Annotated in this window: 208 protein-coding genes, 3 tRNA genes, 1 other RNA gene and 1 riboswitch (2 of these 213 only partly in view); of the genes, 128 read left to right on the top strand and 84 right to left on the bottom strand. The window is 74.9% G+C overall.

Features of this window, described 5'->3' with window-relative positions; genetic code table 11:
* A protein-coding gene (locus CELF_RS11990; RefSeq protein WP_013771528.1) for an MFS transporter crosses the window boundary here: on the top strand, positions 1 to 1,029 show its 3' portion. 246 nt of this gene lie to the left of the window's left edge; the window shows 1,029 of its 1,275 coding nt (coding positions 247-1,275); its start codon lies beyond the left edge, outside the window; it ends in the stop codon at positions 1,027 to 1,029.
* On the opposite strand, the gene CELF_RS11985 is transcribed toward CELF_RS11990, so the two are convergent.
* Entirely contained in the window at positions 964 to 2,751 is a 1,788-nt protein-coding gene (locus tag CELF_RS11985; protein ID WP_013771527.1) for a helicase HerA-like domain-containing protein, read from the bottom strand. The genes CELF_RS11990 and CELF_RS11985 overlap by 66 nt on opposite strands.
* Before the next feature lie 128 nt (positions 2,752 to 2,879).
* On the opposite strand from CELF_RS11985, the gene leuS reads away from it, so the two are divergent.
* The 5 genes from leuS to holA all read left to right on the top strand — a co-directional run bounded on the left by leuS (position 2,880) and on the right by holA (position 10,626).
* Complete coding sequence (leuS, locus tag CELF_RS11980; protein ID WP_013771526.1) at positions 2,880 to 5,807, top strand: leucine--tRNA ligase; 2,928 nt, start codon at positions 2,880 to 2,882, stop codon at positions 5,805 to 5,807.
* Positions 5,804 to 6,742 (top strand): DegV family protein, encoded by a 939-nt coding sequence (locus tag CELF_RS11975; RefSeq protein ID WP_083835802.1) that lies wholly within the window; start codon positions 5,804 to 5,806, stop codon positions 6,740 to 6,742. The genes leuS and CELF_RS11975 overlap by 4 nt, the downstream gene beginning before the upstream one ends.
* A 113-nt stretch (positions 6,743 to 6,855) precedes the next feature.
* On the top strand, positions 6,856 to 7,806 hold the full coding sequence (locus tag CELF_RS21190; RefSeq protein ID WP_232014234.1) for a ComEA family DNA-binding protein: 951 nt from the start codon (positions 6,856 to 6,858) through the stop codon (positions 7,804 to 7,806).
* Positions 7,807 to 8,108: 302 nt separating this feature from the next.
* Positions 8,109 to 9,527: a ComEC/Rec2 family competence protein gene (locus CELF_RS11965; RefSeq protein ID WP_157457161.1), complete on the top strand. Its 1,419-nt coding sequence runs from the start codon at positions 8,109 to 8,111 to the stop codon at positions 9,525 to 9,527.
* Between the two features lie 82 nt (positions 9,528 to 9,609).
* Complete coding sequence (gene holA, locus CELF_RS11960) at positions 9,610 to 10,626, top strand: DNA polymerase III subunit delta (RefSeq protein WP_013771522.1); 1,017 nt, start codon at positions 9,610 to 9,612, stop codon at positions 10,624 to 10,626.
* Between the two features lie 135 nt (positions 10,627 to 10,761).
* On the opposite strand, the gene CELF_RS11955 is transcribed toward holA, so the two are convergent.
* Together CELF_RS11955 and CELF_RS11950 are read right to left on the bottom strand one after the other, a co-directional pair.
* Positions 10,762 to 11,379 (bottom strand): EAL domain-containing protein, encoded by a 618-nt coding sequence (locus CELF_RS11955; protein WP_013771521.1) that lies wholly within the window; start codon positions 11,377 to 11,379, stop codon positions 10,762 to 10,764.
* 87 nt (positions 11,380 to 11,466) lie between these two features.
* Positions 11,467 to 12,195 (bottom strand): EAL domain-containing protein, encoded by a 729-nt coding sequence (locus CELF_RS11950; RefSeq protein ID WP_013771520.1) that lies wholly within the window; start codon positions 12,193 to 12,195, stop codon positions 11,467 to 11,469.
* A gap of 209 nt (positions 12,196 to 12,404) precedes the next feature.
* Between CELF_RS11950 and CELF_RS20470 the strand changes: the two genes are divergently transcribed.
* Positions 12,405 to 12,548 carry a hypothetical protein gene (locus CELF_RS20470; protein ID WP_013771519.1) on the top strand — a complete coding sequence of 48 codons (144 nt, stop codon included), beginning with the start codon at positions 12,405 to 12,407 and terminating at the stop codon, positions 12,546 to 12,548.
* 146 nt (positions 12,549 to 12,694) lie between these two features.
* Positions 12,695 to 14,017 carry a helix-turn-helix domain-containing protein gene (locus CELF_RS11945; RefSeq protein WP_013771518.1) on the top strand — a complete coding sequence of 441 codons (1,323 nt, stop codon included), beginning with the start codon at positions 12,695 to 12,697 and terminating at the stop codon, positions 14,015 to 14,017.
* 201 nt (positions 14,018 to 14,218) lie between these two features.
* Here the strand turns inward: CELF_RS11945 and rpsT are convergent, their stop codons facing one another.
* Together rpsT and CELF_RS11935 are read right to left on the bottom strand one after the other, a co-directional pair.
* Positions 14,219 to 14,479: a 30S ribosomal protein S20 gene (gene rpsT, locus CELF_RS11940; protein ID WP_013771517.1), complete on the bottom strand. Its 261-nt coding sequence runs from the start codon at positions 14,477 to 14,479 to the stop codon at positions 14,219 to 14,221.
* 177 nt (positions 14,480 to 14,656) lie between these two features.
* Positions 14,657 to 15,106, bottom strand: a complete 450-nt coding sequence (locus CELF_RS11935) for a type II toxin-antitoxin system PemK/MazF family toxin (protein WP_013771516.1) — start codon at positions 15,104 to 15,106, stop codon at positions 14,657 to 14,659.
* 166 nt (positions 15,107 to 15,272) lie between these two features.
* Here CELF_RS11935 and CELF_RS11930 point away from each other — a divergent pair, with 166 nt between their 5' ends.
* From CELF_RS11930 to CELF_RS11920, 3 genes are read left to right on the top strand one after another with little or no spacing between them, the layout of a single operon-like run.
* A complete protein-coding gene (locus CELF_RS11930; protein WP_041553468.1) occupies positions 15,273 to 16,853 on the top strand; it encodes a circularly permuted type 2 ATP-grasp protein in 1,581 nt (526 codons plus the stop codon).
* On the top strand, positions 16,847 to 17,776 hold the full coding sequence (locus CELF_RS11925; RefSeq protein ID WP_013771514.1) for an alpha-E domain-containing protein: 930 nt from the start codon (positions 16,847 to 16,849) through the stop codon (positions 17,774 to 17,776). The genes CELF_RS11930 and CELF_RS11925 overlap by 7 nt, the downstream gene beginning before the upstream one ends.
* Positions 17,776 to 18,615: a transglutaminase family protein gene (locus CELF_RS11920; protein WP_013771513.1), complete on the top strand. Its 840-nt coding sequence runs from the start codon at positions 17,776 to 17,778 to the stop codon at positions 18,613 to 18,615. The genes CELF_RS11925 and CELF_RS11920 overlap by 1 nt, the downstream gene beginning before the upstream one ends.
* 132 nt (positions 18,616 to 18,747) lie before the next feature.
* On the opposite strand, the gene CELF_RS11915 is transcribed toward CELF_RS11920, so the two are convergent.
* On the bottom strand, positions 18,748 to 19,452 hold the full coding sequence (locus tag CELF_RS11915) for a maleylpyruvate isomerase family mycothiol-dependent enzyme (protein WP_013771512.1): 705 nt from the start codon (positions 19,450 to 19,452) through the stop codon (positions 18,748 to 18,750).
* A gap of 109 nt (positions 19,453 to 19,561) precedes the next feature.
* Here CELF_RS11915 and lepA point away from each other — a divergent pair, with 109 nt between their 5' ends.
* The 3 genes from lepA to hemW are packed head-to-tail and all read left to right on the top strand — an operon-like array spanning position 19,562 to position 23,498.
* Positions 19,562 to 21,442 carry a translation elongation factor 4 gene (gene lepA, locus CELF_RS11910; RefSeq protein WP_013771511.1) on the top strand — a complete coding sequence of 627 codons (1,881 nt, stop codon included), beginning with the start codon at positions 19,562 to 19,564 and terminating at the stop codon, positions 21,440 to 21,442.
* Positions 21,439 to 22,245, top strand: a complete 807-nt coding sequence (locus tag CELF_RS11905) for an isocitrate lyase/PEP mutase family protein (protein ID WP_013771510.1) — start codon at positions 21,439 to 21,441, stop codon at positions 22,243 to 22,245. The genes lepA and CELF_RS11905 overlap by 4 nt, the downstream gene beginning before the upstream one ends.
* Positions 22,245 to 23,498 (top strand): radical SAM family heme chaperone HemW, encoded by a 1,254-nt coding sequence (hemW, locus tag CELF_RS11900; RefSeq protein WP_013771509.1) that lies wholly within the window; start codon positions 22,245 to 22,247, stop codon positions 23,496 to 23,498. Before CELF_RS11905 ends, hemW begins: the two co-directional genes overlap by 1 nt.
* 100 nt (positions 23,499 to 23,598) lie before the next feature.
* On the opposite strand, the gene CELF_RS11895 is transcribed toward hemW, so the two are convergent.
* Both CELF_RS11895 and CELF_RS11890 read right to left on the bottom strand, forming a co-directional pair.
* Positions 23,599 to 23,973: a DUF4870 domain-containing protein gene (locus CELF_RS11895; protein WP_013771508.1), complete on the bottom strand. Its 375-nt coding sequence runs from the start codon at positions 23,971 to 23,973 to the stop codon at positions 23,599 to 23,601.
* A complete protein-coding gene (locus CELF_RS11890) occupies positions 23,970 to 24,353 on the bottom strand; it encodes a DUF4870 domain-containing protein (protein ID WP_013771507.1) in 384 nt (127 codons plus the stop codon). Before CELF_RS11890 ends, CELF_RS11895 begins: the two co-directional genes overlap by 4 nt.
* Before the next feature lie 252 nt (positions 24,354 to 24,605).
* Between CELF_RS11890 and CELF_RS20465 the strand changes: the two genes are divergently transcribed.
* Complete coding sequence (locus CELF_RS20465) at positions 24,606 to 25,610, top strand: DUF2189 domain-containing protein (RefSeq protein WP_013771506.1); 1,005 nt, start codon at positions 24,606 to 24,608, stop codon at positions 25,608 to 25,610.
* A 45-nt stretch (positions 25,611 to 25,655) separates the two neighbouring features.
* Here CELF_RS20465 and CELF_RS11880 read toward each other — a convergent pair whose 3' ends face one another.
* Entirely contained in the window at positions 25,656 to 26,513 is an 858-nt protein-coding gene (locus CELF_RS11880) for a DUF3097 domain-containing protein (RefSeq protein WP_013771505.1), read from the bottom strand.
* Positions 26,514 to 26,639: 126 nt separating this feature from the next.
* Between CELF_RS11880 and hrcA the strand changes: the two genes are divergently transcribed.
* The 3 genes from hrcA (at position 26,640) to CELF_RS11865 (ending at position 29,629) form a co-directional block, all read left to right on the top strand.
* Positions 26,640 to 27,665: a heat-inducible transcriptional repressor HrcA gene (gene hrcA / locus CELF_RS11875; protein ID WP_013771504.1), complete on the top strand. Its 1,026-nt coding sequence runs from the start codon at positions 26,640 to 26,642 to the stop codon at positions 27,663 to 27,665.
* 64 nt (positions 27,666 to 27,729) lie between these two features.
* Positions 27,730 to 28,857 (top strand): molecular chaperone DnaJ, encoded by a 1,128-nt coding sequence (dnaJ, locus tag CELF_RS11870; protein ID WP_013771503.1) that lies wholly within the window; start codon positions 27,730 to 27,732, stop codon positions 28,855 to 28,857.
* Position 28,858: 1 nt separating this feature from the next.
* Complete coding sequence (locus CELF_RS11865; protein WP_013771502.1) at positions 28,859 to 29,629, top strand: 16S rRNA (uracil(1498)-N(3))-methyltransferase; 771 nt, start codon at positions 28,859 to 28,861, stop codon at positions 29,627 to 29,629.
* A 153-nt stretch (positions 29,630 to 29,782) separates the two neighbouring features.
* Here CELF_RS11865 and ppdK read toward each other — a convergent pair whose 3' ends face one another.
* The gene (gene ppdK / locus CELF_RS11860; RefSeq protein ID WP_013771501.1) at positions 29,783 to 32,491 is read right to left on the bottom strand and encodes a pyruvate, phosphate dikinase; all 2,709 of its coding nucleotides are present in this window, start codon (positions 32,489 to 32,491) and stop codon (positions 29,783 to 29,785) included.
* Positions 32,492 to 32,758: 267 nt separating this feature from the next.
* On the opposite strand from ppdK, the gene CELF_RS11855 reads away from it, so the two are divergent.
* The 19 genes from CELF_RS11855 (at position 32,759) to CELF_RS11765 (ending at position 61,322) form a co-directional block, all read left to right on the top strand.
* Positions 32,759 to 33,766: a PhoH family protein gene (locus CELF_RS11855; protein ID WP_013771500.1), complete on the top strand. Its 1,008-nt coding sequence runs from the start codon at positions 32,759 to 32,761 to the stop codon at positions 33,764 to 33,766.
* On the top strand, positions 33,763 to 34,215 hold the full coding sequence (ybeY, locus tag CELF_RS11850; protein ID WP_013771499.1) for an rRNA maturation RNase YbeY: 453 nt from the start codon (positions 33,763 to 33,765) through the stop codon (positions 34,213 to 34,215). The genes CELF_RS11855 and ybeY overlap by 4 nt, the downstream gene beginning before the upstream one ends.
* A complete protein-coding gene (locus CELF_RS11845; RefSeq protein ID WP_013771498.1) occupies positions 34,212 to 35,525 on the top strand; it encodes a hemolysin family protein in 1,314 nt (437 codons plus the stop codon). The genes ybeY and CELF_RS11845 overlap by 4 nt, the downstream gene beginning before the upstream one ends.
* Complete coding sequence (gene era / locus CELF_RS11840; RefSeq protein ID WP_013771497.1) at positions 35,522 to 36,436, top strand: GTPase Era; 915 nt, start codon at positions 35,522 to 35,524, stop codon at positions 36,434 to 36,436. The genes CELF_RS11845 and era overlap by 4 nt, the downstream gene beginning before the upstream one ends.
* 1 nt (position 36,437) lies before the next feature.
* Positions 36,438 to 38,027 (top strand): alpha/beta hydrolase family protein, encoded by a 1,590-nt coding sequence (locus CELF_RS11835; RefSeq protein ID WP_013771496.1) that lies wholly within the window; start codon positions 36,438 to 36,440, stop codon positions 38,025 to 38,027.
* A gap of 93 nt (positions 38,028 to 38,120) precedes the next feature.
* Complete coding sequence (locus CELF_RS11830; protein WP_013771495.1) at positions 38,121 to 39,038, top strand: PP2C family protein-serine/threonine phosphatase; 918 nt, start codon at positions 38,121 to 38,123, stop codon at positions 39,036 to 39,038.
* Complete coding sequence (locus tag CELF_RS11825; RefSeq protein WP_013771494.1) at positions 39,035 to 40,609, top strand: FHA domain-containing protein; 1,575 nt, start codon at positions 39,035 to 39,037, stop codon at positions 40,607 to 40,609. Before CELF_RS11830 ends, CELF_RS11825 begins: the two co-directional genes overlap by 4 nt.
* A complete protein-coding gene (locus CELF_RS11820; RefSeq protein ID WP_013771493.1) occupies positions 40,606 to 42,162 on the top strand; it encodes a serine/threonine-protein kinase in 1,557 nt (518 codons plus the stop codon). The genes CELF_RS11825 and CELF_RS11820 overlap by 4 nt, the downstream gene beginning before the upstream one ends.
* The gene (locus CELF_RS11815) at positions 42,159 to 48,269 is read left to right on the top strand and encodes a fibronectin type III domain-containing protein (RefSeq protein ID WP_013771492.1); all 6,111 of its coding nucleotides are present in this window, start codon (positions 42,159 to 42,161) and stop codon (positions 48,267 to 48,269) included. Before CELF_RS11820 ends, CELF_RS11815 begins: the two co-directional genes overlap by 4 nt.
* Positions 48,270 to 48,318: 49 nt before the next feature.
* A complete protein-coding gene (locus CELF_RS11810; protein ID WP_013771491.1) occupies positions 48,319 to 49,275 on the top strand; it encodes an AAA family ATPase in 957 nt (318 codons plus the stop codon).
* 2 nt (positions 49,276 to 49,277) lie between these two features.
* A complete protein-coding gene (locus CELF_RS11805) occupies positions 49,278 to 50,426 on the top strand; it encodes a DUF58 domain-containing protein (RefSeq protein WP_013771490.1) in 1,149 nt (382 codons plus the stop codon).
* Positions 50,423 to 52,855 carry a transglutaminase-like domain-containing protein gene (locus CELF_RS11800; RefSeq protein ID WP_013771489.1) on the top strand — a complete coding sequence of 811 codons (2,433 nt, stop codon included), beginning with the start codon at positions 50,423 to 50,425 and terminating at the stop codon, positions 52,853 to 52,855. The genes CELF_RS11805 and CELF_RS11800 overlap by 4 nt, the downstream gene beginning before the upstream one ends.
* A 58-nt stretch (positions 52,856 to 52,913) precedes the next feature.
* A complete protein-coding gene (locus tag CELF_RS19540) occupies positions 52,914 to 54,158 on the top strand; it encodes an RDD family protein (RefSeq protein WP_013771488.1) in 1,245 nt (414 codons plus the stop codon).
* A gap of 37 nt (positions 54,159 to 54,195) precedes the next feature.
* Entirely contained in the window at positions 54,196 to 55,620 is a 1,425-nt protein-coding gene (locus CELF_RS11790) for a PQQ-binding-like beta-propeller repeat protein (RefSeq protein WP_126297759.1), read from the top strand.
* 55 nt (positions 55,621 to 55,675) lie between these two features.
* Positions 55,676 to 57,178 (top strand): outer membrane protein assembly factor BamB family protein, encoded by a 1,503-nt coding sequence (locus tag CELF_RS11785; protein ID WP_013771486.1) that lies wholly within the window; start codon positions 55,676 to 55,678, stop codon positions 57,176 to 57,178.
* A 197-nt stretch (positions 57,179 to 57,375) separates the two neighbouring features.
* A complete protein-coding gene (gene leuA / locus CELF_RS11780) occupies positions 57,376 to 59,121 on the top strand; it encodes a 2-isopropylmalate synthase (protein WP_013771485.1) in 1,746 nt (581 codons plus the stop codon).
* An 87-nt stretch (positions 59,122 to 59,208) separates the two neighbouring features.
* The gene (gene recO, locus CELF_RS11775; RefSeq protein ID WP_013771484.1) at positions 59,209 to 59,940 is read left to right on the top strand and encodes a DNA repair protein RecO; all 732 of its coding nucleotides are present in this window, start codon (positions 59,209 to 59,211) and stop codon (positions 59,938 to 59,940) included.
* A 180-nt stretch (positions 59,941 to 60,120) separates the two neighbouring features.
* Positions 60,121 to 60,912, top strand: a complete 792-nt coding sequence (locus CELF_RS11770; protein ID WP_041554216.1) for an isoprenyl transferase — start codon at positions 60,121 to 60,123, stop codon at positions 60,910 to 60,912.
* A 50-nt stretch (positions 60,913 to 60,962) separates the two neighbouring features.
* On the top strand, positions 60,963 to 61,322 hold the full coding sequence (locus tag CELF_RS11765) for a VOC family protein (RefSeq protein WP_013771482.1): 360 nt from the start codon (positions 60,963 to 60,965) through the stop codon (positions 61,320 to 61,322).
* Positions 61,323 to 61,492: 170 nt separating this feature from the next.
* On the opposite strand, the gene CELF_RS11760 is transcribed toward CELF_RS11765, so the two are convergent.
* The 4 genes from CELF_RS11760 to CELF_RS11745 form a co-directional block, all read right to left on the bottom strand.
* Positions 61,493 to 62,068: a DedA family protein gene (locus tag CELF_RS11760; protein ID WP_013771481.1), complete on the bottom strand. Its 576-nt coding sequence runs from the start codon at positions 62,066 to 62,068 to the stop codon at positions 61,493 to 61,495.
* A 91-nt stretch (positions 62,069 to 62,159) separates the two neighbouring features.
* On the bottom strand, positions 62,160 to 63,134 hold the full coding sequence (locus CELF_RS11755; RefSeq protein WP_013771480.1) for a metal ABC transporter permease: 975 nt from the start codon (positions 63,132 to 63,134) through the stop codon (positions 62,160 to 62,162).
* Positions 63,131 to 63,922 carry a metal ABC transporter ATP-binding protein gene (locus CELF_RS11750; RefSeq protein WP_013771479.1) on the bottom strand — a complete coding sequence of 264 codons (792 nt, stop codon included), beginning with the start codon at positions 63,920 to 63,922 and terminating at the stop codon, positions 63,131 to 63,133. Before CELF_RS11750 ends, CELF_RS11755 begins: the two co-directional genes overlap by 4 nt.
* On the bottom strand, positions 63,919 to 64,851 hold the full coding sequence (locus CELF_RS11745; protein WP_013771478.1) for a metal ABC transporter substrate-binding protein: 933 nt from the start codon (positions 64,849 to 64,851) through the stop codon (positions 63,919 to 63,921). Before CELF_RS11745 ends, CELF_RS11750 begins: the two co-directional genes overlap by 4 nt.
* 159 nt (positions 64,852 to 65,010) lie before the next feature.
* Between CELF_RS11745 and CELF_RS11740 the strand changes: the two genes are divergently transcribed.
* Positions 65,011 to 66,396 (top strand): glycine--tRNA ligase, encoded by a 1,386-nt coding sequence (locus tag CELF_RS11740; protein WP_013771477.1) that lies wholly within the window; start codon positions 65,011 to 65,013, stop codon positions 66,394 to 66,396.
* A gap of 10 nt (positions 66,397 to 66,406) precedes the next feature.
* Positions 66,407 to 67,243, top strand: a complete 837-nt coding sequence (locus CELF_RS11735; RefSeq protein WP_013771476.1) for a nucleotidyltransferase domain-containing protein — start codon at positions 66,407 to 66,409, stop codon at positions 67,241 to 67,243.
* Positions 67,244 to 67,264: 21 nt separating this feature from the next.
* Here the strand turns inward: CELF_RS11735 and CELF_RS11730 are convergent, their stop codons facing one another.
* Both CELF_RS11730 and CELF_RS11725 read right to left on the bottom strand, forming a co-directional pair.
* A complete protein-coding gene (locus tag CELF_RS11730; protein WP_013771475.1) occupies positions 67,265 to 67,966 on the bottom strand; it encodes a hypothetical protein in 702 nt (233 codons plus the stop codon).
* Between the two features lie 50 nt (positions 67,967 to 68,016).
* Positions 68,017 to 69,498 carry an outer membrane protein assembly factor BamB family protein gene (locus tag CELF_RS11725; RefSeq protein WP_013771474.1) on the bottom strand — a complete coding sequence of 494 codons (1,482 nt, stop codon included), beginning with the start codon at positions 69,496 to 69,498 and terminating at the stop codon, positions 68,017 to 68,019.
* 215 nt (positions 69,499 to 69,713) lie between these two features.
* Here CELF_RS11725 and dusB point away from each other — a divergent pair, with 215 nt between their 5' ends.
* On the top strand, positions 69,714 to 70,904 hold the full coding sequence (gene dusB / locus CELF_RS11720; RefSeq protein WP_013771473.1) for a tRNA dihydrouridine synthase DusB: 1,191 nt from the start codon (positions 69,714 to 69,716) through the stop codon (positions 70,902 to 70,904).
* A 56-nt stretch (positions 70,905 to 70,960) separates the two neighbouring features.
* Entirely contained in the window at positions 70,961 to 72,166 is a 1,206-nt protein-coding gene (locus CELF_RS11715) for a GNAT family N-acetyltransferase (RefSeq protein ID WP_013771472.1), read from the top strand.
* On the opposite strand, the gene CELF_RS11710 is transcribed toward CELF_RS11715, so the two are convergent.
* Positions 72,131 to 73,036 (bottom strand): carbohydrate kinase family protein, encoded by a 906-nt coding sequence (locus CELF_RS11710; RefSeq protein WP_013771471.1) that lies wholly within the window; start codon positions 73,034 to 73,036, stop codon positions 72,131 to 72,133. The genes CELF_RS11715 and CELF_RS11710 overlap by 36 nt on opposite strands.
* A gap of 89 nt (positions 73,037 to 73,125) precedes the next feature.
* On the opposite strand from CELF_RS11710, the gene CELF_RS11705 reads away from it, so the two are divergent.
* A complete protein-coding gene (locus tag CELF_RS11705) occupies positions 73,126 to 74,625 on the top strand; it encodes an alpha-amylase (protein ID WP_013771470.1) in 1,500 nt (499 codons plus the stop codon).
* A gap of 86 nt (positions 74,626 to 74,711) precedes the next feature.
* Here the strand turns inward: CELF_RS11705 and CELF_RS11700 are convergent, their stop codons facing one another.
* The gene (locus tag CELF_RS11700) at positions 74,712 to 76,457 is read right to left on the bottom strand and encodes a glycoside hydrolase family 13 protein (protein WP_013771469.1); all 1,746 of its coding nucleotides are present in this window, start codon (positions 76,455 to 76,457) and stop codon (positions 74,712 to 74,714) included.
* Between the two features lie 153 nt (positions 76,458 to 76,610).
* Positions 76,611 to 77,678: a LacI family DNA-binding transcriptional regulator gene (locus CELF_RS11695; protein ID WP_013771468.1), complete on the bottom strand. Its 1,068-nt coding sequence runs from the start codon at positions 77,676 to 77,678 to the stop codon at positions 76,611 to 76,613.
* A gap of 192 nt (positions 77,679 to 77,870) precedes the next feature.
* Between CELF_RS11695 and CELF_RS11690 the strand changes: the two genes are divergently transcribed.
* The 5 genes from CELF_RS11690 (at position 77,871) to CELF_RS11670 (ending at position 84,427) form a co-directional block, all read left to right on the top strand.
* The gene (locus tag CELF_RS11690; protein WP_013771467.1) at positions 77,871 to 79,118 is read left to right on the top strand and encodes a sugar ABC transporter substrate-binding protein; all 1,248 of its coding nucleotides are present in this window, start codon (positions 77,871 to 77,873) and stop codon (positions 79,116 to 79,118) included.
* A gap of 129 nt (positions 79,119 to 79,247) precedes the next feature.
* Entirely contained in the window at positions 79,248 to 80,876 is a 1,629-nt protein-coding gene (locus CELF_RS11685) for an ABC transporter permease subunit (protein ID WP_013771466.1), read from the top strand.
* 1 nt (position 80,877) lies between these two features.
* A complete protein-coding gene (locus CELF_RS11680) occupies positions 80,878 to 81,801 on the top strand; it encodes a sugar ABC transporter permease (RefSeq protein WP_013771465.1) in 924 nt (307 codons plus the stop codon).
* A complete protein-coding gene (locus tag CELF_RS11675) occupies positions 81,798 to 83,639 on the top strand; it encodes a glycoside hydrolase family 13 protein (RefSeq protein ID WP_013771464.1) in 1,842 nt (613 codons plus the stop codon). Before CELF_RS11680 ends, CELF_RS11675 begins: the two co-directional genes overlap by 4 nt.
* Positions 83,636 to 84,427 (top strand): AAC(3) family N-acetyltransferase, encoded by a 792-nt coding sequence (locus CELF_RS11670; protein WP_013771463.1) that lies wholly within the window; start codon positions 83,636 to 83,638, stop codon positions 84,425 to 84,427. The genes CELF_RS11675 and CELF_RS11670 overlap by 4 nt, the downstream gene beginning before the upstream one ends.
* Before the next feature lie 45 nt (positions 84,428 to 84,472).
* Here the strand turns inward: CELF_RS11670 and CELF_RS11665 are convergent, their stop codons facing one another.
* Together CELF_RS11665 and CELF_RS11660 are read right to left on the bottom strand one after the other, a co-directional pair.
* The gene (locus CELF_RS11665; protein ID WP_013771462.1) at positions 84,473 to 85,546 is read right to left on the bottom strand and encodes an amidoligase family protein; all 1,074 of its coding nucleotides are present in this window, start codon (positions 85,544 to 85,546) and stop codon (positions 84,473 to 84,475) included.
* Positions 85,547 to 85,578: 32 nt separating this feature from the next.
* Positions 85,579 to 86,205 carry a hypothetical protein gene (locus tag CELF_RS11660; RefSeq protein ID WP_013771461.1) on the bottom strand — a complete coding sequence of 209 codons (627 nt, stop codon included), beginning with the start codon at positions 86,203 to 86,205 and terminating at the stop codon, positions 85,579 to 85,581.
* A gap of 144 nt (positions 86,206 to 86,349) precedes the next feature.
* On the opposite strand from CELF_RS11660, the gene CELF_RS11655 reads away from it, so the two are divergent.
* Entirely contained in the window at positions 86,350 to 87,633 is a 1,284-nt protein-coding gene (locus CELF_RS11655) for a deoxyguanosinetriphosphate triphosphohydrolase (protein WP_013771460.1), read from the top strand.
* A 17-nt stretch (positions 87,634 to 87,650) separates the two neighbouring features.
* Here the strand turns inward: CELF_RS11655 and CELF_RS20460 are convergent, their stop codons facing one another.
* Positions 87,651 to 88,106, bottom strand: coding sequence for a VOC family protein (locus tag CELF_RS20460; RefSeq protein ID WP_013771459.1), 456 nt, complete (start codon positions 88,104 to 88,106; stop codon positions 87,651 to 87,653).
* A gap of 78 nt (positions 88,107 to 88,184) precedes the next feature.
* Between CELF_RS20460 and CELF_RS11645 the strand changes: the two genes are divergently transcribed.
* From CELF_RS11645 to CELF_RS11635, 3 genes are read left to right on the top strand one after another with little or no spacing between them, the layout of a single operon-like run.
* Entirely contained in the window at positions 88,185 to 89,063 is an 879-nt protein-coding gene (locus CELF_RS11645; RefSeq protein WP_013771458.1) for an AraC family transcriptional regulator, read from the top strand.
* Between the two features lie 9 nt (positions 89,064 to 89,072).
* Entirely contained in the window at positions 89,073 to 91,091 is a 2,019-nt protein-coding gene (gene dnaG, locus CELF_RS11640; RefSeq protein WP_013771457.1) for a DNA primase, read from the top strand.
* Between the two features lie 45 nt (positions 91,092 to 91,136).
* On the top strand, positions 91,137 to 92,117 hold the full coding sequence (locus CELF_RS11635; protein WP_013771456.1) for a diacylglycerol/lipid kinase family protein: 981 nt from the start codon (positions 91,137 to 91,139) through the stop codon (positions 92,115 to 92,117).
* A 6-nt stretch (positions 92,118 to 92,123) separates the two neighbouring features.
* On the opposite strand, the gene CELF_RS11630 is transcribed toward CELF_RS11635, so the two are convergent.
* Positions 92,124 to 92,921, bottom strand: a complete 798-nt coding sequence (locus CELF_RS11630; protein ID WP_013771455.1) for a transglutaminase-like domain-containing protein — start codon at positions 92,919 to 92,921, stop codon at positions 92,124 to 92,126.
* Between the two features lie 171 nt (positions 92,922 to 93,092).
* On the opposite strand from CELF_RS11630, the gene CELF_RS11625 reads away from it, so the two are divergent.
* The 5 genes from CELF_RS11625 to CELF_RS11605 all read left to right on the top strand — a co-directional run bounded on the left by CELF_RS11625 (position 93,093) and on the right by CELF_RS11605 (position 97,010).
* Positions 93,093 to 93,686, top strand: a complete 594-nt coding sequence (locus CELF_RS11625; RefSeq protein WP_013771454.1) for a metallophosphoesterase family protein — start codon at positions 93,093 to 93,095, stop codon at positions 93,684 to 93,686.
* Between the two features lie 36 nt (positions 93,687 to 93,722).
* Positions 93,723 to 94,358 carry a trimeric intracellular cation channel family protein gene (locus tag CELF_RS11620; RefSeq protein ID WP_013771453.1) on the top strand — a complete coding sequence of 212 codons (636 nt, stop codon included), beginning with the start codon at positions 93,723 to 93,725 and terminating at the stop codon, positions 94,356 to 94,358.
* Positions 94,359 to 94,456: 98 nt separating this feature from the next.
* Complete coding sequence (locus tag CELF_RS11615; protein ID WP_013771452.1) at positions 94,457 to 95,890, top strand: serine/threonine-protein kinase; 1,434 nt, start codon at positions 94,457 to 94,459, stop codon at positions 95,888 to 95,890.
* On the top strand, positions 95,887 to 96,411 hold the full coding sequence (locus CELF_RS11610; RefSeq protein ID WP_013771451.1) for a hypothetical protein: 525 nt from the start codon (positions 95,887 to 95,889) through the stop codon (positions 96,409 to 96,411). Before CELF_RS11615 ends, CELF_RS11610 begins: the two co-directional genes overlap by 4 nt.
* A 173-nt stretch (positions 96,412 to 96,584) precedes the next feature.
* A complete protein-coding gene (locus CELF_RS11605) occupies positions 96,585 to 97,010 on the top strand; it encodes a DapH/DapD/GlmU-related protein (protein ID WP_013771450.1) in 426 nt (141 codons plus the stop codon).
* A 116-nt stretch (positions 97,011 to 97,126) separates the two neighbouring features.
* On the opposite strand, the gene CELF_RS11600 is transcribed toward CELF_RS11605, so the two are convergent.
* Entirely contained in the window at positions 97,127 to 98,095 is a 969-nt protein-coding gene (locus tag CELF_RS11600; protein ID WP_013771449.1) for a manganese catalase family protein, read from the bottom strand.
* A gap of 371 nt (positions 98,096 to 98,466) precedes the next feature.
* Between CELF_RS11600 and CELF_RS11595 the strand changes: the two genes are divergently transcribed.
* The gene (locus tag CELF_RS11595; RefSeq protein ID WP_013771448.1) at positions 98,467 to 99,243 is read left to right on the top strand and encodes an LLM class F420-dependent oxidoreductase; all 777 of its coding nucleotides are present in this window, start codon (positions 98,467 to 98,469) and stop codon (positions 99,241 to 99,243) included.
* A gap of 18 nt (positions 99,244 to 99,261) precedes the next feature.
* On the opposite strand, the gene CELF_RS11590 is transcribed toward CELF_RS11595, so the two are convergent.
* The gene (locus CELF_RS11590; protein ID WP_013771447.1) at positions 99,262 to 100,830 is read right to left on the bottom strand and encodes a histidine kinase N-terminal 7TM domain-containing diguanylate cyclase; all 1,569 of its coding nucleotides are present in this window, start codon (positions 100,828 to 100,830) and stop codon (positions 99,262 to 99,264) included.
* A 164-nt stretch (positions 100,831 to 100,994) separates the two neighbouring features.
* On the opposite strand from CELF_RS11590, the gene CELF_RS11585 reads away from it, so the two are divergent.
* The 6 genes from CELF_RS11585 to CELF_RS11560 all read left to right on the top strand — a co-directional run bounded on the left by CELF_RS11585 (position 100,995) and on the right by CELF_RS11560 (position 104,810).
* A complete protein-coding gene (locus CELF_RS11585) occupies positions 100,995 to 101,411 on the top strand; it encodes a CBS domain-containing protein (protein ID WP_013771446.1) in 417 nt (138 codons plus the stop codon).
* A gap of 115 nt (positions 101,412 to 101,526) precedes the next feature.
* Positions 101,527 to 101,748 carry a FeoA family protein gene (locus tag CELF_RS11580; RefSeq protein WP_013771445.1) on the top strand — a complete coding sequence of 74 codons (222 nt, stop codon included), beginning with the start codon at positions 101,527 to 101,529 and terminating at the stop codon, positions 101,746 to 101,748.
* Complete coding sequence (gene feoB / locus CELF_RS11575; RefSeq protein WP_013771444.1) at positions 101,745 to 103,673, top strand: ferrous iron transporter B; 1,929 nt, start codon at positions 101,745 to 101,747, stop codon at positions 103,671 to 103,673. The genes CELF_RS11580 and feoB overlap by 4 nt, the downstream gene beginning before the upstream one ends.
* Positions 103,670 to 103,891 (top strand): hypothetical protein, encoded by a 222-nt coding sequence (locus CELF_RS11570; protein WP_013771443.1) that lies wholly within the window; start codon positions 103,670 to 103,672, stop codon positions 103,889 to 103,891. Before feoB ends, CELF_RS11570 begins: the two co-directional genes overlap by 4 nt.
* A gap of 150 nt (positions 103,892 to 104,041) precedes the next feature.
* The gene (locus CELF_RS11565; RefSeq protein WP_013771442.1) at positions 104,042 to 104,419 is read left to right on the top strand and encodes a DUF2255 family protein; all 378 of its coding nucleotides are present in this window, start codon (positions 104,042 to 104,044) and stop codon (positions 104,417 to 104,419) included.
* Between the two features lie 139 nt (positions 104,420 to 104,558).
* Positions 104,559 to 104,810: a hypothetical protein gene (locus CELF_RS11560; RefSeq protein WP_013771441.1), complete on the top strand. Its 252-nt coding sequence runs from the start codon at positions 104,559 to 104,561 to the stop codon at positions 104,808 to 104,810.
* A gap of 18 nt (positions 104,811 to 104,828) precedes the next feature.
* Here CELF_RS11560 and CELF_RS11555 read toward each other — a convergent pair whose 3' ends face one another.
* The 3 genes from CELF_RS11555 to CELF_RS11545 all read right to left on the bottom strand — a co-directional run bounded on the left by CELF_RS11555 (position 104,829) and on the right by CELF_RS11545 (position 108,321).
* The gene (locus CELF_RS11555) at positions 104,829 to 105,101 is read right to left on the bottom strand and encodes a metal-sensitive transcriptional regulator (protein ID WP_013771440.1); all 273 of its coding nucleotides are present in this window, start codon (positions 105,099 to 105,101) and stop codon (positions 104,829 to 104,831) included.
* A gap of 273 nt (positions 105,102 to 105,374) precedes the next feature.
* Positions 105,375 to 107,099: an FAD-dependent oxidoreductase gene (locus CELF_RS11550; protein ID WP_013771438.1), complete on the bottom strand. Its 1,725-nt coding sequence runs from the start codon at positions 107,097 to 107,099 to the stop codon at positions 105,375 to 105,377.
* A 7-nt stretch (positions 107,100 to 107,106) separates the two neighbouring features.
* Positions 107,107 to 108,321, bottom strand: a complete 1,215-nt coding sequence (locus tag CELF_RS11545) for an ROK family transcriptional regulator (RefSeq protein ID WP_169317635.1) — start codon at positions 108,319 to 108,321, stop codon at positions 107,107 to 107,109.
* 120 nt (positions 108,322 to 108,441) lie between these two features.
* On the opposite strand from CELF_RS11545, the gene CELF_RS11540 reads away from it, so the two are divergent.
* The 4 genes from CELF_RS11540 (at position 108,442) to CELF_RS11525 (ending at position 113,352) form a co-directional block, all read left to right on the top strand.
* The gene (locus tag CELF_RS11540; protein WP_013771436.1) at positions 108,442 to 110,103 is read left to right on the top strand and encodes a glycoside hydrolase family 13 protein; all 1,662 of its coding nucleotides are present in this window, start codon (positions 108,442 to 108,444) and stop codon (positions 110,101 to 110,103) included.
* Between the two features lie 109 nt (positions 110,104 to 110,212).
* Positions 110,213 to 111,502 (top strand): ABC transporter substrate-binding protein, encoded by a 1,290-nt coding sequence (locus CELF_RS11535; RefSeq protein ID WP_414973743.1) that lies wholly within the window; start codon positions 110,213 to 110,215, stop codon positions 111,500 to 111,502.
* Positions 111,503 to 111,526: 24 nt separating this feature from the next.
* Entirely contained in the window at positions 111,527 to 112,450 is a 924-nt protein-coding gene (locus tag CELF_RS11530) for a carbohydrate ABC transporter permease (protein ID WP_013771434.1), read from the top strand.
* Positions 112,450 to 113,352 (top strand): carbohydrate ABC transporter permease, encoded by a 903-nt coding sequence (locus CELF_RS11525; RefSeq protein WP_013771433.1) that lies wholly within the window; start codon positions 112,450 to 112,452, stop codon positions 113,350 to 113,352. Before CELF_RS11530 ends, CELF_RS11525 begins: the two co-directional genes overlap by 1 nt.
* Positions 113,353 to 113,363: 11 nt before the next feature.
* Here the strand turns inward: CELF_RS11525 and CELF_RS11520 are convergent, their stop codons facing one another.
* Positions 113,364 to 114,506 (bottom strand): hypothetical protein, encoded by a 1,143-nt coding sequence (locus CELF_RS11520; RefSeq protein ID WP_013771432.1) that lies wholly within the window; start codon positions 114,504 to 114,506, stop codon positions 113,364 to 113,366.
* Between the two features lie 288 nt (positions 114,507 to 114,794).
* Between CELF_RS11520 and CELF_RS11515 the strand changes: the two genes are divergently transcribed.
* Entirely contained in the window at positions 114,795 to 117,305 is a 2,511-nt protein-coding gene (locus CELF_RS11515) for a PQQ-dependent sugar dehydrogenase (protein WP_013771431.1), read from the top strand.
* Between the two features lie 97 nt (positions 117,306 to 117,402).
* On the opposite strand, the gene CELF_RS11510 is transcribed toward CELF_RS11515, so the two are convergent.
* From CELF_RS11510 to CELF_RS11500, 3 genes are all read right to left on the bottom strand, one after another.
* Positions 117,403 to 117,475, bottom strand: a tRNA-Asn gene (locus CELF_RS11510).
* A gap of 81 nt (positions 117,476 to 117,556) precedes the next feature.
* Positions 117,557 to 118,066, bottom strand: a complete 510-nt coding sequence (locus CELF_RS11505) for a hypothetical protein (protein ID WP_013771430.1) — start codon at positions 118,064 to 118,066, stop codon at positions 117,557 to 117,559.
* 91 nt (positions 118,067 to 118,157) lie between these two features.
* Positions 118,158 to 118,231: transfer RNA gene (locus CELF_RS11500), tRNA-Ile, on the bottom strand.
* A gap of 118 nt (positions 118,232 to 118,349) precedes the next feature.
* On the opposite strand from CELF_RS11500, the gene CELF_RS11495 reads away from it, so the two are divergent.
* A complete protein-coding gene (locus CELF_RS11495; RefSeq protein ID WP_013771429.1) occupies positions 118,350 to 119,156 on the top strand; it encodes a DUF1206 domain-containing protein in 807 nt (268 codons plus the stop codon).
* Positions 119,157 to 119,233: 77 nt separating this feature from the next.
* Positions 119,234 to 119,308, top strand: a riboswitch (cyclic di-GMP riboswitch).
* A gap of 16 nt (positions 119,309 to 119,324) precedes the next feature.
* Entirely contained in the window at positions 119,325 to 119,549 is a 225-nt protein-coding gene (locus CELF_RS11490) for a BldC family transcriptional regulator (RefSeq protein ID WP_013771428.1), read from the top strand.
* Between the two features lie 137 nt (positions 119,550 to 119,686).
* Here the strand turns inward: CELF_RS11490 and CELF_RS11485 are convergent, their stop codons facing one another.
* The 3 genes from CELF_RS11485 to CELF_RS11475 are packed head-to-tail and all read right to left on the bottom strand — an operon-like array spanning position 119,687 to position 122,956.
* The gene (locus tag CELF_RS11485) at positions 119,687 to 120,217 is read right to left on the bottom strand and encodes a TetR/AcrR family transcriptional regulator (protein WP_013771427.1); all 531 of its coding nucleotides are present in this window, start codon (positions 120,215 to 120,217) and stop codon (positions 119,687 to 119,689) included.
* Between the two features lie 27 nt (positions 120,218 to 120,244).
* Positions 120,245 to 122,167, bottom strand: coding sequence for a YhgE/Pip domain-containing protein (locus CELF_RS11480; RefSeq protein ID WP_013771426.1), 1,923 nt, complete (start codon positions 122,165 to 122,167; stop codon positions 120,245 to 120,247).
* Between the two features lie 48 nt (positions 122,168 to 122,215).
* Positions 122,216 to 122,956 (bottom strand): ATP-binding cassette domain-containing protein, encoded by a 741-nt coding sequence (locus tag CELF_RS11475; protein WP_013771425.1) that lies wholly within the window; start codon positions 122,954 to 122,956, stop codon positions 122,216 to 122,218.
* Positions 122,957 to 123,095: 139 nt separating this feature from the next.
* On the opposite strand from CELF_RS11475, the gene def reads away from it, so the two are divergent.
* Entirely contained in the window at positions 123,096 to 123,584 is a 489-nt protein-coding gene (gene def, locus CELF_RS11470) for a peptide deformylase (RefSeq protein ID WP_041554192.1), read from the top strand.
* A gap of 153 nt (positions 123,585 to 123,737) precedes the next feature.
* Positions 123,738 to 124,238, top strand: a complete 501-nt coding sequence (locus CELF_RS11465) for a DUF3145 domain-containing protein (protein ID WP_013771423.1) — start codon at positions 123,738 to 123,740, stop codon at positions 124,236 to 124,238.
* A 181-nt stretch (positions 124,239 to 124,419) separates the two neighbouring features.
* On the opposite strand, the gene CELF_RS11460 is transcribed toward CELF_RS11465, so the two are convergent.
* The 5 genes from CELF_RS11460 to CELF_RS11440 all read right to left on the bottom strand — a co-directional run bounded on the left by CELF_RS11460 (position 124,420) and on the right by CELF_RS11440 (position 129,498).
* On the bottom strand, positions 124,420 to 125,664 hold the full coding sequence (locus CELF_RS11460; RefSeq protein WP_013771422.1) for a beta-ketoacyl-[acyl-carrier-protein] synthase family protein: 1,245 nt from the start codon (positions 125,662 to 125,664) through the stop codon (positions 124,420 to 124,422).
* Between the two features lie 85 nt (positions 125,665 to 125,749).
* Positions 125,750 to 125,998, bottom strand: coding sequence for an acyl carrier protein (locus tag CELF_RS11455; RefSeq protein ID WP_013771421.1), 249 nt, complete (start codon positions 125,996 to 125,998; stop codon positions 125,750 to 125,752).
* A gap of 109 nt (positions 125,999 to 126,107) precedes the next feature.
* Positions 126,108 to 127,112, bottom strand: coding sequence for a beta-ketoacyl-ACP synthase III (locus tag CELF_RS11450; RefSeq protein WP_013771420.1), 1,005 nt, complete (start codon positions 127,110 to 127,112; stop codon positions 126,108 to 126,110).
* Positions 127,109 to 128,113, bottom strand: a complete 1,005-nt coding sequence (locus CELF_RS11445; RefSeq protein WP_013771419.1) for an ACP S-malonyltransferase — start codon at positions 128,111 to 128,113, stop codon at positions 127,109 to 127,111. Before CELF_RS11445 ends, CELF_RS11450 begins: the two co-directional genes overlap by 4 nt.
* Before the next feature lie 98 nt (positions 128,114 to 128,211).
* Positions 128,212 to 129,498, bottom strand: a complete 1,287-nt coding sequence (locus CELF_RS11440) for a PucR family transcriptional regulator (RefSeq protein ID WP_126297751.1) — start codon at positions 129,496 to 129,498, stop codon at positions 128,212 to 128,214.
* Between the two features lie 114 nt (positions 129,499 to 129,612).
* On the opposite strand from CELF_RS11440, the gene CELF_RS11435 reads away from it, so the two are divergent.
* Positions 129,613 to 130,299: a hypothetical protein gene (locus tag CELF_RS11435; RefSeq protein WP_041553460.1), complete on the top strand. Its 687-nt coding sequence runs from the start codon at positions 129,613 to 129,615 to the stop codon at positions 130,297 to 130,299.
* 102 nt (positions 130,300 to 130,401) lie between these two features.
* Here the strand turns inward: CELF_RS11435 and aceE are convergent, their stop codons facing one another.
* Positions 130,402 to 133,146, bottom strand: coding sequence for a pyruvate dehydrogenase (acetyl-transferring), homodimeric type (gene aceE, locus CELF_RS11430; RefSeq protein ID WP_013771416.1), 2,745 nt, complete (start codon positions 133,144 to 133,146; stop codon positions 130,402 to 130,404).
* Between the two features lie 336 nt (positions 133,147 to 133,482).
* Between aceE and CELF_RS11425 the strand changes: the two genes are divergently transcribed.
* The 7 genes from CELF_RS11425 (at position 133,483) to CELF_RS11395 (ending at position 138,663) form a co-directional block, all read left to right on the top strand.
* Positions 133,483 to 133,905 (top strand): DUF3052 domain-containing protein, encoded by a 423-nt coding sequence (locus CELF_RS11425; protein ID WP_013771415.1) that lies wholly within the window; start codon positions 133,483 to 133,485, stop codon positions 133,903 to 133,905.
* Positions 133,902 to 134,369 carry a peroxiredoxin gene (locus CELF_RS11420; protein ID WP_013771414.1) on the top strand — a complete coding sequence of 156 codons (468 nt, stop codon included), beginning with the start codon at positions 133,902 to 133,904 and terminating at the stop codon, positions 134,367 to 134,369. Before CELF_RS11425 ends, CELF_RS11420 begins: the two co-directional genes overlap by 4 nt.
* Positions 134,370 to 134,482: 113 nt before the next feature.
* Positions 134,483 to 134,556: transfer RNA gene (locus CELF_RS11415), tRNA-Val, on the top strand.
* A gap of 56 nt (positions 134,557 to 134,612) precedes the next feature.
* A complete protein-coding gene (locus tag CELF_RS11410; RefSeq protein WP_013771413.1) occupies positions 134,613 to 135,458 on the top strand; it encodes an MOSC domain-containing protein in 846 nt (281 codons plus the stop codon).
* Positions 135,459 to 135,494: 36 nt separating this feature from the next.
* Positions 135,495 to 136,703 carry a Nif3-like dinuclear metal center hexameric protein gene (locus CELF_RS11405; protein WP_232014229.1) on the top strand — a complete coding sequence of 403 codons (1,209 nt, stop codon included), beginning with the start codon at positions 135,495 to 135,497 and terminating at the stop codon, positions 136,701 to 136,703.
* The gene (locus CELF_RS11400; RefSeq protein WP_013771411.1) at positions 136,700 to 137,446 is read left to right on the top strand and encodes a zinc ribbon domain-containing protein; all 747 of its coding nucleotides are present in this window, start codon (positions 136,700 to 136,702) and stop codon (positions 137,444 to 137,446) included. The genes CELF_RS11405 and CELF_RS11400 overlap by 4 nt, the downstream gene beginning before the upstream one ends.
* 2 nt (positions 137,447 to 137,448) lie before the next feature.
* Entirely contained in the window at positions 137,449 to 138,663 is a 1,215-nt protein-coding gene (locus CELF_RS11395) for a bifunctional RNase H/acid phosphatase (RefSeq protein ID WP_013771410.1), read from the top strand.
* Positions 138,664 to 138,684: 21 nt separating this feature from the next.
* Here the strand turns inward: CELF_RS11395 and CELF_RS11390 are convergent, their stop codons facing one another.
* The gene (locus tag CELF_RS11390; protein WP_013771409.1) at positions 138,685 to 139,461 is read right to left on the bottom strand and encodes a YaaA family protein; all 777 of its coding nucleotides are present in this window, start codon (positions 139,459 to 139,461) and stop codon (positions 138,685 to 138,687) included.
* A 71-nt stretch (positions 139,462 to 139,532) separates the two neighbouring features.
* On the opposite strand from CELF_RS11390, the gene CELF_RS11385 reads away from it, so the two are divergent.
* The 10 genes from CELF_RS11385 to CELF_RS11350 all read left to right on the top strand — a co-directional run bounded on the left by CELF_RS11385 (position 139,533) and on the right by CELF_RS11350 (position 144,978).
* Positions 139,533 to 139,916, top strand: coding sequence for a tautomerase family protein (locus CELF_RS11385; RefSeq protein WP_013771408.1), 384 nt, complete (start codon positions 139,533 to 139,535; stop codon positions 139,914 to 139,916).
* A gap of 26 nt (positions 139,917 to 139,942) precedes the next feature.
* An RNA gene (rnpB, locus tag CELF_RS19820) (RNase P RNA component class A) lies at positions 139,943 to 140,334 on the top strand.
* 307 nt (positions 140,335 to 140,641) lie between these two features.
* Positions 140,642 to 140,806 carry a hypothetical protein gene (locus tag CELF_RS20455; protein ID WP_013771407.1) on the top strand — a complete coding sequence of 55 codons (165 nt, stop codon included), beginning with the start codon at positions 140,642 to 140,644 and terminating at the stop codon, positions 140,804 to 140,806.
* Between the two features lie 187 nt (positions 140,807 to 140,993).
* On the top strand, positions 140,994 to 141,332 hold the full coding sequence (locus CELF_RS11380; RefSeq protein WP_013771406.1) for a hypothetical protein: 339 nt from the start codon (positions 140,994 to 140,996) through the stop codon (positions 141,330 to 141,332).
* A gap of 1 nt (position 141,333) precedes the next feature.
* Entirely contained in the window at positions 141,334 to 141,705 is a 372-nt protein-coding gene (locus CELF_RS11375) for a trypsin-like serine protease (protein ID WP_041553458.1), read from the top strand.
* Between the two features lie 12 nt (positions 141,706 to 141,717).
* Complete coding sequence (locus CELF_RS11370; RefSeq protein WP_013771405.1) at positions 141,718 to 142,131, top strand: hypothetical protein; 414 nt, start codon at positions 141,718 to 141,720, stop codon at positions 142,129 to 142,131.
* Between the two features lie 360 nt (positions 142,132 to 142,491).
* Positions 142,492 to 142,785 carry a hypothetical protein gene (locus CELF_RS11365; RefSeq protein WP_013771404.1) on the top strand — a complete coding sequence of 98 codons (294 nt, stop codon included), beginning with the start codon at positions 142,492 to 142,494 and terminating at the stop codon, positions 142,783 to 142,785.
* 173 nt (positions 142,786 to 142,958) lie between these two features.
* The gene (locus tag CELF_RS11360) at positions 142,959 to 143,396 is read left to right on the top strand and encodes a hypothetical protein (protein ID WP_013771403.1); all 438 of its coding nucleotides are present in this window, start codon (positions 142,959 to 142,961) and stop codon (positions 143,394 to 143,396) included.
* A 33-nt stretch (positions 143,397 to 143,429) separates the two neighbouring features.
* Positions 143,430 to 144,038, top strand: coding sequence for a hypothetical protein (locus CELF_RS19535; RefSeq protein ID WP_013771402.1), 609 nt, complete (start codon positions 143,430 to 143,432; stop codon positions 144,036 to 144,038).
* Positions 144,039 to 144,063: 25 nt separating this feature from the next.
* The gene (locus CELF_RS11350; protein WP_013771401.1) at positions 144,064 to 144,978 is read left to right on the top strand and encodes a hypothetical protein; all 915 of its coding nucleotides are present in this window, start codon (positions 144,064 to 144,066) and stop codon (positions 144,976 to 144,978) included.
* A gap of 11 nt (positions 144,979 to 144,989) precedes the next feature.
* On the opposite strand, the gene CELF_RS11345 is transcribed toward CELF_RS11350, so the two are convergent.
* The 4 genes from CELF_RS11345 to map form a co-directional block, all read right to left on the bottom strand.
* Positions 144,990 to 145,283, bottom strand: a complete 294-nt coding sequence (locus tag CELF_RS11345) for a DUF6191 domain-containing protein (RefSeq protein ID WP_013771400.1) — start codon at positions 145,281 to 145,283, stop codon at positions 144,990 to 144,992.
* A gap of 28 nt (positions 145,284 to 145,311) precedes the next feature.
* Positions 145,312 to 146,064, bottom strand: coding sequence for an MBL fold metallo-hydrolase (locus CELF_RS11340; protein WP_013771399.1), 753 nt, complete (start codon positions 146,062 to 146,064; stop codon positions 145,312 to 145,314).
* A gap of 83 nt (positions 146,065 to 146,147) precedes the next feature.
* Complete coding sequence (gene ppgK, locus CELF_RS11335; protein ID WP_013771398.1) at positions 146,148 to 146,918, bottom strand: polyphosphate--glucose phosphotransferase; 771 nt, start codon at positions 146,916 to 146,918, stop codon at positions 146,148 to 146,150.
* Complete coding sequence (gene map, locus CELF_RS11330; protein ID WP_013771397.1) at positions 146,915 to 147,787, bottom strand: type I methionyl aminopeptidase; 873 nt, start codon at positions 147,785 to 147,787, stop codon at positions 146,915 to 146,917. The genes ppgK and map overlap by 4 nt, the downstream gene beginning before the upstream one ends.
* An 88-nt stretch (positions 147,788 to 147,875) precedes the next feature.
* Here map and CELF_RS20450 point away from each other — a divergent pair, with 88 nt between their 5' ends.
* Positions 147,876 to 148,049, top strand: coding sequence for a hypothetical protein (locus tag CELF_RS20450; protein ID WP_013771396.1), 174 nt, complete (start codon positions 147,876 to 147,878; stop codon positions 148,047 to 148,049).
* A gap of 24 nt (positions 148,050 to 148,073) precedes the next feature.
* Here the strand turns inward: CELF_RS20450 and CELF_RS11325 are convergent, their stop codons facing one another.
* From CELF_RS11325 to CELF_RS11315, 3 genes are read right to left on the bottom strand one after another with little or no spacing between them, the layout of a single operon-like run.
* Positions 148,074 to 149,039, bottom strand: a complete 966-nt coding sequence (locus CELF_RS11325; RefSeq protein WP_013771395.1) for an endonuclease/exonuclease/phosphatase family protein — start codon at positions 149,037 to 149,039, stop codon at positions 148,074 to 148,076.
* Positions 149,036 to 149,848 carry a 3-methyl-2-oxobutanoate hydroxymethyltransferase gene (gene panB / locus CELF_RS11320; protein ID WP_013771394.1) on the bottom strand — a complete coding sequence of 271 codons (813 nt, stop codon included), beginning with the start codon at positions 149,846 to 149,848 and terminating at the stop codon, positions 149,036 to 149,038. Before panB ends, CELF_RS11325 begins: the two co-directional genes overlap by 4 nt.
* A gap of 54 nt (positions 149,849 to 149,902) precedes the next feature.
* Positions 149,903 to 151,570, bottom strand: coding sequence for an NAD+ synthase (locus CELF_RS11315; RefSeq protein WP_013771393.1), 1,668 nt, complete (start codon positions 151,568 to 151,570; stop codon positions 149,903 to 149,905).
* A 91-nt stretch (positions 151,571 to 151,661) separates the two neighbouring features.
* On the opposite strand from CELF_RS11315, the gene CELF_RS11310 reads away from it, so the two are divergent.
* Both CELF_RS11310 and CELF_RS11305 read left to right on the top strand, forming a co-directional pair.
* Positions 151,662 to 152,999, top strand: coding sequence for a glutamine synthetase family protein (locus tag CELF_RS11310; RefSeq protein WP_013771392.1), 1,338 nt, complete (start codon positions 151,662 to 151,664; stop codon positions 152,997 to 152,999).
* A 67-nt stretch (positions 153,000 to 153,066) separates the two neighbouring features.
* Positions 153,067 to 156,105, top strand: a complete 3,039-nt coding sequence (locus tag CELF_RS11305; RefSeq protein ID WP_013771391.1) for a bifunctional [glutamine synthetase] adenylyltransferase/[glutamine synthetase]-adenylyl-L-tyrosine phosphorylase — start codon at positions 153,067 to 153,069, stop codon at positions 156,103 to 156,105.
* On the opposite strand, the gene CELF_RS11300 is transcribed toward CELF_RS11305, so the two are convergent.
* Positions 156,096 to 157,274: an AI-2E family transporter gene (locus tag CELF_RS11300; RefSeq protein WP_013771390.1), complete on the bottom strand. Its 1,179-nt coding sequence runs from the start codon at positions 157,272 to 157,274 to the stop codon at positions 156,096 to 156,098. The genes CELF_RS11305 and CELF_RS11300 overlap by 10 nt on opposite strands.
* A gap of 151 nt (positions 157,275 to 157,425) precedes the next feature.
* Between CELF_RS11300 and CELF_RS11295 the strand changes: the two genes are divergently transcribed.
* The 4 genes from CELF_RS11295 to CELF_RS11280 all read left to right on the top strand — a co-directional run bounded on the left by CELF_RS11295 (position 157,426) and on the right by CELF_RS11280 (position 162,079).
* The gene (locus CELF_RS11295; protein WP_013771389.1) at positions 157,426 to 158,814 is read left to right on the top strand and encodes a hypothetical protein; all 1,389 of its coding nucleotides are present in this window, start codon (positions 157,426 to 157,428) and stop codon (positions 158,812 to 158,814) included.
* Between the two features lie 101 nt (positions 158,815 to 158,915).
* Positions 158,916 to 159,209 (top strand): hypothetical protein, encoded by a 294-nt coding sequence (locus CELF_RS11290; RefSeq protein WP_013771388.1) that lies wholly within the window; start codon positions 158,916 to 158,918, stop codon positions 159,207 to 159,209.
* A gap of 129 nt (positions 159,210 to 159,338) precedes the next feature.
* Positions 159,339 to 160,370 carry a TIGR03885 family FMN-dependent LLM class oxidoreductase gene (locus CELF_RS11285; protein ID WP_013771387.1) on the top strand — a complete coding sequence of 344 codons (1,032 nt, stop codon included), beginning with the start codon at positions 159,339 to 159,341 and terminating at the stop codon, positions 160,368 to 160,370.
* Complete coding sequence (locus CELF_RS11280; protein WP_013771386.1) at positions 160,367 to 162,079, top strand: alpha-amylase family protein; 1,713 nt, start codon at positions 160,367 to 160,369, stop codon at positions 162,077 to 162,079. Before CELF_RS11285 ends, CELF_RS11280 begins: the two co-directional genes overlap by 4 nt.
* A gap of 12 nt (positions 162,080 to 162,091) precedes the next feature.
* Here the strand turns inward: CELF_RS11280 and CELF_RS11275 are convergent, their stop codons facing one another.
* Positions 162,092 to 163,531: a DUF4153 domain-containing protein gene (locus tag CELF_RS11275; RefSeq protein ID WP_126297749.1), complete on the bottom strand. Its 1,440-nt coding sequence runs from the start codon at positions 163,529 to 163,531 to the stop codon at positions 162,092 to 162,094.
* Between the two features lie 364 nt (positions 163,532 to 163,895).
* Positions 163,896 to 164,150 (bottom strand): hypothetical protein, encoded by a 255-nt coding sequence (locus CELF_RS11265; protein WP_013771384.1) that lies wholly within the window; start codon positions 164,148 to 164,150, stop codon positions 163,896 to 163,898.
* Between the two features lie 199 nt (positions 164,151 to 164,349).
* On the opposite strand from CELF_RS11265, the gene CELF_RS19525 reads away from it, so the two are divergent.
* Both CELF_RS19525 and CELF_RS11255 read left to right on the top strand, forming a co-directional pair.
* Positions 164,350 to 165,330 carry an ANTAR domain-containing protein gene (locus CELF_RS19525; RefSeq protein WP_013771383.1) on the top strand — a complete coding sequence of 327 codons (981 nt, stop codon included), beginning with the start codon at positions 164,350 to 164,352 and terminating at the stop codon, positions 165,328 to 165,330.
* Between the two features lie 73 nt (positions 165,331 to 165,403).
* Positions 165,404 to 167,299 carry an ATP-binding SpoIIE family protein phosphatase gene (locus CELF_RS11255; protein WP_013771382.1) on the top strand — a complete coding sequence of 632 codons (1,896 nt, stop codon included), beginning with the start codon at positions 165,404 to 165,406 and terminating at the stop codon, positions 167,297 to 167,299.
* 4 nt (positions 167,300 to 167,303) lie between these two features.
* On the opposite strand, the gene CELF_RS11250 is transcribed toward CELF_RS11255, so the two are convergent.
* The gene (locus CELF_RS11250) at positions 167,304 to 167,537 is read right to left on the bottom strand and encodes a hypothetical protein (protein ID WP_013771381.1); all 234 of its coding nucleotides are present in this window, start codon (positions 167,535 to 167,537) and stop codon (positions 167,304 to 167,306) included.
* 261 nt (positions 167,538 to 167,798) lie between these two features.
* On the opposite strand from CELF_RS11250, the gene CELF_RS19520 reads away from it, so the two are divergent.
* Positions 167,799 to 169,007, top strand: a complete 1,209-nt coding sequence (locus tag CELF_RS19520) for a TM2 domain-containing protein (RefSeq protein ID WP_013771380.1) — start codon at positions 167,799 to 167,801, stop codon at positions 169,005 to 169,007.
* A 73-nt stretch (positions 169,008 to 169,080) separates the two neighbouring features.
* Positions 169,081 to 169,395: a hypothetical protein gene (locus CELF_RS11235; protein ID WP_013771379.1), complete on the top strand. Its 315-nt coding sequence runs from the start codon at positions 169,081 to 169,083 to the stop codon at positions 169,393 to 169,395.
* Positions 169,396 to 169,504: 109 nt separating this feature from the next.
* Here CELF_RS11235 and CELF_RS21375 read toward each other — a convergent pair whose 3' ends face one another.
* The gene (locus CELF_RS21375) at positions 169,505 to 170,599 is read right to left on the bottom strand and encodes a DUF4190 domain-containing protein (RefSeq protein ID WP_013771378.1); all 1,095 of its coding nucleotides are present in this window, start codon (positions 170,597 to 170,599) and stop codon (positions 169,505 to 169,507) included.
* A 145-nt stretch (positions 170,600 to 170,744) separates the two neighbouring features.
* Positions 170,745 to 172,169 (bottom strand): type I glutamate--ammonia ligase, encoded by a 1,425-nt coding sequence (gene glnA / locus CELF_RS11225; protein ID WP_013771377.1) that lies wholly within the window; start codon positions 172,167 to 172,169, stop codon positions 170,745 to 170,747.
* A gap of 232 nt (positions 172,170 to 172,401) precedes the next feature.
* Here glnA and CELF_RS11220 point away from each other — a divergent pair, with 232 nt between their 5' ends.
* On the top strand, positions 172,402 to 172,881 hold the full coding sequence (locus tag CELF_RS11220) for an RDD family protein (protein WP_013771376.1): 480 nt from the start codon (positions 172,402 to 172,404) through the stop codon (positions 172,879 to 172,881).
* 18 nt (positions 172,882 to 172,899) lie between these two features.
* Here CELF_RS11220 and CELF_RS11215 read toward each other — a convergent pair whose 3' ends face one another.
* The 3 genes from CELF_RS11215 to lipA all read right to left on the bottom strand — a co-directional run bounded on the left by CELF_RS11215 (position 172,900) and on the right by lipA (position 175,279).
* A complete protein-coding gene (locus tag CELF_RS11215) occupies positions 172,900 to 173,490 on the bottom strand; it encodes a class I SAM-dependent methyltransferase (protein WP_013771375.1) in 591 nt (196 codons plus the stop codon).
* 18 nt (positions 173,491 to 173,508) lie between these two features.
* Positions 173,509 to 174,216 (bottom strand): DUF4191 domain-containing protein, encoded by a 708-nt coding sequence (locus CELF_RS11210; protein WP_013771374.1) that lies wholly within the window; start codon positions 174,214 to 174,216, stop codon positions 173,509 to 173,511.
* Between the two features lie 61 nt (positions 174,217 to 174,277).
* Positions 174,278 to 175,279, bottom strand: a complete 1,002-nt coding sequence (gene lipA / locus CELF_RS11205) for a lipoyl synthase (protein ID WP_013771373.1) — start codon at positions 175,277 to 175,279, stop codon at positions 174,278 to 174,280.
* Positions 175,280 to 175,465: 186 nt separating this feature from the next.
* Between lipA and CELF_RS11200 the strand changes: the two genes are divergently transcribed.
* Positions 175,466 to 175,969, top strand: a complete 504-nt coding sequence (locus tag CELF_RS11200) for a flavodoxin domain-containing protein (RefSeq protein ID WP_013771372.1) — start codon at positions 175,466 to 175,468, stop codon at positions 175,967 to 175,969.
* A gap of 9 nt (positions 175,970 to 175,978) precedes the next feature.
* Here CELF_RS11200 and lipB read toward each other — a convergent pair whose 3' ends face one another.
* Positions 175,979 to 176,707, bottom strand: coding sequence for a lipoyl(octanoyl) transferase LipB (gene lipB / locus CELF_RS11195; RefSeq protein WP_013771371.1), 729 nt, complete (start codon positions 176,705 to 176,707; stop codon positions 175,979 to 175,981).
* A 5-nt stretch (positions 176,708 to 176,712) separates the two neighbouring features.
* Complete coding sequence (locus CELF_RS11190) at positions 176,713 to 177,243, bottom strand: MarR family winged helix-turn-helix transcriptional regulator (protein WP_013771370.1); 531 nt, start codon at positions 177,241 to 177,243, stop codon at positions 176,713 to 176,715.
* A 42-nt stretch (positions 177,244 to 177,285) separates the two neighbouring features.
* On the opposite strand from CELF_RS11190, the gene CELF_RS11185 reads away from it, so the two are divergent.
* Genes CELF_RS11185 through CELF_RS11175 form a run of 3 tightly spaced genes read left to right on the top strand, consistent with a single transcriptional unit; the run spans position 177,286 to position 182,115 of the window.
* Positions 177,286 to 179,583, top strand: a complete 2,298-nt coding sequence (locus CELF_RS11185) for an MMPL family transporter (RefSeq protein WP_013771369.1) — start codon at positions 177,286 to 177,288, stop codon at positions 179,581 to 179,583.
* A 5-nt stretch (positions 179,584 to 179,588) separates the two neighbouring features.
* Positions 179,589 to 180,635, top strand: a complete 1,047-nt coding sequence (locus CELF_RS11180) for a Gfo/Idh/MocA family protein (protein WP_013771368.1) — start codon at positions 179,589 to 179,591, stop codon at positions 180,633 to 180,635.
* Between the two features lie 31 nt (positions 180,636 to 180,666).
* Positions 180,667 to 182,115 carry a serine/threonine-protein kinase gene (locus CELF_RS11175; RefSeq protein WP_013771367.1) on the top strand — a complete coding sequence of 483 codons (1,449 nt, stop codon included), beginning with the start codon at positions 180,667 to 180,669 and terminating at the stop codon, positions 182,113 to 182,115.
* A gap of 3 nt (positions 182,116 to 182,118) precedes the next feature.
* On the opposite strand, the gene CELF_RS11170 is transcribed toward CELF_RS11175, so the two are convergent.
* The 3 genes from CELF_RS11170 to lpdA all read right to left on the bottom strand — a co-directional run bounded on the left by CELF_RS11170 (position 182,119) and on the right by lpdA (position 186,427).
* Positions 182,119 to 183,009, bottom strand: coding sequence for a TIGR01777 family oxidoreductase (locus CELF_RS11170; RefSeq protein WP_013771366.1), 891 nt, complete (start codon positions 183,007 to 183,009; stop codon positions 182,119 to 182,121).
* 142 nt (positions 183,010 to 183,151) lie between these two features.
* On the bottom strand, positions 183,152 to 185,011 hold the full coding sequence (gene sucB, locus CELF_RS11165; protein ID WP_013771365.1) for a 2-oxoglutarate dehydrogenase, E2 component, dihydrolipoamide succinyltransferase: 1,860 nt from the start codon (positions 185,009 to 185,011) through the stop codon (positions 183,152 to 183,154).
* Between the two features lie 30 nt (positions 185,012 to 185,041).
* A complete protein-coding gene (lpdA, locus tag CELF_RS11160) occupies positions 185,042 to 186,427 on the bottom strand; it encodes a dihydrolipoyl dehydrogenase (protein ID WP_013771364.1) in 1,386 nt (461 codons plus the stop codon).
* Positions 186,428 to 186,608: 181 nt separating this feature from the next.
* Between lpdA and CELF_RS11155 the strand changes: the two genes are divergently transcribed.
* Positions 186,609 to 186,947, top strand: coding sequence for a hypothetical protein (locus CELF_RS11155; protein ID WP_013771363.1), 339 nt, complete (start codon positions 186,609 to 186,611; stop codon positions 186,945 to 186,947).
* A gap of 59 nt (positions 186,948 to 187,006) precedes the next feature.
* Here CELF_RS11155 and CELF_RS11150 read toward each other — a convergent pair whose 3' ends face one another.
* On the bottom strand, positions 187,007 to 188,491 hold the full coding sequence (locus CELF_RS11150) for a leucyl aminopeptidase (protein WP_013771362.1): 1,485 nt from the start codon (positions 188,489 to 188,491) through the stop codon (positions 187,007 to 187,009).
* A 108-nt stretch (positions 188,492 to 188,599) separates the two neighbouring features.
* Between CELF_RS11150 and CELF_RS11145 the strand changes: the two genes are divergently transcribed.
* From CELF_RS11145 to CELF_RS11130, 4 genes are read left to right on the top strand one after another with little or no spacing between them, the layout of a single operon-like run.
* Positions 188,600 to 188,959 (top strand): hypothetical protein, encoded by a 360-nt coding sequence (locus CELF_RS11145; protein ID WP_013771361.1) that lies wholly within the window; start codon positions 188,600 to 188,602, stop codon positions 188,957 to 188,959.
* Positions 188,956 to 189,387 carry a hypothetical protein gene (locus CELF_RS11140; RefSeq protein ID WP_013771360.1) on the top strand — a complete coding sequence of 144 codons (432 nt, stop codon included), beginning with the start codon at positions 188,956 to 188,958 and terminating at the stop codon, positions 189,385 to 189,387. The genes CELF_RS11145 and CELF_RS11140 overlap by 4 nt, the downstream gene beginning before the upstream one ends.
* A gap of 4 nt (positions 189,388 to 189,391) precedes the next feature.
* Complete coding sequence (locus tag CELF_RS11135) at positions 189,392 to 190,456, top strand: quinone-dependent dihydroorotate dehydrogenase (protein ID WP_013771359.1); 1,065 nt, start codon at positions 189,392 to 189,394, stop codon at positions 190,454 to 190,456.
* A complete protein-coding gene (locus tag CELF_RS11130) occupies positions 190,456 to 190,668 on the top strand; it encodes a hypothetical protein (RefSeq protein ID WP_013771358.1) in 213 nt (70 codons plus the stop codon). Before CELF_RS11135 ends, CELF_RS11130 begins: the two co-directional genes overlap by 1 nt.
* Positions 190,669 to 190,696: 28 nt before the next feature.
* Here the strand turns inward: CELF_RS11130 and yczR are convergent, their stop codons facing one another.
* Positions 190,697 to 192,154 (bottom strand): MocR-like transcription factor YczR, encoded by a 1,458-nt coding sequence (gene yczR / locus CELF_RS11125; RefSeq protein ID WP_013771357.1) that lies wholly within the window; start codon positions 192,152 to 192,154, stop codon positions 190,697 to 190,699.
* Positions 192,155 to 192,216: 62 nt separating this feature from the next.
* Between yczR and CELF_RS20445 the strand changes: the two genes are divergently transcribed.
* A complete protein-coding gene (locus CELF_RS20445; RefSeq protein ID WP_013771356.1) occupies positions 192,217 to 192,408 on the top strand; it encodes a hypothetical protein in 192 nt (63 codons plus the stop codon).
* Positions 192,405 to 193,145: a membrane protein YczE gene (yczE, locus tag CELF_RS11120; protein WP_013771355.1), complete on the top strand. Its 741-nt coding sequence runs from the start codon at positions 192,405 to 192,407 to the stop codon at positions 193,143 to 193,145. The genes CELF_RS20445 and yczE overlap by 4 nt, the downstream gene beginning before the upstream one ends.
* 81 nt (positions 193,146 to 193,226) lie before the next feature.
* Here the strand turns inward: yczE and CELF_RS11115 are convergent, their stop codons facing one another.
* Complete coding sequence (locus CELF_RS11115) at positions 193,227 to 194,234, bottom strand: aldo/keto reductase family protein (RefSeq protein WP_013771354.1); 1,008 nt, start codon at positions 194,232 to 194,234, stop codon at positions 193,227 to 193,229.
* A gap of 64 nt (positions 194,235 to 194,298) precedes the next feature.
* Complete coding sequence (locus CELF_RS11110; protein WP_013771353.1) at positions 194,299 to 194,898, bottom strand: DUF3043 domain-containing protein; 600 nt, start codon at positions 194,896 to 194,898, stop codon at positions 194,299 to 194,301.
* 32 nt (positions 194,899 to 194,930) lie between these two features.
* On the opposite strand from CELF_RS11110, the gene CELF_RS11105 reads away from it, so the two are divergent.
* Positions 194,931 to 196,343: a dipeptidase gene (locus CELF_RS11105; RefSeq protein WP_013771352.1), complete on the top strand. Its 1,413-nt coding sequence runs from the start codon at positions 194,931 to 194,933 to the stop codon at positions 196,341 to 196,343.
* A 6-nt stretch (positions 196,344 to 196,349) separates the two neighbouring features.
* On the opposite strand, the gene CELF_RS11100 is transcribed toward CELF_RS11105, so the two are convergent.
* The 3 genes from CELF_RS11100 to nadA are packed head-to-tail and all read right to left on the bottom strand — an operon-like array spanning position 196,350 to position 198,727.
* Positions 196,350 to 196,883: an acyl-CoA thioesterase gene (locus CELF_RS11100; protein ID WP_013771351.1), complete on the bottom strand. Its 534-nt coding sequence runs from the start codon at positions 196,881 to 196,883 to the stop codon at positions 196,350 to 196,352.
* Between the two features lie 39 nt (positions 196,884 to 196,922).
* On the bottom strand, positions 196,923 to 197,522 hold the full coding sequence (locus tag CELF_RS11095) for a DJ-1/PfpI family protein (protein ID WP_013771350.1): 600 nt from the start codon (positions 197,520 to 197,522) through the stop codon (positions 196,923 to 196,925).
* Between the two features lie 2 nt (positions 197,523 to 197,524).
* Complete coding sequence (nadA, locus tag CELF_RS11090; RefSeq protein WP_013771349.1) at positions 197,525 to 198,727, bottom strand: quinolinate synthase NadA; 1,203 nt, start codon at positions 198,725 to 198,727, stop codon at positions 197,525 to 197,527.
* A gap of 207 nt (positions 198,728 to 198,934) precedes the next feature.
* Here nadA and CELF_RS11085 point away from each other — a divergent pair, with 207 nt between their 5' ends.
* Both CELF_RS11085 and erpA read left to right on the top strand, forming a co-directional pair.
* Positions 198,935 to 200,125, top strand: coding sequence for a glycerate kinase family protein (locus CELF_RS11085; RefSeq protein WP_013771348.1), 1,191 nt, complete (start codon positions 198,935 to 198,937; stop codon positions 200,123 to 200,125).
* A 145-nt stretch (positions 200,126 to 200,270) separates the two neighbouring features.
* Positions 200,271 to 200,621 carry an iron-sulfur cluster insertion protein ErpA gene (erpA, locus tag CELF_RS11080; RefSeq protein ID WP_013771347.1) on the top strand — a complete coding sequence of 117 codons (351 nt, stop codon included), beginning with the start codon at positions 200,271 to 200,273 and terminating at the stop codon, positions 200,619 to 200,621.
* Between the two features lie 128 nt (positions 200,622 to 200,749).
* Here the strand turns inward: erpA and CELF_RS11075 are convergent, their stop codons facing one another.
* Both CELF_RS11075 and CELF_RS11070 read right to left on the bottom strand, forming a co-directional pair.
* Positions 200,750 to 201,001: a sulfurtransferase TusA family protein gene (locus CELF_RS11075; RefSeq protein WP_013771346.1), complete on the bottom strand. Its 252-nt coding sequence runs from the start codon at positions 200,999 to 201,001 to the stop codon at positions 200,750 to 200,752.
* A complete protein-coding gene (locus CELF_RS11070) occupies positions 200,998 to 202,218 on the bottom strand; it encodes a cysteine desulfurase family protein (protein WP_013771345.1) in 1,221 nt (406 codons plus the stop codon). Before CELF_RS11070 ends, CELF_RS11075 begins: the two co-directional genes overlap by 4 nt.
* A gap of 236 nt (positions 202,219 to 202,454) precedes the next feature.
* On the opposite strand from CELF_RS11070, the gene ctaC reads away from it, so the two are divergent.
* Genes ctaC through CELF_RS11055 form a run of 3 tightly spaced genes read left to right on the top strand, consistent with a single transcriptional unit; the run spans position 202,455 to position 205,551 of the window.
* Positions 202,455 to 203,336, top strand: a complete 882-nt coding sequence (gene ctaC, locus CELF_RS11065; protein ID WP_013771344.1) for an aa3-type cytochrome oxidase subunit II — start codon at positions 202,455 to 202,457, stop codon at positions 203,334 to 203,336.
* Positions 203,336 to 205,156: an aa3-type cytochrome oxidase subunit I gene (gene ctaD, locus CELF_RS11060; RefSeq protein WP_013771343.1), complete on the top strand. Its 1,821-nt coding sequence runs from the start codon at positions 203,336 to 203,338 to the stop codon at positions 205,154 to 205,156. The genes ctaC and ctaD overlap by 1 nt, the downstream gene beginning before the upstream one ends.
* Positions 205,153 to 205,551 (top strand): cytochrome c oxidase subunit 4, encoded by a 399-nt coding sequence (locus CELF_RS11055; RefSeq protein WP_013771342.1) that lies wholly within the window; start codon positions 205,153 to 205,155, stop codon positions 205,549 to 205,551. Before ctaD ends, CELF_RS11055 begins: the two co-directional genes overlap by 4 nt.
* Positions 205,552 to 205,627: 76 nt before the next feature.
* On the opposite strand, the gene CELF_RS11050 is transcribed toward CELF_RS11055, so the two are convergent.
* The 6 genes from CELF_RS11050 to ctaE all read right to left on the bottom strand — a co-directional run bounded on the left by CELF_RS11050 (position 205,628) and on the right by ctaE (position 211,574).
* A complete protein-coding gene (locus CELF_RS11050) occupies positions 205,628 to 206,410 on the bottom strand; it encodes a 2-phosphosulfolactate phosphatase (RefSeq protein WP_013771341.1) in 783 nt (260 codons plus the stop codon).
* A gap of 143 nt (positions 206,411 to 206,553) precedes the next feature.
* Positions 206,554 to 207,180, bottom strand: coding sequence for a superoxide dismutase (locus tag CELF_RS11045; protein WP_013771340.1), 627 nt, complete (start codon positions 207,178 to 207,180; stop codon positions 206,554 to 206,556).
* Positions 207,181 to 207,300: 120 nt separating this feature from the next.
* Positions 207,301 to 209,073 carry a cytochrome bc1 complex cytochrome b subunit gene (gene qcrB / locus CELF_RS11040; protein ID WP_013771339.1) on the bottom strand — a complete coding sequence of 591 codons (1,773 nt, stop codon included), beginning with the start codon at positions 209,071 to 209,073 and terminating at the stop codon, positions 207,301 to 207,303.
* Positions 209,070 to 210,095, bottom strand: a complete 1,026-nt coding sequence (gene qcrA, locus CELF_RS11035; protein WP_013771338.1) for a cytochrome bc1 complex Rieske iron-sulfur subunit — start codon at positions 210,093 to 210,095, stop codon at positions 209,070 to 209,072. The genes qcrB and qcrA overlap by 4 nt, the downstream gene beginning before the upstream one ends.
* A complete protein-coding gene (gene qcrC / locus CELF_RS11030; protein WP_013771337.1) occupies positions 210,092 to 210,877 on the bottom strand; it encodes a cytochrome bc1 complex diheme cytochrome c subunit in 786 nt (261 codons plus the stop codon). Before qcrC ends, qcrA begins: the two co-directional genes overlap by 4 nt.
* Positions 210,878 to 210,947: 70 nt before the next feature.
* A complete protein-coding gene (gene ctaE, locus CELF_RS11025; RefSeq protein WP_013771336.1) occupies positions 210,948 to 211,574 on the bottom strand; it encodes an aa3-type cytochrome oxidase subunit III in 627 nt (208 codons plus the stop codon).
* 221 nt (positions 211,575 to 211,795) lie between these two features.
* Between ctaE and CELF_RS11020 the strand changes: the two genes are divergently transcribed.
* Positions 211,796 to 212,230 carry a response regulator transcription factor gene (locus tag CELF_RS11020; RefSeq protein ID WP_013771335.1) on the top strand — a complete coding sequence of 145 codons (435 nt, stop codon included), beginning with the start codon at positions 211,796 to 211,798 and terminating at the stop codon, positions 212,228 to 212,230.
* Entirely contained in the window at positions 212,227 to 213,273 is a 1,047-nt protein-coding gene (gene trpD, locus CELF_RS11015) for an anthranilate phosphoribosyltransferase (RefSeq protein ID WP_013771334.1), read from the top strand. The genes CELF_RS11020 and trpD overlap by 4 nt, the downstream gene beginning before the upstream one ends.
* Before the next feature lie 16 nt (positions 213,274 to 213,289).
* Here the strand turns inward: trpD and CELF_RS11010 are convergent, their stop codons facing one another.
* Together CELF_RS11010 and CELF_RS11005 are read right to left on the bottom strand one after the other, a co-directional pair.
* A complete protein-coding gene (locus tag CELF_RS11010) occupies positions 213,290 to 213,571 on the bottom strand; it encodes an Lrp/AsnC family transcriptional regulator (RefSeq protein ID WP_041554172.1) in 282 nt (93 codons plus the stop codon).
* An 8-nt stretch (positions 213,572 to 213,579) separates the two neighbouring features.
* Positions 213,580 to 215,442 (bottom strand): DEDD exonuclease domain-containing protein, encoded by a 1,863-nt coding sequence (locus CELF_RS11005; protein ID WP_013771332.1) that lies wholly within the window; start codon positions 215,440 to 215,442, stop codon positions 213,580 to 213,582.
* 186 nt (positions 215,443 to 215,628) lie between these two features.
* Between CELF_RS11005 and CELF_RS11000 the strand changes: the two genes are divergently transcribed.
* Entirely contained in the window at positions 215,629 to 216,933 is a 1,305-nt protein-coding gene (locus CELF_RS11000) for an NYN domain-containing protein (protein ID WP_013771331.1), read from the top strand.
* A gap of 86 nt (positions 216,934 to 217,019) precedes the next feature.
* Positions 217,020 to 217,241 carry a hypothetical protein gene (locus CELF_RS10995; protein ID WP_013771330.1) on the top strand — a complete coding sequence of 74 codons (222 nt, stop codon included), beginning with the start codon at positions 217,020 to 217,022 and terminating at the stop codon, positions 217,239 to 217,241.
* A gap of 7 nt (positions 217,242 to 217,248) precedes the next feature.
* Here CELF_RS10995 and CELF_RS10990 read toward each other — a convergent pair whose 3' ends face one another.
* A complete protein-coding gene (locus CELF_RS10990; protein ID WP_013771329.1) occupies positions 217,249 to 219,054 on the bottom strand; it encodes an AMP-dependent synthetase/ligase in 1,806 nt (601 codons plus the stop codon).
* 215 nt (positions 219,055 to 219,269) lie between these two features.
* Between CELF_RS10990 and CELF_RS10985 the strand changes: the two genes are divergently transcribed.
* Positions 219,270 to 220,211, top strand: a complete 942-nt coding sequence (locus tag CELF_RS10985; protein WP_013771328.1) for an ROK family glucokinase — start codon at positions 219,270 to 219,272, stop codon at positions 220,209 to 220,211.
* A 38-nt stretch (positions 220,212 to 220,249) separates the two neighbouring features.
* On the opposite strand, the gene CELF_RS19510 is transcribed toward CELF_RS10985, so the two are convergent.
* A complete protein-coding gene (locus CELF_RS19510; protein ID WP_013771327.1) occupies positions 220,250 to 220,819 on the bottom strand; it encodes a hypothetical protein in 570 nt (189 codons plus the stop codon).
* Positions 220,820 to 220,961: 142 nt separating this feature from the next.
* On the opposite strand from CELF_RS19510, the gene CELF_RS10975 reads away from it, so the two are divergent.
* From CELF_RS10975 to CELF_RS10965, 3 genes are all read left to right on the top strand, one after another.
* Entirely contained in the window at positions 220,962 to 221,756 is a 795-nt protein-coding gene (locus tag CELF_RS10975) for a lysophospholipid acyltransferase family protein (RefSeq protein ID WP_049791453.1), read from the top strand.
* Between the two features lie 126 nt (positions 221,757 to 221,882).
* The gene (locus CELF_RS10970; protein ID WP_013771325.1) at positions 221,883 to 223,100 is read left to right on the top strand and encodes a pyrophosphate--fructose-6-phosphate 1-phosphotransferase; all 1,218 of its coding nucleotides are present in this window, start codon (positions 221,883 to 221,885) and stop codon (positions 223,098 to 223,100) included.
* Positions 223,100 to 224,452: a class II 3-deoxy-7-phosphoheptulonate synthase gene (locus CELF_RS10965; RefSeq protein ID WP_013771324.1), complete on the top strand. Its 1,353-nt coding sequence runs from the start codon at positions 223,100 to 223,102 to the stop codon at positions 224,450 to 224,452. Before CELF_RS10970 ends, CELF_RS10965 begins: the two co-directional genes overlap by 1 nt.
* A gap of 82 nt (positions 224,453 to 224,534) precedes the next feature.
* On the opposite strand, the gene pknB is transcribed toward CELF_RS10965, so the two are convergent.
* Both pknB and CELF_RS10955 read right to left on the bottom strand, forming a co-directional pair.
* Positions 224,535 to 226,538 (bottom strand): Stk1 family PASTA domain-containing Ser/Thr kinase, encoded by a 2,004-nt coding sequence (pknB, locus tag CELF_RS10960; protein ID WP_013771323.1) that lies wholly within the window; start codon positions 226,536 to 226,538, stop codon positions 224,535 to 224,537.
* Positions 226,539 to 226,588: 50 nt separating this feature from the next.
* Positions 226,589 to 227,758, bottom strand: a complete 1,170-nt coding sequence (locus CELF_RS10955) for a lytic transglycosylase (RefSeq protein ID WP_013771322.1) — start codon at positions 227,756 to 227,758, stop codon at positions 226,589 to 226,591.
* Positions 227,759 to 227,903: 145 nt separating this feature from the next.
* On the opposite strand from CELF_RS10955, the gene CELF_RS10950 reads away from it, so the two are divergent.
* Positions 227,904 to 228,046, top strand: partial view of an Rv2175c family DNA-binding protein gene (locus CELF_RS10950; RefSeq protein WP_013771321.1) — the beginning only. It continues 271 nt past the right edge of the window; only the first 143 of its 414 coding nucleotides appear in the window; it begins with the start codon at positions 227,904 to 227,906; its stop codon lies beyond the right edge, outside the window.

Raw genomic sequence — 228,046 nt, 5'->3', positions numbered from 1 at the left:
ATGGTCGCGTTCACCGTCGGCAACCTGCTGTCCGCGTTCGCGCCCACCGCCGAGACGCTCGTCCTCGCGCGCTTCGTCGCGGGCCTCCCGCACGGTGCGTTCTTCGGCGTCGGCGCCGTGATGGGCACGGCCGTCGTCGGTCCCGAGCGCCGTGGGCAGGCCGTCGCGTCGATGATGGCCGGCCTGACCGTCGCGTGCGCGGTCGGCGTCCCGTCGAGCGCGATCGCCGGGCAGGCCGTCGGATGGCGCTGGGCGTTCGTCGGCGTCGGCGTCCTCGGCCTGGTGACGCTCGCCGCGCTGCGCGCCTGGACGCCCGGCCTCGCGCCGCTGCCCGGGGCGACCGTGCGCACCGAGCTCGCCGCGCTGCGCAACCGGCGGCTGTGGGTCGCGTTCGCCGCGGGGTCCGTCGGGTTCGGCGGCATGTTCGCCGTGTACTCCTACGTCAAGCCGCTCCTCACCGAGGTGACCGGGCTCGACGTCGGCGTCGTGCCCCTCGTCCTCGCGCTGTACGGCGTGGGCATGACGGCCGGCACGCTGCTCGGCGGCCGCCTCGCGGACCGCTCGGTCCTCGGCACCGTGATCGCGGGCATGGTCGCGACGATCGTCGTGCTCGTCGCGATCGCCCTCGTGGGCGCGGACCCGGTGCCCGCGGTCGTCGCGGTCGTGCTGCTCGGCGTCACGTCCCAGGTGCTCGGGCTCGCGCTGCAGACGCGCCTCATGGACGTCTCGCCCGCGGCCCCCTCGCTCGGGGCCGCCCTGTGCCACTCCGCGCTCAACCTCGGCAACGCCGCGGGCGCGTTCTTCGGCGGGCTCGTCATCGACGCGGGCCTCGGGTACCTCGCCCCCGCGTGGGTCGGTGCCGGGCTCACCGCCGCCGGCCTGCTCGTCGTGCTCACGGTCGGTCGCGGTGCACCGCCCGCCGCGCAGCCCTCCGTCGCACCGGCCGGGACGCCCGGCGCGGACTCAGCGCCGGCGACGGGTGCCGAAGAGGGTGCGCGTGATCTCGCGACCCAGCTGCGTGCCGGCTGACCGCAGGAACGCGTCGAGCGGGTCGGCCGAGCGGCTCGTGCGTCGCGACGACCCGCTCGTGCGGGCCTGCTCGCGCTCGCGCCGCGCGGCCTCGCGCTCCGCGGCCGCCCGCTCCTTGTCCTGCGCGGCTCGCTCCTCGGCGCGCTCCTGCGCCTCCCGGTCGGCCGCGCGCTCGGCCTCCGCACGCTCGATCCGCACCGTCAGCAGCTCCGCCGCCGACTCCCGGTCGACGCTCGCGCCGTAGCGCTGCGCCGCGGCCGAGCCGGCGACCAGCGCCGCCACGGCGTCCGCCGGCGCGGCGTCCATCGACGCGCGCGGTGCGAGCAGCCGCGTCCACGCGACCGGCGTCGGGGCGCCGCGCTCGCCCAGCACGGTCACGACCGCCTCGCCCGTCGCGAGGTCCTGCAGGACACGCTCCAGGTCGTACGACGACGTCGGGTACGTGCGCGCCGCCGCCCGCAGCGCCGCCGCGTCGTCCGGCGTGAACGCACGCAGCGCGTGCTGCACACGGCTGCCGAGCTGGCCGAGCACGTCCGGCGGCACGTCCTTCGGGCTCTGCGTGACGAAGACGACGCCCACGCCCTTGGACCGGATGAGCCGCACGGTCCGCACCACCTGCGCGAGGAAGTCGTCGGACGCGTCCGCGAACAGCAGGTGCGCCTCGTCGAAGAAGAACACGAGCCGCGGCTCGTCCGGGTCGCCGATCTCCGGCAGCACCTCGAACAGCTCGGCCAGCAGCCACATGAGGAACGTCGAGAACAGCGCGGGCCGGTCCTGCACACCGGGCAGCTCGAGCGCCGAGATCACGCCGCGGCCGTCGGGCGCCGTGCGCAGCAGGTCCTCGACCTCGAACGCCGGCTCGCCGAAGAACGCGTCCGCACCCTGCGCCTGCAGCGCGACGATCTCGCGCAGGATGACGCCGGCGGTCGACGAGGACAGCCCGCCGATGCCCGTGAGCTCGGCCTTGCCGTCGTCCGAGGTGAGCCACTGCAGCGTCGTGCGCAGGTCCGCGAGGTCGAGCAGCGCGAGCCCCTGCTGGTCGGCCCAGTGGAAGACGAGACCGAGGCTCGACTCCTGGGTCGCGTTGAGGCCCAGGACCTTCGCGAGGAGCAGCGGTCCGAAGTCGGTCACCGTGGTCCGGACCGGCACCCCGGTGCCGACGCCGCCGAGCGCGTAGAGCTCCACGGGGAACGCGCTCGCAGACCAGTCCTGCCCGAGGGCCCGGGTGCGCTCCGTGAGCCGGTCCGACGCGGTGCCCGGCACCGCCAGGCCCGTGAGGTCGCCCTTGACGTCGGCGACGAACGTCGGGACGCCCGCCGTCGAGAGCTGCTCGGCCATGAGCTGCAGGGTGCGGGTCTTGCCCGTGCCGGTCGCGCCCGCGACGAGCGCGTGCCGGTTGAGCAGGCCCAGGGGCAGCCCGACGCGCGCCGACGGCACCGGCGTGCCGTCCTCGACGAGCACCCCGAGGTCGAGCGTCGGCCCGGCGAACGTGTACCCCTCGCGCACCTGCCGGACCCGCTCCGGCTCGTCGGCGGGCGGCGTCGCCGGTCGCCCGGGGGGCGCGGCCGCGCGGGCGGCTGCGAGCTCCGCGGCGGCCGCCGCCGCTGCGGCCCGGGCGGCCTGCGCCTCGAGCCGGGCCGCCTCGGCGGCGGCCTGCGCGGCCTGGGCCTCGAGCCGGGCGAGCCGGACGCCGTCGTCCTCACCTGCCGGGGTGGCTGCCATGTCGCGATCGTAGGAGCGCACGCCCTGGCGGTGCAGGTCGACGCCCGAGCGCTGCGCCGCCCCAGCGCGGCGTGCGGACGGGTGGATGGTGCGTGCAGGCGTGCGGAGCCCGTCGGTAAACTCCTCGGGTGACGTCGCAGGACACCTCCGCCCCCGCCCCCTCCACCCCCTCCGCCGAGGTGCCGTTCCGCTACACCGCCGCCCTCGCGCAGGAGATCGAGCTGCGCTGGCAGGACGAGTGGCAGCGCCGCGGCACGTTCCACGCCGCGAACCCCGTCGGCGGGCTCACGGACGGCGACGGCAGGCTCGCGGACGCCACGCGCCCGTCGTTCTTCGTCATGGACATGTTCCCGTACCCCTCCGGCGCGGGCCTGCACGTCGGGCACCCGCTCGGGTACATCGCGACCGACGTCGTCGCGCGCTACCGCCGCATGCAGGGCGACAACGTCCTGCACGCGCTCGGCTTCGACGCGTTCGGGCTGCCTGCCGAGCAGTACGCGGTCGAGACGGGCCAGCACCCGCGCACCACGACCGAGGCGAACATCGAGATCATGCAGCGCCAGCTGCGCCGACTGGGTCTCGCGCACGACCCGCGCCGCTCGTTCGCCACGATCGACCCCGACTACGTCCGCTGGACGCAGTGGATCTTCCTGCAGATCTTCGAGTCCTGGTTCGACGAGGACGCCGTGCGTCCCGACGGCGGCCGCGGCGCCGCGCGCCCGGTGACCGAGCTCGTCGCCGCGTACGAGGCCGGCCGGCCGCTCCCGACGGACGTCGAGGGCGTCGTCGAGGGCGCGACGTGGGCCGACCTGGACGCCGTGACGCGACGCCGCGTGGTCGACGCCCAGCGCCTGGCGTACGTCTCCGAGACGCCCGTCAACTGGTGCCCCGGCCTCGGCACCGTGCTCGCCAACGAGGAGGTCACCGCCGACGGCCGGTCCGAGCGCGGCAACTTCCCGGTGTTCCAGCGCAGCCTGCGGCAGTGGAACATGCGGATCACGGCGTACGCCGACCGCCTCGTCGACGACCTCGAGCGCATCGACTGGCCCGACAAGGTCAAGGCGATGCAGCGCAACTGGATCGGCCGCTCCACGGGTGCGCGCGTGCGGTTCGCGGTCCAGGGCGGCAGCGAGGTCGAGGTCTTCACGACGCGCCCCGACACGCTGTTCGGCGCGACGTTCGTCGTCGTCGCCCCCGAGCACCCGCTGCTCGACGAGGTGCCGTCCGCGTGGCCCGACGGCACGCACGCCGCCTGGACGGGCGGCCACCGCACGCCCGCGGACGCCGTGGCCGCGTACCGCGTCGAGTCCGCCGCGAAGACCGCCGTCGAGCGCCAGGCCGACGCCGGCCGCAAGACGGGCGTCTTCACCGGTCACCTCGCCGCGAACCCCGTGAACGGCGAGCTGCTGCCGGTGTTCACGGCCGACTACGTGCTCATGGGCTACGGCACCGGCGCGATCATGGCCGTGCCCGGTGGCGACGAGCGCGACTTCGCGTTCGCGCAGGCCTTCGAGCTGCCCGTCGTGTACACGGTCGACGCCCCGGACGGCACGCCCGAGGGCGCGCGCACCGGCGACGGCGCCGTCATCAACTCCTCCAACGACGAGATCAGCCTCGACGGGCTGCCCGTGGCCGAGGCCAAGGCGGCGATCATCGCCTGGCTCGAGCGGCACGGCGTCGGCGAGGGCACCGTCACCTACCGCCTGCGCGACTGGCTGTTCAGCCGGCAGCGCTACTGGGGCGAGCCGTTCCCGATCGTCTACGACGAGAACGACCTGCCGGTCGCGCTGCCCGCGCACGCGCTGCCCGTCCCGCTGCCCGACGTGCCGGACTACGCGCCGCGGACGTTCGACCCCGACGACGCGCAGTCGTCGCCCGAGCCGCCGCTCGGCCGCAACGACGACTGGGTGCACGTCACGCTCGACCTCGGCGACGGTCCGAAGCGGTACCGCCGCGACACCAACACCATGCCCAACTGGGCCGGGTCGTGCTGGTACTACCTGCGCTACCTGGACCCGACGAACGACGAGGTCCTCGTCGACCCCGAGCTCGAGCGGTACTGGATGGGCCCGGGCCACTCCGGCGACGGCGACGACCGCGTCGGTGGTGTCGACCTGTACGTCGGTGGCGTCGAGCACGCGGTCCTGCACCTGCTGTACGCGCGCTTCTGGCACAAGGTGCTGTTCGACCTCGGCCACGTGACCAGCGCGGAGCCGTTCCACCGGCTGTTCAACCAGGGCTACATCCAGGCCGACGTGTTCCGCGACGAGCGGCTCGTCGCCGTGCCCGCGGTCGAGGTCGTGGAGGACGAGGGCTCCGCCACCGGCTTCTCCTGGCAGGGCCGCCCGGTCACGCGCGAGCACGGCAAGATGGGCAAGTCCCTGAAGAACGCCGTGACGCCCGACGAGATGTACGCCGACTACGGCGCCGACACGCTGCGCGTCTACGAGATGTCGATGGGCCCGCTCGACCAGTCGCGCCCGTGGGAGACGCGGGCCGTCGTCGGCTCGCAGCGCTACCTGCAGCGGCTGTGGCGCAACGTCGTCGACGAGACGACGGGTGAGGTCACGGTCACCGACGACGCACCGTCCGACGAGACGTCCCGGCTGCTGCACCGCACGATCGCCGACGTCACGGCCGACATGGCCGCGATGCGCCTCAACACCGCGATCGCCAAGCTCATCGTGCTCAACAACCACCTCACGACGCTGCCGGCCGCCCCGCGCGCCGCGGCGGAGGCGCTCGTCCTCATGACCGCGCCCGTGGCACCGCACATCGCGGAGGAGCTGTGGCTCCGGCTCGGCCACGAGCAGTCGCTCGCGCGCGAGCCGTTCCCGGTGGCCGACCCGGCGTTCCTCGTCGAGGAGACCGTGACGTGCGTCCTGCAGGTGCAGGGCAAGGTGCGTGGTCGTGTCGAGGTGCGTCCCGACGTCGCCGACGACGAGCTCACCGCGCTCGCGCTCGCCGACGCCGGCGTGCAGCGCGCCCTCGCCGGGCGGGACGTGCGCACCGTGATCGTCCGGGCGCCGCGCCTCGTCAACGTGGTGCCGGCCTGAGCGGCAGCCGGGGGCGGCGGGCGGGCGCGCGCCCGCACGTCGCGGTCGTCACCGACTCGACGGCCTCGCTGACCGCGGACCAGGTCGTCGCGCACGGCGTCGGGGTCGTCCCGCTGGACGTCGTGGTCGACGGCGAACGCCGCTCCGAGGGCGTCGACGTCGGTCCCGAGGAGCTCCTGGCGGCCCTCGCGCGGGGGGCACGCGTCACGACGTCGCAGCCCGCGCCTGCGGCCTTCGCCGCCGCGTACGAGCGCGCGGTCGCGGCCGGCGCCACGGAGATCGTGTCCGTGCACCTGGCGGGCGGGCTGTCGGGGACGGTGCAGGCGGCGCGCCTCGCCGCGGCCACCGTGGCCGTGCCGGTGCACGTCGTCGACTCGGGGACCGCCGCCATGGGGCTCGGCTTCGCGGTGCTCGCCGCCGCGCGTGCCGCCGCCCTCCCGGCGGCGCCCGAGGGGCTGCTCGCCCGGTGGCGCGACCGGCGGCAGCAGCCCGTCCCCGTGACGGGCTGTGAGGTCGCCGACGTCGCCCGGACGACGGCCGCCTCCGCGCACGTCTGGTTCCTCGTCGACTCGCTCGACCACCTGCGTCGTGGCGGCCGCCTCAGCGCGCCCGCGGCCGCGCTCGGCACCGTGCTCGGTCTGCGCCCGATCCTCACGCTGCGCGACGGGTCCGTGGTCGTCGCCGAGAAGGTGCGCACGCGCCGCGCGGCACGCGACCGGCTCGAGGCGATCGCCGTCGCGGACCTCGCCCGCCGCCCCGCGGCACGTGTCGCCGTGCACCACCTGCAGCAGCCCGAGCTCGCCGCCGCGGTCGCGGAGCAGATCCGCACGTGGGGCGCCCAGCGGGTGGTCGAGACCGTGACCGCGGACGCCGGCGCGGTCCTCGCCGCGCACGTCGGTCCGGGGCTGCTCGCGGTGGTCGTCGCCGACGCCTGACGCGCGGTCAGGCTGCCGGCGCGAGGCGTCCACAGACCCGTGCCGGGCGCGCCCGTCCACCGTCGGGCGAGGAGCCGGCCCCGCCGTGCCGGGCCGCACCTACGGTCGGCGGCGTGGTCAGCCCAGCCGAACCCCGCCGACGCCTCGCCGTCCTCGTCGGTGCGCCGCCGACGCCGGTCCGAGGGGTGCGCCTGCACCCGACGGACGAGCCCGACGCCGCGCGGGAGCGCCGCGGGCAGGGGTGGCGGCCGGTGCCCGCGGCAGCCGCGGCCGGTGAGGGGCGCGAAGCCCCCGCCGACCGGGACGTGCCCCAGGACGCCGAGGCGCGGCCGGCAGCCCTGAGTGTCCCCGACGCCCGGCTCGCGCTGGAGCGGGTGCGCGACGAGTACGCCGACGCGTACGGGCACCCTCTCGCGCGCACCGACCCGCGTCGCGCACGGCCGCGCTGGGCGCCGTCCTGGCGGGCCGCCGCGGCCGCGGGGACCGTCGTGCTCCTGCTCGCCGGTGCGGTCGCGCTGCGTGCCTCGACCCGGCCGAGCGGTGAGGCCGTCGTCCTGCCGGAGCCGACCGCTCCTGCGCTGGCCGCGCCCGGGCCGACCGGGTCCGGTGCACGGCCGCCCGATGCCGCTCCCGCGCCGACGCCCGCGCCCGTGCTGGTGCACGTCGTCGGTGCCGTCTCGGCGCCCGGCCTCGTCGAGCTCGACGCCGGTGCGCGCGTCGCCGACGCCCTCAGCGCCGCCGGTGGCACCTCCGCGGACGCGGACCTCGCGCTGCTCAACCTCGCGCGCGTGCTCGTCGACGGGGAGCAGGTCGTCGTGCCGCGTGTCGGTGAGGCCCCTGCACCGGCCGCGTCCGGCTCCGCTCCCGCCGCGCCCGGCCTCGTCGACCTCAACACGGCGGACGCGGCAGCCCTCGACGGGCTGCCCGGCATCGGGCCCGTGCTCGCGCAGCGCATCGTCGAGCACCGCTCCGACGCGCCGTTCACGAGCGTCGACGACCTCGCGGACGTCCGCGGCATCGGCCCGGCGCTGCTCGACCAGCTCCGCGACCTGGTCCGCGTGTGACACGCGACGGCTCCGGCGACCCCCACGCCGCACGCACCCACGCCGCCGGCCCCCACGCCGCGGGCCCCGCGCTCCCCGACGCGTCGCGGCGACGTGGCGCGCGCGCGACCCGCCCAGGCACTCCCCGCGCCCGTGCGGGCGCACCGCCCGGGGGCCGTCCACCGCCGTCGCCCGGGCTCGCGCTGGACCTGCGGCTCGCCGCACCGGCCGCAGCCGCGTGGGTGGCGGCGTGGGTCGTCGTCCTGCTCGAACCCCGCTCTGCGGCGGTCGCCGGAACGGGCTGCGTGGTGGCGGCCGTAGCCGTGAGCGTCGCCCGTGTCCGCGCGGAGCACCGGCGGGCCGCGGTGGGTCGTGTGCGCGACGACGCGCGGGGACCCGCGCCGGATCGAGCGGCGGCGGCGGTCGCCCTGGCGCTCGTCACGGCGGCCGCGGTGCTGCTGGCGGGTGCGGCGCAGGTGGCCGGGCGGGCAGGAGGCCCGCTGGGCCACCGGGCGGACCTGGCGGGGGTGTCGCGTCTCGAGGGGACGGTCCTGCACGGGACCGCGCGGCTCGCCCCGGCCTGGCCGGGGGCTCCGCAGCGCGCGCGGGCGACACTGCGCGTCGAGCGCGTGAGCACGGCGGAAGGCACGGTCGCGGTCGACGCGCCGGTGGTGGTCGTCGGACCGGCGTCGTGGCTCGAGGTTCCGGTCGGCACCCGGGTCGCCGTGCAGGGCGCGGTGTCGCGCGGCGACGCGGGGGAGCGCGCGGTCGCCGTCGTGTCGACGCAGGCCGCTCCCGAGCCGACCGCCCGGCCCGCCGCGTGGTGGGTGGTGCCCGACGCCGTCCGGTCGACCGTGGCCCGGCAGTCGGCGGCCCTGCCGGGAGACGCCGCCGCGCTGCTGCCCGGCGTGACCATCGGCGACACCCGCGGGGTGCCCGACGACCTGCGGGACGCGCTGCGCGTCGCGGGCCTGACGCACCTCACGGCCGTCTCGGGGGCGCACTTCGCGCTCGTCGGTGCGCTGGTCCTGGCGGGAGCGGGCGCTGTCGGCGTGCCGCGCCGCGGGCAGGCAGTCACCGTCCTCGCCGTCGGCGCATGCCTCGTCCTGCTCGTCGGCGCGTCCCCGAGCGTCGTCCGGGCCGCGGGCATGGGCCTCGTCGCGGTCGCCGGCCTGCTCGTGGGGCGGCCGAGCCGGTCGCCCGCCGCGCTCGCCGCCGCCGTCGTCGGGCTCCTGGTCGTGGACCCCTGGCAGGCACGCGAGCTCGGGTTCGTGCTGTCCGTGGTCGCGACCGCGGGCCTCGTCCTGCTCGGCGTCCCGCTGGCCGACCGGTGGCGCGACGTCCTCCCGCACCCGGTCGCGACGGCGCTCGCCGCCCCGCTCGCGGCCCAGCTCGTGTGCGCGCCCGTCCTGCTGCTCCTCGACCCCGACGTCGCGGTCCTCGCGGTCCCGGCGAACCTCCTCGCGGCGCCGGCGGTCGCGCCGGCGACCGTGGTCGGTCTCGCGGGCGCCCTCGTCGGGACGCTGTGCCCGCCGCTCGGGCACGTCGCCGCCGCCGTCGCGGGAGCGGCGTGCTGGTGGATCGGGGCGGTGGCCCGGACCGTCGCCGCCCTCCCGGGGGCGCAGGTCAGCTGGCTGCCGGGCGCCGTCGGGGCGCTGCTCCTCGCCGGGGCGGGTGCGGCCCTGGCGCGTCTGGCGTGGCCCGCGCACGCCGCCCGCGGTGGCCGACCGGACGGTACGTGAGCCGCGCCGAGCGGTACCCGGGTGCTCCCCGCGGCACGGGACGGCCGTCCGACGTGTCCGCGGGGCGTGGCAGGCTGGGGACGTGCCTCCCGCCCGACGCAGCCCGTCCCGCCCGTCCGCGCCCGGACTGTCGTGGGAGGACGTCGAACCTGCGCCGATCGTGCTGGTCAGCGGCCCGGAGGACCTGCTCGCCGAGCGTGCCGTGGACCGGCTGGTCGAACGGGCACGCGCGGCCGACCCGGGCGTCGAGGTGTCTCGCCTCGACGCCGCGGAGTACGCCGTCGGCACGCTGCGCGTCGTGACGAGCCCGTCGCTGTTCGCCGAGGACCGGGTCGTCGTCGTGACCGGGCTGGAGCGGGCGACGGACGATCTCGTCGCCGACGTCACCGCGTACCTCGAGGCCCCGGCCGACGGCGTGGTCGTCGTCCTGCGCCACGCGGGCGGGCAGCGCGGCAAGAAGCTCCTCGACGCGCTGCGCACGCGCCGCGTCCCGACGGTCACGTGCGACGTCGTGAAGTCGGACGCCGACAAGTCCTCGTTCGTGAGCGCCGAGCTGCGCCGCGCGGGCCGTCGCGCCGACGCCCAGGCCGTGCGCGCCCTGGTCGACGCCGTCGGCAGCGACCTGCGGGAGCTCGCGGCGGCGTGCAGCCAGCTCGTCGCGGACACCACGGGTCTCATCGGGCCGGACGTCGTGGAGCGGTACTACGGCGGCCGGATCGAGGCCACGGGCTTCCGGGTCGCCGACGCGGCGATCGCGGGGAGCTCCGGGCAGGCCGTGGCGCTGCTGCGGCACGCGCTCGCGACCGGCGTCGACCCGGTGCCGATCGTCGCCGCCCTCGCCGCCAAGCTCCGCGTCCTCGCGAAGGTCGCGGCGGTCCGCGGCCGGGGCACCGCCGCGGTCCGTGAGCTCGGTCTCGCGCCGTGGCAGACCGACCGCGCGCTCGCGGACCTGCGCCGGTGGACGCCCGAGGGCCTCGCGCTCGCGATCTCGTCGGTGGCGCAGGCGGACGCCGAGGTCAAGGGAGAGAGCCGCGACCCGCGGTTCGCGGTCGAGCGCGCCGTGCTCCGCGTCGCCGCCGCGTCGGGCACCACGAGCTGAGGGTCGTGGACGCATCACCCCACGAGGGGTGGTGGCGCTGTCGTGCCAGGCGACGGTGCGCAGCGACCGCCGTCGTCTCGGCGGCGGGCCGTGCGAGGTGCGCTGCCGCCGAGCGGGTGCCGTGCCCGCCCGGGCTCAGAGCTGCACGGTCACCGCGCGTCCCAGCGCGTCCCCCTGCAGGAGGTCGAACCCGAGGTCGGCGCAGCGGCGTCGTCGTGCGTCGCTCGACACACGTTCGGCCACGAGCAGCGCCCCCTCGCGCCGCGCGAGCCGCGTGAGGCGTCCGGTGTCCGCCTCGACGTCCCGGCAGTCGACCTTGACGTAGTCGGCGAACGGCAGCATCGCCACCTGGTCTGCCGACGCGACGAAGTCGTCGAGCGCGATGCGGTAGCCGGCGGCGCGCAGCACGGCGAGCCCGTCGAGGACCCGCCGGTCGGCGGCGACGGTCTCGACGACCTCGACGACGAGCCGGCCCGGCGCGAACGGCAGCGGCAGGTCGTGCACGAGGAACGAGCGGGTCACGTTGACGAAGGCCAGCGCGTCGCCGGGCGGCTCGCCGTGCTGGAAGACGGTCGACAGGACGCAGGCCGTGGCACCGTCCTGCAGCGGTGCGCTCCAGCGGTCCACCTGCGCGGGCCGGCCGATGCGGGACCGGTAGAGGTACTCGTAGCCGTGGAGCTCACCGGTGGTGGTCCAGATCGGCTGGCGGGCGACCGGTTGGGCCTCGGTTGCGCTCGGGTACGGCGCGGGCATCGTCACACCGCATGAGAGGGCGGTGATCGACGGTCATGACGCGGATCCGCGTCATGACTTCGCGTCACGACGGGAGGGCGCCAGGCGTCAGAGGCTGACGGGCCGCGCGCCCGCGCGGTCGAGGATCCCGGCCCGCTCGAGCAGGTTGCCCTGGAACAGGGAGAACCCCAGGTCCCGGGCGTGCCGCAGGGTGTCGGCGTTCTCGACGTACTCGGCGACGAGCAGCGCACCGTAGGAGCGGGCGAGGTCGACGACGGGGTGCCCCTCGACGTCGAGGTCGCGCACGTCGATCTTGACGAAGTCGGCGTGGGGGAGCAGGCGACGCTGGTCGGCGCTGCTGACGAAGCCGGGCATCGCGATGCGGAAGCCCTCCTCGCGCAGCCGACGGATCCCGGCGAGCACCGCGGAGTCGACACCGACCGTGTCGTTCACCTCGATGACCAGCCGGTCGGGCCGGCGCGGCACGGCGAGGTCGCCGATGAGGTAGGCGCGGGGGCACCGGACGAACAGGAGCCGCCCGTGGGCCACGTGCTCGAGGTCGGCGCGGCCGAACGTCGCCGCCAGCACGTGGGCGGTGGCGCGCTCGTGCTGGTGCGCGCTCCACGCGTGGGCGGCGTGCGTGAGCTGCCCGGGGGCGCGGTAGGAGAGCTGGTACGCGAACGGCCTGCCGTGGGTCGAGAAGATCCCCTGCCGTGCGACGAGCACGGGTTCCTGCCCCACACGACGGTCCCACTCCGCGCGCAGCGTGTCGGGGATCGCATCCTCGACGGCAGCGGCGAGTCGAGCGAGCCGCCCGTCGACGTCGTCCGGTGTCATGGCATCTATGACACCACACCTTGCGGACTGTGAACCGCCGGATCGCGGGTGGATTTCCACGCCCGCGGGATGCCACGGCGTGGAACCGCCGATCGAGCGACGAACTTCACCCGCTGCGCCCAATCGCCGGTGAACGGGAGACAGCACCCCGCCCGGACGGTCATCATGTCGGTGACCACTTCCGCGTTCTGCATGACAGGAGCTCGACCATGCCTCGTCCTCTCACCACGGTTCTCGCCGTCGCCACCGTCGTCCTGACGCTGGGTCTCGGTGCAGGTCCGGCGCTCGCCGACGACGCCGTCGTGACCCCGTTCTCGGGGGGCGCGACGGGGTGCTGCCGCGCCGCCGTCTGACGTCGCTGGCCCGGGTGCGCACGCCGCGGCGTGCCACCCGGGCCGCCTCCAGCACCCTGTGCGCAGCCTGTGTGATGCACGTCCCACGGCGCGTCGCGGACGGAGGGTGATGCGCATCTCGATCGTCACACATACAATGACTTCCCATGACCACCATTGCTGACCGGGTGCGCGAGGCCCGGCTCGCCGCAGGGCTCTCCCAGACGGCGCTCGCCGGGTCGGCTTTCTCGCCCAGCTACATCTCCCTCATCGAGGCGGGCCACCGCGAGCCCACGGACTCCGCGCTCGCGGTCCTCGCCTCCAGGCTCGGGACGACCCTCGAGTTCCTGCGGCACGGTGAGGACGGGCCGAACGAGGCCCGCACACGGCTCGAGATCGACTACGCCCGCCTCGACATGACGCAGGGCGACGCCGCCGCCGCGCTGCGTCGGCTGCAGGCGCTCGACCTCGACGTCGTCACCCCGGCGCTGCGCGTCCTGGCCCTCACCGAGAAGGCCCGCGCGCACGAGGCGGTCGGCGAGCTCGAGGAGTCCGTCGCGATCCTGGAGCCGCTCGTCGCGGACGCCCGGGCGCGGCACCACCACGTCGAGGCCGCGACGCTGGCGACGCAGCTCGTCGCGTCGTACCTCGAGGCCGGCGACCTGCACCGCAGCGTCGAGGTGGGGGAGCGCGTGCTGGCCGACCTCGAGGAGGCCGACCTGCTCGGCACCGACGAGCAGCTGCGCCTGGCCTCCACGGTCCTGTGGTCGTACGTCGAGCGCGGCGACCTGCTGTACTCGACGCACCGCGCGGCGGAGCTCATCGAGCTGGCGGAGTCGCAGGGCAGCCCGCGCGGGCGTGGCAGCGTCTACTGGAACGCCGCCCTCGTGGCCGAGCAGCGCCGCGACTACGAGCTCGCGCAGCGGTACACCGAGCGCGCGCTCGCGCTGCTGGCCGAGGGTGAGCCCGACCGTGACCTCCCGCGGCTGCGGCTCAACTACGCGTGGCTCCTGCTGCGCTCCGAGCCGGCTCAGCCGCAGGACGCGCTGGACCAGATCGAGCGCGCCGCCCCGGACCTCGCGGTGCTGGGCTCGGAGATCGAGCTCGCGCGGCTCGACGTCGAGCGTTCGCGTGCGCACCTGCTGCTCGGGGACCTCGCCGCGGCCGAGTCCTACGTCAAGGCCGCTCTCGAGCGGCTGGGCGACCCGCCGCGCATCGAGACCGCGATCGCCCAGCTGTCCTACGGCGACGTGCTGTACGCGCGCAACGACATCGACGGCGCCGCGCAGGCGTACCGGTGGGCTGCGGACATGCTCGGCATGATGCAGGCGTCGCGGCAGTCGGCCGCCGCCTGGCGTGACCTCGGCGACCGCTTCCTGCGTCAGGGTGACGCGCCCGCGGCCGCCCAGGCGTTCGACCGCGCACTGCGCGAGGCAGGCTTCCGGCCGTCCGTCCCGCTCAGCAGCTGGGAGACCTGGTCGCTGACCTGACGGTGCCGGAGACCAGTGAAGGCGTCACCCCGCAGGGGGGGTGACGCCTTCACTGTTGCCCGGGAGCGACGTCCTCGCCGCCGCGCCGACGGGGACGTCGCCGGCGGAGGTCCGGACCGGGGCCGGAGACGCGGAAGGCGCCACCCCGAGGGGTGGCGCCTTCCGTGGTGCGAGGGGCGGTGCCCCGCGCGAGGACGAGCCTCAGAGCGCGGAGACCGACTTCGCGAGCGCCGACTTCTTGTTGGCGGCCTGGTTGGCGTGGATGACGCCCTTCGAGACGGCCTTGTCGAGCTTGCGCGACGCCGCGGCGAGGGCCGTGCTCGCGGCCTCCTTGTCGCCACCGGCGACAGCCTCGCGGACGCGACGGACGTGCGTCTTGAGCTCGGACTTGACCGCCTTGTTGCGCAGGCGCGCCTTCTCGTTCGTCTTGATGCGCTTGATCTGGGACTTGATGTTGGCCACGTGAGAACTCTCTGGTGTGTTCGCCGAAGCGAGCTGACAGGTCGTAGAGGGCGCGCGCAGCACCGGGACTGGGGCGTGGGGACACCCGCGGAGAGGTACTGGGCTTGTGCCCGCCGACCCGGGCGGACACGCAACTCACGATCGTACCAGGCGGCGTGCGACGGGGGCGAGGAGGCCTCAGCGACGCCGTTCGTCCCGCACGCGGGCCATCGCACGCGTGACGTCGTCGAACACGGCACGGTCCACGGCGGCGCCCTCGCGGCGCACCGCCGACCGGTCGAGCCGCAGCACCCGGTCGAGCCGGACCTCGCTCGGGCGACCCCGCGGGTCCCAGCCGCCGCTGCCGACGTCCATCCACACGCGGCCCCAGCGCGCCTCGTCCGCGGCGTCGCGGTCGTGGTCCTTGCTCGTCATCGGCAGCGCGAGCAGCCGGGTGCCCTCGCGCCCGACGACGAGCACGGGGCGGTCCTTGCCGCGCGACGGGTCGTCCTCGAACGGCACCCAGGCCCAGACGACCTCGCCGGGATCGGGCTGCCCGTCGCGCCGCGGCGCGTACTCGACGCGCGGTCCCGCCGGGACCGGGCGGCTCGGGGCGGGACGCGGCGCGGGCGGTGCGGTGCGCGGCACGGACCGCGCCGCCGCCGAGCGTCCACGGCCCGGCAGCAGCCCTGCGAGACGGCGCAGCGTCGCGCCCCAGCGTCCGGCGGAAGTCACGCGTCGACGCTACCGGGCGGGCCTGCGGGGCCGCAGCGGACGTAACGCAGCGGACATGACGGAGGTCTACTGTCGCGGCATGGCGGACCTCTTCGACGACTACCCGACGGGGGCGGCCTGGGACGAGATGATCGACCCCGACGGCGGAGGGTCCCGCGCGGCGTACCGGCACCTGCACGCCGCGCTCGCGCAGCTGTCGGCCGGGGAGCTGCGGGGCCGGGCGGACACGCTGGCGCGGTCGTACCTGGCGCAGGGCGTCACGTTCGACTTCGCGGGGGAGGAGCGGCCCTTCCCGCTCGACGTCGTGCCGCGCGTCGTGGCGGGCGACGAGTGGGAGCACGTCGCCCCCGGCGTCGCGCAGCGCGTGCGGGCGCTCGAGGCCTTCCTCGCCGACGTGTACGGCGCGCAGCGGGCGGTCGCGGACGGCGTCGTGCCGCGGTCCGTCGTGGTGTCGTCCGAGCACTTCCACCGCGCCGTGCGGGGGATCCAGCCGCCCAACGGCGTGCGGGTCCACGTGTCGGGGATCGACCTGGTCCGCGACGGTCAGGGCGAGTGGCGCGTGCTCGAGGACAACGTGCGCGTGCCGAGCGGCGTGAGCTACGTGCTGTCCAACCGGCGTGCCATGGCGCAGACGTTCCCCGAGCTGTTCGCCGCGCTGCGGATCCGGCCGGTCGCCGACTACCCGCGCCGGCTGCTCGCGGCGCTCACCGCCGCGGCCCCCGCAGGCGTCGACGAGCCGACCGTCGTGGTGCTCACGCCGGGCGTCTACAACTCCGCGTACTTCGAGCACGCGCTGCTCGCGCGGTCGATGGGCGTCGAGCTCGTCGAGGGGCGCGACCTGTTCTGCGCCGCGGGACGCGTCTGGATGCGCACGACTCAGGGACGGCGCCGGGTCGACGTCATCTACCGGCGCGTCGACGACGAGTTCCTCGACCCCGTGGTGTTCCGGTCGGACTCGCTGCTCGGCAGCCCCGGCCTCATGACGTGCGCGCGCAACGGCACCGTGACGCTCGCGAACGCGGTCGGCAACGGGGTGGCCGACGACAAGCTCGTCTACACCTACGTGCCCGAGCTGATCCGCTACTACCTGGGCGAGGAGCCGGTGCTGCCCAACGTCGACACGTGGCGGCTGGAGGACCCGGGGGCGCTGGAGGAGGTGCTCGACCGGCTCGACGAGCTCGTCGTGAAGCCTGTCGCCGGCTCGGGCGGCAAGGGTCTCGTCGTCGGGCCCGCCGCGAGCCGCGCCGAGCTCGCGGACCTGCGCACCCGGCTCGTCGAGGACCCGCGCGGGTGGATCGCGCAGCCCGTCGTGCAGCTCTCGACGATCCCGACGCTCGTCGAGGACGGCCTGCGGCCGCGGCACACCGACCTGCGGCCGTTCGCGGTCAACGACGGCGACGCGGTGTGGGTGCTGCCCGGTGGGCTGACCCGGGTCGCGCTGCCCGAGGGGCAGCTCGTCGTGAACTCGTCCCAGGGCGGCGGCTCGAAGGACACGTGGGTGCTGGGCGGCGCGGTGCCGCGGCGTGCGCCCGGTGCGGTCGTCGGCCAGGCGCAGCCCGTGCCCGTGGAGGCCGCGGTGCCGATCGACGCGAATCCGAGCGACGTGCGCGTGCAGGTCATGCAGCAGCAGCAGGCGCGGGCGCAGGAGCCGACGTGCTGAGCCGGATCGCGGAGTCGCTGTTCTGGATCGGCCGGTACGTCGAGCGCGCCGACGACACCGCGCGGCTGCTCGACGTGCACGTCCAGATCCTGCTCGAGGACCCGTGGGCCGAGGAGGACCTCGCGTGCCGGTCGCTGCTGTCCGTCATGGACCGACCGGCGCCGCCGCCGCACGTCGAGGTGGGCCGCGACCACGTGCTCGACCTGCTCGCCTACGACCGGTTCGCGCCGTCGGCGATCGCGGGCTCGCTCGTCGCGGCCCGGGAGAACGCGCGGCGCGCGCGCGAGATCATCTCGACCGAGCTGTGGGAGTGCCTGAACACCACCTGGAACCAGCTGCCGTCGCACATGCGGCCCGCGCGGCCGCACGACTACTTCACCTGGGTCCGTGAACGTGCGGCCATCGTCGCCGGGATCATGGACTCCGCGACGTCGCGCGACGAGACCTGGGCGTTCATGGTGCTCGGACGCTCGATCGAGCGGGCCGACATGACCGCGCGGCTGCTGACGACGCGCGCGCTCGCGGGCTCGGCGGGACCGAGCTGGACGACGCTGCTGCGGTCCTGCGGCGCGCACGAGGCGTTCCTGCGGACGTACCGGGGCACGGCGTCCGACGAGCGGGCCGCCGGGTTCCTGCTGCTCGACCGGCTGTTCCCGCGCTCGATCGTGTTCGCGCTCAACCAGGCTGAAGAGTGCCTCGCGGCGCTCGAGCCCGTGACGGACCGCGCGACGGTGGACGAGGCACGCCGGCACATCGGGTTCGTCCGCACGGCCCTGGAGTACCGGCCGCTGCCGGAGGTGCTCGACGCCCTGCCGAAGGAGATGGAGCGGGTGCAGCGGGCGTGCTCCGCGGCCTCGGACGCGATCCGCGGGCGCTACTTCCCGTCGGGCGCGGCGACGACGTGGGTGGGGGAGGCGTTCTAGTGGGGCGGCTGAGGGTCGTGCACACGTCGACGTTCCGGTACTCGGGGCCGGTCGCCGCGTCCTACAACGAGGCGCGCATGACGCCGCTGTCGCAGGTGGGGCAGACGGTGCTGGAGACGCGGGTCGAGGTCAAGCCGCACACCTGGTCGCACGAGTACCGCGACTACTGGGGCACGGCCGTCACGGCGTTCGAGGTGCTCGCCCCGCACGAGTCGCTGGTCATCACCGCGGAGCACGTCGTCGAGGTCGCCGAGCGCGGCCCCGTGCGCGCGCCCGTCGGGTGGGAGGTGCTCGCGGGTGCGGACCTGCGGGACCGGCTCGCGGAGTTCCTCGCCCACACCCCGACGACCGAGCCGCCCGCCGACGTCGTGGCGCTCGCGCGCGAGACCGCCGACGGGCTCGAGCCTGCGCAGGCGGCGGAGGCGGTGTGCCGTGCGCTGCGGGACCACGTCGACTACATCCCGGGCGTCACGACCGTGCACACGCCCGCGACCGAGGCGTGGGCGGCCGGCGCCGGCGTGTGCCAGGACATCGCCCACCTGGCGGTGGGGGCCCTGCGCAGCATCGGCATCCCCGCGCGGTACGTGTCCGGGTACCTGCACCCGCGGTTCGACGGGCCGGTCGGGGAGACCGTGAGCGGCGAGTCGCACGCGTGGGTCGAGTGGTGGGTCGGGGAGTGGACCGCGTTCGACCCGACCAACCGGGTCGCCGTGGGGGAGAACCACGTGGTCCTGGGCCGCGGGCGCTCCTACGAGGACGTCCCGCCGCTGCGCGGCATCTACGCGGGCGCGGGGACGCAGGCGCTCGACGTCGAGGTGCGCATCACGCGCGAGGCGTGACGCCGCCGGTCCGTCCCGCGCCCGCGCGGCCACGGGACACGGCGCTCACGGGGCCACCGGGAACGGCGCTCCCGCGGGCGCGTGTCGCGGAGCTCCCGCGGCAGCGCGTCACGGCGGTCGCGCCGCGGCGCGTCACGGGGTCAGACGGCGGCCCAGCGCGTCGTCGAGCGCGGCGCGGTCGCCGTCGACGGTGATCCCGTCGGCGTCGGCGGTCCGGCGTCCCCACAGCAGGAGCGCGAGGTCCTCGGCCCGGCCGTGCACGGCGACGCTCGGCGTGCCGTCGCCGCCGAGCGACCACGAGCGCCCCGCGTCGTCGGCCCGCAGCGCCACCGGGGCGGGCAGCGGCTCCATGCGGCCGAGGCGTTCCTGGCGCGGCTGCATGACGGTGACGACCTCGTCGACCGTGTCGGCCCAGACGGCGGGGGCGACGTCGAGCGGGAGCCCGCCCGCGGTGCGCAGGTCCCACAGGTGCACGAGCGTCTCGTGCACCTGGCGGCGGTGCCAGAACGACGCGGGACCCGGTCCGAGCAGGGTGCTCGCGGGCGCGTCGGGGCCGAGCGTGACGAGCGTGTCGCGCAGCTCGGCCGCGCACGTGCCGTAGAGCTCGACGAGCTCGAACGGACCGCGACCGAGCGGGGTCTCCCGACGGCGCGACGCCTGCCCCGCGGCCCAGTGGTGGATGCGGGCGAGGTGGACGACGAGGTCGCGCACCCGCCACCGGCCGCACCAGGGCACGCGGGTGCCGGGGTCGACCGCGGGGATCGTCGCGAGGAAGTCGTCCTGCAGCCCGGCGAGCAGCGTCAGGTGGTCGAGCGAGGCGCCGAGGTCCGTCGTCATGGGACCATGGTGGGGTCGACCGCCCACGCGCCGTGAGGTGCGGGGCCGTCACCGACCGTCCACCGGGCGCCAGACGAGCGCCCACCACCGACTCCGGGAGCCGTCCGCGTTGTCCCCGATCCCGAGCGCCGCCGCCACGTCGCGCATCCGCCCCGCGGCCACCGCGCCCGAGCTGCTGCGCAACTTCTGCATCATCGCGCACATCGACCACGGCAAGTCGACGCTGGCCGACCGGATGCTGCAGCTCACGGGCGTCGTCGACGCGCGCGCGATGCGGGCGCAGTACCTCGACCGCATGGACATCGAGCGCGAGCGCGGCATCACGATCAAGTCGCAGGCCGTGCGCATGCCGTGGGGCGTGGGCGACCAGGCGTACGCGCTCAACATGATCGACACGCCCGGCCACGTGGACTTCACCTACGAGGTGTCCCGGTCGCTCGCGGCGTGCGAGGGCGCGGTGCTGCTCGTCGACGCGGCGCAGGGCATCGAGGCGCAGACGCTCGCGAACCTGTACCTGGCGCTCGAGAACGACCTGACGATCATCCCGGTGCTCAACAAGATCGACCTGCCGGCGGCGCAGCCCGAGAAGTACGCCGAGGAGCTCGCGGGTCTCATCGGCGGCGACCCGGCGGACTGCCTCAAGGTGTCCGGCAAGACGGGCGAGGGCGTCGAGGCGCTCCTGGACCGCATCGTCGAGCTCGTCCCCGCACCCGTGGGCGATGCCGACAAGCCGGCCCGCGCGATGATCTTCGACTCCGTCTACGACACCTACCGCGGCGTCGTCACCTACGTCCGCGTCGTCGACGGCAACCTCAACCCGCGCGAACGCATCGCGATGATGTCGACCAAGGCGACGCACGAGCTGCTCGAGATCGGCGTCATCTCGCCCGAGCCGGTGCCCACGCAGGGCCTGGGCGTCGGCGAGGTCGGCTACCTCATCACGGGTGTGAAGGACGTGCGCCAGTCGAAGGTCGGCGACACCGTGACGAACGCGGGCAAGCCCGCGGCGGACGCGCTCGGCGGCTACTCCGACCCCAAGCCGATGGTCTTCTCCGGCCTGTACCCGATCGACGGCTCCGACTACCCGGCGCTGCGTGACGCGCTCGACAAGCTCAAGCTCAACGACGCGGCGCTCAACTACGAGCCGGAGACGTCGGTCGCGCTGGGCTTCGGGTTCCGCGTCGGGTTCCTCGGCCTGCTGCACCTGGAGATCGTCCGCGAGCGGCTCGAGCGCGAGTTCGACCTCGACCTCATCTCGACCGCGCCGAACGTCGTCTACGACGTCGACCTGGAGGACCGCACCACGGTCCGCGTGACGAACCCGAGCGAGTTCCCCGGCGGCAAGATCGGCGCGGTGCACGAGCCGATCGTCAAGGCGACGATCCTCGCGCCGAGCGAGTTCATCGGCGCGATCATGGAGCTCTGCCAGGGCAAGCGCGGCGACCTGCAGGGCATGGACTACCTGTCCGAGGAACGCGTCGAGATGCGCTACATCCTGCCGATGGCCGAGATCGTGTTCGACTTCTTCGACCAGCTCAAGTCCCGCACGCGCGGCTACGCGAGCCTCGACTACGAGCCCATCGGCGAGCAGGTGGCGGACCTCGTGAAGGTCGACATCCTGCTGCAGGGCGAGACGGTCGACGCGTTCAGCGCGATCGTGCACAAGGACAAGGCCTACGCGTACGGCGTCATGATGGCGACCAAGCTCAAGGACCTCATCCCGCGCCAGCAGTTCGAGGTGCCGATCCAGGCGGCCATCGGCTCGCGGATCATCGCGCGCGAGACGATCCGGGCGATCCGCAAGGACGTGCTCGCCAAGTGCTACGGCGGCGACATCACCCGCAAGCGCAAGCTGCTCGAGAAGCAGAAGGAGGGCAAGAAGCGCATGAAGACGATCGGACGGGTCGACGTGCCGCAGGAGGCCTTCATCGCCGCGCTCTCGTCGGACGCGGCCGGCAGCAAGGACGCCAAGGACGCGAAGAAGAAGTGACGGACGCCGCCGGCCGTCGTCGCCGGTTCGCCGCGCTGCACGCCGGCCCCGGCACCTTCGTGCTGCCGAACCCGTGGGACGTCGGGTCGGCCCGGCTGCTCGAGCACCTCGGGTTCGACGCGCTCGCGACCACGAGCGCGGGCCTCGCGTGGGCGCTGGGCCGGGAGGACCAGTCCGTGACGCGCGACGAGCTGCTCGCGCACGTCCGCACGCTCGTCGCGGCCGTCGACGTGCCGCTGCACGTGGACGCCGAGCGCGGGTACGCCGACGACCCGGCCGGGGTCGGGGAGACGGTCGCCCTCCTCCTGGACGCGGGCGCCGCGGGCTGCTCGATCGAGGACTACGACCCGTCGGCGGGCGGCATCGCGCCGCTCGACGCCGCCGTCGAGCGCGTGGCGGCCGCCGCCGACGCGGCCCGGCAGGCCGACGCGCCGCTCGTCCTCACCGCGCGCTGCGAGAACCACCTGTACGGCGTCGACGACCTGGACGACACGGTCGCGCGCCTGCGGGCGTACGCCGCCGCCGGGGCCGACTGCGTCTACGCGCCGGGCCTGCGCACGGTCGCGGAGGTGGAGACCGTCGTCCGCGCGGTGGACGTCCCGGTCAACGTGCTGGCCTGGCCCGACGGGCCGAGCGTCCCGCAGCTCGCCGCCGCCGGCGTCCGCCGCGTCTCGACCGGCAGCGCGCTGGCGTCCGCCGCGTACGGCGCGCTCGCGACCGCCGCCCGCGAGCTGCAGCAGCACGGCACGACGACCTTCCGCGCGGGCGGCCTGACGGCGGCCGATCGCGCGGCCCTGCGGTGATGGCGCCCGCCCTCCCGGACGGCGACCCCGCTCCTGACGACGGCGCGCTGCCCGCGTCGGTCCGCGACGGTGCGGCGGCGCGCGCGTTCGGCGTCTACCTGCACGTCCCCTTCTGCACCGTGCGGTGCGGCTACTGCGACTTCAACACCTACACGGCCACGGAGCTCGGCGGCGGGGCGAGCCAGGACGCCTACGCCGCGACGGCGCTCGCCGAGGTGGGGCTCGCGGCGCACGTGCTCGACGCGGCCGGCCTGCCCGCGCGCGCGGTGTCCACCGTCTTCGTCGGGGGCGGCACACCCACCGTGCTCCCCGTCGACGACCTCGCCCGGCTGCTCGGCGGTGTCCGCGACACGTGGGGGCTCACCCCCGACGCCGAGGTGACGACCGAGGCCAACCCCGACTCCGTCACGCCCGCCTCGCTCGCGGCGCTCGCCGCGGCCGGGTTCACGCGGGTGTCGTTCGGCATGCAGTCGGCGGTCCCGCACGTGCTCGCGACGCTCGAGCGGACGCACGACCCGCGGCGCATCCCCGACGTGGTGCGGTGGGCGCGCGACGCCGGGCTCGCGGTGTCGCTCGACCTCATCTACGGCACGCCGGGGGAGTCGCTCGACGACTGGCGCGCGAGCGTCGAGACGGCCCTCGCGACCGGCGTCGACCACGTGTCGGCGTACGCGCTCGTCGTCGAGCAGGGCACCCGCATGGCGGTGCAGGTCCGCCGCGGCGAGCTGGCGCTGCCCGACGCCGACGACCAGGCGGCCAAGTACGAGCTCGCGGACGACCTGCTCACGGCGGCCGGGCTGGCCTGGTACGAGGTGAGCAACTGGGCGCGCACCCCCGCGGACGCCTGCCGCCACAACCTCGCCTACTGGCGGGGCGACGACTGGTGGGGCGTGGGGCCGGGCGCGCACAGCCACGTGGGCGGCGTGCGCTGGTGGAACGTCAAGCACCCGCGTGCGTACGCCGACCGGCTCGCGCGCGGGCTGAGCCCGGCGGCCGGGCGGGAGGTCGTCGACGGCGAGTCGGCGGCGCTCGAGCGGCTCATGCTGGGCGTGCGGACGGCGCACGGGCTGCCCGTGGCGGACCTGAGCCCCGACGCGCGCCGGGCGGTCGCCGGGCTCGTGGCGGACGGCCTGGTCGACGGCCGCGCCGCGCTCGCCCGGCCCACCGCGGACGACCCCGTCGGGCCGCGCGTGCTGCTGACGCGGCGCGGGCGGCTGCTCGCCGACGCCGTCGTCCGTGCGCTCGCCGGCTGACTGACGCGCCCCGTGGTCGCGCGGTCCCGGCGGCGTACCCCGGGTACGCACGAGGGCGCCGTCCCGCAGGACGACGCCCTCGTGGTGCGCAGGTGTGCGCTCAGCTCACCATGCGGATGTTCACCGGGTAGCGGTACCACTCGTACCGGCTGTCCGCGACGGCGGCGAGGATCCCGAAGACCAGGCCCACGACCCACACGATCGGGAACAGCAGGAAGCCGATGCCGACGAAGAACAGCACGCTCGACACGACGTAGGCGATGAGCAGCGTCAGCTGGAAGTTGAGCGACTCCTTGGCCTGGTCCTCGAGGTACGGGCCACGGCCCTTGAAGACCAGCCACACGACGAGCGGGACGATGAACCCGAACCCGAGGAGCGGGCCGACGTGGCTGACGATGGCCCAGGTGCGCTCCTCGTCGGGCCGCAGCGGCTGCGCGGGTGCGGGGTAGGAGGCGGGCGGCTGCTGAGAGGTCATCGGACGAGCTCCAGGGTGAAGGGATAGCGGTACGTGCCGCCCTTGTTGACGGCAACGGCTGCGAGGAGGGACAGGACGAGGCTCACGATCCCGACGCCGACGATCGCGAGCCAGCCGACCACGCCGATGGCGGGCAGCGACTCGACGACCTTCGCCACGACGAGGGCGATGAGCAGCGTGAGCTGGAAGTTCAGGGCGACGCGCGCCTGCTCGGGGGCCTGCCCCCCGCGCTCGCGGTGCACGAGCCAGATGACCAGGGCGGGGACCCAGCCGATGAAGAAGTAGGCCAGGATGCCGCCGAGGTGGGCGAGCGTCGCCCACGTGCGGTCCTGGTCCGCGCCCGCAGGGCGCTGCGTCGGCGGCGGGTACTCGTAGGACATCGGGCTCCTCGGGCGGTGTCCGGGGGCGGAACGCCTGCCCGGGGGTCGACGCGCCCGACGGGTGCGCGGGGACGCGTGCCGCACCGCAGACGTGCTGCGGGGGCAGCGAGAGCCTACCGACGCGCGTGCCGGTTCGGGCAGGCTTCCACCGAGATGTCCCTCTTGCGCGCGGCGTGTTCCTTGACAGGCGGCGGCGCGCGTCGATTCGCTTCCGAGTGAGCGGGTGCCCGCCCGCGACCAGGGAGGCGACGCATGAGCGAGATCCCCGGCGGCGACCGCCGTGACGACGACCAGAGGCCCGTGCCCCTCGACACGCCCGTCCCGCCCGCCGAGCCGTCGTCGGGCACCGTCCCGGCGCCCCCGCCGGCCGGGGGCGCCTCTCCGCCGCCCGCGGGGCAGCCGGGGGCGTACCCGCCGCCCCCTGCGGGGCAGTACCCGCCGCCTCCCGCGGGGCAGTACCCGCCGCCCCCCGCGGGGCAGTACCCGCCGCCTCCTGCTGGGCAGTACCCGCCGCCTCCGCCCGCCGGCCAGTACCCGCCGCCCGGTGGTGGCTACCCGGGCGCGGTCCAGCCGTCGCCGATCGGGGAGGCGATGTCGTACGGCTGGGGGAAGTTCACGACCAACGGCGGGGTGTTCGTCGCGGCGGCGCTCATCTGGGTCGTCGTCGCGGCCGTCGCCGTGTCGCTCGTCGGCCTCGTGTTCGGCGGCCTCGCGGGGGTCACCGACCCCGACGGCGACGGCAGCGGGCTGGCCGGCGTCGGGCTGTCGTTCGGCTGGATCGTCGTCAACGCGGTGTTCTGGCTGGCCGCGTACCTGGTGCAGGCGGCCTTCGTGCGCGTCTCGCTCAACCTTACCTACGGCCGGCCCGCACGGCTCGCGGACTTCTTCTCGTTCGAGCGCCCGGGACCCGTCGTGCTGACGGCGCTGCTGCTCGCCGGCGTGAACCTCGTGGTGAGCCTGGTCTCGTGGATCCCGCTGATCGGGTGGCTCCTGCCGGCCGCCGTGAACTTCCTGCTGCTGTTCACGCTGTGGTTCGTCATCGACAAGGACCTGAGCCCGGTCGACGCGCTGCGCTCCAGCGTCCAGCTCGTGACCGCGAACCTCGGGACGACGATCCTGTTCTACCTGCTGGGCTTCCTCGTCCTCGCGGCGGGTGCGGCCCTGTGCGGCGTGGGGCTGCTCATCGCACTGCCGGTCGTGCTGGTCGCGACGTCCTACCTGTACCGGCGCCTGCTCGGCGAGCCGATCGCGCCCTGAGCACGGACGCATGGCCCCCGGGCCGGGGAGCGCCCGGGCGAGGCGTCACGCCGTGACGAAGTCGATGAGCTCCTCGACCCGGCCGAGCAGGCTCGGCTCGAGGTCCGCGTAGCTGCGCACGCTGCCGAGGATCCGCTGCCAGGCGCGCGCGACGTCCGCCTGCTCGTCGGCGGGCCAGCCGAGCTCGCGCAGGATGCCGTGCTTCCACTCGGTGCCGCGCTCGATCGTGGGCCAGCGGTCGAGCCCGACCCGCTGCGGCCGCACGGCCTGCCACACGTCGACGTACGGGTGCCCCAGCACGAGGACCGTGCCGGCGGGTGCGGTTCGCGTGACCTCGGCGGCGATGCGGCTCTCCTTGGAGCCGGGCACCAGATGGTCGACGAGCACGCCCAGGCGGCGTCCGGGTCCGGGCGCGAACGCGCGGACCGCGTCGGGCAGGTGGTCGACGCCGTCGAGCAGCTCGACGACGACGCCCTCGAGGCGCAGGTCGTCGCCCCAGACCTTCTCGACCAGCTCGGCGTCGTGCTTGCCCTCGACCCAGATCCGGCTGCCCCGGGCCACGCGCGCCGCGGCGCCGTGCACGGCGCGCGACCCGGACGCGGTGCGGGTGGGGCGCGCGGGGGCGGTCGTGCGGACGGGTGCGACGAGCTCGACGGGCTCGCCGTCGACCCAGAAGCCGGGGCCGAGCGGGAAGGTGCGGGTGCGCCCGCGCCGGTCCTCCAGGACGACGACGTGCATGCCGCCGGACTTCTCGACGCGCACCACGGCACCGACCCAGCCGCTGGTCACCTCCTCGACGACCAGCCCGGTGTCGGCGGCCTGGGGCTGCGACGTGCGGGCCGGGCGGTGGTGGGCGGGGCCGGAGCCCCCGAGCACGTCCGAGCCGTAGCGGTCCTGGGTCACCGGGGCACTCTAGAGGCGTGGTGCGCCCGACAGCGGGCATGTCGGGCGCGCGGCGTAGGATTGGCACTCCGGTAGGGCGAGTGCTACCCGTGGGGCGAGGGTCCCGCGCGACGTGGGGAGGCGAGAGTGAGCGAGGACCGTCGGCTGGACGTGCTGCGCGCGATCGTCGAGGACTACGTCGCGACCAAGGAGCCCGTCGGGTCCCGTGCGCTGGTCGAGCGCCACGCGCTCGGGGTGTCGCCCGCGACGATCCGCAACGACATGGCCGCGCTCGAGGAGGGCGGGTACATCGCCCAGCCCCACACCTCGGCGGGCCGCGTCCCGACGGACAAGGGCTACCGGCTGTTCGTCGACCGGCTGACGACGGTCAAGCCGATGTCGGGCGCCGAGCGCCGGGCGATCGGCGCGTTCCTCGACCACGCGGTCGACCTGGACGACGTCGTCGACCGCGCGGTCCGGCTCATCGCCCAGCTCACCGGGCAGGTCGCGGTCGTGCAGTACCCGTCGCTGCGGCGCTCCGCGCTGCGGCACGTCGAGCTCGTCGCGGTCGGAGCCCGGCACCTGCTCGTGGTGCTCATCACCGACACGGGCCGGGTCGAGCAGCGCACGCTCGAGCAGGACCGCGACCTCGACGAGGTGGTGCTCGCGCAGCTCCGCGCCCGGCTCAACGCCGCGGCGACCGGTCGTCGTCTCTCGCAGCTGCCCGAGGCGCTCGGCGAGCTCCCCGACGCGTTCGCGCCGGAGGACGCCGGGCTCGTGCGCGCAGTCGCGGCCGTCGTCGAGGAGACGCTCGCCCAGGAGAGCGAGGAGCGGGTGGTGCTCGCAGGCACCGCGAACCTCGCACGCGGGGGCGGCGCGGACTTCGCGCACACCATCGGACCCGTGCTCGAGGCGCTCGAGGAGCAGGTGGTCCTGCTGCGGCTGCTGTCCGAGATGGCGGAGGACCAGGCCGCCGTGAGCCTCCGGATCGGCCGCGAGACGCAGCACGAGGGCCTGCTCGAGACCAGCTTCGTCACGACCGGGTACGGCGACGACGGGGGGACGTCGCTCGCACGCGTCGGCTCCATCGGGCCGCTGCGCATGGACTACCCCGGCACCATGACGGCCGTGCGGGCCGTCGCCCGGTACCTCACCCGCATCCTGGCCGGATGAGCCGCACGACGTCCCCGGCCCGTCCCCCCGCCCGCCTGAGCACAGGAAGCGAGCGCACCTCCCCGTGACCGACTACTACGAGATCCTCGGCGTCGCGCGCGACGCGTCGCCCGAGCAGATCAAGAAGGCCTACCGCAAGCTCGCGCGCGAGCACCACCCGGACGTCGCGGGCTCCGACGCGGCGTCCGAGGAGCGGTTCAAGGACGTCTCGCGCGCCTACGACGTGCTGTCCAACCCCGAGAAGCGGCGCGCGTACGACCTCGGCGCGGACCCGGCGTCGCCCGGCGGCGGCATGGGCGGCGGGTTCGGCTTCCAGGACATCTTCGAGACGTTCTTCGGTGCGGCCGCCGGCGCGGGCGCACAGCGCGGCCCGATCCCGCGCGCCCGGCGCGGCCAGGACGCGCTCGTGCGCCTCGACCTCGACCTCGCCGAGGTGACGTTCGGCGCGCACAAGGAGATCCCGGTCGACACCGCGGTGCTGTGCCCGACGTGCGACGGCACGTGCTGCCGTCCGGGCACGTCGCCGCGCACGTGCGACGTGTGCCACGGCCGCGGCTCGGTGCAGCGCGTCGCGCGCTCTTTCCTCGGCCAGGTCATGACGACGCAGCCGTGCGCCGCGTGCCACGGGTTCGGCACCGTCATCCCCGAGCCGTGCCCCGAGTGCTCGGGCGAGGGGCGCGTGCGTTCGCGGCGCACGCTGTCGGTCGACGTCCCCGCGGGCGTCGACACGGGCACGCGCATCAAGCTCACGGGCCAGGGCGAGGTCGGCCCGGGCGGCGGCCCGACCGGCGACGTGTACCTCGAGGTGCACGAGCGCAAGCACGACACGTTCGTGCGCCGGGGCGACGACCTGCACGCGACGCTCCAGGTGCCCATGACCGCCGCCGCGCTGGGCACGGTCCTGACGCTCGACACGCTGGACGGCGAGCGCGAGGTCGACCTGCGCCCGGGCACGCAGCCCGCACAGGTCGTCACGATCAAGGGGCTCGGCGTCGGCCACCTGCACGTCGGCGGCCGCGGCGACCTGCACGTGCACGTCGAGGTGCAGGTCCCGACGCCGCTCGACGACGAGCAGGCCGAGCTCCTGCGGCGCCTCGCGGTGCTGCGCGGCGAGGAGCGCCCCGAGGCGCGGCTCGCGAGCTCCTCGAGCGGCGTGTTCGCCAAGCTCCGCGACAAGCTCGCGGGCCGCTGAGGTGAGCGCACCCGTCTTCCTCGCGGAGCCGGGCACGCTCGCCGGCGTGGTGCCCGGGGGCACCTACCTGCTCGACGGCACGGAGGGCCGGCACGCGGGCGTCGTGCAGCGGCGCGGGCCCGGGGAGCGCGTCGACGTGGTCGACGGCGCGGGGGTGCGGCTCGTCGGCGTGGTCGAGCACGTCGGCGCCGAGGGCGTGCACCTGCGCGTGGACGACGTGGTCGTCGAGCCCGCGCCCGACGTCGCGCTCGTGCTCGTGCAGGCGCTCGCCAAGGGCGACCGCGACGAGCTCGCGATCGAGGCCGCGACCGAGGTGGGCGCCGACGCGGTCCTGCCCTGGCAGGCGGACCGGTCGATCGTCGTGTGGCGCGGGGAGCGTGCCGCCAAGAGCCGCGCGCGCTGGCTCGGCACGGTCCGGGCTGCCGCCAAGCAGGCGCGCCGCGCCCGGGTGCCCGAGGTCGGCACCGCGGTCGACTCGCGCGCCCTCGCGCAGCGCGTGCGGGACGCCGTCGCGGCAGGTGGGGGAGCGCTCGTCCTGCACGAGGAGGCGACGGTCCCCGTCGCGGACGTCGACCTGCCCGCCGCGGGCGGGCCCGGACGCGAGTGCCTCGTCGTCGTCGGGCCCGAGGGGGGCATCGGCGAGGACGAGCTCGCGCGCCTGGTCGACGCGGGCGCCGTCGCCGTCCGGCTCGGCCCGCACGTCCTGCGCACGTCGACGGCGGGCCCCGTCGCGCTCGCGATCCTCGCGCAGCGCCTCGGCCGCTGGGCCTGACCGGCCGGACGTCGCGGCGCTGAGCAGGGTGCACGGGGGCGGTGCCCCGCCGGAGGGCGGCTCGCACGGCCGGACGGCCCGTCGCCGCAGAGCCCGACGGCGGACGGCCGTGGGGCGGGCGGCCCGTCGCCGGACCGTCCGGACCCCCACGGGTCAGCGCGCGTCCACCGTCGCGTCCTCGACCGCCGCCCGGCCCGCCTCGAGCCGCGCCACCGGCACGCGGAACGGGGAGCAGGACACGTAGTCGAGGCCCGCGCCGTGGAAGAAGCGGATCGACTCCGGGTCGCCGCCGTGCTCGCCGCACACGCCGATGGACAGCGACGGGTTGGTGGCGCGCCCCTCGGCGACCGCGATGTCGACGAGCCGGCCGACGCCGCGCGCGTCGATCGTCTCGAACGGCGACACCGTGAGCACGCCGTTGTCGGTGTACTGCGCGAAGAACGCGCCCTCGACGTCGTCGCGCGAGAACCCCCACGTGGTCTGCGTGAGGTCGTTGGTGCCGAACGAGAAGAACGCGGCCTCCTCGGCGATGCGGTCCGCGGTGAGCGCGGCGCGCGGCAGCTCGATCATCACGCCGACGGGCAGGTCGAGCTCGACGCCGCGGGCCGCACCCACCTCGGCCATGATCGCGCGCGCCTCGTCCTTGACGAGCCGCAGCTCCTGCACCGATCCGACGAGCGGCACCATGATCTCGGCGTGCGGGTCGCCGCCCGCGGCGCGCCGCTCGACGACCGCCTCGCAGATCGCCCGGATCTGCAGCGCGAACAGCCCCGGCACGACGAGGCCGAGGCGCACGCCGCGCAGCCCGAGCATGGGGTTCGCCTCGTGCATCCGCTGGACCGCCGCGAGCAGGCGCTCGTCGTCCGGCACGTCCTGCCCGCGCTCGTGGGCGAGCGCCACGCGCACCGACAGCTCGGTCAGGTCGGGCAGGAACTCGTGCAGCGGCGGGTCGAGCAACCGGATCGTCGTCGGCAGCCCGTCCATCGCCTCGAGCAGCGCCGTGAAGTCGGCGCGCTGCAGCGGGAGCAGGGCGTCGAGCGCGGACTGACGGGCGTCGTCGTCGGCCGCCAGGACGACGCGCTCGACGAGCACGCGCCGCTCGCCGAGGAACTGGTGCTCCGTGCGGCACAGGCCCACGCCCTGCGCACCGAGCCGCCGTGCCCGGGCGGCGTCGTCGGCCGTGTCGGCGTTCGCGTGCACGTGCAGCCTGCGCACCTGGTCCGCGTGCGTGAGCAGGCGGTCGACCGCGCTGACCAGCTCGCGCGTGTCGTCGTCGGGGGCCTGCGCCAGGGCGCTGTCCAGGCCCTCGTCGAGGTAGCGGCTGACGGGCGACGGCTCGACGGGCACGCTGCCGAGGAACACCTCGCCGGTGCTGCCGTCGATCGCGACCGTGTCGCCCTCGCGCACGACGTGCCCGTCCACGCGGAACGAGCGTGCGACCGCGTCGATGTCGACCGCCTCCGCGCCGACGACGCACGTGCGGCCCATGCCGCGCGCCACGACGGCGGCGTGCGACGTCTTGCCGCCGCGCGCGGTCAGGACGCCGACCGCGGCGATCATGCCGCCCAGGTCGTCGGGGTTCGTCTCGCGGCGGACCAGCACGACGTCCTCGCCGCGCGCGGCACGCTCCTGCGCGGCGGCGGAGTCGAAGACGGCGGCGCCGACCGCCGCACCGGGGGAAGCAGCCATCCCGCGGGCCAGCAGCGTGCGGTCGGCGTCGACCGCGAACTGGGGGAACAGCAGCTGCGACAGCTGCGCACCCGTCACGCGGGCGAGCGCCTCGTCGAGCGTGATGAGGTGCTCGTCGACGAGCTGCGTCGCGATCCGGAACGCCGCCGGCGCGGTGCGCTTGCCGACCCGCGTCTGCAGCATCCACAGCTTGCCGCGCTCGATCGTGAACTCGATGTCGCACAGGTCGCGGTAGTGGGTCTCGAGCTGGCGCATCGCGCGCCGCAGGTCCGCGTACGCGGCGGGGTCCCGCTCGGCGAGGTCGTCGAGGCTCAGCGTGTTGCGGATGCCCGCGACGACGTCCTCGCCCTGCGCGTTGGCCAGGTAGTCGCCGTAGTTGCCGGTCTTGCCCGTCGCGGGGTCGCGCGTGAAGGCGACGCCCGTGCCGGAGGTGGGCCCGAGGTTGCCGAACACCATCGGCACGACGTTGACGGCCGTCCCCAGGTCGTCGGGGATGCGCTCCTTGCGCCGGTAGAGCCGGGCGCGCTCGGTGTTCCACGACCCGAGCACCGCGACGATCGCGAGGTCGAGCTGCTCGCGCGGGTCCTGCGGGAACGGGCGGCCCGTGTGCGCGCGCACGATCTCCTGGAACTGCCCGACGAGCTCGCGCAGCGCGGCCGCGTCGAGGTCGACGTCCGACGTCACGCCGCGGGCCGCCTTGGCCGCGTCGAGCGCGTCCGCGAACAGCGCGCCGTCGATGCCGAGGACCGTGCGGCCGAACATCTGGCACAGGCGGCGGTAGGAGTCCCAGGCGAACCGCTCGTCGCCGCTGAACCGCGCGAGCCCGTGCACCGTGACGTCGTTGAGCCCGACGTCGAGGACCGTCTCCATCATCCCGGGCATCGAGAACTTCGCGCCCGAGCGCACCGAGACCAGCAACGGGTCGTCCGGGTCGCCGAACCGCCGTCCCAGCCGGTCCTCCATGAGCCGCAGCGCCGTGGTCACCTCGACGGCGAGCTCGCGCGGGACCGCGCCCGTGCGCATGTACGCGCGGCACGCCTCGGTCGTGATCGTGAAGCCCGGCGGGACCGGCAGGCCGAGCCGGGTCATCTCGGCGAGGTTGGCCCCCTTGCCGCCCAGCAGGTCCTTGTGGTCCTTGTCGCCCTGCGTGAAGTCCCACACGTACGTCGCCACGGCGCACCTCCGCGTGCGGCCGGGCGCCCTTGCCCGGCCTCCCACGGGCCAGTGTGGCGCGGCTCACGCGCCGTGTGCAGTACGAAGGTCCCATGCGCACCCGGCGTGACCGATGACGCCGCGCGACGCGGGCGGATCGCGCTCGGCGTCGGCCGCCCGCACGTCGGTAGACTGGAGCGACGACCTCCCGCCGTGCCGCTCGACGCCCGCAACGCGTCCGGCCGGTCGGGACCGCCCGACGAAGGAGCGCACGGCGCACGCCGACCCATGACGCAGCCCACCCCCGACCACCGCCCCGCCGGCGCGCACGCGCGCATCGAGCACCGCATCACCGTCCCGACCGACGTGTCGATGGTCGAGCTCCTGGGCCGGCACGACGAGGTGCTCCGCGCGATCGAGTCCGGCTTCACGACCGTCGACGTGCACGTGCGCGGCAACGAGGTCACGCTCGCCGGACCCGCGGGCGACGTCGCCCTCGTCGCCCGGCTCGTCGACGAGCTCGTCGAGATGGCCGCAGGCGGCACCCCGCTGACGCCCGACGTGGTGGCCCGCTCGGTCACCATGCTCGCGGCCGGCTCGACCGCCCGGCCCGCCGACGTCCTCACCTTCAACATCCTCACGACGCGCGGCCGCACCATCCGGCCCAAGACCGAGGGGCAGAAGGAGTACGTCGACGCGATCGACCGGCACACGGTCACGTTCGGCATCGGCCCCGCCGGCACGGGCAAGACGTACCTCGCGATGGCCAAGGCGGTGCAGGCCCTGCAGGCGCGCCAGGTCAACCGCATCGTCCTGACCCGCCCGGCCGTCGAGGCGGGGGAGCGGCTCGGGTTCCTGCCCGGCACGCTCTCGGAGAAGATCGACCCCTACCTGCGGCCCCTCTACGACGCGCTGCACGACATGGTCGACCCCGAGTCGATCCCGCGGCTGCTCGAGGCGGGCACCATCGAGGTCGCCCCGCTCGCCTACATGCGCGGCCGCACGCTCAACGACTCGTTCATCATCCTCGACGAGGCGCAGAACACGTCCGTCGAGCAGATGAAGATGTTCCTCACGCGGCTCGGCTTCGGCTCGCGCGTCGTCGTGACCGGCGACGTCACGCAGGTCGACCTGCCGTCGAACACCACGTCGGGGCTGCGGGTCGTCGAGAAGATCCTCGCGGACGTCGACGACGTCGCGTTCTGCCGGCTGTCGTCGTCCGACGTCGTCCGGCACCGCCTCGTGAGCGACATCATCGACGCGTACGCGCGCTGGGACAGGAGCGGGACCCGATGAGCATCGAGGTCAACAACGAGTCGGGGCACGACGTCGACGAGGCCGAGTTCGCGGCGCTCGCACGGTTCGTGCTCGACGCGATGCACGTGCACCCGCAGACCGAGCTGTCGATCATGCTCGTCGGCACCGACGTCATGACGGACCTGCACGTCAAGTGGATGGACGAGCCCGGCCCCACGGACGTGCTGTCCTTCCCCATGGACGAGCTGCGCCCCGGCCGCGAGGGCGAGCCCACGCCCGCGGGGCTGCTCGGCGACGTGGTCCTGTGCCCCGAGGTCGCCGCGCAGCAGGCCCGCGCCGCGGGCCACTCCACGGCGGAGGAGCTGCTCCTGCTCACGACCCACGGGATCCTGCACCTGCTGGGGTACGACCACGTCGAGCCGGAGGAGGAGAAGGAGATGTTCGCGCTCCAGCGACGCCTCCTGCTCACGTTCCTGGCCGGTCGATGACGGACGTCCCCGTCGGGCTGCTCGTCGCGCTCGCGGTGCTCGGCATCGCGTTCGCGGCGGCGATGTCCGCGGGCGAGGTCGCCGTCACGCGCGTCTCCCGCGCGGCCGTCACGGACCTGGTCGCCGACCAGCACCCGGCCGCCGCGCGCGTGCGCGGGCTCGTCGAGCACAGCCAGCGCGTCGTCGCCGCGGCGTCGTTCGTGCGCCTGCTCGCCGAGATGACCGCCACGGTGTGCCTGACGCTCGTCGTCGCGTCCGGCTCGCTGCCGTGGTGGGCCGTGCTGCTCGTGACCGTCGCGCTCGTCGCGCTGCTCGCGTTCCTGCTCGTGCGGGTCAGCCCGCGCAGCGTCGGACGCGCGCACCCCGTCTCCGTGCTCGCCGTGCTGTCGGGCCCGCTCACGGTCGTCACCGCCGCGTTCGGCGGGCTCGGCCGGGCCGCGTCGTACGCCGGTCCCGCGCAGGACGAGGACGAGCTGCGCGAGATGGTCCAGCGCGTGAGCGAGTCCGAGGTGATCGAGGACGACGAGCGGGACATGTTCCGCTCCGTGCTCGAGCTCGGCGACACCCTCACGCGGGAGGTCATGGTCCCGCGCACCGACATGGTCACGACCAACGCCGACACCCCCGTGCACAAGGCGATCGCGCTGCTGCTGCGCTCCGGGTTCTCGCGCGTGCCCGTCGTCGGGGAGTCCGTCGACGACCTGCGCGGCGTGCTCTACCTCAAGGACGTCGTGCGGCGCCTGCGGCTCGTCCCCGGCGTCGGCGACCCCGACGCGGACGCCTTCCTCGCCGCGCCCGCGTCGAGCGTCGCCCGGCCCGCCGTGTACGTGCCCGAGTCCAAGCCCGTCGACGAGCTCCTGCGCGAGCTGCAGGCCGGTGCGTCGCACATCGCGATGGTCGTCGACGAGTACGGCGGCATCGCGGGCCTCGTCACGATCGAGGACGCCCTCGAGGAGATCGTCGGCGAGCTCACCGACGAGCACGACCGCAGCGCCCCCGAGGTCGAGGACCTCGGCGACGGCGTCTACCGCGTCCCCGCGCGCCTGGGCCGCGACGAGCTCGGCGAGCTGTTCGGGCTGCAGGTCGAGGACGAGGACGTCGACTCCGCGGGCGGCCTGCTCGCCAAGGCGCTCGGCAAGGTCCCCCTGCCCGGCTCCGCGGGCGACATCCACGGCCTGCACCTCGTCGCCGAACGCGCCGAGGGGCGCCGGCGCACCCTGTCCACCGTCCTGGTCAGCCTCGCGGCGCCGGACGAGCCCACCACCAGCACGCCGGCCGACGGCGTACCCACCGACGGAGCCCCACGATGACCTTCCGCTCTGGATTCGCCTGCTTCGTCGGCCGGCCCAACGCCGGCAAGTCGACGCTGACCAACGCCCTCGTCGGGCAGAAGGTCGCGATCACCTCGGGCCGCCCGCAGACCACGCGGCACACGGTCCGGGGCATCGTGCACCGGCCCGACGCGCAGCTCGTGCTCGTCGACACCCCCGGCCTGCACCGGCCCCGGACGCTGCTCGGCGAGCGGCTCAACGACCTCGTCAAGGACACGCTCACCGAGGTCGACGTCGTCGGCTTCTGCCTGCCGGCCGACCAGCGGGTCGGCCCCGGCGACCGGTTCATCGCCGAGCAGCTCTCCGAGCTCGCGCGCGACGGCCGCGGCACGCCCGTCGTCGCCGTCGTCACGAAGGGCGACCTCGTGGGCAAGGGCCGGCTCGCGGAGCACCTGCTGGCCGTGCAGAACCTCGGCGAGTGGGCGGACATCGTGCCGGTGTCCGCCGTGTCGGGGTACCAGGTCAAGGTGCTCGAGGACGTCCTGGTGGGCCACCTGCCCGAGGGGCCCGCGCTGTACCCGGAGGGGGAGCTGACCGACGAGCCCGAGGCCGTCATGGTCGCCGAGCTCGTGCGCGAGGCCGCCCTCGAGGGTGTGCGTGACGAGCTGCCGCACTCGCTCGCGGTCGTCGTCGAGGAGATCGTCCCGCGGGAGACCCCGACGGCCGACGGCACGCCGATGCTCGACGTGCGGGTGCACCTGTTCGTCGAGCGGGACAGCCAGAAGGCGATCGTCATCGGCAAGGGAGGCGCGCGGCTGCGGGACGTCGGCAGCCAGGCGCGCCGCGGCATCGAGGCGCTGCTCGGCGCGCGCGTCTTCCTCGACCTGCACGTCAAGGTCGCCAAGGACTGGCAGCGCGACCCCAAGCAGCTCGGCCGGCTGGGGTTCTGACGTGCTGCGACGGGGACGGGCGACGCGCGCCGCGGCGACCGAGGCCCGGGCGGGCGGCCCGTACCGGGTGCTCGCCAGCACCGCGCTCGGCGTGGTGCTGCTCGCGGTCGTCGGTGCGGTCACCGGACCGCGCTGGGACCCCGTGCCGCTCACCGACCCGATCACCGTCGCGACGTCGTCCACCGCGATCGGCGACGCCCCGCCCGCGCGCACGTACGAGGTGCGGACGTCGGTCGTGACCGTCCAGCTCGACGGCGCGAGCGTGCGCGCGCAGATCAGCGAGCCCGTCGGGCTCGACGAGCCCGCGCCCGGCGTGGTGTTCGTGCACGGCGCCGGCACCGGCCGGTTCGCGCAGGCGTTCGTCGAGCAGGCGCGCGCGCTCGCCGCGTCGGGAGTCGTGGCGATGGTGCCCGACAAGCGGCTCGACACGTACACGACGCGGCACCGCGACTACGTCGAGATGGCCGCGGACTACGCGCGCTCCGTCGCGCTGCTGCGGACGCACGACGGCGTCGACCCCGAGCGCGTCGGGCTGTACGCCGAGAGCGAGGGCGGGTGGATCGCGCCCGTCATGGCCGCGCAGGACCCGGCGCTGGGCTTCGTGGTGCTCGTGTCGTCGCCCGTCGTGCCGCCGCGCGAGCAGGCGGCCTTCGCCGTCGACTCCTACCTGCGCAACACCGGCGTCCCCCACGGGGTGTTCCGGGCCATCCCGCGCGCGGTCGGCATGTCGCTGCCCGGCGGCGGGTTCGAGTACGCCGACTTCGACGTCACGCCCTACCAGCGCGCCATGACGCAGCCCGTCCTCGTCGTCTACGGCACGGGCGACGCGTCCATGCCGACCGTCCAGGGCGCCGAGCGGATCGTGCAGGACACCGCGCTCGCCGGCAACGGCGACGTCACGGTGCGCTACTACGAGGGCGCGAACCACGGGATCCGCGTGGACGGCGACGTGTCGCCCCGGTTCCTGCGCGACCTGTCGGGCTGGGTCCGGGGCCTGCCCGCGACCGCCGCGAGCGAGCCGCGGATCGCCGGGGCGCAGCCCGTCCAGACGTACGTCGCCGCGCCCGTCCCCGAGCCGCGCTGGCTGCGCGACGGCGACGTCGTCATCGGGACGGTCGCCGCGGCCGCGGGGCTCGTCGTGCTCGCGCCGCTCCTCGTGGGCGGCACGCGCGTGACCCAGGCCGTCGCCGTCCGGTTGCGCCGGACGGGTGAACCCGAGGACGGCGAGCCGCGCCGCCCGCCCGCGCGGTTCGGCCGCGGGGTCGCGGCCCGGCTCGCGCTGCTCGGGTCGGGAGCGGTCGCCACCGTGGTCGCCCTCGTCGTGTACCTCGTCGCGATCGCGCGGCTCGCGCTCGACTACGAGCGCAACGACTGGGTCGTCCAGGGCGGCTGGCTGGCCGTGCGCGTGCTCGGGATCGCGGTCGTCGTCGGCGCCGTCCTGCTCGCCCGGCGCGTGCACCGCCTCGGCGCCGCGGGCGAGCCGGTCGCGCCCGGCGTCGTGCGCAAGGTCGCGGGCTGGGCCGTCGTCGTCGGCTCCGCGGTCCTGCTCGCCGTCCTCGCGTACTGGGGCGTCTTCCAGCTGGGCATCTGACCAGCGGGCGGTCCGAGTTGTGTCGGACCGCCCCCCGTGAGGCACCATGTGCGCCGACGACCGAAGTCGTCCCGACCACGAAGAGGGGGCTGTGTGCGCACGTCCTGGGGCTCGGCGACCGATCGGGGCCGCGTGCGCGAGGTCAACGAGGACGCCCTGCTCGCGTACCCGCCCGTGTTCCTCGTCGCCGACGGCATGGGCGGGCACGACGCGGGCGACCTCGCGAGCCGCATCGCGGTCGAGGAGTTCGCGCAGCTCGCGGGCAAGCTCGCGGCCACCGCGGACGACGTGCACGCGTGCTTCACGCGCACGGCCGGGCGCATCCGGACCGAGTTCACCGGCGGGCGCCGGGGCGGCACGACCGTCTCCGGGGTCGCCGTCACGGAGCACGAGGGCGGCTCGTACTGGCTCGTCTTCAACGTGGGCGACTCGCGGGTGTACCGCTGGGCGGACGACGTCCTCGAGCAGGTGAGCGTCGACCACTCGGTCGTGCAGGAGCTCATCGACCTCGGCGAGATCACCGCGGGCGACGCCGAGCACCACCCGGAGCGGCACGTCCTGACGCGCGCCCTCGGCACGGGCGAGGCGCCCGAGCCCGACTACTGGCTGCTGCCCGCCGGTCTCACCGACCGGCTGCTGATCTGCACCGACGGCCTGACGCGCGAGCTGGGCGACGACGACATCGCCGCCCTGCTGCGCGCGACCGCCGACCCGCAGGACGCCGCGACGCTGCTCGTGCAGCACGCGCTCGGCCGCGGCGCGCGGGACAACGTCAGCGCGGTGGTCGTCGACGTCGCCACGACCGGCGGCGCGCACGACGACGTGCACATCACCGTGCCCCGGCTCGGCGCCGACCTCGGCCCGCACCTGTGGGACGAGATGCTGAACGGGGCGACGGTGCCACGTTCGCCCGCGCGGCCCTCGCCAGCACCCGTGCCGACCGACGATGCTGGTGGCCCCCCGTCCACGTCCTCGCCCTCGTACGCCCGCGACCAGGAGAACCCCCGATGAGCGTGCCCCAGTACACCGCCGGCGCGTGGACGGCCGTCGTGCGCCCCGGCTTCGTGGCGCTCGTCGGCCCGGACGCGGACGCCGCGCTCGCGCGCGCGCTGTGGGACGCCGCACCCGAGGGTGTCGTCGCCGTGCTGGACGTGCTCGCGCGCGACGGGCTGGCAGCGCTGCCGCACTTCGCGGTCGCGGCGGTCGACGGCACGCGCGTGCACGTGGCGCTGCGTGGCGACGTCGACGTCGAGGTGACCGAGACCGACGGTGCGCAGCAGGTGCTGCGGGCCGGCGGTGTGCGCACGTGGTCGGAGCAGGTGCTCGAGACCGTGGGGGTGCTGGTCGCGCGTGTCGGCGCCGCGACCGGTGACGCCGTGCCGCTCGTGGACGGTGTCGCACCCGCCGGGTCGGTGCGTGTCGAGGTCGCCGAGGTCGTCGTCGCCGAGCCGGAGCCCCAGGTGGAGCCGGAGCCCGCGGCCGAGGTGGCCGAGCCCGACTCCCCACCGGCGACCCCGGACCCCGTGCAGGAGGCCCCCGCGTCCGCCGCACCCGCGACCACGAAGCGGGGCGGGTCCACGCGTGTCGCGGCCGCGCCCGCGCAGCCCGAGCCGGCTCCGGTCGAGGAGAGCACGTCGACCGAGCCGGTCGCCGAGACGGCTGCCGAGACGCCCGCCGCGCAGGAGGGCGCCCGCACCACGGCGCAGGAGACCCCCGCGCGGAAGACGCCCGTCCCACCGGCCGCGCAGGGCGCGACGGCCGTCGACGAGCCGCGTGCCGAGGTCGCCGACGTCGCGACCCCGGAGGCGCCCGGCGCCGCCGCCGCTCCCGTCGCCCCGACCGCACCCGACGAGCCCGCCGCCCCGACCCTGCCCGCCCTGCCCGCGGCCGAGGCGCCCGAGCTGCCCACCGCCCGCGGCCGCCGCGACGCGCTCGACGCCCCGCTGAGCGCGCCGCTCGACGCCCCGTACGACGTGGTCGCCGCCGCCGAGTCCCTGCTCGAGCAGCACGCCGAGGAGCCGCGGCGGGGCCGTCGCCCCGCGGCCGCGACGCCCGAGCCCGCGGCCCCCGCGGAGCCGGCCGCGCCCGCCGCCGAGGCGCAGCCCGACCTGCCGCCCGCGTCGCAGGACGACCACGACGGCCTGACGATCCTCTCCTCGGACCTCGCGGCGATCCGCGAGCAGCTGCCCAGCTGGGCGTCCGACGAGGTGCCCGGGCCGTTCCGCGCCCCCGCGCCCGCGGAGCCGGCCAAGCTCGTGCTCTCGACCGGCCTGGTCGTCTCGCTCGACCGTGCGGTGCTGCTCGGCCGCGCGCCGCAGGTCGCGCGTGTCACGAACCGCGAGCTGCCGCGGCTCGTCACGGTCCCGAGCCCGCAGCAGGACATCTCGCGCACGCACGCCGAGGTCCGCGTGGAGGGCGACCACGTGCTCGTCACCGACCTGGACTCCACGAACGGCGTGCACGTCTCGCGGGCGGGCGAGGGATCGCGCCGCCTGCACCCGGGGGAGCCGAGCGTCGTCGCGACGGACGAGGTCGTCGACCTCGGCGACGGCGTGACGTTCACCGTGGAGCGGGGGTCGTGACCGCACGTCGCGAAGCCTCCGCCCCACCGCGGCTGCCGGGCTACGAGTACCAGCGGGTGCTCGGGCTGGGCGGCTTCGCGGACGTCTTCCTGTACCAGCAGGAGCTGCCGCGTCGCGAGGTCGCGGTCAAGGTCCTGCTCGCGGGCAGCCTCGACGACGAGGTGCGCACCCGGTTCCAGTCCGAGGCCAACCTCATGGCCCAGCTGTCGCACCACCCGTCGATCGTCACGATCCACCACGCCGCGATCGCCGAGGACGGCCGCCCGTACCTGGTGATGGAGTACTGCTCCCGGCCGGGCCTCGCGGAGCGGTACCGGCAGGAGCGCCTGTCGGTCGCCGAGTCGCTGCGCATCGCGATCCGGCTCGCGTCCGCGATCGAGACCGCCCATCGGGCCGGCATCCTGCACCGTGACATCAAGCCCGCGAACGTCCTGACGACCGACTTCGGCTGGCCCGCGCTGACCGACTTCGGCATCGCCGCGACGACCGGCCAGGGCGGCGGTGCGACCGTCGGCATGTCCATCCCGTGGTCGCCTCCCGAGCTGCTCGGCGACCAGCCGACGGGCGACGAGCGCTCCGACGTGTACTCGCTGGGCGCGACCGTGTACTCGCTGCTCGCGGGCCGCACGCCCTTCGAGATCCCGGGTGCGGCCAACGGTGCGCAGCAGCTCGTCGCGCGGATCGAGCGCTCCCCGCTGCCGCCGACCGGGCGCGACGACGTCCCCGTCGGGCTGCAGCACGTCCTCGAGCGGTCGATGGCGAAGGACCCGGCGCGCCGGTTCCCGTCGGCGGCCGCGATGGCCCGCGCGCTGCAGGGCGTCGAGGCCGACCTGCGCCTGCCCGTGACGTCGCTCGACCTGCCCGACGACGTCGTTCCGGACCCCGAGCCGCTCGTGCAGCACGGCGGTGCCGCTCCGGCCGAGGACGCGACGCGTGTGCGCTCCGTCGTCACGCTCGACCCGAACCCCGCGCCGCCCGCTCCGGCCCCGGCGGCCGACGACGAGTCGACGCGGCTGCGCGGCATCCAGGTCGTGGGCGCACCCGCACCTGCGCCTGCGCCGGCCGGTGCGCCGGTCATGCTGCCGCCGGCCGAGCAGGAGACCGCCGACGCCGAGCCGGGGAGGTCGCCGCGCACACGGGCCCTCGCCGGCGCGGGCGCCGCGCTCGTGCTGCTCGGTGCCGTCGCGGTCGTCGCGTTCGCGACGCTCACGGGCGATCCCGAGCGCCCGACGCCGCCGACCGACGACCTCACGGGCGCCGCGCCGGAGGTCTCGACCGGGCAGGTCGTCCCGTCGCCGCACTCGCTGGCCGGGACCGTCCAGGCGGACGGCTCGGTCGTGTTCACGTGGGAGAACCCGTCCCCGGCCACCGGTGACCGGTACCTGTGGGCCGTGCGGACCGCCACGGGCGAGCCCACGCACGCCCTGGTCGACGCGGCCACCGTCACCGTGCCCGCCGCGGACGCGCCCGGGGGTGCCGTCTGCATCGAGGTCTCGATCGTCCGGGCGGACCGCTCGTCGTCCGCCGAACCTGCGCAGGGGTGCGTGCCATGAGCTGGAGGGACGTGCGCAGCCGCACGACCAAGGTCGCCGCGGTCGTCACGCTGCCGGCGGTCGTCGCCGTGCTCGCGCTCGTGGACCGCGGCTTCCCGCTCGCGCGCGTCGACCTCAACGACGGCGGCGTGTGGCTGACCGCGACGAGCGAGCTGCGGCTCGGGCGTTTCAACGCGCAGGTCGAGGAGCTCGACAGCGGTCTCGTGACCGAGGGCAGCAGCTTCGACGTGCTGCAGGACGGCAGCGACGTGGTGCTGCACGAGCCGGGCGGGGTCGCGGTCGTCGACCCGGCGACCGTGGCGCTCACGACGCAGGTCGCCGCGCCCGGCGCGGACGCGTCGATGGCGGCCGGGACGGTCGCGATCGCGAGCGGCGGCGAGGCCTGGGTGCGCGCGGTGGCGTCGCTGGACGGGCTGAACGTCGAGCAGGACGCGCCGGACGTCGAGCTCGGCGAGGACGGTGCGGTCGTCGTCGCGCGCACCGGCGTCGCGGTCGCGGTCGGCGACGGGGGGAAGGTCACGCGCGTCGACGTGTCGTCCGGCGGGCCGGTCGCGGCCGAGATGGGCACGCTCGAGGGCGACGGCCGCGTGGACGGCTTCACGGCCGTCGGCGAGGAGCCCGTCGTGCTCTCCGGCAGCACGGTGCGGACGCTGCACGGCACGGTCGAGCTCGAGGGCGAGGACCTCGTCCTGCAGCAGCCGGGGCCGCAGTCGTCGCGCGTCCTCGTCGCGAGCCGCAAGGCCCTGCTCGAGGTCCCGCTCGACGGTGGGGACGTCGTCGAGCACCCGACGGCCGGCGACGGCGCCCCCGCGGCGCCCGTCCAGGTCGGGTCGTGCGCGCACGGGGCGTGGGCGACGCCCGTCGGCTCGTACCTCGAGCTGTGCGACGGCAAGGACGTCAAGGTCAAGGACCTGCAGGACATGTCGGCGCAGGACCAGCTCGTGTTCCGTGTGAACCGCGGGATCGTCGTGCTCAACGACACGCTGCGCGGCCGGGTGTGGATGCCGACGCGCGACACCGAGCTGCGCGTGCCCAAGTGGCAGGAGGTCGTCCCGGAGGAGCAGCCGGAGGAGGCCGAGGAGGAGTCCGACACCCCGCAGACGACGCAGGACCTCGTCACGGAGTGCTCCGACACCTCGGCGGCCCCCGTCGCCGCCGACGACGCGTTCGGCGTCCGGCCGAACCGCACGACGATCCTGCCCGTCATCGACAACGACTCGTCCGCCGACTGCGGGATCCTCGTCGTCACCAAGATCGACCCCCTGCCGCCCGAGTTCGGCTCGGTCCAGCCGATCCACGGCGGACGCGCCCTGCAGGTCGCCGTCGCGCCCGGCGCCACCGGGTCGGTCGCGTTCACCTACACGATCGACGACGGCCGCGGCATCAACGCGCCGTCGCAGGCGACCGTCACGCTCACCGTCCGCGCGGGCGGCAACGAGCCCCCGCAGCAGGTGCGGACCGGCGAGCTGCGCGTCGAGCAGGGCGCGCGTGCCGAGCACCTCGTGCTCTCGGACTTCGTCGACCCCGACGGCGACGACCTGCTCCTGCTGTCGGCCACGACCGACCCGGCGGCGGGCACCGTGCGGTTCCGGCAGGACGGGACCGTCGCGTTCCAGGCGGACGGCGGCCGGCTGGGCCGCGCCCGTGTCGACCTCGTGGTCTCGGACGGCACCGACACGGTCGAGGGCACCCTCGACGTCGACATCCGCCCTGCGGGCTCGCTCGCGCCGCGGATCGACCCGGTGCACGCGGTGACGTACGTCGGGCAGTCGGTCACGCTGCGCCCGCTCGACGCCGTGCGCAGCTCCAGCGCCGAGCCGCCGCGCCTCGCGGGCGTCGACGACGTCGTCGGCGCGACCATCGGTCGCGACCTGCAGGCCGGGACGTTCACGTTCTCGGCGCCGCGTGCCGGCACGTACTACGTGCCGTTCCTCGTCGCCGTCCCGCCGCAGCAGGGCACGGGCCTCGCGCGCATCGACGTGCTCGAGTGGCCCGAGCAGGCGCAGCCGCCGACGGCGGTGCGCGACAAGGCGTACCTGCCGCCCGGCGGCGAGGTCACCGTCGACCCGCTCGAGAACGACAGCGACCCCGCCGGCAGCGTCCTCGTGCTGCAGTCGGTCGAGGTCCCCGACGGCGCGGGTCTCCAGGTCGTCGTGCTGGAGCACCGGCTCGTGCAGGTCCGCTCCGAGCGCACCCTGACCGAGCCCGTCGTGCTGCGGTACACGGTGTCGAACGGCCCGACGAGCGCGGTGGGGGAGATCACCGTGCAGCCGATCCCCGCGTCGGGCTCCTCGCAGCCTCCCGTCGTGCAGAACGTCGAGGCCTCGGTGCGCACCGGCGGCGTCGTGACGATCCCCGTCCTCGAGTCCGCGAGCGACCCCGACGGCGACCGCCTGACGCTGGAGCGCGAGCTGCCCGAGCCGCTCGGCGAGGGCGAGGGCCTGCTGTTCGTCTCGGGCGACGTCCTGCGCTACCAGGCGCCCGTCGGGCCCACGACCGTGCGCGCGATGTTCGAGGTGAGCGACCCGGCCGGCAACGTGTCCGCCGCGCAGCTCACCGTGCGCGTGCACGCGTCCGACGCGACGACCAAGGCGCCGCCGCGCCCGCAGGACCTCGAGGCGCGCGTGTTCGACGGCGACGTCGTGCGCATCCCCGTCCCGCTCGTCGGGATCGACGCGGACGGCGACGGCGTCACGCTGCTCGGCCAGGCGAGCGGCCCGACCAAGGGGCGCGTGACGGACGTCGGCCCCGACTGGCTGGAGTACCAGGCGTACGCCCGCGAGAGCGGCACGGACACCTTCACGTACGCGGTCGAGGACTGGACCGGTCAGCGGGCCGTCGCGACGGTGCGCGTCGGCATCGCGAAGCGTCCGACGGACGCCTCCACGGTCGTCACGCGTGACGACACGGTGACGATCCGGCCCGGGGAGCGCGTCGAGGTCCGCGTGCTGGCGAACGACGTCGACTCCGGCGGCGGCGAGCTCGAGCTCACCGACGAGCTCGTCGTGCCCGAGGGCATCGAGGCCTCCGTGCAGGGCCGCCGCATCGCGGTGACCGCGCCGCGCAGCGCGGGCGTGTACCCGATCGTGTACGTCGCGCAGAACGAGCGCGGCGGCCGGGACGACGGCGTGCTCACCGTGACCGTGAGCGACGACGCAGCGGTCGAGCCGCCCGTCGCACGCGACGTCGTGGTGCCCGCGATCGACACGATCGGCCGCACCGAGGTCGAGGTCGACGTGCTCGCCGTCGCGCAGAACCCGAGCGGTCCGCTGTCCGACCTGGACGTCGAGATCCCCGGGCAGGTCGCGGACGTCGCCCGGGTCACGACCGGCTCGTCCCCGAAGGTCGTCGTGACGCTCGTCGACCACGCCCAGACGCTGCCGTACATCCTGCGCAACAGCACCGACCCCGACCGGCGCGCGTCGTACGCGTTCATCACGGTGCCCGCGCTCGGGTTCTTCTCGCCGATGCCGCGCCCGAAGGCCCCCGAGCTGCGCGTGGCGAGCGGCGCGGAGCTCGCGATCGACCTCAACGCGCAGGTGCAGGTCGCGCCCGGCCGGTCGGCGTCGATCTCCGACCTGACGGCCGTGACCGCGACGAAGTCGGACGGCTCGGCCCTCGTGGTCGACAAGGACCACCTGCGGTTCGTGTCCGCCGCCGGGTACGCCGGTCCCGCGTCGATCACCATCCCCGTGACCGACGCGTCCGGGCCGGGCGACACGACCGCGCGCACCGCCGTCATCTCCCTGCCGATCACCGTCTTCGCCGTCGACGACCACCCGCCGACGTTCACGCCGTCGACGATCGCCGTCGCACCCGGCGAGCCGGCCACGTCCGTCGACCTCGCGGCCTTCACGCAGGGCCCCGAGGGCAGCGACGGCGGCCGCGAGACCTACAGCTTCCAGCTGACGTCGGCGATCCCCGAGGGCTTCCAGGCACGCCTCGACGGCTCGGTGCTGGTCGTCTCGGCGCCCACGTCGACGCCCAAGGGCACGACCGGGCGCCTCGAGGGTCGGCTCGGGTTCGGCAGGACCGGCTCGATGGACATCGCGATCGACCTCAAGGTGTCCGCGAGCACCCGGCTCAAGGCCCGCGTGCAGGACTTCGTCATCGGCGACGGCGCGCAGGGGCGCGAGCGGACCGTCGACGTGCTCGTCGGCTCCGTCAACCCGTTCCCGGAGACGCCGCTGCAGGTCGTCTCCGCGGCCGTCGAGACGTCCGGGGCCGGCACGGCGTCGGCCTCCTCGGGCGCCGTCACGGTGCGGCCGGGGGCCGAGTACGTCGGCACGATGGTGGTCCGCTACGTCGTGCGCGACGCGACGGGCGACCCCGACCGGCAGGTCGAGGGCCGGATCTCGGTCAACGTCCGCGGCCGGCCCGCGACGCCGACGCCGCCTCGCGTGCAGGAGATCCGGGACCGGACCGTCGTGCTGTCGTGGGACGCGCCCGACAACCGCGGTGCGGCGATCACGGGCTACCGCGTCGTCGCGAGCCCCGGCGGGATCACCCGCGCGTGCGCGAGCACGACCTGCACGATCGACGGCCTGACGAACGACGTCGAGTACACGTTCACGGTGGCGGCCCAGAATGCCGTCGACTGGTCCGACCCGAGCGCGGCCTCGGCGCCCGCACGCCCCGACGCCGTCCCCGACGCGCCGGGCACGCCGGCGCTCGTGTTCGGCGACGGCCAGCTGAGCGCGACGTGGGCGGCACCGCCGCAGACCGGCTCGCCGGTCACGAGCTACACCGTCGAGATCTCGCCCGCGCCGGTGAGCGGCCCGGCGACGATCACGTCGGCGACGACGAGCGCGACGTTCCGCGGCCTCAAGAACGGCACGGCGTACACCGTGCGCGTCCGCGCGCACAACCGGGCGCCCGAGCCGAGCCCGTGGTCGATGTCGTCCGCTCCGGAGGTGCCCGCGGGCGTCCCGGGCGCGCCCGCGCGCGTCGAGGCCGTCCGGGTCGGCACGCCCGCCGGCCGGCAGATCAACGTCGCCTGGGACCCGGCCGCCGAGAACGGCGACGCGGTGCGCGCGTACGAGCTGACGATCACGGGCGGGCCCGGCGAGGGCACGTTCACGCTCTCGGCCTCGCAGACGTCCTACCCGATGCTCGACGCCCAGAACGGCGTCCAGTACCGCTTCTCGGTCCGCGCGCAGAACAAGGCGGGCTGGGGCTCGGCGGCCACCACCAACGCGTCCACGTTCGGCATCCCCGGTGCACCGGGCACGCCGACGGCCAGCGCACGGGCCGGCGAGGGTGCGGTCGACCTGCGCTGGGGCGAGGCCGACGGCAACGGCACGGCCATCGAGCGCTACCTCGTGCAGGTCTCGGACGGCCGGCGGCTCGACGTGGGCCGCACGCTGGGCACCCGCATCGACGGACTGGTCGGCGGCACGGCGTACACGTTCAGCGTGACCGCGGTGAACGCGGCCGGGGAGGGTCCGTCGTCGGCGCCGTCCGCGGCCGTGACGGCGACCACGCGGCCGGGCCGGCCCAACGTCGACGCGGTGCGCGTCACCAGCACCGCGAACGCGTTCGGCAAGCCCAAGGACCTCGCCCTCTCGTGGAGCGGGGTCGACTCCGGCGGCGGCCAGAACCTCGTCTACGACTGGACCCTGTACGGGCCGAACCGGGCGGAGGCCGGCGGCACCGTCTCCGGCACCACCGCGACCGTCGACATCTCGAGCTGGAACATGGCGTGGACCGGTACCGACGTCACGCTGTCGGTGCGCGCCCGCACGTCGGTCGCGAGCGGCGACAGCGGCCAGTCGACGACGACGCTGCGCTGGGGTGCCGTCCCGGGCGCCCCCGCCAACGTCAACCTGACCCCGGACCGCACGCCGGACCCGCGCAGCGTCACCGTGACCTGGGACGCGGTCGACGTGACCCCCGGCGTGCAGTACTACGACGTCCGCTGGACGGTCAACGGCACGGAGCTGGGCAACCGGCAGACGAGCGCCGGCACGACGCAGGACGCGCTGGACACGCGCCAGCTCAAGGCCGGTGACGTCGTGTCCGTCGTCGTCCGTGGCCACAACGAGCGCGGCGACGGGCAGTGGTCCGCACGCCAGACGTACACGCTGCCCGCGGCGGCGGCCGGGTGACCCACCCGCCCGACCCCGTCCGTCATCACGAGAGGAAGACCCCCACACCATGACCCCGGAGCAGAGCGCCTGGTTCGCCGAGACCTTCGACGCGCTCGTCGCCAACGTCGGGCAGGCGCTGCTCGGCAAGGACCACACGGTCCGCCTCGCGCTGACCGCGATGCTCGCCGAGGGCCACCTCCTGCTGGAGGACGCGCCCGGGACGGGCAAGACGTCGCTCGCCAAGGCGCTGGCCGCCACCGTGCAGGGCACGCACCACCGCATCCAGTTCACGCCGGACCTGCTGCCGTCCGACGTGACGGGCGTGACGATCTACGACCAGGGCACGCACAAGTTCGAGTTCCACCCCGGTCCGGTGTTCGCGTCCGTCGTGCTCGCCGACGAGATCAACCGCGCGTCGCCGAAGACGCAGGCCGCGCTGCTCGAGGTCATGGAGGAGGGCCAGGTCACCGTCGACGGCGTGACGCACTCGGTCGGCCGCCCGTTCATGGTCATCGCGACGCAGAACCCGATCGAGCAGGCGGGCACCTACCGGCTGCCCGAGGCACAGCTCGACCGGTTCCTGCTCAAGACGTCGCTCGGCTACCCGGACCGCGCGTCGACCATCGAGATCCTCGCGGGCGCACGCGACCGCACGACGAACCTCACGCCGCGCATCACCACGCAGGCCGTGGGGACGATGGCGGACCTCGCGCGCACCGTGCACATCGACGAGGCCGTGCTCGACTACGTCGCCCGGCTCACGGAGGCGACGCGCGCGGACGCGCAGACGGCCCTCGGCGCGTCGGTGCGCGGCGGGCTCGCGCTCGTGCGCTGCGCGAAGGTGTGGGCCGCCGCGGCGGGCCGCGAGTACGTGCTGCCGGACGACGTGAAGGACCTCGCGCAGCCCGTCCTCTCGCACCGCCTCGTGCTCGACACCGAGGCGGAGTTCGCGGGCGTGCGCGCGACCGACGTCCTGGACCGCATCCTCGAGACGACGGCGCCGCCGGTCCTGCGGGCAGTCTGACCGTGGCGCTGCGCATCTCGCCGCTCGGCTGGGGGGCGGCCGTCGTCGCGGTCGTCGGCCTCGTGCTGGGCCGGTGGCTGGGCTGGGCGGAGGCCGCCGCGCTGGGTGCGGCCCTGACCGGTGTGCTCGTGGTCTCGCTGCTCATGACCCTGGGCCGGTCGCGGTTCGCGGTCACGCTCGACATGGCCGACCGCCGCGTGAAGGTGGGGGAGCGGGCCGTCGGTCGCGTCGAGGTCCGCAACGGCGGTCGCCGCCGCTCGTTGCCCGCGACGATCGAGCTGCCGGTCGGTGCGGCCGTCGCGGAGCTCGCCGTGCCGGGCCTCGGCCCGGGCGTGAGCCACGACGAGCTGTTCGCGATCCCGACGGCCCGCAGGGCCGTCGTCGTCGTCGGGCCCGTGCGGTCCGTGCGGGGCGACCCGCTGGGCCTGGCTCGCCGGGCCGTGCGCTGGACGACGCCGGTCGAGCTGTTCGTGCACCCGCTCACCGTGGGCCTCACGGGGTCGGGCTCGGGTCTGCTGCGCGACCTCGAGGGCCAGTCGACGCGCGACCTGTCCGACTCCGACCTGTCGTTCCACGCGCTGCGGGACTACGTCGCGGGCGACGACCGCCGGTACATCCACTGGCGCACGACCGCGCGCCGCGGCAGCCTCATGGTCAAGCAGTTCGAGGACACGCGGCGCACGCAGACGGTCATCGCGCTCGGCACGGACCCGCGCGACTACCGCGACGAGGACGAGTTCGAGCTCGCCGTGTCGATCGTCGCGTCCCTCGCGGTGCAGACGATCCGCGAGCAGCGCGACATCGCGGTGCTCGCCGGACCGGGTGCGCTGCGCGTCGAGACGCCGCCGCTGCTGCTCGACGACTGCTCGCGGCTCGTGCTGCAGGACGGCGGCGCGGGCGTGGCGCTGCTGGGCCGGCGCGTCGCACGCGAGACGCCCGACGTGTCGGTCGCGGTCCTCGTCACGGGCTCGCGCCCCGACGACGCGACGCTGCGGCTCGGGGCACGGCACGTGCCCGCGGGAACCCGCACCGTCCTCGTGCGCTGCGAGCGGGACGCCGAGGTGGCGGTCCGGACGCAGGGTCCGCTGAGCCTCGCGACCGTGGGCGCGCTGAGCGACCTGCCCCGGATGCTGCGGCGGGTGGTCGCGTGAGCACCGCCACGGCGCCCGCACCGCCGCCCGCCCCGGCGGCGCCCCCGCGCGTCACCCGCGCCCGCGCTCCCCGTGCCCCGGGAGGCACACGCTCGACGACCGCACGGGCCGTCGACGTCGCCTGCCTCGTCGGCGTCCTCGCCCTCGTGCTGTGGCCGCTGCTGGCGGTGTACGGCGGTCTCGCCGCGCTGCCCGCGATCGCGGGCGGTCTCCTGCTGGGCACCGGCCTCGCGGTCGGAGCCGCGGCCCGCCGCTGGTCGGCGGCCGTCACGGTCGCCGCCGTGACGCTCACCTACCTGGTCGCGGGTGGCGCGCTCGCCGCGCCGACGACGACCCTCGCGGGCGTCGTCCCGACACCGGCGACGTTCGTCGAGCTCGCGCGCGGGACGACGGCGACCTGGAAGCAGGTCCTCACGCTGCAGCCGCCCGTGGGCACGAGCGGCGCGCTGCTCGTCGCGGCCTACCTGCTGGCTCTCGTCGGCTCCGCGACCGCGGTGTCCGTCGCCCTGCGCGTGCGCCGCCCCGCTCTCGCGGCGAGCGCGGCCGTCGTGCCGCTCGTGGTCCTCGTCGTGGTGGTCGTCCTCGGCACCCGGGCACCGCAGCCGCCGCCCGCCGTGACGGGCACCGTCGCCGCGCTCGTGCTGCTGCCCTGGGCGGCCGCCCGGGCTGGTCTGCTGCGGCCGCGCCGCGTCGTGGCGCTCGGTGCGCTGGGCGCCGTCGCCGCGGCAGGCGGCCTGCTCGGTGCCCCGGTCGTCACCGCCGACACCCCGCGCTACGTCGTGCGCGACGAGATCGTGCCCCCGTTCGACCCGCGCGACTACCCGAGCCCGCTGTCGGCGTTCCGGCACTACGTCAAGCTGGCCGAGGACACGACGCTGCTCACGGTCGACGGGCTGCCGGACGGGGCACGCGTGCGGCTCGCCACGATGGACCGCTACGACGGCGTGGTGTGGAACGTCTCGAGCGACGGCTCGGCCGGCGCGTCGGGCGAGTTCCGCCGGGTCGGTGACGCCCTCGAGCCCACCGTCGAGGGCGACCGCGCGCAGGTCGAGGTCGAGGTCGGCGCGCTGACCGGCGTCTGGCTGCCGACCGTCGGCCAGGCCACCGGGTTCGACCTGGGGCAGGACACGGGTGACCTGCGGTACAACGACGCCACGGGAGCCGCCGTCCTCGTGGGCGGTGTGCACAAGGGCATGCGGTACGAGGTCGACGTGGTCGTTCCGCGGGTCCCCGAGATCGCGGAGATCGGCGGCGCGGCGCCCGCCTCGGTGACGCTGCCGGAGGTCGTCGGCGAACCCGACGCAGTGAAGGTCACGGCACCGGACGTGGCGCGTGACGCGGGCCGTCCCGCCGAGGTCGCCGAGGCGCTGACCACGTGGCTCGCCCAGGAGGGCTACTTCAGCCACGGTGTCGCGCCCGAGGACTACCCGTCGCTGTCCGGGCACGGTGCGTTCCGCATGACGCAGCTCCTCGGCGGCGGGCTCATGGTCGGTGACGGCGAGCAGTACGCGTCGGCGCTCGCCCTGCTCGCCCGCGAGATGGGCCTGCCGGCGCGTGTGGTGATCGGGTTCGTCCCCGAGCCGTCGCAGGGGCCGGTCGAGCTCACGGGCGCGGACGTGCAGGCGTGGGTGGAGATCGCGTTCGCCGGCCACGGCTGGGTGCCCTTCGACCCCACGCCGCCGCCGACGCAGACCCCGGAGGACGACCAGCAGAACGCGCCGTCGCAGCCGGACCCGCAGGTCGTGCAGCCCCCGCCGCCGCCCCCCGAGGCGGTGACCCCGCCCGACGAGGACACCGAGCAGCCGAGCACGGACGACCCGACCGACGACGACGGGCGGTCCGCCCTGTGGCGGCGCATCGCGACGGTCGCCGGGGCCGTGGGCATCCCGCTCGTCGTCCTGCTGCTGCCGTTCCTCGTCGTCGGGCTGCTCAAGGCCCGTCGACGCCGTCGCCGCCGCCAGCACCGGGACACGGTCGTGCGGTTCGCCGGCGGCTGGGACGAGGTCCTGGACCACGCGCACGACCTGCGCCGGCCCGTGCCGCCGTTCGCGACGCGTCAGGAGTCAGCGCTCGTGCTGGCGTCCGCGTTCGGCGAGGACCCGCACGACGCGCAGGCCGCCGCCGGCGTGGCCGCGGGGGTGCGGGCGCTCGCCGGCCACGCCGACCGCGCCGTGTTCGCCCCGGGAGCGCCGAGCGAGGCCGAGGCCGCGGCGTACTGGCAGCGCGTCGAGGAGGCCCTCGCCGCGATGACCCGTACCGTGGGCTGGCGCAGCCGGCTGCGGTCACGGCTGTCGACCGCGTCGCTGCGGGCACGCCGCCGCCGGACCGCCGAGGCACCCGCCGGGCGTCCCCGGCCAGACCGCGTCGACCGGGGCGACCGCGGCGGCCGGCCGCGCCGCGGCGGTCGCCGACGATCCCGTACGGGCTGAGTCCCGGGCGCGCCCGCGCCGCTCCACCGCACCACCCGCCCGACCCGAGGAAGTCCACGTGCAGCCCGACCCCGCGCCCCGTCCCGCGCCGCCGCCCCCGGTCGTCGACGAGCCGCCGGCCGGTCTCGGGCGGCGGGCCGCCGCCGCGGCGCTCGACGCCATGGTGCTGCTGGCCCTCGGCGGCTGGCCGGTGCTGGTGTGGTGGTCGGCCGCCGTGCGTGCGGTGACGTCGGGTGAGCCGGTGCCCACGCCGGGCCTCGCGGAGCTGCTCGCCGCGGCCGTCGTGGTCGTCGTCGCGCTCGCGCAGTGGATGCTGCACGGGCAGAGCGGCGCGACGCTGGGGCGGCACGTGGTCGGCATCCGGACCCTCGACGTGGAGACGCGCGAGCCGCTCGGCCTCCCGCGCGTGCTGCTGCGCTCGCTCGTCGTGGCGGCCGGCGCACTGGCGTGCGCGGTGGGGGCGCTCGTCGTCCTCGCGTCGCCGGCGTTCGACCGGACGGGCCGCCGGCGCGGGTGGCACGACCTCGCGGCGCGCGACGAGGTGCTGCTCGTGCGGCGCCGTCCCGCGCACCGGCGCGACCCGGGTGACGACCTCCCGCACCGCCCGCAGGACGCCGCGGAGGTCCCGCAGGCCGTCGTCGCGCCGGAGCCGGCTCCCGTCACGTCGCCCGTGCGGGTGCCGCGGTGGGCGGCCGACGGGTCGGGCACCGCGCAGCTGTCGGCCTGGTTCGAGGGCGGTCCCGAGCCGGCTCTCGTCCTCGCGCCGCTCGCGCCGGCACGCAGCGGCCCGGACCTCGACACGCGCGCGATCCCAGTGGTCGTGGGTGCCGCGACCGCGGTGCCGGCCCCGACGGCCCCGACGGCACCCGCGACGGGCCTCGACCCGGCGCTGGAGCTCACGCGCCCCGCGCCGCCGCGGCGGGACGTGCGTGCCGAGCCCACGACACCGCTCGCGGCCCCCGCGACCGCGCTCGTCGAGCTGAGCGACGGACGCCGGCTGACGATCGAGCGCACCGCGCTCGTCGGTCGCAACCCGGCCGCGGTCTCCGCCGTCCAGCTCGTGCGCGTCGTCGACCCGGCCCGGTCGGTCTCGAAGACGCACCTGCAGATCGGCGTGGAGCACGGGGGCGTGTGGGTCGCGGACCGGGGCTCCACCAACGGCACGGTCGTGACCTTGCCCGACGGTGCCCAGGTCGTGTGCCAGGTCGACCACCAGGTGCGCCTGCGGGTGGGTGCCACGGTGTCGTTCGGAGACTGCTGGTTGCGGCTCGTTCGGGCCCCCGGGACGGCCTCCACGTCCTAGAGTCGTGCCCATGGCGGGCAGGCGCTCCGCTGCGAGGATGCAGCTGGTGGAGGTCGACGAGGCACCCGTCGCGATGCCCTCGTCCGAGCCGCTGACCAGCCCGGACGCGCCGGAGCCGGGCGCCGTCCCTCCGCGCGGCGGCGCGCTGCGCGTGGTCCGTCGGTGGTGGCCCGTCGGCGCGGCGGTCGTGCTGGCCGCCGGGGCGGTCGTGCTCGTCGGCGTGGCCCGCGACCGGGCGTTCGTGGAGCGGGTCGGTTCGGTGCCCGGCCTCGTGCGGCCGCTCGCGGACGTGCCGCAGGAACGCTGGAGGGCGCCCGCGTCGGCCGACGTCGGTGCCGTCGTCGCGGCAGGGGACGCGCTCGTGCTCGTCTCGGAGCGGGACGGCCGCTGGGTCGTCACGGCGCACGACGCGCACGACGGTGCGGTGCGCTGGTCGCTCGACGCCGCACCCGTGCAGCGCTCGGGCTTCGAGAGCAGCCTGGTGCGCTGCCCGTCGTCTGGCGAGGACGTCGGCGCGCTCGTCCTGTGCCTCGTCACCGAGCCGCGGGTCGTGTACTCGGACGACGCGTCGATCCAGGAGCCGGCGCACACGCACGTCGTCGCGCTCGACGCGGCGACGGGTGCGGAGCGGGGCACCTGGGAGCTGACGGACGAGCTGCTGAGCGCGGACCGGCGTGGTGACGACCTGGTGGTCGCGACCGTGGACCGGGACGGGCACGTGCTCGCCGAGCGGCGCGAGGGCACCACGGGCGAGGCGCTGTGGTCGTTCCGCACGCCCGACGTGCTGGACTCGGCGCTGCTCGGCCGGGTGGTCGACGCGTGGACCGAGCGCGGCGTGCTCGTCCTCGAGGGCGTCGTCACGCACGTGCTCGACGTGGACGACGGCGCGGTCCTGACCGTGGGCGGCCCGTACCGCGACCCGCAGGTCGTGGCCCTGGACGAGGGCTACGCGACGTGGGCGACGGTCGGCGGCGGCGAGGTGCACGGTGCGGACGGCGAGGTCCGCTTCCCGGTCGCCGGCCTGCCCGAGCGGTTCCACCTCGACGACGGGTCCGCGGGCGACGTCCTGGTGGTCGACGAGGGCCCGAACCTGCGCGGCGTCGACGCCGCCTCGGGCGAGCCGCTGTGGAGCACGCCGACGATGCTCGACGTGCGGGCCCGGGTCTCGGACCGCCTGCTGCTGGCGGGACTGACCCGCTTCGGCGTCCTGGACCCGCGCAGCGGGCGGCTGCTGTGGGTGTCCGACGCGGGCGAGCCGGCGCCGTGGCAGCCGCTGACGGACGGTGCGCTCGTGCTCGCGCCCGGGCAGGGCGTCGGTGGGGACCCGCAGCTCGTCGGGCTCGGCCTGGACGACGGCGTGAAGTTCTGGTCGGTGGACCTGCCGCCGGGTGTGCAGCGGGTGGACGGGTTCGGCGGGCACCTCGTCGTGCGGACCGCGGACGAGGCGGTCCTGCTGTCCTGACCGGCCTCCGGTCACCCCCTCGGCCGCGAGGGAGCGGCGGCGTTACCGTGTGCCCATGGGCGCGGTCGGCTCCGGCCCGGTGCTCGTGCACGTCCCGGTCGACGAGGTCGACGGGACGGGCGGGACGAGTGCGGCCCGGACCCCGTCGGCGGCGCAGCGGGTGGTGCGCGTCGCGGGCGCCTGGGCGGGGTGGCGGTCACGACGTCCGTGGCTCGCCGTCGCGGCGCTCGTCGCGGTCGTCGTGGTGCTGACGGGCGCGCTCGTCGCGACGCCTCGGCTCGTGACGGCCCACGAGCGGGCCACGGTGCTCGGGCCGGCGGCGTTCGACGGGGCGATCCGGTCGGCGTCCGCCCCGCCGCAGGTGCGCTGGACCGCGCCCGTCGACGTCATGGTGCCGCCCCTGCTGGTGGGTGGGACGGTGGTCGTCGCCACGGGTGCGGGGGCCGACCGACGGGCGCTGACCGGTCTGGACGTGGTGACGGGTGCGGTCGCGTGGTCGGTGCCGCTCGGCGCGGACCCGGTCCCGCACGAGGTGCGGTGCGTGCCGGTGGGGGCGCTCCTCGCGTGCGCGCTCGCACCCGGGCCGGGGCGCGTCCTCGCGCGCTCGGGGTCCCGACCGGAGCCCGTGCAGGACGCCGCGCTGCTGCTGCTCGACCCGGTGAGCGGTGCGGTGCTGCGACGCGCAGAGACCCCGGGACAGGTCGTGTCGCTCGCGACGGCACCGGAGCTGGGCGAGGACGTGGTGCTCGCCTCGGTCGCCTCCGAACGCCTGACGATCCGGCGCCTCGACCCGCGCACCGGGGAGGTCCGGTGGCGCGCGGAGCGTCCGTCGTCGTTCCCCGCGGCCGCGACGTCGCGCGTGCGGCTGGCGCTGGGCGGCGGGCTGGTGGTCGCGAGCGCCGAGGGCAGCACGGTCGTGGTGCGCGCCGCGGACGGGTCGCGGGTGCCGGCGCCGGCCGACGCGTCGGGCACGGACGAGACGTTCCTGCGGCCGGACGGGACGCTCGTGCGGACGCGCTACCGCCTCGAGCACGTGGGCGTCGACGTGCGCTCCGACCTGTCGACGGGCGAGGGGGCGCCGTGGCTCACGGTGCGTGGCGTGCCGGTCGAGCCGGCGGTGTCGGACGGCTCGTCGGGCCTCGTGTTCGCGTCGAGCTCGCTCGCGGGGGGACCGCTGACGGGCCGCGTGCGGGCGTACGCGCCGGGCGTGCCGAACCCGCTGTGGCACGCGCTCACCCCGGCGCGCGAGATCGCCGCGGACGTGGACGGCCGGGTCGTGCTGCGCGCCGCGGGTGCGCTCGTCGGGCTCGACGCGGCCACGGGCGAGGCGGTGTGGCGCCGGACGTTCGGGCTCGGCATGGGGTCGGTGTTCAGCGACGGCCGTCTCGTGGTCGTGCAGCGCACGACGCCCGACGAGGGCGCGGTGCTCCTCGCGCTCGACCTGCAGGACGGCCGGACGCGCTGGGTGGCGGACCTGCCGGCGGAGTCGCGCGCGGTGCACCGCCTGGGCGCGCACCTGTACGTGACGACGGACGACACGCTCGTGGCGCTGCGCTGACGCCCCCGCCGCGGCACGGAGCCGTCCGGTACGGTCGTGGCTGCGCGGCGGCTCGCGCCGGGGGGAGTAGTGTGGCGGCGTGCTCGCACGCACCCTCCTCCTTCGTTGCCGCGGCGAGGCCCTGTAGAGGCCGCATCCTCGTCGCGGTGTCCTGTGCGCCGGCCGCCAGCCGAACCGCCACGAAGGAGCATCACCCCATGAGCTATCTCGAGACGAGCCCCCAGCAGCCGTCGCCGATGCCGGTGCACAAGTACCGGCCGTTCCACGAGCAGATCCGCGTCGACCTGCCGGACCGCACGTGGCCCGACCGCCGCATCACGCAGGCGCCGCGCTGGTGCGCGGTGGACCTGCGCGACGGCAACCAGGCGCTCATCGAGCCGATGAGCCCCGCGCGCAAGCTCGAGATGTTCGAGCTGCTGGTGCAGATGGGCTTCAAGGAGATCGAGGTCGGGTTCCCGTCGGCGTCGCAGACGGACTTCGACTTCGTCCGGATGCTCATCGAGGAAGGGCGCATCCCGGACGACGTCGTCATCCAGGTGCTGACCCAGTCGCGCGAGCACCTCATCGAGCGCACGTACGAGGCGATCGCGGGCGCGAAGCAGGCGATCGTCCACCTGTACAACTCGACGTCGACGCTGCAGCGCGAGGTCGTGTTCCGGTCCGACGAGGACGGCATCGTCGACATCGCGGTCTCGGGCGCCCGGTTCTGCAAGAAGTACGAGGAGCTCGTCCCGGACACCGAGGTGTTCTACGAGTACAGCCCCGAGTCGTACACCGGCACCGAGCTCGAGTTCGCGGTGCGGATCTGCAACGCGGTGCTGGAGGAGCTCCAGCCGACGCCGGACAAGAAGGTCATCGTCAACCTGCCGGCGACGGTCGAGATGGCGACGCCGAACGTCTACGCCGACTCGATCGAGTGGATGAGCCGCAACCTGCGGTACCGCGAGAACGTGATCCTGTCGCTGCACCCGCACAACGACCGTGGGACGGCGGTCGCGGCCGCGGAGCTCGGCTACCTGGCGGGCGCCGACCGCATCGAGGGCTGCCTGTTCGGCAACGGGGAGCGCACCGGGAACGTGTGCCTGGTGACGCTCGGCATGAACCTGTTCAGCCAGGGCATCGACCCCCAGCTCGACTTCTCGGACATCGACCACGTCCGCCGCACCGTCGAGCGCTGCAACCAGCTGCCCGTGCCGGAGCGCCACCCGTACGGCGGCGACCTCGTCTTCACCGCGTTCTCGGGCTCCCACCAGGACGCGATCAAGAAGGGCCTGGCGGCCATGGAGGCGTCGGCCGCGCGGCAGGGCAGGTCCGTCGACGACCTCGTCTGGGCCGTGCCGTACCTGCCGATCGACCCGAAGGACGTCGGGCGCTCGTACGAGGCGATCATCCGGGTCAACTCGCAGTCCGGGAAGGGCGGTATCAGCTACCTGATGAAGTCCGAGAAGGACCTCGACCTCCCGCGCCGCCTGCAGATCGAGTTCTCCCAGGTCGTGCAGCGGCACACCGACGAGCACGGCACCGAGGTCACCGCCGACGAGCTGTGGCGGATCTTCGAGGACGAGTACCTGCCCGTCGAGCCCGGCTCCGGGATCGCCCCGTGGGGCCGGCTGCGGCTGCGCGGCACGCGCGCGACGAGCGAGGAGGGCGGCGTCGACTCGCTCGTCGTCGACCTCGTGGACCGCGGCGAGGAGCGCACGATCGAGGGCACCGGCAACGGACCGGTCGCGGCGTTCGTGGACGCGCTGCACACGCTCGGCGTCGACGTCGCGGTCCTCGACTACGCGGAGCACGCGCTGTCGGCAGGTGGCGACGCGTCCGCGGCCGCGTACGTGGAGTGCGCGATCGGCGACCGCATCCTGTGGGGCGTGGGCATCGACCCGTCGATCACGACGGCGTCGCTCAAGGCGATCGTCTCCGCGGTCAACCGGCACGAGCGCTGACCCCGCAGGCGTGAGCACGCAGGGCCGTCCGGCGCGTCCGGGCGGCCCTGCGCGCGTCGTGTCGGACCCGCGGGGGAGAATGACCCGGTGAGCCTCTACCGCGACGAGGCGATCGTGCTGCGCACCCACAAGCTCGGTGAGGCCGACCGCATCGTGACCCTGCTGACGCGCAGCCACGGCAAGGTGCGCGCCGTCGGCAAGGGCGTGCGCCGCACGTCGTCGCGCTTCGGGTCGCGGCTCGAGCCGTTCATGCACGTCGACGTCCAGCTCTCCACGGGCCGCTCGCTCGACATCGTCACGCAGGCCGAGACGCTCGGCGCCTACGGGCGCCCGGTGTGCGAGGACTACACGCTCTACACCGCGGGCACCGTGATGCTGGAGACGGCGGAGCGGCTCGTCGAGGCCGAGCACGAACCCGCGCTGCAGCAGTACTGGCTGCTCGTCGGTGCGGTCCGGGCGCTCGCGGGTCGCGAGCACGCGCCCGGCCTGGTGCTCGACTCCTACCTGCTGCGCGCGCTCGCGGTCGCGGGCTGGGCGCCGTCGTTCACGGACTGCGCGCGCTGCGGCGAGCCCGGGCCGCACCAGGCGTTCGCCGTCGCGTCGGGGGGAGCCGTGTGCGGGGAGTGCCGCCCGCCGGGTGCCGCTGCGCCCGCGCCCGAGACGTTCGCGCTGCTCGCCGCGCTGCTCGCCGGGGACTGGGCGGTTGCCGACGCGAGCGCCGAGCGGCACCGCGGCGAGGGCAACGGCCTGGTCGCCGCGTTCTGCCAGTTCCACCTGGAGCGCCAGCTCCGTTCGCTCCCGCTGGTCGAGCGCGTCTGACGAGCGACGACGACCGGCGGCGAACCGTCCGTCGTCGGCCGCGCCACGTGCGGCGCAGGACCACGGACGGTGCGGTCGCGGGACCGCCCGGCCCGCACGGACGTGTCGGAACCGTGCTCGCCGCGTCGCGGGGTCGTGACATCGGACCGCGGTGCCCGCGTCGCGCGGCAGAATGTGCGCGTGCCGAACCCCGTGCCCCCGTACCCGCACCCGTCCGGGGCGCGCCCCCCGGCGATCCCGAAGCAGTTCGTGCCCCGGCACGTCGCCGTCGTCATGGACGGCAACGGGCGGTGGGCGAACGCGCGCGGGCTGCCCCGCACGGAGGGGCACCGGGCGGGGGAGGCGTCGCTGCTCGACGTCGTCGCGGGCGCGATCGAGATCGGCGTGGAGCACGTGAGCGCGTACGCGTTCTCGACGGAGAACTGGTCGCGCTCGCCCGACGAGGTGCGGTTCCTCATGGGCTTCAACCGCGACGTGCTGCGGCGCCGGCGCGACCTCATGCACTCGTGGGGCGTGCGGGTGCGCTGGGCGGGCCGCCGGCCGCGGCTGTGGCGGTCGGTGATCGCCGAGCTGGAGGAGGCCGAGCGCCTCACGAAGGACAACACGACGTGCACGCTGACGATGTGCGTCAACTACGGCGGCCGGGCGGAGATCGCGGACGCGGCGCAGGCCATCGCGCGCGAGGTCGCCGCGGGTCGGCTGAAGCCCGAGCGGGTGAACGAGAAGACGTTCGCGCGGTACCTCGACGAGCCCGACATGCCGGACGTCGACCTGTTCCTGCGGTCGTCGGGGGAGCAGCGCACCTCGAACTTCCTGCTCTGGCAGGCCGCCTACGCCGAGCTCGTCTTCCTCGACGAGCCGTGGCCCGACGTGGACCGGCGGCACCTGTGGCGCGCGGTGGAGACGTACGCGCGCCGGGACCGGCGGTACGGCGGTGCGGTCGACCGTCCGGGGGCGTCGCCGCAGTCGTGACCTGCGGGGACGGGCAGCCAGGTGTCGGTGGCTGCCGCTACGGTGCCCGCATGACGATCTCGCCCGCGATGGTGACCTTCGACACGCTCGACGCGACCTCCCTGGCCGGCTGGTGGGCCCGGCAGACCGGCGGAACGGTCCGCGACGACTCCGACGGCTGGTACGTCATGGTCGCGCCGACGCGGCCCGGCGGGCCCGTGCTGGCCTTCCAGAAGGTCGAGGATCCGACCCCGGGCAAGAACCGGGTGCACGTGGACCTCACGGCCGACGACCGTGACGCGGAGGTCGAGCGGTTGCTCGCGGACGGTGCGAGCCTGGTCGCGCGGCACGAGCACGAGGGCTTCGTCTGGGTCGTGCTGAGCGATCCCGACGGCAACCAGTTCTGCGTGTCCCAGGCCCACTCCGCCTGACGCCACCGGGGCGGGCTTCGCTGCGCGCACCGCCCGACGCCGTCGGTCGGCTCGCGCGCGCCGGGGGAGCGCTCGCGCTCGGTCCCTCGGGCGTCGTCGCGCGCGCTCCGTCGGTCAGGTGTCGTCGCGCGCGCTCAGTTGCTCAGGTGTCGTCGCGCGCGCCCGGTCGCTCAGGCGTCGTCGCGCGCGTCGGTCGTGCCCGTGGCTGCGGGGACCGGGGCCGTCGGGCGCCGCCGACGGCGCGCGAGGACGACGCCGGCCGCGCCGACGGCGAGCAGAAGGGCGACGAGGACGCCGGGCGACGCGACGAAGAGGCGCACGGCCGCCCAGAGCGCGCCGAGCCCGATCGTCGCCCAGATCACCGCCCACGCGAGGGCACCCGGGACGGACGCGATCGTGAAGGACGCGTAGCGCATGCGCACGATCCCGGCGGACGCGAACACCGCGGTCTGCACGCCGACGGTGAGGTACGCGACGGTGACCGCGACGGGCCCCCAGCGCTGCACGAGCCGCATCCCGTGGTGCGCGGCGGGCGAGTCCGTCCACCGCTCGAGGCGCTGCACGGCAGAGCGCCACCACCCGAAACCCCGTTCGGAGCGCTGCACGGCCTGGGCGCCGCGGGTCACGCCCCGACCGGCCCAGTACGTGGCGTGCGAGCGGGCCATCACGATGAGGAACAGCGCCGCGACCGCGATCCCGAGCGGTGCGCCACCGAGCCCGTACGCGCTGAGCGGGTCGCCGTCCACCCCGCGATCCTAGGCGAGCGGGCCGCACGCCCCGGCCCGCGCGAGCGGTCGCGCTGGGAAGGCCGGGCGGCGCGCGGGCCGCGCGGGACGGTCAGCCGGCGCCCGTGTCGCCCCGGCGCGTCGGCGCGGCAGCCACCGCCGGCTCGTCGCGCACGTCGTCGACGATGAGGACGTCGTCGACCATCTCGGGGTGCGGGTCGTCGGCGGAGCTGCGGTGCCGCTGCAGCAGCGGTCGCAGGGTCGCGGCGACCGCGTACAGCGCGATCGCGAGCACGACGATCGTCGCCCCGGGCGGGATGTCCTGCCAGTAGGTCAGCACGAGCCCCGCGACGCTCACGACGACGCCGATGACGCTCGCGGCCGCCATCGTCCGGCCGAACGAGCGTGCGTACAGCTGCGCGACGGCGACGGGGACGATCATGAGCGCGCTCACGAGCAGCAGCCCGACGACGCGCATCGCGATCGTCACGGTCAGCGCGGCGATCGTGGCGACGAGCATCGACAGCAGGCGCACCGGCAGGCCGCTGGCCCGGGCGAACTCCTCGTCGTGGCTCACGGCGAACAGCGCGGTGCGCAGCCCGAGGCCGACGCCGAGCACGAGCGCGGCGAGCCCGACGGTCCACCACAGGTCCGACGTGGAGACCGTCGAGATCGACCCGAACAGGTAGCTGATGAGGTTCGCGTTCGTGCCGCCCGCGATCTTGATGAGCAGCACGCCGCCCGCGATGCCGCCGTAGAACATGAGCGCGAGCGCCAGGTCGCCGCTCGTGCGGCCGCGCTCGCGCACGAGCTCGATGACGACCGACCCGACGACCGCGGCGACGACCGCGCCGGGGACGGCGAGCGTGTCCTGCGGGACGAGGCCCGCCCAGGAGCCGACGAGCCACCCGAGCGCGACACCGGTGAGGGCGACGTGGCCGATCCCGTCGCCCATGAGCGCCATGCGGCGCTGCACGAGGAACGTGCCGACGACCGGCGCGGCGGCACCCACGAGGACGGCCGCGAGCAGGGCGCGCAGCATGAGGGGCGAGGACAGCATGTCGGACAGCAGGTCCCACGCGGTCACGGGGTCACCTCCACCGTGATCGTCGGGCCCGTGGGCGGCGGCTGCGGGTCCGGGTGGGCGTGCGTGTGGTCGTGCCCGGCGTGGGCGTGGTCGGCGCGCGCCGCGGGCGGCGGCCCGTCGTGCGCGACGCGCCCGTGCCGCAGCACCACGGCGCGCTCGATGAGGTCGGCGAACGGCCCGAGCTCGTGCAGGATCACGACGACGGTCGTGCCGGCGGCGTGCAGGCGCGCCACCGTGTCGACGAACGTGGCCTGGGTCGGCACGTCGATCCCGGAGGTCGGCTCGTCGAGGACGAGCAGGTCGGGGTCGCGCACGAGGGCACGCGCGATGAGCACGCGCTGCTGCTGCCCGCCGGACATCTCCTGCACGCGCTGCGTCGCACGGTCGACGAGCCCGACGGAGTCGAGCGCGGCGAGCGCACGACGGCGGGCGCCGCGCGGGGGCCGCAGCCGCCGCCCGTGCAGCAGGCCGGACGTGACGACCTCGACCGCCGTGGCGGGCATGCCCGACGCGGCCGGCATGCGCTGCGGCACGTACCCGACGCGTTCCCACGGGGCCGTGACGCCGAGCGGGGTGCCGAAGAGCCGCACGGTGCCCGCGCTGACGGGGACGACGCCGAGCAGGGCGCGCACGAGGGTCGACTTGCCGGACCCGTTGGCCCCGAGGAGGGCCAGCACCTGGCCGGGCTCGACGCGCAGGTCGACGCCGCACAGGATCCGCCGGCCGCCGAGCGTGACGTCGACGCCGACCGCCTCGACGGCGGGGGTGGCGCTGGGGGTGGTGCTCACGAGCAGGACAATGCCACGCGCAGCGCCTCGAGGTTGTCGTCGGCGATCGAGAAGTAGTCCGCGTCGTCGTCCGCGAGTCCCTCGATCGGGTCCAGGACGGCGGTCTGCACGCCGAGGTCCTGCGCCAGGGTCTCGGCGACCTTGGGGCTGACGAGCGTCTCGAAGAAGAGCGTCGTGACGCCCTCGTCGCGGACCACGTCGGACACCTCGGCGAGGCGCGCGGGCGACGGCTCGGCCTCGGGGTCGATGCCGGAGATGCCGACCTCCTCGAGGTCGTACCGGTGCGCGAGGTAGCCGAACGCGGTGTGCGACGTCACGAACGTGCGGATGCCGCACTCCGCGAGCCCTGTGCGGTACGCCTCGTCGAGGGCCGCGAAGCGCTCGTCGAGGGCGGCCGCGTTCGCGGCGAACTCCTGCGCCCCGTCGGGGTCGAGCTCGCTGAGGTGCTCGGCGACGGCGTCCGCTACGGCGGGCATGCGGCTGGGGTCGAGCCAGAAGTGGGGGTCGGCGTCGCCGTGGTCGTGGCCCTCCTCCTCGTCCTCGGCGTGGTCGTGCTCCTCGCCGTCGCCGGACAGGAGCGTCGTGGCGTCGGCGGCGTCGAGCGCGTCGCGGGGCTCGGCCTGCGCGAGCGCGTCGTCGACGGCCGCCTGGAAGCCGGAGAGGTACAGCACGAGGTCGGCGTCGGAGACCTTGGCGACCTGGGCGGGGGAGAGCTCGACGTCGTGCGGCTCGGCGCCGGGCGGGGTGAGCGACTCGACGCTCACGCGGTCGCCGCCGACCTCCTGGGCGATCATCTGCAGCGGGTAGAAGGACGCGAGGACCTGGACGGTCCCGTCGTCGTCGGCGGCGCTGGTCGCGCTGCAGCCGGCGACGAGGGCGGGGACGGCGAGGGCGGACGCGAGGAGGAGGGCGGGGCGCGCACGGAGCATGACGATCATTCTCAGTTGGGCGAGAACCATTGTCAAAAACGCGACGGGGGGCCCGGTGTGCGACCGGTAGCCTGGGCGTCGTCCGCCGCGGCTCGTCCCGCGGCACCTTCACAGCCCGCGACACCCAGCCGCGGGCGTCACACACGGGAGTGATCGCACGTGGCCGCACCTTCTCGCCTGGACGCCGTCGTCTCCCTGGCCAAGCGCCGGGGCTTCGTCTTCCCGAGCGGTGAGATCTACGGAGGCACGCGCTCCGCGTGGGACTACGGCCCGCTCGGCGTCGAGCTCAAGGAGAACATCAAGCGCCAGTGGTGGCGGGCGATGGTCACGAGCCGCGACGACATCGTCGGCCTCGACTCCTCCGTGATCCTCCCGCGCCAGGTCTGGGTGGCCTCGGGCCACGTCGGCGTGTTCACCGACCCGCTGACCGAGTGCCTGTCCTGCCACAAGCGGTTCCGCGAGGACCAGCTCGTCGAGGAGTTCGAGGAGCGCAAGGGCCACGCACCCGAGGGCGGCCTCGCCGGCGTCAACTGCCCGAACTGCGGCACCAAGGGCCAGTGGACCGAGCCCCGTGACTTCAACATGATGCTCAAGACGTACCTCGGCCCGGTCGAGGACGAGTCCGGCCTGCACTACCTGCGGCCCGAGACGGCGCAGGGCATCTTCGTGAACTTCAAGAACGTCTACACCGCGGCGCGCATGCGCCCGCCGTTCGGCATCGGCCAGATCGGCAAGTCGTTCCGCAACGAGATCACCCCCGGCAACTTCATCTTCCGCACGCGCGAGTTCGAGCAGATGGAGATGGAGTTCTTCGTCGAGCCCGGCACCGACGAGACGTGGCACCAGTACTGGATCGACACGCGCACCGACTGGTACGTCGACCTGGGCCTGGACCGCGACAACCTGCGCCTGTACGAGCACCCGGCCGAGAAGCTCTCGCACTACTCGAAGCGCACCGTCGACATCGAGTACCGCTTCGGCTTCCAGGGCAGCGAGTGGGGCGAGCTCGAGGGCATCGCGAACCGCACCGACTTCGACCTCGGCACCCACTCGGAGCACTCCGGCCAGGACCTGTCGTTCTTCGACCAGGCCAAGAACGAGCGCTACGTGCCCTACGTCATCGAGCCGGCCGCGGGCCTGACCCGCTCGCTCATGGCGTTCCTCGTCGAGGCGTACGCCGAGGACGAGGCCCCGAACACCAAGGGCGGCGTCGACAAGCGCGTCGTGCTCAAGCTCGACCCGCGGCTCGCGCCGGTCAAGGCGGCGGTCCTGCCGCTGTCCCGCAACGAGCAGCTCTCGCCCAAGGCGCGCGACCTCGCCGCCGAGCTGCGCCGGTCCTGGAACGTCGAGTTCGACGACGCCGGCGCGATCGGCCGCCGCTACCGGCGGCAGGACGAGATCGGCACGCCGTTCTGCATCACGGTCGACTTCGACACGCTCGAGGACCAGGCCGTGACGATCCGGCACCGCGACGACATGTCGCAGGAGCGCGTCGCGCTCGACAAGGTCACGGGCTACCTCGCGCAGCACCTCGTCGGCGCCTGACGCCGCGGCCGTGACGACCGTCGGGGACAGGACGCTGCCCGCGTCCTTCGACCCGACGGTCGTCGCGGCCGTCACGGACCGGCTCGCCGCCGTCGAGCACGAGCACGGCGTCCGCGTCGCGTGGGCCGTCGAGAGCGGCAGCCGGGCGTGGGGCTTCCCGTCGCCCGACAGCGACTACGACTGCCGGTTCGTCTTCGTCCGGCCCGTCTCCGCCTACCTCGACCCGTGGCCCGCCCGCGACGTCGTGGAGACGCCGCTCGACGCGGTGCTCGACGTCAACGGCTGGGACCTCGTCAAGGCCGTGCGCCTGGCGACCGCGGGCAACGCGACGCTCGGCGAGTGGCTGCGCTCGCCCTTCGTCTACGCGGGCGACCCGGCGTTCCGCGACGAGCTGCTCGACCTCGTGGACGCCGTCGCGGACCGGGCCGCGATCGTCCGGCACTACCTGCACGTGGGCCGCGACCACTGGCTGCGCAGCGGGGCTGCCGACGGCGCGGAGGTCGCGCTCAAGCGCGTGTTCTACGCGCTGCGGCCCGCCGCGACCCTGCACTGGCTCGAGGTGCACCCGGGCCGCGTCACCCCGCCCATGGACCTGCACCGGCTGCTCGCCGAGGCGCCCGTCCACGACGCGGTGGCCGAACCGGTCGCGGCGCTCGTCGCCGCGAAGGCCGTGACGCGTGAGCTGGGCACGGGCGTCGTCGCCGACCCGGTGCGCCGGTGGGTCCAGGAGAGGTTCGCGGCGGCGGCCACGCTCGACGCGCCGGCGCCGCACGCCGCTGCCGCGGCACGGACCGAGGCGGCACGCCGGTTCCGGGACCTCGTGCGCCGCTGGGCCCCGCCCGGCTGAGAGGCGTACCCGGGGCCGCCGCTACCCGCCGACCGCAGCGCGCAGCTCGGGGAGCACGCGGTCGCCGAGGGCGCAGCGCTCCTGCCGGTCCTCCTCGCACCCGGGGACGAGGAGCGTGCCGTCGGCGCCCGCGTAGACCGCGGTGCTCACCGTGTCGTACAGGCCGGCGGCCCGTGCGTCGGCGAGGACGAGTGCGTACCAGGTCCGCTCGTCACCCGGGAGCCGGAACGTCGGCAGCTCGACCACGTGCCGGACGCCCGGACCGAAGCCCATGAGGGACGCGTAGAACACGCGGGCCGGTGCGGCCACCGACGCGGGCGCGGTGCCGACGAGCACCAGCCCGTCGCCCACCGGCCCGCTCGCGGCGACCGCGCCCGGCAGGTCGGCGTGCGCGACGGTCGGTCCGACGACGACCGTTCCCGATCCGTCCACGACCTGCGCGCCCCCCGCCACGGGTTGCAGCACGAGGTCCGTGCCGCCGATCCGGCCCAGCGGAACCGTGCCGTCGCCAGCCACGGGCCCGACCGGCAGGGGGTCGAGGCGCGCGGGCAGGTCGCGCGGCGCCTCGGCGACGGGGGGCGCGGCGACGTCCGTCGACACGACCGCGGTGGCGGTCGCCGTGGGCGCGTCGCCGCCCTCGCGCGCCGGCGTCCCGTCGCAGGCCGCCACGACCAGGCCGCCGACCAGCACTGCCAGGGCCGCTGCCGCACGTCGGACGTCCACGACGCTCGACGCTAGCGACGTGAGGGCTCCCGCGTGGGCGGTTCGCGAGGTCAGGGGCCGATCGCCCGCACGCGACGCTCCCCGTCCGGGCCCCGGTCGACGACGAACGCGGTCCCCGCGGACACGACGATGCCGTCCGTCCCCTGCGGGCCGGAGACCACGCGTCCGACGTGCGCACCGGTCCGGGCGTCGTACGCGTCGACGACGTGCCGCCGCCGCTCCCCGGGCGCGACCAGCTCCGCGAGCAGGCGGGGGCGCAGGTACTGCTCGACGACCACCAGCCCGCCGTCGGCGACGAGCGTGCGCACCTCGCCCCCGTCGAGCGCGACCGACCAGGCGTCGCCCCCGCGCACGGGGGTCACGACGAGCGCGTCCTCGCTGAGCGCGACCTGGACGCCGGAGCCCAGCACGAGGCGGTCCTCACCGTGCCCCTGGGGTGCGCTCCGCCCTGTCGTGACGGCACCACGCTCGTCGACGTCGCCCGTCGCGAGGTCCACGACCGTGCCGTCGGGAGTCCACAGCGTCCCGTCGACCTCGACCACCGACGTGAAGGCGCTCACGCGCGCGTCCAGGCCGTCGAGCACGCCGCACGGGACCTCGGCCTCCCACCGCGGGTCTCCGTCCGCGTCGTGCGCGGCGGCGGTGCACCGGTCCCCGGCGCGGGACGCGACCACGACCGCGTCCGCGACCGGCAGGACCCGCAGCCCCGCGTCGGGGTCGAGCGCGAGCACCGGCCGCCCGCTGCTCGCGGCGCGCACCGTGACGACGCCGTCCGCCGAGGCGACGGCCGCCGTCGTCGGGGGCACGGGCCACGGGGCTCCGAGCCGCGGGGTTGTCGCCAGCCGGACCGTGGCGTCCGACGTGACGCCGTCCGCGGTCCACGCCGTCGACCCGTCGGTCGCGTCGACACCGCGCCAGGTGCACGGGGCGGGTCGCGGCCCCGACTCGTCGCACGCCCGCAGCACCACGACGTCGCCGTCCGCCGCGACGACCTGGGCCGGGTGCACCGTGCCCAGGTCGGGGCCGGCGACGCCGTCGGGCCCGAGGACCGTCGCCGTCTGCGCCGCCACGAGGAGCCGGCCGGCGTCGAGCAGGACGACGCCGACGATCGTCGACCAGTCCGGCGGCGTCCACTCCCACGCGAGCCCGCTCTCCGCGTCGAGGGCGAGCACACGGCGCGAGTCGACGACGCGCGCCACGGTGTCGACCGTCACGCCCTCGTCGTACGGGTGCACGACGGGTTCGACGAGCCGGCCACCGTCGGTGCGGGCGAGGGCGAGCCACGGGACGCCGACGCCCACGACGAGCACGGACGCGCCGAGCAGGACGCCGAGCCGGCGGCGCGTGCGGACGAGCGACGCGACGCCGAGCGCGAGGAGCAGCACGCCTGGCAGGTAGACCACGGTCTCCGACGCCCACCAGCCGGCACCCGTCGCGACCGCCCCGACGACGGCCGCGACGCGGGGCCAGCGCGGTTCGCGACCGCGCAGCGGCGTGGCGGTGGCAGGGGTCGGGGTGGTGGTCGAGGTCATCCGGGTCCGTCCTCGGGCAGGTGGTCAGCTCGGGCTGTCGGCGGCCGGGCTGTCGGGCTGTGGGCGCGTCGGGCAGGCAGGCGCACCGGGGCAGGGGGACGGCGGTCCGGCGCCGGCCGCCGATCCTCCCACGACGGGACGAACCGGACGTGCGACGAGGGTCCGGGGGTGCGCGCTGCCCGGGCGACCCCCCGGGGCGGTGCGACAATGGCGTGATGACCACGACGACACCCGCGGCTCCCGCGCGCCCCGGCGCCGGCGCGGTGCTGCCGCCGCTGCGCATCGGGCCGATCACGGTCGACACCCCGGTCGTCCTCGCGCCCATGGCCGGCGTCACCAACGCCGCGTTCCGCCGCCTGTGCCGCGAGTCCGGCGCGGGCCTGTACGTCGCCGAGATGCTGACCAGCCGGGCGCTCGTGGAGCGCAGCCCCGAGTCGTTCCGGATCATCTCCTTCGCGCCGGACGAGGTGCCGCGCTCGGTGCAGGTGTACGGCGTCGACCCCGCGACGGTCGGTGCCGCGGTGCGGATGCTCGTCGAGGAGGACCTCGCCGACCACGTCGACCTCAACTTCGGCTGCCCCGTGCCCAAGGTGACGCGGCGCGGCGGCGGTGCGGTGCTGCCGTGGAAGCGGGACCTGTTCTCGGCGATCGTGCACGCCGCCGTCGACGCGGCGCGTCCGTCGGGCGTCCCGGTGACGGTGAAGATGCGCAAGGGGATCGACGAGGAGCACCTGACCTACGTCGAGGCGGGCCTGACGGCGCAGGACGCGGGCGTCGCGGCGGTCGCGCTGCACGGGCGGACCGCGGCGGACTACTACTCCGGGACGGCCGACTGGGACGCGATCGCGACGCTCAAGGAGGCGGTCACCGACATCCCCGTGCTCGGCAACGGCGACATCTGGTCGGCCGAGGACGCGCTCGCGATGGTCGCGCACACGGGCTGCGACGGGGTCGTCGTCGGGCGCGGCTGCCAGGGCCGGCCGTGGCTGTTCGCCGACCTCGCGGCCGCGTTCGCGGGCTCGGACGTGCGCATCCGTCCCGGGCTGGGGGAGGTCGCGCAGGTCGTGCGGCGGCACGCGGAGCTCATGGTCGAGCACTTCGGCGACGAGTCGAAGGCGCTGCGGGAGATGCGCAAGCACATGGCCTGGTACCTCAAGGGCTACGTGGTCGGGGGAGAGGCACGCGCCGCGCTCGGCCTGGTCTCCTCGATGGCCGACCTCGACGACCGGCTCGCGGCGCTCGACCTCACGCAGCCGTACCCGGGCGAGGCCGCCGAGGGCCAGCGAGGCCGAGCGGGCTCGCCGAAGCGGCCGATCCTGCCCTACGGCTGGCTCGACTCGCGCGAGCTCTCGGAGGAGTTCCGCCGCGACCTGCACGAGGCCGAGCTCAGCGTCTCGGGCGGCTGACGCGCGCATCGGCACCGACGCGTGACGTCGGCGGTCGGGTGCCGCAGGCTGGGCACATGACGCGCTGGAGCGTGCGGCAGGCACCCGTCCCCGCGACCGTCGAGGACCCCGCGGCCTGGGCGGTGCACGGCGCGTGCCGCGCGCACGCCGCGGTGCACCGTGACCTGTTCGGACATGCCGACGCGGCGTGGCGACCGACCGAGGTCGCGGCGATGCTCGGCGAGCGACCCTACGAGCGGACCGTGCTGCTCGTGGCGGTGCGTGCGGAGGCCGCCGGCGACGCGGACGCGGTGGTGGGGGCGGCGCTCGTGCAGGTGCCGACGCAGGACAACCCGCACCTGGCGTTCGCCGAGCCGTGGGTCGACCCACGGGGCCGCGGGCAGGGGGCCGGGGATGCGCTCGTCGCCGCCGTGGAGGGCGTGGCCCGTGCGGAGGGGCGCCGCACGGTGATCCTCATGAGCACGCACCGCGAGCCCGGGCCCGGCGTCGCGGAGCACGCGGCGCGCAGCGGTGCGGGCGGGGTGCCCGCCGCGGACGCGGGCACGCGGCTGGCGGCAGGGCGCGGGTACGGGCTGGAGCAGGTCGAGCGGTTCAGCACGTTCGCGCTTCCCCTCGACGGAGCGGCGGCTGCCGCGGTCCGGTCCGCGTACGGCGCCGCGGCCCGCGCGGCCGGCCCGGACTACGAGCTGGTCGCCTGGACGGGCCCGACGCCCGACGCGCTCCTCGACCAGATGGCGGTGCTGCGGACGAGGATGAGCACCGACGTGCCGACGGCGGACCTCGCGGTCGAGGAGGAGCCGTGGGACGCGGCACGGGTGCGCGCGCACGACGCGGAGGTCGCCGAGGAGGGCAGGGTGCAGGCGGTCGTCGCGGCACGCCACCGGCCCACGGGCGCGCTGGTGGCGTTCACGGTGGTGGAGCAGCCGGTCGCGGTGCCGGAGGTCGCCTACCAGCAGGACACGCTCGTGGTGCAGGGGCACCGCGGGCACCGGCTGGGGATGCTCGTGAAGACGGCCCAGCTGCTGCGCCTCGGGGACGCGTTCCCGGGGCTGCGGCGGCTGCACACGTGGAACGCCCAGGAGAACGCGCACATGCTCGCGATCAACGTGGAGCTCGGCTTCACGCCCACGGGTGTGCTCGGCATGTGGCAGCGCGACCCGCCCGACCCGGCGGGTGCCGACGGGGCGGACGGTGGTCCGAGCGACCGCCGCGCGGAGGGCGACGGGTCAGCGCGCGCGGACGGCGACCCGCTCGGCGAGTGAGGCGACCGCGGCGGCGGTCACGTGCGCCGCGCCCACGCCGGGGCTGGTGACGGCGAGCGCACCCGCGGCCGACGCGCGCGCGAGGGCCTGCGGGTGCGGCAGCCCGTCGAGCACGGCGTGCAGCAGCCCCGCGAGGAACGCGTCGCCCGCGCCGTCGGCGTCGACGACCGCGTCCACGGGAGCGGCGGGCACGTCCCACCAGCCGTCGGCGTCGCGGGCGAGCGCGCCCGCCGCACCTGACGTGCACACGGCGAGCCGGGCGCCGCGCCGGACGGCCGCGTCGAGGTAGGCGGCGGGGTCCGCGAGGCGGTCCGCGCTCACGAGCAGGACGTCGGCGGCGCCGGCGAAGTCGCGTGCGTACGCGGCGGTGCCGTCGTCGTCGTGCACGTCGCACCAGAGGGGCACGCCGGCGGCCCGGGCGGCGGCGAGCAGCGGGCGGCTGTGGTCGGCGAGGTCGACGACGGCCGCGTCGGCGCGTGCGAGCGCGGCGAGCACGTCGGCGGGGACCGGGTCGGCCGGGCGCTGCGGGGCGGGCAGCGTGAGGTAGAGCGAGAGGCGCGCGCCGTCGTCGGCGAGGAGGTTGACGTGGCGCTCGGTGCGGCCGGCGGCGGCGGACTCGGCCAGCACCGTCAGGCGGTCGTGCGCGAGCGCGGCGCGGACGCGGGCGGCCTGCTCGTCGTCGCCGAGGACGGTGCGCAGGGTGACGTCGAGCCCGAGCGCGGCGAGCGTGCGGGCCTTGCCGGCGGACGTCCCGCCGAGGCCGTCGTGGTGCTCGCGCGCGAACAGCGTGGCGCTGCGCGGCTCGGGCAGGGACGGCAGGCGGACGACGGTGTTCCAGGACGCGGGACCGTTGACGAGGACGTGCGGCACGTCGGCCAGCGTAGGCCGTCTGCAACGCTAGGGTGAGCCGCTCCCGCAAGTTGCTGCAACGGATTGCAGCCTGTGACCCGGTGGTGACAATGACGCACCCGACCCAGCCCGTGCGCGCCCGCGCGGCGGCACCCGCCCGACGGCGGCTCGCAGCCCGAACCCGGGCGCGCGGCCGAGCAGCCGCGGCGCTCGCCGTCGCCGTCGCCGCCCCGCTCGCCGCGTGCACCCCCGACGACGTGGCTGCGGCCCCGCGCAGCGACGTGGGCGTGCAGCTCTTCCAGTGGACGTGGGACGCGATCGCGACGGAGTGCACCGAGCACCTCGGCCCCGCAGGGTACGGGTGGGTGCTCACCTCGCCGCCGCAGGAGCACGTCACGGGGCCGCAGTGGTGGACGGCCTACCAGCCCGTGAGCCACCGGCTCGAGTCGCGCCTCGGCACCCGCGAGCAGCTCGCCGCGATGGTCGAGACGTGCCACGCCGCGGGCGTCGAGGTGTGGGTCGACGCGGTCGTCAACCACATGAGCGGCCAGGACGAGCCGGGCACCGGCTGGGCGGGCTCGCCGTACTCCCACCACGACTACCCGGGACTGCTCGGCCCGCAGGACTTCCACCGCTGCGGCCTCACGCCGGGCGACGACATCCAGGACTACGACGACGCGGCGCAGGTGCAGACGTGCGAGCTCGTCAACCTCGCGGACCTCGCCACCGAGCAGCCCCACGTGCGCGCGACGCTCACGGCGTACCTCGAGGACCTGCTGCAGCTCGGCGTCGACGGCTTCCGGATCGACGCCGCCAAGCACGTCGCGCCCGACGACCTCGCCGCGGTCCTCGGCCCGCTCCCGGACGGCACCGGGATCGTCCAGGAGGTCATCCGCGGCGCGGGCGAGCCCGTCACCCCCGAGCAGTACCTCGGCAACGGACCCGTCTTCGAGTTCGCGTACGCCGAGGGCCTGGCCGGGGCGCTCGGCGGCGGCTCGCCCTCGGTGGCGCTCGACCTCGGCGCGGGCCCCGGGTTCGTGCCGTCGGCCGACGCGTTCGTCTTCGTCGACAACCACGACACCGAGCGCAACGGGTCCACCCTGTCCTACGCGGACGGCGCGACGTACGCGCTCGCGGACGTCCTCATGCTGGCCGGCACCTACGGCACGCCGACGGTCTACTCCGGGTACGCGTTCGACGACCGCGACGCCGGTCCCGTCCAGGACGACGACGGGCGCGTGCGCGACGCGACGTGCCCCGACGCGCCCGGCCCCGGTGCGAGCCCAGCCCCGGGCGACTGGGTGTGCCAGCACCGCTGGCCCCAGGTCGAGGCGATGGTCGGCTGGCGTGCGGTCGTCGGGGACGCGCCGCTCGTCGACGTGTGGTCGCGCGGTGACGCGGTCGCGCTCGGACGGGGCGAGCGCGGCCTCGTCGTCGTCAACGCGGGCGACGAGGAGCTGCGCACGACGCTCACGACGAGCCTGCCGGACGGCCGCTACTGCGACGTGCTGGCCGACGGCTGTGCCGCGACCGCGGTCCGCGACGGCCGCGTCGACGTCGTGGTCCCGCCCGGTTCGGCCGCCGCCTGGGACGTCGAGCACCGGGCCTGACACCCGCGCCCGCGCCCCGCACGTACGACGGCCCGGCACCCCTCACGGGTGCCGGGCCGTCGTACGAGGCGGGCGTCGGGCCGGCGTCAGGCGGGCGTGCGCACCCACACCGTCGCGTCGGCGGGCACCGCGAGCGTGCCGTCGGCGGCCGTGACCGGCTCGACGGACGCGACCAGCACCTGCGCACCCGCGGGCAGCGGCACCGGCGAGCCGCCGAGGTTCGCGACCACGAGCACGTCCCGGTTCGTGAAGGCGATGACGTCCTCGCCCGCGTCCGGCACCCATGCGAGCCCGCCCGACCCGAGCTGCTCGGCGCGTCGCACGGCGAGCGCGGCGCGGTAGGTCTCGTACGTCGAGCCGGGGACGCCACGCTGCGCGTCGAGCGCGTACGGCGCCCACGACGCAGGCTGGGGCAGCCAGGTCACGCCCGTGGGGGAGAAGCCGAAGCCCGGCTCGTCCGCGGCCCACGGCAGCGGCACGCGGCACCCGTCGCGACCCCGCTCCGCACCGCCCGTGCGGAAGAACGCGGGGTCCTGGCGCAGGTCGTCGTCGAGCGCGGTGTGGTCGGGCAGGCCGAGCTCCTCGCCCTGGTAGAGGTACGCCGAGCCGGGCAGGCCGAGCATGAGCAGCGTCGCGGCGCGGGCCCGGCGCAGGCCGAGCTCCTCGTCGGGCTGCTCGTCGCCGACCCCGATGCCGTTCGGGCGCGAGCCCGGCACGGACAGGCCGAGCCGCGACGGGTGCCGCACGACGTCGTGGTTCGACAGGACCCACGTCGTCGGCGCGCCCACGCCGTCCGCGGTCACGTAGGACGCCTCGATGACCTCGCGCAGCTGTGCCGCGTCCCACGGCGTCGCGAGGAACGCGAAGTTGAACGCCTGCTGCATCTCGTCGGGCCGCACGTACAGCGCGAGCCGCGACAGCGGCTCGACCCACGCCTCGGCCACGAGCGCGCGGTCGCCCGCGTACTGCGCGAGCACGCGGTTCCACGCGCGGTAGATCTCGTGCACGCCGTCCTGGTCGAACATCGGCCCGCGGTTTCCGGTGCCCGTGACCTCGTCGGCGCGGTCGGGGTCGGTCGGCTCGACGCCGTCCGTGCCCTCGATCATCGAGACGTGCCCGTCCCAGTCGGGCAGGCCGGGCGCCTTGACCATGCCGTGCGCGACGTCGATGCGGAAGCCGTCGACGCCCCGGTCGAGCCAGAACCGCAGGACGTCCTCGAACTCCGCGCGGACCTCGGGGTGCTCCCAGTTGAGGTCCGGCTGGCGCGAGTCGAACAGGTGCAGGTACCACTGGCCGGGCGTGCCGTCGGCGTCCGTCGTGCGCGTCCACGCGGGACCGCCGAAGATCGACTGCCAGTTGTTCGGGGGCAGCTCGCCGTGCTCGCCCCGGCCCTCGCGGAACAGGTAGCGCTCGCGGGCGGCGGAGGCGGGGCCCGCGGCGAGGGCCTCGACGAACCACGCGTGCTCGTCGGAGGTGTGGTTCGGCACGAGGTCGACGATGACGCGCAGGCCGAGCCCGTGGGCGCGCGCGAGCATCTCGTCGAAGTCGGCGAGCGTGCCGAACAGCGGGTCGACGTCGCGGTAGTCCGCCACGTCGTAGCCGGCGTCGGCCTGCGGCGAGCGGTAGAACGGCGAGAGCCACACCGCGTCGACGCCGAGCTCGGCGAGGTGCCCGAGGCGCGACGTGACGCCCGGCAGGTCGCCCACGCCGTCGCCGGACGCGTCGGCGAACGAGCGCGGGTAGACCTGGTAGATCACGGCGTCGCGCCACCACTCGCCGCCGGGCGAGCCGGGCGCGTGCACGTGCAGGGTCCGGGTGTCGAGGGTCGTCATGCGGGCATGCCTCTTTCGGGTGGATCTCGGGGAGGGGAGGCGTCGTCGCCGGAGGAGCGGGTGCGGGCGGGCGCGGCCGGGCCGCGCGGCGCACGGGTGCTCCGGGTCGGACCAGGGTAGGCAGCGGTGCCGGGGCACCGGCAAGCCTGCCGGTCAGGAGGGCGCGGGGCCGTCCGTCGCGGGGGTCGTGGCCGCGGGAGCGGCGCCCGTGGACCCGCGCACGATGAGCTCGGGGTGGAACTTCAGCTCGGTGCGCGACGCGGGGGTGCCGCTGATCTCGGCGACGAGCGCGGAGACGGCGGCGTGGCCCATCGCCTGGACCGGCTGGCGCACGGTCGTCAGGGGCGGGTCGGTGAAGGCGATCAGCGGGGAGTCGTCGAAGCCGACGACGGAGACGTCCTCGGGGACCGACAGCCCGTGCGCGCGGGCGGCGCGGATCGCGCCGAGGGCCATGAGGTCGGAGCCGCAGATGATCGCGGTGTGCCCGGACTCGATGAGCTCGGACGCCGCGGCCTGCCCGCCCTCGACGGTGAAGAGCGTCGAGACGACGTGCCCCTCGGGGTCCTCGACGCCCAGGTGCCGGGACAGGTTGACCGCGAACTCCTCGCGCTTGCGCCGCGCGGGCACGAAACGGTCGGGCCCGATCGCGAGCCCGATCGAGCGGTGGCCGAGCGACGTGAGGTGCCGGAACGCGAGGTCGAGCGCCGCGGCGTCGTCCGTGGACACGGTCGGTGCGTCGACGCCCTCGGCCCAGCCGTTGACGAGCACGACGGGCACGCCGCGGCTGCGCAGGCGGTGGTACCGGTCCTTGCTCGCGGTCGTGTCGGCGTGCAGGCCGGAGACGAAGACGATGCCGTCGACGCCGTGCTCGAGGAGCATCTCGACGTACTGGTCCTCGGTCGTGCCGCCGGGGGACTGCGTGCACAGCACGGCGGTGTAGCCGCGCTCGGTGAGCATCGTCTCGATGACCTGCGCGAACGCGGGGAACACCGGGTTGGACAGCTCGGGGACGACGAGGCCGACGAGGCCCGCCGACCGGGTGCGAAGCTTCTCGGGCCGCTCGTAGCCGAGCACGTCGAGCGCCGCGAGCACGGCCTGGCGTGCCTGGGCGGAGACGCCGTGCTTGCCGTTGAGCACGCGCGAGACCGTGGCCGTGCTGACGCCGGCCTGCTCGGCCAGGTCCGTCAGTCGGGTGCGCACGGGTGGCAGCGTAAGGGACACAAGACCTCCTCGTCCTGGGTCGTTGGATCGTGGTCGAGCCGGTCCGTGTGACGCCGCTGCAACCGTTGCCTGAAAGTTACCGTAACGACTTGCAACGCGCGGTGCAACGACGTAGTTTTCCGTCGCACCAGGCCAGCGTCGGTGGAGCCCCCGCCGCGCCGGCACTCCCCACGCAACCCTTGGAGAGACACGATGCGACGGAGCATCCCTGTCGTCGCGGCGACCCTCGGCCTCGCGCTGACGCTCGCCGCGTGCTCGGGCTCGTCCGGCGAGACGTCGGACGACGCGAGCGCGTCCGCCCCCGCCGAGAGCGCCGGCACCCTCACCGTCTGGGTGGACGACACCCGGTCCGGCCCCGTCAAGGAGGTCGCGACGAAGTTCGAGGAGGAGAAGGGCGTCACCGTCAAGCTCGTCCAGAAGGACTTCGGCGAGATCCGCGACGACTTCATCTCGCAGGCGCCGACCGGTCAGGGCCCCGACGTCGTCGTCGGCGCGCACGACTGGCTCGGCAAGCTCGTCCAGAACGGTGTCGTCGCACCGATCGAGCTCGGCGACAAGGCCGCCGACTTCCTGCCCGTCTCGACGCAGGCCATGAGCTACGAGGGCACGCTGTACGGCCTGCCGTACTCGGTCGAGAACATCGCGCTCGTCAAGAACAAGAGCCTCGTCCCCGACGCGACGCCCGCCACGTTCGACGAGCTCGTCGCCCAGGCCAAGGCCGTCGGCACCGACTACTCGGTCCTCGTCCAGCAGGACGAGAAGACGGGCGACCCGTACCACCTGTACCCGCTGCAGACCTCGTTCGGCGCCCCCGTCTTCGGCACCGACGGCGACGGCGCGTACGACGCCACGCAGCTCGGCCTCGACTCGGACGGCGGCCGTGCGTTCGCCGCGTACGTCTCCAAGCTCGGCGCCGAGGGCGTCCTCAACACCTCGGTCTCCGGTGACGTCGCCAAGGAGGCGTTCATCGCCGGCAAGGCGCCCTACATGATCACGGGCCCGTGGAACGTGGGCGACTTCGTCAACGCCGGCATCGACGTCGCGATCGAGAAGGTGCCGTCCGCGGGCGGGCAGCCGTCGCAGCCGTTCGTCGGCGTGCAGGGCTTCTTCATCTCCTCGAAGTCCGAGAACGCGCTCCTCGCGAACGAGTTCGTCGTCAACTACCTCGGCACCAAGGACGTGCAGCTCGCCATGTACGAGGCGGGCGGCCGGGCCCCGGCGCTGCAGTCGGCGCTCGACGAGATCGGCTCCGACCCGGTCGTCGCCGGCTTCGCCGAGGTCGGCAAGGACGGCGTCCCGATGCCGTCGATCCCCGCGATGGACACCGTCTGGTCCGACTGGGGCGCCACCGAGGTCGCGCTCGTCAACCAGCAGGGTGACCCGACGACGCTGTGGAACCAGATGAGCGTCGCGATCGCCACGAAGATCGCCGCGAGCTGATCTCCCGGTGGCCCGGCCGGTGCGTCCGGCCGGGCCACCGTCCCGCGTGCGCGCGGGACACCCGTCGTGCGCGCGACCACGCCGCGCGCCGACCCCCGCCGATCACCGCCGATCCCCGGAGCCCTCCTCATGACGGACACGTCGACCCGCCCTGCCCGCACGGACTCGCCCGCCCCACCTCCCGGCCCTCCCGGCCGCGCGACCGGCGGGTCGTGGTGGAGCAGGCAGGAGATGACCCGCGGGTTCTGGGTGAAGCTCGTGCTGGTCGCCCTCGTCGACGCGCTCGGCGTCTACGGGGTCCTCGCCGCCGCAGCCCTCGCGCAGTGGGGGATCGTCGCGTTCCTCGCCGTGGCGCTCGTGGTCGTCAACGTCGTGTACTTCTCGAAGCGCATGATGCCGGCCAAGTACCTCGTGCCCGGCCTGCTCTTCCTGCTCGTCTACCAGGTCTTCGTCGTCCTCTACACCGGCTGGACGGCGTTCACGAACTACGGCGACGGGCACAACTCCACCCAGGCGGACGCCGTCGAGGCGATCCTCGTGCAGAACGAGACGCGCCTGCCCGACTCGCCGAGCTACCCGCTCACCGTGATCCTGTCCGGCGACGAGCTGGGCTTCGCGGTCGTCGACACCGAGGGCGAGGCCCAGGTCGGCACGGCCGACGAGCCGCTGCACCGCACCGACGACGCGACCGTCGAGGGCGGGCGCGTGACCGCGGTCGAGGGCTGGGAGACGCTGCAGTTCGCCCAGGTGCTCGAGCGGCAGGACGAGGTCTTCGCGCTGCGCGTCCCGTTCTCCGACGACCCCAACGACGGCAGCGTCCGCACCCCCGACGGCTCCACGGGCTACGTCTACGTCTCGACCATGGAGTGGGACGAGGCCGCCGGCACCATCACGAACACCGCCACCGGCGACGTCTACACCGCCGACCAGGAGGTCGGGTCGTTCGTGTCCGAGGACGGCACGGAGCTGGGCACCGGCTGGAAGGTCTTCGTCGGTCTCGACAACTTCACGCGCGTCTTCTCCGACTCCACGCTCGCCGGGCCGTTCGTCGGGGTGCTGCTGTGGACGTTCGCGTTCGCGATCCTCTCGGTCGCCACGACGTTCGGCCTCGGGCTGTTCATGGCGATCGTGCTCAACCACCCGAAGGTGCGCGGGCGCAAGGTGTACCGGTCGCTGCTGATCGTGCCCTACGCCTTCCCGGCGTTCCTCACCGCGCTCGTGTGGCAGGGGATGCTCAACCGCGACTTCGGGTTCGTCAACGCGACGCTGCTCGGCGGCGCGAGCATCCCGTGGCTCACCGACCCGTGGCTCGCGAAGATCGCGGTGCTCGTGGTCAACCTGTGGCTGGGGTTCCCCTACATGTTCCTCATCTGCACCGGCGCCCTGCAGTCCATCCCGCAGGAGATCTACGAGGCCGGGAAGATCGACGGCGCCAAGCCGTGGCGGATGTTCCGCTCGCTGACGATGCCGCTGCTGCTCGTGTCGACCGCGCCGCTGCTCATCTCGTCGTTCGCGTTCAACTTCAACAACTTCAACGTCGTCTACCTGCTCACCGAGGGGGGTCCCGACGACCTGTCGGCCCCGGTCGACGTCGGCGCGACCGACATCCTCATCACATTCGTCTACCGGCTCGCGTTCGGCGGCGTGAACCGCCAGTACGGCCTGGCGTGCGCGGTGTCGATCCTCATCTTCCTCATCGTCGCCTCGATCTCGGCGGCCACCTTCCGCAAGACGCGCGCACTCGAGGACCTGATCTGACATGGCTGCGACGACCCTGCCCCCCACGTCCACCGACGCGACCGTCCCGGTGCAGCGCGACACGACGCCGAAGGGCCTGCGCTGGTGGCGCGAGCTCGGCTGGCGGCACGTGGTGACGGTCGCCGTCCTGGCGTTCGCGTTCGTGCCGATCCTCTACGTCGTGTCCTCGTCGCTGAACCCGACGGGCTCGCTGACGGGCTCGAACCGCCTGTTCTCCAGCATCTCGTTCGACAACTACGTCGAGCTGCTCACCGACCCGGTGCACCCGTACGCGCGCTGGTTCGTCAACACGATCGTCATCGCGACCACGACGTCGGTCGGGACGGTCCTGCTCGGCGCGGCCGCCGCGTACGCGTTCTCGCGGTTCCGGTTCGCCGGCCGCCGGGGCGGGCTGCTGTCCCTGCTGCTCGTGCAGATGTTCCCGCAGGTGCTCGCGTACGTCGCGATCTTCCTGCTGCTCGTGACGCTGCGCGACGTGTTCCCGGCGATCGGCCTCGGCTCGCAGCTCGGGCTGATCCTCGTGTACCTCGGCGGCGCGCTCGGCGTGAACACGTACCTCATGTACGGCTTCTTCAACACCGTCCCGAAGGAGCTCGACGAGGCCGCCAAGATCGACGGCGCGAGCCACGCGCAGATCTTCTTCGGCATCATCCTGCGCCTCGTGGCGCCGATCCTCGCGGTCGTCGGCCTGCTGTCGTTCGTCGGGGTGTTCTCCGACTTCCTCATCGCCTCGATCGTGCTCGTCGACCCCGACGCGCAGACGCTGCCCGTCGGCCTCTACCAGTACGTGAGCCAGCGGTTCTCCGAGTACTGGGGCGTGTTCGCGGCCGGCGCCGTGCTCGCCGCGATCCCCGTCGTGCTCCTGTTCCAGTTCCTGCAGCGCTACATCGTCTCCGGCCTGACCACGGGCGCGGTGAAGGGATGACCGTGAACCACCTGCTCGACCAGCCTCACCACGACGGCTCCGAGCTCTACGTCCCGCAGGGCACCCCGGACCTCGGCGACGTCGTGCCCGTCCGCTTCCGGGTGCCGGCCTCCGGCACGGAGCGCGCGCTGTGGGTGCGCACCGTCCGCGACGCCGAGCCGCGCATGGTGCAGGCGCGGCTGGAGCGCGCCGACGAGCACGAGCGCTGGTACGTCGCGGACGTCCCCGTGCACAACCCCGTGACGAGCTACCGCGCGCTGCTCGACGAGCCCGGCGGCTACCGCTGGCTCAACGGCCGCGGGCTGTTCTCCCGGGACGTGCCCGACGCGGCCGACTTCCGGCTCACGGTGCACGAGCCGGCGCCCGCGTGGACGGCGTCGGCGGTCGTCTACCAGATCTTCCCCGACCGGTTCGCGCGCTCGGGCGTCGAGCGGGCGTTCCCCGAGTGGTCGCAGCCGGCGGACTGGGACGACGAGCCGATCGGCCGGGGGCCGTCGACGCCCGTGCAGCTGTACGGCGGCGACCTGCTGGGCATCGAGCAGCGGCTCGACCACCTCCAGCGGCTCGGCGTGGACACCGTGTACCTCACGCCCGTCTTCCCGTCGCAGTCGAACCACCGCTACGACGCGAGCACGTTCGACCACGTCGACCCGCTGCTCGGCGGGGACGAGGCGCTCGTCTCGCTGCGCCGCGCGCTGCACGGCCGCGGGATGCGCCTCGTGGGCGACTTCACGACCAACCACACGGGCGTCGCGCACGAGTGGTTCGAGCGTGCGCTGCGCGACCGGTCGTCGGAGGAGGCCGAGTTCTACTACTGGGACAAGGAGTCCGACCTCGGCTACGTCGCGTGGCTCGACGTCCCGTCGCTGCCGAAGCTCAACTACGGCGGCTCGGCGCTCGCGCGGCGCATGGTCGACGGCCCCGACTCGGTGATCGGGCGCTGGCTCGCGGAGCCGTTCGCGCTCGACGGCTGGCGGATCGACGTCGCGAACATGACCGGCCGGTACGCGTCCGACGACTTCACGCACCAGGTCGCCCGCACGGTCCGCGCCACCATGACGGCCCTCAACCCCGACGCGGTGCTCGTCTCCGAGCACTTCCACGACGCGGCGGGGGACCTGACCGGCGAGGGCTGGCAGGTCAACATGAACTACTCGGCGTTCACCAAGCCGCTGTGGACGTGGCTCGTCGACCCGGCCACGACGCTCGACTTCCTCGGCGTCCCGACGACGATCCCGCGCCGGGACGGCCGGTCCGTCGTGGAGACCATGCGCGAGTTCGACGCGACCGTGCCGTGGAAGGTCACCGCCCGGCAGTGGAACATGCTCGGCTCGCACGACACCCCGCGGCTGCGGACCGTCGTCGGCGACCCGCGCCTGGTCGAGGTCGCCGCCGGGCTGCTGTTCACCTACCCGGGCACGCCTGCGCTGTTCGCGGGGGACGAGGGTGGCGCGACCGGCACCAACGGCGAGCACGGCCGCGTGCCGATGCCGTGGGACCAGATCGAGGCGGGCGGCGGCCCGCGCTGGGACGCGCGCACGTTCGAGGTCTACCGGTCCCTCGTCGCGCTGCGCCGCTCGTCGCGCGCGCTGCGCGAGGGCGGCCTGCGCTGGGCCGTCGTCGAGGACGACGCGCTCGTCTACCTGCGCGAGACGGCGGACGAGCGCGTGCTCGTCGTCGCCGCGCGCGCGCCGTGGGCGGGTGCGGCCCTGCCGCGCCACCTGCTGTCCGGGGCGCGGGCCGAGCGGCTGCACGGCGTCGGGACGCTCGACGTCGCGACCGACGCGCTGCGCGTCGGCGGCGACGGCCCGGGCGTCAGCGTCTGGCGCCTGGCGTGACCCTCGTCCTGCAGGCCGACCTCGAGCGCGACCTGCGCGGGCTCGGGGTCGCGGCCGGGGGAGTGCTGCTCGTGCACGCGTCGCTGTCGCGGCTCGGCACGGTCGTCGGCGGCGAGCAGGCCGTCGTGCGCGCGCTGCTCGACGTCCTCGGGCCGGACGGCACCCTCGTCATGCCGGCGCAGTCCTGGCAGCTGTGCGACCCGGCGTACCTCGCGGACCCGTCCGTGCCGCCGTCCCGGTACGACGACGTCCGGGCGGCGCTGCCCGCCTACGACCCCGCGTGGACGCCGACGCGCACCATGGGGCTCGTCGCCGAGGCTCTGCGCACCCTGCCCGGCACGGTCCGCTCGGCGCACCCGCACCGCTCGTTCGTCGCGCACGGCCCGCGGGCCGCGGAGGTGCTCGCCCGGCACGACCTCGACGACCCGGTCGGCGAGGGCTCGCCGCTCGCTGCGCTGCACGCCCTCGACGCCCACGTCCTGCTGCTGGGCGTCGGCTACGACAGGTGCACCGCGCTGCACCTCGCCGAGGCCCGGTCGGGGCTCGCGCTGCCGACCGTCCGCAACGGGGCCCCGCTGCTCGTCGACGGCGCCCGGGAGTGGGTGTGGTTCGACGAGCCGGTCGTCGACGACGCCGACTTCGAGGCCGTCGGCGCGGTCGTGTCCGCGTCGGGGCACGAGACCGCGGGGACCGTCGCCGACGCGGCCGCGCGGCTCGTCCCCCTGCGCGCGCTCGTCGACCTCGCCGCCGACTGGTTCCGACGCACGCGAGGAGCGGTGCGCCCCTAGGCGAGCCGCCGTGCGCGGACCGGGGACGCTCGGTGCCGACGGCGCTCAGCGGTGCGGCGCGCCCGCGAGGTCCAGCAGCGCCGACTCCGCCCCGGACGCGACGCCGCGGTCAGGCCGGGGGAGCGGGCGGTCGTCGAGGCAGCGCCGGAGCAGCGCCTCGACGAGCCCGGCGGCGCGCACGATCGCGTCCTCGTCGATCGAGCCGGGCAGCACGCGGACCTCGACCGTGTCGCGCACGGGCCGCTGGGCGACGAGCTGCGTGAGGTTGACGTCGGCGAACTTCGTGAGCCCCGCCCGACGCGCCTCGGCGGCGAGCGCCTCCCAGGTCGGCGGGTCGTCGCCGCGCACCCGGGCCGCGAGGGCGGCCGCCTCGGGCGGGAGCGGGCCGAGGCGACGGCAGGCCGGGTTGGTGCCGAGCGCCGCCCGCAGGGGCTCGCGCCAGTGCGTGAACAGGTCGACGACGTTCGCGAACGCGGTCGGCGTGCGGAACGGCCCCGCGTCGACGTGCACGTGCACGGCCGCCTCGTGCGGGACCGTGAAGCCGAGCTCCCGCGCCGGACCCAGCAGCGCGGCCAGCGCGGCGCGGTGCCCCGTGACGAGCGGCGGCGTCACGACCTCGCACGGGCGCTCGCGCCCCGGCGGCAGCGGCAGCACGACCGCGACCGTCGCCCCGGAGGTGTCGTTCACGCGTGCCGAGCCGGTGCGCACGTCCGCCGTGACCCCGAACAGCGCCGCGACCGGGTCCAGCACGGACGCGAGCGGCGCCGCCGGGTCGACGTGCCGCTCGACGAGCCGCAGCAGCCGGGCGTCGTCGCTCAGCACCCGGTACCAGCCCCGGTGACCCCGCGCGCCCGTGCCGTCGAGGTCCGCGCGGATCGTCACGTCGTCGACGAGCCGGGCGACGGGCGCGCCGGACGCGTCGCGCACGTCGAACGCGGGGGACAGGTGGCGGAACAGGTCGACGCCCGGCACCGGGGAGGGCTCGGAGTCGGTGTGGAACGACCGGTCGACGCGGCCCCCGTGGTCGGCGGCGATCCGCTCGGCCAGCACGAGCCGGTCCGAGCCCGCGGGCGCGAGCAGCTCGACCTCGAACCCGGTGCGCCAGGTCAGCCCGTCCACCTGCGGTCCCTGATCGCGCCGCCGACCCGTGCTCAGGACGCCGGCGTGCCGCTCGGGGGCACCGGAAGCGTCTGGCCCGCGAAGAGCATGCGGCCCGCGGTCACCTTCGCCTCGTAGACGTCGACCTCCCACAGCGCGGCCAGCTTCTCGCCGTCCTCGTGGGTGTAGCCCGCGTCCCAGTACGCGACGTACCCCAGCCTGTCGATCGTCTCGGGGTCGGTGAGGTCGAGGGAGCTGCCGGGAGCGATCGGCACGGGCTGCCCGTCGAGCAGCAGCTGGCCCGCGCGGCCCTTCGCCTCGAGGAGCGGGACGTCCCAGAGCTCGGCGAGGGCGTCGGCGTCCTCCATGACGTACCCGGCGCCCCAGAACGCGTCCGCGCGCTCCTGCGTGTACTCCTCCTCGCCCGGGACCGGGGGCGGCACCGGGGCGTGGTCCTGAGCCGGTGCGGGCGCGGGCGGCTCGTCGGCGACGACCTCGGCGGGCGGGTCGGCGACCACCTCGACGGGCTGGTCGCCGGCGACCACGGCGGTGTCGGGCGCGACGGCCTCCTGCGCGAGGGCGTACGCCGCCCCGGTCGCACCGACCGTGAGGGTCGCGGCGACGACGCCGATCGCCGCGGTCCGGCGGGGGGAACGGGTGGTGCTCGCGAGGGGCTTCATCGGACCTCCGTCACAGCGCGTGGGACGACCACGCCTGCCCGACGCGACCGACGCCGGGGCGCGTCGTCACGCGGTGCGACGTGCGTCACCGCAGGGAGGGGCGGGCCCGGCGCTCGTTACCCTAGACCCGTGACCGCCCCGGAGATGCTCGAGCTCGACGGCTACGTCGACGCCGACCGGGAGCGGTGGGCGCCGGAGGCGCCGAAGTCGCGGGAGCGCACGGCGTTCGAGCGCGACCGGGCCCGGATCGTGCACTCGTCCGCGCTGCGACGCCTGGGCGCCAAGACGCAGGTGCTCGGTCCCTCGTCCGACGACTTCGTGCGCACGCGGCTCACGCACACGCTCGAGGTGGCGCAGGTCGGGCGGGAGATCGGCAAGACCCTCGGCTGCGACCCGGACGTCGTCGACACCGCGTGCCTCGCGCACGACCTGGGCCACCCGCCGTTCGGGCACAACGGCGAGCGCGCGCTCGCGGAGATCGCGCGCGGCATCGGCGGGTTCGAGGGCAACGCGCAGACGCTGCGGCTGCTCACGCGCCTGGAGCCGAAGGTCGTCGCGCCCGACGGGCGGACCGTCGGGCTCAACCTCACGCGCGCGAGCCTCGACGCGTCGGTCAAGTACCCGTGGCGGCACGGGCGCGGCCCGGTGAGCGCCGCGAGCGGCCGTCCCACGCACAAGTTCGGCGTCTACGAGGACGACCTGCCCGTGTTCACGTGGCTGCGCGAGGACGCGCCCGACGGTCGCAAGTGCCTCGAGGCGCAGGTCATGGACCTCGCCGACGACATCTCGTACTCGGTGCACGACGTCGAGGACGCCGTCGTCGGCGGGCGCCTCGACCTCGGGGTGCTGACGCGCCCCGACGAGCGGGCGCGCGTCGTCGAGGCCGTGCAGACCTGGTACGGCGACGCGGTCGACGACGAGGGGCTGCACGAGGCGATGGACCGGCTCGTCGGGGCGCACCTGTGGGACGCGGGCTTCGACGGCTCGCGCGGCGCGCTGGCGATGCTCAAGGACGCGACGAGCCAGCTCATCGGCCGGTTCGCGAAGGCCGCGCAGACGGCGACGCGCGAGGAGTACGGGCCGGGGCCGCTCACCCGCTACGCCGCGAACCTCGTGGTGCCGCTCGACACGACCGCCGAGATCCTCGTGCTCAAGGGGCTCGCCGTCGCCTACGTGATGGCGCCGCGCGAGCTCGAGCCGCTCTACCACCGGCAGCGCGAGATGCTGACGGACCTGGTGCGCGTCATGTCGGAGCGCGCGCCGATCGCGCTCGAGCCGCCGTTCGCGGCCGACTGGCGCGCGGCCGACTGGCGCGCGGCCGACGACGACGCCGCACGCCTGCGGGTCGTCGTCGACCAGGTCGCGTCGCTCACGGACGTGTCCGCGGCGGAGATGCACGCCCGTCTCGTGCACCCGCCGCGGCACTGACGCCTCGACGGGCACCGTCAGGCGGGCGCCTGTGCGGCCGTCCACGCGTCGACGCGCCGCTGCAGCTCCTCGGGCGCGACGTCCTCCAGGTGCTGGTTGAGGAACCAGCGGTGGCCGAACGGGTCGCGCAGCTGGGCGATGCGGCCGCCGTGGAACTCGTCGGTCGGCTCGCTGACCGCGCGCGCTCCGGCCTCGACGGCCCGCGCGAACGCCGCGTCGCAGTCGGCGACCTCCAGGGTGAACGACGCGGGCACGGGCTGCTCGGGGTCGGGCGCGGTCGAGCCCATCTCCGGGAACGGCTCGGCGACGGTGAACGTCGACCCGCCGAGCCGCAGGTCGCTGTGCACGACGATCCCGCCGCTCTCGATCACGCTCACCACCTCGGCGCCCAGGGCGCGCACGTAGAAGTCGATCGCCTCGCGGGCGCCGGACACCGAGAGGTTGGGGTGCAGGGTGCTGTTCGTGCTGGCCACGGTGGCCTCCTTCGTCGGGTGCGGTTCGCCCTCTAGCCTCGTGCGGGGACGGCCGGCGGTCTTGGAGGAATGCGACAGGTGTTCGAACGCGACGCGACGACGGGCACGGGCGGCGTCCTGCGCGGGGCGGGCGCGCCCGCGTTCCGGCTCGAGCGGTACGCGCCCCCGGAGGACCTCGCCGACGTCGTCGAGCGGTTCTGGACGGTGCGGTGGTCGCTGCCGCCCGGCGTGCACGTGACGCAGACCGTCCTGCCGCACGCGTGCGTCAACCTCGTCGCCGAGCCCGGCCTGTTCGCGGCGCACGGCATCCCGTCGGGCCGGTTCGACCGGGAGATCGCGGGCACGGGGGCCGTCGTCGGCACCAAGTTCCGGCCCGGCGGGTTCGACGCGTACGCGCGGCACGTGCTCGGCCGGCGCGCGGCCCGGCTCGGTGCGACCCGTCGCGACGCCGTGATCCCCGCCCGCGACCTGCTGGGCGACGCGGCCGAGGTGGGACCCGCGCTGCTGGCCGCGGTCGGACGCGGCGACGACGCCGCAGCGGTCGCGCAGGTGGTCGACGTGCTGCGCGCCGCGCGTCCTGGGCCGCCGGAGGCCGACCCCGCGCTCGACCAGGTGCACCGGGCGTTCGCCGCGGTCGTCGGCGGGCGGCTCGGGCCGGACGCGCGGGTCGACGACCTCGCCGCGCTCGCAGGGCTGTCGACCCGGACGCTCCAGCGGCTGCTGCGCGAGCGCGTCGGCGTCGGCCCCAAGTGGGTGCTGCAGCGGCACCGCGTGCACCTCGCCGCCGAGCTCATCGCGCAGGCGCCCGACGGGGACCTCGCACAGGTCGCGGCGCGCGCCGGCTACTACGACCAGTCGCACCTCACGACGGACTTCGCGGCCCTCGCCGGGATCACGCCCGGCGCCTACGCCCGGCGCTGCGCCGACGCGCTCCAGGGGGCCGCGCGCGACGCCTAGACTCGCCGCGTGGCGGGACGCATCCGACGGGAGGACGTGGAGGCGGTCCGCGAGCGCGCGCGCATCGAGGAGATCGTCGGCGCCCACGTGAGCCTGCGTCCCGCGGGTGTCGGCTCGATGAAGGGCCTGTGCCCGTTCCACGACGAGCGCTCCCCGTCGTTCCACGTCCGTCCGCAGGTCGGCCGCTACCACTGCTTCGGCTGCGGCGAGGGCGGCGACGTCATCGCGTTCGTCATGAAGGTCGACGGGCTCGCGTTCGCGGAGGCGGTCGAGTACCTCGCGGGGCGCGTCGGCATCCAGCTGCGCTACGAGGAGGGCGGTGCGCCGCGACCCGGCGACGAGCCCGGCCGCCGGCGCCGGCTCCTGGACGCGCACAAGGTCGCCGAGGAGTTCTACCGCGAGCAGCTCACGACTCCCGGCGCGGCGGCGGGCCGGGCGTTCCTCGCCGAGCGCGGGTTCGACCGGTCCGCGGCAGAGACGTTCGGTGTCGGGTTCGCGCCGCAGGGCTGGGACGGGCTGCTGCGCCACCTGCGCGGGCGTGGCTTCACCGAGGCGGAGCTCGTCGCGTCGGGACTCGTGAGCCAGGGGCAGCGCGGCGTGTACGACCGGTTCCGCGGGCGGCTCGTGTGGCCCATCCGGGAGGTCACGGGGGAGACGGTCGGCTTCGGCGCGCGCCGGCTGTTCGACGAGGACCAGGGGCCCAAGTACCTCAACACCCCCGAGACGCCGCTCTACCGCAAGTCGCAGGTGCTGTACGGCATCGACCTCGCGAAGCGGGACATGCAGCGCGAGAAGCGCGTCGTCGTCGTCGAGGGCTACACCGACGTCATGGCGATGCACCTGTCGGGCGTCGGCACCGCCGTCGCGACGTGCGGCACCGCGTTCGGCTCCGACCACGCGCGCATCGTGCGGCGCCTCGTGGGCGACTCCGGGTCGACGGGCGGCGTGCAGCTCGCCTCGGGGGCCTCGGTGGGCGGCGAGATCATCTTCACGTTCGACGGCGACGCCGCCGGCCAGAAGGCCGCGCTGCGGGCGTTCGGCGAGGACCAGTCGTTCTCCGCGCAGACGTTCGTCGCCGTGGAGCGCTCCGGTCTGGACCCGTGCGAGCTGCGGCAGGCCAAGGGGCCCGACGCGGTCCGGGCGCTCGTCGCCGGCCGGCAGCCGCTGTACGAGTTCGTCATCCGATCGACGCTCGAGTCGTACGACCTGCGCACCGCCGAGGGGCGGGTCGGTGCCCTGCGCGCCGCGGCGCCCGTCGTCGCGGGGATCCGGGACGCCGCGCTGCGGCCCGAGTACACGCGCCTGCTCGCGGGGTGGCTTGGGATCGACGACCAGGACGCGGTGCGGCGCGCGGTCGCCGGCGCGCGGTCCACCGGGCGCCCCGGCGGCGGGCGCGACGAGGGCCGGCCCGACGAGCGGCGGGGGCGGCCCGACGACCGACGCGGCGGCCGTGCCGACGGGCGCCCCGACGACCGCGGGGCGGCGCGCGGGGGGCCCGACGTCGTCCACGTGCCGGTCGCGCGCATGCCCGTGCCGGACCGGCGCGACCCCGTGGCCCAGGTCGAGCGCACCGCGCTCGAGGTCGTCCTGCAGCTCCCCGAGCACGTCCCGGACCACTTCGACGACCTCGCCGCGGACGCGTTCGCCGCGCCCGCGTACCGGGCGGTGCACGAGGCGGTCCGTGCCGCGGGCGGCGTCGCGGCCGCGCGGGCCGCGGTGCAGGCGGCCCCGGGCGCATCGACGGCGTGGGTCGACGCGGTCGTCGAGCAGGCCGCCGAGCCGGTGCGCGCGCTCGTCACGGAGCTCGCGGTCGCGCCGCTGCCCGAGGACCGGCCGGAGTCGCTTCCGGGCTACGTGCGCGACGTCGTGCTGCGGCTCGTCGAGATCGGCTACACCCGCCACATCGCGGACCTGCGCGGGCGCCTGCAGCGCATGGACCCCGGCGCGGACGCCGCCGGCTACCAGGCGGCGTTCGCCGAGCTCGTCGCTCTCGAGGGCCGCCGCCGCACCCTGCGCGAGAGCGCCTGAGCCGTCCGCCGCGCGCTGCGGCACGCCACCCAGCACAATCGCGGGGTGACCGGAACCGCGACCCCCACCGAGCCCGCGCCCCAGCAGCGGCACGGCGACGACCCGCTGCGCACGGCGGTCGTCGTCAACCCGAACCGGGTGGAGGGCACCGAGGAGCTGCGCGCCCAGATCACCGAGCAGCTCGCCGCGGCGGGCTGGCCCGCCCCCGCGTGGCTCGAGACGACCGCCGACGACCCGGGCACCGGGCAGGCCCGGCAGGCCGTCGAGGACGGGGTCGACGTCGTGCTCGTGTGCGGCGGGGACGGGACGGTGCGCGCCGTCGTCGAGGGGCTCGTCGGCACGGACACCGCGCTCGCCGTGCTGCCGGGCGGGACCGGCAACCTGCTCGCCGCCAACCTCGACGTTCCGACGAACGTGCCCGACGGTGTCGACACCGTGCTGCAGCGCGGGCGCCGGCAGATCGACGTCGGGCGCGCCGACGGTCAGGTCTTCGCCGTCATGGCCGGCATGGGGCTCGACGCGGCCACCATGGACGACGCCCCGACGAAGCTCAAGAACCGCGCGGGCTCGATCGCCTACGTGTTCTCGGCCCTCAAGCACCTCGCGGACGACGAGATGCGCGTCGAGGTCGTCGTCGACGGCGGGCCGCCGCTGCGCCGGCACGCGCGCTCGGTGCTCATCGGCAACGTCGGCCGGCTGCAGGGTGGTGTCACGCTGCTGCCGGACGCGCAGCCGGACACGGGTGTCATGGAGGTCGCGATCATCGCGCCCCGCAACGTCGGGCACTGGCTGCAGCTGCTCGTCGGCATCGCGCTGCGCCGTTCCCGCGTGCCGCGTCGCGAGATGCTGCGCGGCGCGCACGTGGTGGTCCGCTGCGACCGCCCGCAGCCGCGCCAGCTGGACGGGGACGTCCTCGAGCCGGGGCGCACGCTGGAGGTGAAGGTCGAGCCGTCGAGCCTGTGGGTGTGCGTGCACCAGCCCGACTCCTCGCCGGACCTCGCCGAGGGCGGGCCCAGCAACCTGTGACGGCGCTCAGCGCAGGGTGACCAGCCCGGCGCCGTCGTCGACGGGGAGCGTCCCGTCGACCGTGGCCGTCACCGTCATGGCGCGCAGCGTGAGCGAGCCGCCGTAGTACGACAGGAACGCGGTGTCCGTGGCGTCGCGCCCGGTCGCGATCCGCACGAGCGACTCGCGCGGCGCGAGCCGCGTCGCGTCCACCACGTGCCACGCGCCGTCGACGAACGCCTCGGCGACGGCGTGGAAGTCCATGGGCTTGAGCCCCGGCGCGTAGACGGACACGAGCCGCGCGGGGACGTCCTTGGCCCGCAGCAGGGCGACGACCAGGTGCGCGAAGTCGCGGCACACGCCGCGCCGCTTGAGCAGCGTGTCCGTCGCGCCGTCCGTCGGCAGGCTGGAGCCCGACAGGTACGTGACGTGCCCGGTCACCCAGGTGGCGACGGCGTCGAGCAGCTCGGGCCCGTCGAGCCCGCGGAACTGGTCGCGTGCGAACGCGAGCAGCCGGTCGGACTCGGCGTACCGGCTCGGCCGGCGGTACTCGACGAGGTCGAGGTCGTCGACGGGCGGTGCGTCGGCCTGACCGCGCACGGTCGCGGTGTAGTCGACGACCAGCCGGCCGGCGGGGGCGAGCACGCGGTGGGTGCGCGCGCCGTGCGGCCCCTTGATCTCGACGACGTCCAGGGGGCCGTCCTCGTGGCGGACCGACAGGAGCTCGGAACGGTCCCATGCGGCGTCCGCGACGGTCACGGCGAGCAGCAGCTCGAGCGGCTGACGCACGTCGATCGACAGGTGGGAGGTGACAGTGCGCAGCACGACCGCACGGGTCCTTTCCCGGCACTCTGCGGCCGGAACATCGAGGGGGCGACGCAAGTGTGAGGCTCGCGCGGCGTCCCGTCCAGCGGTCGCCGAGCCGGTGCCGTCGGTGCAGGTCGCGGGCGTGCGACCGGGCGCGACGCGGGGGTCCGGCGGGCGCAGACTGGGTCCGTGGAGCCTCCCCTGACCGACGGGCCCGTACGCGTCGTCGCGACGGCCGACACGCACGTGCCCGCCCGGGCCCGGGACCTGCCGGACGCCCTGTGGGACGCGGTCGACGACGCGGACCTCGTGCTGCACGCGGGGGACTGGGTGGCGGCCTCGCTCGTCGACCGGCTCGCCGGACGTGCGCGGCGCCTGCTCGCCTGCCACGGCAACAACGACGGGCCCGACGTCCGCGCGCGGGTCCCGCTGCTCGCCACCGCGCAGGTCGGGGGCGTCCGGCTCGGCGTCGTGCACGAGACCGGCGCGGCGGCGGGCCGCGAGCGGCGCTGCGACGCGGACCACCCCGGCCTCGACGTCCTCGTCTTCGGGCACTCGCACATCCCGTGGGACACCACGACCCCGCGTGGCCTGCGGCTGCTCAACCCGGGGTCGCCCACCGACCGGCGCCGGCAGCCCACCGGGACGTTCCTCACGTTCACCCTGGCCGACGGCGGCGTGCACGACCTCGTCCTGCACCGCGTCCCGCCGCGCACCGCACGGCCCGCCGCACGACCCGCCGCAGCACCGGCTGCACCACCCGCCGCGCCGCGCAGCGGCTGACGCGTGGCCCCGGCGGCACCTGCCAGGATGCGGTCCGTGATCGCCGACCTGCCCTACGAGCCGCTGCTCGAGATCCTCGGGGTGTACGTGAGCGCCATGTCGGGCGCGCTCGCGGCGGTCCGCAAGCAGTTCGACGTGTTCGGCATCCTCGTCCTGGGCTGGGCGACCGGTCTGGGCGGCGGGATGCTGCGCGACGTGCTCATCGGCGCGGTGCCACCGGTCGGCATCTCCGACTGGCGGCTGATCGTCACGGCCGTCGCCGGCGGGCTCACGATGTACTTCTTCCACCCGCGGCTCGAGCGGGCGCGGCGCGCCATCGTCATGCTCGACGCGGGGGCGCTCGCGATCTTCACCGTCGTCGGCACGATCAAGGGCCTCGAGCTCGGCACGACCGCCACCGCGGCCGTCGTCGTCGGCGTCATGACGGGGGTGGGCGGGGGAGTCCTGCGGGACCTCCTGACGGGTGAAGTTCCCGTGGTGCTGCACCACCGCCAGCTCTACGCCGTCCCGGCGCTGCTCGGGTCGAGCCTCGTCGTCCTGCTGTGGTGGTGGGACCGGCTGGACCCGTGGACGGTGGCGGCATCGGTGCTGCTCGTCTTCGCGCTGCGGGTCGCCGCGCTGCGGTTCCGGCTCACCGTGCCGGGCCCGTGGCGCGGGTTCCCGCAGCGCTGACGACCGCCCGCGCGTCACCCGGAGCCCTCGCGCGCACCCGCCCGCGCACGGGCTCGTCGGCATGCGGCACGACCGCGGGTCGCCTACCGTCGGTCGACATGCCCCCCGCAGTCGGCAGCGAGCCCCGCCCGTCGTGGTGGTCCGGCGACGTGACCGACCGGCCCGCCCCCGCCACCGGGCCCGTGGTGCTGGGCCACCGGTACCGCCTCGACGAGGTGATCGGCCGTGGCGGCGTCGCGACCGTGCACCGCGCGCAGGACGAGCTGCTCGACCGCGTCGTCGCCGTCAAGGTGCTCCCGCCCGTCGCGCGTGACAGCGACGACCTGCGCCGCCACGAGGCCGAGATCCGTGTCCTCGCCGGGCTGCGGCACCCCGGGCTGGTCCGGCTGTTCGACGCCGACACGGTGGCGGTCGACGCGGACCACGTGCAGGCGTACCTCGTCATGGAGCTCGTGCCGGGTCCCACCCTGGGACGCCGCCTCGCCGACGGGCCGCTGACCGCCCGGCAGACCGCGGCCGTCGGACGCGCCGCCGCGGAGGCGATCGCGGTCGTGCACGCGCAGGACGTGATCCACCGCGACGTCAAGCCCGGCAACATCCTGCTCGTCTCGGACGACTGCCTCGACGGCGACGAGCCCGCCGAGCACCCGGTCAAGATCGTGGACTTCGGCATCGCCCGCCTCGCGGCCGCGACCCGGCTCACCATGACGGGGACCATCGTCGGCACCGCGTCGTACCTGAGCCCGGAGCAGGCGGTCGGCAGCGCGCTCGGGCCGTCGAGCGACGTGTACGCCCTGGGGCTCGTCCTGCTCGAGTGCCTCACCGGCGCGCCCGCGTTCAGCGGCACCATGGCGGAGGTCGCGGCTGCCCGCCTCGCGCGGGACCCCGAGGTGCCCGGCGACCTCGACCCGCGCCTGGCCGCGCTCGTCGTCGGCATGACGGCCCGCCGCCCCGAGGACCGGCCGAGCGCCGAGGAGGTCGCGCACGCGCTGGGCGACGTGCTGGACCGGCCCGACGCCGTCGACCCCGTGGACGCCGGGGACGGTGAGCTCGGCCGCACGCGGGTCATGCCTGCGGTCCCCACGCCGGTGCCGTACCCGGGACCGGGGGAGCACGCGCTGGCGGACGCGGTTTCGGCCGGCACGGCAGCCGTCGGCGCGGCAGCTGACGACACGGCAGCCGTGGGCACGGCAGCCGTGGGCACCGTGCCCGACGGCGGCGCGGCGGCCCGCGGGGAGCTCCCGCGCGCCGCGGAGGCGCCGACGATCGCCCCCGCGCCCGGCCGCCGCCGCTCCGTGCCCGCGTCGGTCGCACCGGGGCACCGGCGGCTCGCGGCCCTCGGCCGGGCGGGCTCGCGCCGTGCCCGCGTCGCCGCGGTCACTGTGCTCGTGCTCCTGCTCGTCGTCGCGGGCGGTGTGCTCGCCGCACGGTTGGCGGCACCGGACGGTGCGGTCGAGCCACCTGACTACCCCGCGGTCGAGGGTCCGCTCGGCGACGCCCTCACGCGCCTGCAGCAGGAGGTGGCGCCGTGACGCCGCGGACGGGGCGCGCGCGGCGCCGGTTCGCCGCCGGCGTGCTGGTGACCGGGGCCCTGGTGCTCGGTGGCTGTGCGGCACCCGACCTCGACGCCGGTCGCGCGCGCTCGCTGCAGGGCGACGTGCTGGCCGTGACCCGGGCCGCGGCCGAGGGTCGCTTCGAGGCCGCGGACGCACTGCTCGACCGGGTCCGTGCGTCGGTCGAGGACGGCCGGTCCGCGGGCGAGATCTCGGACGCGCGGTACGCCGCCCTGGACGCGGCGCTCGACGACGTCGAGGCGGAGCTGCAGGCCGCGGAGGCGGCCCGGGCGGCCCAGGCGCAGGCCGAGGCGGACGCCGCCGTCGCGCAGGCGCTCGCGGACGCCGAGGCCGCCCGTCAGGCGCAGGAGGCGGCCGCGGCGGCGGAGGCCGCGAAGGCCGCGGAGGCCGCCGAGAAGTCCGCGCCCGCGCCGGCGCCCGCGCCGAAGCCCGCCCCCGGCGCGCCCGGGCGGGACAAGGGGAAGGGCCCCAAGGGCTGACGGCTCCGGGGCGTCCGGAGCACGTCCTGGGTGACCGGAGCGGGCGTGCGCGTCCACGCGCACGCCCGTGCCCTCCGTTCGCGCTGGGCGCAACGCCGGCGGGCCGTCGCGGGAAATCCTCCGCGGGTGTCGTTCGTTGAGGCTACCGAGAACCATTACTGGGAAGAGGTGGCATGAGGACGAAGAGAGCCCGCTTCGAGCTCGAGACCGACGACGGCCGTGTGCTGCGGTACGCGCGCCACGACAACGGCGGCGGCCTCGTCTCGCCCGACGCGCACGTGCACGAGGACGCCTCGGTCGCGGCCGGCGCGTACGTCGAGGCCGGCGCGCACGTCGGACCGCGCAGCCGCGTCGGTGCCGGCAGCTGGGTCGACCGCGACGTACGGGTCGGTGCCGACGTGACCGTCGGCACGTCGGTGCACCTCGGCCCCGGCACGAGCGTCGGGGCGGGCGCCCGCGTGGGCAGCCGCGCGAAGGTCGGCGACGGGGTCGTCGTGGAGGCGGGCGCGTACGTCCCGCCGGACGAGGTGGTGCCCGACCGCACCGTCGTGCGTCGTGGCCGCGGGGCCGCGCAGCCGCTGCGGAGCGTCGCGGCCTGACCCGCGCCCGGGAGCGCTCGGGCGCGCTGGGCCGCGCGACCCCGCCGCGGCACACCGGGGGGCACCCCGACGCCCGCCCGTGACCCTCGGGTGACGGGCGGGCGTCGTGCGGTCGGTCAGGACGTGCCCTCGGGCGGCGGGATCGGCCCGTACAGGGGCTGCACCTCCGCCATCTCGAGCTCGGCCGTCGCCTGCACGAGGGCGAGGAGCTCCGGGTCGAGCCCGGGGGAGAACTCCTCGAACCGCTCCTCGGCGATCGTCAGGGGGACCCCCGCCGGGGCCTGCTCGGACGCGTCGAGCTGCGTGCCGTCCTTCGACGGCGACATGCCCTGGAAGATGCGCCCCGCCTCCGACTGCGCGGTCAGGTCGAACGAGTACTGCTTGCTCTGCAGCCCCAGGTCGAGGAGCTTGCGGACCTCGGGGAACTTCTCCGCGTTGGTCTTCGGGATCGGCAGCACCGACGCCCAGCTCACGCCGAGCGTCTCCAGGGCCCGCGCGTACGCGTTCTCGTGCGCCTGGTCGCGGACGATGAGGTAGGAGATCGTCGAGCGCGCCGTCTTGTTCGACGTCATCTCGTAGATGCGGCACTTCTGCAGGCGTCCCGTGCTCTCCAGCATGAGGTTGTAGAGCAGGTCGAGGACCAGGTTGCCGGAGTTGTAGACGTACGAGCCGCTCCACGGGTTGCCGGCCGCGTCGACGGGCAGCGCACCCTGCGACGCCACGAGGTAGTGGTGGATGTTGCTCTCGTGCAGCGCGTTCTCGAGCGGCGTCCTGCCGCCTGCGCCGGGCTCGTCGAGCGGGTCGGTCTTCTTGCCGTTGTACCGCGGCGAGCCGTCCAGGAGCCGGACGATGGTCGTGCCGATCAGCTCGACGTGGCTGATCTCCTCCGTCCCGATCCCCTGCAGCAGGTCGCGGTACGGCTTCCCGGCCGGGCCGCGGAAGTTCATGCTCTGGAACAGGTACTGCATCATCGTGCGCATCTCGCCGAACTGGCCGCCCAGCCCCTCCTGGAGCGCGTTCGCGGCGGCCGGGTCCGGCTCGTCGGCCTCGATGTCGTTGATGAGTCGCTGCACGTGCAGGTACATGGGTGCTCCTCCGGCGTCGAACCGTGCCCGGCACCCGTCGCGGGTGCCGGTGGTGTCGCCCTCGTCCCGCCGCGGTGACGTGCGCAGGACGGCGAGGTGACGTGGACGCGAACCCTCTGTCGCGTGACCGTCGCGTGGAGCCGCGGGTCGCCCGCTGTGCACCGGCCGTGCAGCCGGTCCGCCCCCTGCTCCCCGGGTGCGACCCGGGTGACGGCTGTGCCGCCCGACGACGCCGGCGCGGCCCTGTCGACGCTAGGCCCGCCCGTCGGCGCCCGCCACCGGTGCGACCTGCGCCCGGCCGGGCGCCCGGACGCTGAGACGTCCGGCCGACGGGCGCGACCGCCGTGCGGTGCGGACGTAGCGTGGCGCCCATGACACGCGCCATCCGCATCGGGGTCCAGATCCAGCCGCAGCACGCCGACTACGCGCAGATCCGCGACGCGGTCCGCCGCGCGGAGGACGCCGGGGTCGACATCGTCTTCAACTGGGACCACTTCTTCCCGCTGTCCGGCGACCCCGACGGCAAGCACTTCGAGTGCTGGACGATGCTCGGGGCCTGGGCCGAGCAGACGAGCCGTGTCGAGATCGGCGCGCTCGTGACGTGCAACTCCTACCGCAACCCCGAGCTGCTCGCGGACATGGCCCGCACGGTCGACCACATCAGCGGCGGGCGGCTGGTCCTCGGCATCGGGGCCGGGTGGTTCGAGAAGGACTACGACCAGTTCGGGTACGAGTTCGGCACCGCCGGGTCGCGGATCGCGGACCTCGCCGACGCGCTGCCGCGCATCAAGCGGCGGCTCGCCGTCGCGAACCCCGCGCCGACGCGCGACATCCCGGTGCTGATCGGCGGGGGCGGGGAGCGCAAGACGCTGCGGATCGTGGCCGAGCACGCCGACGCGTGGCACTCGTTCGGGGACGTCGAGACGCTGCGGCGCAAGAGCGCGATCCTCGACGAGCACGGCAGCGCCGTCGGCCGCGACACGGCGAGCCTCGTCGAGCGCAGCATCGGCGTCGGCGCCCCGCCGGAGGAGGTCGCGGACGAGCTGGTCCAGGCGGGCGTCACGCTGTTCACGATCGGCGTGGACGGCCCCGACTACGACCTGTCGCTCGTCGAGCGGTGGGTGGCCTGGCGCGACGCGCAGGGCTGACCCGCTCGTCCGCCCGGATCAGGCGGGCGCCGGTCGGCTCGCGTCGACCGGCCCCCGCGGGGTCGGGACCCGGCCCGCCCGTGCGCCGTCCGGTGCCGCCGTGACCCGGTCACGCCCGGCGGCCTTCGCCGCGTACATCGCGTCGTCGGCCGCGCGCAGCAGGTCGTCGGGGGTGCCACCCGCCGCGTGCGCGGCCACGCCCGCGCTCAGGGTCAGCGTGAGCGTCACGTCGCCCGCGGGGACCGCGAGGCGCGCGCAGCGCGTGCGCAGACGCTCCGCCCGCCGCGTCGCGTCGACGACGTCGACCCCGGGCAGCAGCAGGACGAACTCCTCGCCGCCGAGCCGTGCCGCGATCTCGCCCGGACCCGTCGCGGCCGCGAGCAGCGCCGCCACCTCACGCAGCACCCGGTCGCCGACCGCGTGGCCGTGCGTGTCGTTGACGGTCTTGAAGTGGTCCAGGTCGAGCAGGACCATGCTCAGCGGCGCGCCCGTCCCCGCGGACTGCTCGACCGCCGTCGTGAGCCGCTGCGCGAGCGAGCGCCGGTTGTGCAGGCCGGTCAGCCCGTCCCGGCTCGCCTGCTCCTCGAGCTCGGCACGCAGTCGCTCGAGCTCGGTGACGTCCCGCAGCACGACCACCGTGCCCGCGGCGCGGCCCGCGGCGTCGGTCATCGGCGTGGCGCGCACGTCGAGCGCGGTGCCCTCGGCCGTCGTGAGCGTCGACCCGCCGGGGTCCGACAGGTCGAGCGCCAGGTGGTCCTGCCACGCCCGGCCCGAGCTCCCGAGGCCCGTCCCGTCGGGCCCGCCGAGGAGCGTGCGGGCCGACCGGTTCGCGTCCAGCACGTGGCCGTCGGGGTCGAGGACCACGACCGCGTCGTCGAGGGCCTCGAGAACCTGACGCGTCGTCACCGGCACGACGGCGCTGTGCCGCGCGAATCGCTCGACCCACCACCAGATCGCCGCGCTGACCAGGAAGAACACGGGCGTGAGGTGCACGCCCTGCCCGCGCGTCGCCACGAGGGTCGTCAGCACGTTGCCCACGACCGGGATCGTGGCCGCGAGGGCGGACACGAGGTAGACGCGGCGGTGCCGCGGGACGGTGCGGACCATCGCGCCCAGCGCGAGGACGATGCCCGCGGCGACGAGCGCGTAGCAGTAGGCGAGGTGGACCCAGTACAGAGGGCCGGCGCCGACGCGCACGACCCCGTCCTCGACGCGCACGCGCAGGAGCAGCCCCGTCCAGGCGTCGACCGCCAGGACGACGACGAGCAGCGCGGGATGGACCAGCAGCAGGGCCGCACCCCGGCGGGACACGCGGCGCCCGGACAGCACGACGAAGTACCAGAACGTCGCGGCCGAGACCGCGGCGGCGCCCGGGAGCACGAGGTGGTGCAGCACGACCGTGGTCGGCACCGAGCCGGCGGCGACCGGCAGGAGCGCCCGCGCGGCGGCCCACAGCGACGCGCCGAACATCATGACGGCCAGCGGCAGGGCCAGCGCGGACGTCCGCCGGCCGCGCAGCACGAGCAGGCCCGTCGCGGTCGCCACGACCGCCGCGAGCAACGACACCGCCTCCACCAGCGTGGGCACCGGCACCTCCTGCCTCCCTATCGGCCTGGCCGGGCGGGGGCTGAACGGCACGGCGTCCCCGAGATGCGGTCCGGCGCCGTGTGACCCACGGTGGACAGCGGTGAAGCAGTCGCCGTCCGCGGGCGTGGCCCAGCCGGCCGCCGCCCGAGCCCGAGGAGGAACGCATGCCTCGCACCGTCTCCGAGCTCATGACGCCGCACCCCACCGTGGTCGAGGTGACCGACACGCTGCACGCCGTCGCGCAGACGATGGCGACGCAGGACGTCGGCTCGCTCGTCGTCGCCGAGGGAGGCGCGGTCGTCGGGATCGTGACCGACCGTGACCTCGTCGTCCGCGGCCTTGCCGAGGGCATCGGCCTGGACGCGCCGGTCGGGCAGCTCGCGAGCGAGGAGCTCGTCACCGTCGGACCCGACGACGACCTCGCGGAGGTCGTGCGCCTGATGCGCGAAAAGGCCGTCCGCCGCGTCCCGGTCGTCGAGGGCGACCAGGCCGTGGGGATCCTGAGCCTGGGCGACCTGGCCCAGGCGCTCGACCCGGACTCGGCGCTCGCGGACATCTCGGCGGCCGCGCCCGACGAGTGACCGCACGAGCCGGAACCCCATGAGCCGGCACCGCGCGGACCGACGCGCGGTGCCGGCTCGCGGCCGGGACGAACGTCCCATGAGGTTAGGCACGCCTCACTCGTAGGTTCGCGCCATGGACCTCACCGGTGCCCCCACGCGATCCCTGCTCCGGGTCGTCCACCTCGGCGTCGACGGTCGAGCCGGGCTGCGGCTGCGCGAGCTCGGCCTGCGGCCGGGGGCGGTCGTGGAGGTGACGCACGACGCCCGTGCGCAGGGCCGGGTGGTCGCGGTCGGCGCCGAGCGGTTCGCGCTCGACCGGCACACCTGCACGCGCATCGCGGTCGAGCCGGCATGACCTGCCACGACACCGCCCCCGCTGCCACCGCCGTCGCCGAGCAGGGCGCCGAGCAGCACGCCACGGTCGGGCTCGTCGGCAGCCCGAACGTCGGCAAGTCGACGCTGTTCAACCGCGTCACCGGCGCCCGGCAGCACGTCGTCAACGCCCCGGGCACGACCGTCGAGCTCGCGTCCGGCACCTGGCGAGCGGCCGACGCCACCGTCCTGGACCTGCCGGGCGCCTACTCGCTCGTCGCGCGCACGCCCGACGAGCAGGTCACGGCCGACGCGCTCGCGGGCGGCGGGATCGCGCTCGCCGTCGTGCTCGTCGACGCCACGGCCGTCGTCCGCTCGCTGTACCTGCTCGGCCAGGTCGCGCGCGCGGGGCTTCCCGCCGTCGTGGCGCTCACGCTGCGCGACGTCGCCGCGGCGCGCGGCGTGCACGTGGACCCGGTGGCCCTGTCCGCCGCGCTCGGCGTGCCGGTCGTCGGCGTCGACCCGCGCACGGGGGACGGGCTGGACCTGCTCGCCGGTGCCGTGCGCGACGGGCTCGCGTCGCCCCGCCTCCTGGACGCGGGCGGCCTGGATGCGGCGGCGGGGGCGGACGGGGGCGACCCCGTCGCGGACGCGCAGGCGCTGTTCGGGTGGGTCCAGGACGTCACCGCCCGCGCGGGCCTCGACGGGCCGCCCGCGGTGACGCCGCGCACGTGGTCGGACCGTGCGGACGAGGTGCTGCTGCGCCCGTGGGTCGGCCTGCCCGTGCTGCTCGCCGTCATGTGGGCGGTGTTCGAGCTCGTCACCGTCGCGGCCGTCCCGCTCATGGACGGCGTCGACACCGCGGTGAACGGGTGGCTCGGTGGCGCGCTGCGGGTCGCGCTCGCCGCCGCACCGGCCTGGCTCACGGGCTTCCTGCTCGACGGCGTGCTCGCGGGCGTCGCGACGGTCGCGTCGTTCGTGCCGCTCATGGCGCTCGTGTTCGTGGCCGTCGCGCTCCTGGAGGACTCCGGGTACCTCGCGCGTGCCGCGTTCGTCGCGGACAAGGCCATGCGGGCCGTGGGCCTCGACGGGCGCGCGGTGCTGCCGCTCGTCGTCGGCTTCGGGTGCAACCTGCCCGCGCTGTCGGCCACGCGCGTCCTGCCGCACGCCCGGCAGCGGCTGCTCACGGGCCTGCTCGTGCCGCTGACCTCGTGCACCGCGCGCCTCACCGTGTACCTGGTGCTCGCGTCGGTGTTCTTCCCGCGGCACGCGGGCACCGTCGTCCTCGGTATGTACGTCCTGTCCACGCTGCTGGTCGTCGGCGTCGGGGCCGTGCTGCGGCGCACGGCGTTCCGCGACCTGGAGCGCGAGCCGTTCGTGCTCGCGCTGCCCGCGTACCAGCGCCCGCGGGTCGGCGCGATCGCCACCTCGACGACCGTGCGGGTCCGGGCGTTCGTGACGAAGGCGGGCACCGTCATCGTCGGGACGCTGTCGGTCGTGTGGGTGCTCACCGCGGTTCCGGCGGTCCCGGGCCACGCCGTCGCCGACGTCCCGGTCGAGGACAGCGTGTACGGCCGGGTCGCCGACGCGATCGCGCCCGTGCTGGCCCCGGCCGGGTTCGGGGACTGGCACGCGTCGTCCGCGCTGATGACGGGGTTCGTCGCCAAGGAGGTCGTCGTCGGCTCCCTCGCGCAGACGTTCGCGGTCGACGAGCCGGCGGACCCGTCGGCGCCGGGCGACCTGGGCAGCCGGCTGCAGGAGACGTTCGAGCGCACGTCGGGCGGCGCCCCGGGCCCGGCCGCGCTCGCGTTCCTCGTGTTCGTGCTCGCCTACACCCCGTGCGTCGCGACGCTCGCCGAGCAGGCGCGCCTGCTGGGCCGCGGGTGGACGGCCGGTGCCGTCGGCGTGCAGCTCGTGCTGGCGTGGGCGCTGGCCGTCACCGTCTTCCAGGTCGGGCGCCTGCTGTGAGCACGTTCGCGGACGTGCTGCGCGAGACGGACCGCGGCCTGCGCCCGGCCGTCGTCGCCGCGCGGCTCGGTCTGTCGCTCGACGTCGTCACGGCCGCACTCGACCACGCCGCCGCGGTAGGGCTGGTCGTGCGGCCGGCCGGCGGGTGCTCGACGTGCGCCCCGGCGCCGGTGCGACCCGTCGGCTGCGCGGGCTGCCCGTTCGCGACGGGCGGCTGACCGGGCGCGGTGCCGCTGCGCCGCGCCGTCCGTGCGTGACGTCCTGCCCCGCGGGAAGCGGCGAGCGTCCTGCACGGTTCTGGCACGACGGGGGTGGCACCTCCTGGCGCAGCCCGGCGCCGGACGCCCCTTCGGGACCGAGGAGGACGCATGACGACGTGGACCACCGAGGAGCTCGACCGCATCGGCGCGGCCGACGAGGTGGAGGTCACCTCGTACCGCCCGGACGGCAGCGTGCGCCCGGCCGTGACCATCTGGGCGGTGCGGTCCGGCGACGACGTGTACGTCCGCTCCGCGTACGGCCCGGACAACGGGTGGTTCCGGCGCGCACGGGCCGCAGGCGTCGGGCGGCTGCGCGCGGGCGGGGTGGAGCGCGAGGTGACGTTCGAGTCCGCGGACCCGGGCGTGCACGCCGACCTCGACGCCGCCTACCACGCGAAGTACGACCGGTACGGCCCTCGGATCGTCGGCACCGTCGTCGGTCCCGAGGTCGTCGACGTGACGCTCCGTCTCGTGCCCCGCAGCTGAGCCCGGGGGAGCGGCAGCGGGCTCCCGGGCCCGCTTGCGGCGGCCGGGCCGCGCACTAGCGTGGGCAGCGGTCGAGGAGGAGGCCGCCACGCGACGCGCGGCCTCGGACGGGGTCGGCGCGCACCCCCAGGAGAGCGTCATGGCAACAGGTGAGACGGGCTTCGACGACGTCACGTACGACCTGATCTCGGTGCAGTACCACTCCCTGAAGGCCGGGCACGACTACGGCCAGTACGTGCGCGACGCCCGCAACGCGGGCAAGGAGGAGATCGCGGCGTTCTTCGAGCAGGTGATGCGCGAGGACTCGGAGCGTGCGCAGCGGTGCCACGCGTTCCTCGCCGAGCTGACGAAGCACGGCACGGACGCGACGAGCCCGCAGGGCGACGCCTGACCGGTCGCCGCCGCGGGCTCAGGCGAGCGACAGGAACAGCTTCTCGAGCTTCTCGACGTCGAGCGTCGGCTCCTCGTCAGGCGTCGCGGGCTGCGTCAGGCACTGCTTCATGCCGGTCGCGATGATCGCGAAGCCGGCGCGGTCGAGCGCCTTGGAGACGGCGGCCAGCTGCGTGACGACGTCCTCGCAGGCTGCTCCCTCGTCGACCATGCGGACGACGGCGGCCAGCTGGCCCTGGGCCCGCTTGAGCCGGTTGCCGACCTTGGTCATCGCGTCGGGGTCGAGCTGCACGGCGTCCTCCTGGTGGTGGCGGGTCGGGTCGCGGGACGGGTGCGACGGCGAGCGGCTGCCCGCTCGCCGTCGCACCGGCGGGTCAGCGGCAGGTGCACCGGTCGCTCTCGGGCACGTCGGCCAGGACGGCGTCGACGTGCATGCCGCAGCCGGTCCAGGTGACCTTGCCGCAACGGCGGCAGCGGGCGGGACTGCACATGAGGGTTCTCCTTCAGGGGTGGGTGGCGGATCGCGTCGAGACGGTGGGACGGGGCAGGTGCGGCACGGGCGCCCTCACGCCCCGGCGGTCGCCGGGACGCGGACGAGGTCCGGACGCACGGCGGCCAGCGTGAGCCAGCCGCCGGACAGGTTGCGGGCGTCCGTCCCGGACTGCAGCAGGACGCGCGTCGCGAGGTAGGACCGCACGCCGCTCGCGCAGTGCACCGCGACGGGGCGGCCGTCCGCGGCGGCCCGGACCTCGTCGAGGCGCGCGCGCAGCTCGGTGTGGGGCACGTTGAGCGCCCCGTCGAGGTGTCCGCGGTCGAACTCCGCACGCGAGCGCACGTCGAGGACGAGGCTGGAGGCGAGGACCGCGTCGGCGTCGGGCGCGTGCCACTGCGGCAGGGTGCCGTCGAGGACGTTCTGCGCGACGAACCCGAGCATGTTGACGGGGTCCTTCGCGGAGCCGTAGGGCGGGGCGTACGCGAGCTCGAGCTCGGCGAGGTCGTCCGCGGTCATGCCGGCGCGCAGCGCGGTCGCGAGCACGTCGATCCGCTTGTCGACGCCCTCGCGGCCGACGGCCTGCGCGCCCAGCAGCCGCCCGTCGGGCGCGAAGCTCGCGACGAGGTGCACCTGCTCGGCACCCGGGAAGTAGCCCGCGTGGTGGCCGCCGTGCAGGCGGACGACCTCGTGCGGGATCGCCGCCTGCACGAGCGCGGCCTGGCTCGCGCCCGTGACGGCGGCGGTGAGCCCGAACACCCGGACGATCGCCGTGCCCAGCACGGGTGCCTGCGGCGTGGTCCGTCGACCGACCATCGCGTCGGCGGCCCGCCGGCCCTGCCGGTTCGCCGGTCCCGCCAGCGGGACGGGCCCGGTCCGGGCCGTGACGGCGTGCGTGACCTCGACGGCGTCGCCGACCGCGAAGACGTGCGGGTCGGAGGTGCGCTGGTCGTGGTCGACGCGGATCGCGCCGGTGGGTCCGAGGGCGAGTCCGGCGGCGCGCGCGAGGTCGCTCGCGGGGCGGACGCCCACGGTGACCACGACCACGTCGGCGGCCAGGCGGGTCCCGTCGGAGAGGGTGACGAGCGCCGTCCCGTCGTCCGCGGGTGCGACGTCGCGCGCCGACGTGCCGAGGTGCAGGCCGACGCCGTGGGAACGCAGCTCGTCGGCGAGCAGCGGCGCGAGCTCGGGGTCGAGCGGCGGGAGCACGTGGTCGGCGAGCTCGACGAGGTCGACCTGGAGGCCGCGCGCGGTGAGCGCCTCGACGGCCTCGAGCCCGATGAACCCGGCCCCGACGACGACGGCGCGGCCCGGGGCGTCCTGCGGGCGCATGGCGAGCCGCGCCACGAGCGCGTCGAGGTCCGGGATGGTGCGCAGCGTGTGCACCGCGGGGTGGTCGAGGCCGTCGACGGGCGGCCGCACCGCGACCGCGCCGGGCGCCAGCAGCAGCGCGTCGTACGGGAGGTCGTACTCGCCGTCGGTGCTCGCGACGGTGACCGTGCGGGCCTGCCGGTCGATCGTCGTGACCCGGCTGCGGGTGCGGACGTCGAGCGCGAGGCTCGCCGCGAGGGACTCGGGGGTGTGCAGGAGCAGGTCGTCGCGGCGCTCGATCTCGCCGGACAGGTGGTACGGCAGCCCGCAGTTCGCGAACGACACGTACGGCGACTGCTCGAGCACGACGATCGAGGCGTCCTCGTCGAGCCGTCGCGCCCGGGCGGCGGCGCTCATGCCGCCGGCGACGCCGCCGACGACGACGATCCGGCGGGACGGCGTGCTGGTCGCGGAGGAGGGGGTCGGCATGGCGCCACTATACCCCCGGGGGTATCCAGTCGGGAACCTCGGGCTGCCGACGCAGCGTGGCAGGCGCGATGTCGAGCGCGTGCTCCCGCACGTGGTCGAGCGCGCGCTTGACGGCGCCGACGGTCACGACGTCGCCGCCGAGCGCGGAGGCGAGCACCTCGATCCCCGGCGGGTCCACGTACCGGTCGAGCTCCTGGCGCACCAGCTCGAGCAGCGGCTCGCACGAGGCCGCGACCGCGCCCGCGACGATCACCCGCTGCGGGTCGTAGATGCTCGCGAAGGTCGCGACGACGCGGGCGAGCAGCGCGGCCGCGTGCTCGACGACGCTGACGGCGAGCGGGTCCGCGGCGGCCGCGGCCGCGAAGACCTGCTCCGCGTCGAGGCGGGCCGGGTCCACGTCCTGCAGCGAGGACCCCGCGCGGCCGTCGAGGCGCCGCAGCTGCGCGCGTGCGTCGTCCCGCACGAGCGCGGCGACGCCCGTCGCGGACCCGACGCCCTCCACGAAGTCGAGGTAGCGCATCTCGCCCACGCCGCCGTGCGCGCCGCGCAGCAGCCGGCCGTCGTCGACGACCCCCGCCCCGAACCGCTCGCCGGCGAGCAGCGTGACGTGGCTGCGGACGTCCCGGCCGTGCCCGCGCCACTGCTCGGCCACGGCGGCGAGGTTGGCGTCGTTGTCGACGAGCGTCGCCCATCTGTGGCGGTCGTGCAGCCGGGTCGCGAGGTCCGGGTTCATCAGGGCCCAGAACGGGTTGTCCTGGAACGAGGTGCGGCCCTCGCGATCCACCGGGGCGGGCACGCCCACGGACACCGCGAGGACCTGACGGGGCGAGGTGCCGGCGCCGTCGAGCGCGACGAGCGCGGCCTGCTCGACGAGTGCGAGGCGGCGCTCGGGGGTGGCGTCGTCCGGCCCGACGGGAAGCTCGGTCCGTGCGAGCGTCGCGCCCCGCAGGTCGGCGGCGACGGCGCTGACCCGGTGCTGACCGGCGTCGACACCGACGACCACGCCCGCCCGGGCGTCGAACGCGTACCGGCGGGCGGGGCGTCCCTTGCTCCGGTCGCTGCCGGTGCGCAGGCTCTCGAGCTCGACGACCCAGCCCTGGTCGATGAGCTCGTCGCACACGTCGTGCACGGTCGCGCGCGACAGCCCGGTCGCGTCGATGAGCGCCGACCCGGTGACCTCGTCGACGTCCCACACGTGGTCCAGGACGAGTCGCGTGCTCACCGCCCGCAGCTGCCGTGTCGTGACCGGGTTGCCCATCGCCTCTTGACCTCCTCCGCCGATGGCGCGACTCTAGTGCCGAGACCTAAATTTAGGGCCCGGATCAAATCAGGGGGAGTTGGCGTGGAGCGTGTGTCGGTGCTCGGGAGCACCTCGGTCGGCTCGACGGGGCAGGACGCGACGTGGTGGCGGCAGGCCGTCGTCTACCAGATCTACCCGCGGAGCTTCGCCGACTCGAACGGCGACGGCATCGGCGACCTGCCCGGCATCACCTCGCGCGTCGGGTACCTGCGCGACCTCGGCGTGGACGCCGTCTGGCTCAGCCCGTTCTACCCGTCGGCGCTCGCGGACGGCGGCTACGACGTCGACGACTACCGCGACGTCGACCCCCGCATCGGCACCCTCGCGCAGTTCGACGAGATGCGGGCCGCGCTGCACGCCGCGGGCATCCGCCTCGTCGTGGACATCGTGCCCAACCACACGTCGAACCGGCACGCGTGGTTCCGCGAGGCGCTCGCGTCGCCACCCGGGTCGCGGGCGCGCGAGCGGTACGTCTTCCGCCGTGGCCGGGGAGCGGACGGCGAGCTGCCGCCCAGCGACTGGACCTCGACCTTCGGTGGCCCCGCGTGGGAGCCCGTCGGCGACGGCGAGTGGTACCTGCACCTGTTCGCGCCCGAGCAGCCCGACCTCAACTGGGCGGACGAGCAGGTGCGCGCGGACTTCCTCACGACCCTGCGGTTCTGGGCGGACCGCGGCGTCGACGGCTTCCGCATCGACGTCGCGCACGCGCTCGCCAAGGACCTCGCCGAGCCGCTGCCGAGCCAGGCCGACCTCGACGCCGACACCTGGGGCGGCGCGCACCCGCTGCAGGACCGCGACGAGGTGCACGACATCTACCGCGAGTGGCGCCAGGTGTTCGACGAGTACGACCCGCCGCGCACCGCGGTCGCGGAGGCCTGGGTGCCCGCGCACCGCCGCTCGCGCTACGCGTCGCCCGAGGGGCTGGGCCAGGCGTTCAACTTCGACCTCCTCGAGGCGGAGTGGGACGCCGAGGCGTTCGCGTCGATCATCGACGGCAACCTCGCGCTCGCGCTCGAGTCGGGCGCGTCGTCGACGTGGGTGCTGTCCAACCACGACGTCGTCCGGCACGCGACGCGGTACGCGCTGCCGACGGGGACCGACCTCGTCGCGTGGCTGAAGAGCGACGGCACGGACCCCCGGCCCGACGTCGAGCAGGGCCTGCGCCGCGCGCGGGCCGCCACCCTGCTGACGCTCGCGCTGCCGGGCTCCGCCTACCTCTACCAGGGCGAGGAGCTCGGCCTGCCCGAGGTCGCGGACCTGCCGGACGACGTCCTGCAGGACCCGACCTTCCTGCGCTCGCGTGGTGCGCAGAAGGGCCGCGACGGGTGCCGGGTGCCGCTGCCGTGGACCGCCGACGGGCCGACGCTCGGCTTCGGCGACCGCCGGGCGCACCTGCCGCTGCCGGACCGGTTCCGGCCGCTCGCCGTCGAGGGCCAGGAGGCGGACGACGCCTCCACGCTGCGGCTCTACCGGCGTGCGCTCGCCGCGCGGCGGGACCTGCAGTCCGGTGAGACGCTCGAGTGGGTCACCCGCACGCCGACCGTCGTCGCGTTCGCGCGGCCCGGCGGGTGGACGTCGGTGACGAACTTCGGCACCGCGCCGGTGCCGCTGCCGCCCGGACGCGTGGTCGTCGCGAGCGCACCCCTCGAGGGGGCTGCGCTGCCGGGCGAGACCACCGTGTGGCTGCAGGACGACGCGAGCTGACCCGGACGGTGCCACGGCACACGCCCGACCACGACGGCACCGACGCCGCGTGCGACCGAGGGGAGACGACGACGTGCCCGAGCCGGACCTGACCACCGCACGCGCGGACGTGACCCACCGCGCGGGTGCTCCACCGCTGAGCCGGGACCTCAGCCGCCGCGGCTTCCTGCGGGCTGCGGGGGTCGTGGGCGCCGGTCTCGCGCTGGGCGCGTGCGCTCGCACGAGCGCGTCGGAGCCCACCGAGATCGTGTTCTTCCAGTCGAAGCCCGAGGTCATCGGGTACTTCGACGAGCTCATCGAGCAGTTCCACCAGGAGCAGTCGCGCGTGCGGGTCCGGCACGACGCCACGTCGAACCTCGCGGGCTCGTTCGTGCGCGAGTCGCCGCCGGACATCGGCTGCCTCAACTACAACTTCGAGATCTCCCGCTACGTCGAGCGCGGCGTGCTCAGCGACCTCGGAGACCTGCCGGAGGCCGGGCGGGTGCTCGACGAGCTGCACCCGCTCATCGACGTCACCGCGAGCTACCCGGGCCGCACGAGCGTCCTGCCGTACTCGCTCATGGCGGCCGCGGTGCTCTACAACCGGGAGATCTTCGCGCAGCAGGGCCTCACCGTCCCGACCACGTGGGACGAGCTCGTCGCGGTGTGCGACGCGCTCCGGGCCGCCGGGATCACGCCGATCTACAGCACCTTCAAGGACCCGTGGACCATCGCGCAGGGCCACTTCGACTACACGGTCGGCGGCATGGTCGACACCACGGCGTTCTTCGACCAGCTCAAGCAGCAGGGCACCGAGGTCGGGCCGGGCTCGCCCGTGGCGTTCCAGAAGCAGTTCCTCCCGCCCGTCGAGCGCATGCAGGAGCTCGTCGCGTACGTGAACGACGACGCCGCGAGCCGCGGATACGGCGACGGCAACCTCGCGTTCGCGGACGGCCAGGCGGCGATGTACCTGCAGGGGCCGTGGGCGATCGGGGAGATCGTCAAGACGAACCCCGACCTGGACGTCGGCGCGTTCCCGCTGCCCATGACGGACGACCCGGCGGACCGCAAGGTGCGCGTCAACGTCGACCTCGCGCTGTGGATCCCCGAGGGCTCGACGAAGAAGGCGGCGGCTCGCGAGTTCCTGCAGTTCCTCATGCGGCCGGACGTCATCGACGCCTACAACGCGCACGCCCTCGGCTTCGGCGTGACGAAGGACGCGGCGCCCGTCACGAACTCCACGCTCGTCGAGCTCAAGGAGTACTACGACCGCGCGGACTTCTACCTGGGCGCGTCCCAGCTGGTGCCCCAGTCGATCCCGCTGCAGAACTACACGCAGTCGCTCGCGGCCGGCGCGGCCCCCGAGCCGGTCCTGCGGACGCTCGACGCCGACTGGCGCCGCCTCGCGTTCCGCTCCTGACGACCTCCCGGACGGAGACACCCCATGGTCACAGCAGCTGCCGCCCGACCGAGGAGCCGCACCGCCGCGGCCGTCCCGGTCAAGGCGGTCCGCCCGCGGGTCGGGGCGACGTTCTACCTGTTCCTCGTGCCCGCGCTCGTCCTGTTCACGCTCTGCATCACCCTGCCGGCGGTCATGGGCATCACGCTGAGCTTCACCAACTCCGTCGGCTTCGGCGAGTTCGAGTTCACCGGCCTCACCAACTACGTCGCGCTGTTCTCCGACCCGGCGATCCGCAGCTCGTACCTGTTCACGGTCGGCTTCGCGCTCGTCACGGTCGTGCTCGTCAACGTCGTCGCGTTCCTCCTCGCCGTCGGCCTGACCGCGAAGATCCGGGCCAAGATCGCGCTGCGCGCCGTGTTCGTGCTGCCCATGGTGATCTCCGGCATCGTCATCGCCTACGTCTTCAACTTCCTGTTCTCCAACTCGGTGCCGCAGCTGGGGCAGGCCGTCGGCATCACGGCGCTCGAGCAGAGCCTGCTCGCGGACCCGGACCTCGCGTGGGTCACGATCGTCATCGTCACCGCGTGGCAGGCCATCCCGAGCGCGCTGCTCATCTACATCGCGGGCATCCTGTCGATCCCCGGTGAGGTGTACGAGGCCGCCGCCATGGACGGCGCGAGCCCCGCCCGACGGCTCGTCGCGATCACGCTGCCGCTCGTCGCCGGGTACGTCGTGATCAACATGGTCATCGGCTTCAAGAACTTCCTCAACGCCTACGACATCATCGTCGGCCTCACCAACGGTGGCCCCGGCACGGCCACCCGCAGCGTCGCCATGACGATCTTCTCCGGCTTCACCGGCGGCGACTACGCCTACCAGATGGCCAACGCCACGATCTTCTTCCTCATCGCCGTGGCCCTCGCCGTCGTGCAGCTGCGCCTCACCCGCGGAAGGAACGCGTTCTGATGACTGCCCAGACGCTGGTCACCACGACCCCCGGTCAGGTCCCGGTCCGCCGGCGCCGCCGGTTCCTCGGCCGCGGCGGGGAGGACCGCCCGAGCTGGGGCGCCACCACGGCGCTGCTCGTCTGCACGCTCGCCGTCCTGGCGCCGCTGTACGCGACCGTCACGATGGCGTTCAAGACGACCGCGCAGTCGGTCGACGGCGGCCAGGTGTTCGCGCTGCCGTCGCCCGTGAGCACCGAGGGCTTCGTCGAGGCGTGGCGGCTCACCAACTTCCCGCGCGGCTTCGCGATCTCGGTGTTCGTCACCGCCGTCACCGTCGTCGGCACGGTCCTGCTCGCCGCGTTCGCCGCCTACGCGATCGCCCGGAACTGGGACCGGCCCTTCTTCCGCTGGTCGTTCTTCTACCTGCTCGCCGCGATGTTCCTGCCGTTCCCGGTGCTCGCGCTCTCGCAGGTCAAGCTCACCGGCATGGTCGGGCTCGCCAACCCCGTCGGCGTCGCGCTGCTGCACGTGATGTTCCAGCTGTCGTTCAGCGTGCTGCTGTTCACCGCGTTCATCCGCGGCCTGCCCGAGGAGCTCGAGGAGAGTGCGCGGCTCGACGGCGCGTCCACCTGGACCGTCTTCCGGCACATCGTCTTCCCGATGATGGCGCCCATGAGCGCCACGGTCGCGATCTTCGCGTTCCTCGCCTCGTGGAACGACTTCATGATGCCGTCGCTCATCACCGCCGACTCGACCCTGCAGACGCTGCCCGTGCTGCAGAGCGTGTTCCAGACCCAGTTCAGCAGCAACTACAACGTGGCGTTCGCGTCCTACCTCATGGCCATGGCACCGGCGATCGTCGTCTACCTGTTCACCCAGCGCTGGGTCATGGCGGGCGTCACGCAGGGAGCCATCAAGTAGGCGGGCCTCCGTCACGGCGTGGCGATGCGTGCGGCGAAGGCCGTCGTGACCTCGCCCTCCACCCGGAACGCGTCCGCCTCGCTCTCGAGGTGCGTGTAGGCGTCGGTGATCGCCGCGTGCGTGTCGCCGGCCGCCTGGCGCAGGTCGTCGACGTCGTCCGCCCCGGGCCTCCGCGCGCCGGCGACCTTCCGCCAGGCGGCTGACAACGCCGTGAGCTCGCTGTCGACCTGCGCCAGGCGCTGCTGGAGCGCCGTCTCGACGGGCGTCGGCGCCTTCGCCGCAGCCATCCGCCTGAGCTTCGGGCGGAGCACCGACGTCTGCCAGGTCGTGAGGGTCGCCACGTGCCTCGCCGCGTCGGCGGGCCGGGACGTCGGCAGGCTCAGGCGGTCGATCCCCTCCACGGCCGCCGAGTGGGCCATGAGGAACGTGAGCAGCTCCTTGTGCGTGCCGTACATGACGTCGAACATCCGGCCGGCGTGCGCGACCTGGTCGGGGTCGAGCGGCGTCGCGGACCTCGTCGCCCGCACCGCCTGGATCACGTCCTTGCGGATCTTCGTCGCGGCGTGGATCTGCTGCGGCGTCCTCTTCTGGTCGAGCAGCGAGCGGATGACGAGGACGTCCTGGTCCGCGTGCCGCGACTCGTGGAAGAGCGTGCCGACGACCTCGGTGACCTCCGCGGGCGTGAGGTCGCCCAGAGTCTTCGGGACGAGCCGGCTCGTGAACTTCGCGACGTTGACCTTCACCTTCCACGCCGCGGAGTCGAACACCCCGGCCGCACCCGCGCCCGTCACCGGCACCCAGCCGAACAGCGGCACGCCGGCGGCCGTCAGCTCGGCCTGGACCGCCGTCATCACGGCAGCCACGAAGTCGCCGATCGGCATGCTCCGCTGCGTCCGCCAGAGCCGGACGGCGGTGTCGACGTACCGGTCCTGCCGGGGCTGCTCGTCCAGGCCGTACTCCTTGCGCTGCACGACGGGACGCGTGCGCGCGCCGAGCAGCTGTCGGACCACGCGGTTCCCGGCGAGCCGCTGGAGCCCCACCACGCGGTCGAGCCCGGCGGCGACGGGACGAGCCGTGCTGTCCGGGCGAGGGTCCCGGTCGCCGCGCGCGCCGTCACCGGTCCACGTCGCACGCCCGGGTCGGTAGGTGCGCACGGTCGCCCTCCGTCGCTCCCGGCGGGCCGGGGGAGGCCGCGCCGCGGGGCTCGCGTGCCCCGTACCCGCAACGATCCTCGGGCGGCCGTCCAGATACCAGGCCTCGGCCCGCTCGCGCTCACGGCACCGGACGACCGCCGAGCCGCGCCGGCCGGCCCCGGGCGCCGTCCACCCGGGCGGCACCCCGCCGACGGGCGGCGGGGGAGCGGATCGATTCGGGCCGTTGCGCCGCGCAGCCCGACGCGGGACGCTGCCCACCTGACGCGTCGACGAGGACGGGGGACCTCGATGAACCGCTGGCGCTCGCTCGCATCCGTCGTGACCGGGGCGCTGGTCGCCACCGGCCTGGCCGTGGCAGGGACTCCACCCGCGACGGCCGCGGTCCCGGCCGGGTTCTCCGAGTCGCTCGTCGCGAGCGTGCCGAACCCGTCCGCGATCGCGTTCACCGCCGACGGGCGCATGCTCGTCACGCAGCAGTCGGGCCGCCTGCGCGTCCGAACGGCCGCCGGGACGCTGCTCGCGACGCCCGCGCTCGACCTCGCGAGCCGCCTGTGCACGAACTCGGAGCGCGGCCTGCTCGGCGTCGCGACGGACCCCGACCCCGCGACGCGCGCGATCTACCTGTTCTACACGGCGCGCACCGGCACCTCGTGCCCGACGAGCCAGGGCGGGACCCCGGCCGGCGCGCCGGTCAACCGGGTCTCGCGCTTCGTCCTCGGCGACGACAACCTCGTCGACCCGGCGAGCGAGACGGTCCTGCTGGACGGCATCGCGTCGCCGGCGGGAAACCACAACGCGGGCGACCTGCACGTCGGCAAGGACGGCTACCTCTACGTCACCACCGGCGACGGCGGCTGCGACTACCGGGGGGACAGCGGCTGCGGAGGCGACAACGACGCGTCCCGCGACCGCAACGTGCTCCTCGGCAAGGTCCTGCGCGTCGACCGGACCACCGGGGCGCCCGCACCGGGCAACCCGTTCCTCGGCACCGGGACCGCGAGCTGCCGGCTCGCGCCGGCCGCGCCCGGGACCGTCTGCCGCGAGACGTTCGCGTGGGGGCTGCGCAACCCGTTCCGGTTCGCCTTCGACCCGGACGCGAGCGGGACGGTGTTCCACGTCAACGACGTGGGGCAGAACGTGTGGGAGGAGATCGACCTCGGCACGCCCGGTGCGGACTACGGCTGGCCGGTGCGTGAGGGGCACTGCGCGCAGACCGGCTCCGCGACGGACTGCGGTGGCGCGCTCCCGGCCGGGATGACGAACCCGATCCACGACTACGGCCGGAGCACGGGCTGCGGCTCCATCACGGGCGGCGCGTTCGTCCCGGACGGTGTCTGGCCCGCGGCGTACGAGGGCGGGTACCTGTTCTCCGACTACAACTGCGGCCGGCTCATGATGCTCCGGGGCGGGACGCGCACCGACGTCGCGACCGGCCTCGGCGCCGCGGTCCACCTCGAGTTCGGGCCGTGGTCGGGCACCCAGGCGCTCTACTACACGACGTACGCGAACGGCGGCGAGATCCGCCGGCTCGCGTACACGGGCACCGCCAACCGCACGCCGACGGCGGCGCTGACCGCGTCCCCGACGAGCGGCGCCGCACCGCTGACGACCACCCTCGACGGCCGCGGCAGCAGCGACCCCGACGGCGGCACGCTCACGTACCTGTGGCAGTTCGGCGACGGCACGCCCGACGCCACCACGACGACGCCCACGGTGCAGCACACGTACGCGGCGGGCACGTGGACGGCGACGCTGCGCGTGCGCGACCCGCAGGGCGCGACGTCGGCGGCGGTGACGGCGCGGATCACCTCGGGCAACACCGCGCCCACCGCGCAGATCACGTCCCCGGCGGCCGGCGCGACGTTCGTCGTCGGGCAGACGTACACGCTGTCCGGGTCGGCGACGGACGCGCAGGACGGCACGCTGCCGGGGTCGCGCCTGTCCTGGACGGTCGTGCGCGTCCACGACCAGCACACGCACCCGTTCCTCGGCCCGGTGACCGGCAGCGCGGTGTCGTTCCAGGCCCCCGGGCCCGAGGACCTCGCCGCCGCCGCGAACAGCCACCTGCGGGTCACCCTGACCGCCACGGACGCGCAGGGCGCGACGACCACGGTCACGCGCGACTTCCTGCCACGCCGGGTCGCGGCGACGCTCGCGACGTCGCCTGCCGGACGCACGCTCACGGTCAACGGCCAGACGGTCACGGGCCCGACGACCGTGACGTCGTGGGCGGGGTTCGACCTGCGGCTCACGGTGCCGTCGCAGCGCGACGCGCAGGGCCGCACGTACGAGCTCGACGGGTGGTCCGACGGGTCCACGGCGGCGACGCGGACGTGGACCACGCCCGCGTCGTCGACCACGCTCACGGCGACCCTCGGGCTGCGCGGCCTGCGGGCCGTCTACCACGACAACGCCGACCTCACGGGCGCGACGGTCACGCGCATCGACCCGGCCGTCGCGTTCGACTGGGGGCTCGCCGCGCCCGTGAGCGGGATCGGGGCGGACACCTTCTCGGTCCGCTGGAGCGGGTCGGTCGTGCCCCGGTACTCGCAGACCTACACGTTCGCGACGACGTCGGACGACGGCGTGCGGCTGTGGGTCGACGGGACGCTCGTGATCGACCAATGGACGAACCACTCACGCCGCGTCGACACGGGGACGGTCGCGCTCACCGCGGGGCAGGCGGTGCCGATCGTCCTGGAGTACTTCGACGGCGTCCGGAACGCGGTCGCGGAGCTGCGCTGGTCGAGCACGTCCCAGGCCTCGGAGATCGTCCCGACGACCCGCCTGCGGCCATAGGGCGGGTCCGGCGCGCGCCGTCGGTCGCCGGACGGTCGCGGAGACGACGAAGGCCTCCGATCAGCGGGTGACGCTGGTCAGAGGCCTCCAGGTGAAGCTCCCTCGACTGGACTCGAACCAGTAACCGTCCGATTAACAGTCGGATGCTCTGCCAATTGAGCTACGAGGGATCGTTGCGGCAAGAACTCTAGCAGCCACGCGGGGGTGCTCCGGACCACCCACCGGGCGCGGGGGATGCGCGCGGGCGGTCGTCAGCGGGGCAGCCCCGCCGCGTCGCGTGCCTCTGCCTCGGCGACGTCGAGCGCCGCCGACACGGCGGGGTCCTCGACGTCCACGGTCCCGTCGCCCAGCACCTGCGTGAAGATCTCGCCCTCCTCGTCGCGCCGCAGCGCGAGCCGCACCCGGGCGCCGCCCGGCACGGTGACGGGGACGGCGTGCACGACGGACTGCTGCACGCGCTCGCGGAACGTCTGGGTGAACGCGACCGAGGCTCCGTCCTGCGCGAACGGCAGCCGCGACGTGCCGCCCCACACCCACGTCACGGTCAGCACGCGTGTCGTGGGGTCGAGCGAGCCGCGGTCGACGTCGCTCCACGGCACCCGCACGACCTGCCCCTCCTCCAGCAGGTGCACCGCCCGTCGTGTGGCGACCGCCCACCGACCGTCCGTGAGGTGCGCCTCGACGAGGACCTTGTCCCCGGGGCGCAGGTCGAGCAGGGCGCGTTCGGGCGCGGGAAGCCGGCGTCGACGGAGGAGAGGCACCGGGCCACGGTACCCGCGTGCACGACCGCTCCGGACCGTGCGGGGCACGCCCGCGGGTGCGCCCCCCGACCGTGGTCCTGGGCGGTCCGGGTGGGGCAGGTGGGGCTTGAACCCACGACCCACGGATTATGAGTCCGCTGCTCTGACCGGCTGAGCTACTGCCCCCGAAGGCTCGCCCAGGGTACGGCACGGGTCCTCACCCGCTCTCCGGTCGCGCGGGCGGGTGTTCGCTGCCACGATCCGACGCGACGGGTCGACCGGGGGGAGATCGGGTGGTGACGGCATGACCACGACGACGAACGCCGGGCAGGGCTGGGAGCTCGCGGCGCGCACGGGGTACGCGGTGAGCGGGGTGCTGCACGTCCTCATCGGCGTGCTGGCGCTCCAGGTGGCGTTCGGCAGCAGCTCGCAGCAGGCCGACCAGTCGGGGGCGTTCGCGACGGTGGCGTCGACGCCGTTCGGCAGCGCGCTGCTGTGGCTGTTCGTCCTGGGGCTCGCCGCCCTCGGCCTGTGGGAGGTCGTCAAGGCCGTCCGCGGCGTGCCGCCGACGATGCGGGGCGACCTGCCGGGCGGCGCGGGCGGCGCGTGGCGTGCGAAGGCCGCCGGGCGGGCCGTGGTGTACCTCGCGCTGGCGGCGGCGGCGTTGGGGTTCGCGCGCGGCGGCGGCTCGTCGAGCGAGCAGCAGGCCGCGGACCTGACGGCGCGCCTCATGTCCGCGACGGGCGGACGGCTGCTCGTGGGCCTCGCCGGGGTGGCCGTCGTCGGGGTCGGGGCTTACCACGTGGTAAAGGGTGCGAGGAAGAAATTCCTGTCTGACCTGCACCGACTTCCTTCGGGCACCGCCGGGCGCGTCGTCGAGCGGCTGGGGGTCTGGGGCTACGTCCTCAAGGGCATCGCCCTCGGGATCGTCGGCGTCCTGTTCGTCGTCGCGGCCGTCAAGGCGGACCCCGCAGCCGCCGGTGGCCTTGACCAGGCGTTGCACACGCTCCGAAGCCAGCCTGGCGGTCCCGTGCTGCTCGGGCTCGTCGCTCTGGGACTTGTGGCCTACGGGGGGTATGCGTTTGCCCGGGCCCGCTTCGGCAGGCTCTGACATTCACCCGTTCGCCGCGTCCGGGAGGTGCGGAGTTTCTTGACTAACCGCTCGGAAACGGTCATAGTTCTGGATGTCAGCGACAACGGCAAACCCGCCGCAAGGTGGGGACGCAAAGCCACGGGACCCACGAGGTCAGCCGAGCTACCGAACGACAGGAGATCCATCATGGCCGTGACCACCCCCGCCACCGACGCCCCGCTCTCGCAGGGCGCCCTTCTGACGCCGGGTGAGGTCGCCGTCCTGTTCCGCGTGGACCCGAAGACGGTCACGCGCTGGGCCCAGGCAGGCAAGCTCTCGGCGGTCCGCACGCTCGGCGGGCACCGCCGGTTCCACGAGTCCGAGGTGCGTCAGCTCCTCCAGGGCGTCCCCTCGCAGCGCGCGGGCGAGTGACCCTCCGCGGCTCCTGCCGCGACCTGCACGACCCCGGACGCGGGCGGTGACACCAGTCGCCGCCCGCGTTCCGCGTGTCCGGACGACGCGGTCGCTCGGCGCGCGCACGGGCGGCGGCTGCACAGGGTCCCGCCGGCTCAGCGGACGGTGCTGAGCACCGCCTCGCGCACCTCGTCGAGCGAGCGACCCGGCTGGAACACGAGCCACTCCAGCCCGGCCACGACCGTCGCCCCGAACAGCGCCGCCGCGGTCAGCGACGGGTCGCGCTCGGGCCACGCGTCCCGCACCGCCGCCGCGAACACGCCCATCGCGTCGTCCCGCAGCGAGCGGATCGAGTCCTGCCAGCGCCGGCCCGTGGCGACCATGACCTTCGCGAAGTCCGGGTGGTCGCGCACCTGCGTGAGCAGCTCGGTGACCAGGGCCTCGACGGCCTCCCGCCCGTGCGCCCCCGCGGCCGCTCCCTGCAGGGTCGCGGTGAGGTGCTGCACGCCCTCGCCGAGGATCGCCTCGAACAGCTCCGCCTTCGAGCCGAAGTTGTAGAAGACCGACCCCTTCGCGACGCCCGCCGCGGCGGCGATCTCGTCGACGGACGTCGCGGAGTACCCGCGGTCGGCGACGAGGGCGAGGGAGGCGTCGACGATGCGCTGCCGGGTCTCGGTGCTCCGCATGGGGGCAGCCTCTCAGGTCGGCGGTCGTCAGAGGGTCAGCGCGGGGTGCAGGCGCGACAGCGTCCACGTGCGCATGCGCCCGGCGCGCCACGACGTCACCGCGAGCGAGCCCACGAGCAGCGTGACGAGGTACGCCACCGCCGTCCACAGCCGGCCGTCGGGGTTGCCCGTGAGCAGTGCGCGCAGCCCGTCGACTCCGTAGCTCATGGGCAGCAGCGGGTGCAGGGCCCGGAAGAACGCGGGCGACGTCTCGACGGGGTAGGTCCCGCCCGCCGACGCGAGCTGGAGCACGAGGAGCGCGAGCGTCGCGACACGACCGGCAGCCGTGCCGAGCAGTGCGAGGAGCATCTGCTGCAGCGCGAGGAACGCGGCGACGACGAGCACGGTGAACGCGAGCGCCCCGAGCGGGTGGCTGGGCGTGAGGCCGAGCCCGACGCGCAGCACGGTGAGCAGGGCGACGACCTGCGCGACACCCATGACGAACGCGGGAGCGAACCCGGCGAGCGCCGCGCGAGCGCCTCGCGCCGGAGTGGCCAGCGCGCGCGGCGGGACGGGGCGCAGCAGCATCCACGTGACGACGCCCCCGAGGAACAGCGCGAGCGGCAGGAAGAACGGCGCGATCCCCTCGCCGAACCCCTCGGCGGCGGCGCGGTCGGTGGCCTCGAGCGCGACGGGCTCGGCGATCGCGGCCGCCCGGGCCTCGCGCGTGCCGTCCGGGTCGGAGGGGACCGCGGCGGTGCCCTGCGTGAGCGCGTCGGCGAGCGTGCTCGCGCCCTCCTCGATCCCGCCCGTGCCGTCCGTCAGCCGGTCGGCGCCGTCGGAGAGGTCGGTCGCCCCGGCCGCCACGTCCGCGGTGCCGTCGGCGAGCGCCGCGGCGCCGTCCCGCACGTCCGCCGCGCCCGCGGCGAGCTGCGCGGCCCCGTCCCGCAGCGCCGCGGAGCCGTCCGCGACCCCGCGGGCCCCGGCGTCGAGCTCGTGCAGGCTCTGCGTCGCCGCGTCGAGCGTCGCCGCGTCGGGCAGCGACGACGCCGTCGCCGCGAGGCCGGACAGGATCTGGGCGGCCTGCGCGTCGCCGCCCTGGGCCCGGGCCGTGAGGTAGGCGGTGAGCGACCCGAGCTGCGCGGGGACCTGCTCGGCGCTCGCCGCGAGCGCGTCGACCTGGGCGACGGCCGCGTGCACGCCGTCGGCGACCTGCGCGCTGCCGTCGGCGAGCCTGCCGGCGGCGTCCGCGGTCGTCGCGGCACCGTCCCGCACCTGTGCCGTGCCGTCCTCGAGGTCGGCGGCGCCGTCGGCGGCCCGTCCGGCGCCGTCGCGCAGCGCGTGGGCCCCGTCGGCGAGAGTCGTCGCGCCCGTCGCGAGCTCGTGCGTGGCGCCCCGGAGCTGCACCGCACCGTCGGAGGCCTGCGCCAGGCCGTCGTGGGCCTGCGTGAGGCCGACGAGCACGGCGTCGACCGCCTGCTCTCCCGCGGTCGCGGAGACGGCCGCGCGGATGCGCTCCATCGCGGTGCGGCCCAGCGAGGTCACGAGGAACGAGTTCGCGTCGTCGTAGGTGACGTCGATGCGCGCGGACCGCGGCGCGTCGCCGCCGGCCGAGACGAGGTCCGCGGAGAAGTCGGCAGGGATCGTGACGGCGAAGTAGTACCGGCCCTCGTCGACACCCGCGGCGGCGTCGGCCGCGTCCGTGACGACCCAGTCGAGGCGCTTCTCGTCGACCAGCCGCTCGACGAGGTCACCTCCGGCGTCCACCGGGGTGCCGTCGCGCACCGCGCCCGCGTCGGCGTCGACGAGGGCGACGGGGATCCGGTCGAGGTGGCCCGTCGGGTTCCAGAACGCCCAGAGGTACAGCACGCCGTAGAGCAGCGGGACGACGATCATCGCGACGACGGCGAGCCGGGGGAGCGTGCCGCGGCGGAAGCGGCGCAGCTCGGTCCCGGCGGTGAGCGAGAGCATGGCGGGTCCTCGGGTGGGTGGCGGTGGAGGGGGCCGGGCGGCGGTGCGTCAGGACGGCAGGGCGACGACGGTCGGCGGCGTGGTCCAGCGCGTGCGGGCGACCTCGTCGGCGCTCGCGCAGGAGGCGATGACGGTCGTGCCGTCGGCCGCGAGCTCCTCGAGGTGCGTCCAGACGACCTGGCGGCGGGCGTCGTCGAGCACCTGGTCGACGTCGTCGACGACGAGCAGCGCGGGGCGCTGCAGGAGCGCGAGGCCGAGGCGCAGGAGCATCGCGTCGAGCTCGTCGAGGTCCCACGCGACCGTGCGACCCGGCGGGACGGGGCGCTCGCGGAACGCGGGCGCGAGCAGCGCGTCGAGCGTCGCATCACCCGGCCGCGGCGTGTACCGGTACCAGGGGCCCAGCCAGGCGAGCCGCTCGCGGACGGTCGCCGCGACGGTGACGGACGCGTCGAGGTCGTCGATGCCGCGGAACCCGGAGACGGCGGCGGCGCGCTGCACCGCACGACGCCGGCGCGGCAGCGGCTCGCCCAGGACGCGCAGCTCGGCGGTGCGGTCGGGCGTCATGCGGCCGGCGAGCGTGAGCAGGAGGCTCGTGCGTCCCGACCCCTGCGCACCCTGCAGGACGGTGAGCGTCCCGGGCGCCAGGTCGAGGTCGACCGGGCCGTAGACGCGGCCGCGGGGACCGTGCAGCGCGAGCCCTCGGGCGCAGAGCGCGGGATCGCGGGCCGCGACCTCCTCGGACGACGACCCGGACGACGCCTCGGGCGGGGCTGCGGTCGTGGTGGCCACGCGATCCTCCTTCAACTGACCGGTCAGTACAAAGATACGACCGCTCGCCGTCGCGGACGACCGGCTGCCCTGTCTGCCTGCTCACACCGACCGTGCGGACGGCCGTGGTCCCGCGCCCGGGCATGAAATGATCGCCACCATGGCCATGCGAGAGATCCGCACCGTCGGAGACCCCGTCCTGCGTACCCCGTGCGACCCCATCACCACGATCGACGACCGCGTGCGCTCGCTCGTCGACGACCTGCTGGAGACCGTCGACCACGAAGGGCGCGCCGGCCTCGCGGCCAACCAGATCGGCGTCGGTCTGCGCGCGTTCTCCTGGAACATCGACGACGAGATCGGCTACGTGCTCAACCCCGTCATCGTCGAGCTGTCCGAGGACGAGTACCAGGACGGCGACGAGGGCTGCCTGTCGGTGCCCGGCCTGTGGTACCCGACGCGTCGTGCCTGGTACGCCCGCGTCGCCGGCACCGACCTCGACGGCAAGGAGGTCGTCGTCGAGGGCACCGAGCTCATGGCCCGCTGCCTGCAGCACGAGGTCGACCACCTCGACGGGATGCTCTACCTTGACCGGCTCGAGCGCTCGGTCCGCAAGAAGGCGATGCGGGCGATCCGCGAGCAGCTCTGAGGCGTGCACGCCCGGGGTGCTGGCGATCGAGCCGCACCTCGGGCATAGTGTGCACAGCACGCCGCGAGACCGTGCGTACTCCTGTTCCCCGCCTGGCGGGGGTGGACTGAGGTCGTTGGGGAAGGCGAACCTCGAGCCGACCAGGAGGACGACATGGCAGGTGCCATCACCCGCGGTGTACTTTTCGTGCACTCAGCACCGCGCGCGCTGTGCCCCCACATCGAGTGGGCCGCGGGGAACGTCCTGAGTGCCCGGGTCACCTTCGACTGGACCCCGCAGCCCGCCGGGCCCGGGTTCTACCGTGCCGAGCACTCCTGGCAGGGTCCGCAGGGCACCGGCGCGCGCCTCGCCTCGGCGCTGCGCGGCTGGGCGCACCTGCGGTACGAGATCACCGAGGAGGCCAGCCACGGCGCCGACGGCTCCCGCTGGAGCCACACGCCCGAGCTGGGCATCTTCCACGCCGCGACGGACGTGCACGGCAACGTCGTCGTCCCCGAGGACCGGATCCGCGCGGCGCTCGAGCACGCGGCCGACCCGGCGCGGCTGCGGGCCGAGCTCGACCTCGCGCTCGGGCAGGCGTGGGACGACGAGCTCGAGCCGTTCCGCTACGCGGGCGCCGGTGCGCCCGTGCGCTGGCTGCACCGCGTCGGCTGAGCCGCGCGGGAGCCGCACCGCCGGCTCGGCGCCGGCCGGCGCTCGCCCGGACCGCATCCCGCGGGTCCGCATCCCGCACCGGGACCCGCCGGAACCGCGCCGCGCGGCCGCGGCCCCACCCGGAGCACGACGACGGCGCGCCGCCCGCTAGGGGTGGCGCGCCGTCGTCGTCCGGTCGGCGTCAGGCCGACGTCACCACGAGGGCGACGTTGTGCCCGCCGAAGCCGAACGAGTTGTTGATGGCCGCGATCTGGCCGTCCGGCAGCGTGCGCGGCTTGTCCCGGACCAGGTCGAGCACGAGCTCAGGGTCCGGCTGCGCGACGTTGATCGTCGGCGGGGCCTGCCGGTCGTGCAGCGCCAGGATCGTGAACACCGTCTCGAGCGCGCCGGCGCCGCCGAGCAGGTGACCCGTCATGGACTTCGTCGCGGACAGGGCCACGTGGTCGGCGTCGTCGCCGAGGACGCCGCGGATGCTGCGTGCCTCGATGAGGTCGCCGACGACCGTCGACGTCGCGTGCGCGTTGACGTGCACGATGTCACGGTGCGCGATGCCGGCGTCGGCGAGGGCCGAGCGCATGGCGCGGATCTGGCCGTCGCCGGACGGCTCGGGCGAGGTGATGTGGTAGCCGTCGGCGGACAGGCCCACACCCGCGATGCGGGCGTACACGCGCGCCCCGCGGGCGGCGGCGTGCGCGGCGCTCTCGAGCACGACCACGCCCGCACCCTCGCCGACGACGAACCCGTCGCGGTCGACGTCGTACGGCCGGGACGCGGCGGTCGGGTCGTCGTTGCGCTGCGACAGCGTGCGCGACGCGGCGAACGCGCCGATCGGCATGGGGTGGATCGGCGCCTCGGTGCCGCCGGCGACGACCACGTCGGCGCGACCCGAGCGGATCATCTCGACGCCGTAGCCGATCGCCTCCGCCCCCGACGCGCAGGCCGAGACGAGCGCGTGCGCGCCGGCGCGCGCCCCCAGGTCGAGCGACACGAACGCCACGGGGGAGTTGGGCATGAGCATGGGGACCGTCATGGGGAGCATGCGCCGGGCGCCCTTCTCCCGCAGCGTGTCCCAGCCGTCCAGCATGGTCCAGATGCCGCCGATGCCCGAGGAGACGACCGCGCCGAGACGGTCCCCGTCGACCTCGGGGGAGCCGGCGTCGGCCCAGGCCTCGCGCGCCGCGATGACCGCGTACTGCGCGGACGGGTCCATCTTCTTGAGCTCCGGGCGGGGCAGGACGTCCTGCGGTGCGACCTTGATCGTCGCGGCGAACGTCACGGGCAGCCCGTAGGTCTCCGCCCAGTCGTTGTCGAAGGTGCGCGCCCCGGACTCACCGGCGAGGGCGGCGGCCCACGTCGAGGGCACGTCGCCGCCGAGGGGCGTGGTGGCGCCCAGTCCGGTGACGACGACGTCGGTTGCGTGGCTCATCGGTGCTCCTGGTGGCGGTGGAGGGTGGTCCGTCCCGACGCGGCGAGGTGCGCGGGCGCCGGGACGGACCGGGGTCGCGGCAGGGTCAGGACTGCGCGCCTGCGATGAACGAGACGGCGTCGCCCACGGTCGCGAGGTTCTTGACCTCGTCGTCGGGGATGCGCACGTCGAACTTCTCCTCGGCGAGCGTGACGATCGTCATCATCGACAGCGAGTCGATGTCGAGGTCGTCGGTGAAGGACTTCTCCGGCAGGACCGAGTCGGTGGGCAGGCCCGTCTCCTCGCTCACGATCTCGGCCAGACCGGCCAGGATCTCCTGCTCGCTGTACGCCATGGTGTCTCCTTGGGTGCTGCTGGATGGGTCGGACGAACGGTACAACCCGAGGGTCGGCCGAAGGTCTGAGGACGGGGCGGTCCGGCGGGGGTCGCCGGGCCTGGTGCGGTCAGGGCAGGACGACGACCTGCGCGGCGTAGACGAGCCCGGCACCGAACCCGATCTGCAGGGCGAGCGCGCCGCTGCTCACCTGGCCCTCGCGGAGCAGACGCTCCGTGGCCAGCGGGATCGACGCCGCGGAGGTGTTGCCGGTGTCGGCGATGTCACGCCCGACGACGACCGTCTCGGGCAGCTTGAGCTGCTTGATCATCTGGTCGATGATCCGCATGTTCGCCTGGTGCGGGACGAAGGCGTCGATCTGGTCGGCCGTCACGCCGGCCGCGTCGAGGGCCTTCTGCGCGACCGGGGCCATCTGCCAGACGGCCCACTTGAACACGGACTGGCCCTCCTGGCGCAGGGTCGGCCAGCCGGCACCCTCGTCGCGCGTCGCGAGCCACGAGTGCGTCTGGCGGATCGCCTGCGCCTGCGCACCGTCCGAGCCCCAGACGGTCGGGCCGATGCCGGGGGTGTCGGACGGGCCGATGACGACCGCGCCGGCGCCGTCGCCGAGCAGGAAGGAGATGCTGCGGTCCGTCGGGTCGACGAACTCGCTCATCTTCTCGGCACCGATGACCAGCACGTGCCGCGCGGCGCCCGCGCGGACCAGCGCGTCGGCCTGGCCGATGCCGTAGCAGTAGCCCGCGCAGGCCGCGGAGATGTCGTAGGCCGCGGCCGGGGTCGCACCGATCCGGTCCGCGATGATCGCGGCGCCGGCGGGCGTCTGGTGGAAGTACGTGACGGTCGACAGGATCACGGCGTCGATGTCGGCCCCCGTGAGGCCGGCGTTCTCGATCGCGGCGCGCGCGGCGCCCTCGGCGAGGTCGAGCACGTCGGTTCCCTCGCCCGCACGGCGGCGCGTGACGATGCCGGTCCGCTGGCGGATCCACTCGTCGGAGGAGTCGATGGGGCCGACGAGGTCGTCGTTCGGGACGACGCGCTCGCCGCGCACGCCACCGATGCCGAGGATGCGCGAGTGCGCGGGGCCGGTCGCCTGCGTCAGGGTGGGTCGGGTCACGACTGGTGCTCCTGGGTGGTCGCGGTGGTGTCGCCGGGCGTGGGGGTGGACGCCGTGCCTCCGTGGCGGCGCACGAGGTCGCGCGCGGCGTCCAGGTCGGCGGGCGTCTTCACGGCGACCGTCTCGACCCCGGGCAGCGTACGCCGGGCCAGGCCCGTCAGGACGCCGCCGGGGGCGACCTCGAGCAGTCCCGTGACCCCGAGGCCGAGCAGCGTCTGCTGGCACAGGTCCCAGCGGACCGGGTTCGCGACCTGGGCGACGAGCAGCTCGAGCGCGCGGGCGCCGGACGGGACGACCGTGCCGTCGGCGTTGGTGAGCAGCGGGACCGCGGGCTCTGCGGGCGACACCTGCTGCGCGGCGGCCCGCAGCTCCGCGACCGCGGGCTCCATGACCTGCGTGTGGAAGGCGCCCGCGACCTGGAGCGGCACGACGCGCGCGCGGGTCGGGGGAGCGGCGGCGAGGGCCGCGAGCGCGTCGAGCGCGCCCGCGGCGACGACCTGGCCGCCGCCGTTGACGTTCGCGGCGACGAGCCCGTGCCCGGCGAGCGTCGCGAGCACCTCGTCGGGGTCCCCGCCGAGGACCGCGCTCATGCCCGTGGGCGTGCTCGCGGCGGCCCGCGCCATGGCGGCCCCGCGCACCGCGACGAGGCCGAGCGCCTCGTCGTCCGTGAGGACGCCGGCGACCGCGGCGGCGGCGAGCTCGCCGACCGAGTGGCCCGCGGTCGCGCCGACGAGCGGGCCCGCGACGGTGCCCAGCGGCGTGGTCGCGTCGAGCTCCAGCACCGCGCGCAGGCTCGCGAGCGCCGAGGCGACGAGCAGCGGCTGCGCCACCGCGGTGTCACGGATGGTGTCCGCGTCGGACGTCGTGCCGTGCGCGCGCAGGTCGAGACCTGCGACCTGCGACGAGCGGTCGACGGACTCCGCGACGACGGGCAGCTCGAGCCAGGGGGCGAGCATGCCGGGGGACTGGGCACCCTGACCGGGGCAGACGACGACGAGCACCTGACCACCTTGCCGTGCCGGTCCCGCCCCCCGGCCTCGTGGCGCGCACCAACGTTCTCGCGACGCCTTGTGCGACTCCTACAAAGCACGCGAGACGGTCACGGCCGCTCGACGACCGACGGGGCGCCCGCGTCCTCCAGCAGGCCGAGCGCAAGGGCCGTCTGCAGCACGTAGGACTCGCGCGCGTCGAGAGGGTCCCAGCCCGTGACGTCGGCGACGCGGCGCAGGCGGTAGCGCACCGTGTTCGGGTGCACGTACAGCGTCCGGGCGGCCGCCTCGAGCGACCGTCCGGCGCCGAGGTAGGCGGACAGCGTCTCGAGCAGCGAGCCCTGGTTCGCCGCGAGCGGGGCGTACGCGCGCGTGACGAGCGCGCGGCGCGCGGTGACGTCGCCGACGAGCACGCGCTCGGGCAGCAGGTCGTCGGCCTGCACCGGGCGCGGCGCCTGGGCCCAGGCGGCGGCCGCGGCCAGACCGGCGAGCGCCGCACGTGCGGACCGGGCGCAGTCGGCCAGGTCCCGCGCCTCGGGGCCGACGACGACGGGCCCCGGGCCGAACCGGGGGAGCAGCGCGGTCACGGCGCCCCGCAGGTCGCCCTCGCCGCCGACGAGCACGACGAGCCGGTCGCCGTGGATGCCGACGAGGGCGTCGTCCGCGGCCCGCCGGGTGGCCCGGCGCAGGTCGGCCGCGCGCACGTCGTCGAGCGGCGACGCGGTCGTGCCGACGATGACGAGCGTCGAGCCGCGGCCGCTCCACCCGAGCGCCGCGACGCGCGAGCGCAGCGCGTCGTCGACGTCGCCGCGCACGATCGCGTCCACGACCAGAGCCTCGAGCCGCGCGTCCCACGCGCCGCGGACCTCCGCCGCCCGGGCGTACACCTCGGCCGCCGAGAACGCGACCTCCCGCGAGTAGCGCAGCACCGCCTCGCGCAGCGAACGCTCGTCCCCGGGGGCCGCGAGCCGGTCGCTGTTCGCCTCGACGACGTCCACGACGACGCGCACGAGCTGCAGCGTGTGCTGCAGCGAGATGGACCGCGTGAGCTCAGGCGGCGCGGTGGCGAAGATGTCGCCGACGCCGTGCGGGGGGCGCGTCGGGTCCATGAACCACGTGACGAACGCCGTGATGCCCGCCTGTGCGACGAGCCCGACCCACGAGCGGTCCTCCGCCGGCAGCGAGCGGTACCAGTCGAGGTCCTCGTCGAGGCGACGCATGGCTGCCGCGGCGAGCAGGCCGGACCCCTCCCGCACGCGCCGCTGGGTCTCGGCGGTCGCGGCGTCGGCGGGGTCGGTCGGCTCCGCCGTCCGGCGGCGTCGCGCGGGGGCGGCGTCGGTGGGCCGGGCGGCCTCCGCGCCGGTCGGCGGGCGTCCGCCGTGCGAAGGTCCGGGCATAGGGGGGAGCATAGGAGGCGCGCTTGTGGGAAGTCGACAAAGGCGCGCGCGACGGTCGAGGAAAGGCCGGGATCGGGCCGGGTGCGCCGCCCGGCCAACGGATAGGGTCCCCACATGGCTCTCCTGCCTCGACTTCGCCAGCTGATGCGTCGGCCGAGCTCGGCCTCGCGCGTCGGAGCCCGTCGACCGACCTCGGCCGCGCGGCGCGGGGACACCCTGCACGAGGACGCCCTGCGCTCGATGCTGAGCGACGACCCCAACAACGAGCGGGCGTTCGCGGCCCTCGCCGAGATCGTGCGCCGCCGCGCCGCCGAGTCCGGGTCCGAGGAGGACCCGCTCGCCGCGCCCACGACGGACGACGAGCGCGAGCGCGCCGCCGACCTGGCCGTGTGGGCGCTCGGCGAGGAGCTCGCCGGCAACCCCCGGGCCTGGTACCCGCTCATCGAGGTCGCCCGGCTGTCCGTCCGCGACGACCACGAGGGCACGCTGCGTCGCCTCACCACGGCCTCCGAGCGGGACCCGTCGGGTCGCGCCCTGGTCGAGTCGCTCGCGCTGCTGCGCGAGGCGGGGCAGCCCGTCGACGCCCTCGGGCTCGGCGTCGGGCACTGGCGGCCGCGCGAGCACGACCCCGAGGTCGCCCGGCACCTCGTCCTCGCCGCCGTCGAGGCCGGCCGGCCGCTCGAGGCCAAGCAGCACGTCGCCTCGCTCGACCTGTACCCCGACCAGGCCGCCGTCGCCGACCTGCGCACCGAGCTCGCGCGCGTCGTCGCGCACGCGGAGCAGACCATCCCCGGCACCTGAGCCGGCACGAGCCGCGGGTGCGGACCCCTGCACCGCACCCGCACGGACGAGGGCCCGCGGCGGATCACCCGCCGCGGGCCCTCGTCCGTCAGGACGTGACCGTCAGGAGTCGCCGCCCGTGTTGCCGGACGTGCCGGCCGTGACGTCGTGCAGGCGGTAGCGCTCGATCGCCTGCGCCGGCGCCTCCGCCGGGACGGCTCCCGTGCGCGCGAGCTGCTGCAGCACGCGCACGACCGTCGACGGGCCGTCGATCTTGAAGTGGCGACGGGCCGCGGCGCGCGTGTCCGAGAACCCGAAGCCGTCGGCGCCGAGCGTCGCGTACGTGCCGGGCACCCACGCGCGCACCTGGTCGGCGACGAGGTGGTCGTAGTCCGTCGTGGCGACGAACGGACCCTCCGCGCCGGCGAGCTTCTGCGTGAGGTACGCCTGCCGGGGCTCCTCGCCCGGGTGCAGGTACGCGTGCTGGTCGGCGGCGAGGCCGTCGCGACGCAGCTCGTTCCAGCTCGTCACCGACCACACCGCGGCGCGCACCCCCCAGTCCTCGGCGAGCAGCTTCTGCGCCTCGAGCGCCCACGGCACCGCCACGCCCGACGCCAGGATCTGGGCGCGCGGCCCGTCGCCCTCGGCCGGGGACAGCAGGTAGATGCCCTTGAGGATGCCCTCAACGTCGACGCCCTCCGGCTCGGCCGGCTGGACCATGGGCTCGTTGTAGACCGTCAGGTAGTAGATGACGTCCTTGTCGCGGCCGTCACCCTCCCCGTACATGCGCTCGATGCCGTCCTTGACGATGTGCCGCAGCTCGTAGCCGTACGCGGCGTCGTAGTGGACGACGTGCGACATCGTGCCCGCCAGCAGCGGGGAGTGGCCGTCGGCGTGCTGCAGGCCCTCGCCCGTCAGCGTCGTGCGGCCGGCCGTCGCGCCGATGAGGAACCCGCGCGCCATCTGGTCGCCCGCGGCCCAGAACTGGTCGCCCGTCCGCTGGAACCCGAACATCGAGTAGTAGAAGTAGAACGGGATCAGCGGCTCGCCGTGCGTCGCGTACGACGTGCCTACGGCCTGGAACGCGGCCGCGGAGCCGGCCTCGTTGATGCCGGTGTGCATGATCTGCCCGGCCTCGGACTCCTTGTACGAGAGCATGAGCTCCCGGTCGACGGCCATGTAGTTCTGGCCGTTCGTGTTGAAGATCTTCGCGCTCGGGAAGATCGAGTCCAGGCCGAACGTGCGGGCCTCGTCCGGGATGATCGGCACCAGGCGGTGACCGAACTCCTTGTCCTTCACGAGGTCCTTGAACAGACGCACGAGCGCCATGGTCGAGGCGACCTCCTGGTGCCCCGAGCCCTTCGCGAGGCCCTCGTAGACCTTCGCCTCGGGCAGGGTGACGGCCTTGTGCGTCGAGCGGCGCTCCGGGACGAAGCCGCCGAGCTGGCGGCGGCGCTCCAGGAGGTACTGGATGCCCTCGTCGTCCTGCCCCGGGTGGTAGTACGGCGGCAGGTACGGGTTCGCCTCGAGCTGCTCGTCCGAGATCGGGATGTGCAGCGAGTCGCGCAGCGTCTTGAGCTCGTCGACCTTGAGCTTCTTCATCTGGTGCGTCGCGTTGCGGCCCGCGAAGCCCGAGCCCAGGCCGTAGCCCTTGATCGTGTGCGCCAGGATCACGGTCGGCTGGCCCGTGTGCTCGCGCGCAGCCTTGTAGGCGGCGTAGAGCTTGCGGTAGTCGTGACCACCGCGCTTGAGCGCCCAGATCTCGTCGTCCGTCATCTTCTCGACGAGCTGCTTCGTGCGCGGGTCGCGGCCGAAGAAGTGCTCGCGGATGAACGCGCCGTTCTCCGCGCGGTACGTCTGGAAGTCGCCGTCGGGCGTCGTGTTCATGAGGTGCACGAGCGCGCGGTCCTTGTCGGCGTTGAGCAGGACGTCCCACTCGCGGCCCCAGATGACCTTGATGACGTTCCAGCCCGCGCCGCGGAACTGCGCCTCGAGCTCCTGGATGATCTTGCCGTTGCCGCGGACCGGGCCGTCGAGGCGCTGCAGGTTGCAGTTGACGACGAACGTGAGGTTGTCCAGGCCCTGCTGCGCCGCGTGCTGCAGCATGCCGCGCGACTCGGGCTCGTCCATCTCGCCGTCGCCGAGGAACGCCCACACGTCCTGCTGGCTCGTGTCCTTGATCCCGCGGTTGTGCAGGTACTTGTTGGTCCACGCCTGGTAGATCGCCGAGGCCGGGCCGAGGCCCATCGACACCGTCGGGAACTCCCACAGGTCCGGCGCGAGGCGCGGGTGCGGGTACGACGGCAGGCCGCCGCCGGGGTGCGACAGCTCCTGCCGGAAGCCGTCGAGCTGGTGCTCCGTGAGCCGGCCCTCGAGGAAGCCGCGCGCGTACACGCCGGGGGAGGCGTGGCCCTGGAAGTAGACCTGGTCGCCGCCGCCCGGGTGGTCCTTCCCACGGAAGAAGTGGTTGAGGCCGACCTCGGTGAGCGTCGCGACCGACGCGTACGACGAGATGTGCCCGCCGACCGAGACGCCGGGGCGCTGCGCGCGCGTCACCATGACGGCCGCGTTCCAGCGGATCCACGAGCGGTAACGCCGCTCGATGACCTCGTCACCGGGGAAGTACGGCTCGTCGTGCACCGCGATCGTGTTGACGTACGGCGTGTTGAGCGAGGCCGGGATCGCCACGTTCCGCTGCCGCGCGTGGCGCAGCATGCTGAGCAGGACGTAGCGCGCGCGCGGCCCGCCCTTGTCCTCGATGAGCCCGTCGAGCGACTCGAGCCACTCGCCGGTCTCGGCGGGGTCGATGTCGGGGACCTGGCTGAGCAGGCCGCCGATCAGCGGGCCCGTCTCGTCGATGGAAGCCACCGGTGCTCCTTGCCTCTCGTCCGCACGCGCAGGCCTCGTGGCCCCGGCGCGCATCTGGCCCCGTCACCGTGGTGCGCGTGGGCGCGACCACGGGTGCGGGTGATCGGCCCCATTCTCGGTCCGACCCGGGCCTAAAGTCACACCGTCCCGGTCCTCGGGCCACGTGACGTCCGTGACACCGCCCGCGCCGGTCAGGAGCGCGCGGGTCGCCCGCGCGGGGGACACGCCGCGGCGCCGTCCCTTGCCAGGGCCTGCCGTCGTGCGGTGGGCTACGGTGTGCGGACATCAGCAGGTCGTCCCGTCGGGGGACGGCGCGACGAAGGGATCGGTCGGGACGTGTCATCCAGCACGGACGACGCCGCCTCGCAGGTGGCAGCGCGTCTGGGGTTCACCGCGGGTCAGGTGATCCAGGAGTTCGGGTACGACGACGACGTCGACGAGGCTTTCCGTGACGCCCTGACGGACGTGACCGGGTCGGACCTCGTGGACGAGGACTACGACGACGTCACCGACGGCGTCCTCATCTGGTTCCGCGACGACGACGGCGACCTCACCGACGTCCTCGTCGACGCGATGACCGTGCTCGAGGACAACGGCGTCATCTGGGTCCTCACCCCGAAGTCCGGCCGCCCCGGTCACGTGTCGCACAGCGACATCGAGGAGGCCGCGACGACGAGCGGTCTGCACGCCATGACGACGTTCGCCGTCGCCGCCGACTGGTCCGCGACGCGTCTCGGCACGCGCGGCCGCGGGAAGTGAGCGGCGTCCCCTCCGTCGGCGACGTCGCACCCGACTTCACGCTCACCGACACCCACGGGTCGCCAGTCACGCTGAGCGAGCTGCGGGGCACCCCCGTGGTCGTCGTGTTCGTGCCCTTCGCCTTCTCCGGGACCTGCCGGGGCGAGCTGTGCGAGATCCGCGACAACATCGCCGCGTTCGACGACGCCGGCGTGCGGGTCCTCGTCGTCTCCTGCGACTCGGTGTTCACGCTGCGGGCATGGCGCGAGCAGGAGGGCTACGGCTTCGACCTGCTGTCCGACTTCTGGCCGCACGGCGACGTCGCGCGAGCGTACGGCGTCTTCGACGAGACGCACGGCCGCCCGCTGCGCGGCAGCTTCCTCCTCGACGCCGAGGGTGTCGTGCGCTGGTCCGTCGTGAACCCCGCGGGGCAGGCGCGCGACCTCGCGGCGTACCGGGCCGCGATCGCCGACCTGACGGCCTGAGCGGGCAGGCTCCCTCCGCGGTCCTGCTCGGCGGGCACCCGCCCCGACCTGCACCCCGGTAGGCTGTGCGCCCGTCGCACGCCGCGGTCACCGACCGTCGGGCGTCCGACGACGGGCCTGTAGCTCAGCTGGTCAGAGCGCCGCGCTTACACCGCGGAGGTCGCCGGTTCGAAACCGGCCGGGCCCACCGCTGCACGGGCGCCGACGCGCCGGTGCCGGCCGACGCTTGCTAGCGTCCGGCGGATGGTCGGTCCCCACGTCGCGTCGGTGTGCGTCTATCCCGTGAAGTCGCTGCGCGGCGTCGACGTGCCGGCAGCGGACGTGCTCGCGTGGGGCGTGCAGGGGGACCGGCGGTGGATGGTCGTGCTCCCCGACGGGGAGGTGCTCACGGCGCGTGAGCTCCCGCGCATGCTGGGCGTGCGCGCGACGCCTGTCGACGGCGGGATCCGGCTGGCGGCGGCGGGCCTGCCCGACCTGGAGGTCGCCGAGCCCGCGGGTGGCGTCGCGGACGTGCCCGTCGGGCTGTCCCGGCTCGACCGGGCGACGTCCGGCGGCCCGCGGGCCGATGCGTGGCTGTCCGAGGCGCTCGGGCGGCCCGTCCGGCTCGTGTGGCTCGACGACCCGCGGCGCCGGACGGTGAGCGAGTCGCACGGCGGCCTGCCGGGCGACACGATGGCGCTCGCCGACGCCGGGCCGCTGCTCGTCACGACCGTGGCGTCGATGGCGGCGCTGAACGGCTGGATCGCCGATGCCGCACGCGAGTCCGCGGACCCCGACGGGCCGTCGCGACCGCCGCTGCCGATGGAGCGGTTCCGGCCGAACCTCGTCGTCGGCGGCGACCTGGAGCCGTTCGAGGAGGACACGTGGGCGGGCCTGCGGGTCGGCGACGTCGAGCTGCGGTTCTCCGAGCGGTGCGACCGGTGCAGCCTCACGACGATCGACCTCGACGCGCTCGTCACCACCAAGGAGCCAGTCCGGACGCTCGCGCGGCACCGCCGCGCGGACGGCCGGACGTGGTTCGGCGTGCGGGTCGTGCCCGTCACCACCGGACGCGTCCACGTGGGCGACCCGGTGACGTCGCTGCGGTGACGCGGGCCGCGCGGGCACGCCGGTAGCGTGCGTGCCGTGAGCGCCCCGGTGACCGCCCCTCGTCTCTCCGACGTCGTCCGCGCGCTCGAGCGCCGCTACCCGCCCTCGACGGCGGAGTCGTGGGACGCGGTCGGCCTGGTCGCGGGCGACCCCGCGCAGGAGGTCCGGCGGGTGCTGCTCGCGGTCGACCCCGTCGCCGACGTGGTCGAGGAGGCGGTGGCGTGGGGTGCGGACCTCGTCGTGACGCACCACCCGCTGCTGCTGCGCGGCGTCCACTCGGTCGCCGCGACGACGTTCAAGGGTGCGCTGCTGCACCGGCTCGTGCGGTCCGGGGTCGCCCTCTACACGGCGCACACCAACGCCGACGCGGCCGCCGGGGGAGTCGCGGACGCGCTCGCCGAGGCCGTCGGGCTCGTCGACACCCGGCCCCTGCAGGCCGACGCCGCGGAGGCGCTCGACAAGCACGTGGTGTTCGTCCCGGTCGCCGACGCGGAGCGGCTCGTGGACGCGCTCGCCGCCGCCGGTGCCGGAGCGGTCGGCCGGTACGCGCGGTGCGCCTGGACGGCGACGGGCGAGGGCACGTTCACCCCGCTCGACGGGGCGTCGCCCGCGGTCGGCGAGGTCGGCGTCGCGAGCCGCGTCGTCGAGGCGCGCGTCGAGATGGTCGCCCCGCGGCGGCTGCGGTCGGCGGTCGTGGCGGCGATGCGCGCGGCGCACCCGTACGAGGAGCCCGCGTTCGACGTGCTCGAGCTCGCGTCGTGGCCCGGCTCGACCGGGACGGGCCGCGTGGGACGGCTCGCGCGGCCGACGACCCTCGCCGCGTTCGCGGCCGCCGTCGCCGCGGCCACCCCCGCGACCGCCCAGGGCGTGCGGTTCGCGGGCGACTCCGACGGACGCGTCGAGCACGTCGCGGTCGTCGGCGGATCGGGTGACGCCTTCTTCGACGACGTCCGCGCCGCAGGCGTCGACGCGTACGTCACCGCGGACCTGCGCCACCACCCGGCGTCCGAGCTGCGCGAGCGAGCCGCGTTCGAGGCGGGCGACGGGGCCGCCCGGCCCTTCCTCGTCGACCTCGCGCACTACGCGTCCGAGTGGCCCTGGCTCGCGCACGCGGCCCGCACGCTGCAGTCCGACCTCGCGGGCCTGGGCACTACGGTGGAGACCCGGGTCAGCACCCTGTGCACCGACCCCTGGACGGGCCGCGTCGACGCGTCCGCCCACCCCCTTCCGGAAGGACACCCGTGAGCACTGCCCCCGCCGCCGACCAGCGCCGCCTCCTGGACGTCCAGGAGCTCGACACGCGGATGGACCAGCTCGCGCACCGCCGCCGCTCGCTCCCCGAGCTGGCCCGCCTGCTCGAGCTCGACGCGCAGCTCGCGGACCTGCACACGGCGCTCGTCACGTCGCAGACCGCGGTGCAGGACCTGCGTCGTGAGGTCGCGAAGGCGGAGGCGGACGTCGAGCAGGTGCGCTCGCGCGCGGCGCGCGACCAGGCACGGCTCGACTCGGGCCAGGGCTCGGCGAAGGACCTGCAGGCGCTCACGAGCGAGCTCACGTCGCTCGCGCGCCGGCAGGCGGACCTCGAGGACGTCGAGCTCGAGGTCATGGAGCGTCTGGAGGCGCACGAGGGCGCGCTCGCCGAGGTCACGAAGGCGCACGAGGCGCTCGTCGCGCAGAAGCAGGTCGTCGAGGCGGACCGCGACGCGGCGTACCGCGAGATCGACGCCGAGGCCGAGCGCGTGCGCGCGCAGCGTGCCACGACCGCGGAGGGCCTCGACGCCGGCCTCGTGACCCTGTACGAGCGGCTGCGCGGTCAGCTCGGCGGGCTCGGCGCCGCGCCGCTGCGCGGTCGTCGCTGCGAGGGCTGCCGGCTCGAGCTCAACCCGCTGGACCTCGACGCCATCCGGTCGAAGGGCGAGGACCAGGTCGTGCGCTGCGAGGAGTGCGGGCGCATCCTCGTGCGGCTGCCCGAGCCGGCGAAGGGCTGAGCGTGGCCCGGCGGCTCGTCGTCGAGGCCGACGGCGGTTCCCGGGGCAACCCCGGGCCCGCCGGGTACGGTGCCGTCGTCCGCGACGCGGGGACGGGTGACGTCCTGGCGGAGCGGGCCGACTTCCTCGGGGTCGCCTCGAACAACGTCGCCGAGTACTCGGGGCTCGTCGCCGGGCTCCGGGCCGCGCTCGCGATCGACCCCGACGCGCGGCTGGAGGTCCGGATGGACTCCCAGCTCGTCATCGAGCAGATGCGCGGCACGTGGAAGATCAAGCACGCCGACATGCGCCGCTTCGCCGACGAGGTGCACGCCCTCGTCGACCCGACGACGGTCACCTGGACATGGGTGCCGCGGGCCCGCAACGCCGCCGCGGACCGGCTGGCGAACCTCGCGATGGACCGTGAGACTGCCGTGATGACCGACCACGACGACGTCGGGCCGCTCAGCGCGCCGACGACCGACCCCGCCGGATCCGGCACGCAGAGCGCCTCCGCGGCGGGCGACCCGGGGTCCGGGCGGGCGCCCCGGCCGTCCGGTGCGGGTGTCCGCTTCGACGACGACCAGCCGGTCACCGTGGTCCTCGTGCGGCACGGCCAGACCGCGATGACGGTCTCGCGCGGCTACTCGGGCTCGTCGGAGCCCGGCCCGTCCCTCGACGACACGGGGCGCGCGCAGGCGCGGGCCGCCGCCGCCCTGGTGGACCGCGTCGGACGCGACCTGTGGGGAGACATCGAGTACCCGAGCGAGGTGCTCGCGTCCCCGATGGTCCGCACGCAGGAGACCGCGGCGGTCGTCGCCGAGCGGCTCGGGCTGCCCGTGCGGACGGTCGACCTCGTCAAGGAGGCCGACTTCGGCGAGTGGCAGGGCCTGACCGCCGAGCAGATCGAGGAGCGCTGGCCCGGGCTGCTGGAGCCGTGGCACACCGCCGGCGACCTCCGTCCGCCCGGCGGCGAGTCGATCGCCGACGTCGGCGAGCGCCTGACGCAGGTGTTCGAGCAGCTGCTCGACGGCGGGACCGGTCGCACAGTCGTCGTCGTGAGCCACGCCGTCGCGATCCGCGCCGCGCTGGGCGTCGCGATGGGTGCGCAGCCCGGGTCGTGGAGCCAGCTGCGGGTCGCGCCCGCGTCGGTCAGCATCGTGCGGCTGTTCCGCGACAAGCGGCACGAGATCGCCGTCGTCGGCGTGCCGAGCGAGGGCTGGGGCGCGAAGGGCTGACCTGTCAGGCGCGCCGGCGCGTCACGCGACGACGAGCGAGAGCGTGCGTGCCCCGCGCGCGGGCGGCCCGAGCTCGACCGCGAGCACCGTCTCGCCGACCAGCTCGCTCGCCGCGTGCGCCAGGCCGTCGGCGTCGCGCGGCGGCCGCGCCCGGCGGGTCAGCAGGTGGCGCGTCAGGACGCCGCGCGTGTGCTTGGCGTGGTGAGAGACGACCGAACGCACGCCGTCGACCTCGCGCAGCACCCGTACCGTGACGTGGTCCGCGGAGCGCGGCGGGTGCCACGCCGCGAGGTACGCCGCGGAGCGGCAGTCGACGACCAGAGCGCCGTCCGCCTCCGCGTCGAGCTCGACCCCGAGCGGCCCGCGCCACGCCGAGGCCAACGGGCCGATGCCCGGCAGGTCGGTCCCCATCGACAGCCGGTACGCGGGGATCGCGTCCTCGGGCGTGACCACGCCCCACAGCCCCGAGACCACCCGGACGGACTCGGCCGCGCGACGGCGCGCCGCCGGCGTCAACCGGTCCAGCCCCGCCGCCGCGTACAGCACGCCCGAGTACACGCGTCGCGCCGGTGCCGTCGGCAGCGTCCGCAGCCGGACGTTGCGCGCCACCTCCTCCGCGAGGCTCGCACCGACCCCGAGCACCGCCGCGGCGTCCGGCCGGGCGCTCACCTCCACGAGCGCGTCGAGCACCTTCTCCCGCACCGGCGTCAGGCCCGGGTGCGAGAGCCCACCCAGGTCGAGCACCAGTCCACGGGCGGGGGACGTCTTGCCCTCCGAGGGCGGCAGCAGCACGAGCACGCCCCGACTGTAGGCTCCGCGGGGCTGCCCGGCCGCATCCGGCGAGCGGGGTGCGCGAGGGGTGGACGACGATGGCGCAGGTCAAGGTCTACGGCCGCCGTGACGTGTGGGCCACGCGACGTCGCGAGGTGTCCGACGCGATCCACGACGCGCTCGTCCGCACGTGGGGCCTGCCCGCCGACAAGCGGTTCCACCGGTTCCTGCTGCTCGACGGCGAGGACCTCGTCGCGCCCCGCTCCGACGCCTACCTCGTCGTCGAGGTCGTCTGCTTCACCGGCCGCAGCCGCGCCGCGCGGCGTGCCCTGATCGCCGCGTTCTTCGACGACGTCGCCCCCGCCCTCGGGCTGTCCGTCGACGACCTCGAGGTCGTGCTCCTCGAGAGCCCGCCCGAGAACTGGGGCATCCGTGGCCGCTCCGGCGACGAGCTCGACCTGCCGTACCGGGTGGACGTCTGACCTGGCGGTAGGCTGTGCGGCGCGGATGAGTCAGTCAGGCGGCCGCGTCAGGCCCTCGGGCCTGCCGAGGAACGTCCGGGCTCCGCAGGGCAGGGTGGTGGGTAACACCCACCCGGGGTGACCCGCGGGACAGTGCCACAGAGAGAAGACCGCCCGCACCGGTCGGCGTGAGCCGTCCGGGCGCGGGTAAGGGTGAAACGGTGGTGTAAGAGACCACCAGCGTGCCGGGTGACCGGTGCGGCTCGGTAAACCCCACCCGGAGCAAGGTCAGACAGGGAGCGTTCGAGGGCGGCCCGCCCGAGCTCCCGGGTAGACCGCTGGAGGCGTGCGGCAACGTACGTCGTAGAGGGATGGCCGCCACCCGTGCCGGGGCAACCGGGCACGGGGACAGAACCCGGCGTACCGACTGACTCATCCGCCCGTTACCTGGCCTGACCTGCGGAAACGCTCCTTCTTGGGAGCCCGTGGAGGCTCGTGGGGGCTCGTCAGGTGTTGATGAACGCGCAGCGTGTTCCGGTGTGAGGACGCGTGGCTCCACGGAGCTCCCGCCTAGATGCGATGTCCAGGGAGGTTGGTCTGCCTCGTGATCGGCGGCCGGCCGCCGATGTCCGAGCGGGCGCGGTGGTGGTTGTGGCAGTGACCTCCACGGGACGCGGCACACACCATTCCCGCACCGCGGCGAGGGTGAGCGGTGGAACCGTCTGGTCCGCGCCGACCAGCTGCCGATGTTCGAGGTCGCGCCCGAGGCAACGTCCGCCAACGACCCCGCGGTGTACCGCACGCAGATTCGCGGAGTCCGCAACCCCGTCGCGACGTATCGGGCCGCCGTCGCCTCGTCCACGGTCCCGAGCCTGCTGGATCGCACCAACGAGCTCGAGTCGCTCGTCTGACACGCCACAGCGCCCGCAGGCCGAGCAAGTTCACGACGCCAGGCGCGGCATTCTCGACGCACGGCTGTGGCCAGTTTCGGACATCGGGCGAAAGGACTGGCCGAACTGGCCACGGCCAGCGGCGACGGTCGCTATTTTCTCAAAGCACGGACCGACATCGGAGTCGTCCAAGACGAAAGCAGGGGAAATGACCGTGAAGGTACGGGCGGTGCTCTCGATCGCGCTCGTCGCAGGATTCGCGGCAGTCGCGCCAGCGGCGAGCGCCGCACCCAGCCCGCAGCAGCCCGTCGCGGCGTCGCTCACCGCCCGGTTCACTCCCGCGGAGCTCGAGGACCTTCAGATGTACGCCACGCAGTACGGCCAGCCACTCAGCGAGGTGCTGCAGCGGTTCGCCGGGCTCTCGGAGTTCACCACATCCGCCGAGCGAGTGCGTAACCGGCTGCCTGACGACTTCGTAGCCGCGACCTGGGGCAACGGCTCCGGCGAGATCGTGCTCTGCCCTGGCGCGACGAAGAAGGGATCGTGACGTGCGCTGGACTCGGTTCACGGCAGGTACGTCAGGCAACTCCTTCCAGTACAACTTCGGGCAGTACCGGCTGGTGACGTCTGCTGGTGACGCCGTTGTCGGCGGCGCAGTCTGCAAGTTCGGGCTGACCTCCGGGTTCTCCTGTGACACGGTTGAGTCCAAGGGGAACTGCACGACCTACAGCGGATTCCCGACGTTCTGCGGCCTGTTCCGGACGGTCAACGAGAACGCGTCACCGGGCGACTCGGGCGGCCCGTGGTTCTACGGCAACAAGGCTCACGGGGTCCATTCCGGGGGGTCGGACTACCTCTACGACCAGTTCAGCGGAATCGGATCGCTCGCGCTGCTGGGCGTCACTGTCGTGACGAGCTAAGGAGTCGGCGCCGTGTCGCGTTCTAGGGTCATCCTTACCGGTTCTGTCGCCGCTCTCGTCATCATCGCGGGGGGCGTTCTCTGGTTCAGCCGCCAGTCCGAATCCGGCCTGACCCTGGAGACGTCCGACGGTGTCACGTTCCTGCGGAATCACGGCGAACAGGTCGGAGACGACGTCGCCCACACGGGCCGGATCTTCATAGCCGAAGACGGTTGCCTGTACGTGACCCCGGATGACGAGGGCGAGACGTACCTGGTGGCTCTCGGGCCGCGAGCTACGGTCACCTCGGACGAGATCAGGCTCAGCTGGGGCGTCGTGAAGCTCGACTCATCGGCCACCTTCGGACGCGCGAACGTCGAAGGCGCCGCTCCCGCGAGAACTGACACCCGGTGCACCCTCACTCGGGAGGTGTACGGGCTCGCGTAGGCGGGCACCAACCCGGCAATCAGAGCCGGACCTTGCGGCGACGCGGCTGGAGGTCGTCTGACGCGCCCCAGGCGGCCTCCGGCGCGTATGCCGGGCAACGCCCTCTGGGTCGCGCTCGTCGAGTCGGTGGTCTCCGTTGCCGTGGTCGACCAGGGCGCGTCGCCGCGACGGGCGCAGCTCAGACGCTGATTCTCCGAAGCCCGGCGTGTCGACGACTCATCCGCACCGTCCGCGATCCGGCGCGTCCTCCGGTCGCGCTCCGGCGGCAGCGGTCCGAGACTGGGCACCTGGCCTCACCAGGGAGGGGGAGGCCGCCCATCACGTCCGTGCCCGGACGGCAGCGTCGCCGAGGGGGACCACATGGCCACCATCCACGTCACGCCGGACGTCGCGGCATCGCCCGCCGTGCCGCCGAACGTCCTGCGGGACGTCTCCGAGACCTTCGCCCCGACCGACCTGGTCGCGCACGCGCTGCGCGTGCACGAGGAGGCGCGCGACGCGCACGAGCGCGCCGCGCTGTTCTTCGACGGGCTTGCCGCGTCGGGCACCGAACGTCGCGGCTACTACCTGGCCCGCGCGGCGCGGCACCGGCTCCTGGCGGAGCAGGAGCGCGAGGCGGCGGCGCGGCAGCGCAGCAGGCGCCCACTGAGCTGACGCCCGGCCGACCGGGCGCGGACGTCCGTGCGGTGAACGCCGGGCGTCGCCGCGGCTGACGCCGCCCGACCTGCGGATTCGTCGGCCCCCACCCCTGTCGGTCTGTCGGCGGGGTTTGGTACGTTCCGGACGCACCGGGCATCCGGGGCAGTCCAACGCAACCAGGGGGTCTCATGCGTCACGCACTCGTCAGGACCGTCGTCGCCGTCACGGGCGCCGCAGTGCTCACCTTCGCCGGCATCGGTGCCGCGCAGGCGGGCTCGGCGTCCAGCAGCGTCAGCTCGCTGTCGGCGAACGGCAAGTCCTACACCGCGCAGGCAGTCGTCTACACGAACACCGGTTCGGCGTGGGCGTACTCGCGGATCAACTCCTCGTCCGGCAACGTGGCGTCCGGGTGGATGGGCGCGAACGGCCGCCTGTTCAACTCGGCGGGCTCGCTGGTCAAGGAGGGCGGCTTCACGTACAACTCGGGGGCGGCGTCGGGCCTGTCGATCCCCTCGGGCACCCTCTACCGGTCCGGCTCGTACTACAGCTACGGCGTCGTGAAGGTCTGGAACGGCTCGTCGTACAACGCGCACTACACGTACAAGTCGCCGCAGCAGAACGCCTGAGCAGTGCGGCAGGGAGGGAATGCCCACCGCCCGGTGACGTTGCGGTGGGGTGTCGCCCTGCTGGTGGTCGCGGTCGTGGTGCTGTCCGGGTGCTCCAGCCCGGACGGCACCACGCCGTCCCCGGCGGCGGCGTCGACCAACGCGGACGGCCTGACGTACGGCTCGGCGCTGGGCGCCGCCGACCGGGACGCCGAGCCCGACCTCATCCAGGTCGAGACCGACGACGGGACCGTGGGCTACGTCCGCAAGGTCGACCTGTACGCGGACGAGCCTGCGAACCCCACGGAGGCCGTCGAGCAGCAGGCGCGGCGGGACGAGGCGTCGGTTTCCGCGGCGCTCGACGCCGTCACGACCGAGCTCGGTGCCGGGCCGGCGACGTCGGTCGACGTGGCCGCGGGGACCGCGGCGCTCGACGCGATCCAGGAAGCCGTGGTGACGGGCTCGGCGACCGCACGGGCGACCGAGCTGCTCGACGCCCTGCTCGCGGCGGGCGGCATCACGGCCGCGCGCCCGGCCGGGACGGACGACGCCGCGCTGTGCGCGCTCGCGCTCGACCGGGCGGCCGCGGTGAACGTGCGGGTGGTGCCCGTGTACGAGAGCGACGGGCGGACCGTGATCGGCGAGTTCCCGGTCGGCGGCTGACGTGCGACGCGGCGGACGGACGGCCGTGCTGGTCGTGGCGGCGCTCCTCGCGGCCGGGTGCTCCGGTCGAGCGGGGCCGGACGAGGCGGCAGGTGGTCCGCTCGCGCCCTACCGTGAGCTCGCCTACGGTACGGCGGGCGAGCAGGAGGACCGTTCGCAGGCGCAGCAGCGGCGGTACGAAGAGCACATCGCGGCGTGCATGAAGGACGCGGGCTTCGAGTACGTCCCGGCGGTCACGCCGGCGGCCGGCCCGGTGCTCGCCGACGACGTCCCGGCGCCGGGGTCGCGCGCGTTCCGCGAGCAGTTCGGGTACGGCGTCACGACCGACCCCTGGCAGGCGCAGGTGGCGACGGCGGACGCGGCCGACGCGAATGCGGCCTATCGGGCGACGCTCACGCCGGGGGCGCAGGAGGCGTTCGACGCCGAGCTGTACGGCACCGGCGAGAAGGACGCGGCAGGGGTCGTCGCACAGGTCGGCGGGTGCACGAACGCGGCGTGGGACGCCGTCTACGGCGTCCTGCTCGCGCACCCCGACTGGCAGGAGCTCCTCGCGGAGATGGACGCGTTGTATGACCGGGTGGACGACGCGTCCGCGGTGCAGGAGGCGACGTCGGAGTGGTCGCGCTGCATGGCGGAGCGCGGGCACGCGGGCCTGACGGACCCGCAGGCGGCGGAGGCGTCGGTGCGGGCCGTGCTCGACGCGGCGCAGACGACGGGCACCGACGGTCTCGTGCAGGTCGACGCCGACCAGGTCGCCGCGGTGCGACGGGCGGAGACGGTCCTCGCGGTCGCGGACCTGGACTGCCAGGAGGAGGTCGACCTGGCCGCCCGGCGGGCGGCAGCCCTGCGCGACCTCGAGGAGGAGTTCGTCCGGCAGCACGGCGACGAGCTCGAGGCGTGGGCGCTCGCGGAGCGTTCGAGGGCCGACACGGGCGACTGACGCGCGGGTCGTCAGGCGTCGGGTGGCACCGGCGGGTCGAGCCGCGCGATCCCGGCGTCGAGGTCGACGGGCGGTGCGGCGTCGCCGGCCAGCTGCACGTCGTGCCGCCGGCGGTCCTGCTCCGCGGTCAGGTGCTGCAGGCTCGGCTGGAACACCTCGACGAGACCACCGAACATGCCGGACCCCGCCGAGCCGGACGGGACGCGTACCTTGGGCCGGCGCCGGTCGAACCAGCCGCGCGCGACCATGCGGTCCGCGGCGACGAGCACGACGACGACACCGCCGACGCCCCACAGCCACTCCACGCCGCCATCGTCGCACCTGCGATCCGGTTCAGGGCTCCTCGTGGTGGTGGAGGGACGCGACCTGCGCGTCGTGCACGGCCGCGACCTGCGGGTCCGCGAGCCGGGGGTCCGCGGCCGCGGCACCGGTGCGCAGGCCGTCGAGGTAGGCACGGTCCGCGTCGAGGCGTCGGCGCAGCTCGTCACCGTCGCCCGGTGTGCCGTGCCCGGGGACGACGACGTCGACGTCGTGCTCCACGGCGGCACGCTCCAGGGCGTCGAGACCGGCGGCGTAGCGGCCGAGCGGGTCGGGCGCGTCGGTGTCGAGCAGCGGCACCTCGCGGTCCGAGAGCATGTCGCCGCAGACCAGGACGCGGGCGTCGACGACGACCAGTCCACCGTGGTCCGGGGCGTGCGCGGTGTGCTCGACGACCACGAGCGTCGGGCCGGACCAGTCGACGCGACCGTCGGCGGCACGGGGGTAGGGGAGCGGGGCCTCGAGGACGACGTCGGGGGCCGCGTCCTCGTGCGTGGACAGGTGCCGGGCGAGCTCCGGGTCGGCGTCGCGCTCGGCCTCGGTCCGGGACCGCCAGCCGGTGTCGACCGTCCGCGCCGGTCCGCCTCGCCACCGCGGCAGGCCGCGCAGGCCGGGACCGTCGAGCACGTGGTCCCAGTGCGCGTGCGTCGACCAGACGGCCCGCGGCCGCCACCCGCGCCGGGCGACGGCCGCCGACAGGCCGGCGACCTCGGACGCCGTGAGCGCCGGGTCGACGACCAGGGCGGCACCGTCGTCGCCGACCACCACGCTCGACGTCGTCGCGTAGACCGCGCTCGTCGCGACGTGGACGCCGGGGGCGACCTCGAGCAGCGGGCGCGGGCGGGTGCGCGTCAGTGGGCCCTGGCGGCGAGTGCCGCCGCGCCGACGATGCCGGCCGCGTTGCGCAGCTCGGCCGGGACGATGCGGGTCCGCAGGTCCAGCAGCGGAAGGAACTGCTGGTGGTGCTTGCTGACGCCGCCGCCGACCACGATGAGGTCGGGCCAGAACAGGTTCTCGACCACGGTGAAGTAGCGCTGCAGGCGCTGCGCCCAGGTCGCCCAGTCGAGGTCCTCGCGGTCGCGGGCGCTGTCGGCGGCACGCGACTCGGCGTCGAACCCGTCGATCTCGAGGTGGCCGAGCTCGGTGTTCGGCACGAGACGCCCGTCGACGACGAGCGCGGAGCCGATCCCGGTGCCGAGCGTCACGACCAGCACGACGCCGTCGACGTCCTTGGCCGCGCCGTACCGCACCTCGGCGTAGCCGGCGGCGTCGGCGTCGTTCACGGCGACCACGCGGCGGCCGGTCGCGGCGCCGACGGCGGCCTCGACGTCCGTGCCGATCCAGGACTTGTCGACGTTGGCCGCGGACTGCGCGACGCCGTGCAGGATCACCGCGGGGAACGTGACACCGATCGGCACGTCCGTGTCGAGGTCGAACGACGCGACGACCTCGGCGACGGTCGCGGAGACCGCGTCGGGCGTGGCGGGCAGGGGCGTGGGGATGCGGACGCGGTCGGCGGAGAACTCCCCGGCGGCCAGGTCGACGGGGGCGCCCTTGATGCCGCTGCCGCCGATGTCGATGCCGAACGCGACCGCGTGCTTCTTCTTGTGGTGGTGGTTCATGGCAGTGTCAGGACCTCCGCCCCGGTGTCGGTGACCAGCAGGGTGTGCTCGAACTGCGCGCTGCGGCGGCCGTCCGCGGTGACGACGGTCCAGTCGTCGTCCCACATGACCCAGTCGGAGGTGCCGAGGTTGAGCATCGGCTCGATGGTGAAGACCATGCCGGGCTCGATGACCCGGTCGTAGGCGGGGGCGGCGTCGTAGTGCGGGATGACGAGGCCCGTGTGGAACGCCGGCCCGACGCCGTGCCCGGTGTAGTCGCGGACGACGCCGTACCCGAACCGCGCGGCGTACTTCTCGATGACGCGGCCGATGACGTTGACCTCGCGGCCCGGCTGGACCGCCTTGATCGCCCGCGTGAGCGCCTCGCGCGTCCGCTCGACCAGCAGCGTGGACTCCTCGTCGACGTCGCCGGCCAGGAACGTCGCGTTGTTGTCCCCGTGGACGCCGCCGACGAACGCCGTGACGTCGACGTTGACGATGTCGCCGTCCTCGATCACGGTCGAGTCGGGGATGCCGTGGCAGATGACCTCGTTGACCGACGTGCACAGCGACTTCGGGAAGCCGCGGTAGCCGAGGGTCGACGGGTAGGCGCCGTGGTCGAGCAGGAACTCGTGGCCGACGGCGTCGAGCGCGTCGGTCGTGACGCCCGGCTCGACGTGCCGGCCGACCTCCGCCAGCGCCTGCGCGGCGATGCGTGCGGCGACGCGCACCTGCTCGATCGTCTCCGCGTCGAGGACGTCGCTGCCCCGCCACGGGGCCGGTCCGGGCTTCCCGACGTACTCGGGGCGGGCGATGGCCGGCGGGACGGCACGGCGAGGGCTCACCGTGCCCGGGACCAGGGCGGATCGTGGCGCGTGCACGGGCGGCATACCTGGCAGTCTACGGACTGCGGGCCGGGACGCCCGGGCGGGGCACCCGCCGGTCGGGCGTCGCGGCCGGGACCGAGAGGAGTGCGGCATGGGCGCGGAGTACTGGTACAACACCGAGACGCACGCGGTCGAGGAGGGGCGCCGGAGCGACTGGAGCAAGCTCATGGGTCCGTACCCGACGCGGGAGGCGGCCGAGCACGCGCTGCAGCGGGCCAAGGAGCGGACCGAGGCGTGGGACGAGGAGGACCGCCGCAGCCGGTGATCCCGGCGTGGCTCCCGGCGTGCGTCAGCGGCGGACGAGCCGGGCGACGACGGGCCGGTGGTCGCTCGCGCCCGTGCGGCCCAGGACCTCGAAGCCCGTCACGCGCCACGAGCGCCCGTCGACGAGCACGTGGTCGATCGGTGCGGCGAGCAGGCTCGGGACCGTCGACGGCCACGTCCCGCGGGCCCCGGCCCCCGCGGCGCGTGCGGCGTCCACGCACTGCCCCAGGTCCCGCAGCGCGGGGTGGTCCAGCGTCGCGTTGAGGTCGCCGGCGACGATCGCGCCAGGCGTGGACGCGCACTGCGCGACGACGAGGGCCGTCTCGGTGCGCCACGTCGTCATGGACCCCGGAGTGATCGGTGCCGCGGGGTGCGCGGCGACCAGGACCGGCCCGCCGTCGGCCGGCTCGGCGCGCAGCGACCCCAGGCGCGTGGGCAGGACCTGCGCGTCCGGGTAGACGCCGAGGTCGGCAGCGACGAGCAGCGAGGTGCCGGCGATGCCGCGCACGTCGCTGTCGGCGGCGTGGACGAGGACGGGACGGCCCGCGGCCCGCAGCAGCAGCGCGACGCCGTCGGCCGTCGTGCGCGACGTCTCCGGGAGGACGACGACGTCGGCGTCCTGGTCGAGGACCAGCCGCGCGAGCTCCTGCGGCCCCACGGTGTCGAGCGTGTTGAACGCGAGCTCCACGACCTCGTCGTCGGCCTGCGTGGGCGCGGCGGGCAGCGGCACCGACCGCCACACCAGGACCGCGACCTGCGCGAGCGCGCCGACCGCGAGCACGGCGACGAGCGGCCGCAGCCGTCGACGCGTGGTCGGGACGGCGACGAGAGCCGCGGCGAGGACCAGCGCGCCGAGGGCCAGCACGGCCCGGAACGAGACGAGCTGCGCGACGCCGAGCGCACCTGCGCCGACGGGCACGGCCAGCACGACCAGGACGACGAGCACGAGCCCCGCGGCGACCGCCGACCAGGCGCGGGCGCGGGACCTCACGCGTCGAACTGGTGGGCGGCGTCGGGGAAGGTCCCGCCGCGGACCTCGTCGACGTACGCGGCGGCCGCCGACCGCAGCGCGGCGCCGACCTCGCCGAAGCGCTTGGCGAACCGCGGCGACCAGTCGGTCATGCCCGCCATGTCGACCCACACCAGCACCTGGCCGTCGCACTGCGCGCCCGCGCCGATGCCGATCGTGGGCACCGCGACGATCTCCGTGATCCGCGCCGCGAGCGGGGCCGGCACCATCTCGAGCACCACCGCGACGGCACCCGCCTCGACGATCGCGACCGCGTCCTCGGACAGCCGCTCGGCGGCGACGTCGCCCCGCCCCTGCACGCGCGGCCCGCCGAAGAGGTTCTCCGACTGCGGCGTGTAGCCGAGGTGCCCGACGACGGGGATCCCAGCGTCGGTCAGCGCGCGGATCTGCGGCACGACGCGGCGCCCGCCCTCGAGCTTGACCGCGTCGACGCCCGTCTCCTTCATCATCCGGACCGCGGTGCCCAGCGCCTGCTCGGCGCCCGCCTCGTACGAGCCGAACGGCAGGTCGACCACGACGAACGCCCGCTGGCGGGCACGCGCGACGGCCCGCGCGGGCGGGATCAGGTCGTCCACGGTGACGGGCAGCGTCGTCGCGTGCCCGTGCATGGTGTTCCCGATCGAGTCGCCCACGAGCATCATGTCGACCCCCGCGTCGTCGAAGATGCGCGCGGTGACGGCGTCGTACGCGGTGAGCATCGTCAGGCGCTCGCCGCGCGTCTTCGCCTCGCGCAGGTGGTGGACGCGCACGCGCTTGGGGGTCTGGCTCATCGGGCTGCTCCGGGGGTCAGGACGGGTCGGGGGTCGTGCGGGCGGTGCGGCGGCTCAGGGCTCGCGCCACCGGGACGTGACGGGCAGGCGGCGGTCGCGCCCGAACGCGAGCGCCGTGACCTTGGGGCCGAGCGGGTACTGCCGGCGCTTCCACTCGGCACGGTCGACGAGCGTGACGACCTTGTCGACGACCGCCGGGTCGAAGCCGCGGGCCAGCAGCTCCGCGCGCCCCTCGGCGTGCTCGACGTACGCGTCGAGCACCTCGTCGAGCAGGTCGTACGGCGGCAGCGAGTCCTGGTCGAGCTGGCCGGGGCGCAGCTCCGCGGACGGCGGCTTCGTGATGGACGACTCGGGGATCGGCGGCACCTCGCCCCGGGCCTCGGCGTACGCGTTGCGCCACCGGGCCAGCGCCCACACGCGCGACTTGTCGACGTCCTTGAGGGGCGCGAAGCCGCCGATGCTGCCCGCGTCGTAGATCGTGGCGTAGCCCGTCGCGAGCTCCGACTTGTTGCCGGGCGCGATGACGAGGTGCCCCTCGCGGTTCGAGACCGCCATGAGCAGCACGCCGCGCACGCGTGCCTGCAGGTTCTCCTCGGCGACGCCTTCGAGCGCGAGCTGCGCCTGGAACGCGTCGACCACGGACGCGATCGGCTGCACGCGCAGGTCCGCGCCGAGCCGCTTCGCGAGGTCCGCGGCGTCGTCCTTGCTGTGCGCGGACGAGAACGACGACGGCATCGACACGCCGACGACGTTCTCGCCGCCGATCGCGTCCGCCGCGATCGCGGCGGTGAGCGCCGAGTCGATGCCGCCCGACAGGCCGAGCACGACCGAGCGGAAGCCGTTCTTGCGGACGTAGCCGGCCAGGCCGGTGACGATCGCCCGGTACACCTCCTCGTCGGGCGCGAGCGGGGCGGCGACCGCGCCGCGCACCGGCGCCGTGCCGCGCTCTGCGAGGTCCCACAGGAGCAGGTGCTCGACGAACTGCGGCGCACCGGCCAGCAGCTCGCCGTCGGTGCCGACGACGAACGAGCCGCCGTCGAACACGAGGTCGTCCTGGCCGCCGACGAGGTTCACGTACGCGACCGGCGCGTCGACCTCGCGCGCGCGCCGCTGGGCGAGCTCCACGCGGACGTGCCCCTTGCCCTCCTCGTACGGGGAGCCGTTGAGGACGACCAGCAGGTCGACGTCGTTCTCGTCCATCTGCGCGACGGGCCCGCCGTCCTGCCAGATGTCCTCGCACACGACCACGCCCACCCGGCGGCCCGCGACGTCGACGACGCACGTCGCGTCGCCGGGCGCGAAGATCCGGAACTCGTCGAACACGCCGTAGTTCGGCAGGTGGTGCTTGTCGTAGCGCGTCACGACGCGCCCGTGCTGCAGCAGCACCGCCTGGTTCGTCGGCAGGCCACGGTCGTCCGGCGCGTCGACGTCGCCCTGCCCGCGCTCGCCGACCGTCCCGACGAGCACGGCGAGGTCGCCGAGCCCGGCCGCGGCCAGCTCCGCAGCGGTGCGTTGCAGGGCCGCCTCGGCACCGCGCCGGAACGACGCGCGCAGCGCGAGGTCCTCGATGGGGTAGCCCGTGAGCGTCATCTCCGGGAACACGACGAGGTGCGCACCGGCGTCGGCGGCGCGTCGCGCCCAGGACAGGACGGCCGCCGCGTTGCCGTCGACGTCGCCCACGCACGTGTCGATCTGCGCGAGGGCGATGCGGAGGGTCGTCATGCGTCGAGCCTAGTCACCGCCGCGGGCGCGCCTCGCCGCCGGGACGTGAGACGGCGTCGACACGGCGCCCCCATCGGGCAGGATGTACGCCATGGACAGGCAGCAGGAGTTCGTGCTCCGCACCGTCGAGGAGCGGGACATCCGTTTCATCCGTCTCTGGTTCACCGACGTGCTCGGGATCCTCAAGTCGGTCGCCGTGGCGCCGGCGGAGCTGGAGAACGCGTTCGCCGAGGGGATCGGCTTCGACGGCAGCGCCATCGAGGGCCTCACGCGCGTCTACGAGGCCGACATGATCGCCAAGCCGGACCCGTCGACGTTCCAGGTGCTGCCCTGGCGCGGCGAGCGCCACGGCACCGCCCGCATGTTCTGCGACCTGCTGACGCCCGACGGGCAGCCGTCGCTCGCGGACTCGCGGCACGTGCTCAAGCGCGCGCTGTCCCGCGCGAGCGACCAGGGGTTCACCTTCTACACGCACCCCGAGGTCGAGTTCTACCTCTTCGAGGCGCCGGCCGACCCCGCGCAGCCGCTCGTCCCGGTCGACCAGGGCGGCTACTTCGACCACGTCCCGCGCGGCACGGCGCACGACTTCCGGCGCGCCGCGATCACGATGCTGGAGTCCATGGGCATCTCGGTGGAGTTCTCCCACCACGAGGCGGGCCCGGGCCAGAACGAGATCGACCTGCGCTACGCGGACGCGCTCACGACGGCCGACAACATCATGACGTTCCGCACCGTCGTCAAGGAGGTCGCGCTCGAGCAGGGCGTGTTCGCGTCCTTCATGCCGAAGCCGCTCGCGGACCAGCCGGGCTCGGGCATGCACACCCACCTGTCGCTGTTCGAGGGCGACCGCAACGCGTTCCACGAGCCGGGCGGGCACCTCGAGCTGTCGAAGACCGCGCACTCGTTCATCGCGGGGCTGCTGCGCCACGCGGCGGAGATCACCGCGGTGACGAACCAGTTCGTCAACTCCTACAAGCGGCTGTGGGGCGGCGCCGAGGCGCCGAGCTACGTCTGCTGGGGCCACAACAACCGCTCCGCGCTCGTGCGGGTGCCGCTCTACAAGCCCGGCAAGGGCAACTCGAGCCGCATCGAGTACCGCGCGGTGGACTCGGCGACCAACCCGTACCTGGCGTTCGCCGTCATCCTCGCCGCGGGGCTCAAGGGCATCGAGGAGGGCTACGAGCTCCCCGAGGGTGCCGAGGACGACGTGTGGGAGCTGACCGACGCGGAGCGCCGCGCGCTCGGCATCGACCCGCTGCCGCAGTCGCTCGACGCCGCGATCGCCGTCATGGAGCGTTCCGAGCTCGTCGCGGAGACCCTCGGCGAGCACGTGTTCGACTACTTCCTGCGCAACAAGCGCCAGGAGTGGGACGAGTACCGCGCGCAGGTCACGCCGTACGAGCTGCGGCGGTTCCTGCCGGTCCTGTGACGGCTCCCGTGCTGGGCTGCCCGCCCGCCCCGTCCGGGGCGGCGCGGGGCGTCGGGCGAGGTGCCGCGTGAGCGTCGACGGCCGCAGCGGCAGCCTCGCCGGGCGCCTCACGCGTGCCGGCGTGGCGGACGTCGCGCGCGCCGAGCGGCTGCTCGCGGACGCCGCGCTGCTCGAGGTCGTGCCCGACGCGCCCGCGCTGCTCGCCGGCGCGCTCGGCGACCTCGCCGACCCGGACCAGGCGCTCCTCACGCTCGCGAAGCTCGCGGGCGCCGTGCGTGAGCGGCCCGAGCTGGCCGCCCTGCTGCGCGACGTGCTCACCGACGACGGCCCGGCGCGGGCGCGCCTGCTCGGCGTCGCGGGCACCTCCGTCGCGCTCGGCGACACGCTCGTCGCGCACCCCGAGAACCTCCACGTGCTCGTCGACGACGCCCCCGCGCTCGGCGTGCCCGTCGGGGACGTCCGTGCCGAGCTCCTGCGGGCCGTCGGCGCCGACCCGGACGCCGCGGTCCCCGTCGCGCGCGCCGGCTCGGCGGAGACGACCGACGACGTGCGCCGCGCCTACCGGACCCGTCTGCTGCGCATCGCCGCCGCGGACGTCACGACCGGCGACCCCCTGTCCCGCCTGCCGGGTGTCGCGGCGGCCCTCGCGGACCTCGCCGCGGCGGCGCTCGAGGCGGCCCTCGCGGTCGCCCGCGCCGACCTCGACGACCACGGCGCGGGGGTCCGGCTCGCCGTGATCGGCATGGGCAAGACCGGCGGGCGCGAGCTCAACTACGTGAGCGACGTCGACGTCGTCTACGTCGCCGAACCGGTCGAGGGCGTGGACGAGGCGGACGCGCTCGCGGTCGGAGCACGGCTCGCGGCCGGGCTCGCGCGCGTGTGCTCGGTGGCGTCGGCGGAGCCCGCGCTGTGGCCGGTCGACGCCGCGCTGCGCCCCGAGGGCAAGGACGGCCCGCTCGTGCGCACGCTCGCGAGCCACCGCACGTACTACGAGCGCTGGGCCAAGACGTGGGAGTTCCAGGCGCTGCTCAAGGCCCGGCCGCTCGCGGGCGACCCCGAGCTGGGCCGCGCCTACGCGGACATGACGCAGCCGTTCGTGTGGGCGGCCGTGCAGCGCGAGAACTTCGTCGAGGACGCGCAGGCGATGCGGCGGCGCGTCGAGCAGCACGTCCCCGCGGCCGAGGCGGACCGCCAGCTCAAGCTCGGCATCGGCGGGCTGCGCGACGTGGAGTTCACGGTGCAGCTCCTGCAGCTCGTGCACGGCCGGGCCGACGACACGATCCGCAGCCCCAGCACGCTGACCGCGCTCGCGGCGCTCGCGGCGGGCGGCTACGTCGGCCGGGAGCACGCGGCCCGGCTCGCCGTCTGCTACCGCTGGCTGCGCCTGCTCGAGCACCGCATCCAGATGCACCGCCTGCGCCGCACCCACCTGCTGCCGACCGCGGAGGCAGACCTGCAGCGGCTGGCCCGCTCGGTCGGGCTGCGGGCCGAGGGCGCGCAGGGCCTGCTCGAACGGTGGCGGTCGGTGCGCCGCGACGTGCGGCACCTGCACGAGGAGCTGTTCTACCGGCCGCTGCTGCCCGCGACCGCGCAGCTGTCGACCGAGGAGGCGAGCCTCGCGCCGGACGCCGCCCGGGCCCGGCTCGCCGCGATCGGCTACCGCGACCCGGCCGGGGCGCTGCGCCACCTCGCGGCGCTCACCGAGGGCGTCTCGCGGCGCGCGTCGATCCAGCGCCAGCTCCTGCCGGTGATGATCGGCTGGTTCGCCGACGGCGCCGACCCCGACGGCGGGCTGCTCGCGTTCCGGCGCCTGTCCGACGAACTCGGCACGACCCACTGGTACCTCAAGCTGCTGCGCGACTCGGGCACGGTCGCGCAGCGGCTCGCGCACGTCCTGTCGACGTCCCGCTACGTCGCGGACGCGCTGTCGCGCTCGCCGGGGTCGGTGACGTGGCTCGCCGAGGACGCGGAGCTCGAGCCGCGCACCGCCGAACGGCTGTCCGCCGAGGCGGACGCGGTGCTCACCCGCGCGCACGAGCCCGTGCCGGCGGTCCTCGCGCTGCGCGGCCTGCGGCGCCGGGAGCTCGCCCGTACCGCCGCGGCCGACGTGCTGGGCGTCGTCACGGGGGTGCGCGCCGCACGCAGCCTCACCGCCTCCGCCGACGTCGTGCTCGCAGGCACGCTGCGGGTCGCCGAGTGGGAGGCGCGCGTCGCGCACGGGGTGGACGAGAACCCGACGCGCATGCTCGTCGTCGCGATGGGCCGGCTCGGCGGGCGTGAGATGGGGTACTCCTCCGACGCCGACGTGCTGTTCGTGCACGACCCGGTCGACGGCGCGGACCCGGTGCTCGCGCAGGACTTCGCGCTGTCGGTCGCGACGCAGGTCCGCGCGCTGCTCGGCTCGGTCGGCCCGGAGCCGGCGCTCGCGGTCGACGCCGACCTGCGACCCGAGGGCCGCAACGGTCCGCTCGTGCGGTCCTTCGACGCCTACGCGGAGTACTACGGCCGCTGGTCCTCGCCGTGGGAGAGCCAGGCGCTGCTGCGCGCCCGCCCCGTCGCCGGCGACGCCGGGCTGGGGGAGCGGTTCGTCGAGCTCGTCGCCCCGCTGCGGTACCCGGCGGGCGGCCTGGATGCGGCGACCGTGCGCGAGGTGCGCCGGATCAAGGCGCGCGTGGAGTCGGAGCGGCTGCCGCGCGGGGTCGACCCCGCCCGGCACCTCAAGCTGGGACGCGGCGGCATCGCCGACGTCGAGTGGACCGCGCAGCTCCTGCAGCTGCAGCACGCGCACGAGGTCGAGGGGCTGCGGACGACGTCCACGCTCGACGCGCTCGCGGCCGCGCACGACGCCGGGCTGCTGTCCGCCGACGACGCACGCGTGCTCGTCGAGGCGTGGGAGCTCGCGTCCCGGCTGCGGGATGCGAACGTGCTCTGGACGGGTCGAGCCGAGGGCGCGCACGCCGACGTCCTGCCGCACGACCGGCAGGCGCTCGCGGGCGTGGCACGGGTCGCGGGCTACCCGGCGGGCGCGGGCAACGTCCTCGAGGAGGACTACCTGCGCACGGCCCGGCGTGCCCGCGCGGTCGTGGAGCGTGTCTTCTACGGCTGACGGTCGTCGGTGACGATCGGCGCGACGGGCGACGGGGCGTCCTCGACGCCGCGCCAGCCCTGGTCCTTCTGCGTCTGCTCGTCCTCCTCCAGGAGCGCGGCGTCGACGAGCTCGTGGCGGCGCACGTAGGTCGACGACACGGCCTGGATCGTGGCGGCCACGGGCAGGGCGAGGAACGCGCCGATCGGCCCGAACACGGCGCCGAACGCGATGACCGCGAGGAACGAGACCGCGGGGTTCAGCTCGAGCGACCGGGCGGACACCTTGGGCGAGAACACGAGGTTCTCGACCTGCTGGTAGGCGATGATGAACGCCAGCACCGCGAGGCCCTTGACCGGGCTCACGGCGAGCGCCACGGCGACGGGCAGCGCGCCGCCGATGTAGGTGCCGACGGTCGGCACGAACTGCGACACGACGCCCGTGAAGGCGGCCAGCGGCAGCGCGTAGGGGATGCCCAGCACGGTCAGGAAGATGAACGTGAAGACCGTCGCGAGCGCCGCGAGCACGATGCGCGAGTTGATGAAGTCCGCGACCTTCTCCTGCGACACCTCCCACAGCCGCTGCACCTCGCGCTGACGACGGGGCGCGAAGAGCCGCAGCACGGCGGCCCGGAACCGCGGTCCGGCGCTCGCCATGTAGTAGACGACGAGCAGGACCGACGACAGCGTGAACAGGCCGCCGACGATGGACGAGCCGATGCCGATGATGCTCGGGGCGAGCGACTGCCAGTTGTCGCCGATGCTCGCGACGAGCTCGTCGACCGGTGGCACCGCGACGCCGAACGCCTCGTCGAGCCACGTCGTCAGCTGCTCGTAGTAGTCGGGCAGGGACTGCACGAGCTCGACGAGCTGCGCCACGAACAGGCCGCCGAACAGCGCGGTGATCGCCAGGACGACGACGATGCCGCCGACCATGACGATGCCGGTCGCCCGGGTACGCCGGATGCCGTGCCCGACGAGCCAGCGGATCAGCGGCTCCATCGCGAGCGCGATGAACCACGAGATGACGACGATCGTGATGACGGCGCCCAGCAGCGACAGCGCGCGCCACGCGAGGAGCCCGAGGAACACCGCGGCGGCGGTCATGGCGAGCGCCCGCGGGAGCCAGGCGGGAGGCTGTCGCGGGTCGCGCACGGCCTGCTCCTGCGCGGGGACGGGGGGTCTGGGCATCGGTCCCTCCGGGGTCGACGTGCACGTGGGTGCGGCCGGCGTCCGGGCGCAGGGGTGCGCCCGCACGCACGGTACCCGCGCCGGGTGTCGCGCGCCGACGTGCCACGCGACGACGCTCGGACCGAGCGGGTCGCGCGGGTCGGGAGGGACGATGGCCGGTCAGGACGGGTCGGGGACGACGGGTGCGGGGGCTGCGCCCGACGAGGACGTGCGCGCGCTGCGGGCACGGCTCGCCGAGCTCGAGGCCGAGAACGCACGGCTGCGGGCCTCGGGCCCGGCGCCGGGGGTGGCCGCGGCGGAGAGCGGGCCGCGCCGTGACCGGCGGCCGGGGCGTGCGACGGCGTCCGTCGTGCTGCTGGTGGTCGGCGCGCTGCTCGCGCCCGTCGCGGCGGTCGCGGCGTGGGGCCGTGGGCTCGTGACGGACACCGACCGGTACCTCGCGACGGTCGCGCCGCTCGTCGACGAGCCGCAGGTGCAGCAGGCGGTGACGAGCCGCGTGACGGGTGCGATCGTCGACGCGGTGAACCTCGACGGGCTGGTCGAGGACGCGACGACGGCGGTGGCGGACGCGGGCCTGCCGCCGCGGCTGTCGTCCGCGGTGCTCGCCCTGCAGGGCCCGCTCGTCGACGCGGCGACGGGCTTCGTGCGCCGCACGGTCGAGCGCGTGGTGGAGTCGGACGCGCTGGACACGGCCTGGACGGAGGCGAACCGGGCGGTGCACTCCCAGCTCGTCGCGGTGCTGCGGGGTGATCCCGACGCGCTGGCGTCGATCGACGCGCAGGGCACGCTCACCGTCGACTTGACCCCGGTGATCACGGCGGTGCGCTCGACGCTGTCCGAGGCGGGGTTCACGGTCGTGGACCGGCTGCCGACGATCTCCGCGAGCTTCCCGCTCATGAGCAGCGCGGACCTGGTGCGGCTGCAGAACGCGTACGGCGCCGTCGACGTGCTCGGCACGTGGCTGCCGTGGCTCGTCATCGGGCTGCTCGCGGGCGGCGTGCTGCTGGCCCGCAACCGGTCGCGGGCTCTCGTGGTCGCGGGCCTGACCCTGGCGGGTGCGATGCTCGTGCTCGGCCTGGCGCTCGCGGTCGGCCGGTCCGTCTACGCGAACGCGCTGCCACCCGAGGTGCAGCGGCCCGACGCGGCGGTCGTCGTGTACGACCAGGTCGTCTCGCTGCTGCGGGTCACGCTGCGCTCCGCCCTCGTGCTGGGCGTGGTGGTGGCGGCGGTCGCGTTCGTCTCCGGCCGGACGGCGGCCGCGGTCGCGCTGCGCCGGTCGTGGTCGCGGGGCGTCGCGGGCCTGCGGACGTCGGGGGAGCGACGCGGGGTCTCGACGGGCCCTGTCGGCGTCTGGCTGGACGAGCAGCGCGTCCTGGTGCGGGTGGTCGTCGCCGTGGGCGCCGCCCTGGCGATCGTGCTGGGGTCGCCGCTCACGCCCGCGTACGTCGCGACCGTGGCGGTCGTGGCCGTGGTGCTGCTGGCGCTCGCGTCGCTGCTGGCGCGGCCCCGCTCGGGGGACGTGCGTCCGGTGGGGGTGTGACGCACGCGACGCACGGGAGCGGGTGGGTCCACGGCTTTCGTCCCATGAATGGGCAAGCGTTTCCCGTAGGCTGGAAGCGTTCCCATCACGAAGGACCCGCCATGAACATCACGCACCTCACCGCCCTGGCCGCCGGCGTCTCCGGCCACCCCGCCGCCGGGCTCGTCGCCTTCCAGGCCGCCTCCGGCACGGCGTTCGAGCCCGAGTCGCACCGCGTCACGCTCCGCGCCCGCCTCGTCGAGCGCGTCCGCGCGCGCCGCGCCGCCGCCGCCGCGACCCCCGCTCCGTCGGCCACCGTCGTGCCGCTGCCCGTCACGGTGACCAACCGCGCGACGCGGGACAACACCGCAGCCCCCGCGACGCGCCCCGCGTCGGCCGGAGCCGGCCACCGCTGAACCCGGCCGTGCCGCGCGCCGTCTGCCGGCGCGCGGCAGGGGGAGGGACGCCCGACGTGCGGCGTCCCGCCGGCGGGATGCGGGCCCCCGACGCGCGGCCTCGCCCGTGAGCAGGTAGGAACGGTCGTCATGACCGTCGTCGGATTCCACCACTCGCACGAGCAGGTCCACCCGCGCGCGCTCCTCGAGGCCGCCCGCCACGCGCAGGACGTCGGCTTCGACGCCGGCATGTGCTCGGACCACTGGGCGCCCTGGAGCGCGACGCAGGGCCACTCCGGCCACGCCTGGACGTGGCTCGGCGCGGCGCTCGCGTCGACGACCCTGCCGTTCGGCGTGGTCAACGCCCCCGGCCAGCGGTACCACCCGGCGGTCGTGGCGCAGTCCGTCGCGACCCTCGGGGCGATGTTCCCCGGCCGGTTCTGGGTCGCGCTCGGGTCCGGCGAGAACGTCAACGAGCACATCACCGGCGACCGCTGGCCTGCCAAGGCCGAGCGGGACGCGCGCCTGCGCGAGTGCGTGGACGTGATCCGCGCGCTGCTCGACGGCGAGGAGGTCACGCACCGCGGGCTCGTCACCGTCGACCGCGCGAAGCTGTGGACCCTCCCGGACGAGCGTCCCCTGCTCGTGGGGCCCGCGGTGACGCCCGCGACCGCCGCGCGGCACGCGCAGTGGGCCGACGGCCTCGTCACGGTCAACCAGGACCCGCGCGTGCTCCGCGAGGTGCTCGAGGCGTACCGGTCCGCGGGCGGCCGCGGGACGGTCGCGCTGCAGGTGCACGTCGCGTGGGCGCCCGACCCGGACACCGCGTTCGCGCTGGCCCGCGAGCAGTGGACCGCGAACGTCGTCGGCCCGCCCGTCGCGTGGGACCTCGACCTGCCCGAGTCCTTCGACGCGCTCGTGCCGCACCTGTCCGACGACCTCGTGCGCCGGTCCGTCCTCGTGGAGCACGACCCCGCGCGGCTGCGGGACAGGATCGCCGCGCTCGTCGCGCTCGGCTTCGACGCCGTCTACGTGCACCAGGTCGCGACCGACGACGAGCCCGGCCGCGGCAAGCACCCGTCCGCCGCGCCCACCGCCGCCCCCGCGGGCACCGGGCTGCGGGCGTTCCTCGACATGGCGGGCGAGCACCTCGTCGGCGCGCTGCGGGAGGTGACGGCATGAGGCTGCGCGACACGGGCGACCTGTGGTGGAAGAACGCGGTGATCTACTGCCTGGACGTCGAGACGTTCATGGACTGGAACGACGACGGCATCGGCGACTTCCCGGGGCTCGTCCAGCGCATCGACCACCTCGCCGACCTCGGCGTGACGTGCCTGTGGCTCATGCCGTTCTACCCGACGGCCGACCGCGACGACGGCTACGACATCGTCGACTTCTTCGCGGTCGACCCCCGGCTGGGCGACGCGGGCGACCTCGTCGAGCTCATCCGCACAGCGCGCGACCGCGGCATCCGCGTCATCGCGGACCTCGTGGTCAACCACACGAGCGACCGCCACCCGTGGTTCCGCTCGGCCCGGCGCAGCACGGAGTCCCCCTACCGGGACTTCTACGTGTGGAGCGCGACGAAGCCGCCCGACACGTCCGACCAGGTCGTCTTCCCCGACCAGGAGTCGGGCATCTGGACGTTCGACGAGGCGACCGGCGAGTACTACCGGCACCGCTTCTACCGCCACCAGCCGGACCTCAACACCGCGAACCCGCAGGTCCGCGACGCGATCGCGAAGGTCGTGGGCTACTGGGCCGAGGTCGGGCTGTCGGGCTTCCGCGTCGACGCCGTGCCGTTCTTCCTCGCCGACGCCGCCAAGGGGCCCGGCGACGAGATCGAGCGGCCGCACGACTACCTCAAGTCGCTGCGCGCGTTCCTCACGCGGCGCACCGGGGACGCGATCCTCATGGGCGAGGTCAACCTGCCCTACGAGCAGCAGCGCCAGTTCTTCGGCGACGACGACGGCGACGGCGAGTCGGACGGCGACGAGCTCACGATGCAGTTCGACTTCGTCGGCATGCAGCAGCTGTACCTCGCGCTCGCCCGGCAGGATGCCGGGCCGCTCGCGGGCGCGCTGCGCTCGCGTCCGCCGATCCCGCGCGACGCGCAGTGGGCGACGTTCGTCCGCAACCACGACGAGCTGACGCTCGACAAGCTGTCCGAGGACGAGCGGGCCGAGGTGTTCGCCGCCCTCGGGCCCGACCCCGACATGCAGCTGTACGGCCGGGGGCTGCGCCGGCGGCTGCCCCCGATGCTCGGCGGCGACCCGCGCCGCGTCCGCATGGTCTACTCGCTGCTCTTCTCGCTGCCCGGCACGCCCGTGCTGTTCTACGGCGAGGAGATCGGCATGGGGGAGAACCTCGCGGCCGAGGGCCGGCTGGCGGTCCGCACGCCGATGCAGTGGACCTCGGAGCGCAACGGCGGGTTCTCGCGCGCGCAGCGCGGGCGCCTCGCCGGGCCCGTCACCGAGGGCGGCTACGGGCCCGAGCACGTCAACGTGGCCGACCAGCGACGCGACCCCGAGTCGATGCTGACGTTCGTGCAGACGCTCGTGCGGCGGTACCGCGAGAGCCCCGAGCTCGGCTGGGCGACGGAGGTCGAGATCCTCGACCAGCCGCACGCCGCCGTCCTCGCGCACCGCAGCACGTGGCAGGACGGCTCGACGCTCGCGCTGCACAACCTGGGCGACGAGTCCGTCGAGGTGCCCCTGCACCTTCCCGACGCGGTCCCCGACGACGACGGCGGCGAGCTCGTCCGGCTCGTGGACCTGCTGCACGCCGAGGAGTGGACCTGCGACGAGCGCGGTCGGGTCACGGTGCCGCTGGCCGGGTACGGGTACCGCTGGCTCCGCGTGGTCCGCGAGGGCAGCCGCCGCCTGCTGTGACGCCGGCGACCCTCAGCGCGACGGCACGCAGTCCTCGGGCGCCGACGACCACGCGGAACCGCGCGCGTCCTCGACCTGCCACGCCCGCTGCCGGGCCAGGTTCCACCCGAACCCGCCCTCGGGCTCGCTGACCTGGGCGCCGGCGAGCAGGCAGGTGCGCAGCGGCTCGTCGACGGCGTCCATCGCCGGCACCGCGTCCGCCGAGAGTCCCTGCAGGTACCGCACGTCGAGCGGCACCGCCAGGTCGGCCTGCGCGTTGTGCCGGACGATGAGGGCGTCGGGGTCCGCGACGGCGAACGCGAGCACCGCGCCCCCGACGAGCCCGGCCACGACGCGGGGCAGCCACGCGCCGCTCCACCGCACGCCGGCGACCAGCAGGAGCACCAGCACGACGCCCATGACGCCCTCGGCGACGGCGACCGTCGTCCGCAGGCGCGTGAGGCCGAACGCGTCGACGTACAGGTCCATCCGCCGCAGCGCCGACAGCACGACCCCGAGCGTGCCCACGCAGAGCACCGCCAGGCCGACGCGCACGACCAGCGTGTCGCGCGGACCCGAGCGCGGAGCGCGGCGCACCGCGACCGCCAGCACGACGAGCGTGAGCGCCGTCGCGACGACCAGCTGGGCGAACCCCTCCCGCGCGTACTGCGCGTAGCTGAGACCCTCGGTCTCGAGCACGTGCCGGTGCCCGCCCGCGAGCGCGCTGACCTGCACGCCGACGAAGCCGAGCACGACGGCGTCGAGCGCGGCCACGGGGAGCACCCACTCGGCCGACGACACCGGCCTGCCGGGGCGGGCGGTCGCCGCCGACCACGGGGGCGGCGCGAGCGCGAGCTGCGCGCCCGTGAGAGCCGCGCCCGCCGCGAGGAGGCCGACGAACGCCTGCCCCGGCAGGTGACCGACGTCGAGCCGGGGCAGCAGGCTCGCGAACACGGGGTCGGCGCTCGCGAACAGCGCGCCGAACACGACCACGAGGAGCACGGCGACCGCGCCGCCGCGCAGCACCAGCAGCAGCTGCCCGCGCCGCGGTCCGACGGCCTCGCCGAGGCCGTGCCGCAGCCACGGAAGCGCGCGCAGCGCGCCGGCGCACCACGACGCGGGCGCGGCCAGCACCGCGAGGGCGGTGCGCGCCCCGGTGAGCGCCGCGGTGGCGGTCCAGGTCGCCGCCAGCACGCACAGCGCGAGCACCCACCCGGCGTCGCGGACGGCCGCCACGCCGAGCAGCGCCACCGACAGCACCGCGAGCGAGCCGTCCGTGACCGACCGTCGGCGCACGAGCGCGGGCGTCGCGGCCGCCCACAGCACCGCACCCGAGAGCGCGACCCCGAGACCCGGTCGGTGGCCCACCACGGCGACCCCGACGAGGAGCCCGGACGCCGTCGCGACCGCGAGCGTCGGCAGGGGTGCGGCCCGCCCCCCACCGGCGCGGAACTCCCGCACGGCACGCGTCACGGGGCCTGCCGGGGCCGGGGGGACGACCGGGTGGTACGGGCTCCCGGCGGGCGGGGGCGGCGCGAGGACCGGCGCAGCGGGCGACGACGGAGGCGGACCGTACGGTGCCGTGCCCAGCGGTACGCCCGCCGGCGGCGCCGCGGGCGACGGCGCGCCGCCCGACGGTGCGGTCGGCGCGGGGCCCGCCGGCGGGGTGGGGGAGTCGGGGGTGGGCTGCGGTGCAGGGGTGGGGGGCTGTGAGCCACCTGTGCCGGTCATGGCCGTCACGGTAGAGCGGCAGGTGGACGCCGCGCGGGCGTCCGGGGCGGAGGTCTGGTGGACGTCGCGGTGCGTTCCGTGAAGGTCGCGTGGTGCCGCCGGCGGGTCAGGTCCGCAGGGCGAAGGGGCGGCACGGGCCGGCCCCCGCGCGCGCGGCCGCGCCCAGGTCCGCCAGGGCCTCGGCGGTGACGTCGGCGGCGCTCACGTCGACCACGAGGTCCGGCTCGATGCGCTGCGCGCGGGCCACGACGTCGAGGAGCGCGGGCACGTCCGTCCGCCCGACCGGGCCGCTGACCTCGACGAGCGCGTCGTCCAGGTCGAGGCGGACCAGCGCGTGCATCCCCGCCGGACCGCTGACCACGCCACCCCCCGCTCCTCGCGGGCCACCCTGCGAACTCCTGACCACGCTACGCGCGCGACCGTCCCGGCGCGCGAGCGCACCCGCGGCGCACTAGCCTCGACGGATCCGGACGGCGACCTCGAGCGCCGCCGGCACGGGTTGAGCAGCAGCCCGTCGGGCAGTCCAGCAGCGGCCTCTCGGTGGCCGGGTGGAGGGCGCCGTGCACCCCCAGCATGCGGCTCAGGTCGGGCAGTACCACTTCACTGCGGACGGTGACCGCTGGTGGTGGTCGGACGGGATGTTCGAGATCCACGGCATGGAGCCGGGCGAGGTCGTGCCCACGCGCGACCTGTTCCTCCGTCACGTCCACCCCGACCACGCGGAGCGGGTCGCCGCGGCGATCGCTGCGTGCGAGCGGGACGGGGCGCCCCTCGGCGAGCACTACACGCTCGTCGACCTCACGGGTGCGCACCGCACCGTCACGTTCAGCGGGGCGCGCGAGGACCGGGCCGAGGGTGGCGTCGTCAGCGGCTTCCTCGTCGACGTGAGCGCCGTGCAGCGCGAGACCGTCGCGAGCGAGGTCAACAGCCAGCTGCACCAGGCGCTGGAGTCCCACGCGGTGATCGACCAGGCCAAGGGCGTGCTCATGCTCGTCTACGGCATCGACGGCGACGCGGCGTTCGAGCTGCTGCGCTGGAGCTCCCAGCAGCGCAACGTGCGGCTCCTCGCGCTCGCCGAGCGGCTGGTCACGGCCGTCGAGGCGGCCGGCGGGCTCTCGCCTGTCTGGCGCGCGAGGCTCGACGAGCTCTTCTTCCAGTCCTTGGCCGACGAGGCTGCGGCGGTGCCCACGCCGCAGGAGACGCAGACGCTGGTCCTGTCGACGCGGTCCGTGGGCGGCGTCCCCGTGGTCGGGGCCCGGGGCCCGGTCGACCTGGCGACGGCCGGCTCGCTGTCCGCGGCCGTGGCGGCCGTGATGCACGAGGCGAAGCGCTCGGGCCGGATCGTCGTGGACCTGCGCGAGGCCGCCCACGTCGGCTCGGCGGGCGTCTCGGTGCTCACGTCGCTCGACCGCCGGGTCCGGGCGCAGGGCGCGCGCCTGACGGTGCTCGTCGCCCCCGACAGCTCGATGCTGCTCGCCGGCGGGCACGGGCTCGACGTGTCCGTCGTGGACGCACTCGGCAGCCTGGCCGCCCTGAGCTGACCGGCTGCGTCGACGAGGTCGCGCCGGCCACCCCTCGCGCGCGCCGCGCGCACGGCGGTGCCAGGGTGGGCAGATGCACGCGTCGTCCCTCCCGCCGAGCGTCGAGGCGTCGGTCCGCGCGTTCGAGGACCTGCCGGTGGCGGTCGCGGCGGTCCAGGAGGACGGGCTCGTGGTCGCGGCCAACCGTGCCGCGCGCGCGATCGGTGTCGGCGACGTCGTGGGGCGCACCGCCGAGGAGACACTGACGGCTCCCGTCGCGCAGCGGGTCGTGCCGCGCGTCCTCGAGGCGCTGCGGACGCGGCGCCCCATGCCGGCGGAGCACGTGCTGCTCGAGGTGGGTACGAGCGGCGACCGCCGCGACGTGTGGCTGCGGTGGTCGCTCGACCCGTGGTACGACGCCGACGGCCGCTACCGCGGCGTGATCGTGCTCGCGCAGGACGTCACAGCGCTCGTCGAGGAGCGGCTCGCAGCCGAGCGGCGGCTCGTCGGTGCGCAGGAGCGTTACGCCGTCGCCCGTGACGTCGTGATCGCGCTGCAGGGCGCGCTGCTGCCCGCGAGCGTGCCGGTGCTGCCGCGTGTCGACCTCGCGGCGACCTACCTCGTGGCCGGCCGCGAGCAGGCGGCGGGCGGTGACTGGTTCGACGCCGCCGTCACCCCGGACGGCAAGGTCTCGTGCGTGGTCGGCGACGTCGTGGGGCACGGTGTCGCGGCGTCGGCGGCGATGAGCCAGCTGCGGGCCGTGATGGCGTCTCGCCTCCTGGACGGCGCAGGCGTGTCGGAGGCCCTGGAGTCCATGGACCGGTACGCGCGCGTCGCGAGCGACGCCTTCGCGACGACCGTGTGCGTGGCGCTGCTCGACCCCGAGACCGGCGAGCTCGAGTACGCGACCCGTGGCCACCCCGCACCACTCGTCGTGGGCCCCGGCCGCGCGCGCCGGCTGCCGCCGACCGGCGGCGGCCCGTTGGGCGTGGAGGACAGCAGCGTGGTCCACCGCGACCACGTCGGCGACGACGAGGCGCTGCTGCTGTTCACCGACGGCCTCGTGGAGGTTGTCGGGCAGCCGCTCGACCAGCGTCTGCAGCGGCTCGCGGACGCCGCCGTGCAGGCCGTGGACGGCGTCGTCGTCGGCCGCTACGCGGGACGCACGCTCGCCGAGCGACTCTGCCTGCACGTCCCGTGGGTGCTCGACGAGGGGTTCGTCGACGACGTCACCGTCCTCGCCGCGTCGCGCCGGCCCGCCCCGCCCGACCTCGCCTTCACGGTGCGTGCCACGGCGACGCAGCTCGCGACCGTCCGGGAGCGCGTGGCCGCCTGGGCCGCGCTCGTCGGGCTGGACCACGAGGAGCGCGATGCCGTCGTCCTCGGGGCGAGCGAGGCGGCGGCCAACTGCGTCGAGCACGCGTACCTCGACCGGGAGCCGGGGGAGATCCGCGTCGAGGGCCGCCTGCGCCGGACCACGCTGACCCTCGCGGTCGAGGACGACGGCACGTGGCAGCCGGCCACGCCCGACACGAGCGGGCGCGGGCGAGGGCTGGCGATGGTGGCGTCGAGCGGCGCCCGGCTCGCGGTTGACGCGCGGGAGACCGGCACGCGCGTGGAGCTGGAGCTCGACGCGCGGCGACGGGCCCCCGTGCAGCCGCCGGTGACCACTCCGGCCACCTCGCTCTCGGGCGGCCCGCTCGTCACGGTCGCCGCGGACGGGGTCATCCACGTGGCGGGGGTGCTCGACACGGAGGACGCGGCCCGCCTGCTCGACGCGCAGGTCACCGCGACGTCGCGCGGGGGAGTCGTGCCCGTGATCGTCGAGGTGGCACCCACGGCGTTCCTCGGCTCCGCCGCGATCCGGGCGATCGAGCGCTGCGTGCGCGGTGCCGGCCGGGGCTCGGGCGGGGTCCGCGTGGTGGTGCAGGCGGGCAGCCTGTCCGCCCAGACCCTCGCGGTGGCGGGCACCCCCGTCGTCGTGCGGTGAGGCGTCAGTCGGACAGCCAGCGGATGACGACCTGACCGAACGCCGACACGATCGCGAGCTGGTTGCTCGCATGGCAGCTCTGGCACGTGACGGTGTGGTTGGTCCACGCGACGTTCGGGTCGGTGTCCGTCGTGGTCACGGCCACGTTCGGTGCGTTGCAGCGGGGGCAGCGCAGGCGTGCCTGCTCGTCGATGACGGGTGTCGTCCCCGGCATCGTCGCCGGTGATGAGTGGCTCACGTGGTCCTCCGGTGGTGCGTGGTGCGAAGGCATACGTCTCCCAGTGCACCACGACTCGCGGCGATCCGCGGAATTCGTCCGATCTCCGACCCGCCGCTGCCACGGCGGTGGCTCCGTCGTCGATCCGCCGCACGGGTGAACTGCAGGCCCGATCGAGGGGCGTCCTGCGCGATCCCGGGACGCGCCGGCCGTCCGGCCCCTAGGGTCGCGCGCGCGGCCCGCGCCTCGCGGACCGCACCCTCTCGCTGATCGGAGCGCACATTGTCCTCGGAGACACCCGAACCGGGTCAGGACGCCGACTTCCCGCTCGGGGCGCCCCCGCCCTCGCTCGCCAAGGAGCCGGCTGCCCCGACGCCGTCGGACGCCCCGGCCCCCGCGCCCGCTCCGCAGGCTCCGGCGCCTGCCGCCGCGCAGCCGCCGTACCCCCAGCCCGGCAACCCGCAGCCGGGCTACCCGCAGCCCGGCCACCCCCGGCCCGGCTACCCGCAGCCTGCCTACCCGCAGGCTGCGTACCCCCAGCCGGGGTACGGGCAGGCGGCCTACCCGCCTCCCGCGGGGATGCCCGTGCCGTCGCCGGACGGTGAGTCGGACAAGACGTTCCTCGTCACCTGGCTGCTGTCGCTCCTCGTCGGCGGCTTCGGCGTCGACCGGTTCTACCTGGGCAAGATCGGCACCGGCATCGCCAAGCTCCTCACGTGCGGCGGCTGCGGCGTGTGGTGGCTCGTCGACCTGATCCTCGTCCTGACCAACTCGACGAAGGACAAGCACGGGCGCCGCCTGGCCGGCTACGAGCAGAACAAGAAGGTCGCGCTGATCGTCAGCGCCGTCGTCGTGGCGCTCAGCCTCGTCTCGTCCGCGCTGGAGGCACCCGACCGGATCGCCCGGATGAACGCCCGCGCGGACAGCGTGGAGTCGCAGCTCGACGAGCTGCAGGAGGGCGCGGCCGCGGCCGCCGAGGAGTCGGCGCAGGAGCCGGTCGAGGAGCCCCTCCCCGAGGAGCCCGCCGCCGAGGAGCCCGCCGCCGAGCAGGGCACGCGTGAGAACCCGCTCCCGCTGGGCACGCCCGTGACCGTCGAGGACTACGACGGCCCGGCGTGGGAGGTCACGCTCGGCGCGCCGACCTACGACGCGACCGAGGCCGTCCGCGCCGCGAACCAGTTCAACGAGGAGGCGCCGGCCGGGCTCACGTACGTCGTCGTCCCGGTGACGGTCACGCGCCTGGGGGCGGCCGCCGAGGCCCCGTGGATCGGTCTGAACATCGAGTACGTCACGGCGTCCGGCACGACGCACACCTCCGCCGACACCATGGCGGTGGCGCCCGAGCCGACGTTCAACGACATCAACGAGCTCTACACGGGTGCCTCCGGCGCCGGGAACGTCGTGCTGGCCGTGCCCACGGGCGACGCCGGTACGGGCGCGTGGAAGATCTCGGCCATGTTCGGCGACGAGGTGTTCGTCGCCGGGGCCTGACGCCCAGGGCGCGTCGGCCGCGTGCGGGCCGACGCGCCCTGGTCCGGGCCGACCGGACGGGGGAGGAGCGCGCATGGAGCGGTCCGAGAGGGCTCGCGACCGCCGGTTCGTCGTGCGGCTCGTCGCCGTGCTCGCGTGCGTCCTGGTCGTGCTCCTGCTGCTCGTCGTGCGGTCCGCGCACGAGGCGTGCATGACGGCGGAGCTGTCGCTGCTCGACGCGACCATGGACCGGGCCGACATCTGCCGGGCGCGGTGGACGCCTCGCCGCTGGGCCGACCTCGCGGGGCTCGCCGGGGTCGGCGCCGCCGGGCTCGCGCTGCTCGGGACCCTCGTCGTCGGCGTCCGTCGACGGTCGCGGCGGCGGCGGGCCGGGCGCGTCGTGCGCTGACCTCCGCCCGGCTGTGCCGGCCCGACGTGGTGTTCCGGCTCATGGCGACGAGCGCCGCACCCCCGCAGGGCGTGCAGGGGACGCTCGACTGCCTGCGCCCCCAGAAGCGCTACGGCCCCGTGACCGTGCCGTCGAGCACCGAGCCGCGCAGGTCGGGGAGCTCGGTCGCCACCGCGCAGTAGGCGGTCTGCGCCCCCGACTCCCAGTCGTCCGGGTGCGGGTAGCTGACGTCCGTCCAGACCACCCACTCGTCGACCAGCCCTGGAGCGCTGCGCTCGATCCGCGCGGCGCACTGGGTGAACCCCTCGGCGTAGCCCGGGTCCGGTGGCTCGGCGTACGAGTCGATCGGGCTCGTCATCGGCAGCACGGACACGATCTCGAGCGCGTGCGGCTCGCTGCAGTCCACCGGGTCGGCGCTGCCGAGGTCGTACGAGCCCGGGTACTCGCGCAGGCAGTCGCCGACCTCCAGGTCCGAGCGCAGCGTGTAGTCCGGGAGCTCGTCGTCGAGCGTCAGCCCCGTGACGTCGGGGTTCGACCACGCCCAGACCGCGAGCCACACGAGGCCGCCGAAGACGAGGGTGCTGACCGCACCGACGACGACACCCGCGATCGCCATCCCGCGACCCTTCGTGCCGCGCCGGCGGATGCGGCGCAGCGCCGCGATGCCGAGGCCGACGCCCACCGGTCCGGGCAGACCGCCCAGGACGAGCAGACCCCCGACGCTCGTGGCGAGCGAGGCGGTCGCGAGCCCCTCCGTCGGCGGCGTGATCGGGGCGCCGTACCCGAACGGCACGCCGTACGGCGCGGGGGCGGCGTAGGACGGGGGCCCGCCGGAGGCGGGCGGTGCGCCGGGGGGCTGCGCACCGTAGGTCCCGGGGGGTGCGTCGCCGGCCGGTGCCGGGGGGCTGTAGGCCGCGGCGGGGGCGGGTTGGCCGTACCCGGCAGGTGCGGCGTACCCGGCAGGCGGCGCGTAGGCGCCCGGCTGCCCGTGGGGCGGGGAAGGGAAGGGCGCCGTCCCGGGGCCCGAGGCGTACGGCGTGGGGGCGCCGTACGGCGTCGACGGCGGAGCCGCAGGCGGGGCGTACGGCGAGGCGGCGGCCGGCGGGTGCGGGTCGGCGGCCCGTCCGGCGTCGGGCTCGAGACGCCTGCCGGCCGGCGGTGCGAACGGCGTGCCGCCCGACTCGTTCCCCGTGTGCTCGCTCACGGCCGAACCGTACTGGACCGTACGGCGCAGCGGTGCCAGGTTTCGACCGGTTCACCCATGTGCGGAGCCCCCGCCGCCACGAGGGCGACGGGGGCTCCGTCACTGCAGGTCACCGGCCCCTGGGAGCAGCCAGGGGCCGGGACGATCACACGTCGAAGTAGAGCTCGAACTCGTGCGGGTGCGGCCGCAGACGGATCGGGTCCACCTCGGCGGAGCGCTTGTAGTCGATCCACGTCGAGATGAGGTCCGGCGTGAAGACGTTGCCGGCGGTCAGCCAGTCGTGGTCGGCCTCGAGGTTGTCGAGCACCTCGCCGAGCGAGCCCGGGACCTGCTCGATGAGCGCGTGCTCCTCGGGGGGCAGCTCGTAGAGGTCCTTGTCGACCGGCTCCGGCGGCTCGATGCGGTTCTGGATGCCGTCGAGGCCCGCCATGAGCATGGCCGCGAACGCCAGGTACGGGTTCGACGACGGGTCCGGCACGCGGAACTCGATGCGCTTGGCCTTCGGGTTCGAACCGGTGACCGGGATGCGGATGCACGCGGAGCGGTTGCGGGCCGAGTAGACCAGGTTGACCGGCGCCTCGAAGCCGGGGACCAGGCGGTGGTAGGAGTTCACCGTCGGGTTCGTGAACGCCAGCAGCGCGGGGGCGTGCTTGAGCAGGCCGCCGATGTACCAGCGGGCCATGTCGGACAGGCCGCCGTAGCCCTTCTCGTCGAAGAACAGCGGCTTGCCGTCCTTCCACAGGGACTGGTGCACGTGCATGCCCGAGCCGTTGTCGCCGAACAGGGGCTTCGGCATGAAGGTCGCGGTCTTGCCGGCCTCGTGCGCCACGTTCTTCACGACGTACTTGAACAGCTGCACCTTGTCGGCCGACTTGGCGAGCGTGTCGAAGCGGTAGTTGATCTCGGCCTGGCCGGCGGTGCCGACCTCGTGGTGCGCGCGCTCGACCTCGAGGCCGAGGGCGTCCAGCTGCAGCGAGATCTTGTCGCGCAGGTCGGCGAAGTGGTCGACCGGCGGGACGGGGAAGTAGCCGCCCTTGTAGGGCGTCTTGTGTCCGAGGTTGCCGCCCTCCTCCTTGCGACCGGTGTTCCACGCGGCCTCGATGGAGTCGATGTAGTAGAACGACGCGTCCTGGCGGGTCTGGAAGCGCACGTCGTCGAAGACGTAGAACTCGGCCTCGGGGGCGAAGAACGCGGTGTCGGCGATGCCCGTCGACTTGAGGTACGCCTCGGCCTTGGCGGCGACCTGGCGCGGGTCGCGGCTGTAGGGCTCGTCGGTGTACGGGTCGACGATGTGGAAGTTGATGTTCAGCGTCTTCTCGACCCGGAAGGGGTCGATGTAGGCGGTCGTGACGTCGGGGATGAGCTTCATGTCCGACTCGTGGATCGCCTGGAAGCCACGGATCGACGACCCGTCGAACATCTGGCCCTCGGTGAAGAAGTTCGCGTCCACGGACGCGGCGGGCACGTTGAAGTGCTGCATCACGCCGGGCAGGTCGCAGAACCGGACGTCGATGAACTTGACGTCCTCGCTCTTGATGAAGGCCAGTACTTCCTCTGGCTTGCTGAACATCCGCTGCTCCTCGGTTGTGTGTCCACCCTGGGGTCGGGCTCCGCCGAGGCTATGGGCGGGGAGTTTCTCTGCGGTGTACCCATTGTTTCCGCGGTGTTACGTCGGCGGTGCGGGTGTAACGATCGCGCGAACTCCTGGGCGGACGTCCGGCACGTGCCGCCGGTCGTCACGCCGGGGCGTGCCGGGACGACGCCGTCCGCCCGCCTACCCTGGTGCGGTGGCACGCGACGACATGAGCAGCTGGCTCGAGGGGGCCCCCACGACGGGCACGACGCGCGGCGCGCGACTGGGCCTGCCGGGCAGCGGACGGGGGTCGCTCGCGCCGACGGCGCGCCGGCTCGCGGCGCTGGTCGTCGACTGGACCGTGTGCCTGCTCATCTCCGCGGCGTTCTTCCCCGCGGACCGCTCGGCGTTCGTGCTGTCCCAGGGCAACCCGACCGCGACGCTGGCGGTCTTCGCCCTCGAGAACGTCCTGCTCGTCGGCACCGTCGGGTACACGCTCGGCCACCGCCTGCTCGGGCTGCGCGTGCGGCGTGTCGCCCCGACGCCCCCGGGAGCAGAGCCTCTGCCGGACGACGGACACGCGCCCGGGCTCGTGCCGGGCCTCGTGCGCGGTCTGCTGCTGTGCCTGGTGATCCCGGCCGTGGTCTGGGACGCGGACGGTCGCGGCCTGCACGACCGGCTCGCCGGCACGGCGATCGTGCGCCGCTGAGCCGCGCACCCGCCCGCGTCAGGCGGGTGCGCGCCAGGTGAGGCTGTAGCGCCAGTACAGGTGCCGCCGCCACCGCACCCCGGGCAGGAGGGCGCGCGCGGTGTCCCGCACCTCGCCGTAGGCCTCGCGCGGGTCGGTGACCGGGGACCCGTGCTCCCACGTCCCCCGCGCACGGTCGACGACGGCCGCAACGGGGACGGCGGCGACGCTCAGCAGCGCGTCCGCGGGTGTCCGCACGGCGGCCAGCCCGACGACGACGAGGTGCCCGCCGGGGGCCGTCAACGACGCCAGCCGCCGCAGACCGGCGCGCAGGTCGAGGTGGTGCAGCGTCGCGACGCACGTGACGAGGTCGAAACGGCCGTCGTGCGGGACGTCGAGCGCGTCGCCGAGCAGGTAGTGCAGGCCGTCGGAGTCCGCGTGGGCGCGAGCCCGGGCGACCTGGTCCGCATCGGCGTCGACCCCGGTCACCGACGGGACGCCCGCCGCGCGCAGGCGACGCGTGAGCAGCCCCTCGCCGCAGCCCACGTCGAGCGCGGTGCGGGCACCGGGGGCGTGCCGCAGCGCGAGCCGGTGGTAGTGCGTGTTGTGGTTCCAGCGCTCCTCGCCCATGCGGGCGACCGTAGCGGGTCAGCGTCCGCGCATGCCCTTGCGGTCGGGGCGCGCACGCATCGGGTCGACGCCCTTCGGCACCGGCAGCCGGACCGCGCCGAGCGCCGTCAGACGCTTGCCGACCTCGGCGACCTCCTGCTTGGTGAGCTGCGGGCGCAGCTTCTGCACGGTGCGCGGCAGCTTGCGCAGCGGCACCTGACCCTCGCCGTCGCCGACCTGGATGAGCGTGATCGGCGCACCCGAGATGACGCGGGCGGTGCGCTTGCGCTCCGCCTCGAGCAGGCGGCCGACGCGCGGCGCGGGCCCCTCCGAGACGAGCACGACGCCCGCGCGGCCGAGGCCGCGGAAGACGAGGTCCTGGGTGCGCGGGTCGACCGCGACGGGCTCCTCGGTGAACGTCCAGCCGCGCCGCAGCGTGCCGAGCGCGGCCCGCGACGACCCGGGCTGCCCGGCGATGCGCGTGTAGGCGGCGGTCTCGGCGCGGCGGGCCAGGACGAACATCGCCCCGAGCAGCGCGAAGGGGACACCGAGGAGCAGGAAGTAGACGACCGGGCCCGCGATGAGCCCGATGACCAGGGCCACCGCGACGATGCCGAAGAACACCGCGAGGATCAGCCAGGTGATCGCCGGGTCGCTCTGGCGGGTCATCTGGTACGCCTGCCAGACCTGGTGGTACCAGCGGGTCTTGCGGACCTTCCCGGAGGAGGCGTTCGTGTCGCGGGCCATGGCGTCGGAGTCTACCGACCGCGGCGACCCGTGGCGGACCAGGACGGTGCCGCCCCGACGCTCAGCGGGCGAGCAGGCTCGCGGCCTCCTGGCGCGCGGTCGTCGGCTCGCCGAGGTGGGCCAGCGCCGCGGGGATCTCGATGCCGCGGTGCCGCATGGCCTGGCCCCACAGCCGGCCGGCGCGGTACGACGAGCGGACCAGCGGGCCGGACATGACGCCGAGGAAGCCCAGCTCCTGCGCGTGCTCGGACAGCTCGACGAACTCCTCGGGCCGCACCCAGCGGTCGACGGGGTGGTGCCGCAGCGACGGGCGCAGGTACTGCGTGATGGTGACGAGGTCGCAGCCCGCGTCGACGAGGTCCCGCAGCGCGGCCTTGACCTCGTCGATCGTCTCGCCCATGCCGAGGATGAGGTTGGACTTGGTGACCAGGCCGGCCTCGCGCGCCCGTGTCAGCACCGACAGCGACCGCTCGTAGCGGAAGCCGGGGCGGATCTGCTTGAAGATGCGCGGCACGGTCTCGAGGTTGTGCGCGAGCACCTCGGGCCGCGACTCGTTGACCTGGTCGAGCAGCTCCGGGACCGCGTTGAAGTCGGGGATCAGCAGCTCGACGCCCGTGCCGGGGTTGACCGCGTGGATCTGGCGGACCGTCTCGGCGTACAGCCAGGCGCCGCCGTCGGGCAGGTCGTCGCGCGCGACACCCGTGACGGTCGCGTACTTGAGCCCCATCGCCTGCACGGACGCGGCGACGCGGCGGGGCTCGTCGGCGTCGAAGTCCGCGGGCTTGCCCGTGTCGATCTGGCAGAAGTCGCAGCGCCGCGTGCACTGGTCGCCGCCGATGAGGAACGTCGCCTCGCGGTCCTCCCAGCACTCGAAGATGTTGGGGCAGCCCGCCTCCTCGCAGACCGTGTGCAGGCCCTCGCGCTTCACCAGGCCCTTGAGGTCGCTGTACTCGGGGCCCATCGTCGCGCGCGTACGGATCCACTCGGGCTTCTTCTCGATCGGCGTCGCCGCGTTGCGTGCCTCGACGCGGAGCATGCGGCGGCCCTCGGGAGCGATCGTCACAGCCGTCAGACTAACCCGCGCCCGTCGCGGTGCCCGCGCGGGGAGTCGCACGTCACAGGACGTGGGACCTGAGTCCCGTGCGCGTGCGCGGGCACCGGGTGAGGCTGGGGGGCGTCGGAGACGTGCCTTCGGGCAGGGGACAGGCGCGCGGGCGCCGCGACGTCGCCGCACCGACAGGGAGGGACGATGAAGATCCTCATGACCGTCGCGTCGCGCCACGGCGGGACGCGCGAGATCGGCGAGGTGGTCGCGCAGACCCTGCGGGACGCGGGCCACGACGTCGACGAGACCAGCCCCGACGACGTCGAGCACGTCACGGGCTACGACGCCGTCGTGATCGGCTCGGCGGTGTACGTCGGGCGGCTCGCGGCGTCCGTCCGCGACCTCGTCGAGCGGCAGGGGGCGCACCTGCGGTCGATGCCCGTGTGGCTGTTCTGGTCCGGCCCGGTGGGCGACCCGCCCATGCCGCCGACCGTCCCGGACGACGTCGACGTCGTCGCGGAGCACGCCGGCGCGCGCGAGACGCGGTGCTTCGTCGGGCGGATCGAGCGTTCCGAGCTCAACCTCAACGAGCGCGCCCTGGTCGCGCTGGTTCGCGCGGAGACGGGCGACTATCGCGACTTCGAGGACGTCCGCTCGTGGGCGGACGAGCTCGTCCAGCGGCTCGCGGAGCTCGACCGGGTCGGGTGAGCGCAGGCGTCAGTCGGACGCGGGGCGGGCGCCGGTCGCCACGCCCGCGTCCGTCGTCGCGAACGCCTGCGGTGCGGGCGCGGCGAGGAGCGGCGTGAGGGTGGCGACGAGGTGGCCCCGGACGAGGGGGACGACCTCGTCGATGGTGACGCGCCGGCCCGTCTCGAGGGTCAGCGACGTGACGTCCGCGTCGTCGATGCCGCACGGCACGATGCGGTCGAACGCGTGCAGGTCGGGCTCGCAGTTCAGCGCGAAGCCGTGCATGGTGACGCCCCGCGCGACGCGCACACCGATCGCGGCGACCTTGCGCTCACGTCGCGGCGGGCGGCCGTCGCCGCCCGGGTCGGCCGCGAACCAGACGCCGCTGCGTCCCTCGACGCGGATCGCGTGCAGGCCGAGGTCCGCGCACGTGCGGATCAGCGCCTCCTCGAGCGCGCGCACGTACCGGACGACGTCGACGGGCTGGGCGAGACGCACGATCGGGTAGCCGACCAGCTGCCCCGGCCCGTGCCACGTGATCCGTCCGCCGCGGTCGACGTCGACCACGGGTGTGCCGTCGACCGGGCGGTCCCACGTCGCCGTGCGGCGTCCTGCCGTGTAGACGTCTTCGTGCTCGCACAGGAGCACGGTGTCCTCGCGCTCGCCGGCCGCCACCGCGGCGTGCACCTCGCGCTGCAGCGCCCAGGTCGGCTCGTAGGGGAGCAGGCGGGTGCCGAGGTCGAGCGCGTCGAACAGCATGCGGGTCAGGCTAACCCCGCGGGCTCGGGGGCGTCGGCCGGGGTCGTGGGCGGCTCCGGACGCGCGACGAGGACGAGGAGCCCGCGCAGCTGCTCGACCTGCTCGGGTGTCAGGCCGCGCGTCACGAGCTCCTCGGCGAGCTGCTGGTCGGCGGCGGCCCGCAGCGCGGCCAGGCCCGCCGGGGTCGCGGTGATGACGTGCCGACGCCGGTCCTCGTGGTGCGGGGACCGCTCGACGTAGCCGGTGCGCTCCATGCGGGCCAGGACGCGGCTCATCGTCTGCTCGGTGACGCCGCACGCGCCCGCGAGCTCGCGCTGGGAGTACGGGGCGCGGGCGAGGTGCACGAGCACCGGCAGGCTCGCGTGGTTGAGGTCCCAGCCGGCGAGGTGGGCGTTCCACTCGCGCTCGACGCGCCGCGCGGCGGCGGACAGCAGGCGTCCGACCGGCCACTGCGCCGGGTCGGACGAGGCGGGGTCGCGGGTCTCCCCGTGGGGGCCGTGCTCCCGCGGGGCGTCGTGGTCGAGCCCGTCGTGCACCCTGCGTGATCCTTTCGTTTGCGGTCGCGAGCCGCGCCACCCATGATACTCAGCATGCTGAGCAATCGCCGGGCGACCGTCCTCCGCTCCCTCGCCGTCACCGTGGCCCTGCTGGCCTGGCTCGCCATCGGGGCGGTCGGGGGCATGGCGCAGGGCAAGCTGGGTCAGGTCCAGACGAACGACGCCGCGGCTTTCCTCCCGACGTCGGCCGAGTCCACACGGGCGGCCGAGGCGGGGCGCGCGTTCGTCGACACGCCGACCCTACCGGCGCTCGTCGCGATGGAGCCCGCCGACGGTGGCGACGTCACCCCGGAGCAGGTCGCCGCCGCAGGGGAGTGGGCCGCGGGCGTCCCCGACCGCGAGCTGCCCGGCGGTGACGGCGACACCTGGTCCGACTACCTGCTCGCGGACCCCGTCGTCGTGCCCTCGCAGGACGGGCTCGCGCTGCTCGGCGTCTTCTCGCTCGACGCCGACCGCGCCGACGCGCAGGTCGACGAGGAGTCCGTCACCGACCTGTTCGTCTCCGACCTGCGCACCTCGCTCGAGGAGGACCTCGGCGCGACCGCCACGACCGCGGGCGACCTCGGCCTGCACGCCTGGGTCACCGGACCCGCCGGGTTCGTCGCCGACCTCGTCACCGCGTTCGGCGGGATCGACGGCGTGCTCCTGCTCGTCGCGCTCGGCGCGGTGCTCGTCATCCTCGTGCTCGTCTACCGGTCGCCGTTCCTGCCGTTCGTCGTCATCCTCACGGCCGTCTTCGCGCTCAGCCTCGCGGGGCTCGTCGTCTACCAGCTCGCCGCCAACGACGTGCTGATCCTCAACGGGCAGTCCCAGGGCATCCTGTCGATCCTCGTCGTCGGCGCGAGCGTCGACTACGCGCTGCTGCTCGTCGCCCGCTACCGCGAGGAGCTGCGCCGCGCGGAGCACCCCGCGACGGCCATGCGCCGGGCGCTGCGAGCGTGCTTCGAGCCCGTCGCCGCGTCCGCCGGCACCGTCGCCGCGGGCGTGCTGTGCCTCCTGCTGTCCGACCTCGGCTCCAACCGCTCGCTCGGCCCGGTCGCCGCGATCGGCATCGCGTCGTCCTTCCTCGCCGCGCTCACGCTGCTGCCCGCGTTCCTGCTCGTGCTCGGCCGCCGCTCACGCGCCCTGTTCTGGCCGCGCGTGCCCCGCCCGGTCACCACCGCGCCCGCGACGCAGGGCACCCACGCCGCGGCCACCGCGGACGCCGCCGACGCGACCGGCCTGTGGGGTCGCCTCGCCCGCTGGGTCGCGCGTCGCGCGCGTCCCGTCTGGGTCGCCACGGCCCTCGTGCTCGTCGCGGGCGCCGCGTTCCTGCCGACGTTCCAGGCCGGCGGCACCGACCAGGCCGACGTGTTCCTCACCGAGGTCGACGCCGTGACCGGCGAGGAGGTGCTCGCCGAGCACTTCCCGGTCGGCGCGGTGCAGCCGATCACCGTCATCACCGCGCAGGACACCGCCGACGACGTCGCCACGGCCGTCGAGGACCTCGACGGCGTCGAGACCGTGACCCCGTACACCGGCGCCGCGTCGGGCGCGCCCACCGGTGCCCCGCAGGGGGCCGCCGAGCCCGTCGTCGTCGACGGCACCGTCCGCCTCGACGTCACGACCACGGCACCGTCCGACTCCCAGGAGGCCGTCGACGTCGTCGCCGACGTCCGCACCGCCGCGCAGGACGTCGACCCCGACGCGCTCGTCGGCGGCGCCGCCGCCGAGACCCTCGACTCGCAGGACGCCGCGCGGCACGACCTGCGCGTCATCGTGCCCGTCGTCCTGGCCGTCATCGGGCTGATCCTCATGCTCCTGCTGCGGTCCGTCGTCGCCGCCGTCGTGCTGCTCGGCGCGAACGTCCTGTCGTTCGCCGCGACGCTCGGCGTGTCCGCGATCCTCTTCAACCACGTGCTCGACCTGCCGCCCGCCGACCCCGCCGTGCCGCTCTACGGGTTCGTGTTCCTCGTCGCCCTCGGCGTCGACTACACGATCTTCCTCATGACCCGCGTCCGGGAGGAGTCGCTGCGGGTCGGCACGCGCGCGGGCGTCGTGCGCGGCCTCGCCGTCACGGGCGGGGTCATCACGTCCGCGGGCGTCGTGCTCGCCGTCACGTTCGCCGCGCTGGGCGTCATCCCGCTGCTGTTCCTCGCCCAGCTCGCCGTCATCGTGGCGCTCGGCGTGCTGCTCGACACCACGGTCGTCCGCTCGCTGCTGGTCCCTGCGCTCGTGCACGACCTCGGCGACCGCACGTGGTGGCCGTCGCGGCTGGCGCGGGGCCAGGTGGGCGGCGCGCACGCCACGGCCGAGCCCGTGGGCGCGACCGTAGAGTGAGCCGCATGGAGTCGCTGCGGGTCGGTCTCGTCGGCTACGGCGGAGCAGGTCGGGGGATCCACGCCCGCCTGCTGCGCGAGGCGCACCAGCGTGTGACGCACGTCGTCACGCGCAGCCGCGCCGCCCAGGTGCACCAGGACTGGCCGCACGCCGTGGTCGTCCCCGACGTGGGCGCGCTGCTGGAGCACGCGGGCGAGCTCGACCTCGTGGTCGTCGCCAGCCCCACGGGCGAGCACGTCGCGCACGTGCTCGCCGCGCTCGACGCGGGACTGCACGTGCTGGTCGACAAGCCGCTCGCGACCACGACCCACGACGCCCAGCGCCTCGTGGACGCGTCGCTGCACGTCGGCGGCCGGCTCACGGTCTTCCAGAACCGGCGGTGGGACCCGGAGCAGCTCGCGCTGCGGGCGCTGCTCGAGGCCGGGACGCTCGGGCGCGTGCATCGGTTCGAGCGGCGGTGGGAGAGGTTCCGGCCCGTGCCGCAGGACCGGTGGAAGGAGAACGACCCGTCCGCGGGTGGGCTGCTGCTCGACCTCGGTGCGCACCTCGTCGACTCCGCGGTCCAGCTCTTCGGGCCGGTGCGCTCGGTGTACGCGGAGCTCGCCGCACGCTCCACTCCCGCCGTCGACGACGTCTTCCTCGCTCTCGTGCACGCCGACGCGCACGACGGCACGCCCGGCGTCGTCAGCCACCTTCAGGCGGGGGCCGTGGTGGGCGCCCCCGGGCCGCGGACCCGCGTGCTCGGCGACGAGGCCGCCTACCTCGTGACGAGCTTCGAGGGTGAGGCGACCCCGTTCTCCGTGCTCGACGCGGCCTACGAGGACGGCCGGCGCCCCGGCGAGCCGAGGCACGAGGGATGGCTCGTGCGCGGCGCGGAGCGCGAACCGGTCCCGGCACCTGCGGGTGGTCACGTCGACCTGTACCGCGAGGTCGTGCGCTGGGTGCTCGACGGCGGGCCGCCGCCCGTCGACCCGGCGGACGCGGTCCGCACCGCGCGCGTGCTCGACGCGGCGCGCACGTCGGCCGCCGAGGGGGTCGTCGTCCGGCTCTGACGCCGACGGTCCCCGCGCCGCGGTCGGCCCTGTGGACGACGCCGACGGCGGGGCCGCGACGACCGGTTCGATGGGCGCCATGGACGCCTACCTCGTGCCCGCCGACGTCCGGGCGCTGCTCGACGGCGGCGCGTTCCGGGTCGTCGCGCCCGCGGGCCCCGACGGGACCGGCTGGCTCGCGGCCGCGACCGACGGCTCGGGCCGCCACCTCGAGGTGCACGTGCTGCCCACGGGCCTGGACGACGCCGTCGCAGCCCGCGTGGAACGGCTGCGCGCGCTGTGCCACGAGCACCTGCCGGTGCTGCTCGACGCGGTCGAGATCGGCCCGGGGCGGACCGCGCTCGTCGTCGAGCACATGCCGGGCCGGTCGCTCGCCGAGCTGCGCGCCGAGCGCGCGCCGCTGTCCGACGGCGAGGCGGTGACCGTCGCCGTCCCCGTGGCCTGGGCGCTCGGGGCGCTGCACGACGCGGGCCTCGTGCACGGCGCCGTCGGCGCCGCGACGGTGGTCGTGCGGCCCGACGGGCGTCCCGCCCTCGTCGACCTGCGCAGCGTGGTGCTCGGCACCGGCGGCCCGCCTGACGGCGACCTGCGCCGGCTCGCCGCGACGCTCCTGGCCCAGCTGCCGGACGCCGACGTGGCGCTCGTGGCGGGTCCGGCGCGCGCCACGCTGCGCGACGCGCTCGAACCGCTCGCGCAGGCACCGAGCCTGACGGCCGGCCAGGTCGTCGACCGCTGCTTCGACTCCGCCGAGGCCGAGCCGGTGCGCCTGCCCGACGCCGGGGCGCTCGCCGCTCGGGACCTGCGCGCCGCACCACCGCGCGCCGACCCGCTCCCGCGGCGTGCACGGCCCGCGCGCGAGCGGCGGCGGCGTTCTCTCGTCGTCGGTGCCGTCGCGACGGCCGGGGCGCTCGTGACGACGGCCGCCCTCGTGGTCGGGGCGGTCGTGCTGCTGGGCGGTGGCGACCGCGGTGCCACGCCCACGGTGCACCGGCAGGCGGGAGTCGCCGCGGGGCCCGGGGGCTCGCGCGACGACGCCGTCGCCGCCGCGGTGCGGCTCACGCAGGAGCGGGCGCAGGTCCTGGCCGCGGGCGACGCCCAGCGGCTCGCCCAGGTCGAGGTCGTCGACGGCCCCGCCCACCGGGCCGACGTGGCCGTCGTGGCGGGGCTCGCCGGCGCGCGGCTCGACGGGCTCGCCGCCGAGGTGACTCACGCGGCGCTCGCGGACGTCGATCCCGGTGCGTCCGCGGACGGCGGGGCCGGCGGTCGCGCGGACGTCGAGGGCGTGGGCGCCGCCGGCGCGGTCGACGAGGAGGACGTCGCGGTGCGCGTGACGTCCGTGATGTCCGCGCACCGGCTGCTCGCAGCGGACGGCACGGTGTCCGACGTGCCCGCGTCCGCACCGCGCACCGTCGTGCTCGTGCTCCGCTGGACGGACGCCGGCTGGCGCGTGCTCGACGTCACCGACGCGAGCGCCGCCTGAGGGTCAGCGTCCCGCAGCCACCCAGGCTGCGGCGGCGGCGAGGTCCGGGTGCACGGGCCGGAAGCCGGTCGCCGTGAGCACGGCCGGCTCGGCCCGGATCGAGCCGAGGACCTCCGACGAGAAGTCCCGCAGGACGGTCCGCAGCGCCCACGCGGGAACCGGCACGGCTGCCGGCCGGTGGTGCGCCGCGGCCAGCGCCCGCACGACGTCGGCGTTGCGGTCGGCGCGCGTCACGAGGTTCACCGGTCCGGAGACCGGGGTGGTGAGCAGGTGCTCGATCGCGCGGACCTCGTCGACCAGCGTGAGCCAGGGCCAGAACTGGCGGCCGGAGCCCAGGCGCCCGCCGACGCCCAGCCGGATCAGGGGGAGCAGGCGGCCGAGCGCGCCGCCCGACGGGCCGAGCACGATGCCGGTGCGCAGCAGCACGACGCGCACCCCGGCGTCGGCGGCCGGTGCCGCGGCGGCCTCCCACTGCCGCACGACGTCGGCGAAGAAGGTGCGTCCGAGCGGTTCCTGCTCGTCCAGCACGTCGTCGCCGCGGTCCCCGTAGGCGCCGATGCCCGACGCCTGCAGCAGGGCGCGCGGGCCGTCGTCCAGGGACGCGAGCGTGCGGGCGAGCAGACCCGTGGAGTCGACCCGCGACGCGACGACCTCGCGCTTGCGGGCCTCCGTGAGCAGGCGGGAGCCCGCGTTGACGCCGGCGAGGTCGACGACCGCGTCGACGCCGGCGAGGTCGCGCGCGTCGAGCCGGCCGGCCGCGGGGTCCCAGCGGATCTCGTCGGGCCGCTGCGGCGCGCGTCGCACCAGGGTGCGGACGGTGTGGCCGTGCGCGCGCAGCTCGGGGACGAGCGCGCTGCCGATGAACCCGCTGGACCCCGCCACGACCACGTGCATGCGGTCACCCTAGGCGCGCGCGCCCCGCCGGGCGCGGCGGCAGGGCCAGGGACGACGACGGCCCGGGTCCGTGGGGGACCCGGGCCGTCGTGCGTCACCGGTCAGGCCCGTGGACCCTGCGGTGCGTCAGGCGTGCGTGCCGTCAGAGGCCGACCTCGGACTCGAACGCGCCCTCCTCGATGCGGGCCTTGACCGCGGAGAGGTAGCGCGACGCGTCCGCGCCGTCGACGAGCCGGTGGTCGTACGACAGGCACAGGTAGCACATCGACCGGATCGCGATGACCTCCTCGCCGTCCGCGCCCTTGACCACGACGGGGCGCTTGACGATCGCGCCCGTGCCGAGGATGGCCGACGTTCCGGTCGGGACGATCGGCGTGTCGATGAGCGCGCCGCCCGAGCCGGTGTTCGTGACCGTGAACGTCGCACCGGACAGCTCGTCCGGCGTGACCTTGTTGGCGCGCGTGCGGGCCGCGAGGTCGGCGATCTTGCGCGCGATGCCGGCGAGGTTGAGGTCGCCCGCGTCGCGGATCACGGGCGTGAGCAGGCCGCGCTCGGTGTCGACCGCGATCGCCACGTTCTCCTGGCCGTGGTAGGTGATCTGGTTGCCCTCGAGCACCCCGTTGATCTTCGGGTAGGCCTTGAGCGACTCGACCGCGGCCTGGACGAAGAACGGCAGGAACGTGAGGTTCACACCCTCGCGAGCCTTGAAGTCGTCCTTCGCGCGGGCGCGCAGGCGGGCGACCTTGGTGACGTCGACCTCGACCACGGTCGTGAGCTGCGCCTGCGTGTGCAGGGCCTCGACCATGCGCTCGGCGATGATCTGCCGCAGCCGGCTCGCCTTCTCGGTGGTGCCGCGCAGCGGAGACACCGACGGGACGGACGCGGCCTTGGGTGCGGCCGCTGCCGGAGCCTCGGCGGCGGGTGCCGCCTGCGCGGCCTTGGCGGCCTCCGCCTTCGCGGCTGCCTCGAGCACGTCCTCCTTGCGGATGCGGCCGCCGACGCCCGTGCCCGTGAGGGTCGTGACGTCGACCCCCTTCTCGGCCGCGAGCTTGCGGACGAGCGGGGTGAGGTAGGAGCCGGCGGCGCTCGCTGCCGACGCGGTGGTCGCCGAGGCGGTCGGCTGCTGCGCGGCGGCCTGCTGCGCGGCGGGGGCCTGGCCGGCGGACTGCGCCGACTCGGCCTCGGGCGCGGGCGCCTCGTAGCCGCCGGCCTGCGGGGCCGCGGGCTGCGCGGGCGCGGGAGCGGGCGTGGCCGGCACGGGGGCCGGCTCGGCCTGCGGAGCGGGCGCGGGGGCCGGGGCAGCCGGGGCGGGTGCGGCCGCCGGGGTGGCGGCACCGGAGCCCACGATCGCCAGGACGGCGCCGACCTCGACGGTCTCGTCCTCCTGGACGCGGATCTCCTGCACGGTGCCCGCGACGGGCGACGGGATCTCGGTGTCGACCTTGTCGGTGGAGATCTCGAGCAGCGGCTCGTCGACCTCGACGGTGTCGCCGACGGCCTTGAGCCAGCGGGTGACGGTGCCCTCGGTCACGGACTCGCCGAGCGCGGGGAGGGTGACCTCCTGGCCGTCGCCGGACGACCCCTGCGCCGCTGCGGGCTGCTCGGCCGGCTGCTCGGCGGCCGGCGCGGGCGCCGCCTCCTCGTGCTGCTCGACGGGCTGCTGCGCGGGCTGCGCCTCGGCGGCGGGCTCCTCGGCGGGCGCCTGCTCGGCGGGCGCCTCCTGCGGGGCCGCGTCCTGGGCGGCGCCGTCGCCGCCCGCACCCTCGCCGGAGCCGATGACGGCCAGCGTGGCGCCGACCTCGACGGTCTCGTCCTCCTGGACGAGGATCTGCTCGAGCACGCCCGCGAACGGCGACGGGATCTCGGTGTCGACCTTGTCGGTCGAGATCTCGAGCAGGGGCTCGTCGACCTCCACGCGGTCGCCCACGTTCTTCAGCCAGCGGGTGACGGTGCCCTCGGTGACGGACTCACCGAGAGCGGGAAGCTGCACGTTGTCGGACATGACCGCTCGTGTCTCCTTCGATCGTGGGGGTCAGTTGTGGGCGTGCAGCGGCTTGCCGGCGAGCGCCAGGTGGGCCTCGCCGAGCGCCTCGTTCTGCGTCGGGTGGGCGTGGATCAGGGAGGCGACGTCCTCGGGGTAGGCCTCCCAGTTCACGATGAGCTGGCCCTCGCCGATGAGCTCGCCGACGCGGTCGCCGATCATGTGCACGCCGACGACGGGACCGTCCTTCTGGCGCACGAGCTTGATGAAGCCCTGCGTGTCGAGGATCTTGCTCTTGCCGTTGCCGGCCAGGTTGTACTCGAGCGTCTCGACGGCGTCCTCGCCGTGGACCTCCTTGGCGGCGGCCTCGGTGAGGCCGACGGACGCGACCTCGGGGTGCGAGTACGTCACGCGCGGGATGCCGGACTCGACGATCGGCTGGGGGTTGAGCCCGGCGATCTGCTCGGCGACGAAGATGCCCTGCGCGAAGCCGCGGTGCGCGAGCTGCAGCCCGGGGACGATGTCGCCGACGGCCCAAATGTTGCCGACGCCCGTGTGCAGCTTCTCGTCGGTGATGACGAAGCCGCGGTCGAGCGTGATGCCCTGCTCCTCGTAGCCGACGCCGGACGTGCGCGGCCCGCGGCCGACGGCCACCAGCAGGAGGTCGGCGTCGAACGACTTGCCGTCCTCGAGCGTGACGTGCACGCCGCTGTCGTTCTGGGTCACGCCCTGGAAGCGGACGCCGAGGTTGAACGCGATGCCGCGCTTGCGGAAGGCCCGCTCGAACGCCTTGGACAGGGCGACGTCCTCGTTGGGGACCAGGTGGGGGAGTGCCTCGATGATCGTGACGTCGGCGCCGAACGACTTCCAGACGCTCGCGAACTCCGAGCCGATGACGCCGCCGCCGAGGATGATCGCCGACTTCGGCACGAAGTCGAGCTGGAGGGCCTGGTCGGACGTGATGACCCGGCCGCCGATCTCCAGACCGGGCAGGGACCGGGCGTAGGAGCCGGTCGCCAGGATGATGTGCTCTCCCGTGTACGTCGTCTCGCCGACCTGGACCGCGTTCGGGCCGACGAGCTTGCCGAAGCCCTCGACCACGGTGATCTTGCGGGACTTGATGAGCCCCTGCAGGCCCTTGTACAGGCCGCCGATCACGGTGTCCTTGTACTGGTTCACGCCGCCCATGTCGATGCGCTCGAGCGTGGCGTGGACGCCGAAGTGCGCGCCCTCACGGGCGTTGTCGGCGAGCTCTGCCGCGTGCAGCAGCGCCTTGGTGGGGATGCACCCGTTGTGCAGGCAGGTGCCGCCGACCTTGTCGGCCTCGATGAGGGCGACGTTCTTGCCCAGCTGGGCGGCGCGCAGAGCTGCGGCGTAGCCGCCGCTCCCCGCTCCCAGGACGACGATGTCGAAAGCGGTGCCGTTCGTGTCGGCCACGTGCAGACTCCTATGCGCAGGCGTGTGGGTCTCGAAGCTCGCCGACCATCTTGTCATCCCGTCAAGGTACGAACGACCTCGACGAGCAGCGTGGACGTGTGATGCTCGGAACAGTCGTCCCATGAATGCCGTCGAGCGGGCTCCCAGCGCACGTCCAGGGGGCGTCGGTACGCTCGCCGCCATGGCCTGGTTCTCGCGCCGCCGCCGGCACGCGCCGGACCCCGCACCGTCCGACCGGGCGGCGCGCGAGGCGACGCTCGCCCACCTGCGGGACTTCGTCGCGACCCGTGTGGGCGTCGAGGCCTACGTCGAGCCCGCGACCCGCGTCACGCAGACCACCATGATGCTCGTCGCGACCGACGGGGAGTGGACCCGCCGGCGCGTGCCCGACCCCGGGACCGCCTGGGACCTCGCGCGCGGGCTCGGCATCCCCGTCTACGACGTGCAGCGCACGGGGTACCCGCAGCGCGTGCGGGACTGGAACGCCCGCCAGCGCATCGAGCGCCGTCGCCGGGTGTAGCCGACGAGGGGCGGCCGCCCCGGCACCTGCCGGGCGGCCGCCCCTCGCGTCGTGGCTCGTCAGGCGCTCGCGCGCCCCTCGAGCAGCGCGAGCAGGGTCCGCACCCCGACGCCGGTCCCGCCGACGGGCGTGTAGCCGTGCGCGGACTTCTCGTTGAACGCCGGACCCGCGATGTCGAGGTGCGCCCACGGCGTGGAGCCCACGAACTCCTGCAGGAAGATGCCGGCCGTCAGCATCCCGCCGAAGCGGTCGCCGATGTTCGCCAGGTCCGCGACCTTCGACTTCAGCCCCGCCTTGAGGTCGGCGGGCAGCGGCATCGGCCAGAACTGCTCGCCGGCCGTCCGGGCGGCGGTCACGACCTCGTCGCGCACGGCGTCGGCTCCCATCACGGCCGACACCCGGTGCCCGAGCGCCACCATCTGCGCGCCCGTGAGCGTCGCGATGTCGATGACGACGTCCGGCTTCTCCTCGGTCGCGGCGACCAGGCCGTCGGCCATGACGAGACGTCCCTCGGCGTCGGTGTTGAGGACCTCGACCGTCTTGCCGCCGCGGATCGTGATGACGTCCGACGGCCGCTGCGCGGTGCCCGACGGCATGTTCTCGGCGAGGCACAGCCAGCCCGTGACGGCGACCGGCAGGCCGAGCCGTGCGGCGGCGACGACCGTGTGCAGCACGGCCGCGGCGCCGGCCATGTCGGACTTCATCGCCTCCATGCCGGCAGCGGGCTTGATCGAGATGCCGCCCGAGTCGAACGTGATCCCCTTGCCCACCAGCGCGACCGTGGCCTTCGGGCGCGAGGGGCTGTACGCGACGCGCACGAGCCGCGGACCGCGTGCCGACCCCTGGCCGACCCCGACCAGGCCGCCGTACCCGCCGGACGCGAGCGCCTTCTCGTCGAGCACCGAGACCTTGAGGCCCTTGGCGCCGGACTCCTTCACGACCGCCTTCGCGGCGTCGGCGAACGCCTCGGGGTACAGGTCGTTCGGGGCGGTGTTCACGAGGTCGCGCGTCGCTCGCACCGCGGCGGCGACGACCTCGGCGCGCTGCACGGCGTCCTTCGCGTCGCGCGAGCGGCCCAGCGAGGTGACGACGTGGACGTCGGCGACGGGCGCCTTCGCGGCGGCCCCGGGCGCCCGGTACCGCGTGAACGTGTACGCGCCGAGCAGCGCGCCCTCGGTCACGGCGGCGAGCCGCTCGACGTCCTCGGCGGGCAGCGTCAGCGCGACCGACGCGGTGCCCGCGAGCTCACGCGTGGCCGCGCCCGCGGCGCGGCGCAGGCCCTCGGGCGTCAGTGCGTCGGCCGGGCCGACGCCCACGAGCACCACCACGGCGGCCTTCGTCCCGAGCCCGGGGACGCGGCGGACCTCGTCGGGGGCGCCGGTCACCCCGAGCGCCTCCGCGTCGCGCGTGAGCGCGGTGCGCAGGTCCTTCGGGAGCCAGGCGGCGCCGAGCAGGGACGGCGCGCCGTCCTTCTGGGCGACGCCGACGACGACCGCGTCGACGGCGAGACGGGCAGGGTCGGCAGAGGTGAGGGTGACGGTCACGCGCCCGATCGTAGTTCGTCGCGGTCGACGCGCCGCGGGACCGGGACCGGCGCGGCGGCGCGCGGGCGGGCCCTGTGCACCCGGTCCACGCCGGTACGGTGGGGCCCCGTGACCGTCCCCCTCGTCGTCCTCGTGGCCGCCGTGTGCGTCGCGCTCGCCGGCTGGGCCGCGTGGTTCGTCGCGCGCGACCGCGCCGTCGTGCTGCGCCAGCTGTGGGGGGCGGCGGTCGTCGAGGGGCTGCTCGTGGTCCAGGCCGTCGTGGCCGGCGTCCTCGCGGTGACCGGCTCGCCCGACGTCGATGCCGCCCTCTTCTGGGGCTACGTCGTCACGCAGGCGGTCGTCCTGCCGTTCGCGGCCGCCTGGGCGTTCGCGGAGCGAACCCGGTGGAGCTCGGTCGTGCTGCTCGTCGCGGCCCTGACCGTCGCGTTCCTCGAGTACCGCCTGCTGCAGATCTGGGGGGCCGCGTGAGCGCCGCGCCCCGGTCGACGGGCAGCGGGCCGGGCCGGCTCGTCGTCGCCGTGTACGGGATCCTCGCGCTCGCCGCGACCGCGCGGGGGGTCTTCCAGGTGACGACCAAGCTCGACGAGGCACCCGTCGCGTACGTGCTCTCGCTCGCCGCCGGGGTCGTGTACCTCGTCGCGACGTTCGCGCTCGCGACCGGACGGCGCACGCTCGCGTGGGTGACCGTGACCGTCGAGCTCGCCGGGGTGCTGGTCGTCGGCCTGCTCTCGCTCGTCGACGTCGCGGACTTCCCGGACGAGACGGTGTGGTCCGCCTTCGGGCGCGGCTACGGCTTCGTGCCGCTCGTCCTGCCCCTCGTCGGGCTGTGGTGGCTGTGGCGCACGGGCCGCGGCGCGGACGCCGCCGGGCAGGCTCCGCGCCAGCCCCTAGGGTGAAGCCGTGTACCGGCTCCTGTTCGACGTCGTCTTCCGTCGTCTCGACCCCGAGCGCGCGCACGAGCTCGCGTTCGGCGTGATCCGCGGCGTCGCCCGCGTGCCTGTCCTGCGGGGCGTCGTCGCGCGCCTGTTCGCCTCGCCGCCGTCGGGTGCCGTCCGGCTGTGGGGGCGGACGTTCCCGTCCGCGTTCGGCCTGGCCGCCGGGTTCGACAAGAACGCCGTGGGCGTCGCGGGACTGACGATGCTCGGCTTCGGCTTCGTCGAGGTCGGCACGGTCACCGCCCAGCCGCAGCCCGGCAACGAGCGCCCCCGGCTGTGGCGCGTCCTGGACCAGCGGGCGCTGCGCAACCGCATGGGCTTCAACAACGAGGGGTCCGCCGCCGTCGCCGCGCGCCTGCGACGGCTGCGTGCGACGCCCGCGGGCCGGCGGCTCGTGGTCGGCGTCAACATCGGCAAGACGAAGGTGACGCCCGCCGAGCAGGCGCCGGCCGACTACGCGACGAGCGCGTCCCGGCTCGCACCGTACGCCGACTACCTCGTCGTGAACGTCTCCTCGCCCAACACCCCCGGCCTGCGCGACCTGCAGGCCGTCGAGTCGCTGCGGCCGATCCTCGAGGCGACGCGCGTCGCCGCCGACGAGGCCACGGCGACGGCCGGCCGTCCCGCGGTCCCGCTGCTCGTCAAGATCGCCCCCGACCTGTCGGACGCCGACGTGGACGCCGTCGCGGACCTCGTCGCCGAGCTGGGCCTCGAGGGTGTCGTCGCCGTCAACACCACGGTCGCGCACGACCTGGGTCCCGGGGGCCTGTCCGGGCCGCCCGTGCTCGCCCGCGGTCTCGACGTCGTGGCGCGGCTGCGCGAGCGTCTGGGCAGCGAGGTCGTCATCATCGGCGTCGGCGGCATCACGACGCCGGCCGACGCGCGCGAGTACCTCGCGGTGGGCGCCACGCTCGTCCAGGGGTACACCGGCTTCATCTACCAGGGCCCGGGCTGGGCGGCGCGGATCGGGCGGGCGCTCGCGGCGGACGCCGTGCGGCGCGGCTCGACGACGGCCCCGGCGGCGGCGTGATGGTCGTGCGCCCGCAGTGGGAGTGGCAGTTCGAGGGCGCGGCCGGCGTCGTCCTCGAGCGCCCTGTCAGCCCGGTGTTCACGACGCAGTTCGACGCGGAGCAGTGGCTCGGCGAGACGTGGCGCGCGCTCGCCGGGCAGGGCGTGCGGGCCGTGCGGCTGCTCCACGAGGGTGCGCAGGCGACGCCGACCCTCACGCTGCCCGCCGCCTGACCCCGCACGAGAGCGCGACCCGCCGCGCTCAGACGACCGCACGCACCGGGGCGACCGGCTCCCACGTGGCCGACCCGAGGTCCTGCCACGCCGCCGCGAGGCCGAGGACCCCGCGCCGCAGCACGTCGGGCTCCTCCGCGAACGGCAGCCGCAGGTGGTCCTCCAGCGCGGTGTCGACGCCGAACGCGGGCCCGGGCACGACCCGGACGCCGTGCCGGACCGCGCTCGCTGCCAGCGCGGACGACACCGGAGCCCCCAGGTCGACCCACAGCGACAGCCCGCCGGCGGGCACCGGCACGTCCCAGGCCGGCAGCTGGTCGCGCAGCAGCCCGACGAGCAGGTCGCGGCGCTCGCGCAGCACCCGCCGGCGCGCCGCGAGCACGTCGTCGGCACGCTCGATGAGCTCGGCGACCACGAGCTGCTCCATCGGCGCCGTGCCGATGTCCACGTGCGCCCGCACCGACGCGAGCCGCCCGACGAGGTCGGGGTGCGCGCGCACCCAGCCGACCCGCAGCCCGCCCCAGAACGACTTGGACGCGGAGCCGATCGTCACGACGACGTGCGCGGCGGTGCCGTCGCCGGCGTAGAGCTCGGGTGCCGGGCCGTCGAGCGTGAGCTCGCGCAGCACCTCGTCGCCGACGACGGTGGTGCGGTAGCGCCGGGCCAGCGCCCGCACCTGCTCGCGCTGCGCCGGGTCGAGGCTCGTGCCCGTGGGGTTGCGGTGGTCGGGGATGAGGTAGACGAGCCGCGGCGCGACCTGCCGGAGGGTCGACTCGAGCAGGTCGACGTCGAGGCCGTCGGCGCCGCTCGGGACCGGGACCGGCCGGGCACCGGCGGCACGCACGACGTCCATGGCGTGCGGGTAGGTCGGCTGCTCGACGACGACGCGGTCGCCCGGTCCGGCGTGCGCTGCCACGAGCAGGTGGATCGCCTGCTGCGCGCCCGTCGTGACGAGGATCTGGTCCGGCGTCGTCGGTGCGCCGCGCCGGGTGTACCAGCGGGCGAGCGCGTCGCGCAGGACCGGCAGGCCGAGCGGGGAGTAGCCGGTGCCGGCGAGGTGGCGGGGGAGGGCGTCGAGGGCGGCGAGGTAGGCCGCGTGCAGCGCCGACGGTGCCGACGGGGCGGCGACGGACAGGTCGGCGAGCGAGTCGTCGCTCCCCGGTGGGACGGGTGTGGGGGTCCGGGCGCCGGGGGCGGTCGGGAGCGTGGTGACCGTCCCGCTGCCGCGGCGGCTCACGAGGTAGCCCTCGTCGCGCAGGAGCCCGTACGCGGCGGTGGCCGTCGTGCGGGAGATCCCGAGCGCGTCGGCGAGCTCGCGCTCGCCGGGCAGCCGCGTGCTCAGGGGGAGCGTGCCCGACAGGACGGCGGCGCGCAGCGCGTCGGCGAGGGCGGTGTACGCGGGCCCGGCGTGCTGCCACGCGCCGAGGAGCCGCGCGAGGCGCGTGCCCGCCATGCGGCGGTCGGTCGGCAGGTCGCTCACGGTCATGAGGCCACTTTCGCACAAGTGGCTATGGATCCGATAGCCAAACGGCGGCCAGTATCGTCGTCATGTGGAACGGATTGGGCGTCGCGGTGGTGTGGGGCGTGATCGGGGTGGGCATGCTGGCCGGGCTGGTCGTCGCGCTGGCCCGCGTCGTGCGGCAGGACGGGCGGGGCCACCGGCCGCCGCCGCGCAGCCGCGCGGACTGGTCCGCCGGCACGACGCTCGACGCCCGCTCGAGCGTGCGGATCGGGCTGTGACCCCGCTGGCCCGGCCGGCCGGCACCCGGCCCGTGCGCCGCGGTGCGCAGCTGCTCGTCGGGCTCGTCCTGTACGCCCTGTCCATCGCCCTGCTCGTGCACGCCGGCCAGGGCAGCATGCCGTGGGACGTGCTCACGCAGGGCGTCGTGCGCCGGACCGGCCTGTCGTTCGGCACCGTCACGCTGGCGATCAGCGTCGTCGTGCTGCTGTGCTGGTGGCCCCTGCGGCAGCGGCCCGGCATCGGCACCGTCGCGAACGTGCTCGTCATCGGAGCGCTCGTCGACCCGGCGCTCGCGGTCCTGTCACCCGTCCCGACGCCGCTGCCGGTCGCGGTCGGGCTCGCGGTGCTCGGCATCGTCCTCAACGCGCTCGCGACGGGCCTCTACGTCGGCGCCCGGCTCGGACCGGGCCCGCGCGACGGGCTCATGACGGGCCTGGTGGCACGCACCGGGCGGTCGGTGCGGCTCGTGCGGACCACGATCGAGGTGGTCGTCGTGTCGGCCGGCTGGCTTCTCGGCGGGACCGTCGGCTGGGCGACCCTCGCCTACGCGCTCGGCGTCGGCCCGCTCGCCCAGGTCTTCCTGCGCGCGCTCACGGTGCCTGCGGCGTCGGCGAGCACCGCCGCCGTCCCGCACGCCGCGCCCGTCGGCGCCGGGGTGCCGTCCGAGGACCCCACGGCCCGGGACGTGGACCCTGACCCGGACGCCGCGGGCGAGCGCGTCCCGGCCGCCTGCTGACGGCCGACCGCGCGGCCGACCCGGCCCGAGCACCACGGCGGCCCGCCCCCGGCCGGGGACGGGCCGCCGTCGGGTGCGCGGTCAGCGGCGCGGCGAGGACTTCGCCGTCTCGGCCGGGTCGGTCACCACGGAGTCGCCCAGGACCGTGTCGATCCGCTCCAGCAGCTCGGCGGGGATCGTCACGCCCGACGCCTTGACGTTCTCGGCCACCTGCTCGGGCCGGGACGCGCCGATGATGGCGGACGCGACGTTCGGGTTCTGCAGCACCCACGCGACGGCGAGCTGGGCCATCGTCAGGCCGAGCTCGTCGGCGACCGGGCGCAGCTCCTGCACGCGGGCCAGGGTCTCCTGCTGCTCCAGGAAGCGCCCGATCATGCGGGCGCCGCCCTTCTCGTCGGTCCCGCGCGACCCGGCGGGTGCAGGCTCGCCGGGCTTGTACTTGCCGGTGAGCACGCCCTGCGCGACGGGCGACCAGACGATCTGCGAGAGCCCGAGCTCGGCGGACGTCGGGACGACCTCGCCCTCGATCACGCGCCACAGCATCGAGTACTGCGGCTGGTTCGAGATGAGCCGGAACCCGAGGTCGGTCGCGAGCTCCTGGCCCGCGCGGATCTGGTCCGCGGTCCACTCGCTCACGCCGATGTACAGCGCCTTGCCCTGGCGCACGACGTCGGCGAACGCCTGCATCGTCTCCTCGAGCGGCGTGCCGTGGTCGAACCGGTGGGCCTGGTACAGGTCGACGTAGTCGGTCTGCAGGCGCTGCAGCGACCCGTCGATCGACTCGAGGACGTGCTTGCGGGACAGGCCGGAGTCGTTGGCCCCCTGCGGGCCCGTGGGCCAGTACACCTTGGTGAAGATCTCGAGGCTCTGCCGACGCTCGCCCTTCAGCGCCTCGCCGAGCACGCTCTCGGCGGCCGTGTTCGCGTACACGTCCGCCGTGTCGAACGTCGTGATGCCCGCGTCGAGCGCGGCGCGCACGCACGCCGTCGCCGTCTCGTTCTCCACCTGCGAGCCGTGCGTGAGCCAGTTGCCGTAGGTGATCTCGGTGATCTTGAGGCCGGATCGGCCCAGGTTCCGGTAGTTGACCATGACGTCAACCCTACGTCGGCGGACAGCGCTCGCCGCGCGGCCGGGCGTGCGGCCGCCGGGCCCGTCAGGCGGGCTTCTGCCCGTGCTTGACCTGCGGCTTGGGCATCCGCGACGGGCGGATCTGGAACGCGCGCAGCACTGCGTACATCGCGGTGCCCTTGATCACCGCCTGCGTGCCGAACTTCGCGACGAGGCGCTTCTTCAGGCCCCGCCACAGCAGCCAGCCGTCGACGATCGCCGCGAGCACGTAGAGGTAGAGCGCGACGATGACGTAGAACGCGAACAGCGGCGCCGCCTGCGCGAGCGCGAACTGGGCGACGAGCGCGACGGCCGCGACGGGCAGGAACAGCTCGCCGAGGCTCCAGCGGGCGTCGACCCAGTCCCGCACGTAGCGCCGCACGGGGCCGCGGTCCTTGGCGGGCATGAACCGCTCGTCGCCCGTCTGCATCGCGCGGTACTCGCGGTCGCGCTGCTCGCGCTGCGCCGCACGGGCGGCCTTCGCGGCGGCCCGGCGGTCGTCCGGCACGAGCGGCCGCTTGTTCGCGGCCTCGGCCTGCTTGCGCTTGGGCGTCGGACGACCCTTGCCCGCAGGCGCGTCGGGCGTCGGCGCCGCCTCGGTGAGGGCGGGCGACGGCGTCAGGGGCTCCTTGCTGCGTCCGAACACCCCTCCAGGGTAGTCGAGTACCGTGGCGGACCGTGACCGACCAGCGCCCCGCGGACCTCCCGACCGACCAGCCCACCGCCCGTCTCGACGAGCTCCGCGCGCGCACCGCGGCGGCGTTCGGCGGCATCCGCGCCGACCTCGAGGCGCTCGTGCGCATCCCGAGCGTCTCGAACGCGGCGTTCGACCAGGCGCACGTCGCGGCCAGCGCGGCCGCGGTCGCGGACCTGCTGCGCGGCGTCGGGCTCGACGACGTGGACGTGCTCACGGTGACGACGGCGGACGGCCGCACGGGCGCCCCGGCGGTCGTAGCCCGTCGTCCCGCACCGGCGGGTGCGCCCACGGTGCTGCTCTACGCGCACCACGACGTGCAGCCCCCGGGCGACGACGCGGCGTGGGGCACGTCCCCGTTCGAGCCGACGGAGCGTGACGGCCGCCTGTACGGGCGGGGTGCGGCCGACGACAAGGCGGGCGTCGTCGCGCACGTCGGCGCGCTGCGCGTGCTCGGCGACGAGCTCGGCGTCGGCGTCACGGTGTTCGTGGAGGGCGAGGAGGAGATCGGCTCCCCGACGTTCGCCGACTTCCTGCACGCGTACCGGGACCGGCTCGCGGCCGACGTGATCGTCGTCGCCGACTCCTCCAACTGGTCGGTCGGCGTGCCGGGCCTGACGACGTCGCTGCGCGGCCTGGTCGACTGCACGGTCGAGGTCGAGGCCCTGTCGCACGCGGTGCACTCCGGGATGTACGGCGGTCCCGTGCTCGACGCCGTGACGCTCCTGTCGCGGCTGGTCGCGACGCTGCACGACGACGCCGGCGACGTCGCGGTCGAGGGGCTCGTGCACGCGCCCGACCCGGCGGTCGACCTCGACGAGGCGCAGCTGCGGACGGACGCGGGCGTCCTGGACGGCACCCGCCTCGCCGGCACGGGGCCCATCACCGCACGGATGTGGACGCGTCCGGCGATCGCCGTCATCGGCTTCGACGCCCCGCCCGTGGCGACGGCGTCGAACACGATCACCCCCCGCGCGGCCGCCAAGCTGTCCGTGCGGATCGCGCCTGGCCAGGACCCGGCGGCGGCGATGGACGCGCTGCGCGCCCACCTCGAGCGGCACGCGCCGTTCGGTGCGCGGGTCACCGTGACGGACGGCGAGAAGGGCCGGCCGTTCCTCGCGCCCGCCGACTCGGCCGCGATGCAGGCCGCCCGGCGCGCGTTCGCGCAGGCGTGGGGCACCGAGCCTGTCGACCTCGGCATCGGCGGGTCGATCCCGTTCATCGCGGACCTGCTCGAGGTGTTCCCGCAGGCGCAGATCCTGGTCACGGGCGTCGAGGACCCGGACAGCCGCGCGCACGGCGCGAACGAGTCGGTCCACCTGGGGGAGCTGGAGAAGGTCGTCCTCGCCGAGGCCCTGCTGCTCGAGCACCTCGCGGGCGGCTCCCGGGACGTCTGAGTCGCGTCAGCCCGGGCGGTGCGCGACGTCGACCGCCCGGGCCCAGGCCGCGACGTCGTCGGGGAGCTCGGGGCTCTCGACGCCGTCCCCGGCGAGCAGGCGGACGACGTCGGGTGCGGGCACGCGGGCGCCGTCGCGCGCGAGGAACCGCCCGGCGACGATGCCGCGCGCGACGAGCGCGTCGCCCCGGGCGACGACCTGCTCGAGGTAGACGACCCGCTCGTCCCACCCGAGCACGCGCGTGGTGAGCGTGAAGCGCTGGCCGAGGGTCAGCGACCGGCGGTACTTGACCGTCGAGGCGGCGACCACGGGGTACCAGCCGCGCTCGTTCAGCAGCGTGTAGCCGCCCAGGTCTGCGATGTAGTGGGCGCGCCCGATGTCCATGTACTGCAGGTAGACGCCGTTGTTGACGTGCCGGTAGAGGTCGAGGTCGCCGACGTGCACGCGCAGCCTCGTCACGGACGGGGACAGGATCGTCTGGCCGGGGACGGCCGGGCGGGGGCGGAACGTGGCGTAGGCGAGGTGCAGCGTCCGGGTCACCGGGCGATGTTACTCACGGGTATCAAAGCCCGGCGAGGGTCAGACCGGGGGAGCGGGGTCGTACTGGATCGCCCGCCGCACCGCCCGGGCCACCTCCGGCGACTCCAGGCGCGCCACCAGGTGCAGCGCCATGTCGATGCCCGCCGACACGCCCGCCGACGTCACGACGTCCCCGTCGTCGACGAAGCGCGCCTCGGTGTCCGCCAGCACACTCGGGTCGATCGCCGCGAGCTCGTCGAACGCCGCCCAGTACGTCGTCGCCGGACGACCGGCCAGCAGGCCCGCCGCGGCGAGGACCAGCGCGCCCGTGCACACGCTCGTGACCAGCGGTGTCGTCGCCCGCACTCCGCGGAGCCAGTCGAGGTGCGCGGCGTCGGTCGCGAGCGCTCGGGTGCCCCGGCCGCCGGGGTAGACCAGCACGTGCAGCGGCCCCACGTCGTCCGCCGAGGTGTCCGGCACGAGGCACAGCCCCTTCGCGCACCGCACGCCCGCGCCGTCGGCCGAGAACGTCACGACCTCGGGGTGCAGCGCGGACAGCCCCGCCCACGCCGAGAGCACCTCGTAGGGCCCCACCACGTCGAGCTCCTCCGCCCCGTCGAAGACGAGGACGCCGACGCGCAGGTGGTGCCCGGTGCCCACGCTCAGTAGCCCGGCAGCGCCAGCATCTGGTCGAGCGCGACCCGCGCCCAGTGGGCGTCGTCCGGGTCGACGACGATCCGGTTGACGACGCGGCCCGCCGCGAGCGACTCCATCGCCCAGACGAGGTGCGGCAGGTCGATCCGGTTCATGGTCGAGCAGAAGCAGACCGTCGAGTCGAGGTAGTGCACGCGCTTGTCCGGGTGGGCGTTCGCGAGCCGGCGCACCAGGTTCAGCTCGGTGCCGATCGCCCACGACGAGCCCGCCGGGGCCGCCTCGAGCGCCTTGATGATGTACTCCGTCGAGCCGACCATGTCGGCCGCCGTGACGACCTCGTGCTTGCACTCGGGGTGCACGAGCACCGTGACGTCGGGCTCCGCGGCGCGGACGTCGACGACGTTCTGCGCCGAGAACCGGCCGTGCACCGAGCAGTGCCCGCGCCACAGGATCATCCGCGCGTCCTTGAGCTGCTGCGTCGTCAGACCGCCGCCCGGCTTGCGCGGGTCGAACACCACGCAGTCGTCGAGCGACAGGCCGAGCTGCAGGACCGCGGTGTTGCGCCCCAGGTGCTGGTCCGGCATGAACAGCACCTTGCCGGTGCCGCCCGGGCCGCCCACCTTGTCGAACGCCCACCGCAGCGCGACGTGCGCGTTGGACGACGTGCAGACCGTGCCGCCGTGGCGCCCGGTGAACGCCTTGATCGCCGCGGTCGAGTTCATGTAGGTCACGGGCACGGTGTCGTCCGCGACGCCCGCGTCCACCAGCACGTCCCACGCGTCCTCGACCTGGTCGATCGCCGCCTTGTCGGCCATCGAGCAGCCCGCGGCCAGGTCCGGCAGCACGACCTGCTGGGAGTCCGCCGTGAGGATGTCCGCCGACTCGGCCATGAAGTGCACGCCGCAGAAGAGGACGAACTCCGCCTCGGGGCGAGCCGCGGCCTCGCGGGCCAGCTTGAAGGAGTCGCCCGTGACGTCGGCGAAGGCGATGACCTCGTCGCGCTGGTAGTGGTGCCCCAGCACGAACGCACGGTCGCCGAGCGCCGCCCGGGCCGCGCGGGCGCGCTCGACCAGGTCGGGGTCGCTCGGGGCGGGCAGGTCCCCGACACACTCCACGCCCCGCTCGGAGGCGAGGTCCACCCCACGGCCGAGCAGCAGCAGGGCCGAGGGGACGGGCTCCGTGAAGGTGCCGGCACTCGTCGTCAGCGTCACGGGTCGATCTTCCCACACGCGTGCGGGCCCGCCCCGGGCCGTCCCGCCCGGACGCGCGTGCCGGCGAGGGCTGCCCGGCGCTCCGGCACACCGGTCTGCCGCGGCCTCGCACGTCGGCCACGGCCCCGCACGTCGGCCGCGGTCCTGCGCGCCGGCCGCGGCCCCGCCCGCCGGGTGCGCCGGATGCCGGCACCGTGCCGTGCCACCATGCTCGGCGTGCGCGTCCTCGTCGCCCCCGACACCTTCGGCTCGATCCTGACCGCCCGCGAGGTCGCGGCGACGGTTGCGGCCGGCTGGCGCGACGTCGCGCCCGCGGACGCCCTCGACGAGTGCCCGCTGGCCGACGGCGGCCCGGGCTTCGTCGACACCCTGCACGCCGCGCTCGGCGGCCGGCTGCTCCCGGTCACCGTCCCGGGACCGCTGGGGGAGCCGACCCCCGCGACGCTGCTGCTCGTCGACGAGCCCGCCGGACGCACCGCGTACGTCGAGTCCGCGCAGGCCGTCGGGCTCCCGCTCGTGCCGGAGGACCGGCGCGACCCCGGCCGCACGACGACGCGCGGCGTGGGGGCGCTGCTCGTCGCGGCGCGCGACGCCGGCGCCCGCCGGGTCGTCGTGGGTCTGGGCGGGTCGTCCACCAACGACGCGGGCGCGGGCATGCTCGTGGGGGCAGGGCTCGAGGTGCCGGCCGGCCTGCTCGACGCGGGCGGCGGCGCGCTCGGCGCGGTCACCGCCGCCGACCTCGTCGGGCTGCGCGACCTGCGGGCGCGGTGGCGTGACGTGGAGCTCGTGGCGGCGACCGACGTCGACGTCCCGCTCCTGGGCCTGACCGGTGCGAGCGCGGGGTTCGCCCCGCAGAAGGGCGCGTCGCCGGAGCAGGCGCAGGAGCTCGAACGCTGCCTCGGCTCCTTCGCGCACGCGGCGACGACGGCGCTCGCGGACGAGCTGCGCCCCGACCTCCTCGCGGGTTCGCGGCCCACCTCGGCGGCCACCCGGCTCACGGCCGCGGCGGGCGCGGGTGCGGCCGGCGGTCTCGGGTTCGGGCTCGCGCTGCTGGGCGCGCGGGTCGTCCCCGGGGGGCCCTTCGTGGCGGATCGCGTGCGGCTCGACGAGCGCCTCGCGGCTGCCGACGTCGTCGTCACGGGCGAGGGGCGGTTCGACTGGCAGAGCCTGCACGGCAAGGTCGCCACCGAGGTCGCGGCGCGTGCGCTGCGCCACGGCATCCCGACGGTCGTGCTCGCGGGCGAGGTGCAGGTCGGGCGCCGCGAGCTGTCGGCCGCGGGCATCACGGCCGCGTACGCGGTCGGGGAGACGCCCGAGGAGGTGCGCGCGGCGCTCGCCGACCCGGTGGCGACGCTGCGGGCGCGTGCCGCGCGCGTCGCGCGCACGTGGTCGCGCTGATGTCACGGCGGGTGTGCGCGACGCGGGCGACGGGCCCGTGCGCGACGACGCGTGCGCGGAGCCGTACCCTGGTCGGGAACATCCCGGCGCGCGACGGTGTTGCGCACCGTTGACGTGAGTTCCCCGGCAGCACCCAGGAGAGACGATGAGCGAGACCACGCAGACCTCGACGCACGGCGTCCTGCTCACGGACGTGGCGGCCGACAAGGTCCGCAGCCTGCTCGAGCAGGAGGGCCGCGACGACCTGCGTCTGCGCGTCGCCGTCCAGCCCGGCGGCTGCTCCGGCCTCATCTACCAGCTGTACTTCGACGAGCGCCTGCTCGACGGTGACGTGACGCGCGACTACGACGGTGTCGAGGTCGTCGTCGACCGCATGAGCGTCCCCTACCTCGAGGGTGCGACGATCGACTTCGCCGACACCATCGAGAAGCAGGGCTTCACGATCGACAACCCGAACGCCGGCAGCGCCTGCGCGTGCGGTGGCTCGTTCAGCTGACACCACGCCCGCGACGAGGGCCCGGCACCCGCACGGGTGCCGGGCCCTCGTGCGTCCGGCCCGGGTGCGTCCACACCTCGCGCGCCGCCGCCGGTGCGACGTGCGCGCGTGCGCCCCGCCGGGTCCGGTCAGGGCGCGCCCGAGGAGAGCAGCACCGTGAGGCGCAGGACGCCGTCCTCGTCCTGCTCCGTCGTGCCCATCGCGTGACCGCGCATCCGCGCCCACGCCGGGACGTCGTGACGCGCGGCGGGGTCGGTCGCGAGCACCACGACCGTCGTCCCGTCGGCCGCGTCGCGGGCCGCACGCGCGAGCGCGATGACGGGTGCCGGGCACCGCAGCCCGCGCGCGTCGACGAGCAGCGGCTCGGGTGCGGTGCTCACAGCCCGTCCGCCCCGCGGGCGGAGCGCACGGCGGCGACCACGCCGGGCAGCGCGTCGAGGAAGCGGTCGACGTCCGCCGGGTCGGTGCCGCGGGGGAGTGCGAGCCGCACGTTGCCGTGGGTGAGGACGCCCATCGCGGCGAGCACGTGGCTCGGCTCGAGCGAGCTCGACGTGCACGCCGACCCGGACGCGACCGCGAAGCCGAGCCGGTCCAGCGCGGTCACGAGCGCCTCGCCGTCGACGTAGAGCGAGGAGAAGGTGACGACGTGGGGGAGCCGCGCGTCCGGGTCACCCACCACCTCGGTGTCGACGACCTCCGCGGCCACGCGCGCCCGCACCCGGTCCACGAGACGGCGCCGCTCGACGTCGGCGGCGTCGCGGGACGCGACGGCGACCTGCAGCGCGACGGCCGCAGCCAGCGCCGCGGGCACGCTCACGCCGCCGGGGAACCACCGGTCCTCGTCCTGCGGCACGACGGGCGAGCGCCGCACCCCGGGGCGGGTGACCAGCACGCCGACGCCGGCGGGCCCGCCCCAGTCGCCGGGGTCCGCCGCGAGGACGTCCCACGCGGACCCGATGTCGACGTGCCCGAGGCTCGCGCCCGCGTCGACCAGCAGCGGGACGCCGGCCGCGCGCGCGGCCTCGTGCACCTCGGCGGTGGGCTGCAGCGTGCCGACCTCGCCGTTCGCGTGCTGGAGGGCGACGAGCGCGACGCCGGCGGCGCCGACCGCCTCGACCATGCGCGCGGCGTCGACGCGGCCGTCCCGGCCGACCGGCACCTCGACGCGCCGCCCGCCCGAGGCCGCCGCGGCGCTCTCGGCCGCGTGCAGCACGGCGGCACGCTCCACGGCGGACACGACCACGTCGCCGCCCGCCCGTCGGCGGCCGCGCGCGACCGACAGCACCGCGGAGTGCAGCGCCGCGGTGTGCGAGGGCGCGAGGTCGACGTCCTCGGTGCGCGCGCCGACCACGGACGCGACGGCCTCCCGCGCGCCGTCGAGCAGCATCCGGGCGCGGCGCCCCTCGGCGTGCAGGCGTCGCGGGTCGGCCCAGCCCTGGTCGAGCGCCTCGACGAACGCCGCGCGCGCCTGCGGGAGCAGCGGTGCGCGGCCGCCCGCGTCGAGCACGACGCGTCGCGGGGGCCCGCCGGCAGTGGTGTGCGTCACACCGGCCGGTGCGGACGGTGCGGGGGAGGCGTCGAGGTTCTCGGGGCTCACCCGGGCACGGTAGCCCCGGCCAGCGCGGAGGAGGGCCCCGAGGGTCCCGCTCGACCGTCCCGGCGGTGTGGACGTCACGTGGTGTGACGGTGCTGACACCGTGTCGTCATCCGGCGTCGTCCGGCAGAAACGGCGTGGTCGGCGCGCTAGGCTGCACGGGTCGAGGACGAAGGTCCCGGGTGACGGCCGCCAGCAGCGGGGTCGAGCGCTGACGGGACGCGAGTGAGAGGTCCCCCGTGCACCCGGAACACCCCCGCCGGAAGCGGCGCCCGGTACTGTCGACGGCCGGTCTCGCGGCCGTCGTCGTCGTCGCCCTCAGCGGATGCTCCGACGAGGTCTACCGCGGCTGGCTGCCCGGCTCGTCGGACGCCGAGATCACCGACCAGACGGGCCGCATCGCGAGCCTGTGGCGCGGGTCGTGGGTCGCCGCCCTCATCGTCGGCCTCATCACCTGGGGCCTGATCCTGTGGTGCGTCGCGGCGTACCGGAAGCGCAAGAGCGACGACGTGCTGCCCGTGCAGCTGCGGTACCACGTGCCGCTCGAGGTCATGTACGTGATCCTGCCGATCTTCATGGTCGGCGTGCTCTTCTACTACACGAACCGCGACGTCACGGCGATCAACGACACCTCGGCCGAGGCCGACGTCCACGTGCAGGTCATCGGCAAGCAGTGGAGCTGGGACTTCAACTACCTCGACGACGACGTCTACGACACCGGCCAGCAGGCCGAGGACGTCAGCGAGCCGGGCGCGCTCGAGGAGCAGGTCACGCTCTACCTGCCCGTCGACGAGCGCGTCGAGTTCACGCTCGACTCGCGTGACGTCATCCACTCGTTCTGGATCCCGTCGTTCCTCTACAAGCTCGACATGATCCCCGGCAAGACGAACACGTTCCAGGTCACGCCGACCGAGACGGGCACCTACCTCGGCAAGTGCGCCGAGCTGTGCGGCGAGTACCACTCGTCGATGCTCTTCAACGTCAAGGTCGTGGAGCGCGACGAGTACGACGCGCACATCCAGGAGCTCAAGGACAAGGGCCAGGAGGGTTCGCTGGGGCTGGAGTACAGCCGCCTGCAGAACGTCGACGAGCCCGCATCTCAGGGAGAGGTCGACAACTGATGGCCACCGTCGCGGAGCACGTCCCCGGCCTGGCGCCTGCGCGCCAGACGCTCGGGCGCACGGTGATCAAGTGGATCACCTCCACCGACCACAAGACGATCGGGTACATGTACCTGATCACGTCGTTCGTGTGGTTCGCGATCGGCGGGATCCTCGCCCTGCTGATCCGCGCCGAGCTCTTCACGCCCGGCATGGAGGTGTTCTCCTCCAAGGAGCAGTACAACCAGGCGTTCACGATGCACGGCACGATCATGCTGCTGCTGTTCGCCACACCCCTGTTCGCCGGCTTCGCCAACGTGATCATGCCGCTGCAGATCGGCGCGCCGGACGTGGCGTTCCCGCGGCTCAACATGTTCGCGTACTGGCTGTTCTTCTTCGGTGGCCTCATCGCCGCCGCCGGCTTCCTCACCCCGCAGGGCGCGGCGTCGTTCGGGTGGTTCGCCTACGCGCCGCTGTCGAACACCGTGTACTCACCGGGCGTCGGCGGTGACCTGTGGGTCTTCGGGCTCGCGCTCGGTGGTTTCGGCACGATCCTCGGCGCCGTCAACTTCATCACCACGATCGTCACGATGCGTGCGCCGGGCATGACCATGTTCCGGATGCCGATCTTCACCTGGAACACCCTGGTGACGTCGCTGCTCGTGCTCATGGCGTTCCCGCCGCTGGCCGCCGCGCTGTTCGCGCTCGGTGCCGACCGCCGTCTCGGCGCGCAGGTGTTCAACCCCGAGAACGGGGGCGCCATCCTGTGGCAGCACCTGTTCTGGTTCTTCGGGCACCCCGAGGTCTACATCATCGCGCTGCCGTTCTTCGGCATCGTCACGGAGATCCTGCCGGTCTTCTCCCGCAAGCCGATCTTCGGCTACAAGGGCCTCGTCTACGCGACGATCGCGATCGCGGCGCTCTCCGTGACCGTGTGGGCGCACCACATGTACGTCACGGGGTCGGTGCTGCTGCCGTTCTTCGCGTTCATGACGATGCTCATCGCCGTGCCGACCGGCGTGAAGTTCTTCAACTGGATCGGCACGATGTGGCGCGGCAAGCTCACGTTCGAGACGCCGATGCTGTGGACGATCGGGTTCCTCGTCACGTTCCTGTTCGGCGGCCTGACGGGCATCATCCTGTCCAGCCCCGCGCTCGACTTCCAGCTCTCCGACTCGTACTTCGTCGTCGCGCACTTCCACTACGTCGTCTTCGGCACCGTGGTGTTCGCCATGTTCGCCGGCTTCTACTTCTGGTGGCCGAAGATGACGGGCCGGATGCTCAACGAGCGGCTCGGCAAGATTCACTTCTGGCTGCTGTTCATCGGCTTCCACACGACGTTCCTCGTGCAGCACTGGCTGGGCGTCATCGGCATGCCGCGCCGGTACGCGGACTACTCGCCCGACGACGGCTTCACGTGGATGAACCAGCTGTCGACGGTCGGCGCCGCGGTGCTCGCCGCGTCCACCCTGCCGTTCCTGTGGAACGTCTACGTGACGTGGCGCAACGCGCCCAAGGTCACCGTCGACGACCCGTGGGGCTACGGCGGCTCGCTCGAGTGGGCGACGTCCTGCCCGCCGCCGCGGCACAACTTCACGTCGCTGCCGCGCATCCGCTCGGAGCGCCCCGCGTTCGACCTGCACCACCCCGAGGTCGCCGCGATGGACTACGTCGAGCCGAACCCCGGGCCGCTGGACTGGGAGGCCGACCGCCGCGGCGAGACCGAGGTCGCGGTCGACCGCGTCGTCGAGGGCAAGGGCGAGCCGGAGCAGTCGTCGGCGACCATCGTCGAGGACTCCCCGCAGGAGCGCCGCGAGGGCGGCAAGGAGGGTGACCGGTGAAGCTCGAGGCCAAGCTGTTCCTCTACGGGCTGCTGTTCTTCATCCCGATCGGGCTGATCTACGCGCTGTGGAGCGACGGCGAGCCCGTCGGCACGGTCGGCATCCCGCTCGTCGGGGGCCTGGTCGGGATGATCGGCGCGTACTTCGCGCTCCTCGCCCGCCGGATCGACCCGCGGCCCGAGGACGACGAGTACGGAGAGATCGAGCAGGGCGCCGGCGACCAGGGCGTGTTCAGCCCGTGGAGCTGGTGGCCCCTCGTCATCGGCGCCGCCGCCGCCGTCATGTTCCTCGGCCTGGCCATCGGGTTCTGGGTGACGTTCATCGGCGCCGCCCTCGGCGTCATCGGCCTGGTGGGTTGGGTCTTCGAGTTCTCCCGCGGCCAGCACGCGCACTGATCTCGTACCACGCTCTCGGCCCCCTGCTCCCGTCGCGGAGCAGGGGGCCGACGCGTGTCCGGTCGCGCGCGACCGGTCAGGGCAGCGGCGCGCTCGACCCGGCCGGTGCGGCGACGTCGACGTACGCCCCGTCGCGCAGCAGCGGGACGCTCGCGCTCGCGTCGACCTCGGCGGCGATCTCGACGTCCTCCGCGTAGCCCCACTCGACGAGCTCGACGCCCGTGCGGCTGTGCCGGAGCGAGCGGCCCACCCGCGGGGCGACGTCGAGCCACGCGTCGGCGGCCGCGCGCGCCTGGGGTGACAGCACGGCGCCGGCGGACGAGCGGAGGTGGGCGAGCACGGCGCCCGCACCCCACACGTCCTCCGGCGCGTGACGGACGGTCCCGTCCGTGCGCCGTTCTCCGGCGGCAACCGCCGCGACCCGCAACGGGGTGTCCGCCGCACGCGCGACGAGCCACCCGGCCACCGCGCCGGCGTTGCGCAGGCACGCGGCCACGACCGTGCCGACCCGCTCGTCCAGGACGCTGCTGAGTGTCGAGCCGTTGGGTGACGGCAGGACCAGGCGGTGCAGCCGCGCCGCGCGACGGACCGACCCGGGGGAGAGGGACACCTCGCCGGGCCGTGCGGTGGAGCGGCGCGCGGCCAGCACGGCGCCCTGCGAGGCGGCCAGCGCGGCCGCCTCGGGCCCGCCGGTCGCGTGCGGGACGACCGCGACGGAGCGGTCGGCCGCGACGGTGACCGTCGTCGTGAAGGAGAGGACGTCGACGACCACCGCGACGTCCGTGGCGTCGTCGAGGGAGCGAGCCCCCGAAGGGCCCCACACCAGACGGACGTCGAGCCTGGGCGTCGTCGTCGACATGGAGGCCTCTCGTCAGGGTCGGCAGGGTCGGCAGCATCGGCAGGAGCGGACGCCTCGCTGCGGCGTGGCGTGCAGGGTGAGACGGCGAGGGCCGCCCGTCCCCGGGGTGGGGTCGGGCGGCCCTGCGGCGGCGACGTGCTGCGTCAGGCAGGGATGATGAGCCCGGCCGTCTGGGTGCGGGCGCGCTCGAAGCGGGCGGCCGCGTCGGCCCAGCTCACGATGTTCCACCACGCCTTGACGTAGTCCGCCTTGACGTTGACGTAGTCGAGGTAGAACGCGTGCTCCCACATGTCGAGCACGACGACCGGCACGAGGCCGAGCGCGATGTTGCTCTGCTGGTCGTAGAGCTGCACGATCACGAGCTTCTGCCCGATGGAGTCCCACGCCAGGATCGACCAGCCGGAGCCCTGGATGCCGATCGCGTTGGCGGCGAAGTGCTTCTGGAACGCCTCGAACGAGCCGAAGAACTCGTCGATCGCGGCGGCCAGCTCACCGGTCGGCTTGTCGCCGCCCTCGGGCGAGAGGTTCTGCCAGAAGACCGAGTGGTTGACGTGACCACCGAGGTTGAACGCGAGGTTCTTCTCGTGCAGGTTGACCGCCGCCAGGTCGTCGGCCTCGCGGGCCGCCGCCAGCTTCTCCAGCGCGGTGTTCGCGCCCGTCACGTAGGCCGCGTGGTGCTTGTCGTGGTGCAGCTCCATGATCCGGCCGGAGATGTGCGGCTCGAGGGCCGCGTAGTCGTACGGCAGGTCCGGGAGCGTGTAGTCCGCCATGTGCGTGAGTACCTCCTGCGTCGGTGCACGGCCGTCTGCTACGGCCGGCTGGTACGAACGGATCGGGCGGCCCGCCGAATCGGCGAGCCGCCCGACACCACGGTCAACTCTGGTCCAGGATCAGCGATTCCGCGTGTCCGGGGCCGTCTCGTCCTGCGGATCGACCAGGTGCTGGCCGCCGCCGACGGCGCCACGCCCGGCTCCCGCGAGCTCCGGGGCGGCGTGCGCCTCGGGCACGGCCTCGACCTCCGCGTGGTGGCCGTGGGCCGCGTGCGCGGCCTCCAGCTCGGTGGGGGTGACGGGCTCGACGCGGTCCTCGTAGAAGACCTGGGACAGGCGCTGCCGCATCGAGTCGAGGCGGTAGCCCTTGCGCCGCACGCCGCGCGAGTCCTCGGCCGGCTCGATCTCCAGCGGGCGGATCGCCTCGTGCTGCACCCGCAGCCAGCGCTCGTGCGCGTCGAGGGGCTTGTGCACCTCGATGTACTCGCCGCTCGCGAACCGCACGATGCGGCCCGTCTCGTGGCCGTGGAGCACGAGCTCGCGGTCCTTGCGCTGCAGGCCGAGGCAGATGCGCTTGGTGATCCAGAAGGCGAACCACGGTCCGACGAACAGCAGCACGCGGAACGCCCACGTGATGTCGTTGATGGACAGGTGGAAGTGCGTCGCGATGAGGTCGTTCGACCCGGCCAGGATCAGGATGAAGAAGGCCACCAGGAGCGAGACGCCGAACGCGGTGCGGAAGGGGCGGTTGCGCGGGCGGTCCAGGACGTGGTGCTCACGCTTGTCACCCGTGGCGAACGCCTCGATGAACGGGTACAGCGCGAGCAGCGTGAACAGGACGCCCGGCACGACCATCGCGGGGATGATCACGTTGAGGCTCAGCGTGTACTGCCCGAGCACGATCTCGGTCTGCCCTGGCATGAGGCGCAGTGCACCCTCGAGGAAGAGCATGTACCAGTCGGGCTGGGCTCCTGCGGACACCGGCGACGGGTCGTACGGGCCGTAGTTCCACACCGGGTTGATGGACATCGTCGCGCCCATGAGCGCGATCACGCCGAACACCACGAACAGGTTGAACAGCAGCTTGCCCGCGTAGACCGGCAGCGCCGGGTAGCCGACGACGTTGCTGTTCGTGCGGCCCGACCCCGGGTACTGGGTGTGCTTGTGCATGACCATGAGCACCAGGTGCAGGCCGATGAGCGCGAGGATCAGGCCCGGCACGAGCAGCACGTGGACCGTGAACAGGCGCGGGATCAGGTCGACGCCGGGGAACTCGCCGCCGAACACGAAGTACGACAGGTAGCTGCCGATGATCGGGATCGCCTTGACGACACCGTCGGTGATGCGCAGGCCGTTGCCCGACAGGACGTCGTCAGGGAGCGAGTAGCCCGAGAAGCCGGCGGCGAGGCCGAGGATCAGCAGCACGAAGCCGACGAGCCAGTTGATCTCGCGCGGCTTGCGGAACGCGCCCGTGAAGAACACGCGCATCATGTGCGTGACGATCGCCGCCATGAAGATCAGCGCCGCCCAGTGGTGGATCTGCCGCATGAGCAGACCGCCGCGCACCTCGAACGACAGGCGCAGCGTCGAGGCGAACGCCTCGGACATCTCCACGCCGTTCATCGACGCCCACGGGCCCTCGTAGTGCGTCTCGCCCATGCTCGGGACGAAGAACAGCGTGAGGAACACGCCCGAGATCAGCAGCGTGACGAAGCTGTACAGCGCGATCTCGCCGAGGAAGAACGACCAGTGGTCGGGGAAGACCTTGCGGGCGAAGAACTTGACCGCGTGGCCGACGCCGGTCCGCTGGTCCAGGTAGTCGGCGGTGGCGCCGACGGCGCGCGCACCGCGCGACGGAGGCGTCGTCACCTTCGAGGGGGTCGTGGTGGTCACGTCAGGCGCTCCCAGAAGCTCGGACCGACGGGCTCGTGGAAGTCGCCTTGCGCGACCAGGTAGCCCTCGTCGTCGACGGTGATCGGCAGCTGCGGCAGCGGTCGCTTCGCGGGACCGAAGACGACCTTCGCGCTGTCAGCGACGTCGAACGTCGACTGGTGGCACGGGCACAGCAGGTGGTGGGTCTGCTGCTCGTAGAGAGCGACGGGGCAGCCCACGTGGGTGCAGATCTTCGAGTAGGCGACGATGCCGTCGTACGACCAGCCCTCGCCCTGCTCGGACTTGATGTCACGGGGGTCGAGCCGAACGACGAGGACGACCGCCTTGGCCTTCTCGTCGAGCGGGTGCTCGGCCTCGTGCAGGTCCTCGGGGATGACGTGCGCCACCGAGCCGATGGTGAGGTCCGAGGCCTTGATGGGGCGACCGGTCGGGTCGTACGCGAGCCGCGTGCCCTTGCGCCACATCGTGTGCTTGAACTTGCGGACGTTCCAGTCCTCGCCGACGTTGCCGACGATCGGCAGCACCAGCGACAGCGGGAACAGCGCCATGGCCGTCAGGGCGGCGCCGATGATCGCGCCGCGCCGGGTCAGGCCCGAGTCCTCGGCGCCGTCCTTGAGCTTCTGGATCGCCTCCTCGCGGGTCGCGTCGTCGGAGCGCTGCGGGTGCCGCTCCTCGACGTACTCGCGGTTGCTCATGAGGACCTTGATGTAGTGGCTGCCCCCGAGGCCGATGCCGAGCAGGGACACCGCGAGGCCCAGGCCGAGCGCGAGGTTCGACGTGCGCATCGACTCGGGCGTCTCGCCCGGGGGGAGCGCGAAGTACGCGACGACGAAGCCGATCGTCGCGAGGATCGACAGCGTGAACAGCAGGAGGACCTGCCGCTCGACGCGCTTCGCCGCGCGCGGGTCGATGTCGGCCTGACGCTGGACGTGCTCGTGCACGCCCGGGTCCGCGAACCGGTCCGGCGTGCCGCCGTCCTGCCGGACGACGTCGACGTCGTTGTGGGAGTCGTGCGTGCTCACGAGGACTTGGCTCCGATCCAGACCGACAAACCGATGAGCAGGCCCAGCCCGACGACCCAGGCCCACAGGCCCTCGCTCACCGGACCGAGCGCGCCGAGGTCGAGACCGCCCGGCGAGACGTCGCCCTGCTCGTCGATGAAGGCGATGATGTCGCGCTTCTCCTCCGGCGTGATGGTGGCGTCGTTGAAGACGGGCATCGACTGCGGGCCGGTCTGCATAGCCTCGTAGAGGTGGCGCGGCGTGGTCTCCCACAGGTTGGGGGCGAACTTTCCCTGGGACAGGGCGCCGCCGGCACCGACGGCGTTGTGGCACATCGCGCAGTTGGTGCGGAACAGGGCCATGCCGTTCGCGACGTCGCCCTTGCTCGGGTCGACCATCTCGTCGGTCGGGATCGCCGGACCGGCGCCGAGCGAGGCGACGTAGGCCGCGAGCTGGCTGATCTGCTCGTCGTCGAACTGGACCGGCTTCGCGAGCGCCTGCGGACCGTTCATCTGCATGGGCATGCGGCCGGTGCCGACCTGGAAGTCGACGGCCGCGGCGCCCACGCCGATGAGCGACGGCGCGTCCTCGGTGCCGCCCGCGGACGGTCCGTGGCACGTCGCGCAGTTGGCCTGGAACAGCTTCTCACCGGCTGCGACGTCGTCGGCGCCGGCCGCCGCGGGCACGGCGTCGGCGGACGTCGGTGCCAGCACGGCGTACAGCCCGCCGGTGAGGAGCAGCGCCAGCAGGAGCAGCACGACCGGCGCGCGCCGGTCGTGCCTGCGGGCTGCGAGTGCCTTCACGGATCGATCCTCGTCTCGCATGTGGGGGGAAGGGGGACTGGGAGGGCGGGGGCGGGCCCGCCCGGGAGCGTCAGCGCAGCAGGTAGATGACCGCGAACAGCGCGATCCACACGACGTCGACGAAGTGCCAGTAGTACGACGTGACGATCGCCGTGGTCGCCTCGTGGTGGCCGAACCGCTTCGCGGAGAACGAGCGCCCCAGCAGGAAGAGGAAGGCGATGAGCCCGCCGACGACGTGCAGGCCGTGGAAGCCGGTCGTCAGGTAGAAGACGGAGCCGTAGGGGCTCGACGAGATCGTCAGGCCGTGCTCGACCAGCTCCGCGTACTCGTACACCTGGCCGCCGATGAAGAACGCGCCCATGAGGTAGGTGAGGACCATCCACTCGTTCATGCCCCAGCGGTTCACCTGGAGCAGCGAGCCCGTGCGGACGGGCTGGAACCGCTCGGCGGCCCAGACGCCCATCTGGCACGTCACGGACGAGAGCACCAGCACCGTGGTGTTGATGAACGCGAACGTGAGGTTGAGCTTCTGCGTCTGCTCGGCCCACTCCTCGGGCACCGCTGCCCGGAGCGTGAAGTACATGGCGAACAGACCGGCGAAGAACATGAGCTCGCTGGCCAGCCACACGATCGTCCCCACCGACACCGGGTTGGGTCGGTTGACGCTCACGTGAGGGGCGGTGCGAGGGGCAGCCATGGCGGTCGACACGTCGTCATTATGGCTGATCGAAGCCCCGCATGGGCCATTGGACCTATCCGTGGCGAGCGGTATATGTCACACCGTCACGATCCCGGGGCCCGCGGGGGACGCCCCGCGGCACCCCGCACCCGCGACTTCGCGCGGAACTCGCGGCGCCGCGTGCTCGTCGTGCCAAGATTCCCCTCGGACGCCACGTCGACGACGAGTGAGGGACCTCCATGAGCACGGCGCAGCCCGACCACGCAGCGCAGACCGGGGCCACCGGCCCGCGCATCCTGCTCTACAGCGACGACGTCGACACCCGTGCCGAGGTGCGGCTCGCGGTCGGACGTCGTCTCGGGCGCGGCGAGCCGGACATCGAGTGGCTCGAGGTCGCGACCGCCGACGCCGCGATCACCGCCACGGAGGCCGGCGGGCTCGACCTGCTCGTGCTCGACGGCGAGGCGGACAAGGTCGGCGGCATGGGTCTGGGCCGCCAGCTCAAGGACGAGGTCTACCGGTGCCCGCCGGTGCTGCTGCTCACGGGTCGTCCGCAGGACGCGTGGCTCGCGTCGTGGTCGCACGCCGACGGCGTCGTCAGCCGTCCGCTCGACCCCGAGCAGGTGCACGAGGCCGTGGCCTCCCTGGTCGGCCGCCGGGCGACGGCCGGATGAACGCGCGCCGCACCTGGTCCGACCTGCTCACCACGCTCGTCCGCGGGCAGGACCTGACCCGCGAGCAGGCGTCGTGGGCGATGGGCGAGATCATGGGCGGCGAGGCCGAGGCCGCGACCGTCGCGGGCTTCCTCGTCGCGCTGCGGGCCAAGGGCGAGACCGTGGCCGAGCTGCGGGGCCTCGCCGACGAGATGCTCGCGCACGCGATCCGCATCGATGTCCCCGGTCGGACGGTCGACATCGTCGGCACGGGCGGCGACCGCGCGCACACCGTGAACATCTCGACGATGTCGGCGCTCGTCGTCGCCGGCACCGGCCTGCGCGTCGTCAAGCACGGCAACCGCGCCGCGTCCTCGTCGTCGGGGTCCGCCGACGTGCTCGAGGTGCTCGGCATCCGGCTCGACCACGAGCCCGAGCGGGTCGCCGCGATCGCCGCAGAGGCCGGCATCACGTTCTGCTTCGCAGGCCGCTTCCACCCGGCGATGCGGCACGCCGCCGCAGCCCGCGGCGCGCTCGGGATCCCGACCGTCTTCAACTTCCTCGGCCCGCTGTCCAACCCCGCGCAGCCGGACGCGTCCGCGATCGGGGTGGCCGACGCCGGCATGGCGCCGCTGCTCGCGGGCGTCTTCGCCGACCGCGGCAAGGACGCGGTCGTCTTCCGCGGCGAGGACGGCCTCGACGAGATCGCCGCGACGGGCACCACCCGGGTCTGGGAGGTGCGTGCCGGCGACGTGCACGAGCAGGTCGTCGACTGGGCGCGCGACCTCGGCGCCGAACGGATCGACCTCGAGAGCCTGCGGGGGGCCGACGCCGCGCACAACGCCGACGTCGCCCTGCGGCTGCTGGCGGGCGAGCCGGGGCCCGTGCGCGACACCGTCGTCCTCAACACCGCGGCGGCCCTCGTCGCCGACGGGACGCTGCCCGGGCTGGGCACCGGGACGCTGCTCGAGCGGTTCGCCGCCGCGTCGGAGCTCGCCCGCGGGTCGATCGACAGCGGGGCCGCCGCGGCCGCGCTGGACAGGTGGCGCGCGGCGAGCGCCTGACGGCGACGCGCCGGTGTCAGTCCTCGAGGCCGAGGGCGAACGCGGTCTCCAGGTCGTGCTGCGAGTACGTGCGGAACGCGATGTACGTCTGGGTGCGCACGACGCCCTCGACCTTGCCGACCTGGTCGGCGATGACGTCGGCGAGCGTCTCGTGCTCACGCACCCGCACGACCGCGATCAGGTCGACCTCGCCGGTCACCGAGTACACCTCGCTGACCCCCCGGATGTCCGCGATGGCCGCCGCGACCTCCGGGATCCTCGCGGCGTCGGCGTCGATGAGCACGATGGCGGTCAGCATGCGGCCCATCATGCCGTGCCGGGCGCGGGGGCGACGAGCGCGAGGTGCGGCCGCTCGAGCGTGTCGCTGACCAGCGGCGACGCGTCGGTGCCGCGGGCCTGCCGGGCGGCGTCGCCGACGGCCGCGACGGCGTCGCCGACCGCGACGGCGCTGCGCACCGGCATCGCCCAGCCGCCGGCGACCTCGACGAGCCGGACGCCCGGCTGCTCGAGCCACGCGAGGAGCAGGTCGGTCTCCTCGGGGTGCGCGGCGCCCGACGGCGCGGGGGGAGCGGCGACGTGCTCGCCGCTGGCCTGCAGCGCCGCGACGACGGGCCGCGGGTCCGTCAGCCGGTCGGTGCGTGCCGTGCCCGCGAGGCGGCCGTGCCGGACGAGCACGAGCTCCCAGCCGCCGTCGTCGGTGCGGCGGGCCGCGACGAGCTCCGGGCAGCGGGCGACCGGTGCGACCCGTTGCGCGCGTGCCGCGCCACGCAGAAAGGCCGCGAGCCGGTCGCGGACGGTCGCCGCCTCCTCGAAGCGCTCCTGGCCGACCAGCCACGCGATGCGCTCGGCGTGCGCCGCGACCACTCCTGCGGGGTCGCCCGTCATCGCGGTGCGGACCCGGTCCACGACCTCGCGGTACGCGTCGGGTCCCTGCCGGCCGAGGCACGGGGCACCGCACCGGCCGAGCTCGGCGAGCACGCACGCGGTCGCACCCGCGGGCGCGACGAGGGGCAGCCGACGGGTGCACTGCCGGACGGGGAACGACTCGTGCAGCGCGTCGAGGGCGAGCTGCGCGGCCGCGGTCGAGCCGAACGGACCGATGTACGCGGCTCCGTCCTCCTCGCGCACCTCGCGCACGACCGACAGCCGGGGGTACGGCTCCGACGTCAGCCGCACCCACGGCATGCGCTCGGGGAACCGGGACCGGCGGTTGTAGCGCGGCGAGTGCTCGGCGATGAGCCGCAGCTCGCGCACGCGCGCCTCGAGCGGCGTCGCGCACACCACGGGGTCGACGCGGTGCGCGATGCGGACCATCTCCGTCATGCGGCGACGCTTCTCGGCCGACGTGAAGTAGCTGCGCACGCGCTGGCGCAGCGACGTCGTCGACGTGCCGACGTACAGGACCTCGTCGTTCGGGCCACGGAACAGGTACACGCCCGGCGCGTCGGGCAGGCCGTCGGCGAGCGTGCGCTTGCGCCGGACGTCGGCGGGGACCGGGTCCGTCGCCGTGGCGAGGTCCTCGAGGTGCGTGACGCCCAGCGGCCCGAGCCTGCCGAGCAGCGCGTGCAGGACGTCCACGGTCGCGCGTGCGTCGGACAGCGCGCGGTGGTTCGGTGTCACGGTCGCGTGGAACAGCGCCGCGAGCGTCGAGAGCTTGTGGTTCGGGGCCTCGTCCCGGGTGACCGCGCGGCGTGCCAGGCGGACGGTGTCGAGCACCCGGTTGCCGGGCCACGGATGCCCCGTGCGGGCGGCCGCGGCCTTCAGGAAGCCGACGTCGAACGGCGCGTTGTGCGCGACGAGGACCGCGTCGCCCGCGAACTCGAGGAACGACGGCAGCACCGTCTCGATCCGCGGCGCCCCGACCAGCATGGACGTGGTGATCCCGGTGAGGACCTGGATGTACGGCGGGACGGGGCCGCCGGGGTCGACGAGCGTCTGGAACTCGCCGAGCACCTGACCGCCGCGCACCTTCACGGCGCCGATCTCCGTGATCGCGCAGTCGGCGGGCGTCCCGCCGGTCGTCTCCAGGTCGACGACGACGAACGTGACGTCGGACAGCGGCGTGCCGACGTCGTCGAGCGTGGGCTGCACCGCGGTGCCCGCGGGTGCGGCCGCGGTGCCGGGAGCCACGTCGGCCCACACGGGGCGCAGCGGGCGGACGGTCGACATGCGACGGACGGTACCCACGGGCGCCGACACGACCCGCGCACCGCCGTCGGCGCGTCGGTACGGCGTGTCAGCCCGGCACTGCGTGTCAGCCGGCACTGCGTGTCAGCCCGGAACTGCGTGTCAGCCCGGCACGGCGTGTCGGCTCGGTGCGGCAGGCGTCCCGGCGGCCGCACCTAGGGTTCTCCCATGGACGACGCAGCGCGCACCGACGCGGCCGGACCCGAGGGAGCCGCACCGGCGGCGCAGGTCCCGACCGTGCTCCGGGCGGCGGTCGTGCAGCGTGCCGCCGACGTGCTCGGCACCCTCGAGCCGGCGGAGGTGCCGGCATCGCTGCGTGCGGTGCGCCAGTTCGCCCCGCGTCGTCGCGCGAGCGCGGGTGCGGGGCCGCTGTGGTCCGCGCTGCAGGACGACGTGTTCCGGGCCCGCGTCGCCCGGTCGTGGACGGACGCGCATCCGGACGAGGCTGCCGCGCTCGCCGGCGAGGGCGCGGTCGAGCCCGCCCTCGAGGTGGCGGTGGGGGCGTGGCTGTCGCACCACCCGGCCTGGCCCGCGCTCGTCCCCCGGGAGGCTCCGGCCGCGCCGGCGCAGGACGTGACGCGCCTCGCCGACCGGCTCGCGCGCTCGACGGCCGACGTGGAGCGCCTGCGCGGCGAGGCGGCCGCGGCGCGGGACGACGCGACGCGGGCCCGCGACGAGCTCGCCGCGCTGCAGCGTGAGCTGCGCCGGCTGCGGTCGGACGCGGACCGGGCCCGCAGCGAGGGCCGCCGGCTGACCGAGGAGGCCGCCGCGCTCGCCGCACGCGCGCAGGAGGACCGTCGCGCCGCCGCCGACGCGGCGCGTGCTGCCGCGGACGACCTGCGGGCCGCGCAGGCCGAGCGTGCCGCCGCCCGCGCGGAGCTGCGCTCGGCGCGCAAGCTCGCCGACGCCCGCGTCCGGCTGCTCCTCGACACGATCGTCGACGCCGCGAGCGGGCTGCGGCACGAGCTCGCGCTGCCCCCCGCGACCGACCTGCCGGCGGACCTCGTCGCCCCCGGGACGGGACGACCGGCACCGCGTCGCGGCTCGCGCGGCCGCTCGGTGGAGGACCCCGCGCTGCTCGACGAGCTGCTGCGGCAGCCCTGGGCGCACCTGCTCGTGGACGGGTACAACGTCACGAAGACCGGCTTCGCCGAGCTGTCCCTCGCGGACCAGCGGCGGCGCCTCGTCGACGGCCTGGGGCGCGTCGCGGGAGGCACGGGCGCGGAGGTCACGTGCTGCTTCGACGGCCAGCCGGGGCAGGCACCTCCCGTGACGCAGGCCCGTGGCGTGCGGGTGCTGTTCTCGGTGGGGGAGATCGCCGACGACCTGCTGCGGCGGCTGGTCGCGGCCGAGCCGCCGGGGCGCGTGCTGGTGGTCGTGACGAGCGACCAGGAGGTCGCGCGCGACGTCGAGGGTCGCGGCGCATGGGTCGTCCCGTCCGCCACGCTCGTGGCGCGCCTGCAGCACCTGTAGCCCGCCGCCTCGAGCCGCGGGCTCGAGGCGCCCGTCACGGGTCGGCGCCGGACGTCCTGTCGGACGTCGTCGCTAGCGTCCGCCGCATGATCATCGACTGCGACTCCTGCGCGGTCCGCGGCACGGACTGCGCCGACTGCGTCGTCACCTTCCTGACGGTCCCCGTGCGGCCGCGCGTCGTCGCGGGCACCGCACGAGGCCCCGACGCGGCCGCAGGGGCGGTCGAGCTCGACGCCGGGGAGCAGCACGCGATCGGCGTGCTGGCGGCGTCGGGGCTCGTCCCGCCCCTGCGGCTGGTGGCCGGCTGACCGGCGGCTACTCGCGCTCGTCGGTGTAGAGCGCGTCGACGTCGGCCGCGAAGTCCTTGAGGACCACCGCGCGCCGGATGCTGAGCTTCGGGGTGAGGTACCCGTCGGCGAGCGTCAGGTCGCGGTCCAGGATGCGGTACTTGCGGATCGACTCGGCGCGGGAGACGGCCCGGTTGGTCTTGGCGACCGCCTTCTCGATCGACGCGAGGACGTCGGGGTCCGTCCGGGCCTCCTCGAGGCTCATCTGCGGCTTGCCGTGCGCCGTGAGCCAGCCCGGGACGCCCTCGGGGTCGAGCGTGATGAGCGCGCCGATGAACGGTCGCTGGTCGCCGACCACGACCACCTGGCTGATGAGCGGGTGCGCCCGCAGCCGGTCCTCGAGGATCGTCGGTGCGACGTTCTTGCCGCCCGCGGTGACGATGATCTCCTTCTTGCGGCCGGTGATCGTGAGGAAGCCGTCCTCGTCGAGCGCGCCCAGGTCACCCGTGCGGAACCACCCGTCGACGAGCGACTCCTGCGTCGCCGCGTCGTTGGCGTGGTAGCCGCGGAACACCTGGACGCCCTTGATCTCGACCTCGCCGTCCGCGGCGATGCGGATCGCGGTGCCGGGCAGCGGCAGGCCGACCGTGCCGATCTTCGTCTTGCCCGGCCGGTTCACGGTCGCGGGCGCCGTGGTCTCCGTCAGGCCGTAGCCCTCGAGGACCTTGAGCCCCACGCCGCGGTAGAAGTGGCCGAGCCGCTCGCCGAGCGGCGCACCGCCCGAGATCGCCCACTCGGCCCGCCCGCCGAGCGCGGCGCGCAGCTTGTGCAGGACGAGGACGTCGGCGACCTTGTGCTGCAGGCGCAGCCACGGGCTCGGACCCCTGGGGGTGTCGAGCGCGCGCGAGTAGACGATCGCCGTCTTGGCGGCCCGCTGGAAGATCGGGCCCTTGCCGCCCGCCGCGGCCTTCTGCTCGGCGGAGTTGTAGACCTTCTCGAAGACGCGCGGCACCGACAGGACGAACGTCGGCCGGAACGTGCCGAGGTCCGCCACGAGCGTCTTGGTGTCCGGCGTGTGCCCGAGGACGGCCCCGGCGGGGATGCACAGCACCTCGATGAAGCGCGCGAAGACGTGCGCCAGCGGCATGAACAGCAGGGTCCGGGCGCCGTCGCCCGCGACCACCTCCTGCAGCCCGGCCACGGCGTTGACCGTGAGCTCGGCGAAGTTGCCGTGCGTCAGCTCGACGCCCTTCGGGCGACCCGTCGTGCCCGAGGTGTAGATGATCGTCGCGACGTCGGCACCCACCGCGAGCCGTCGGCGGCGCGCGACCTCCTCGTCCGCGACGTCGGCGCCCGCCGCGACGAGCTGCTCGATCGCACCGTCGTCGATGACGAGGACCTCGCGCACGGACGTCGCGGGACGCACCTCCTCGACGACGGCCCGGTGCGCGGAGGACTCGACGACGAGGAACGTCACGGCGGAGTCGGTGAGGATCCACTCGACCTGCTCCGCGGACGACGTCTCGTACAGGGGGACGGGGACGGCCCCCGCCGCCCAGGCGGCCCAGTCGACGAGCGACCACTCGTACCGCGTGCGCGACATGATCCCGACGCGGTCGCCCGGCTGGACGCCGCGTGCGACCAGGCCCTTCGCGACGGCGACGATCTCGGCGTCGAACTCGCGTGCCGTCAGGGGGATCCAGGGGCCACCGGCCTGGGACTGGTGCTCGACGACGACGCGGTCGGGCGTGTCGCCGACCCGCGCGGCGAGCAGGTCGTTGAGGTTGTGCGAGGGGTCGACCTCGACGAGCAGGGGCGTGTGGAACTCGTCCATTCTGGCTCCAGTGGCAGTGGCGAAGTGTGCATCGAGGATACGTGACGTGACAAGCGCCACACCCGTCACCTGGGCGAGTGGCGTCCGGACGGCCGCGGCGTGGACCGGCGGGACGATCGGCGCACGCGCGGTGCGTGCGGGCCGCTAGCGTGGGAGGCCGCAGACCGGACCGGTCGCGGACCCCCCTCGGCAGACGCGTAGGAGCACTCACGGACATGCACGCCATCGGTGTGGACATCGGCGGGACGAAGATCGCGGCCGGCGTGGTCGACGAGGACGGCGTGATCCTCGCCCAGACGCGGGTGGAGACGTCGCCCGACGACGTCGCGGGGATCGACCGCGCCATCGCCCAGGTGTACACGGAGCTGGCCGGCTCCTACGAGGTCGGCGCGATGGGCCTGGCCGCCGCGGGCTTCGTCGCCGCGGACCGTTCGGGCGTGCTGTTCGCGCCCAACATCGCGTGGCGCGACTACCCGCTGCGCGACCGCGTCAAGGCGCTCATCGCGGACGACATCACGGTCGTCGTGGAGAACGACGCCAACGCGGCCGGCTGGGCGGAGTTCCGCTTCGGCGCGGCGCGCGACGTCGACGACATGCTCATGCTGACCGTCGGCACGGGCCTGGGCGGTGCGATCGTCTCGAACGGCGAGCTCGTCCGCGGCGCGTGGGGCGTCGCCTCCGAGGTCGGCCACATGCGCGTCGTGCCGGGCGGCCACTACTGCGGCTGCGGGCACGAGGGCTGCTGGGAGCAGTACGCGTCCGGCAGCGCGCTCGTGCGCGACGCCCAGGCCGCCGCGATCACCCAGCCCGAGCGGGCCCTGCGCCTCCTCGAGCTCGCGGGGGACGTCGAGAAGATCGTCGGCCCGCAGATCACCCAGGCCGCCGAGGAGGGCGACCCGCTGGCGGTCGAGCTGCTCGCCGAGCTGGGCCGGTGGCTGGGCGAGGGTGCGGCGTCCGCGACCGCGCTGCTCGACCCGGCGCTCATCGTCGTGGGCGGCGGCGTCGTCGCGGCCGGCGAGCTGCTGCTCGGCCCGGCCCGCAAGGGCTTCGCGGAGCAGCTCTCGGCCCGCGGCCACCGCCCCGAGGCCGTGTTCGTCGCGGCGGCGATGGGCAACGACGCCGGCATGGTCGGCGCTGCGGACCTCGCCCGCATCTGACGTCCGTCCCTGACGCCCGTCGGCCGCGCGCGGCCCGGTCAGACCACGGCGCCGTTGTCGTGGTCCTCCGGGTCGCGCCGGTGCGGCATGCGCCAGACGAGCACCGCGACGCCGATCACGAACACCACCGCCGCGGCCTGCACCAGCGCCGAGGGCGCGTCGCGCCACGCCACGAGCACGACGAGCAGGAACACCGGCATCCCGGCGGCCGCGAACCACGCCATCGTGAGCAGCGGGTCGCCGCCGAGCACGGGCCCCGGGTCAGGCGGCTCGAAGTGCTCCTCCTCGAGCGGGTCCGGCCCGTCGGCGTCGCGCGGCCCCCGTCCGGGACCGTCGGGCACCGGGCCGCGGACCGCCCGCACGACGCGCGCGTCGCCCGGCCAGCCCGCCGCACCGGGAGCGACGGGCGGCACCGCGGGCGGCACGTCGCCGGACGGGTGGCCGTCCGTCTCGTCAGCGCCGTCGTAGTCGGCCAGGTCGCCGAGCTGTGCGACGATCGCGTCCCAGCGTTCGTCGTCGGTCGGCTCGTGCGCGTCGTCGCCGGGTCCCGGGACGTCGGGACCCCGGTGGGGGACCGCGTCGTCGGGGTCGTCGGGGCGTGCAGCCATGAGAGCACTCTAGAGTCGGACGCAGCGGTCGGGGCCGCCGGCACCGGTCGAGCCCTCGCGGGTGCCGTCGCCGGCGGTCGGTCCGCCGGAGCATGACCGCGTCGGAGCATGCCGCCCGTCGCGCGGGCTGAGAGGTGGGCCGTTGTTCTACTGGTTGATGAAGCGGGTCTTCGTGGGTCCGCTGCTGCACCTCGTGTACCGACCGTGGGTGCGCGGCGCGCAGCACGTCCCCGCCGAGGGCGCGGCGATCCTGGCGAGCAACCACCTGGCGGTGATCGACTCGTTCTTCCTGCCGCTCGTGCTCGACCGCGAGCTCGTCTTCATCGGCAAGCAGGAGTACTTCACCGGACGCGGGGTCAAGGGCCGGATGACCGCGGGCTTCATGCGCGGCGTCGGCACGATCCCCGTGGACCGCGGGGGCGGCAAGGCGAGCGAGGCGGCCCTCAACACGGGTCTGCGCCGCCTGCGTGAGGGCGACCTGTTCGGCATCTACCCCGAGGGCACGCGCAGCCCCGACGGCCGCCTGTACCGCGGCAAGACGGGCGTCGCGCGCCTGGCGCTGGAGTCCGGCGCGCCCGTCATCCCCGTCGCCATGGTCGGCACCGAGATCGCGCAGCCGCTCGGCCGCAAGATCCCCAAGGTCATGCGGATCGGCGTCGTCATCGGCGAGCCGCTCGACTTCAGCCGCTACCGGGGCATGGAGAACGACCGGTTCATCCTGCGCTCGGTCACCGACGAGATCATGTACGCGATCATGAGCCTGTCCGGGCAGGAGTACGTCGACGTGTACGCCGCCACGCAGAAGGCGCGGATCGCCACCGGGCACCCCACCGTCACGGGCGACGCGCAGGACCGGCTGCCCGCCGCGCCCGGCGGCCGCCCGGCGCCGGAGGTCCAGGTTCCGGTCCCACCCGAGGAGGGGTCCGCGCGTCAGTAGGATGAGCGAGCCGGTACGACCGGCCGTGCACGGCTCGAGCCTCCCGCGACGGGACGCCGGGCCCGGCACGTCAGGGCGGGAACGCCGTCGGCCCCCCGCCGTGCTCATCTACGAGAGGTGTGTCTCATGTCGGTTCGTCGCGTCGCCCTCCTGACCGCAGGTGGCTTCGCTCCGTGCCTGTCGTCCGCCGTCGGTGGCCTCATCGAGCGCTACACGGAGATCGCGCCGGACGTCGAGATCATCGCGTACGAGCACGGCTACTACGGCCTGCTGCGTGGCGACAAGATCGTGATCGACGCGGACACGCGCAAGAAGGCCGGCGTCCTGCACCGCTTCGGCGGCTCGCCGATCGGCAACTCGCGCGTCAAGCTCACCAACGCGAAGGACTGCGTCAAGCGCGGCCTCGTGCAGGAGGGCCAGGACCCGCTGCAGGTCGCCGCGGAGCAGCTCAAGGCCGACGGTGTCGACGTCCTGCACACGATCGGTGGCGACGACACCAACACGACCGCCGCCGACCTCGCCGCGTACCTCGCCGAGAACGGCTACGGCCTGACGGTCGTGGGCCTGCCCAAGACGATCGACAACGACGTGGTGCCGATCCGCCAGTCGCTGGGCGCGTGGACCGCGGCCGAGGAGGCCGCCGGGTTCGCCGCCAACGTCATCGGCGAGCACCGCTCCGGGCCGCGCATGCTCATCGTCCACGAGGTCATGGGCCGGCACTGCGGGTGGCTCACCGCCGCCGCGGCCGCGGAGTACCGCAAGTGGCTCGACCAGCAGGAGTGGGTCCCGGGCATCGGCCTGACGCGCGAGCGCTGGGACATCCACGCCGTCTTCGTGCCTGAGCTCGCGCTCGACATCGACGCCGAGGCGGAGCGCCTCAAGAAGGTCATGGACGAGCAGGGCAACGTCAACATCTTCCTGTCGGAGGGTGCGGGCATGCACGAGATCGTCGAGCAGCTCGAGGCGGCGGGCACGCCCCCGGAGCGCGACCCGTTCGGTCACGTCAAGCTCGACACCATCAACCCCGGCCAGTGGTTCGCGAAGCAGTTCGCCGAGAAGCTGGGCGCCGAGAAGACGATGGTCCAGAAGTCCGGCTACTACTCGCGCGCCGCGGCGGCGAACGCCGAGGACCTGCGCCTCATCAAGTCGATGACCGACCTCGCGGTGGAGTGCGCCCTGCGCGGCGAGTCCGGCGTCATCGGCCACGACGAGGAGCAGGGCGACGTGCTGCGCGCCATCGAGTTCCCGCGCATCGCGGGCGGCAAGGCGTTCGACGTCTCGCAGCCCTGGTTCGGCGAGCTGCTGGCGGACATCGGCCAGCAGCTCGTCCCGGCGAGCCACTGATGAGCGTCGAGCCGGACCCGCAGGTCCTCGCCGGGCTGGACGCCTGGCGGGGCCTGCCCGCCGGCCAGCAGCCGCAGTGGCCCGACCGCGACGCGCTCGAGCGCGTCTCGTCGCGGCTCGCCGCGCTGCCTCCGCTCGTGTTCGCGGGGGAGTCCGACGCGCTGCGCGGGCACCTCGCGGCCGCGGGCCGGGGCGAGGCGTTCCTGCTCCAGGGCGGGGACTGCGCGGAGACGTTCGCGGAGGCGACGGCCGACAACATCCGGAACAAGATCAAGACGATCCTCCAGATGGCCGTCGTGCTCACGTACGGCGCGAGCCTGCCCGTCGTGAAGATGGGCCGGATGGCCGGGCAGTACGCCAAGCCGCGCAGCTCGGACGCCGAGACGCGCGACGGGGTGACGCTGCCGGCGTTCCGCGGCGACATCATCAACGGGTTCGAGTTCACGTCCGAGGCCCGCACCCCGGACCCCCAGCGGCTGCTCGAGGCGTACCACACGTCCGCGTCGACGCTGAACCTCATCCGGGCGTTCACCACGGGCGGCTTCGCGTCGCTGCTGCGAGTGCACGAGTGGAACCGCGGGTTCACCGCCAACCCGGCGTACTCGCGGTACGAGGAGATCGCGTCCGAGATCGACCGGGCGATCCGGTTCATGGCGGCGTGCGGCGCGGACTTCGACGCGCTGCGCACGGTCGACTTCTACTCGTCGCACGAGGGGCTCCTGCTCGACTACGAGCGACCGCTCACGCGCATCGACTCCCGCACCGGGCTGCCCTACGACTGCTCGGCGCACTTCCTGTGGATCGGTGAGCGCACCCGCCAGCTCGACGGGGCGCACGTCGACTACTTCTCGCGCGTGCAGAACCCGCTCGGCATCAAGCTCGGGCCGACCTCGACGGGGGACGACGCGCTCGCCCTCATCGACCGGCTCAACCCGAGCGGCGAGCCCGGGCGGATCACGTTCATCACCCGCATGGGCGCCGGCAAGGTCCGGGACCTGCTGCCTGCGCTCGTGGAGAAGGTGACGGCCGACGGCCGTCCCGTCACGTGGGTGTGCGACCCGATGCACGGCAACGGGATCACGTCGGCGACGGGGTACAAGACCCGCCGGTTCTCCGACGTCATGGACGAGGTCGCGGGATTCTTCGAGGTGCACCGCGCGCTCGGCACCGTTCCGGGCGGCCTGCACATCGAGCTCACCGGGGACGACGTCACCGAGGTGCTCGGCGGCTCGGAGGAGATCGACGACGAGGGCCTGGCCCGGCGCTACGAGACGCTGGTCGACCCGCGACTGAACCACCAGCAGTCGCTCGAGCTGGCGTTCCAGGTCGTGGAGCTGCTCCGCAAGGCCTGACTGAGATCGACGGCACGTCGCACGACCGAGGCCCCGGCCGGACCGCATCCGGCCGGGGCCTCGGTCGCGGCCCGGGCGAAACTTAGAACACGTTGATCGTGACGGTGCTCCCCTTAGGTGCGGACTTGCCGTCCCCGCCTTCTGGGTTCTGCGAGTAGACCATGTTCAACGGTGAGATCCCCTGCGGATGCGCGACCTTAACCACGAACCCCGCGTCCTGGAGGGTCTTCGTCGCGTCCTTCACGTTGGTGCCGTACACGTTGGGCACGGGCAACAGCTCCGGGCCCTTCGAGATCGTGAGCGTGACGGTGTCGCCGCGGTGCAGCTCCGTCTTGTCCGCCGGGTCCTGCGAGATGACGTGACCGGCTTCGACGGTGTCGCTGAACGCCTCGGCGGTCGCGACCTTGAGACCCAGCCCGTCGAGCGTCGCGGTGGCCGAGTCGAGCGTCTCGTTGACGACGGAGACGACCGTCACGGGCGCGGGGCCCTTGGACACGACCAGCGCCACTGCGGTGTCGCGGACGGTCCGGGCGCCGGGGTCGGCGGGGGAGCCGTCGGGCAGGGTCGCGCTGATGACGACGCCGTTCGGCACGGTGTCGTGGTACTCGGCCGGCGGGTAGGAGGCCGTGAGGCCCGCCGCGACGAGCGCCGCCTCCGCCTCCGCCTGCAGCTTGCCGACGACGCCCTGCGGGACGTTGACGTAGTCCGGTCCCTTGGAGACCGTGAGCTCGACGCTTCCGTCCTTGCGCACGGGCTCGCCGACGGCCGGCTCCGCCGCGACGACCGTGCCGGCCGGAGCGGTCGCGTCGAACGCCTGCACGGCGGTGGCCCTCAGGCCGGCGTCGTCGAGCACCTCGCGCGCCTGGTCCTCGGTGAGCGCCGTGACGGTGGGCACCGTGGTCCAGGCACCGGGCCCGACCTGCAGGTACCACCACGTGCCCGCGCCTGCGAGCGCGAGGACGAGCGCGAGGACCAGCGCGAGCACCCGGCCGCGGCGGCGCCGAGGGCGTTCCGGCTCGTGCACGACGGGCACGGGGACGGACGGGACGGACCCGCCGAGACCGATCGGCAGGGCGACGGTCGACCCCGGCGGCACGGTCGCCAGCCGCGTCGTGGCCTGGCCCGCGTCGGCCTCGTCGGCCGTGTCCTCGAGGTCCGTCTCGTCGGGGTCGGTCGCGGCGGGCAGGGCGATCGACGGTGCGACGTCCGCGTGCCGGGCGAGCGTCGCCTCGTCGAGCGCGGCGCGCGTGCGCCGGACGAGGGCCAGGGCTGCCGCGGCGTCCACGGGCCGGTCGTCCGGGGACCGCGACGCGAGCGCGAGCACGAGCTCGTCGACCTCGGCAGGGAGCCACGGGACGGCGTCCGACGGCGGCGGCACGTCGTTGTTGACGTGCTGGAAGGCGACCTGGATCGGTGTCTCGCCGGTGAAGGGCTGGGCGCCCACGAGCATCTCGTACAGCAGGATCCCGCACGCGTACACGTCGGTCCGGGCGTCGCTCGCGCCGCGCACGACGAGCTCCGGCGCGAGGTAGGCGACCGTCCCGAGCACGGTGCCGGTCGTGGTCGAGGTGACCTCCGTGACCGCCCGGGCGAGGCCGAAGTCCGCGAGCTTGACGCGCTCGTCGGAGGCCAGCAGCACGTTCTCCGGCTTGATGTCCCGGTGCACGAGCCCGACGCGGTGCGCGGCGGCGAGCGCGTCGAGCACGCACGCGGTCACGTGGAGCGCCTCGCCGACGCTCAGCGCGCCGCGTTCGGCGATGCGACGGCGCAGGTTCGAACCGTCGACGTACTCCATCGTCAGGTAGCTCGTCTCGCCGTCGAGGCCCTGGTCGAAGACCCCGACTAGGCCCGGGTGCGTGAGCCGCGCGGCCGTGCGCGCCTCACGGCGGAACCGCGCGACGAAGTCGGACCCGGACGTCCCCTCCGCCAGGTGCGGGTGCATCACCTTGAGGGCGACGTCCCGGTCCAGCCGGCGGTCGACCGCCAGGTAGACGGTCGCCATCCCCCCGCGGGCGATGCGGGACACGACCTCGTACCGCCCGTCGACCAGGCGGCCCACGAGCGGATCGGTGACGGTGGCTCCCACGCGCAGGAGTCTACGGTCGGGCGTGCCCGGATCGTCGCACCCCGCGCTGGTCAGCGGAAGCGCGTCATGTGGGACTGGACGTTGGCGACGTACCGCTGGGTGTCGGTGTACATGCCGTTGCGCTTCACCGACGCCGCGCCCTGGTAGTAGCCCGCGATCGCCGTGGGCAGGTCGGGCGCGTTGCGCACGAGCGAGCGCAGGATCGCGACCCCCGCGGTGACGTTGTCGTCGGGGTTGAGCAGGTCGAGCTTGCGGCCGACGAGGTCGGAGGCCCACGCGCCCGAGGACGGGATGACCTGCATGGTGCCGATCGCGTTGGCGGGGGACACGACGGCGTGGTTGAAGCCGGACTCCTGGTAGGCGACGGCGAGCGCGAGCGCGGGGTCGACGCCGAACGACCGCGCGGTCGCGACGATCTTGGCCTGCATCTCCGCCTTGGACGGCACCGCGGAGCCGCGCAGCGTCGCGAGGTTGGCGTTCGCGGCGGCGACGACCGTGTCCGGGTAGGTGCGCCCGGCGAAGGTGTTGCCGACCCCGGTGCTCGTCGGCGCCGCGACGGCGGCCGCACCCGGGATCGTGAGGGTCTGGCCGGCGCGGATGCGCGCCCGGGCGTCGAGCCCGTTCGCGGCGACGACGGCCGCGACGGTCGTGCCGTACCGCGTCGCGATCGCGGACACCGTGTCACCGCTGACCACTGTGTGGGTCGCGGCGGTCGTGGTGGCAGCCGCGGCCGCCGGTGCCGGTGCGGCGACGCCGCCTGCGCCGGGGATCGTGAGGGTCTGGCCGGCGCGGATGAAGGCGCGCGCGTCCAGGCCGTTGGCGGCGACGATCGCCGCCACGGTGGTGCCGCTGCGCGACGCGATGCGGCTGACCGTGTCGCCCGAGCGCACGGTGTACGTCGTCGCCGGAGCGGCGGGAGCGGGCGTCGCGGCGGGCGCGACGCGCACGCCGGTCGAGCCGGAGGGGATGGTCAGCACCTGGCCGATCCGGATGCGGGACGCGTCGCGCAGCGCGTTGGCCTGCGACACCGCACCCACCGTGGTGCCGTGGCGGGCGGCGATGTGGCTGACCGTGTCGCCCTCGCGCACCGTGTACTGCTCGTCGGCGTGCGCCGCCGTCCCGGTGGCGGTCACGGCGACGGCGGCCAGGGCGAGCGTGGCGCCGGTGCCGGTCGCGGCGCGGCGCAGCCCGTCGGAGCGGGAGGTGGCGAGCGTCGTCATGGCGGTCCCCTCGGTCGGGTCGGGAGTGACCCGTGGTGCTGGTGTGAAAGAAGTGACTGAATGCGAACGTAGCCCAGGTAATCGGTGAGGGAAAGCGCGTGGGCGAATTGCACGCCTGTCATTCCGGGATGCGTACGCTTGACGGGTGAACGACTCCACGACCGCCCTGGACCGCCTCGTCGACGAGTGGCTGACCGTGCCCGACGTGGCCGAACGGATCGGCCTCGACGCCGGCAAGGTCCGCCGCCTGCTGCAGGAGCGCCGTCTCGTCGGCGTGCGGCGCGGCGA

The organism is Cellulomonas fimi ATCC 484 (assembly GCF_000212695.1).
In the GTDB taxonomy this organism is placed as follows: domain Bacteria; phylum Actinomycetota; class Actinomycetes; order Actinomycetales; family Cellulomonadaceae; genus Cellulomonas; species Cellulomonas fimi.
Note: the sequence above shows the minus strand (reverse complement) of the source record. Positions and strands in the feature narration are given on the sequence as shown.

What these genes read in the sequence shown, in the direction of transcription:
- CELF_RS11985 (WP_013771527.1), bottom strand. Translation starts at nt 2,751, where the DNA reads ATGGCAGCCACCCCGGCAGGTGAGGACGACGGCGTCCGGCTCGCCCGG.
- CELF_RS11955 (WP_013771521.1), bottom strand. Translation starts at nt 11,379, where the DNA reads ATGCCCGCGCCGTACCCGAGCGCAACCGAGGCCCAACCGGTCGCCCGC.
- CELF_RS11950 (WP_013771520.1), bottom strand. Translation starts at nt 12,195, where the DNA reads ATGACACCGGACGACGTCGACGGGCGGCTCGCTCGACTCGCCGCTGCC.
- CELF_RS20470 (WP_013771519.1), top strand. Translation starts at nt 12,405, where the DNA reads ATGCCTCGTCCTCTCACCACGGTTCTCGCCGTCGCCACCGTCGTCCTG.
- CELF_RS11945 (WP_013771518.1), top strand. Translation starts at nt 12,695, where the DNA reads ATGACCACCATTGCTGACCGGGTGCGCGAGGCCCGGCTCGCCGCAGGG.
- CELF_RS11930 (WP_041553468.1), top strand. Translation starts at nt 15,273, where the DNA reads ATGGCGGACCTCTTCGACGACTACCCGACGGGGGCGGCCTGGGACGAG.
- CELF_RS11915 (WP_013771512.1), bottom strand. Translation starts at nt 19,452, where the DNA reads ATGACGACGGACCTCGGCGCCTCGCTCGACCACCTGACGCTGCTCGCC.
- hemW (WP_013771509.1), top strand. Translation starts at nt 22,245, where the DNA reads ATGGCGCCCGCCCTCCCGGACGGCGACCCCGCTCCTGACGACGGCGCG.
- CELF_RS11895 (WP_013771508.1), bottom strand. Translation starts at nt 23,973, where the DNA reads ATGACCTCTCAGCAGCCGCCCGCCTCCTACCCCGCACCCGCGCAGCCG.
- CELF_RS11890 (WP_013771507.1), bottom strand. Translation starts at nt 24,353, where the DNA reads ATGTCCTACGAGTACCCGCCGCCGACGCAGCGCCCTGCGGGCGCGGAC.
- CELF_RS20465 (WP_013771506.1), top strand. Translation starts at nt 24,606, where the DNA reads ATGAGCGAGATCCCCGGCGGCGACCGCCGTGACGACGACCAGAGGCCC.
- CELF_RS11855 (WP_013771500.1), top strand. Translation starts at nt 32,759, where the DNA reads ATGACGCAGCCCACCCCCGACCACCGCCCCGCCGGCGCGCACGCGCGC.
- ybeY (WP_013771499.1), top strand. Translation starts at nt 33,763, where the DNA reads ATGAGCATCGAGGTCAACAACGAGTCGGGGCACGACGTCGACGAGGCC.
- CELF_RS11845 (WP_013771498.1), top strand. Translation starts at nt 34,212, where the DNA reads ATGACGGACGTCCCCGTCGGGCTGCTCGTCGCGCTCGCGGTGCTCGGC.
- era (WP_013771497.1), top strand. Translation starts at nt 35,522, where the DNA reads ATGACCTTCCGCTCTGGATTCGCCTGCTTCGTCGGCCGGCCCAACGCC.
- CELF_RS11825 (WP_013771494.1), top strand. Translation starts at nt 39,035, where the DNA reads ATGAGCGTGCCCCAGTACACCGCCGGCGCGTGGACGGCCGTCGTGCGC.
- CELF_RS11815 (WP_013771492.1), top strand. Translation starts at nt 42,159, where the DNA reads ATGAGCTGGAGGGACGTGCGCAGCCGCACGACCAAGGTCGCCGCGGTC.
- CELF_RS11810 (WP_013771491.1), top strand. Translation starts at nt 48,319, where the DNA reads ATGACCCCGGAGCAGAGCGCCTGGTTCGCCGAGACCTTCGACGCGCTC.
- CELF_RS11790 (WP_126297759.1), top strand. Translation starts at nt 54,196, where the DNA reads ATGCAGCTGGTGGAGGTCGACGAGGCACCCGTCGCGATGCCCTCGTCC.
- CELF_RS11785 (WP_013771486.1), top strand. Translation starts at nt 55,676, where the DNA reads ATGGGCGCGGTCGGCTCCGGCCCGGTGCTCGTGCACGTCCCGGTCGAC.
- leuA (WP_013771485.1), top strand. Translation starts at nt 57,376, where the DNA reads ATGAGCTATCTCGAGACGAGCCCCCAGCAGCCGTCGCCGATGCCGGTG.
- CELF_RS11765 (WP_013771482.1), top strand. Translation starts at nt 60,963, where the DNA reads ATGACGATCTCGCCCGCGATGGTGACCTTCGACACGCTCGACGCGACC.
- CELF_RS11745 (WP_013771478.1), bottom strand. Translation starts at nt 64,851, where the DNA reads ATGCTCCGTGCGCGCCCCGCCCTCCTCCTCGCGTCCGCCCTCGCCGTC.
- CELF_RS11725 (WP_013771474.1), bottom strand. Translation starts at nt 69,498, where the DNA reads ATGACCTCGACCACCACCCCGACCCCTGCCACCGCCACGCCGCTGCGC.
- dusB (WP_013771473.1), top strand. Translation starts at nt 69,714, where the DNA reads ATGACCACGACGACACCCGCGGCTCCCGCGCGCCCCGGCGCCGGCGCG.
- CELF_RS11715 (WP_013771472.1), top strand. Translation starts at nt 70,961, where the DNA reads ATGACGCGCTGGAGCGTGCGGCAGGCACCCGTCCCCGCGACCGTCGAG.
- CELF_RS11705 (WP_013771470.1), top strand. Translation starts at nt 73,126, where the DNA reads ATGACGCACCCGACCCAGCCCGTGCGCGCCCGCGCGGCGGCACCCGCC.
- CELF_RS11700 (WP_013771469.1), bottom strand. Translation starts at nt 76,457, where the DNA reads ATGACGACCCTCGACACCCGGACCCTGCACGTGCACGCGCCCGGCTCG.
- CELF_RS11690 (WP_013771467.1), top strand. Translation starts at nt 77,871, where the DNA reads ATGCGACGGAGCATCCCTGTCGTCGCGGCGACCCTCGGCCTCGCGCTG.
- CELF_RS11685 (WP_013771466.1), top strand. Translation starts at nt 79,248, where the DNA reads ATGACGGACACGTCGACCCGCCCTGCCCGCACGGACTCGCCCGCCCCA.
- CELF_RS11680 (WP_013771465.1), top strand. Translation starts at nt 80,878, where the DNA reads ATGGCTGCGACGACCCTGCCCCCCACGTCCACCGACGCGACCGTCCCG.
- CELF_RS11675 (WP_013771464.1), top strand. Translation starts at nt 81,798, where the DNA reads ATGACCGTGAACCACCTGCTCGACCAGCCTCACCACGACGGCTCCGAG.
- CELF_RS11660 (WP_013771461.1), bottom strand. Translation starts at nt 86,205, where the DNA reads ATGAAGCCCCTCGCGAGCACCACCCGTTCCCCCCGCCGGACCGCGGCG.
- CELF_RS11655 (WP_013771460.1), top strand. Translation starts at nt 86,350, where the DNA reads ATGCTCGAGCTCGACGGCTACGTCGACGCCGACCGGGAGCGGTGGGCG.
- CELF_RS11615 (WP_013771452.1), top strand. Translation starts at nt 94,457, where the DNA reads ATGCCCCCCGCAGTCGGCAGCGAGCCCCGCCCGTCGTGGTGGTCCGGC.
- CELF_RS11605 (WP_013771450.1), top strand. Translation starts at nt 96,585, where the DNA reads ATGAGGACGAAGAGAGCCCGCTTCGAGCTCGAGACCGACGACGGCCGT.
- CELF_RS11600 (WP_013771449.1), bottom strand. Translation starts at nt 98,095, where the DNA reads ATGTACCTGCACGTGCAGCGACTCATCAACGACATCGAGGCCGACGAG.
- CELF_RS11595 (WP_013771448.1), top strand. Translation starts at nt 98,467, where the DNA reads ATGACACGCGCCATCCGCATCGGGGTCCAGATCCAGCCGCAGCACGCC.
- CELF_RS11585 (WP_013771446.1), top strand. Translation starts at nt 100,995, where the DNA reads ATGCCTCGCACCGTCTCCGAGCTCATGACGCCGCACCCCACCGTGGTC.
- CELF_RS11580 (WP_013771445.1), top strand. Translation starts at nt 101,527, where the DNA reads ATGGACCTCACCGGTGCCCCCACGCGATCCCTGCTCCGGGTCGTCCAC.
- feoB (WP_013771444.1), top strand. Translation starts at nt 101,745, where the DNA reads ATGACCTGCCACGACACCGCCCCCGCTGCCACCGCCGTCGCCGAGCAG.
- CELF_RS11565 (WP_013771442.1), top strand. Translation starts at nt 104,042, where the DNA reads ATGACGACGTGGACCACCGAGGAGCTCGACCGCATCGGCGCGGCCGAC.
- CELF_RS11560 (WP_013771441.1), top strand. Translation starts at nt 104,559, where the DNA reads ATGGCAACAGGTGAGACGGGCTTCGACGACGTCACGTACGACCTGATC.
- CELF_RS11550 (WP_013771438.1), bottom strand. Translation starts at nt 107,099, where the DNA reads ATGCCGACCCCCTCCTCCGCGACCAGCACGCCGTCCCGCCGGATCGTC.
- CELF_RS11530 (WP_013771434.1), top strand. Translation starts at nt 111,527, where the DNA reads ATGGTCACAGCAGCTGCCGCCCGACCGAGGAGCCGCACCGCCGCGGCC.
- CELF_RS11525 (WP_013771433.1), top strand. Translation starts at nt 112,450, where the DNA reads ATGACTGCCCAGACGCTGGTCACCACGACCCCCGGTCAGGTCCCGGTC.
- CELF_RS11515 (WP_013771431.1), top strand. Translation starts at nt 114,795, where the DNA reads ATGAACCGCTGGCGCTCGCTCGCATCCGTCGTGACCGGGGCGCTGGTC.
- CELF_RS11495 (WP_013771429.1), top strand. Translation starts at nt 118,350, where the DNA reads ATGACCACGACGACGAACGCCGGGCAGGGCTGGGAGCTCGCGGCGCGC.
- CELF_RS11490 (WP_013771428.1), top strand. Translation starts at nt 119,325, where the DNA reads ATGGCCGTGACCACCCCCGCCACCGACGCCCCGCTCTCGCAGGGCGCC.
- CELF_RS11485 (WP_013771427.1), bottom strand. Translation starts at nt 120,217, where the DNA reads ATGCGGAGCACCGAGACCCGGCAGCGCATCGTCGACGCCTCCCTCGCC.
- CELF_RS11480 (WP_013771426.1), bottom strand. Translation starts at nt 122,167, where the DNA reads ATGCTCTCGCTCACCGCCGGGACCGAGCTGCGCCGCTTCCGCCGCGGC.
- def (WP_041554192.1), top strand. Translation starts at nt 123,096, where the DNA reads ATGGCCATGCGAGAGATCCGCACCGTCGGAGACCCCGTCCTGCGTACC.
- CELF_RS11465 (WP_013771423.1), top strand. Translation starts at nt 123,738, where the DNA reads ATGGCAGGTGCCATCACCCGCGGTGTACTTTTCGTGCACTCAGCACCG.
- CELF_RS11460 (WP_013771422.1), bottom strand. Translation starts at nt 125,664, where the DNA reads ATGAGCCACGCAACCGACGTCGTCGTCACCGGACTGGGCGCCACCACG.
- CELF_RS11455 (WP_013771421.1), bottom strand. Translation starts at nt 125,998, where the DNA reads ATGGCGTACAGCGAGCAGGAGATCCTGGCCGGTCTGGCCGAGATCGTG.
- CELF_RS11440 (WP_126297751.1), bottom strand. Translation starts at nt 129,498, where the DNA reads ATGCCCGGACCTTCGCACGGCGGACGCCCGCCGACCGGCGCGGAGGCC.
- CELF_RS11435 (WP_041553460.1), top strand. Translation starts at nt 129,613, where the DNA reads ATGGCTCTCCTGCCTCGACTTCGCCAGCTGATGCGTCGGCCGAGCTCG.
- CELF_RS11410 (WP_013771413.1), top strand. Translation starts at nt 134,613, where the DNA reads ATGGTCGGTCCCCACGTCGCGTCGGTGTGCGTCTATCCCGTGAAGTCG.
- CELF_RS11385 (WP_013771408.1), top strand. Translation starts at nt 139,533, where the DNA reads ATGGCGCAGGTCAAGGTCTACGGCCGCCGTGACGTGTGGGCCACGCGA.
- CELF_RS20455 (WP_013771407.1), top strand. Translation starts at nt 140,642, where the DNA reads ATGTTCGAGGTCGCGCCCGAGGCAACGTCCGCCAACGACCCCGCGGTG.
- CELF_RS11380 (WP_013771406.1), top strand. Translation starts at nt 140,994, where the DNA reads ATGACCGTGAAGGTACGGGCGGTGCTCTCGATCGCGCTCGTCGCAGGA.
- CELF_RS11365 (WP_013771404.1), top strand. Translation starts at nt 142,492, where the DNA reads ATGGCCACCATCCACGTCACGCCGGACGTCGCGGCATCGCCCGCCGTG.
- CELF_RS11360 (WP_013771403.1), top strand. Translation starts at nt 142,959, where the DNA reads ATGCGTCACGCACTCGTCAGGACCGTCGTCGCCGTCACGGGCGCCGCA.
- ppgK (WP_013771398.1), bottom strand. Translation starts at nt 146,918, where the DNA reads ATGAACCACCACCACAAGAAGAAGCACGCGGTCGCGTTCGGCATCGAC.
- map (WP_013771397.1), bottom strand. Translation starts at nt 147,787, where the DNA reads ATGCCGCCCGTGCACGCGCCACGATCCGCCCTGGTCCCGGGCACGGTG.
- CELF_RS20450 (WP_013771396.1), top strand. Translation starts at nt 147,876, where the DNA reads ATGGGCGCGGAGTACTGGTACAACACCGAGACGCACGCGGTCGAGGAG.
- panB (WP_013771394.1), bottom strand. Translation starts at nt 149,848, where the DNA reads ATGAGCCAGACCCCCAAGCGCGTGCGCGTCCACCACCTGCGCGAGGCG.
- CELF_RS11315 (WP_013771393.1), bottom strand. Translation starts at nt 151,570, where the DNA reads ATGACGACCCTCCGCATCGCCCTCGCGCAGATCGACACGTGCGTGGGC.
- CELF_RS11310 (WP_013771392.1), top strand. Translation starts at nt 151,662, where the DNA reads ATGGACAGGCAGCAGGAGTTCGTGCTCCGCACCGTCGAGGAGCGGGAC.
- CELF_RS11300 (WP_013771390.1), bottom strand. Translation starts at nt 157,274, where the DNA reads ATGCCCAGACCCCCCGTCCCCGCGCAGGAGCAGGCCGTGCGCGACCCG.
- CELF_RS11295 (WP_013771389.1), top strand. Translation starts at nt 157,426, where the DNA reads ATGGCCGGTCAGGACGGGTCGGGGACGACGGGTGCGGGGGCTGCGCCC.
- CELF_RS11290 (WP_013771388.1), top strand. Translation starts at nt 158,916, where the DNA reads ATGAACATCACGCACCTCACCGCCCTGGCCGCCGGCGTCTCCGGCCAC.
- CELF_RS11285 (WP_013771387.1), top strand. Translation starts at nt 159,339, where the DNA reads ATGACCGTCGTCGGATTCCACCACTCGCACGAGCAGGTCCACCCGCGC.
- CELF_RS11280 (WP_013771386.1), top strand. Translation starts at nt 160,367, where the DNA reads ATGAGGCTGCGCGACACGGGCGACCTGTGGTGGAAGAACGCGGTGATC.
- CELF_RS11255 (WP_013771382.1), top strand. Translation starts at nt 165,404, where the DNA reads ATGCACGCGTCGTCCCTCCCGCCGAGCGTCGAGGCGTCGGTCCGCGCG.
- CELF_RS11235 (WP_013771379.1), top strand. Translation starts at nt 169,081, where the DNA reads ATGGAGCGGTCCGAGAGGGCTCGCGACCGCCGGTTCGTCGTGCGGCTC.
- glnA (WP_013771377.1), bottom strand. Translation starts at nt 172,169, where the DNA reads ATGTTCAGCAAGCCAGAGGAAGTACTGGCCTTCATCAAGAGCGAGGAC.
- CELF_RS11220 (WP_013771376.1), top strand. Translation starts at nt 172,402, where the DNA reads ATGAGCAGCTGGCTCGAGGGGGCCCCCACGACGGGCACGACGCGCGGC.
- CELF_RS11215 (WP_013771375.1), bottom strand. Translation starts at nt 173,490, where the DNA reads ATGGGCGAGGAGCGCTGGAACCACAACACGCACTACCACCGGCTCGCG.
- CELF_RS11210 (WP_013771374.1), bottom strand. Translation starts at nt 174,216, where the DNA reads ATGGCCCGCGACACGAACGCCTCCTCCGGGAAGGTCCGCAAGACCCGC.
- CELF_RS11200 (WP_013771372.1), top strand. Translation starts at nt 175,466, where the DNA reads ATGAAGATCCTCATGACCGTCGCGTCGCGCCACGGCGGGACGCGCGAG.
- lipB (WP_013771371.1), bottom strand. Translation starts at nt 176,707, where the DNA reads ATGCTGTTCGACGCGCTCGACCTCGGCACCCGCCTGCTCCCCTACGAG.
- CELF_RS11185 (WP_013771369.1), top strand. Translation starts at nt 177,286, where the DNA reads ATGATACTCAGCATGCTGAGCAATCGCCGGGCGACCGTCCTCCGCTCC.
- CELF_RS11180 (WP_013771368.1), top strand. Translation starts at nt 179,589, where the DNA reads ATGGAGTCGCTGCGGGTCGGTCTCGTCGGCTACGGCGGAGCAGGTCGG.
- CELF_RS11170 (WP_013771366.1), bottom strand. Translation starts at nt 183,009, where the DNA reads ATGCACGTGGTCGTGGCGGGGTCCAGCGGGTTCATCGGCAGCGCGCTC.
- sucB (WP_013771365.1), bottom strand. Translation starts at nt 185,011, where the DNA reads ATGTCCGACAACGTGCAGCTTCCCGCTCTCGGTGAGTCCGTCACCGAG.
- CELF_RS11155 (WP_013771363.1), top strand. Translation starts at nt 186,609, where the DNA reads ATGGCCTGGTTCTCGCGCCGCCGCCGGCACGCGCCGGACCCCGCACCG.
- CELF_RS11130 (WP_013771358.1), top strand. Translation starts at nt 190,456, where the DNA reads ATGGTCGTGCGCCCGCAGTGGGAGTGGCAGTTCGAGGGCGCGGCCGGC.
- yczR (WP_013771357.1), bottom strand. Translation starts at nt 192,154, where the DNA reads ATGACCGTGAGCGACCTGCCGACCGACCGCCGCATGGCGGGCACGCGC.
- CELF_RS20445 (WP_013771356.1), top strand. Translation starts at nt 192,217, where the DNA reads ATGTGGAACGGATTGGGCGTCGCGGTGGTGTGGGGCGTGATCGGGGTG.
- CELF_RS11115 (WP_013771354.1), bottom strand. Translation starts at nt 194,234, where the DNA reads ATGGTCAACTACCGGAACCTGGGCCGATCCGGCCTCAAGATCACCGAG.
- CELF_RS11085 (WP_013771348.1), top strand. Translation starts at nt 198,935, where the DNA reads ATGCTCGGCGTGCGCGTCCTCGTCGCCCCCGACACCTTCGGCTCGATC.
- erpA (WP_013771347.1), top strand. Translation starts at nt 200,271, where the DNA reads ATGAGCGAGACCACGCAGACCTCGACGCACGGCGTCCTGCTCACGGAC.
- ctaD (WP_013771343.1), top strand. Translation starts at nt 203,336, where the DNA reads ATGGCCACCGTCGCGGAGCACGTCCCCGGCCTGGCGCCTGCGCGCCAG.
- CELF_RS11050 (WP_013771341.1), bottom strand. Translation starts at nt 206,410, where the DNA reads ATGTCGACGACGACGCCCAGGCTCGACGTCCGTCTGGTGTGGGGCCCT.
- CELF_RS11045 (WP_013771340.1), bottom strand. Translation starts at nt 207,180, where the DNA reads ATGGCGGACTACACGCTCCCGGACCTGCCGTACGACTACGCGGCCCTC.
- ctaE (WP_013771336.1), bottom strand. Translation starts at nt 211,574, where the DNA reads ATGGCTGCCCCTCGCACCGCCCCTCACGTGAGCGTCAACCGACCCAAC.
- CELF_RS11020 (WP_013771335.1), top strand. Translation starts at nt 211,796, where the DNA reads ATGAGCACGGCGCAGCCCGACCACGCAGCGCAGACCGGGGCCACCGGC.
- trpD (WP_013771334.1), top strand. Translation starts at nt 212,227, where the DNA reads ATGAACGCGCGCCGCACCTGGTCCGACCTGCTCACCACGCTCGTCCGC.
- CELF_RS11010 (WP_041554172.1), bottom strand. Translation starts at nt 213,571, where the DNA reads ATGCTGACCGCCATCGTGCTCATCGACGCCGACGCCGCGAGGATCCCG.
- CELF_RS11005 (WP_013771332.1), bottom strand. Translation starts at nt 215,442, where the DNA reads ATGTCGACCGTCCGCCCGCTGCGCCCCGTGTGGGCCGACGTGGCTCCC.
- CELF_RS11000 (WP_013771331.1), top strand. Translation starts at nt 215,629, where the DNA reads ATGGACGACGCAGCGCGCACCGACGCGGCCGGACCCGAGGGAGCCGCA.
- CELF_RS10995 (WP_013771330.1), top strand. Translation starts at nt 217,020, where the DNA reads ATGATCATCGACTGCGACTCCTGCGCGGTCCGCGGCACGGACTGCGCC.
- CELF_RS10990 (WP_013771329.1), bottom strand. Translation starts at nt 219,054, where the DNA reads ATGGACGAGTTCCACACGCCCCTGCTCGTCGAGGTCGACCCCTCGCAC.
- CELF_RS10985 (WP_013771328.1), top strand. Translation starts at nt 219,270, where the DNA reads ATGCACGCCATCGGTGTGGACATCGGCGGGACGAAGATCGCGGCCGGC.
- CELF_RS19510 (WP_013771327.1), bottom strand. Translation starts at nt 220,819, where the DNA reads ATGGCTGCACGCCCCGACGACCCCGACGACGCGGTCCCCCACCGGGGT.
- CELF_RS10970 (WP_013771325.1), top strand. Translation starts at nt 221,883, where the DNA reads ATGTCGGTTCGTCGCGTCGCCCTCCTGACCGCAGGTGGCTTCGCTCCG.
- CELF_RS10965 (WP_013771324.1), top strand. Translation starts at nt 223,100, where the DNA reads ATGAGCGTCGAGCCGGACCCGCAGGTCCTCGCCGGGCTGGACGCCTGG.
- CELF_RS10955 (WP_013771322.1), bottom strand. Translation starts at nt 227,758, where the DNA reads ATGACGACGCTCGCCACCTCCCGCTCCGACGGGCTGCGCCGCGCCGCG.